The 230,686-nt window shown below is 50.4% G+C and carries 163 protein-coding genes, 7 tRNA genes, 1 other RNA gene and 9 pseudogenes (2 of these 180 only partly in view); 94 read left to right on the forward strand and 86 right to left on the reverse strand.

Annotation, left to right across the window (positions count from 1 at the left end; translation table 11 throughout):
- The 5 genes from KMZ15_RS03310 to KMZ15_RS03330 all read right to left on the reverse strand — a co-directional run.
- On the reverse strand, nucleotides 1-7,035 hold the 5' portion of the coding sequence (locus KMZ15_RS03310) for a hemagglutinin repeat-containing protein (protein WP_223694166.1). Its footprint begins 561 nt before the window's first position; 7,035 of the gene's 7,596 nt are visible here — the first part of the coding sequence; it begins with the start codon at nucleotides 7,033-7,035; the stop codon falls past the left edge of the window.
- Nucleotides 7,036-7,281: 246 nt separating this feature from the next.
- Nucleotides 7,282-8,760, reverse strand: a complete 1,479-nt coding sequence (gene ltrA, locus KMZ15_RS03315; protein ID WP_223691158.1) for a group II intron reverse transcriptase/maturase — start codon at nucleotides 8,758-8,760, stop codon at nucleotides 7,282-7,284.
- A 602-nt stretch (nucleotides 8,761-9,362) separates the two neighbouring features.
- Nucleotides 9,363-10,448, reverse strand: a complete 1,086-nt coding sequence (locus KMZ15_RS03320) for an ABC transporter substrate-binding protein (RefSeq protein ID WP_223694169.1) — start codon at nucleotides 10,446-10,448, stop codon at nucleotides 9,363-9,365.
- 12 nt (nucleotides 10,449-10,460) lie between these two features.
- Nucleotides 10,461-11,531 carry an ABC transporter substrate-binding protein gene (locus KMZ15_RS03325; protein WP_223694171.1) on the reverse strand — a complete coding sequence of 357 codons (1,071 nt, stop codon included), beginning with the start codon at nucleotides 11,529-11,531 and terminating at the stop codon, nucleotides 10,461-10,463.
- Nucleotides 11,532-11,551: 20 nt separating this feature from the next.
- The gene (locus tag KMZ15_RS03330; protein ID WP_223694175.1) at nucleotides 11,552-12,457 is read right to left on the reverse strand and encodes a LysR family transcriptional regulator; all 906 of its coding nucleotides are present in this window, start codon (nucleotides 12,455-12,457) and stop codon (nucleotides 11,552-11,554) included.
- Nucleotides 12,458-12,778: 321 nt separating this feature from the next.
- Here KMZ15_RS03330 and KMZ15_RS03335 point away from each other — a divergent pair, with 321 nt between their 5' ends.
- The 10 genes from KMZ15_RS03335 to KMZ15_RS03380 all read left to right on the forward strand — a co-directional run bounded on the left by KMZ15_RS03335 (nucleotide 12,779) and on the right by KMZ15_RS03380 (nucleotide 23,213).
- Nucleotides 12,779-14,131: a 2-hydroxycarboxylate transporter family protein gene (locus tag KMZ15_RS03335; protein WP_223694177.1), complete on the forward strand. Its 1,353-nt coding sequence runs from the start codon at nucleotides 12,779-12,781 to the stop codon at nucleotides 14,129-14,131.
- A gap of 322 nt (nucleotides 14,132-14,453) precedes the next feature.
- The gene (gene tadA / locus KMZ15_RS03340) at nucleotides 14,454-14,951 is read left to right on the forward strand and encodes a tRNA adenosine(34) deaminase TadA (RefSeq protein ID WP_223694180.1); all 498 of its coding nucleotides are present in this window, start codon (nucleotides 14,454-14,456) and stop codon (nucleotides 14,949-14,951) included.
- Entirely contained in the window at nucleotides 14,948-15,880 is a 933-nt protein-coding gene (ldcA, locus tag KMZ15_RS03345) for a muramoyltetrapeptide carboxypeptidase (protein WP_223694182.1), read from the forward strand. Before tadA ends, ldcA begins: the two co-directional genes overlap by 4 nt.
- 627 nt (nucleotides 15,881-16,507) lie before the next feature.
- Entirely contained in the window at nucleotides 16,508-16,756 is a 249-nt protein-coding gene (locus tag KMZ15_RS03350; RefSeq protein WP_223694185.1) for a hypothetical protein, read from the forward strand.
- Nucleotides 16,757-16,785: 29 nt separating this feature from the next.
- The gene (locus tag KMZ15_RS03355) at nucleotides 16,786-19,407 is read left to right on the forward strand and encodes a pentapeptide repeat-containing protein (protein WP_223694188.1); all 2,622 of its coding nucleotides are present in this window, start codon (nucleotides 16,786-16,788) and stop codon (nucleotides 19,405-19,407) included.
- A gap of 179 nt (nucleotides 19,408-19,586) precedes the next feature.
- Entirely contained in the window at nucleotides 19,587-19,727 is a 141-nt protein-coding gene (locus KMZ15_RS03360; RefSeq protein ID WP_223694190.1) for a hypothetical protein, read from the forward strand.
- Between the two features lie 445 nt (nucleotides 19,728-20,172).
- Nucleotides 20,173-20,400, forward strand: coding sequence for a hypothetical protein (locus tag KMZ15_RS03365; protein ID WP_223694193.1), 228 nt, complete (start codon nucleotides 20,173-20,175; stop codon nucleotides 20,398-20,400).
- Nucleotides 20,400-20,756, forward strand: coding sequence for an IS66 family insertion sequence element accessory protein TnpB (gene tnpB / locus KMZ15_RS03370; RefSeq protein ID WP_223691061.1), 357 nt, complete (start codon nucleotides 20,400-20,402; stop codon nucleotides 20,754-20,756). The genes KMZ15_RS03365 and tnpB overlap by 1 nt, the downstream gene beginning before the upstream one ends.
- Nucleotides 20,757-20,777: 21 nt before the next feature.
- The gene (locus KMZ15_RS03375) at nucleotides 20,778-22,469 is read left to right on the forward strand and encodes an IS66 family transposase (RefSeq protein WP_223691060.1); all 1,692 of its coding nucleotides are present in this window, start codon (nucleotides 20,778-20,780) and stop codon (nucleotides 22,467-22,469) included.
- Between the two features lie 219 nt (nucleotides 22,470-22,688).
- Nucleotides 22,689-23,213 (forward strand): transposase DNA-binding-containing protein, encoded by a 525-nt coding sequence (locus tag KMZ15_RS03380; RefSeq protein WP_223694195.1) that lies wholly within the window; start codon nucleotides 22,689-22,691, stop codon nucleotides 23,211-23,213.
- A 110-nt stretch (nucleotides 23,214-23,323) separates the two neighbouring features.
- Here KMZ15_RS03380 and KMZ15_RS03385 read toward each other — a convergent pair.
- Nucleotides 23,324-23,914, reverse strand: a pseudogene (locus tag KMZ15_RS03385) (IS982 family transposase); the annotation flags it as partial.
- A gap of 214 nt (nucleotides 23,915-24,128) precedes the next feature.
- Between KMZ15_RS03385 and istA the strand changes: the two are divergent.
- The 3 genes from istA to KMZ15_RS03400 all read left to right on the forward strand — a co-directional run bounded on the left by istA (nucleotide 24,129) and on the right by KMZ15_RS03400 (nucleotide 26,953).
- Nucleotides 24,129-25,712, forward strand: a complete 1,584-nt coding sequence (gene istA / locus KMZ15_RS03390; RefSeq protein WP_223694197.1) for an IS21 family transposase — start codon at nucleotides 24,129-24,131, stop codon at nucleotides 25,710-25,712.
- Between the two features lie 27 nt (nucleotides 25,713-25,739).
- The gene (gene istB / locus KMZ15_RS03395; protein ID WP_223694200.1) at nucleotides 25,740-26,522 is read left to right on the forward strand and encodes an IS21-like element helper ATPase IstB; all 783 of its coding nucleotides are present in this window, start codon (nucleotides 25,740-25,742) and stop codon (nucleotides 26,520-26,522) included.
- Between the two features lie 92 nt (nucleotides 26,523-26,614).
- Nucleotides 26,615-26,953 (forward strand): hypothetical protein, encoded by a 339-nt coding sequence (locus KMZ15_RS03400; RefSeq protein WP_223694202.1) that lies wholly within the window; start codon nucleotides 26,615-26,617, stop codon nucleotides 26,951-26,953.
- Nucleotides 26,954-27,147: 194 nt separating this feature from the next.
- On the opposite strand, the pseudogene KMZ15_RS03405 reads toward KMZ15_RS03400, so the two are convergent.
- From KMZ15_RS03405 to KMZ15_RS03415, 3 genes and pseudogenes are all read right to left on the reverse strand, one after another.
- Nucleotides 27,148-27,423: pseudogene (locus tag KMZ15_RS03405) on the reverse strand (IS982 family transposase); the annotation flags it as partial.
- Nucleotides 27,424-27,552: 129 nt separating this feature from the next.
- Nucleotides 27,553-28,410 (reverse strand): L,D-transpeptidase, encoded by an 858-nt coding sequence (locus KMZ15_RS03410; RefSeq protein WP_223694204.1) that lies wholly within the window; start codon nucleotides 28,408-28,410, stop codon nucleotides 27,553-27,555.
- Nucleotides 28,411-28,460: 50 nt separating this feature from the next.
- Nucleotides 28,461-28,610, reverse strand: a pseudogene (locus tag KMZ15_RS03415) (IS5/IS1182 family transposase); the annotation flags it as partial.
- 513 nt (nucleotides 28,611-29,123) lie between these two features.
- On the opposite strand from KMZ15_RS03415, the gene KMZ15_RS03420 reads away from it, so the two are divergent.
- On the forward strand, nucleotides 29,124-29,282 hold the full coding sequence (locus KMZ15_RS03420) for a hypothetical protein (protein WP_223694206.1): 159 nt from the start codon (nucleotides 29,124-29,126) through the stop codon (nucleotides 29,280-29,282).
- Between the two features lie 372 nt (nucleotides 29,283-29,654).
- Nucleotides 29,655-30,764 carry a J domain-containing protein gene (locus KMZ15_RS03425; RefSeq protein WP_223694670.1) on the forward strand — a complete coding sequence of 370 codons (1,110 nt, stop codon included), beginning with the start codon at nucleotides 29,655-29,657 and terminating at the stop codon, nucleotides 30,762-30,764.
- Nucleotides 30,765-30,894: 130 nt separating this feature from the next.
- Here KMZ15_RS03425 and KMZ15_RS03430 read toward each other — a convergent pair whose 3' ends face one another.
- Together KMZ15_RS03430 and KMZ15_RS03435 are read right to left on the reverse strand one after the other, a co-directional pair.
- The gene (locus KMZ15_RS03430) at nucleotides 30,895-31,539 is read right to left on the reverse strand and encodes an MBL fold metallo-hydrolase (protein ID WP_223694208.1); all 645 of its coding nucleotides are present in this window, start codon (nucleotides 31,537-31,539) and stop codon (nucleotides 30,895-30,897) included.
- Nucleotides 31,540-31,556: 17 nt separating this feature from the next.
- Entirely contained in the window at nucleotides 31,557-32,051 is a 495-nt protein-coding gene (locus KMZ15_RS03435; protein WP_223694210.1) for a helix-turn-helix domain-containing protein, read from the reverse strand.
- 327 nt (nucleotides 32,052-32,378) lie between these two features.
- On the opposite strand from KMZ15_RS03435, the gene KMZ15_RS03440 reads away from it, so the two are divergent.
- From KMZ15_RS03440 to KMZ15_RS03455, 4 genes are all read left to right on the forward strand, one after another.
- Entirely contained in the window at nucleotides 32,379-33,101 is a 723-nt protein-coding gene (locus KMZ15_RS03440) for a hypothetical protein (RefSeq protein ID WP_223694212.1), read from the forward strand.
- A complete protein-coding gene (locus tag KMZ15_RS03445) occupies nucleotides 33,101-33,334 on the forward strand; it encodes a hypothetical protein (protein ID WP_223694215.1) in 234 nt (77 codons plus the stop codon). Before KMZ15_RS03440 ends, KMZ15_RS03445 begins: the two co-directional genes overlap by 1 nt.
- Nucleotides 33,324-34,340 carry a PFL_4669 family integrating conjugative element protein gene (locus KMZ15_RS03450; RefSeq protein WP_223694216.1) on the forward strand — a complete coding sequence of 339 codons (1,017 nt, stop codon included), beginning with the start codon at nucleotides 33,324-33,326 and terminating at the stop codon, nucleotides 34,338-34,340. The genes KMZ15_RS03445 and KMZ15_RS03450 overlap by 11 nt, the downstream gene beginning before the upstream one ends.
- 137 nt (nucleotides 34,341-34,477) lie before the next feature.
- On the forward strand, nucleotides 34,478-35,851 hold the full coding sequence (locus tag KMZ15_RS03455; protein ID WP_223694218.1) for a 2-hydroxycarboxylate transporter family protein: 1,374 nt from the start codon (nucleotides 34,478-34,480) through the stop codon (nucleotides 35,849-35,851).
- Nucleotides 35,852-36,277: 426 nt separating this feature from the next.
- Here KMZ15_RS03455 and KMZ15_RS03460 read toward each other — a convergent pair whose 3' ends face one another.
- From KMZ15_RS03460 to KMZ15_RS03555, 20 genes are all read right to left on the reverse strand, one after another.
- On the reverse strand, nucleotides 36,278-36,598 hold the full coding sequence (locus KMZ15_RS03460) for a hypothetical protein (RefSeq protein ID WP_223694220.1): 321 nt from the start codon (nucleotides 36,596-36,598) through the stop codon (nucleotides 36,278-36,280).
- Between the two features lie 252 nt (nucleotides 36,599-36,850).
- On the reverse strand, nucleotides 36,851-38,056 hold the full coding sequence (locus KMZ15_RS03465) for a conjugal transfer protein TraB (RefSeq protein ID WP_258134763.1): 1,206 nt from the start codon (nucleotides 38,054-38,056) through the stop codon (nucleotides 36,851-36,853).
- Nucleotides 38,057-38,124: 68 nt separating this feature from the next.
- The gene (locus KMZ15_RS03470; protein ID WP_223694224.1) at nucleotides 38,125-39,345 is read right to left on the reverse strand and encodes a hypothetical protein; all 1,221 of its coding nucleotides are present in this window, start codon (nucleotides 39,343-39,345) and stop codon (nucleotides 38,125-38,127) included.
- 23 nt (nucleotides 39,346-39,368) lie between these two features.
- Complete coding sequence (locus tag KMZ15_RS03475) at nucleotides 39,369-39,950, reverse strand: type 4 pilus major pilin (protein WP_223694227.1); 582 nt, start codon at nucleotides 39,948-39,950, stop codon at nucleotides 39,369-39,371.
- Between the two features lie 74 nt (nucleotides 39,951-40,024).
- Nucleotides 40,025-41,179: a hypothetical protein gene (locus KMZ15_RS03480; RefSeq protein ID WP_223694229.1), complete on the reverse strand. Its 1,155-nt coding sequence runs from the start codon at nucleotides 41,177-41,179 to the stop codon at nucleotides 40,025-40,027.
- On the reverse strand, nucleotides 41,161-43,065 hold the full coding sequence (locus tag KMZ15_RS03485; protein WP_223694231.1) for a GspE/PulE family protein: 1,905 nt from the start codon (nucleotides 43,063-43,065) through the stop codon (nucleotides 41,161-41,163). The genes KMZ15_RS03480 and KMZ15_RS03485 overlap by 19 nt, the downstream gene beginning before the upstream one ends.
- 39 nt (nucleotides 43,066-43,104) lie before the next feature.
- A complete protein-coding gene (locus KMZ15_RS03490) occupies nucleotides 43,105-43,539 on the reverse strand; it encodes a hypothetical protein (protein ID WP_223694234.1) in 435 nt (144 codons plus the stop codon).
- Between the two features lie 109 nt (nucleotides 43,540-43,648).
- Nucleotides 43,649-44,956 (reverse strand): hypothetical protein, encoded by a 1,308-nt coding sequence (locus KMZ15_RS03495; RefSeq protein ID WP_223694236.1) that lies wholly within the window; start codon nucleotides 44,954-44,956, stop codon nucleotides 43,649-43,651.
- Nucleotides 44,956-46,698, reverse strand: a complete 1,743-nt coding sequence (locus KMZ15_RS03500; RefSeq protein ID WP_223694239.1) for a type II and III secretion system protein — start codon at nucleotides 46,696-46,698, stop codon at nucleotides 44,956-44,958. Before KMZ15_RS03500 ends, KMZ15_RS03495 begins: the two co-directional genes overlap by 1 nt.
- A gap of 16 nt (nucleotides 46,699-46,714) precedes the next feature.
- Nucleotides 46,715-47,542, reverse strand: a complete 828-nt coding sequence (locus KMZ15_RS03505; RefSeq protein WP_223694241.1) for a TcpQ domain-containing protein — start codon at nucleotides 47,540-47,542, stop codon at nucleotides 46,715-46,717.
- Nucleotides 47,539-48,837: a TrbI/VirB10 family protein gene (locus KMZ15_RS03510; protein WP_223694243.1), complete on the reverse strand. Its 1,299-nt coding sequence runs from the start codon at nucleotides 48,835-48,837 to the stop codon at nucleotides 47,539-47,541. Before KMZ15_RS03510 ends, KMZ15_RS03505 begins: the two co-directional genes overlap by 4 nt.
- Nucleotides 48,838-49,761: a TrbG/VirB9 family P-type conjugative transfer protein gene (locus KMZ15_RS03515; protein WP_223694245.1), complete on the reverse strand. Its 924-nt coding sequence runs from the start codon at nucleotides 49,759-49,761 to the stop codon at nucleotides 48,838-48,840.
- On the reverse strand, nucleotides 49,758-50,489 hold the full coding sequence (locus tag KMZ15_RS03520) for a VirB8/TrbF family protein (RefSeq protein ID WP_223694249.1): 732 nt from the start codon (nucleotides 50,487-50,489) through the stop codon (nucleotides 49,758-49,760). Before KMZ15_RS03520 ends, KMZ15_RS03515 begins: the two co-directional genes overlap by 4 nt.
- 20 nt (nucleotides 50,490-50,509) lie before the next feature.
- Entirely contained in the window at nucleotides 50,510-51,529 is a 1,020-nt protein-coding gene (locus KMZ15_RS03525) for a type IV secretion system protein (protein ID WP_223694252.1), read from the reverse strand.
- Nucleotides 51,530-51,533: 4 nt separating this feature from the next.
- Nucleotides 51,534-51,812 carry a hypothetical protein gene (locus KMZ15_RS03530; RefSeq protein ID WP_223694255.1) on the reverse strand — a complete coding sequence of 93 codons (279 nt, stop codon included), beginning with the start codon at nucleotides 51,810-51,812 and terminating at the stop codon, nucleotides 51,534-51,536.
- Nucleotides 51,813-51,831: 19 nt separating this feature from the next.
- Nucleotides 51,832-52,647, reverse strand: a complete 816-nt coding sequence (locus tag KMZ15_RS03535) for a conjugal transfer protein TrbJ (RefSeq protein ID WP_223694258.1) — start codon at nucleotides 52,645-52,647, stop codon at nucleotides 51,832-51,834.
- Nucleotides 52,637-55,270 carry a VirB4 family type IV secretion system protein gene (locus KMZ15_RS03540; protein ID WP_223694260.1) on the reverse strand — a complete coding sequence of 878 codons (2,634 nt, stop codon included), beginning with the start codon at nucleotides 55,268-55,270 and terminating at the stop codon, nucleotides 52,637-52,639. Before KMZ15_RS03540 ends, KMZ15_RS03535 begins: the two co-directional genes overlap by 11 nt.
- Nucleotides 55,264-55,587, reverse strand: a complete 324-nt coding sequence (locus KMZ15_RS03545; RefSeq protein ID WP_223694263.1) for a VirB3 family type IV secretion system protein — start codon at nucleotides 55,585-55,587, stop codon at nucleotides 55,264-55,266. The genes KMZ15_RS03540 and KMZ15_RS03545 overlap by 7 nt, the downstream gene beginning before the upstream one ends.
- Nucleotides 55,588-55,612: 25 nt before the next feature.
- On the reverse strand, nucleotides 55,613-55,894 hold the full coding sequence (locus tag KMZ15_RS03550; RefSeq protein ID WP_223694265.1) for a hypothetical protein: 282 nt from the start codon (nucleotides 55,892-55,894) through the stop codon (nucleotides 55,613-55,615).
- Between the two features lie 19 nt (nucleotides 55,895-55,913).
- Nucleotides 55,914-56,993 carry a CpaF family protein gene (locus KMZ15_RS03555; protein WP_223694266.1) on the reverse strand — a complete coding sequence of 360 codons (1,080 nt, stop codon included), beginning with the start codon at nucleotides 56,991-56,993 and terminating at the stop codon, nucleotides 55,914-55,916.
- A 490-nt stretch (nucleotides 56,994-57,483) separates the two neighbouring features.
- On the opposite strand from KMZ15_RS03555, the gene KMZ15_RS03560 reads away from it, so the two are divergent.
- From KMZ15_RS03560 to KMZ15_RS03570, 3 genes are read left to right on the forward strand one after another with little or no spacing between them, the layout of a single operon-like run.
- Nucleotides 57,484-58,467, forward strand: a complete 984-nt coding sequence (locus tag KMZ15_RS03560; protein WP_223694268.1) for a TraI domain-containing protein — start codon at nucleotides 57,484-57,486, stop codon at nucleotides 58,465-58,467.
- Between the two features lie 30 nt (nucleotides 58,468-58,497).
- Complete coding sequence (gene traD, locus KMZ15_RS03565) at nucleotides 58,498-60,471, forward strand: type IV conjugative transfer system coupling protein TraD (RefSeq protein WP_223694270.1); 1,974 nt, start codon at nucleotides 58,498-58,500, stop codon at nucleotides 60,469-60,471.
- On the forward strand, nucleotides 60,461-61,126 hold the full coding sequence (locus KMZ15_RS03570; RefSeq protein WP_223694272.1) for a DUF4400 domain-containing protein: 666 nt from the start codon (nucleotides 60,461-60,463) through the stop codon (nucleotides 61,124-61,126). Before traD ends, KMZ15_RS03570 begins: the two co-directional genes overlap by 11 nt.
- Before the next feature lie 30 nt (nucleotides 61,127-61,156).
- Here the strand turns inward: KMZ15_RS03570 and KMZ15_RS03575 are convergent, their stop codons facing one another.
- The 5 genes from KMZ15_RS03575 to lptF all read right to left on the reverse strand — a co-directional run bounded on the left by KMZ15_RS03575 (nucleotide 61,157) and on the right by lptF (nucleotide 65,474).
- Nucleotides 61,157-61,621, reverse strand: coding sequence for an RES family NAD+ phosphorylase (locus KMZ15_RS03575; protein ID WP_223694274.1), 465 nt, complete (start codon nucleotides 61,619-61,621; stop codon nucleotides 61,157-61,159).
- A 40-nt stretch (nucleotides 61,622-61,661) separates the two neighbouring features.
- Nucleotides 61,662-62,603 carry a CysB family HTH-type transcriptional regulator gene (locus KMZ15_RS03580; RefSeq protein WP_223694276.1) on the reverse strand — a complete coding sequence of 314 codons (942 nt, stop codon included), beginning with the start codon at nucleotides 62,601-62,603 and terminating at the stop codon, nucleotides 61,662-61,664.
- Nucleotides 62,604-62,626: 23 nt separating this feature from the next.
- A complete protein-coding gene (locus tag KMZ15_RS03585) occupies nucleotides 62,627-63,070 on the reverse strand; it encodes an antitoxin Xre/MbcA/ParS toxin-binding domain-containing protein (protein ID WP_223694279.1) in 444 nt (147 codons plus the stop codon).
- Between the two features lie 109 nt (nucleotides 63,071-63,179).
- A complete protein-coding gene (gene lptG, locus KMZ15_RS03590; protein WP_223694672.1) occupies nucleotides 63,180-64,346 on the reverse strand; it encodes an LPS export ABC transporter permease LptG in 1,167 nt (388 codons plus the stop codon).
- A 30-nt stretch (nucleotides 64,347-64,376) separates the two neighbouring features.
- Entirely contained in the window at nucleotides 64,377-65,474 is a 1,098-nt protein-coding gene (gene lptF, locus KMZ15_RS03595; RefSeq protein WP_223694282.1) for an LPS export ABC transporter permease LptF, read from the reverse strand.
- Nucleotides 65,475-65,570: 96 nt separating this feature from the next.
- Between lptF and KMZ15_RS03600 the strand changes: the two genes are divergently transcribed.
- On the forward strand, nucleotides 65,571-67,097 hold the full coding sequence (locus KMZ15_RS03600; protein ID WP_223694284.1) for a leucyl aminopeptidase: 1,527 nt from the start codon (nucleotides 65,571-65,573) through the stop codon (nucleotides 67,095-67,097).
- Nucleotides 67,098-67,110: 13 nt separating this feature from the next.
- Nucleotides 67,111-67,527 carry a DNA polymerase III subunit chi gene (locus KMZ15_RS03605; protein WP_223694286.1) on the forward strand — a complete coding sequence of 139 codons (417 nt, stop codon included), beginning with the start codon at nucleotides 67,111-67,113 and terminating at the stop codon, nucleotides 67,525-67,527.
- Between the two features lie 17 nt (nucleotides 67,528-67,544).
- Here KMZ15_RS03605 and ilvD read toward each other — a convergent pair whose 3' ends face one another.
- The gene (gene ilvD, locus KMZ15_RS03610; protein ID WP_223694289.1) at nucleotides 67,545-69,218 is read right to left on the reverse strand and encodes a dihydroxy-acid dehydratase; all 1,674 of its coding nucleotides are present in this window, start codon (nucleotides 69,216-69,218) and stop codon (nucleotides 67,545-67,547) included.
- A gap of 177 nt (nucleotides 69,219-69,395) precedes the next feature.
- Here ilvD and lgt point away from each other — a divergent pair, with 177 nt between their 5' ends.
- Entirely contained in the window at nucleotides 69,396-70,295 is a 900-nt protein-coding gene (gene lgt / locus KMZ15_RS03615; protein WP_223694291.1) for a prolipoprotein diacylglyceryl transferase, read from the forward strand.
- Between the two features lie 48 nt (nucleotides 70,296-70,343).
- Here the strand turns inward: lgt and ssrS are convergent.
- The 3 genes from ssrS to KMZ15_RS03630 form a co-directional block, all read right to left on the reverse strand.
- Nucleotides 70,344-70,523: non-coding RNA, 6S RNA (ssrS, locus tag KMZ15_RS03620), on the reverse strand.
- An 85-nt stretch (nucleotides 70,524-70,608) separates the two neighbouring features.
- Nucleotides 70,609-70,950, reverse strand: coding sequence for a cell division protein ZapA (locus KMZ15_RS03625; protein ID WP_223694294.1), 342 nt, complete (start codon nucleotides 70,948-70,950; stop codon nucleotides 70,609-70,611).
- Nucleotides 70,951-70,984: 34 nt separating this feature from the next.
- Nucleotides 70,985-71,236 (reverse strand): ATPase, encoded by a 252-nt coding sequence (locus KMZ15_RS03630; RefSeq protein WP_223694297.1) that lies wholly within the window; start codon nucleotides 71,234-71,236, stop codon nucleotides 70,985-70,987.
- Between the two features lie 106 nt (nucleotides 71,237-71,342).
- Here KMZ15_RS03630 and KMZ15_RS03635 point away from each other — a divergent pair, with 106 nt between their 5' ends.
- The 3 genes from KMZ15_RS03635 (at nucleotide 71,343) to KMZ15_RS03645 (ending at nucleotide 75,250) form a co-directional block, all read left to right on the forward strand.
- Complete coding sequence (locus KMZ15_RS03635) at nucleotides 71,343-73,274, forward strand: TonB-dependent receptor (RefSeq protein ID WP_223694300.1); 1,932 nt, start codon at nucleotides 71,343-71,345, stop codon at nucleotides 73,272-73,274.
- A gap of 132 nt (nucleotides 73,275-73,406) precedes the next feature.
- Nucleotides 73,407-74,411, forward strand: a complete 1,005-nt coding sequence (locus KMZ15_RS03640; RefSeq protein WP_223694303.1) for an iron ABC transporter permease — start codon at nucleotides 73,407-73,409, stop codon at nucleotides 74,409-74,411.
- Nucleotides 74,384-75,250 (forward strand): ABC transporter ATP-binding protein, encoded by an 867-nt coding sequence (locus tag KMZ15_RS03645; RefSeq protein ID WP_223694305.1) that lies wholly within the window; start codon nucleotides 74,384-74,386, stop codon nucleotides 75,248-75,250. Before KMZ15_RS03640 ends, KMZ15_RS03645 begins: the two co-directional genes overlap by 28 nt.
- 14 nt (nucleotides 75,251-75,264) lie before the next feature.
- On the opposite strand, the gene KMZ15_RS03650 is transcribed toward KMZ15_RS03645, so the two are convergent.
- Entirely contained in the window at nucleotides 75,265-76,938 is a 1,674-nt protein-coding gene (locus KMZ15_RS03650) for an electron transfer flavoprotein-ubiquinone oxidoreductase (RefSeq protein WP_223694307.1), read from the reverse strand.
- A gap of 154 nt (nucleotides 76,939-77,092) precedes the next feature.
- Here KMZ15_RS03650 and KMZ15_RS03655 point away from each other — a divergent pair, with 154 nt between their 5' ends.
- The 7 genes from KMZ15_RS03655 to KMZ15_RS03685 all read left to right on the forward strand — a co-directional run bounded on the left by KMZ15_RS03655 (nucleotide 77,093) and on the right by KMZ15_RS03685 (nucleotide 88,017).
- Nucleotides 77,093-79,339 (forward strand): bifunctional (p)ppGpp synthetase/guanosine-3',5'-bis(diphosphate) 3'-pyrophosphohydrolase, encoded by a 2,247-nt coding sequence (locus tag KMZ15_RS03655; protein WP_223694309.1) that lies wholly within the window; start codon nucleotides 77,093-77,095, stop codon nucleotides 79,337-79,339.
- Between the two features lie 32 nt (nucleotides 79,340-79,371).
- Complete coding sequence (gene cutA, locus KMZ15_RS03660; RefSeq protein ID WP_223694311.1) at nucleotides 79,372-79,701, forward strand: divalent-cation tolerance protein CutA; 330 nt, start codon at nucleotides 79,372-79,374, stop codon at nucleotides 79,699-79,701.
- Between the two features lie 33 nt (nucleotides 79,702-79,734).
- Nucleotides 79,735-80,517 (forward strand): PIG-L deacetylase family protein, encoded by a 783-nt coding sequence (locus KMZ15_RS03665; protein WP_223694314.1) that lies wholly within the window; start codon nucleotides 79,735-79,737, stop codon nucleotides 80,515-80,517.
- Between the two features lie 199 nt (nucleotides 80,518-80,716).
- On the forward strand, nucleotides 80,717-86,413 hold the full coding sequence (locus KMZ15_RS03670; protein WP_223694317.1) for a pentapeptide repeat-containing protein: 5,697 nt from the start codon (nucleotides 80,717-80,719) through the stop codon (nucleotides 86,411-86,413).
- A 95-nt stretch (nucleotides 86,414-86,508) separates the two neighbouring features.
- Nucleotides 86,509-86,583: transfer RNA gene (locus KMZ15_RS03675), tRNA-Gly, on the forward strand.
- Between the two features lie 22 nt (nucleotides 86,584-86,605).
- Nucleotides 86,606-86,680 (forward strand) — tRNA-Arg (locus tag KMZ15_RS03680).
- Between the two features lie 146 nt (nucleotides 86,681-86,826).
- Nucleotides 86,827-88,017 (forward strand): MFS transporter, encoded by a 1,191-nt coding sequence (locus tag KMZ15_RS03685; protein WP_223694320.1) that lies wholly within the window; start codon nucleotides 86,827-86,829, stop codon nucleotides 88,015-88,017.
- Between the two features lie 45 nt (nucleotides 88,018-88,062).
- On the opposite strand, the gene KMZ15_RS03690 is transcribed toward KMZ15_RS03685, so the two are convergent.
- The 5 genes from KMZ15_RS03690 to KMZ15_RS03710 all read right to left on the reverse strand — a co-directional run bounded on the left by KMZ15_RS03690 (nucleotide 88,063) and on the right by KMZ15_RS03710 (nucleotide 93,527).
- A complete protein-coding gene (locus KMZ15_RS03690) occupies nucleotides 88,063-89,790 on the reverse strand; it encodes a glycosyltransferase family 39 protein (RefSeq protein WP_223694322.1) in 1,728 nt (575 codons plus the stop codon).
- A gap of 156 nt (nucleotides 89,791-89,946) precedes the next feature.
- On the reverse strand, nucleotides 89,947-90,234 hold the full coding sequence (locus KMZ15_RS03695; RefSeq protein WP_223694325.1) for a type B 50S ribosomal protein L31: 288 nt from the start codon (nucleotides 90,232-90,234) through the stop codon (nucleotides 89,947-89,949).
- A 194-nt stretch (nucleotides 90,235-90,428) separates the two neighbouring features.
- Nucleotides 90,429-91,691 carry a transcription termination factor Rho gene (gene rho / locus KMZ15_RS03700; protein WP_223694327.1) on the reverse strand — a complete coding sequence of 421 codons (1,263 nt, stop codon included), beginning with the start codon at nucleotides 91,689-91,691 and terminating at the stop codon, nucleotides 90,429-90,431.
- 171 nt (nucleotides 91,692-91,862) lie between these two features.
- The gene (trxA, locus tag KMZ15_RS03705; RefSeq protein ID WP_223694329.1) at nucleotides 91,863-92,189 is read right to left on the reverse strand and encodes a thioredoxin TrxA; all 327 of its coding nucleotides are present in this window, start codon (nucleotides 92,187-92,189) and stop codon (nucleotides 91,863-91,865) included.
- 144 nt (nucleotides 92,190-92,333) lie between these two features.
- Nucleotides 92,334-93,527 (reverse strand): metallophosphoesterase, encoded by a 1,194-nt coding sequence (locus KMZ15_RS03710; protein WP_223694331.1) that lies wholly within the window; start codon nucleotides 93,525-93,527, stop codon nucleotides 92,334-92,336.
- A gap of 590 nt (nucleotides 93,528-94,117) precedes the next feature.
- On the opposite strand from KMZ15_RS03710, the gene tig reads away from it, so the two are divergent.
- From tig to KMZ15_RS03740, 6 genes are all read left to right on the forward strand, one after another.
- The gene (tig, locus tag KMZ15_RS03715) at nucleotides 94,118-95,509 is read left to right on the forward strand and encodes a trigger factor (RefSeq protein WP_223694333.1); all 1,392 of its coding nucleotides are present in this window, start codon (nucleotides 94,118-94,120) and stop codon (nucleotides 95,507-95,509) included.
- 108 nt (nucleotides 95,510-95,617) lie between these two features.
- Complete coding sequence (gene clpP, locus KMZ15_RS03720) at nucleotides 95,618-96,268, forward strand: ATP-dependent Clp endopeptidase proteolytic subunit ClpP (protein ID WP_223694674.1); 651 nt, start codon at nucleotides 95,618-95,620, stop codon at nucleotides 96,266-96,268.
- A gap of 105 nt (nucleotides 96,269-96,373) precedes the next feature.
- Nucleotides 96,374-97,654, forward strand: a complete 1,281-nt coding sequence (gene clpX, locus KMZ15_RS03725) for an ATP-dependent Clp protease ATP-binding subunit ClpX (protein WP_223694335.1) — start codon at nucleotides 96,374-96,376, stop codon at nucleotides 97,652-97,654.
- A gap of 61 nt (nucleotides 97,655-97,715) precedes the next feature.
- Nucleotides 97,716-100,148, forward strand: coding sequence for an endopeptidase La (gene lon, locus KMZ15_RS03730; protein WP_223694337.1), 2,433 nt, complete (start codon nucleotides 97,716-97,718; stop codon nucleotides 100,146-100,148).
- 151 nt (nucleotides 100,149-100,299) lie between these two features.
- Nucleotides 100,300-100,375: transfer RNA gene (locus KMZ15_RS03735), tRNA-Val, on the forward strand.
- Nucleotides 100,376-100,473: 98 nt separating this feature from the next.
- On the forward strand, nucleotides 100,474-102,453 hold the full coding sequence (locus tag KMZ15_RS03740) for a SurA N-terminal domain-containing protein (protein ID WP_223694340.1): 1,980 nt from the start codon (nucleotides 100,474-100,476) through the stop codon (nucleotides 102,451-102,453).
- Between the two features lie 110 nt (nucleotides 102,454-102,563).
- Here KMZ15_RS03740 and KMZ15_RS03745 read toward each other — a convergent pair whose 3' ends face one another.
- Both KMZ15_RS03745 and pgi read right to left on the reverse strand, forming a co-directional pair.
- Nucleotides 102,564-103,877, reverse strand: coding sequence for an FAD-dependent oxidoreductase (locus tag KMZ15_RS03745; RefSeq protein ID WP_223694342.1), 1,314 nt, complete (start codon nucleotides 103,875-103,877; stop codon nucleotides 102,564-102,566).
- 9 nt (nucleotides 103,878-103,886) lie between these two features.
- A complete protein-coding gene (pgi, locus tag KMZ15_RS03750) occupies nucleotides 103,887-105,503 on the reverse strand; it encodes a glucose-6-phosphate isomerase (RefSeq protein ID WP_223694344.1) in 1,617 nt (538 codons plus the stop codon).
- 471 nt (nucleotides 105,504-105,974) lie between these two features.
- Here pgi and KMZ15_RS03755 point away from each other — a divergent pair, with 471 nt between their 5' ends.
- The 11 genes from KMZ15_RS03755 (at nucleotide 105,975) to KMZ15_RS03805 (ending at nucleotide 122,297) form a co-directional block, all read left to right on the forward strand.
- Nucleotides 105,975-112,922, forward strand: a complete 6,948-nt coding sequence (locus tag KMZ15_RS03755; RefSeq protein WP_223694346.1) for a hemagglutinin repeat-containing protein — start codon at nucleotides 105,975-105,977, stop codon at nucleotides 112,920-112,922.
- Nucleotides 112,919-113,431 (forward strand): hypothetical protein, encoded by a 513-nt coding sequence (locus KMZ15_RS03760; protein WP_258134764.1) that lies wholly within the window; start codon nucleotides 112,919-112,921, stop codon nucleotides 113,429-113,431. The genes KMZ15_RS03755 and KMZ15_RS03760 overlap by 4 nt, the downstream gene beginning before the upstream one ends.
- 105 nt (nucleotides 113,432-113,536) lie before the next feature.
- Nucleotides 113,537-113,968 carry a hypothetical protein gene (locus KMZ15_RS03765; RefSeq protein ID WP_223694351.1) on the forward strand — a complete coding sequence of 144 codons (432 nt, stop codon included), beginning with the start codon at nucleotides 113,537-113,539 and terminating at the stop codon, nucleotides 113,966-113,968.
- 114 nt (nucleotides 113,969-114,082) lie between these two features.
- The gene (locus KMZ15_RS03770; RefSeq protein WP_223694353.1) at nucleotides 114,083-114,874 is read left to right on the forward strand and encodes a hypothetical protein; all 792 of its coding nucleotides are present in this window, start codon (nucleotides 114,083-114,085) and stop codon (nucleotides 114,872-114,874) included.
- 47 nt (nucleotides 114,875-114,921) lie between these two features.
- Entirely contained in the window at nucleotides 114,922-115,713 is a 792-nt protein-coding gene (locus KMZ15_RS03775; RefSeq protein ID WP_223694355.1) for a hypothetical protein, read from the forward strand.
- A gap of 437 nt (nucleotides 115,714-116,150) precedes the next feature.
- Entirely contained in the window at nucleotides 116,151-116,543 is a 393-nt protein-coding gene (locus KMZ15_RS03780; RefSeq protein ID WP_223694357.1) for a DUF2489 domain-containing protein, read from the forward strand.
- A 254-nt stretch (nucleotides 116,544-116,797) separates the two neighbouring features.
- The gene (gene purL / locus KMZ15_RS03785; RefSeq protein ID WP_223694359.1) at nucleotides 116,798-120,850 is read left to right on the forward strand and encodes a phosphoribosylformylglycinamidine synthase; all 4,053 of its coding nucleotides are present in this window, start codon (nucleotides 116,798-116,800) and stop codon (nucleotides 120,848-120,850) included.
- A gap of 34 nt (nucleotides 120,851-120,884) precedes the next feature.
- The gene (msrB, locus tag KMZ15_RS03790; protein WP_223694362.1) at nucleotides 120,885-121,292 is read left to right on the forward strand and encodes a peptide-methionine (R)-S-oxide reductase MsrB; all 408 of its coding nucleotides are present in this window, start codon (nucleotides 120,885-120,887) and stop codon (nucleotides 121,290-121,292) included.
- Between the two features lie 44 nt (nucleotides 121,293-121,336).
- Nucleotides 121,337-121,867, forward strand: a complete 531-nt coding sequence (locus KMZ15_RS03795; RefSeq protein WP_223694364.1) for a septation protein A — start codon at nucleotides 121,337-121,339, stop codon at nucleotides 121,865-121,867.
- A 3-nt stretch (nucleotides 121,868-121,870) separates the two neighbouring features.
- Entirely contained in the window at nucleotides 121,871-122,182 is a 312-nt protein-coding gene (locus KMZ15_RS03800) for a BolA family transcriptional regulator (protein WP_223694367.1), read from the forward strand.
- Nucleotides 122,183-122,218: 36 nt separating this feature from the next.
- Nucleotides 122,219-122,297: transfer RNA gene (locus KMZ15_RS03805), tRNA-Ile, on the forward strand.
- A gap of 222 nt (nucleotides 122,298-122,519) precedes the next feature.
- Here KMZ15_RS03805 and KMZ15_RS03810 read toward each other — a convergent pair.
- The 4 genes from KMZ15_RS03810 to KMZ15_RS03825 all read right to left on the reverse strand — a co-directional run bounded on the left by KMZ15_RS03810 (nucleotide 122,520) and on the right by KMZ15_RS03825 (nucleotide 123,734).
- Nucleotides 122,520-122,657 carry a hypothetical protein gene (locus KMZ15_RS03810; protein ID WP_223694369.1) on the reverse strand — a complete coding sequence of 46 codons (138 nt, stop codon included), beginning with the start codon at nucleotides 122,655-122,657 and terminating at the stop codon, nucleotides 122,520-122,522.
- A 182-nt stretch (nucleotides 122,658-122,839) separates the two neighbouring features.
- Nucleotides 122,840-122,989 carry a hypothetical protein gene (locus KMZ15_RS03815; protein ID WP_223694371.1) on the reverse strand — a complete coding sequence of 50 codons (150 nt, stop codon included), beginning with the start codon at nucleotides 122,987-122,989 and terminating at the stop codon, nucleotides 122,840-122,842.
- Nucleotides 122,989-123,294: a hypothetical protein gene (locus KMZ15_RS03820; RefSeq protein WP_223694373.1), complete on the reverse strand. Its 306-nt coding sequence runs from the start codon at nucleotides 123,292-123,294 to the stop codon at nucleotides 122,989-122,991. The genes KMZ15_RS03815 and KMZ15_RS03820 overlap by 1 nt, the downstream gene beginning before the upstream one ends.
- A 65-nt stretch (nucleotides 123,295-123,359) precedes the next feature.
- Complete coding sequence (locus KMZ15_RS03825) at nucleotides 123,360-123,734, reverse strand: recombinase family protein (RefSeq protein ID WP_223694375.1); 375 nt, start codon at nucleotides 123,732-123,734, stop codon at nucleotides 123,360-123,362.
- 342 nt (nucleotides 123,735-124,076) lie between these two features.
- On the opposite strand from KMZ15_RS03825, the gene KMZ15_RS03830 reads away from it, so the two are divergent.
- Both KMZ15_RS03830 and KMZ15_RS03835 read left to right on the forward strand, forming a co-directional pair.
- Entirely contained in the window at nucleotides 124,077-129,194 is a 5,118-nt protein-coding gene (locus tag KMZ15_RS03830) for a HEAT repeat domain-containing protein (protein ID WP_223694378.1), read from the forward strand.
- A gap of 151 nt (nucleotides 129,195-129,345) precedes the next feature.
- The gene (locus KMZ15_RS03835; RefSeq protein WP_223694381.1) at nucleotides 129,346-130,563 is read left to right on the forward strand and encodes an IS256 family transposase; all 1,218 of its coding nucleotides are present in this window, start codon (nucleotides 129,346-129,348) and stop codon (nucleotides 130,561-130,563) included.
- Between the two features lie 115 nt (nucleotides 130,564-130,678).
- Here the strand turns inward: KMZ15_RS03835 and KMZ15_RS08970 are convergent, their stop codons facing one another.
- The 3 genes and pseudogenes from KMZ15_RS08970 to KMZ15_RS03845 all read right to left on the reverse strand — a co-directional run bounded on the left by KMZ15_RS08970 (nucleotide 130,679) and on the right by KMZ15_RS03845 (nucleotide 132,741).
- Nucleotides 130,679-130,930, reverse strand: a complete 252-nt coding sequence (locus tag KMZ15_RS08970; RefSeq protein WP_223694676.1) for a group II intron maturase-specific domain-containing protein — start codon at nucleotides 130,928-130,930, stop codon at nucleotides 130,679-130,681.
- A gap of 81 nt (nucleotides 130,931-131,011) precedes the next feature.
- Nucleotides 131,012-131,888: pseudogene (locus KMZ15_RS03840) on the reverse strand (IS982 family transposase).
- Between the two features lie 388 nt (nucleotides 131,889-132,276).
- Nucleotides 132,277-132,741: a rhodanese-like domain-containing protein gene (locus tag KMZ15_RS03845; RefSeq protein WP_223694383.1), complete on the reverse strand. Its 465-nt coding sequence runs from the start codon at nucleotides 132,739-132,741 to the stop codon at nucleotides 132,277-132,279.
- A 480-nt stretch (nucleotides 132,742-133,221) separates the two neighbouring features.
- Here KMZ15_RS03845 and glnA point away from each other — a divergent pair, with 480 nt between their 5' ends.
- Nucleotides 133,222-134,637 carry a type I glutamate--ammonia ligase gene (glnA, locus tag KMZ15_RS03850; RefSeq protein WP_223694385.1) on the forward strand — a complete coding sequence of 472 codons (1,416 nt, stop codon included), beginning with the start codon at nucleotides 133,222-133,224 and terminating at the stop codon, nucleotides 134,635-134,637.
- A 71-nt stretch (nucleotides 134,638-134,708) separates the two neighbouring features.
- Here glnA and KMZ15_RS03855 read toward each other — a convergent pair whose 3' ends face one another.
- The 3 genes from KMZ15_RS03855 to fabI all read right to left on the reverse strand — a co-directional run bounded on the left by KMZ15_RS03855 (nucleotide 134,709) and on the right by fabI (nucleotide 137,488).
- Entirely contained in the window at nucleotides 134,709-135,902 is a 1,194-nt protein-coding gene (locus KMZ15_RS03855) for a type II toxin-antitoxin system HipA family toxin (protein WP_223694388.1), read from the reverse strand.
- Nucleotides 135,899-136,309 (reverse strand): helix-turn-helix domain-containing protein, encoded by a 411-nt coding sequence (locus KMZ15_RS03860; RefSeq protein WP_223694390.1) that lies wholly within the window; start codon nucleotides 136,307-136,309, stop codon nucleotides 135,899-135,901. Before KMZ15_RS03860 ends, KMZ15_RS03855 begins: the two co-directional genes overlap by 4 nt.
- A gap of 387 nt (nucleotides 136,310-136,696) precedes the next feature.
- Nucleotides 136,697-137,488, reverse strand: a complete 792-nt coding sequence (gene fabI / locus KMZ15_RS03865) for an enoyl-ACP reductase FabI (RefSeq protein ID WP_223694393.1) — start codon at nucleotides 137,486-137,488, stop codon at nucleotides 136,697-136,699.
- A gap of 345 nt (nucleotides 137,489-137,833) precedes the next feature.
- Between fabI and KMZ15_RS03870 the strand changes: the two genes are divergently transcribed.
- Nucleotides 137,834-138,451 carry a C40 family peptidase gene (locus tag KMZ15_RS03870; RefSeq protein ID WP_223694394.1) on the forward strand — a complete coding sequence of 206 codons (618 nt, stop codon included), beginning with the start codon at nucleotides 137,834-137,836 and terminating at the stop codon, nucleotides 138,449-138,451.
- A gap of 217 nt (nucleotides 138,452-138,668) precedes the next feature.
- Here KMZ15_RS03870 and KMZ15_RS03875 read toward each other — a convergent pair whose 3' ends face one another.
- Complete coding sequence (locus KMZ15_RS03875) at nucleotides 138,669-139,994, reverse strand: IS4 family transposase (RefSeq protein ID WP_223691058.1); 1,326 nt, start codon at nucleotides 139,992-139,994, stop codon at nucleotides 138,669-138,671.
- A gap of 290 nt (nucleotides 139,995-140,284) precedes the next feature.
- On the opposite strand from KMZ15_RS03875, the pseudogene KMZ15_RS03880 reads away from it, so the two are divergent.
- Together KMZ15_RS03880 and KMZ15_RS03885 are read left to right on the forward strand one after the other, a co-directional pair.
- Nucleotides 140,285-140,566 (forward strand): annotated as a pseudogene (locus tag KMZ15_RS03880) (cell filamentation protein Fic); the annotation flags it as partial.
- 123 nt (nucleotides 140,567-140,689) lie between these two features.
- Complete coding sequence (locus tag KMZ15_RS03885; protein WP_223694396.1) at nucleotides 140,690-141,478, forward strand: hypothetical protein; 789 nt, start codon at nucleotides 140,690-140,692, stop codon at nucleotides 141,476-141,478.
- 25 nt (nucleotides 141,479-141,503) lie between these two features.
- On the opposite strand, the gene KMZ15_RS03890 is transcribed toward KMZ15_RS03885, so the two are convergent.
- On the reverse strand, nucleotides 141,504-142,898 hold the full coding sequence (locus KMZ15_RS03890) for an NEL-type E3 ubiquitin ligase domain-containing protein (protein ID WP_223694398.1): 1,395 nt from the start codon (nucleotides 142,896-142,898) through the stop codon (nucleotides 141,504-141,506).
- Between the two features lie 190 nt (nucleotides 142,899-143,088).
- On the opposite strand from KMZ15_RS03890, the gene gltX reads away from it, so the two are divergent.
- The 4 genes from gltX to KMZ15_RS03910 all read left to right on the forward strand — a co-directional run bounded on the left by gltX (nucleotide 143,089) and on the right by KMZ15_RS03910 (nucleotide 145,016).
- A complete protein-coding gene (gene gltX, locus KMZ15_RS03895) occupies nucleotides 143,089-144,501 on the forward strand; it encodes a glutamate--tRNA ligase (RefSeq protein WP_223694400.1) in 1,413 nt (470 codons plus the stop codon).
- Between the two features lie 121 nt (nucleotides 144,502-144,622).
- Nucleotides 144,623-144,698, forward strand: a tRNA-Ala gene (locus tag KMZ15_RS03900).
- A 95-nt stretch (nucleotides 144,699-144,793) separates the two neighbouring features.
- Nucleotides 144,794-144,869, forward strand: a tRNA-Glu gene (locus KMZ15_RS03905).
- 70 nt (nucleotides 144,870-144,939) lie between these two features.
- Nucleotides 144,940-145,016: transfer RNA gene (locus KMZ15_RS03910), tRNA-Asp, on the forward strand.
- A gap of 216 nt (nucleotides 145,017-145,232) precedes the next feature.
- On the opposite strand, the gene KMZ15_RS03915 is transcribed toward KMZ15_RS03910, so the two are convergent.
- The 6 genes from KMZ15_RS03915 to KMZ15_RS03940 all read right to left on the reverse strand — a co-directional run bounded on the left by KMZ15_RS03915 (nucleotide 145,233) and on the right by KMZ15_RS03940 (nucleotide 150,825).
- Entirely contained in the window at nucleotides 145,233-147,029 is a 1,797-nt protein-coding gene (locus KMZ15_RS03915; protein ID WP_223694402.1) for an ABC transporter ATP-binding protein, read from the reverse strand.
- A 7-nt stretch (nucleotides 147,030-147,036) separates the two neighbouring features.
- The gene (locus tag KMZ15_RS03920) at nucleotides 147,037-148,785 is read right to left on the reverse strand and encodes an asparagine synthase C-terminal domain-containing protein (RefSeq protein ID WP_223694404.1); all 1,749 of its coding nucleotides are present in this window, start codon (nucleotides 148,783-148,785) and stop codon (nucleotides 147,037-147,039) included.
- Between the two features lie 108 nt (nucleotides 148,786-148,893).
- Entirely contained in the window at nucleotides 148,894-149,040 is a 147-nt protein-coding gene (locus KMZ15_RS03925; RefSeq protein WP_223694407.1) for a burhizin family lasso peptide, read from the reverse strand.
- Between the two features lie 243 nt (nucleotides 149,041-149,283).
- Nucleotides 149,284-149,895 carry a glutathione S-transferase family protein gene (locus KMZ15_RS03930; RefSeq protein ID WP_223694409.1) on the reverse strand — a complete coding sequence of 204 codons (612 nt, stop codon included), beginning with the start codon at nucleotides 149,893-149,895 and terminating at the stop codon, nucleotides 149,284-149,286.
- 99 nt (nucleotides 149,896-149,994) lie between these two features.
- Nucleotides 149,995-150,198 carry a DUF1289 domain-containing protein gene (locus tag KMZ15_RS03935; protein WP_223694411.1) on the reverse strand — a complete coding sequence of 68 codons (204 nt, stop codon included), beginning with the start codon at nucleotides 150,196-150,198 and terminating at the stop codon, nucleotides 149,995-149,997.
- Nucleotides 150,199-150,246: 48 nt separating this feature from the next.
- Nucleotides 150,247-150,825, reverse strand: coding sequence for an NADPH-dependent FMN reductase (locus tag KMZ15_RS03940; protein WP_223694413.1), 579 nt, complete (start codon nucleotides 150,823-150,825; stop codon nucleotides 150,247-150,249).
- Nucleotides 150,826-151,072: 247 nt separating this feature from the next.
- Here KMZ15_RS03940 and KMZ15_RS03945 point away from each other — a divergent pair, with 247 nt between their 5' ends.
- The 5 genes and pseudogenes from KMZ15_RS03945 to pbpG all read left to right on the forward strand — a co-directional run bounded on the left by KMZ15_RS03945 (nucleotide 151,073) and on the right by pbpG (nucleotide 156,481).
- The gene (locus tag KMZ15_RS03945; RefSeq protein WP_308710621.1) at nucleotides 151,073-152,158 is read left to right on the forward strand and encodes a polyamine ABC transporter substrate-binding protein; all 1,086 of its coding nucleotides are present in this window, start codon (nucleotides 151,073-151,075) and stop codon (nucleotides 152,156-152,158) included.
- A gap of 258 nt (nucleotides 152,159-152,416) precedes the next feature.
- Nucleotides 152,417-153,499: pseudogene (locus tag KMZ15_RS03950) on the forward strand (ABC transporter ATP-binding protein); the annotation flags it as partial.
- On the forward strand, nucleotides 153,496-154,401 hold the full coding sequence (locus KMZ15_RS03955; RefSeq protein WP_223694421.1) for an ABC transporter permease subunit: 906 nt from the start codon (nucleotides 153,496-153,498) through the stop codon (nucleotides 154,399-154,401). The pseudogene KMZ15_RS03950 and the gene KMZ15_RS03955, both read left to right, overlap by 4 nt.
- Complete coding sequence (locus KMZ15_RS03960; RefSeq protein WP_223694679.1) at nucleotides 154,401-155,219, forward strand: ABC transporter permease subunit; 819 nt, start codon at nucleotides 154,401-154,403, stop codon at nucleotides 155,217-155,219. Before KMZ15_RS03955 ends, KMZ15_RS03960 begins: the two co-directional genes overlap by 1 nt.
- Nucleotides 155,220-155,359: 140 nt before the next feature.
- Nucleotides 155,360-156,481 (forward strand): D-alanyl-D-alanine endopeptidase, encoded by a 1,122-nt coding sequence (pbpG, locus tag KMZ15_RS03965; protein ID WP_223694423.1) that lies wholly within the window; start codon nucleotides 155,360-155,362, stop codon nucleotides 156,479-156,481.
- A 49-nt stretch (nucleotides 156,482-156,530) separates the two neighbouring features.
- On the opposite strand, the gene KMZ15_RS03970 is transcribed toward pbpG, so the two are convergent.
- Both KMZ15_RS03970 and KMZ15_RS03975 read right to left on the reverse strand, forming a co-directional pair.
- Nucleotides 156,531-156,665 (reverse strand): transposase, encoded by a 135-nt coding sequence (locus KMZ15_RS03970; protein WP_223694425.1) that lies wholly within the window; start codon nucleotides 156,663-156,665, stop codon nucleotides 156,531-156,533.
- A 55-nt stretch (nucleotides 156,666-156,720) separates the two neighbouring features.
- Nucleotides 156,721-157,668 (reverse strand): hypothetical protein, encoded by a 948-nt coding sequence (locus KMZ15_RS03975; RefSeq protein ID WP_223694428.1) that lies wholly within the window; start codon nucleotides 157,666-157,668, stop codon nucleotides 156,721-156,723.
- A gap of 141 nt (nucleotides 157,669-157,809) precedes the next feature.
- On the opposite strand from KMZ15_RS03975, the pseudogene KMZ15_RS03980 reads away from it, so the two are divergent.
- Together KMZ15_RS03980 and KMZ15_RS03985 are read left to right on the forward strand one after the other, a co-directional pair.
- Nucleotides 157,810-158,136, forward strand: a pseudogene (locus KMZ15_RS03980) (IS5 family transposase); the annotation flags it as partial.
- Nucleotides 158,137-158,320: 184 nt separating this feature from the next.
- Nucleotides 158,321-158,521, forward strand: coding sequence for a hypothetical protein (locus tag KMZ15_RS03985; RefSeq protein WP_223694430.1), 201 nt, complete (start codon nucleotides 158,321-158,323; stop codon nucleotides 158,519-158,521).
- A gap of 125 nt (nucleotides 158,522-158,646) precedes the next feature.
- Here KMZ15_RS03985 and mscL read toward each other — a convergent pair whose 3' ends face one another.
- A complete protein-coding gene (gene mscL / locus KMZ15_RS03990; protein ID WP_223694432.1) occupies nucleotides 158,647-159,093 on the reverse strand; it encodes a large conductance mechanosensitive channel protein MscL in 447 nt (148 codons plus the stop codon).
- 273 nt (nucleotides 159,094-159,366) lie between these two features.
- Between mscL and KMZ15_RS03995 the strand changes: the two genes are divergently transcribed.
- From KMZ15_RS03995 to KMZ15_RS04025, 7 genes are all read left to right on the forward strand, one after another.
- Entirely contained in the window at nucleotides 159,367-160,200 is an 834-nt protein-coding gene (locus tag KMZ15_RS03995; protein WP_223694434.1) for a 3',5'-nucleoside bisphosphate phosphatase, read from the forward strand.
- Between the two features lie 123 nt (nucleotides 160,201-160,323).
- Nucleotides 160,324-160,986, forward strand: coding sequence for a site-2 protease family protein (locus tag KMZ15_RS04000; RefSeq protein WP_223694437.1), 663 nt, complete (start codon nucleotides 160,324-160,326; stop codon nucleotides 160,984-160,986).
- A gap of 7 nt (nucleotides 160,987-160,993) precedes the next feature.
- Nucleotides 160,994-162,196: a tryptophan--tRNA ligase gene (locus tag KMZ15_RS04005; protein WP_223694681.1), complete on the forward strand. Its 1,203-nt coding sequence runs from the start codon at nucleotides 160,994-160,996 to the stop codon at nucleotides 162,194-162,196.
- 43 nt (nucleotides 162,197-162,239) lie between these two features.
- Nucleotides 162,240-163,148, forward strand: coding sequence for a 4-hydroxy-tetrahydrodipicolinate synthase (dapA, locus tag KMZ15_RS04010; RefSeq protein WP_223694439.1), 909 nt, complete (start codon nucleotides 162,240-162,242; stop codon nucleotides 163,146-163,148).
- A 56-nt stretch (nucleotides 163,149-163,204) separates the two neighbouring features.
- Nucleotides 163,205-163,996, forward strand: coding sequence for an outer membrane protein assembly factor BamC (bamC, locus tag KMZ15_RS04015; protein WP_223694441.1), 792 nt, complete (start codon nucleotides 163,205-163,207; stop codon nucleotides 163,994-163,996).
- Between the two features lie 113 nt (nucleotides 163,997-164,109).
- On the forward strand, nucleotides 164,110-164,457 hold the full coding sequence (locus KMZ15_RS04020) for a DUF167 family protein (RefSeq protein ID WP_223694444.1): 348 nt from the start codon (nucleotides 164,110-164,112) through the stop codon (nucleotides 164,455-164,457).
- A gap of 760 nt (nucleotides 164,458-165,217) precedes the next feature.
- Nucleotides 165,218-165,757 (forward strand): peptidylprolyl isomerase, encoded by a 540-nt coding sequence (locus KMZ15_RS04025; protein WP_223694683.1) that lies wholly within the window; start codon nucleotides 165,218-165,220, stop codon nucleotides 165,755-165,757.
- Nucleotides 165,758-165,834: 77 nt separating this feature from the next.
- Here the strand turns inward: KMZ15_RS04025 and mutS are convergent, their stop codons facing one another.
- Complete coding sequence (gene mutS, locus KMZ15_RS04030; protein ID WP_223694685.1) at nucleotides 165,835-168,444, reverse strand: DNA mismatch repair protein MutS; 2,610 nt, start codon at nucleotides 168,442-168,444, stop codon at nucleotides 165,835-165,837.
- Nucleotides 168,445-168,836: 392 nt separating this feature from the next.
- On the opposite strand from mutS, the gene KMZ15_RS04035 reads away from it, so the two are divergent.
- Entirely contained in the window at nucleotides 168,837-168,971 is a 135-nt protein-coding gene (locus tag KMZ15_RS04035) for a DUF1127 domain-containing protein (protein WP_258134765.1), read from the forward strand.
- 35 nt (nucleotides 168,972-169,006) lie between these two features.
- Here the strand turns inward: KMZ15_RS04035 and KMZ15_RS04040 are convergent, their stop codons facing one another.
- Nucleotides 169,007-169,174 (reverse strand): hypothetical protein, encoded by a 168-nt coding sequence (locus tag KMZ15_RS04040; RefSeq protein WP_223694448.1) that lies wholly within the window; start codon nucleotides 169,172-169,174, stop codon nucleotides 169,007-169,009.
- Between the two features lie 22 nt (nucleotides 169,175-169,196).
- On the opposite strand from KMZ15_RS04040, the gene KMZ15_RS04045 reads away from it, so the two are divergent.
- Nucleotides 169,197-169,457, forward strand: a complete 261-nt coding sequence (locus KMZ15_RS04045; RefSeq protein WP_223694450.1) for a type II toxin-antitoxin system RelE/ParE family toxin — start codon at nucleotides 169,197-169,199, stop codon at nucleotides 169,455-169,457.
- 480 nt (nucleotides 169,458-169,937) lie between these two features.
- Here the strand turns inward: KMZ15_RS04045 and KMZ15_RS04050 are convergent, their stop codons facing one another.
- Nucleotides 169,938-170,651, reverse strand: coding sequence for a GNAT family N-acetyltransferase (locus KMZ15_RS04050; RefSeq protein WP_223694452.1), 714 nt, complete (start codon nucleotides 170,649-170,651; stop codon nucleotides 169,938-169,940).
- Nucleotides 170,652-170,956: 305 nt separating this feature from the next.
- On the opposite strand from KMZ15_RS04050, the gene KMZ15_RS04055 reads away from it, so the two are divergent.
- Nucleotides 170,957-172,279, forward strand: coding sequence for an IS5 family transposase (locus KMZ15_RS04055; RefSeq protein WP_223694454.1), 1,323 nt, complete (start codon nucleotides 170,957-170,959; stop codon nucleotides 172,277-172,279).
- Nucleotides 172,280-172,660: 381 nt separating this feature from the next.
- On the opposite strand, the gene KMZ15_RS04060 is transcribed toward KMZ15_RS04055, so the two are convergent.
- Nucleotides 172,661-173,773, reverse strand: a complete 1,113-nt coding sequence (locus tag KMZ15_RS04060; RefSeq protein ID WP_223694687.1) for a branched-chain amino acid ABC transporter substrate-binding protein — start codon at nucleotides 173,771-173,773, stop codon at nucleotides 172,661-172,663.
- A gap of 328 nt (nucleotides 173,774-174,101) precedes the next feature.
- Between KMZ15_RS04060 and typA the strand changes: the two genes are divergently transcribed.
- Complete coding sequence (gene typA, locus KMZ15_RS04065; RefSeq protein WP_223694456.1) at nucleotides 174,102-175,928, forward strand: translational GTPase TypA; 1,827 nt, start codon at nucleotides 174,102-174,104, stop codon at nucleotides 175,926-175,928.
- 90 nt (nucleotides 175,929-176,018) lie between these two features.
- Complete coding sequence (locus KMZ15_RS04070; protein WP_223694689.1) at nucleotides 176,019-177,455, forward strand: DEAD/DEAH box helicase; 1,437 nt, start codon at nucleotides 176,019-176,021, stop codon at nucleotides 177,453-177,455.
- Nucleotides 177,456-177,518: 63 nt separating this feature from the next.
- Here the strand turns inward: KMZ15_RS04070 and mltB are convergent, their stop codons facing one another.
- On the reverse strand, nucleotides 177,519-178,685 hold the full coding sequence (mltB, locus tag KMZ15_RS04075) for a lytic murein transglycosylase B (protein WP_258134766.1): 1,167 nt from the start codon (nucleotides 178,683-178,685) through the stop codon (nucleotides 177,519-177,521).
- 384 nt (nucleotides 178,686-179,069) lie between these two features.
- On the opposite strand from mltB, the gene KMZ15_RS04080 reads away from it, so the two are divergent.
- Nucleotides 179,070-179,486: a helix-turn-helix domain-containing protein gene (locus tag KMZ15_RS04080; RefSeq protein ID WP_223694461.1), complete on the forward strand. Its 417-nt coding sequence runs from the start codon at nucleotides 179,070-179,072 to the stop codon at nucleotides 179,484-179,486.
- 8 nt (nucleotides 179,487-179,494) lie between these two features.
- Nucleotides 179,495-180,736: a type II toxin-antitoxin system HipA family toxin gene (locus tag KMZ15_RS04085; protein WP_223694463.1), complete on the forward strand. Its 1,242-nt coding sequence runs from the start codon at nucleotides 179,495-179,497 to the stop codon at nucleotides 180,734-180,736.
- A 151-nt stretch (nucleotides 180,737-180,887) separates the two neighbouring features.
- Here the strand turns inward: KMZ15_RS04085 and KMZ15_RS04090 are convergent.
- The 3 genes and pseudogenes from KMZ15_RS04090 to KMZ15_RS04100 form a co-directional block, all read right to left on the reverse strand.
- A pseudogene (locus tag KMZ15_RS04090) lies at nucleotides 180,888-181,100 on the reverse strand (sulfurtransferase); the annotation flags it as partial.
- Entirely contained in the window at nucleotides 181,097-182,002 is a 906-nt protein-coding gene (locus tag KMZ15_RS04095; RefSeq protein WP_223694466.1) for a nucleotidyl transferase AbiEii/AbiGii toxin family protein, read from the reverse strand. The gene KMZ15_RS04095 and the pseudogene KMZ15_RS04090, both read right to left, overlap by 4 nt.
- Nucleotides 182,003-182,686: 684 nt before the next feature.
- A complete protein-coding gene (locus KMZ15_RS04100; protein ID WP_223694470.1) occupies nucleotides 182,687-183,541 on the reverse strand; it encodes a sulfurtransferase in 855 nt (284 codons plus the stop codon).
- A gap of 230 nt (nucleotides 183,542-183,771) precedes the next feature.
- On the opposite strand from KMZ15_RS04100, the gene dnaE reads away from it, so the two are divergent.
- The 9 genes from dnaE to KMZ15_RS04145 all read left to right on the forward strand — a co-directional run bounded on the left by dnaE (nucleotide 183,772) and on the right by KMZ15_RS04145 (nucleotide 215,364).
- On the forward strand, nucleotides 183,772-187,344 hold the full coding sequence (gene dnaE / locus KMZ15_RS04105; RefSeq protein WP_223694691.1) for a DNA polymerase III subunit alpha: 3,573 nt from the start codon (nucleotides 183,772-183,774) through the stop codon (nucleotides 187,342-187,344).
- A gap of 13 nt (nucleotides 187,345-187,357) precedes the next feature.
- Nucleotides 187,358-189,436: an LTA synthase family protein gene (locus KMZ15_RS04110; RefSeq protein ID WP_223694472.1), complete on the forward strand. Its 2,079-nt coding sequence runs from the start codon at nucleotides 187,358-187,360 to the stop codon at nucleotides 189,434-189,436.
- A complete protein-coding gene (locus tag KMZ15_RS04115; protein ID WP_223694474.1) occupies nucleotides 189,429-189,830 on the forward strand; it encodes a diacylglycerol kinase in 402 nt (133 codons plus the stop codon). The genes KMZ15_RS04110 and KMZ15_RS04115 overlap by 8 nt, the downstream gene beginning before the upstream one ends.
- A 286-nt stretch (nucleotides 189,831-190,116) precedes the next feature.
- On the forward strand, nucleotides 190,117-210,945 hold the full coding sequence (locus tag KMZ15_RS04120) for an SDR family NAD(P)-dependent oxidoreductase (RefSeq protein ID WP_223694476.1): 20,829 nt from the start codon (nucleotides 190,117-190,119) through the stop codon (nucleotides 210,943-210,945).
- Nucleotides 210,946-211,070: 125 nt separating this feature from the next.
- On the forward strand, nucleotides 211,071-211,319 hold the full coding sequence (locus KMZ15_RS04125) for an acyl carrier protein (RefSeq protein WP_223694478.1): 249 nt from the start codon (nucleotides 211,071-211,073) through the stop codon (nucleotides 211,317-211,319).
- Nucleotides 211,297-212,526 carry a beta-ketoacyl synthase N-terminal-like domain-containing protein gene (locus KMZ15_RS04130; RefSeq protein ID WP_223694481.1) on the forward strand — a complete coding sequence of 410 codons (1,230 nt, stop codon included), beginning with the start codon at nucleotides 211,297-211,299 and terminating at the stop codon, nucleotides 212,524-212,526. Before KMZ15_RS04125 ends, KMZ15_RS04130 begins: the two co-directional genes overlap by 23 nt.
- A gap of 30 nt (nucleotides 212,527-212,556) precedes the next feature.
- A complete protein-coding gene (locus KMZ15_RS04135) occupies nucleotides 212,557-213,819 on the forward strand; it encodes a hydroxymethylglutaryl-CoA synthase family protein (protein ID WP_223694483.1) in 1,263 nt (420 codons plus the stop codon).
- Nucleotides 213,813-214,613 (forward strand): enoyl-CoA hydratase/isomerase, encoded by an 801-nt coding sequence (locus KMZ15_RS04140; RefSeq protein ID WP_223694693.1) that lies wholly within the window; start codon nucleotides 213,813-213,815, stop codon nucleotides 214,611-214,613. Before KMZ15_RS04135 ends, KMZ15_RS04140 begins: the two co-directional genes overlap by 7 nt.
- A 1-nt stretch (nucleotide 214,614) precedes the next feature.
- Complete coding sequence (locus KMZ15_RS04145) at nucleotides 214,615-215,364, forward strand: polyketide synthase (protein WP_223694485.1); 750 nt, start codon at nucleotides 214,615-214,617, stop codon at nucleotides 215,362-215,364.
- 51 nt (nucleotides 215,365-215,415) lie between these two features.
- On the opposite strand, the gene KMZ15_RS04150 is transcribed toward KMZ15_RS04145, so the two are convergent.
- The 3 genes from KMZ15_RS04150 to KMZ15_RS04160 are packed head-to-tail and all read right to left on the reverse strand — an operon-like array spanning nucleotide 215,416 to nucleotide 218,313.
- Nucleotides 215,416-216,291 carry a glycosyltransferase family 2 protein gene (locus KMZ15_RS04150; protein WP_223694487.1) on the reverse strand — a complete coding sequence of 292 codons (876 nt, stop codon included), beginning with the start codon at nucleotides 216,289-216,291 and terminating at the stop codon, nucleotides 215,416-215,418.
- A complete protein-coding gene (locus KMZ15_RS04155; RefSeq protein ID WP_223694489.1) occupies nucleotides 216,278-217,054 on the reverse strand; it encodes a glycosyltransferase family 2 protein in 777 nt (258 codons plus the stop codon). The genes KMZ15_RS04150 and KMZ15_RS04155 overlap by 14 nt, the downstream gene beginning before the upstream one ends.
- Nucleotides 217,051-218,313 (reverse strand): O-antigen ligase, encoded by a 1,263-nt coding sequence (locus tag KMZ15_RS04160; RefSeq protein WP_223694491.1) that lies wholly within the window; start codon nucleotides 218,311-218,313, stop codon nucleotides 217,051-217,053. Before KMZ15_RS04160 ends, KMZ15_RS04155 begins: the two co-directional genes overlap by 4 nt.
- Nucleotides 218,314-218,368: 55 nt before the next feature.
- Here KMZ15_RS04160 and msbA point away from each other — a divergent pair, with 55 nt between their 5' ends.
- Nucleotides 218,369-220,114: a lipid A export permease/ATP-binding protein MsbA gene (gene msbA, locus KMZ15_RS04165; protein ID WP_223694493.1), complete on the forward strand. Its 1,746-nt coding sequence runs from the start codon at nucleotides 218,369-218,371 to the stop codon at nucleotides 220,112-220,114.
- Nucleotides 220,115-220,588: 474 nt separating this feature from the next.
- Complete coding sequence (locus KMZ15_RS04170; protein ID WP_223694495.1) at nucleotides 220,589-226,198, forward strand: HEAT repeat domain-containing protein; 5,610 nt, start codon at nucleotides 220,589-220,591, stop codon at nucleotides 226,196-226,198.
- 269 nt (nucleotides 226,199-226,467) lie between these two features.
- On the opposite strand, the gene KMZ15_RS04175 is transcribed toward KMZ15_RS04170, so the two are convergent.
- The 6 genes and pseudogenes from KMZ15_RS04175 to hemF form a co-directional block, all read right to left on the reverse strand.
- Nucleotides 226,468-226,668, reverse strand: a complete 201-nt coding sequence (locus KMZ15_RS04175) for a CsbD family protein (RefSeq protein ID WP_223694497.1) — start codon at nucleotides 226,666-226,668, stop codon at nucleotides 226,468-226,470.
- Between the two features lie 156 nt (nucleotides 226,669-226,824).
- A complete protein-coding gene (gene rng, locus KMZ15_RS04180; protein ID WP_223694499.1) occupies nucleotides 226,825-228,285 on the reverse strand; it encodes a ribonuclease G in 1,461 nt (486 codons plus the stop codon).
- Between the two features lie 81 nt (nucleotides 228,286-228,366).
- Nucleotides 228,367-228,837, reverse strand: coding sequence for a 23S rRNA (pseudouridine(1915)-N(3))-methyltransferase RlmH (gene rlmH, locus KMZ15_RS04185; protein ID WP_223694501.1), 471 nt, complete (start codon nucleotides 228,835-228,837; stop codon nucleotides 228,367-228,369).
- Nucleotides 228,837-229,199 (reverse strand): annotated as a pseudogene (gene rsfS, locus KMZ15_RS04190) (ribosome silencing factor); the annotation flags it as partial. The pseudogene rsfS and the gene rlmH, both read right to left, overlap by 1 nt.
- A 1-nt stretch (nucleotide 229,200) precedes the next feature.
- On the reverse strand, nucleotides 229,201-229,890 hold the full coding sequence (locus KMZ15_RS04195) for a nicotinate-nucleotide adenylyltransferase (protein ID WP_223694503.1): 690 nt from the start codon (nucleotides 229,888-229,890) through the stop codon (nucleotides 229,201-229,203).
- Nucleotides 229,891-229,900: 10 nt separating this feature from the next.
- Nucleotides 229,901-230,686: the 3' portion of an oxygen-dependent coproporphyrinogen oxidase gene (hemF, locus tag KMZ15_RS04200; protein WP_223694505.1), read on the reverse strand. Its footprint extends 141 nt past the window's final position; the window shows 786 of its 927 coding nt (coding positions 142-927); its start codon lies beyond the right edge, outside the window; it ends in the stop codon at nucleotides 229,901-229,903.

Consider the following 230,686-nt stretch of genomic DNA (forward strand, 5'->3'; position numbering starts at 1 on the left):
CCGACCCAGTTGCACGGCATTCTGGTCGCCGCCTTTCTCCACCGCGACCTGCATCCGGCTAATTTTGGCATCTAACTCAGCAACAATCGCTTCGCCTACTTGCTGTCGTACTTCCTTGTTAGCAACAAGAGCCGCTAATCCTTTTAGGCTCTTGGGCAAGTCCGAAAAAAATTCAACTAACCCTTCTGCATCCTCCCAACCCGCTTCAGCCAAACCGCTGACAAGACCTGACATCGTCAATGCGTCTTGCTTTGCCGAAATGCCCGTCCATTTAATCATTGTCCCTGCTTTGCAGGCGAGACTATCTTCACAGGCTTCTAATTCTTTTTGGGTCTGCGCCTTTTGCTCTGTAGCCAGCCAGTTGTTTTCTATCGCTATACTCGCACTCGTCAGCGCTGAGGATGGATCCTGCCCAACGGCTGCGGCAATACCCGTGACTAAACCCGCCAATAGATTGCGTTTCGCTTCTTGCTCTTGTTGCGTTGCATCAGAATCGGTTTTGAATAAGTTCGTCAATAAACTGGAAGTGGCTCCTCCTATCGCGCTAGCGCTTATGCTTTGATTGCTCGCGACTGCTCCGCCAGCTGCCACTAAGGCATGTAGTGTCGCATGCGCTGGACTGCCTTCTTCTAGAGCCTTAGCTTGCACCAACTGACCGATATAGCTTGTGCCTTGCTGCTGGATTAAGTTCACCACGCCGCTTTGCACGAACTGTGCGGTTGTCCCCGTTACATTGCCAGAGGCTGCCGCTGTTAACGCAGTCAATACCCGCCGGTTGAGGCCACCTGGACCCCACTTATTATTTAACGCTTTCGCTTGCACACGCAACTCAGCTGCGTCTTCCTTTAACTGCTGCCGCCGCTCCTCAGGGATCAACGCGTTTTCATTGGCGAGCGTCTCTTTATTTTTAGCTTGCTGAATTTTACGATCCGCATCTTTGGCTCTATGTTGAATGAACGTATTCACTTCCCGGCCCAAGGCCTGCACGATCTCAAAGCCCGCTTCAATCTCAGCTTGATTAAAAATGGGCGCGAGCGCCGAATGGTTGAGCGCTGGATCGCGGTTTAGGCTGGCGAGGGTGTCCTCTGAACTTTGCCCTGTTAATGCCTTGTGCCGAGTCTCATCCGTAATCACGATCTGAGCGCCACTGAGGGTGCTCTTTGTCGTAGACGATGCGGTGCCTGAAGCACTCATTGCAATGGGTATCGAGGGGCTGATCCCTTTCCGACTCGCCAGCTGATTGCCGCTATGCGCAGGAGTGACGGCTTCGCCAGACTGGCTCGAGCCCACGTTTTTTCCACTTGAGCTATACCCTATGCCTAAACTTAGGCTGTGTGCATCGTACTTAGCCTGATTGATAATGTCATTGGCAACCAGAGTCGCCGTTACAAATTGATTCTTACCTTCTGCGATTGCTCGATCTGTACTTGCAATCACCCCGCCAACAAGCTTTGTATCGCCTTCAACCTCAATTTGAAAACCTCCGTCACCGGCTTGTATGCCTGTTTGCTCCGCTACGCTCCGATAAGTACTGTCTATTTTTTGTTGCGAGAAGTTAATGCTGACCGCAGAAGTGGGTCCTGCCGTGGCGCTGCCACTGATACTTTGATAGTGGCTGTTATAGCTATTTGTGTTCTGCACGCTTTCAATTTCAAGATCACCCTCGATTCTGGCTTCGACTTGCTGACCAGAGAGCTGAGCGCCTTTTAAGTGGACATCGCTTTGCGCGTTTAACATCAGTGTGCGACCCGCTTTGATCTGAGCCGGTGTATGGCTGACTTCAATGCCATCTGTGTGGCCACGCCCAAGACTGAGTGTGGCGGATGCCCCCACTGAGTTCTGGGTGCCGAATGTGGCTGCCATTCCTACCGCGCTACTCTGGTTATGGCGTTCACTGTGCTGGCTAAAGGTATTCAGCGCTGCCTCAACATTCAGTGGACCTTCTATGTTGAGTTCGACATCGTGCTTGGCTTCAATCTGAGAGCCGATGACAGCGAGGGTTGACTCTTCACCTAAACCTTTCATATCCAAGCGCACAGTGCCGCCAGCTTTGATCGCACTGCCTAACGCTGTGGTGCTCAGCTGGGTTTGCTGGAACTCCTGATGACTCTCACCTATCATCGCGCTGACGGTAACGCCGCCGGCGGCTTTAGGATCCGCTTGGATCGCATCGTAGGCGTTTTTAGCCGCGAGCGCGCCAGCGCCAGCGGCTAACGCATGCATGCGTGGGTCACTCACTTGCGTGCTGGCTTGAAGCATTTGCTGGCCTGTTTGCGCTGCTGCAATCACGGGTGCGCTGACTGAGACGGTCAAACCGGATTGATGCCATTCGTTATGCTGCCAGCGTCGGCCTTGTTCATAGACCGGAACGACGGTGCCTTTGAGTGCTTTCCCCTCGATATTGCCCTCAGGTGCTACCAGCTGGCTGCCGCTTTGGTGATATTCGCGGCCCGCGATGGCCTGGATGTAACCCGAGACACTGCCAATAACGGTGCCTATATGCGGAGTGCTTTCGCCTTCAAATTCATCTTTTTGTTGGCGCTCGCCAATGGTAAAACCCAAACTGCCGCTGTCCAATAAGCCAGAACGCTCTTTGACTGAATAATGGCTCGCTTTCTCAATCTGCTGGGCAGCGTTTAGGTTGATGTCATTGTCAGCGTACAAACCCACAGCGCGCATGCCAATGATATTTGAGCCCGTCACACTGAGATCATGCCCAGCCTCCATCTTGACGGTATCGCCCGAAAAAGTACTGCTCAATGCTTGTTTTCTATATAGTTTGTTTTGCGTTAATTCACTCGAAGAAGAGAAAAAATTGTCCGATTCATAGTGGTGAGATTCAGCAAAATCGAGTTCTTCGTGGGCTGCCGTCACCTTAATATCCCGATCAGCTTTGACGGAAAGTGCTTCCCCTACATTCACATGAGCGCCAACCGCATGAATATCTCGACCTGCCTTGAGTTCAAGTGCTCCACCGGTTTGAATGAGAGAGCCTACTTCTGTTTTTTTGCTTACGCTTAACCAATTACGCTCATCCCAGGTTAGCTGGTGCTGAGCGCCTACCGTGGCTGTGCCTAACGTTAGGTCACCTCTGGCTTCTAAGCTAGCATTTTCATCCATCTTGATTTGAGTCGCCGCCAGATGGATGTCGGACTCGGCATACGCTTGCAGTTGCTCTGTTCGAACTTCGGTGATGCCATCTAGAGATGTCTGGCTGCCGCTGACGGCATGGGTCGTTTGGGTTTGGCTCTGGAGATGGATATCATGGCCGGCTTTTAGGGTGATTTTTTTGACGGCAATCAGCTGGCCAGCACGGCTATCGATATTATGGCTCGCCTGCATCGATAGGGTGTCCAAGCTGACGATTGCGCCGCGCTGGTTATCAATATGGCGTGCATTGAGATTCACATTACCTCGGCTGATCATCGTGCCAGCATTTTTTAGGGGATGATCGCTATGCAGTTCAATGGCGTTAGCTGAAATCAGCGAGCCGCTCAGAGGGACCGGGCTGGCGTCGTTTTTAGCCAGATAGAGTTTGGGCATCATGACCGTCTGTTCTGAGCCATCGGGTAATTTGACGCTTTGATTCACCATCCAGACTGGGCTCGCGGTTAAAGCGGCAATTTGCTGTGGCGTGGGTTCTATACCTAGCGTCAGATTATGCTGCTTGGCCCAGTTTGCGCCTCTATGCATTAACGCTTTGAATTCAGTAATCGGGTTTCGATAGCCGGATAGATAGTAGTGACCCGTCAAGCCAATGATCTGATCGCGAATCAATTGCTGTTCATAAAACCCATCCCCTAAGCGCTTGGGCACAAGTTTGGGATCGAGGTTGAGTAATTGCAGCAATAAATCGCTGGAAACGCTGTCGCTGCTGCGTGCAAAACGGGGATCGGTTTGAATCAGAGGTTGATTAGGATCGAGGTTAAGGCGATGCAAGCCGCTGTTGAAGAACAGTTGGAAGCCCGTTAGGTTAGGAGGACTCACTTTTACTGTTATGGATGGCTGTTCAATGAGCACCGTCCCCGCATCCTGCCGCCAGGACGCGATATTCAAATTGTACTTTTCTGCATTGCTCATATGGTAGGGCGTAAGTCCATGAGTACTGCGCTTCCAGCCCCGACTGAACATTCCGCCATGCCAATCTAGTCTTGAGTATTGACTTGTACCTTGATCGTTGGTGACCCGTTGGCCCACCGCATCATGGTTTTCAATCTGACCCGGTCTATCTTCCAAATCAAAAGTGCTGAGCAGGCCAGCCGCGATAATCTGGCTTTTATTGTTGATCACCTTTCCTGACAATCGCATCGCCTCGCCCGCTTGAATTTTGCCGGGTTCGCTATGTGTGACCTTCGTCTTCGTCACCGTGCGTTCATAGTTAAAGTGCGTAAAATCAGCGAATTTGGTCTCATCCGGGTTCGTGCCTCGCAGAGCGAGGCGCCATCCATCAGCGTCCACCCATTCGACATTCTCTTTACTATGGCGAATGGATTGATTCTCCGGTTGATATTCGTCGACTTTTTGCTGATCAATCACTTCTTCTTCAATCTCGAATCTCCCGTTTTCATTTCTCAGCTCTTGTGCATCGATTGAGAGATCGTCGCATGCCTCAATCCTCGAACCTTTATTGAGGATATGTTCACTAATGCCCTGTACTTTGAATTGCGCATTCAGTTCACCCCCAATAGTCAAGTTGCTGAAGCTATAGAGCGAGCCATGTTGCAGATTGGTAAGGTTCTTGATACCGAGCCAAAGATTTTTTTGCGCAAAGATCCAGCCATTATCATTGATCAAAGAAGCGCCGAGCTGATCACGTGCACCAATTGAAACCGTATCGCCAGTAATTACGGCCTTATTTTGTTGAAGTGAATTTGTCGGAGGAAGCCAATTTGTCTCGTTTATTAGCTCGTTACCCTCGATCAAGGCCTGGCCCTTGGCGTGTATGCGGCCTTCGTTGTTCAAAGAATGAACTAAAACGCGGAGATCTCCCTCACTGTCTAAAATGCCATTCTCCGAATTTTCAAAATGCCCTGCTGCTATGGACAAGGTATCACTTGCGGATATCGTACCATCCCCATTTTGGAAAAAATCTCTTGTTTTCAGAGTCACGCTCTTGCCTACAATTGCACCTCCACTATTGTAGATCTCTAGCCTTCCCAGCAAGTTCCGGTATTCATTACTGATCAGACCGCCTTGTGAACCATATTCATCGCTACTGGTTCCGCCTGAGAAAATCTTTATTTCACCGGCTCCAGTCTGAAGGATTTGCCCCGCTTCGTTTATCACTCTTTGCGCATGCATTTCAAGCATACTCTGGTGATGAGCAGCGTGAATGGGGCTGTGTGTGTTGCTTGGAGTCTGTGCGTTGGGTTTTTCATCCCCCCCTACGATAATGAACCCTTTGCTGTTATTTAGATGATAGGTGTCAATCTCGATTTTCTGGCTCGCCGATAACGTTCCAGAGGTATTATTGATTAATTTAGAGGCTTCTATTTTGAGCGCTTGATTCGATAGAATGCTCCCCTTTTCATGATTCAATATTTCAGAAGCGTTGACGGTAATAGAGCCTTTGCCACTGATTATTCCTGCCCCTTTCGCCCTGTCAGGATTGCGGTTCACTATGGATTTGTGAGCAACAATTTGGATTGCTCCTGCGCCAGTATGAATTATGCGGCCTGCACTATTGTCAATGGTGTTGGCCTTCATATCCAATACGCTTTGATCTCCTTCAATTTCTATATGTCCCAAAGTATTGTTCAGTTCTTTACTCTCTAGGACAAGATTTGCACTCGCGGTGATTTGCCCATTTTGATTATTCAAATGATCGGCTTGGATCGATAGCTTATCTATTGATTCAATGGTAGAAGAGGTGGCATTGGTTAGGCGCTGTGCGGAACCTTTTACTTTGTGTTGGGCATTGAGGGGACTGCCGATTGTCAATTCGCCATCGCTATGCACTAAGCCATGTTCTTGGTTGTGTAGGGTCTGCGCTCCGATGGTAAGCTGGTGGCGCGCCATGATCACCCCGGCTTGATGTTCATCCGTATCCTCGGTGCCATCATTGATCAGGCTCTGTGCACTAATAGCCACGGTGCTGCCTTGGATCACCCCGCGGTTTTTGAGCTGATCGTGTAGGGTGAGCGTCAGACCTCGCCCGTCGATCAAAGCGTTTGCTTGATTCTCCAGTTTTTTTCCTAACAACGAGAGATCGCGCTGAGCACGGAGTGTGCCGGCATTGTCTAAGCGATCAGCTTCTAGTGTTACATCACCGCTTGATTGAATCTGATGACTCGAGTTGTATAAGAGAGCCGCTTTAATTCTTAGGTGTTCATTAGTGTGTACTTTGGCGTTCTTTGTGAATTTCAGCCACCCCGCGCTGACCTGGTCTAATTTAGGCAGATTTTGCCCAATCTGAATGCTCGCTGCTGGCTGAGTGGCAATCACCGGGACGCCTAACTTCGTATAATTGACTTGATGCTTGCCAGTGCTAATGTTGATTGTATTAGCCTGCAACTCTCCATCTATTTTGACGGAATAGGCGATGAGATCAATTTGATCAAACTGCTTAAGCTTTGCGACACTTTTGATTGTAATGTGGCCTTTTTTGCTCACGAGAAATGCGTCAAGATTGCCATCGCTGCCGATAATAGGCTCACCCGTCGCAAATATGATGCGGCTGGTATTGAGGAAATTGCATCCCCATAAATGCATGCCATTCGCATTGGAGAAGGCTAGTTGGGCTCGTTGTCCTGCGATTTTTACAGTGCCATCGAACTTAGAGGGTTTGTACCCTATGGTCTTATTCAAGATCATCCGCGTAGCAGGGCCATTCTGTAGGACTATGCCTGAGGAGGTAACTTCGAACTCTTGATACGAGTTATACGAGATGCCCGCTGAATTGGGCTGGGCAATATCAACAGTGAGAGGATGCGTCGCCGTATGAGTATCCGTTGTGGTGTGCCTCTGCTCATTGGATGAAGTGGAGGCGGTGGGAACCTGTTGGGCCGATATCGCGTTAACTACTTTCAACATCATTAATACCCCCATTCAGAACTGGCAAACCCGTTTGAATGCTGTTCTGAGTCAGTCATTTAACCAAATACGAGCAATGCTCGCGGCGGAACATCAGAGGCCATGAATACAGCCCAAATAAGTTAAGCGTTGAGTGTCGAGTAAAAGCGAAGCATTGCTACTTCGCTCTCCTCCAAGAACCGTGCATGCGAATCACTCCGCACACGGCTCAAGCAATTCGTCAGCCCCAGACTCTGGAACCGGGCAGTATTACAGAGATTGAGTTTGGCGTCGGTTAAAGTAGGAAGACCAGACCGGATCAAAGGGATTCGCGGCGCTTTGTATTTTGACGTGCCTACGAATAGGGACGGTGTTAGCCTGGAAGAGTTCGGTAAGGTGCAAACCCTGACCGGAGCAACTCTTCGTAGCAAATACCCAGCTACGGTTCCCGATGGTCTGGAAATACTTCTTTATAATCCATTTGACTGCTTTGTTAGGATGTCGGCGTTTTGCCCATTTCCATAGGATTTGCCAAATGTGAGCGTCTATCCGTGAGAAGGTGTGCTTGGACACTACGTGGCGATGATACATTGCCCAGCCCCGAATGATCGGGTTCAGTATCATGATCATCACCTCTTGCGTGGCGCTGCGGCACCTTCTAACGATTTCTCGGACCTTATCCAGAAGTGATTTAACACTTTTCTTTGCGGGTTTGATGAGTAACTTGCCCGAGTACTTGCGTACATTTTGGCCGAGGAAGTCGAACCCATCCGAGATGTGAGTGATCTTGGTTTTCTCTTCTGAGAGTTCCAGTCCACGCGCAGCCATAAATTGCCTGATCGCAGGGAGTATTTTGTGTTGTAGAATCTCTTGCGAGATTCCGGTGACCACGAAGTCATCTGCATAACGGATGACGTTGAGTTTTGCTTGTCGGCGGGCGTATTCGGATAGACCTACGCTTGCGTAAACAGCTGCCTCTAAACCATCCAACGTCATATTCGCTAGTACGGGTGAGAGGATACCGCCTTGCGGAACTCCATCCGTGCTATTGAACAGGGTATCTTCACTGATATATCCGGCTTGAAGCCACTTACGCAGGAGCTGCTTGTCCATTGGGATGTTTTCTAAAAGCCACGATTTGCTGATGTTATCGAAACAGCCGCGGATATCGCCTTCTAGAATCCACTCTGCCGAGGATTGCCTAGCGAGAGCGATGAAACAGTGTTCTATGGCGTCTGCAGTCGAGCGATAGGGCCGAAACCCATATGAGTTTGGGTCTGCTGTGCACTCTGCAATAGGTTCCAGAGCGAGCTTCCATAAAGCTTGCATCGCTCGGCACCGCATGCAGGGAATGCTCAGCGGACGCTTCAGGCCGTTGCTCTTGGGAATGTAAATACGCCGTAGTGGCATGGCACGATATCCGTGGTGCCGCAACAAGCCCATTCCTTTCCATTTGGCCGCTGAAGTTGACCAAATCTTGCCGTCAACTCCTGGCGTCCTTTTACCTCTGTTTTCCGTCACTCGTTTCACGGCGAGCATCTTGCCGCTGTACGAGCGGGTCAGCAGATGTTGTAGTGCTTTTGCTTTACCCCATCTGCCTTCCAATACTGCCTTAGCGATACGCGCCTGAAGTCGCTTCACTTCCGCCATAATGTGGGGCCAATTGGCTTGTTCCCACTTCAAGGCTTCGCGCACAGGCGCACCATTGCCGACGCCTTTCGCTTGCGCTGAGGTGTCGAGCTCTGTCATCTGCATTCCTGTGTGTAACGATTGGTCAAGTTATCTCGCTATGAATTGCTAAGCGGAAGTTGGCTCACTTTCGTGCCGGACTATATTGCAGTCCGTATCCAACCCATTACAGATTGGCATGCTTTTTTCCGCTATCCTCTGCCCGCAGCGCCAACAGCTTTCCTTGCGGTTTGCCTGCCGTTTCCGGCAGCGTTACGGGTTTACCCTGTTTCGTTTGAACTTCAGTGCGTGTCGGACCCCTCCTATATGCCGACGGTTGTACGTCCATGTTGATCGAAAGTTAAGCGACCAATCCTAACCGCTTACCTTGTTGGTTCAGGCCCAGCACTTTTGGCCTGTTGGATGTTACGGCACTTGCAGAGGTTCACTTATGTTGGTCGTATTCACACATCCCTAGCCCCTCTCCGCTTTAGTGCTAGCAGATTCGGCTTTGCTTCACAGCGCGGCCTACCGATATCTCGGTGGTTACATTGTCTTCGGAGCTTCACACCGGACCGTTGCCAGCCCCGCATGTCCGAGTAGGGAACGGTTGATGGAGCAGCCGGTCTCGTCCAGTTGTACTATTACTGTGAGACAGAGGTTCAAACGACTTTCAGGTCGCACTAACTTAGCATCCACTGATTAAAGCGTTCAATAACAGTTTCTTTATTCTTAAGCCAGTACGAAGCATCAATATATAAGCCCCGTTTAAGATTATCCGGGTAAGTTTGCAGTAGCTTGGCCCGTTCTGGGTCGATCAGTTTTTTTAATAGCTCGTAAGGCTGAGTCGGTCCAATCGCATACTGAGCAAGAAGCGCCTGTTGTTTTGGCTCTGAGGCAAATAGGATGAACTGGCGGCAGGCATCAGCATTCGGTGTTCCCTTCAAAATCGCCCAACTCTCGCATCCGTAGATATGCTGCTCCCACGTCATTGCGACCGGCGCACCGGCGTCTATCGCTGCCTGCACGCGGGAAATATAAGTGGGTATCAAGCTGACCTCGCCAGACTTCAGCAGTTGTTCGACCTGCGCCCCGTGCATCCACCAGAGAGCGACGTGTGGTTTAATTTTGTTGAGACTGCGAAACGCCCTCTCGAGATCGCAAGGGTAGACCTTGTTCGTTGGTACATGATCAGCCATCAGCGCTGCTTCGATAGTGCCAAAAGGATGTTTGCGCAAACTACGGCGACCTGGGAAATGCTCCACATCCCATAGATCCTGCCATGATTGTGGCGCTCGATGCCCTTTAAAGGCATCCGTTCGATACGCAAGCACGGTTGTAGAAACATTCGTTCCTACGCCGTAAGGCGACATAAACTGTGGCAAAATCGATGAGACAACCGAGTCATGCTCAAGTTCATGACGCTCCAAATAAACCTTGCCAGTTGTCAAAGACATGATGGTGGATTGGCTAATCACGGCCATATCCCATAGATAACGTTGGGTTTCAACCATCGTTCGAATTTCTGTAGTAGGTTCGTATCCTGACGTAGCACTGATCACTTGAATGCCAGTCTTTTGCGTGAAGGGTTGATAGAGTATGTCTTTATATATCTGGCTATAAATTCCCCCCGCATCGCGCACGATGATTTGCTTCGGGGCAGTCCGGGAGCGCGTTAAAACGAATGGCGCGATGGCAGCCACCGCTCCAAACGCTGCGATTTTAATGGCTGTTCGGCGGTTAATAGGGTGAGGTCGATGATTATCCATAGTCACGGTTCGTCAGCTTAGTAGCCAATGATTAAATCGTTCAATCGTTGCTTCCTGGTGCTTGGACCAATATGAAGCGTCGATATGCAGTCCCTTTCTCAGATTATCCGGATAAGTTGGAATGAGCTTGAGCTGTTTTGGGGCAATATATTTAAAGGTATCAGAATGAGTAGGGCCATACCAACTCTCCTGGGCGAAATGCGCCTGCCGTTTTGGCTCCGAGGCAAATTGAATGAATTGGCGACACAGATCAGCGTTAGGGGTTCCTTTTAAGATCGCCCAATTGTCATATGCATAGAGATGCTGCTCCCACGAAAACCCGACTGGCATATTGGCGTCGATAAGCGACTTCGCCACCGGAGTCCAGACTGGGAGTAAATCCACTTCGCTTGACCTCAACAAAGTTTCAGTTTGAGGTCCACTCGTCCACCAGACAGCAACCGATGGTTTAATTTTGCCAAGGCTCTTAAATGCCTGGTCGAGAGCACAAGGGTAGACGTTGTCTGCCGGTATGCCAGCGGCCATTAGGGCAATTTCGATCGTTTCGTTAGGTAGCTTGCGTAGGGCACGGCGGCCAGGAAACTGTTCGACATCCCAGAAGTCTTGCCATGATTCCGGATGGCGCCCTTTAAAGGTATCCCGCCGATAGGCAAGCACTGTGCTATACACGCTCTTGCCAACGCCATACGGCGACATAAACTGCGGCTCGATTGCCGAGATCACCGGGTCATGCTCGAGTCCATGCGGTTCAAGATAGGCCTTGCCAACTGTCAAAAGGCGGACGTACAGTTGATTGATGACGGCCATATCCCACGCGTAATTACGCGATTCAACCATGGTCCGAATTTCTGGAGTGGGAATGGCTGCTGTCGTAGCGCTAATAACTTCAATGCCATGTTTCTGAGCGAAGGGTTTATAGAACACATCGTCTAGGATTTGAGAGAATATACCTCCTCTGTCACCTATGACAATTCGCTTCGGAGCAGTGCGAGAAGGCGTCAAAACGAATGGTGTGGCAAACGCAACCCCACTTGAGGCGATCATCTTGATGGCGCTGCGGCGCTGTAAAGTTGAGTTATGCACAGTATTCACTCCTTTCGTTACTATAAACAGACCTTATTCGCGCACACAAGCAATTTTATTTCAAGCAACTCAAGCAATTGATTGATCGCTGGAGAACGCGGCCTGCCCGCCTTGACGATTAAGCAAAACTCTAAAGAAGAGTTGAACGTTGGATGATCAATTGTAAGCGCAACCAGTTGACCAGCCTTAATCTCTTGCTGTGCTGCGAGGGGTGACATTAGAGTTCCGCCAGGTCCGATACTGGCAAATTTTTTCCGAGCAGCAAGGGAATCACTAATAATACCTGGGATGAGCTGTATTTTTTCAGCGGACTCTACTGAGCGAATAATGTTCCACAAAATAAATGGAGGAGGCGGTAACGCAATTGGATAGCGCGCTACTTCCGTGAAGGTTACTATTCGCTTGCCAACAAGCGGGTGACTTTTATTCACTAACATGCATATTGGTATTGATTTACGCATACGGTAACTAATCTCCGGGTCAGTTAGGCAATGGTGACTCATAATCCCTATATGCGTCCCATCTTCGAGAATTTCAGTAACGACTTGATCAGAGGTATTAAATTCCTTAACGGATACATTTAAATGAGCGTATTTTGAACAGAAATCGCTTAGCGCATCCTCGACTAAAAGATCGCTATATGCCTTAAGGGTGGCAATATAAATACTACCGCGTTGCATCCCGCGCAACTCTTGTAAGCCAGCCTCGAAATCTGCTTGTAACATGCGGTTTCGGCGGTAATATTCGAGCAATAGTTCAGCTGCCTCAGTGGGCGTTACGCCATGCCGGTGTCGCTCGAACGGCTTGACCCCTACCTCCTTTTCCAGCAGTCTGATTTGGCGCGTAATCACCGACGAATCCGTATTCAAATTATCCGCTGCTGCCCGAATTTTTCCGCGTGCGCAGACTTCGTAAAAGTAACGCAATCGCCGTTGATTGATTTCTTATACCATTTACCACGCCACTCGCTCTTTAAGTATTACTCACTTTATTACAATAATAGGCTTAGATTTACAAACGGGAAAGCACGAATATTTTATTTGGTGCTGCTCAATAAGCACCATCATAGTCCGCCACGGTTGTTCAAATAGCCTTACAACAAGTCAATAATCCAGCGTTAGAGACTTGACATTATTATCGGTGCCTTCGAATTGTTCCATGATCGTGCGCGATGAGAAGGGAAGTTTTACATATCTAAATATTCTCCTGACTGGAATAAAGGTAAAAATGCTAATGGAGGCATTTAAATGCAACAGGATTCATCGCTTATAGACGCTGCGGCGTTGTCCTTATTATCCACATTTGATTCAAAATTAGTGGTTGTTCGCTGGTGGCAGTTGATGGATAAACGCATCGGCGTTATCCCGCTACCAGTGTATTGTTTTGCGCTCGTTTGCCTGGGCTTTCTTCTGGCTTTTGAAAAAGTCTCTGGCGATATCTCAATTATGTTTGCGCTACTTGCTGTATTCGGCTTTACCTGTGCCGAGTTAGGAGAGCGTATTCCAGGTCTACGCCAGATTGGTGGGTCTGTTATCGTGACAATTTTTCTCCCCGCCTGCTTGGTTCATTACACACTCTTACCTAATGAATTAGTTCAATCCATTAACGATTTTTGGCAATTGACAAAGATTTTGTATCTCTTTATTGCGTGTGTGATCGTTGGCAGTATCCTTAGTATGGACCGTCAGACGCTTATTACAGGCATCGTAAAGATTTTCATCCCTCTTGCTGCAGGCTCTGTACTCGCAACTATTGTTGGTACACTTACCGGTATCGCTTTGGGCTTGGGCGCCCACCATACTTTTTTCTATATCATCATCCCCATTATGGCGGGAGGTATCGGCGAAGGGGCCATTCCTCTTACCCTTAGCTATGCCGACATTCTCAACTTACCGCAAAACCAACTATTCGCTCAAATCGTACCAACTATTGTGCTTGGCAATTTGGTGGCGATTATTTGCGCGAGCTTGCTTAATCAATTCGGGAAGTGCCATGTCCGCTATAGTGGACAGGGTCGTTTATATGCCGCTGACGATGATGCACTCGCAAAACCTACCGATGCTTCCTCAGTCACGGTTGAGCATATTGCTGCCGCTGGTATGGTGGCAATTTGTTTATATATGCTTGGAGTACTCGTACAGAAACTGATTGGCTTGCCTGCTCCTGTGGCAATGCTATTTTTTACTGTATTTGCTAAGCTTACTGATGCGATTTCGCCCAAATTAGAAAATGGCGCTCGCACTATCTATCATTTTTTCTCGACAGCGGTCACCTACCCTTTACTCTTTGCTATCGGCATTACCATCACCTCTTGGAGTGACTTAATGGCCGCTTTCACTGTAGCCAACATCATTACTATTGTAGTAACCGTTTTAACCCTTACTACGGTGGGCTTTTTTGTGGGCAAATGGGTAGGTTTATATCCGATCGAAAGCGCAATCATTAATGCCTGCCATAGCGGGATGGGCGGTATTGGTGATGTTGCGATACTCACTTCTGCCCATCGACTACAGTTAATGCCTTTTGCGCAGATGGCAACTCGCCTGGGAGGAGCGCTCACTATTACGGTTGCCCTTATCCTACTAGGACTTGTCTCGTAGAGGCTGATGGCCTTATACCTCCCTTTGGGAACATAAGATGTGTCCTTATAAAAGGCAAGATAGCCCAGAGATATCCACAGATACTGTGCATAACTACGTTGAAAAGTGTCTCATATCTTTCTCAAAGTCAGGCGGGACAAGGCTATGCTCGGATTGACTAAATTTTAGCAACGGCGCTTATTTGCCGGGAGAATTTTAGGTTTTCTATTTCTTCTAGGGTACGTGGTACCTTAGTTTTTGCAATCAAGGCCGCCGCCTTGGCTGGTATCATTACTGCTTTCGATGACATACAGAGAAAGAGACTGTAACGCAGGAGCTTGCGATGAGGGTGCCTGACACCGAACGAGATACGCATTTTATGGCGCTGGCTCTAGCCGCGGCACGCGAAGCGCAAGCCGCAGGTGAAGTGCCAGTGGGAGCGGTGGTGGTACGAGATAACCAAGTGATTGCGACAGGGTTTAATCAACCTATCAGCAAACATGATCCATCTGCCCATGCTGAGATGAATGCGCTACGCACAGCAGCCCATATACTTAGTAATTACCGATTACCTGGGTGTGAACTCTATGTCACACTTGAACCTTGTCTGATGTGCGCGGGGGCCATGATGCATGCGCGCATTGCGCGCGTGGTGTTTGGCGCATACGATCCTAAAACAGGGGTAGGTGGGAGTGTATTCAATGCATTTTCTAATCCGCAACTAAATCACCATACGCAAATTAGCGGGGGCGTACGGAGTACGGAATGCGCGCAATTATTGAGTGGTTTTTTTGCGGATAAGCGCCGCGCATTACGGGATGCGCGACCATCAAAATCATGAGCAAAAATTATAATCTGACGTTGGTCGCACCCTCTGGCTATCCGTTAGAGGCGAGTATGGTAGATCGTGGACTTGAGCGGTTGCGTGTATATGGCTGTCAAATTGACAATGAAGAGGCGGCGCAGCGGCATTGCCAACGCTTCGCCGGCACAGATGATGAACGGGCGGCTGATTTTAATCGACTGATTGACCCGGCGTGTGCGCGCCCGGATATTGTGCTTGCGGTACGAGGGGGGTATGGCGCTACACGGATTTTACCTAGACTGGATTATGCAGGGTTGCGGCGTCGCTTTAAGGGTAGGCCGACAGCCTTTGTTGGGCATAGTGATTTTACGGCAATCCAGATGGCGTTGCTGGCTCAGGCTGGGTTAGTGACATTTGGCGGCCCGACTTTATGCAGTCACTTTGGCGCTGAAACAATAGATGAATTTACTCTGCATCATTTTTGGCAAGCACTTGAATTTCCGCAAATTCATTTAAATAGCAATGTGCGTCAGGCGCAGTCGGTTGCAGTAAGCGGTACGCTATGGGGCGGTAATCTAGCGATTATTGCGTCGTTGATTGGCACGCCTTATCTACCGCAAATAGAGAACGGCATATTGTTTATTGAAGATGTCAACGAACATCCGTTTCGGTTGGAGCGAATGATTTATCAGTTACATTTTTCTGGTGTGCTGGCTCGTCAGCGCGCGCTTGTGTTGGGTGATTTTAGTGGGATTCGGCTTGCTCCTCATGATAATGGCTATGACTTGTTGGCGATGGTCGAGCAGATGCGCGCAGTGATTGGCATCCCAATTGTGACAGGTTTGCCGTTTGGACACTGCGATAAACTTGTCACGCTGCCGGTGGGTGCAAATGCACAGCTAGTCGCAGATGAGCAGGGTTTTACGCTGACGGTGGACGGCTATCCGCACCTAATGAGAAATTAAAGTGTGTCAAGCGGATTATTTTTTCTAATTATTAGAACACAGCGATCGCAGCAATGGTAAAATCCGCGACTCACTCCTTGCCGGGGTGATGAAATTTGGTAAACATAGCGGACTTAAAATTTGAGTGCCTGGCTGGAAACGGCCAGCGTAGAACCCTTCAAATTCGGTGAACCCCCTGGTGCCACGCGCCGAGGCAACGCCGAGCCAAGCTTTTTGTAGCCGGGCAGTACCGGTGCAAAAAGAAGGTGTAGAGACTAGACGGAGGGCACCTACTGCGCATTAGCGCTAGGGTGAAGGCATAGTCCAGCGCACAAACAGCGGCAACGCTGGCGTTTAAAGACGTAGTGTGAAGAAAATCCGCCGCCTAAAGGCTTGCCGGTTCGAGTCCGGTCCCCGGCACCAGTCCGCTTTTTGATCGCGCAGACGATCAACGAACATTTTGTAGTTTTTCCTTAAAAATCCTTGGCTTAAGCTAGATTTTCTCGCCGTGTCATTGCATTTATTGTGACATCTTTAATCATATTTGATGTTATAAGTTACGCCATTTTTACGCCAAGGTGGGAAATGGCTACACTCAGAAAACGAGGATAATCCTGGCGGGCAGAGGTAACGCGTAAAGATGTGCGCTTGTCTGCTACTTTTGATACGAAAGCGCAAGCATGGGCAGCTAAAGTCGAAGCTGAGATTTTAGCTGGCAAACGTACCTCAGAAGCTGCGGTGGTCAAAGTCAAAGTGTCCAAAATGTCTAAGAGTCACCAGGCAGTAAGATCTAGTACTCAGCACGTAGGTTGGGGTGAGGAACAAACCCCAACCTACGAGTCGGTGAGAAGAAATTTTGCTGCCTTTTCATTTAATTTTCACTTTCTTCATCATTGAGTTTTATTTTTTTATTGAACAAGATATCTATGTTGAATTCTATTTCGAGCCTTCCCAAGCTGAGTTATCCGGCAACACAAAAATCCCCCGAATCCAGTTTTCTTTCGCTGCCGCAAGAAGTGCGAGAAGAAGTAGAAAAGCATCTGAATTTTTCAAGCCAAGAGGCTTTATTTAAAGCCTTAACGACAGTGACTCGTGACGGCGATCTCATCGATTCTCCTGCGCTGAAATTACATTTAATTAAAGAGTGGATTCGAACTGAATATCAGCGGGATTTAATTCGCTCAGATGAAGGGTTCAAGCAATTTGCGTTGAGTCAATTGCAAAACCTATTAGAGGCAAAACAGCTCGAGCAGGTAGTCGAAAAAGCCAGACTTTTTGAATTAGTATGTCTTGTTAATGATCCAAATATATTTACGTTTTTAAGAGAGCAAGTCCACCAAGATGCGCAGTTAAAAGAGAAGTTATTGAACTGGGTAGAACGATCCAAAACAGAAGAGGTGCAGGCTATTGCAGCTAACGCGCTGACGTTGTTGGTGAAAGCCGGTGTGTCCTTGAGTCATAAAGACCTTAAAGGAATCCGCGTGCCAGGCGCGGATTTAAGTTATGGGATATTTGATTCGGCCCAATTACAAAGCTCGGATTTGAGGGGAGCCAATCTAAGTGGAAGTTGGCTGCGTCAGGTGGATTTAAGTGGGGCCAAGATGGAAGGGGTACGGTTTGGTGAAGGACCCTATCTTCAAGAAGAAAGCGAAGTCAATTCCTGCGCGTGTTCTCCCGATGGTAAGGCGTGTGCAGTGGGTCTTAAAAACGGCACGATTAACATCTATAACACCTCGAGCTGGGAGAAAATCTGCACCTTACAAGGACATACCGGCAATGTTTTGAGCTTAGCGTATTCGCCTAGTGGTCATCAGATCGCCTCCGGCGGTGATGACCAAACGGTGCGTTTGTGGGATGCATATAGCGGAAAACTCAGCCATACCTTAACAGAGCATGAGGACGACGTTTTGAGCGTGGTGTATTCGCCCGACGGCCATCAGATTGCGGCAGGCGGCAGTAACTGGGGTGTGCAAGTATGGGACGCGCACAGCGGAGAACTCAGCGATACCTTATACCTGGAAGCTGGCAAAGTGATTAGCGTAGCGTATTCGTCCGATGGTTATCAGATTGCCACCGGCAGTGCGGGCGGGGACGTGCAATTATGGGACGCGCGCAGCGAAGAACTTGAACATACTTTAATAGACGAAGAAGAGTATGTCGGGGAAGTGACTAGCGTGGTGTATTCACCCAGCGGTCGGCAGATTGCTTCGGGCAGTGATGACGGTAGCGTGCGACTGTGGGACAGGCATAGCGGAGAACTCCAACGCGTCTTACTAAGGCATGACGGCAGGGTTTTAAGCGTAGCGTATTCACCCAATGGTCGTCAGATCGTCTCGGGCGGTGCTGACAAAACAGTGCGGTTGTGGGATGTGGACAGCGGGAAGAGCCAGACCATCAGAGAGCATACCGGCTTTGTTTCGAGCGTGGCGTATTTATCGAACGGTCGTCAGATCGTCTCTGCTAGTGGCGACAAGACGGTGCGGCTGTGGGATGCGTACAGTGGGGAGACCAGTCACACCTCAGAAGGGCGTGTCATGGCTGTTACAAGTGTAGCGTATTCGCCGAGCGGTCATCAGATCGCCTCGGGCAGTCAGGACACGACGATACGTTTGTGGGACGCGCACAGTGGGCAGACTAATTACATCTTAAAAGGGCATTTTAGCGTTCTTGCTAGTGTAGTGTATTCGCCCAGCGGCCAGCAGATCGCTTCGGGCAGCGCGGACGCGACGGTTCGCTTGTGGAATGTGGACAGCGGGGAGGTCGATCAATGCTTAAAAGGGCATGTCGGCATGGTTACTAGCGTAGTGTATTCGCCCAGCGGCCAGCAGCTCGCTTCGGGTAGCGGGGATAAGACGGTTCGTTTGTGGAATGTGGGTAGTGGGAAGGTTGAGCAAATCTTAAAAGGGCATATCAACAATGTTACTAGCGTAGCGTATTCGCCTAGCGGTCAACAGATTGCCTCGGGCAGTTTAGACAAGACGGTACGGTTGTGGGATGCGGACAGTGGGGAGGCCATCCACTCTTTACAAGGACATACCAAACCGGTTCGTGGCGTGACGTATTCGCCTGGTGGTTATCAGATTGCCTCCGGCAGTGATGACCATACGGTACGACTGTGGGACGTGCGCAGTGGGAAGGCCGTTCACATCTTGGAAGGGCATACCGGCTGGGTTAAGAAGGTGGTATATACATCAAGTGGTCAGCAGATCGTCTCGAGTAGTGATGACCAGACGGTACGGCTATGGAACGCGAGCTTGGGTCAATGTCTAACGGTGTTGCGAGGTTTTGATGGACCAATTCATGGGCTTGCTTGGAAAGAGATGGCCGATAGCGTCCATTTGTCAACCACTAGTAACCGCGAAGTAGTCCGTGTCTGGCAGGTCAGCGAAAAAGAGGGACGCTATCAAGCAAGCCTTTCTTGGAGTTCGATGCGTGTCAAACTGACTTTGACAGACGCCAATATTCAAGATGCGAGAGGCTTAAGTCAGATGAATAAACAGCTCTTACAGCAGCGCGGAGCTGTGGGAGAAGCGAATCGTTTTGCTTAAGTGAGAGCAACAAATCAGCAATAAGCGTTAGCTGCGGGATTAAATTCAAAGCGTCATTAAGCGGTAAAACTTTGGATCTCGTAGCTAACGCTTAATTTGTATTGGTTCTGATCTGACAGTTATCCGGTTCAATTTCTTCCGGCTCCCTTGGCTCTAGCAGACAATAATAAGGGAACAATATGTTGGGTAGCATCTTATCGTCACCACGGAGTGCGCTCTCTGCGGAGCAAGCACTTGACCTCGCCAACGCCTATTTAAAAAGCGCCAGAAATACCCAGGATATCCATCTCGCTTCAATCTTCTGTGACGATGGAGAGTGATCCAAACTGGGGGCTGACGTAATCAACTGATTTTTTTTGATTGTCGAGTGTGGTCCGGCTTTTCTGACGGCTGTTCGACAATGCCAAAGCGCTCGTTTCCACGGGCTCGGCCGTTAGCCCCCAGAATGAAACGCTCTCCTAAATCAACACCACACCCAAATAGCTTAGGTAGACGTTTTTCAGGTTGCTAGAGCGTTACTTCACTCAAGCGTTGATCCCACAGCACCCGTCATTCGGCTTTTTTCAGGCCACTTGAGGGTAAGAACGCCATGAACCCCAGACTTGTGGCTTGAAGTTGGAGTCCTCATACTTTCTCACATCTAAATTCAGATGGAGCAATAGAACAAAGATGAGATTGGGAGAAAAATTTTGGTCAGCCCATTTGGAGGCAGCCAAACACAAAGGTAGCTCATTGAGTAGCTATGCGAAGCGGCATGGTGTATCTGTGAAAGGCCTATATTATTGGCAGAACAAATTAAAGGCGACAGATGAAAGTGTCGAATCGAGGCAGGCAAGCAAATTTGTAGCGCTGCGGGTGAGGGAGGCGGTTGACGAGCCACGCGCTTGCGGTTGCAGCTTAGTATTGCCCTCAGGAATGCGGCTAGAGCTATCTGACCTGCCGTCGCCAGAATGGCTGGTGGCCCTTGGTCGTGCGGCGCAAGGAGAGCACTGATGCATCCGGGCTGTGAGATTGAGCAGGTTTACTTGTGCCAGGAGCCAGTTGATTTTAGGAAAGCGATCAACGGCTTGAGTGCGCTGGTCGAGCAAGAATTGGGACTAAACCCGTTCGGCAGTGCACTGTATGTTTTTATCAATCGCCAGCGCAATAAGCTCAAGGTATTGTACTGGCATCGCAATGGTTTTTGCCTGTGGCTCAAGCGCCTTGAATCGGAGAAATTTGCCTGGCCTAAGGGTGCCCAAGAGGCCACGCAGACGTTGAGCTTACAGGAATTTGAATGGCTTCTGGAAGGGTTTGATTTATGGAGAAACAAACCGCATAAAACACTGTATTTTAATACTGTTTCATAGAGAGATTTGATAAAATATGGCATGTTTGAAAGTGCCGAAAAAGAATTCATTTTACCCATAGACTTCGCTCTGCCAGAGGTCACGCTACCGGCCGTTTTGTCAACCGATGTGGCTGCGCTCACAGCGCTGTTGCATACGCAACAGCAAGCGTATGAGGCGTCCCAGATGGCAGCACGCAATGTGATCAGTCAGGCACGCGACGAGATCAGTCAGGCACACAACGAGATTAGCCAAGCACACAATGAGATCAGCCAAGCACGCGATGAGATTAGGCGCCTGATCGAACAAATTATACTGGCGCGGCGGCGCCAGTTTGGCCCGAGTTCAGAGCAGATGAGTGGCCAGGGCCGTTTGTTCGATGAAGCGGAAGTATTGGCCGAAGCCACAACCGAGGTAGAGGATATCGCACCACTGGCCCCCAAGTCGGAAGGCCAAGAGAAACCTGCGCGCGGCAAGCGGAGCCCATTACCAGCAGAGTTGAAACGAGTTGAGATCGTGTACGATGTTCCCGAAGCCGAACGCACCTGTGCCTGTGGGACACCGATGGTGGTCATCGGACAGGATGTGAGCGAGCAACTCGACATCGTGCCCATGCAGATACGTGTACTACGCCACATTCGTATGCGCTATGGCTGCCCCAGCAGTGTTCATGCTCCAGTCACAGCACCATTGCCGCCGCAGCCTCTGCCTAAGAGTAACGCGAGCGCCAACTTCCTGGCCATGCTGTTGACGGTTAAGTTCGTCGATGGCTTGCCTCTCACCCGTTTCGCCAAGGTACTGGATCGCCACGGCATGTCCGTGCCCACCCAGACATTGGCGCGCTGGGTAATCAGCTGTGGTTCTGTGTTGCAGCCCTTGCACAATCTGATACGCGACACCTTGCTTGAGAGCTCTGTGCTGCATATCGATGAAACGGTGGTGCAAGTGCTTAAAGAGCCGAACAAAACGCCTACCTCCAATTCGTATATGTGGGTACAAACCGGCGGACCGCCAGGCAAACCGGTTGTCATTTACGACTATGATCCTAGCCGTGGCAGGGAGGTGCCCGTGCGCTTATTGCACGACTATCGCGGTTATCTGATGACCGACGGATATGATGCATATAACAAATTAACTGAGATCGAGGGCATCGAGCATCTCATGTGCTGGGCACACGTGAGACGGCGCTACATCGAGGCGGTCAATGTTCAGCCCAAAGGCAAGAGTGGGCATGCCGACGAGGCTATCAAGATGATAAGACAGTTATACCGCATCGAACGTGATCATAAAGACGCCGACGACGAAGCACGCCTGAAGGCGCGCAAGAAGCTGAGCATACCGATCCTGGATAAACTGTACGCTTGGATGGAAAAGTTGCGGCCTGGCGTTACGCCGAAAAGCGCTCTTGGTGGAGCACTGAAGTATATGCACGATAACTGGAGCATGCTCAAGCGCTATACCGAGCGCGGCGATCTGCCGATCGATAACAACCGCTGTGAGAATGCGATCCGCCCGTTCGTGGTAGGTCGCAAGGCCTGGCTGTTCAGTAATACGACAGCGGGTGCCCATGCTAGTGCCGTCATCTATTCGCTGGTCGAAACGGCCAAGGCCAATGGCCTGGAACCCTATCTCTGGCTGCGCTATGTCCTGCATGAGTTGCCAGCAGCAAAGACTGTCGAGGATGTCGAGGCGCTGTTGCCATGGAATTTTAACCCCCTGACCAATATCAGTTAGCGGTCCCTTATCCCTATCTAATTTGGCTACTCCCACATGCTGCTCTGGACAAAATTCCGCTCCCATCCTTAACTCTGCTCCATCGCTTCTGTTTTATCTAGAGGAATTCAGTATGCCTTCTTCTCTCCCAAGCGCCAAGTCTGGGGATCGTGGAGTGCTTACTTAACAAGAATCCAGTTCTGTTAACGTCGCTGCTCGAACAGAAGATGAGGCATAGCGATGTTAAAGAAAGAGCGAGCTGAAGATAGATCGGGAGTAACGTGTCAAGCGCATGCATGGCCTGAAGAAGAAATTTGCCAGAGCAGGTTCCGTGATGAACGCCTTGGCAAGAGATTTAAGCTTGTGCTGGAACGCTTATGGTCCTCCATGGGGCAGAGTATACCCACGGCCGTTCAGGACTGGTGCAGCACAAAAGCAGCCTATCGATTTTTTAGCAATCCCAAGGTGAGCGAGCAAGAAATCCTGAGCGGACATTTTGAAGCGACCCGAAAGCGGTTTGGTGTATCGAAAGGTCCCATGTTGATATTGCAAGATACAACGGAATTTTCATACAAACGTGAGCGGCCTGAGTCGATTGGCTTAACGCACAAGATTGCTGGGCGCAAGGACAAAACAGGACGATGCCTAATGCACACGGCTTGTGGAATTTTGATGCATTCAAGTCTGGTCGTGACCACGCAAGGCGTCCCACTGGGGCTGGCGGCAATCAAATTTTGGACGCGCAAGAAATTTAAAGGAGGCTGAGCACTTAAGCGCAAAATTAATCCAACGCGCGTTCCGATCGAAGAGAAATAAAGTTATCGGTGGCTCGAGAACTTGCATCCTCCGCCTTTCTATTTTAACCTCAATTCGGGTTAAGCCAACGCATTCTGGCAAGGTCCCAAAGGGAGTTTAGGCTTATTTGGCATAAGGCAGTAAGCGATGATGCCGCTGAGTAAGTTGACGGCAAAATTAATAGGAGAGCGATGTCGAGTATGCTCAATCTGGCAAAGATTTTTCAGTTCATCAAAGACGGTTTCGATAATTGAACGGCGGCACAATAAAGCTTGATCGAAAGCAGACAAGGTAACGCGCTTCATATTGCGTCGAACCTTGGTAATCAGATCAATGCCGAATTCTTTTAAGGTCTGCGAGAGTTTTTTTGAAAGATATCCTTTATCCGCATAAAGTGTGCCGAACAGTGAGTGCGCTAGTTCAGGCAAAGGCTTACGATCATCGACATTACCCGGCGTGAGTCGAATACTCAGCAGTTCACCCTGGTGATTAATGATTGCATGCAGCTTGAAGCCAAAGAACCATCCTGTGGAACTCTTACCACGCGCTGCCATGCCGTCAAATACACGGTGGCGACTAATACGCAGATTGTCGCACACTGCAATAGGCGTAGAGTCTGCAATAGAAATCCCTGAACATTGCCCTTTGAGGGTTTCAAACAGAGCGGCCAAAGTGCGTATTTCAGACCATCGTGACCGCCTATTTCAGCACCGTGACCGGTCATTATAGATTTATCGTGACCGCTGATTACAGAATTGTCGTGACCGATTTTGGGTAAAATTTTTGAAATCGGAAAGCTAGAAATGATCGGCGATTTGATAAGTCTGTAGGCAAGTGAAGGTAATTTGAACAACCCGGTATCGTGATGCGCTTTTTAGGTATGCGATGCCAAGTCGACGAATTACCATGCGCAAAATCAAAGAAATATTACGATTGCGGTCTGAGTGCTGCTTATCGCTTGAAGCCATTTCCAGGGCCCTGTCGCTCTCTAAAGGCGTTGTCGCCAAGTACATTAAGCTTGCTAGCCAAGCGGGTTTAGCCTGGGAAGAGGCGCAAACGCTAGACGAAACGGCACTGTCATCCAGACTGAAGCCCAAATCTGAGACACCTGTGGTGCGCGCGTCTCAGTTCATGCCACCGGATTATGCCTGGCTCCATCAAGAACTCAAACGCAAAGGCGTCACGCTGCAGTTGCTGTGGGAGGAGTATTGCGCGCAATGTCCTGGTCGGCCCTATAGCTACACAAGCGTGTGCGTACATTACCGCGCCTGGGCCAAGACACTCAAGCGCTCGATGCGCCAGATTCATCGAGCGGGCGAGAAGTTGTTTGTCGACTATGCTGGCCAGACCATTGCCGTGGCCAACCCGCATACCGGTGAAACCCGTCAAGCCCAACTGTTTGTAGCGGTACTAGGCGCTTCTAACTATACATTTGCGATAGCGACTGCTGGCCAGACCTCGGCAGACTGGATCGAGGCGCACACCCAGGCGCTCGCCTATATCGGGGGCAGCCCCGAAGTCATCGTTTGTGACAATGCTCGCGCCTTAATTGCTAACCCTGATCGGTATGAACCTCAGGTGGGGCGTCTGTATGCTGAGTTCGCTGCCCATTACAGCTGCGCAGTACTGCCTGCACGGCCTTATAAGCCGCAGGACAAAGGCAAAGTGGAAGTCGGTGTGCAAATCGCTGAACGCTGGATTCTCGCACGCTTGCGTAACCTGCGTTTCTTCAGCTTGTCTGAATTGAACCGCGCTATCGCGACTCTGCTGATCGACCTCAACGCCCGGCCATTCAAGAAATTGCCTGGCAATCGCATCCAAGCGTTCGAGACCATTGACCGTCCAGCGCTGCGGCCACTGCCAGCACAACCGTTTGAACTGGCGCGTTGGAAGAAGGCGCGGGTGTCAATTGATTACCACATCGACGTCGATCGTCATTATTACAGCGTGCCTCACCAATGGGTGGGGCGTGAGGTTGAGGTGCGCATCACGGTTGGCACCATTGAATGCTTCCATCAAGGCAAGAGGGCGGCCTCCCACCCCAACGTAGCAAGTCACCTAATACCCTGCGTGAACGGCCATCACACGACCTTGGTCGAGCACATGCCCAAATCACACCAAGCTCACCGGCAATGGTCACCCGGACGATTATTAAATTGGGGCGAATCGATCGGAGAGGCCACACACCAAATCGTGCAACATCTGCTGGAATCTAAGCCTCATCCTGAAATGGGCTATCGCTCCTGTTTAGGCTTGATGCATTTGTTGCGCACCTTCGGCAAAGAGCGCTTGGAAGCGGCGTGTACACGCGCCGCCGCCTTAGATGCAATGACCTATAAAAGCGTCTCCAATATCCTGAAATCAGGCCTGGACCGTATCGAGCCATCCCCACCGGCGACACCCGCCGCCCAAACCGAACTTCGCTTCACCACGCATGACAACGTGCGTGGACCGGGGTACTACCACTAATCTCATCACTCACCTAAAAGGAAATCTATGTTGAATCAGTACACCCTCAACCAACTTAAGACTCTCAAGCTCGATGGCATGGCCATCGCATTGAGCGAGCAGTTTGATCAACGCGCTACCGATGATCTATCGTTTGAAGAACGTTTCGGCATGTTGGTTGACCGCGAATGCTCGCACCGTGACAACCGTCGCATCGCACGCTTACTAAAGCAAGCACGCCTGAAAGTGTCCTCAGCTTGCTTGGAGGATATCGACTACCGTACTGGGCGAGGCTTGGACAAGCGGCAAATCGCCAGCTTCGCATCCTGTGATTGGATCCGGCGCGCACAAAGCATCCTACTCACCGGTCCCACTGGCGTCGGCAAGACCTGGCTGGCTTGTGCATTGGGGCAGCAGGCTTGTCGCTGTGGCTTCTCGGTGCTGTATGTGCGCATACCCCGGTTATTTGAAGAGCTGCGTATTGCTCATGGCGACGGTAGTTTCACTCGCAAACTGCAAGCTATCGCTAAAACCGATTTGCTCATATTGGACGATTGGGGCTTACATCAACTCACTCAAGACCAACGCGCCGATCTGTTAGAAATTATTGATGACCGGGTCGCCTCGCGCTCAACCCTGATTACCAGTCAGCTACCGATAGAGCATTGGCATGAATATTTGAACGATCCGACTCTCGCCGATGCCATCCTCGATCGCATTGTGCATCAAAGCCATAAGCTTAAACTCAAAGGTGAATCGTTGCGCAAACAGGAAGTTCGTACCGAGTACGCGGCACAGTCACAACGATCTGACCTACAGCCTTCACCTTAGCCATGGCGCTAATCGCATCCTCTTTAGGGCGACCGTTTCTGTGCGCCTAAATTTATTCTTATTACTACTGCGTAACATACTAGGGTCAAAAAATGACAGTCAATAACAATGCTCAACGTCAACGAACATATCGAGATCGCCACCTCCGTGAGGGCCTAGCCAAGCGGCTAAACATCATTATCGAGCCTGATTCTAAATGGACGCTCGAGCTATTGGCTAAATGTTACGGCGTAACGCAACGAATGATCATTGAGAAGCTGCTGCTTCAGGCTGAGATAGATATAACCGCCAGAATCATCCGAGAGGAGGCAGACTACGATATCGCAAAAAGTCGTGTGCGTGACTATTACGGCGGACGACTGCGCCTCAAATCAGAGCTTTTTACACCCTCACTCAATTCTGACTCTCAACCTATCTCCGTTACTGCGTAACGCATTCTTGATGTTAAAAAGCAAACTATGAGGTCTGTGATTGAGCACAAAAGTAGATTTTTTAATTCGAATTTGACACTCATCGTGACCGATTTATGTACAATCTCAACACCTTCACTTGCCTCAATTTATCGGTCACGATAAATCTGAAACAGGCGGTCACGATCGCTGAAATACGCACCCAAAGCAAGGTTACAGCGTGGTAGCAGTTCAATACAGCGATTATACGAAGGCAGATTCGGAAAGGCTTCACGCAGATGCTGGCAAACATGATTGCTGTAGAATGACTTGAATTGCCGATAGCAAATTTGATGAAAAAGCACGACTAGCGTCATCAGTTCTGCTAAAGATAGGCTTGTAGCACGCAAGCGTTTGCGTTTTCCGCTAGATAACAACTTTTTGTTGAGCTCCGGCTCAAATTCTTTGCAAAAATCATCCATCAAGCAATAAAGTTCTGTAAGATTATCCACGGGCGCTCCGTTTTTTCTTAGAGGTTTCTGTTCGCAAAACTTATATTCTCTTCGAAATACTCAGTGCCCGCTTCATTTTCTAGAAAAATTTCTTCCCTTACCTCTGCATTTCCTTATCCCGAATTCAGGTTATTTTAGCTCGCATATTTCCTTCCTGAGCACGGGCAGTTCCTCCTTTTTCCCCTGGAGGTAGCAGTGCGAGCTTTTCCAATTACCCTCTACGATAACTTGAGTACGGCGCTCCTCTAGCTCGAGTGCAGGATTAGCAGCATATTTAGCAGAATATAGTGAGTTGTCGTGGGCAATCGCTGATCCCTCTTCCTCAGTACGTATACAACCGTGTGATGCTGGATAATCTGGTAGGGGACCAGAATGTATAGCAATGTTTCTGCCGCCGAAATAGATCGGATTCTTAGCCCAGCTATAATCATTTAGCACAGCAGCCTTACCGTGCACAATGAATTTACCCCTGGGAGTGCATAATGTATCTACGGTATTATTGACAGTCTCGTCATCGCAGTCATTGCAACAGCGACCAGCTCCCGCAGAAATTTTGTAGGTGCGGGTAGGTAAAAGCAAGTTGCGCGGGTTATTCCATGTCAGCGACATTTTCGCCGTGCTGAGATTTATCGTGATACGGCTGACATGCGTATTGGGGAAGTCAATATTTTCTCGATTAGGGCGCTTGCAGCCTTCTCCACAGTCTCGCTTTCCGCTTTTCCATGGGCCTTTCTTTTCATCTTCTTCTGATTGGACATCCATATCTTCCGCCCCTGGCCGCTGCACTCTGGTAATTGGCGGAGTAACTGCATGGATAGAGCTCAAACGGAATGCTCCATCAATCGCATCTGAGCGCATAATTTCGTCGGTGATACGATCCGCTTCCTGGGCATAGTGATAATAGGGTTCGTTCGCCTTGAGTTTAGGGTGTACACCGATCGCATTGCCGCGCTTGCACTCCTCACTCTCGTTAGGACGAGTTGACATTGCACATAGGCAACCATAAGAAAGCGCAAGCCATAGCAACCAAACTCTCATTTCGGTAACGTGCCGATCAGATCAGGTGCCGCCGTGCAGTCATTAATCTGGCCACCTGTAATACTAAATTCAATTGGTTTTCCAATAGAATAGACTGCCAAATGGATTTTGGTGGTGCGGCCCGCATAATTCTTCCCGATGGCTTCATCTTGTTCTACTTTGTTCATACTCTTCCCTTTAAATAAGAGATAGGCAAGGGAGCCTCATCTGTGAGTCGCTCTCCCAACTTCAGACAACTGGTTCAACGCTTCACGTCACGATAGAAATTCTTGTATCATTTTGGAAGGAAATTTTAGTATGAATTACGCCATTTTTACGCCAAATTACAGAAATTCTATTATTTTTAATGGTTATTGGGTGCCGGTCCCCGGCACCAGTCCGCTTTTGGATCGCGTAGACGATCAACGAACATTGTGTGATGTTAACGTTATTCGCGCCGACATCATTTCCCCCACATTTATGCCCCTTCCCACAATGTGGTGCGTAGTGCGACGCGAATGGGGGTGTTTGGGTGAGAATCATTGTAGCGATATTAGGAGGCCGTCGGCACCAGTTCACCGTGATAGCGGAGATTAGAGCAATAGATTTAAAAAAATATTCTATAGTGAAAGAGTAATAAGGGAGTATTAAAGAAGGGAGTATTAAAGAAGTAAGGAGGTAATATGTTTTCAAGAATCGTTTCGAAATCTACTGAGCTTGGGAAGCCGTTGGGCAATACTTTTGACCGTGGCAAGATTGCTTTGAAGCGAGCCAATGAATATTTAAGAAAAGAAAGAAATTTAAGCTGGCGCAAGGCTCCGATGCGGCGAAATTTGCCCTGAAATGTGCTCTCTCACTAGAGAAAAAATGCTATGAGGCTACGTAGTTGTATGCCTCATAGGATAGGGCAAGCCACGCAGGCCCGAAGCTGTGGCCAACGGCTTAGCAGGTTCCGTTAAATATACAAAAATCAAAGGGTTAGCCGAGAATCCGCTCCGTAATCAATAGAAAGGTATAGCCCGAAACCCTTATCTCTTTTAGGGGCTTCTAGTTTTGCCGAACCACATTCGGGGGCAGCAGGGCTTTCAATCAATACTTCGGCGGGAATATGCAGCCCGTGATGCAGCCGCTGAAAAATGAGGCTAAAACTTGTATCTCAAGTTAAAATATGTACAATTATTATTTTTCTCCTGCTTTCAGTAAAAAATCAACCTATGACCAGAACAAACAATTGGTCTGTCAGTATTTCATCTGATCAAAACAACCTTGCACTGTCGAAAGAACAAAAAGCGTTCAACTCTCTGATCAAACAGATTGATAAGCGACGCAAGCGGCTTGGCGCTTGGGAAACCGTGGCATCCGCATTCCAACAACAATACGTCAACGATCTCTTGCCTCTTGAACAGGCCTCGACCGCTTTGCAAATCCAGATGGTACATTGCCTCGATCGGGCTTATGGCCAAAAGGGGCTCACCCAAGCAGAACGTCGTAAGACCGCAGCCGTCATTGTCGATTGGGCGCGTGATCTGATCGACGAAGAGGAGAGTTTGAAAACCATTTACAACAAATACAACCCGATTGACTACGACAGCGAAACTGCCACCGAAGTCGACGATATGAAGTCGATGTTGGAGGCGATGCTCGGTGTCGATCTAGGCGATGAGGACATAAGCTCCCCTGAAGATTTATTGCAACACGCTCAAGCGCATATCGAGCAACAACAAGTGCAAGCAGAAGCCGAGGCTACAGCGCGGGAAGCACGCCGGGCGGCAAGAAAAAAATCACCCAAACAACTTGCGGCAGAAGCTCGCGCACACGAAGAGCAGGCGCAGATTAGCCTTTCGATCCGTGAGGTCTATCGCAAACTAGCCAGTGCCCTGCACCCCGATCGCGAAGCTGATCCGCAAGAACGTGATCGGAAAACCAAGCTGATGCAACGCGTCAATGCCGCTTATACCAAGAACAACCTATTACAGTTGTTGGAGTTGCAACTGGAACTGGAGCATATTGATCAGCATTCGATCAACGGCATCAGCGAAAACCGGCTGAAACACTACAACAGGGTCTTGAAAGAGCAAGTTCGCGAACTGGATCAAGAAATCCTGCATGTCGAAGCCACATTTCGGCATACTTATGGAATAAGGTCTTTTGAGGAACTGTCTCCAGATATTGCTTTACGAAATCTTGCTATTGAAATCAAAAATTTCCGGCAAAACATCCGAGTTCTTGAGCGTGATCTTGTTGCGTTCGAAGACATCAAGAATTTGAAGCGCTGGCTTAAGACCTTCAAGCTCGCGTCGGCTAGATCTATATCATTCGTATAGAGGGGCGGCCGGGTTGGCGAGTCAGAGCAAGTCAGGTCTGGGAGGGACGCTATAAGTGCCGATCCCTGCTGGGCCCTCTGCCTTAGAATATGCCTATCACTTGCCTAATACCTTAATTCAAGCGTTAGGCTTATGAAATGAACCTATCTGCAACGTGTGGATTGGTTTTGCGCTCTTGCCCAAAAGTAGAGGTGCGGCCATGCCCAGGAATAAAAGTCACATCGTCTCCAAGAGGCCATAAGCGGCTCCGAATAGAATGAATCAACTCGGCATGATTGCCGCGAGGAAAATCGGTGCGGCCGATGGAGTGAGCAAACAATACATCGCCTACCATGGCCAAGCGATGCGCTCGGCTAAAAAAGATAATATGCCCCGGTGTGTGGCCTGGGCAATGATAGACCTCTAGCATTTCTTCCCCGAAATACACACGATCTTCGTTTTCTAGCCAGCGGTCAGGTTCAAATACGCTGGCGGCTGGAAAGCCAAAGCGTACGCTTTGCTCTGGCAATAAATCTAGCCAAAAACGTTCTTCTTTCTGAGGCCCCTCAATGGGGACATGATATTTGCGCGCCAGTGCTTGTGCGCCGCCGCAATGATCAAGATGGCCATGCGTTAGAAACACTTTCTCTAAAGTGGCGCCTTCTTTATCGATTTGCTCCTCGATACGCTCTAAATCTCCACCAGGGTCTACTGCTGCTGCGCGATTGCTCGCCTCACAGATGAGTAGAGTGCAGTTTTGCTTAAAAGGCGTGACGGGGATGATTTTAGTTTTCATGGCAAAGCACAGGTTGGTTAGGGCGCGCTGGTTTTTTGCGATTTTTTATTCTGAAATGCTTGACGCAGTTCCAGATATACGCCTAAAACGCTATCAAGTGCGGCCACTACGTTATTTGGCAAGGCTCCCACTTTATCCGCATCGATCAATTTTTGGATCAACTGACGTACGGTAAGCGTTAGATTTTCATGATGACTAATTAATTTTTGTTCAAACGCTAAGAGTGGTTTGTCTTTCTTGGCCCGTTTTCGGGCAGAAATAGCTTCGTCCCCAAATTGCAGCCATTCTGGCGATACCCCTAGCGCTTCAGCGACAGCCGGCAGCCGGGTTCTATGCGGCGCTGTACCGCCTTTATTTTCTGCCCGTTCCCAATGCTGAACGGCTTGCCAACTTTTAACTCCTACTTTCTGGGCAAGCTCTTCTAGCGAAAACTTTTTTTCTAGGCGCTTTTGTTTGATTCGTGCATGTATGTCCATGTCATACAATGTACCTGCCAGAAAAAGTAGCGTCACTGCAAATTTTTCTTGTTAAACAAAAATAACTGGCATATATTGATACATAAAGATGGTTTTAGAGTGATTGCTTTAACCATTTTTTAACCTAAGTCACTGAAAATAAAGTGAAAAAGGAAAGAGTTGGATTTCCCAAGAGGGGCGATAGTGCGGGAGGTCAGTGTGTTAAACCATTTATAGCGAATCAAGGGAAGCGCCGATGTCGACGATTAGCTCACCGGTTTTGATCAGGAGCGGGCTAGGGAGTTTATGTGACCTCTTGCCTTATCATCTATTTTATAACCCAATAATCGCAGTGCAGCAGGCTTTTTGCGGGCAGGAATGCGTATGAGCCAGCTCGCGCGTAAATTTAGTGCTAAGGACATTAAAGCCAAGCTTGCCTCATGCGTGAATGCCCAAAATCCTGTCAGTCAATTGTCAGAGGGTAATGTAAGCGCTGATAATTCAACTGAAAATAAAAATATTCAACCCAAAAATACATTGCCCTGCTTGGCGCAAGGTTGCCGCCTGGATGATCGGTTGATTGAATTGAATTCAAACGATCTGCGCCGGTCTGCGTTACTTGAATTAATCACCTCTATTAGAGCTCATGCCAAGCTGGAAGGGCTCTCCAGCGCTACTTTGCAGATCTTGCGCGATCCGGATATTGAAGGCTTGATGAATCGACTGTTGGCAATGAATTCGGTGCGCGTGTTAATTCATGCTCATACATTGAATTTTCGGTGCGAGCATATTGAGTCGATGGAGTGGGAGGACGCGGCGCTCCAGTATTTTGTACGAGCGCAAGCTAGCCTAGCGTTGCTCAGAAGTATCTTCCCCCAAGTGACGCGCGCACAGGTGGGCCGATTACGCAAAGCGTTGGCAGTCGTGCCGCCGGCTAAAGCGGTTAATCTGCCGTTGCAACAAATTCATCAAATTTACCGCATCTGGCAAAAAATTTGCCAAGAGCGTCAAGACAATCGCGAGCGTTACATTGCGCTCCATGGCGAATTTCCGCAGTTCACGTTGACCACGTTATTTGCTGCGTTGAATGTGAAAATGAGAAAGTGATGAGCTGGAAGCCTCGTACAGATATATTACTGAGCGAAATGGGCGACTTTGAGCGGCAATTCAATCGTTTTTGGATGCGTTCGGATGGACTGTATTTTTTCTATCTTGTATGGTTTGCCTATTATCTTAAGATTGTTGCGTGGCTTGTGCTGCTAATGGTTGAGTTTATTCAATGGAGAGTGCGTTGTTCAGCGGCTCATCAGGCGCGTACGGAGTATCGTGATGGTCACTAAAGTACCATTACGGCCCAGGCGGTGGAGCTCTGCTCTTAATGCGTTTGCGACTTCGGCGGATTCGCCTTTTCCAGACCATTATGATCTGGAGGCCGAGCGTAAAATTGTGTGGCACTTACTACAATCGGATATGCCTGATCCGGCCGATCCGTTTTTTGCCCGTTATGAGCTTTTTTGTGAGCGCGAACAAAGCCTGAAACACATGCAGGCAACGTATGCTGCGCGGCAAAGTGCAGATGCACTTGTACCCATTAGCGATGCGCGCAAAATTAAATCGTTGGGGCAGCTTGCTGCTCAAGTGGAAGATACGATGGAGTTGCATACGGTGCATGCGATGCGGCTTTTCCTCGGTTTGGCAATTCGGCCTGGAGAATCAGGCTCTCCGAGCGCCGGGGGCAAGCGCGTGGCCGCTGCGTTGCGCGCCCTTTGGTCGTTATCAGGTAATGATAATCCTTATGCCGACTGGGCTTTGATTGAAGTTTCGAACCGTATTGCCGAAGTGCGTAAGCTCATTAGCGCAGAACAAAAGCGCATGCTAGGCAAACTTGACGGATTGAAGCAAAAAGGGCTTTCTTATTCGATCTTACAAGCTCGGGAGCCTGCTAAGGTTCGCCTTGGTTTTGCTTCTCCATACGGTTTTATGATTGCGTTACTGTTGGTTGAAGTCGACGGCTATGCTCGGATTGTCAAATCTGCGCAGTATCGGGATTTGATTTCATCGCACGAAGGCCATCAAGCGTTGCAAGCAGTCAAGCATAAATGTCGCAGCATCTTTGAGCGCGCTGTGTATTGGCAAAAATATTTAACGCAGGATGCTCTGATTCAGCTGACGCGGCTTGATTTTTTGCCAACAGCCCAGGCGTTGGCGAAAGCGCGTGTGAACGCCATCAAAAAACTATTTGGTGCGGTTCCTAAAGATATTTTTATGGGCCTGAAACAACCTCGCCATACTAAGCGGCATCTCAATTTAAGCGAAGCGGAATACCGTTTGCTTGAATCGATATAAATAAAATAATACGGCCTGTCGTTATCAAAAAGAGAAGCTGCCTGCACTCCTTTCAACTGTAATGATTGGCGTAAAAGGGAGCGTTTATGGAATCTCAATCCAAAATGCATTGGGCGCATAGGTGTCGTGCATATCTAATGCGTTCTAAGCTATTTCGCGGGCGGACAAAAGTTGTTTTATACAAAGGTTTGCCGGTCTCTAAAAGCTATTTTTATGCGTTACGGTCACGCGCTTGGTCAGCTAGGTGGCGGCAGCTGCTACAGTTTCGTATCGGCATTGTGCCACTGCCTCTGTATTGCGCCATTTTTGCTTGCTTAGGCGCTTTTTTAATTTGGGGTACGCTGCCTGGCGAAATTTCCGTGATGTTTGCCACGCTTGCCGTGCTTGGTTTTACCTGCTCAGAGTTGGGCGCACGTCTGCCTGGCTTAAGGTGCATTGGCGGGCCGGTGCTTGTGACGCTCTTATTGCCCTCATGCTTAGTACATTATCAGTGGATACCCGCTGATTTAGTTCGCTCGATTGGCGAGTTTTGGCATGCAACTCAGATTCTTTACCTGTTTACCGCTGCCATTGTTGTTGGCAGCTTGCTGAGTATGGATCGACAGGTGTTGATTCAAGGTTGCGCTAAAATTTTTATCCCATTGGCGGCAGGCTCGATTGCCGCAGCGTTAGTCGGTACTTTGACGGGTCTAGCGTTTGGCCGTAGCGCATATGATACTTTTTTCTATTTAGTGATTCCAATTATGGCCGGCGGCCTCGGTGAGGGGGCGATTCCGCTGACATTCGGCTATGCGGCAATTTTACAGTTGCCGCAACCTCAGCTCTTTGCACAGGTCGTACCATCAGTGGTGCTGGGTAATTTGACGGCGATTATCTGTGCCGCTTTATATCATCAGTTTGGTAAGCGTTATCCGTGCTATCGCGGAGAAGGTTGTGGGTTATTGATGAGCGCCCCAGCTCGAGAAAATAATCTGCCGCCGATGACAATGGAGCCGTTAGCAGGGGCCGGCATGGTCGCATTGGGTTTCTATATGATTGGACTATTGGTGCATCAATGCACGGCATGGCCGGCGCCGATCGTGATGCTGTGCCTGGCGGTGCTGGTTAAATTGACGCGCACTGTCTCGCCTAAATTGGAATATGGTGCGCAGATGATGCATCATTTTTTCTGTAGCGCCGTGGCGTATCCGTTATTGTTTGGCATTGGCTTGACGCTGACGCCATGGGAGGGGCTGTTAGCCGCTTTTACGCTGGCGAATTGCGTCACGATTATTGCGACTGTGTTGACATTAACAACAGTGGGCTTTGCGGTTGGGCGTTGGGTTGGTTTGCATCCGGTCGAAAGTGCGGTGATCAATGCCTGTCATAGCGGTATGGGCGGGATTGGCGATATGGCGATTCTCACGGCGGCTAACAGCATGCGGTTAATGCCGTTTGCGCAATTGGCGACGCGTATTGGCGGGGCGTTAACGGTGATTTTGGCGCTTATTTTGTTGGCCCGAGTAGGGTGATTTTTAGCGGGGAAAATTGCAGCTTCCGCGTCAAGATAAGAGTAATCGCAGCCGTTCGGGCTGCGACGAGTAGCTCAGCCCCCAGGCTTGGAAGCGCCACGTTTGCAGCAACCTGGAGGTGAGGGTGAAGTACACTGCTTTTTTCACCCGACCTTCCGGCAGCCGAATCGGGTATCAGTGCGTATTTATCAAGCGATATACGCAAACGCTCGAACATCCCGAGCTAGTTGGTATATTGCCATGCTTTCTTGCAGGCGTCTATGTCTGGGTCTATTAAAATGAGCGAGTCGTACAGCTAGACCCAAAAGTTTGGGCGTTATATTAAGTGGTCAATTTTTTCGTGAAAAAGCTTTAGCGCATAAAAGAAAATCCCGCCGATATGACAGGATTTTCAGAGCTTAAGCGTTTTGCTTAAAAATAATGTAGTTAATATTGATCTAAGGGGTCGATGATGTCATCTATTTCAACCAATGCTTCATCAAGCAAGCGTGGCTGAGCGTCGCTGCTCACAATCTTAACCCATCTTAGTTGGAGTAAACGTTTTGGGGATATCCAGTCCAGACTCAACCAACGAATACCTTTGGCTTTGCCACGAACAACTGAAAAAAACCAGGTTAAAAAGGGCTGGGTGGATTGGCCAAATTGGCTTACTTTGAGCGGTTTTTTGTATGTAGAAGCTAAGTAGTGAATACCGGTGATTTGATATTCAGATACTTGGGCTTCATCGAACTGAGTCATTTGATTCATGATGGTTCTCCTCAAATAAAAAAAGGAACTCACCATGCACCCTATCAGGGGAAGGATAAGTTCCCCATTAGGGTTAAAAGCTCTAAGTCAGAGAGACCCGCGGCCATTCAAAAATGAACAGAGCCAAACCGCGAACATTTCATTAGCACTGACCTGTGCTAATGAGGTTTGTTTTATCTTATACGATTGGAGTGACAATGCAAGTCAATCCACGCCTTAGAATGAATAATTAGCCAATTAGTAGGGGGGTGATCAGCGATTAGTCGAGCGCACGATTGGAACCCTAACCAGTCGAGCCAGGGAATGGATGCTTTGTTGTTGCATCTCGGCTACGGGCAAATCGCTGTTAAACCATTGGTTTGCCACGCTAATGAGGATCTCCGGTGGCGCGAAGAATAGGCGCCAATGCGGCCACCATAAAAAATCTTCATAGCAGATCGAAAGCGCGGCTTGAAGGCCGCCAAGTTTGAGGTAAGGTTGTCTGAGTTTTCCGGCTACTGCGCTGATTGCGCTGCCTGGGCGCCAGAGGCCGGCTGGCATCGGCATACGGCTATCTAAGCGAGCCGGGTAGTGGCCAAATGCCAATACGCTATTGGTGTAACGTAGCGGAATTTCCTGCTTAAGGAGATCGGCGCCAAGTAAAAAAGTTTGACCCTGACGCGCCGCTTGGCGTATCTGTCCTTGCCACCAAAAAGCCAAAGCTGGCCGCCAGAGTCCTATAATTTCTTCTGGTAATACAACCACTGTGGTGGCAGGTTGGGCGAGTGCTTGTGAGAGCGCGCTTTGCACTTGCTCGGTGCGCTTAAATAATGCAGGTAGCGTGCTTTGATCAAGCCGGCCAAGTTGTAAATCAAGTGCTAGCCAGCCGGCGGGTATGGCCGGGCGAGTTTCATTTTTATGTGCGGTTAGAGCCAGGCCAGCTAAGCATAAGGTAAGCCATATCGTTTTACGGTTGCCGGGGCGTACAGCTGCAAGGCAAAGTGTCCCGATGCCAAGGAGTAAACCTAAACCTCCCCAAGCTGGAAAGAGTGCGCTGCTGATATGCAGCGGAGACAGCCAGCCAATGATGCCAAGCGGTGGCAGATTGGTGCAGAAGAGGGCGATGAATACCCGGATGATGGTTTTTGCTGCAGGTGTTTTGGACGTGGGGTGTAATAGAGACCAGGGTATTGCAAGTAAGACAGCTTGCGCTAACCAAAAACCGATGCCTAGCATATAGCCCAAGCCGGCAGATAGCTCATCGTGGCCGCTGAAAAAGCGTGCGCATATCAGCAGAATATCGCGTGCCCCAGTCAGGTAATAGGCCAGCCAAAGTGCCGTCGCTTGCCAGTGTGTATGTGCTTTGCACCAGAGCCAGGGTAGGAGCGCTAAACTGACTAGCCAGTGGCCAGGAAACCAGGCTATAAGGGCAATGGCTGTGCCGGCAAGGCTGTAATAAATTAAGCTAGGCAGCTGCATGCGGTTTGGCGCATGGGTTGGCTTTGGAAGAGGGCTCACAAGCAGGCAGCTGAGCAGGTGCGAACGCTTCACATGCCCATAAACCAGACTCTTTCTGCGCCGTGGATTTCGAAGCATTCCCCTTGCATGATTGGCATCAATGCACTGTTTTTGCCCTGCCCATATTTGTCGCGTTTATAGTCTTCAAAGCGCAAAATGCCAGAGGTGTAGCCCACCATATGCGTATTAAAGTGTGAGGTGGCGAGTAACAAGCCGTTTTGCTGCACGCATCCGGACGCTGCCAGAGACTGCCAGCCAGTGAAACTTTGTGCGCTGGATGAGCGCCAAATACCGGCTTGACAGGTCAACAGAAAACCAGAGCTATCGATGGCAATCGCGCCATGTCCTTCATCGCAACTCACACCTGCTTGCGCCAAGCGGGTTAATTGTAAATTGTGAGTGGTGAGTTTTTTTTGAACCATGGCGTGATTTGCCGCCATCCATTCTGTCGCCATGGTTTTGGCATGGAGGATATCTTGTCCACCGGCGTTCATTGAGCCGGTTAATGGGCGTGAGCCATCTAGCTTGTAAAGCTGTTGCAGTTGCCAAGTTAAATTACCTGTCACGGCGCCTACTCGTGCGGCAAGCGTGCCGGCTACGTCGCCTAGCGGGTTAGCTTGCCACCATTTGTTATCCAGGCCAACCAGTTGGCCGCCATTGGCCGCGGTGGAGAGGGCGGCATCTGCACCCGCAGCCAATCTGGCCTGAGATAACAAATCGATGCGCAGTGTGCCTTCTTGATCACGATAAGTTTGTTTAGAATAAATCAGTCCCGTGATTGAACAGGCTAGGCCTGGACAGTTTTCTGGCTTGAGTCGGGTGGCAAAAGAGAGTCCAAGTGGGCTGGTATCGGCAAATGTGGGGAGCAGGAATTTGAGTGCGCGCAATTCGGCGACGGTTGGCTCAAGCGAATTTTCTATACGCGTAATCGCTTCGCCATTGGAGAGCGTGTCATAGTGAGTTTGCACATATTTATTGACGCCAGTTTGTAAGGTGTAGAGATACTGCCCGGTCGATTTTGCAAAAATCTGCGCAATCTCAGTGTGTACTTTGTAGACCGCAGCAACCATGCTAATTGTCGAAAGTGTCATGGCTAATGCTATATCGATGGTGATAAAACCACGTTGGCATTTTCTGCGCCAGCCGAGATTGGGTGATCGTCCAGCGTGCTTTGGCGATAGCCCAGCGTGCTGGTGATAAGGGGGCCAGCGCAGATGGGTTAAATAGTCGATGTTAGTGAAGGTTTTCATGGGGCTTCTCGGAGTGAGTACTGTTAGCCAAACACCAGGGTGAGTGTGTTCGCGTCACCTGAACAGCGGATCTGAGAGGGGTCGGGTTGGCCGCCAGGCGCTTTAACTTCGCTGGCATTGATCGTGAGTCGTGCAGCGCTGCGCGCCAGGATCGTGGCAAGCGGTAAACAGGCTATATCGGGTAGGTTAGTGATTTGGTATTGAACGGCGTCGCTGGCTGTGTTGATTTGGCCAGGGGTCACAATCAGTACGCCATTGCCTGGTGAGACGGTTACCGTGCCGTGATTATCTTTGAGTGACGGCATAGAGCGGAAAAAACCGCCTTGATGCAAGGCGGTATTGCTAATTGCCCCGTAATTGCCGGAATACGCGGTACGTACTGTACCAATTAGAGTGTTGAGATCCATCGCCAGTGTGTTGGCGTGTGTGACATGGCTATTGGTGGAAAAATAAACCAGTGTGCCGACTAGCCCAAAGGAGACCAGCAAGAGCATTAAGCCATATTCAGCCATGACAGAGCCGCGCTGACGGCGATCTTTAGGGGTGTGAGCATTGTGCACAGTGCTTACCAATGTGCTGGATTGTTGTAGCGGATTTTTCTTCATCGTGGTCTGCCAAATCGGGTGAGTGAAATAAGGGGGTAGATTTTGCTGCTAACCAGAAGCCAATCTGCGGCCGCCTAGGGGCTCAGGATGATGTTTTGCATGGCGGCAGATGCTTGGAATTCGTTAATCATCCCAAGTAGTCCAAAATACAGGCCCATCATGATCGCTACGGTTGAGAATGAGAGGCTATAGCGGATCAGCGTAGCGGTTCGTTGAATCCGGTTTGGTGTTTCGCGCAGAATATATTGGGCGACGCTTAGGAGCGCGCTATCAAGTTTCTGGTATTCGCTAATGTCTTGCAGGCGATACTGGAATTCCCGCTGAAGAATGCCGGTGGCAAATGCTTCTCCGCCCGCATTGGGCATTTCTTCAAAATTGAGCAAAATCCGCTCAATGTGCGCAGCAAGCCAAGGGGACGCGTGGGGTTTAATGCGTAACAAGGCTTCGTGGATGCTGATTGCACGTGCGCCAATTTTCTGGGTGATGGAAGCGATTGTCGCTAGGAAAAGCGCACCGGCAAAATCTCGGTGCACGCTGTAAAAGATGACGTGTTGGTCAAGCCATGCTCGCCAATGCCCGGTATAGTTTTTGATTGACCAAGAGCCCCATATCAAGGCGGCCATGAGTAGGGCCAGCCAACATGGGCCAACCATGCGGATTGCGGTGGCAAATATATGATAGGTTTGCGCAATGGGTCCATAAAGGTTGCTATCGAGGTTCATCGCAGATTCGATTTTTGGCACGATCCAATAGCCAATTAGGCCTAAAAAAATATGCAAAATGGCTAGGCCGACGAGCGCGCTGGCATTGATTAAAAGGAATAAATGCTTGGTGGTTTCAAGGGCATCGATATTGGTCGCTAAGGTGCGTAGCCCTATTTTAAGATCACCTGATTCTTCAGCAACGGCAAGCACGGTAACCTCTTCGGGAGGAAGCGTATGGGTGACGGCTCGCGAGAAGCGGGCCGTTTCTTCGAAGCGCATGAGCCAGTGAGCGCAAACAATGCCGACAGGTTCGCCTGGGTAACGTAGGGCATATTTTTGTAAAAATATGGCAAGTGTTTGCCCTGGCTGTGCTTCGATTTGACTCGCAAGATCAATATAGAATTCAGCGCGTTTTTGGTAGAAGCGCCGCTGGGCCCAGCGCAAGCGCCGCTTGAAACTGGGCCTGTATCTGCTACTCATGACTTGCCATAGTTGCTGCAGTTTGGTCAGGGGTGGCGAATGCATCGCGTGCTCCTATGCAGCTTTAACTGTTGTTCATAGTGTAGAAATGAGCCGAATTTTGCTTCGATATCAAGTAAATCGATCTCACCTTGCAAGGCTTTATAAAGAGCAATTTCCAGGACAGATTTACCGCTAGTCGACGCCGCGTCGAGCGGGGCTTTATGCAAGTTGTAAAGATATTGGTGCAGTTCTAGATTTTTATGGGCGCGGATTAATTGGAGCATCGATCGGTCTAACTCGAACATTTCAGCGACCACCGTTCGATGATGTAAGCCATTTAACTCAGGTAGCCCTGCGCGCTGGCAGTGCCCACAGCCATTTGGGTTACGGCAAAAAAGACCAGGCATTTGAGGGTGATCGAAGCGTTCGATTTTAAAGCAGCGGACAATGCGTGCAAGATAGGCAGTCAGCCCTTCGGCTAGGGTAAACAGGTCTGAGTCTGGAAACAGGTCGGCGAGCTGGGCCAAGTGATGCGTTCGAGCGTTTGCGGGACGCATCAGTTCAGCCAGAGGTATTTTGCAATGCTGGCAGAGTGTGGGCAGCAGGGTTTGGTAGATCAGTAGATTGAGAAAGCCAGGTGTCGCGAGTACTTCGCGTGGGATGCCGAGCTCGTGATCGGAGAGACGATCTACAATGCCAATGGCAGAAGGAGTATGCAGTGTGGTGAAAGCACGATGGCCGGATTCGGCAATGTCGCGCAACAAAGCAGCGCTCTGCCGGTCTCGAACCTCACCGATAAAGCAGACGTCTAAATCGCCGCGTTTGAGCTGCCGTTTGATGGTCAGAAACGGGTCGCTGTGATGGCCTTGCTCGCTGAGCGAGCGGGCTATCGAGATTTGAGAAACCCCCGGGATTAGATACTCAACAGGATCTTCAATGGAAAACTTTTTATGCCAAACCGGCATACGTGCTAGCACGGTTTGCATGGTGGTCGATTTGCCAGAATTGACCACGCCGGCGACAATCGTAGCGCCGCTTAAGCGGGCTATGGCGCGTTGCCACAGTGCTACTTGGTCAGGTAGATAACCTAAGTCTGCCAGCGAGCGAATGGTTTGGGCGTCGTCTTGAAACAGCAAACGCAATACCACATCGGTACCGCTGACCAGTGGAAAGGTGGCTAAGCGGAACAGAATCTTCTGGTTATCGATGGTGGCTGGTACTTGGCATTGCTGGGCATAATTTTCGTTAAAGATTGATTCGGAAACTGAGTTGCCGCGAGAATAGATAATTGCGGCCATATCGGTCAAATGCGCTGTGAACATATGGAAGGCTGAGGGGCGGACCAGGCGGCCAGCCACCCGAAAACCGATTGGCGAGCGTTCTTGCGTGCGCCGAATTTCCAGATGAATATCGGAAGCGCTGTGAGCGATTGCAAAGCGTGCTGCGGTTAAAAAATGAGCCCACAATGCACTATCATCCGGCTTTTTTGCGGCGCTGCCCTCTAGCTGAAGGTTGCCGTGCGGCTCGCTACGAGCGCGGCATAATTCAATCATTAAGGTTGGCGCTGCAACATAATAGAATGGTTCGGCCGGGACGTAGCGGGTGCTTAATTGCCGCACAATCTCCTCGGTGATATCTGAGCGCAGCATGGCATCAAGCATAATCAGAGCGAAACGGCCACGCTGCATTTTTTCTGTTGCAGGTTCAATCAGGATCGGGCAAATTTGGTTTCGTAGCGAGGCTTGTAGAGAGATTTCTTCATACAGTGTGCGCACGAAATAGGGCAGCTCATTGGGTAAGTTGATCACCGTATTGGCTTGCGTGAGCCGAGGGGTAGTAGAGTTCGCTTGAGAGGCTGGGGCAGTCCGGCTGGCGCGACGAAAACGCAGCGCTTCACTGGTGCTGTGCTGGTTAGAGCGATTCGGTTTGGGGATCAATTTGGAGAGCATGGGCAGCTACTTTTGATGAAGGGCTAGTGGAGACTTGGTTTAAGGCTCGACCGAAGGGCGCAATGGTTTGATGGCTGCTGGCAACGGTGGGAGATCCGGTGGCGTTGAGGGCGCTGTGGCGATAGGCCGTGCAATGCGAGTATCGAAAGCGAATGGAATTGAGCGAATCCGGCCGTTTGGATGGCGCAATTTCACGTTTTGGGGGGTGAGTTCGATCACTTTAGAGTGACGGACTATTGCCCCGGGATAGAGAGGATAGATTTGTTCCCCCCAAGTGAGATAGCCGCGATAATCGGGGGCAATGCCAAAAGCGGCAATGTAACGAGGGTGTTCTGCGGATTTAGCAAGAGCCGAGTCAAGCGGTGGCATGTTTGTCATCATCAGTCTACTGTTAAGTTGCCCTGGAGGTGTGGGGTTAGTCTGAGTCAGCTCATTTTTCAGTTTTTGTAGTTTGAGCTGGCTTTCTAGTTGCATGAGCTCGCCTACTGTAGGGACTGTTTGAGCGCTAGCGATGCTGAAAATGCTCAGTAAATACAGCACTATTGGTATGAGTCCCAGCCTCATAGGGTGCGGGGGGAAGCGATTAATCGCGGGCATAAATCTCTCCTTTAACGTGTAACATCAAGCTCGATGCTTTGAGTGAAGCCACTGGCTGAGGGTCTTTAATGGTGAGGGCGAGCCGAGTGACACTGGTCATGGCTGGAAATGCTTCAAACAAAGCCATCGTGTGCAATGGCCCGTTGACTTCCCACGCTGCGTGTTTAATTGGATGGGGAATCGCCATGGCGGGTACGCCCGCGGGTATGCCATACACGTGAAAATCCTCAAGCTTGGTATGGGCGATTTGTTGCATGCGCTGTAACTGTGAAATGAAATTTAAGCGGATTTCACGCTCATTTGGCAAGTTAGGCAGAGAGTGCCGTAGGCTCATCGTCGCAGCGCTGGGCATAGCTAAATTGACCTGTAGGCGTTTGTCGTCGACCGCATCGATGTGCTCGGCCCAGTCATGTACTGTCGCTGCCACAAAAGTCTGTTGCGTGGCTTGCGGCAATGTGCGCTCATAATTCAGTAAGCATTTTGAGGGAGACGGTTGTACCGTACAGTCGATGCTTTTTAGGTGCCAGCCGCCGACTGTCAGCGGCAGTGCTGTAGCCCATTTGAACCAGGCGGTGATCACCGCAGAGGCATTCAGCAGTGGCTGGTGGCGTGCGTTGATTGACTGTTCATACTGCTGTTCAAAGGATAATTTGGGGGCTGCAGTGGCGCCACGTTTGCTCTCCCAGTGTGCGTAAAGTGCATAGCTGACAGTGGCGACGCAAATCCCCATGAGCAGCCATACTATGAAGCTGCGCCACACTCTGCGACGCGGCTGATACATGCGGGAAGCCGGGCTAGTAAAGCGCGCTAGCTCAGTTAATGTAAATGGGTTGCATTCTGCGAGCGTTATATTTCCGAGTAGCGTATAGTCATCGTTGCCGCATAATTCGGCAAACTGTCTGATGAGGTGCATTAACTCTTCGTTAGATAGCCCGACTTGATCGAAATTTTTGCCGCTTGCGGTGGCACTTCCCCACGGTCGGCCTTGGAAAATCCCGCATAGTGAATGCGTCCCTGCTGGGTCGCCGAGGGCTAATAGTACGTTTGGCCCACAACCGGGTATGGCCGCTAGCATATGCGCTGCAGCATAAATGGGTTGATGGTTAAGCTGAGTGGATCGTATGCCGTTATAAGCGCCGAGCAGCGGTGTTTTCCCATCTTGCCAGATCAGGCTTGCATTGAGCTTATCCGCTTCGGTTAGAGCCCGCGACTCGTAAGATTCTTGAGCGCTGATCAGGGGCTTCCAGCGCAAGCCAAAAGCCAGGTGTTTGCCGTCGATCTCAATGATGCGCATTAGATATCGTCCTGAATCACCGCAGAAATCACAATTAGGGTCGTGGTGCGCTGGCGACTTGCTGCGATTGAACCTCCGCTGAGCAACGGCATGCGCTCACCTAATGTTCTGCGTCGAAATTGATCATCGAATCGTTCAAAGCCAGTCAGTACAATGGTCGAGCCACTGCGTACAGTGGTTTGTAAGGTGGTACCCTGGCGATCGATACTCGGTAGTTGCACGGATTGGGCTTGCTGGCCTGTGCCGGCATCGAATCGATCAAGGCTTTTAAGCATCGAATCTTCAATCGAGAAAGTCAGATCGACCGTATCTTTGCTGGTTGCATTGGGATAGATCAGGAGCTTTAAGCCGGTTGAAATTTGACTGGTTTTAAGACCCGGCACGCCGCCGGTGCCACCCACCGTAGAGGTGGCGGGCAGGGCTGCTGAGACATAGGAAAAGGCATTGCCAATGTCATAACTCATGGGTTGGCGGTTGCGAATGGTCATCGGTAGCTCGGTGGAGGATTGCACACGTCCGATCTCGCTTAAAGCAGTGATGAGCGCGCTTGAGTTATTCAGTGTGCCAGCTAAGAGATTGAGGTTAAACCCAGCAGCATGAGAGCCGGCCAACGAAGCAGGTGAGTGTGCGGCCAGCTTGAAATCGGGCAGCTTAGACAGAGCCGTAGTGAGCGCCATATTCCAATCGATGCCAGCTTGGCCTGTGTCATGGGTGAGCACCTGTATTTTTTGTAATTTAAGCAGCACGCGCCGCGAGAGGATATGAATCTCGCGGGTGATGATCTCGTCTGCGCACTCTACTGCCTCTTTGGTGTCAGTGAGCGTGATCGTGCCTGTAGCGGCATTGGTTGCAATCGAGCCCGCTCGGGTCATCAGGGTTTCGATGCTCTGACGAATTGAGTTCAATTCATTGACATGCGTGGCTTCACGCTTAGCGGCAGAGTTGGCGTAAGTATTTTGCGGCAGGAGCGTAGCGTTGGCGTTACTGGATTGAACAGTACTGCCTTGAAAGGCCGTCGTAAAAGACATTTCGCCTGCGGCGCCAGGGAGCTGCCAGATTTTGGTGAGCATCCGATAAAAGCGAATGGCGCCCCTGACCTCATCATATAGCCAGTTAATGGATAAGCGCGTGGCGATCAGATCGAGCATTTGATTGAGCGGTATTTCACCAGGCTGAAATTCAACCTGGGCCAGCGCATTGAACGGGGTTACTGCATGCAGGCTGGCGAACCCTGGCGGGATATGCTGTAGCAATGGATTGGGTGCGGCCGAGGTCAGCGGTGCGTCTACTTTGCCACCCGTTACATGTGTCGCATTCAGTGCGGCGTCATTGCTTTGTGCGCGGGGCAATAGTGCTGAGGCAGATAAATAGACATCTGGGTCGATCTTAACCGGAATGCCCGTAGCTAATGTGATGCGTTCGGCGGCCAAATTTAGAGGAACGGTTTTTTCTGGGAACATCACAGCCGTTTTGACCCCCTTGCGTAGTGCATAGGGTAGGGTGATTTCACGCGCGAGGGGGACGGGTTTACCGGCTAAATAGGGTAGATCGACTTCGTCGTTGATGGCTTCCTGTGGTTTGCTGCCCTCCATCTGTGTGAGCAGTCTCGTACGCAGTCGCTGAGCATCGGCTTGGGCGCGATCAATATTTGCGCGGGTTTGTTGTACCAACTGAGGCGAGATACAGCTGCTTAACGCTAGCGCCGTGATCACCGCAAAAAGTGGATGGCAGAGAGTGTGCATAGCGGCTTTGGAAAGCTTATTGGTGCGGGTTGCAGACGGTCGTTTGACGCACCACGCGCACGACACGGTTCGTATAGAAGCATGGCTTAACCTGGTATTCGGTTAACGCTGTGGCGCCCAACACGCGGCGCACGGCTTCTTTGAAATTGCCTTGGCTTTGATCCTCGGCTTGAATCGGGATGTCATGGTCTACATCCCAGATTAAATGCCAATCATCAAGCTGTGCCCAGCGTGTCAGCAGTTGCCGTAAATTCTCGTCGGCGCGTTTGACCTGCCACTGGGTGGTGGCTGATTTTTTCTGCGCCTGTTGTATTGTTGGTGGTATTTTTTGGGGGGCTGCGGGCAGAAATAGTGCATTCGGAGAGACAGTTTTTACTATTTTTGCAGGCCAAGCGGTGGCGCTTTGCTGTTTGGAAGGTTTGCGCCAGGCCTGCGCGAGCTGTTTACCAAGACGAAAATGCAAGCGTGATTCAAATTGGTTGAGCACAATATAGGGCGGTTCTGCTTGCCAGTTAAGCAGAACCTGTCCGTCAGGCTTTTCGGCCAGAATCGCTGGTGTAGGTGAGCCGGCGCGAAACTGTACATACAGCTTATGACCGTTATCGAAGACCTGGATTGGCGCGACTTCTGGCGCCCCTGATATATGCCAGTCAAAGTGATACGTCGTAGGCGTGCGCGTTTGGGGTGAGGTTATTTGAGGCACAGCGGCTGGGGGCCTAAGTTCTTGAACAAGGTTAGACCTAGGTGCTTGAACAAAGTCAGAGGCGTAGAGTATTTCGCTTGAACCGCACAACAAGCTGAGCAGCGCAGGCATGAGCAAGAGCCGGGTGGGTGCATGTTTCATAGAGTACTCTCGTAATTTGAGACCACAGCAGGAGGCAGCACCATATCGCGCGCCACGATAATGGTGATTTTCTCGCCAGCTGGCAAAGTGAGCGTAGGCTTAATGTTTTGGTGACGATCCAGCATGCGCCGCACGACCTCTGAAAGTGTTTGCGCGGCGGCTTGTGAAAATGTTGCAGGCAAGGCTGTACCCGTGAGGTTGATGGTCATATTAGGCGGTGCAGATTGCTGGCGGCCGGCCCAAGTGGCAATCCCTGCCACTAAAAACGCCTGGCCGAATTGGCGCAAGAAATGGTTATTCACATGGGCGTCTAAGCCGGCTGACCCGCTCCGTTCAGTGGCGGGGACGCCGCTGATATCTAGATGCGCTCCGCTTGGAAAGTTGATGCGGTTAAAGGCAATCAGCAGGCGGCTTTGACCGACTGAGACATCGGTGTTACTCATGCCGATTAAAATTGTGCCGCGGGGAATCACTTTGAAGCGGCCGCGGATGCTGTCATACATATCGCGCGTTACCATTGCGCGTACGGTCCCTGGCAAGTCGCTGTTGATTTTTTGTAGGGTGACGGCGGGGATGGGTTCGCCCATCATCAATAGATAGGGTGAGCTGGCGACCGTAGGGAAAAGAGGTTGGCTACTGGTGTATTCACTTTGGCGTTGCAACCAGCGTTCATCATGACTGACCGCTGGGAAAGAGGTGTTGGATTGGCTCATCAGTTGCTGTAGAGCGGTGTGATGGTGCGTATCGGTAGGCGCTGCTGCCGTGGCGATGGGCAATTGCGTGAGATTAGGCAGATACAGCTTGTCACCGGTGTGAGTGCTTAGATGATTTTCTAACGCACGATGATCTTCGATCTCATAGACCGCCATCTCAGTGTCATCACTGAGTGTTGTTCTGGCGCGCTCGAGCGAGAGCTTTTGTTCATCGCTTAATTGTCCCAAAGGACGGCTGGTGGTCAACAATCTGCTGTATTCGGGCGGTAGAGGCGGTGCCATGGCGAGAGGCGTTGCTGGCTCGCTTGGCGTTTTGGCTTTTTCTTGCTGGGTCAGTTGATGGGCGTGTTCGGCTTGTTGCCGCAGGGCTAAGCGGATATCCGCGGCATGCCCAGCCGCTTGCGCCCTATATTCAGTGCTGCGCTCTATAGCCTCTCGTTGTGTCGGTGTTTGAGCCGCACCGCTGAAGCGGCGTGTGAGCACGATAGCCAACATAGAAATCATCAATACCGTGAGTAAGACTTGGACAATATTACGTTTGACGCGCGGTGCGGTTGGCCTTGAAAGGGGGGTAGACGCCATTTAGTGTTCCCACAGATTAGTGATTGGTTGATTCGAGCAGCCCCAAAAACCGCAGTTCTGGCTTCGGTTGTTATAGATTCGGACTTCGTCTTTGCCGAGTTTGAGCAAAGCGCCGTGGTCAAGTATTTGCCGGATGACGAAATAATCGCCCTGGACAATGAAGTTAGCCAGTTCAGCTGTGCCATCTTGAGCGAGGATTAAGACAGCTGGGATTTCCTGAATAGGTGGCATTTTTAGCCAAGTGAAGCGGCTATCGTCAAAGACCGCGATGGGCTTGAATGGCGTTTTGCCTTTGACGGTATAGTCAAAGTTAGCGTGTGCTAGGTCTATCGGTAGATGAGCGCTTGCTTGATTAGGCTCGCGGCTTTTTGTCTGCTTAGACGACGGCGGGAGCGTGGGTCGTGTTGGTGGCGTAGGGGTGCTCTCTGGGTTACCCGTGACCTCAGGAATAAATCCATCTAGGTGATCGCTGGCGTTATGTTGCCAAGATACCCGCTGGTAATATTGATTGGCGGCGGGTGTTAGCATCAATTCATAGCGGCGTTTGTTGGTGATGATGGTCGCTGTGTTGGTAAGCCCTGATAGCTTGGGCTGAATAAAAAAATCACGTCGCGTGATGGCGGTTTTACGATACCAGCTTTTGGGGTCAGCCAAATAGATGCCGATGATTAATTCGTCTTCTTCAAATTCAAGATGCGTCAGCCGCCCGGTTTGCGTCAAAACCGGATAGGTGTAATCTGGATCATAGGTATACACGACCAACTTGGGATCGAGCGCGGTGGGTTCAGCGTGCATGGTCGCAGGTGCTGGCCTGGGGGCGGGCGGGTTGAGCTTAGCGGCTTGCGCTGTGCTGAGGAGCAAAACCGTTAATAACGCGGTCCCAAGCTGATTCAGCTGTAGCCAGTCACTACGGAGCAATTTCATGAGGCAGCATGGGTTGGGGAAGTGGGGCCGTAATAGGGGGTGAGCGTAAAGTGAGTCACTCCTAGGCCAATCGGGTTAGTTCGACGCTGCTGTTCGTTAAAGCGTTCGGGAGCAAGAACGAAATTGGCGGTTAATATTTTTTGTGTGCGATTTGTCTCGATGCCATTGAGGCGTTCAATCAGGGTGAAGACCATATAGGCCACTTTACCGTCAGCCGCATAGGAGGTTGAATTTTCGACGACTTCACGCGTTAGGCCGGGTTGCTTGGCGATGCGCTCGGCAATCCGGTCAGTTTGCTCGAAATATTCGGTAAATGCCTGAGCTGCGGCGCCCATAGTCCAGGCTGCTGCCGCTGGGATGTCATTTTCTTGAGTTTGCCTTGGATCTGGTTTGATCGAGAGCATATGGGTTGCCCAAATACGCAGAAAATAGGTGATGTTGGCAGCGCTTGGCGTAAATTGCTGTGCCACCCGAGATGATAAATAGACCGCTCCAGAGTGTTCATCATGCTCGATAAAATAAGGCTGCGGACCCGCGCTTTTGAGGAGTTGGATCAGCGCTATCGCTTCAATCATGGCGAGCGTGAAAAATCCGGCTGCCGCTAGGCGCGCCCATCGGGCATTCAGGAGTGGCTTCTGAAAATAAGCAAACCAGGTATTGATGGCTTCTAGCGTTGTGCCAGGAGGCGGTGAATTTTCTGTTTGCGGGGAGCGTTTTAAAAATGGCATGGCGGTGAGTCTCTGACTATTTAGCGCTTGCTGTTGGTACGCAAATGCCCAGCAATATTGCTGTTGCCAAAGCCGCGCAGAGTGAGAGCGCTATGGCCTGAAACAATTCCTTGGGCAATGTGGGGGACTTGCCACATCATGCAAGCCCCTACGCTACAGGTGAAAGCAAGCCCAAGCATGGTGAGGCAATTAAAATCTAGTGGGGAACTGACATGACTACTCACGTTAGCATTCAATTGCAGAACTAATTTCTGCGTGGCGGGAGTGATCCCAGCTTGGACAATGGTGAGCATGAGCCAAGCGACTACTTTGTACAAGCCGGCGACAATGATGAATCGTAGCCAGCCGTTAAATAGAAACTCAGTGGCTGGCAAGAGGTACCAGGGCAGCATAATGGGCCCCAAGCAAAAGCCAATGGCGAGCAAGAAAGATGACATTTGAGCGACTAGCATGAAGGCAATCGCCATTTGGGCAATCGCTAGCACCGCAATGACTTTGAATACAAATGACAGTAATACAAACGATAAATTGCGTAAGGTATCGATCCAGCCGCTTTGATGGTTCTTGCCGTGGCTGAGGTAGCACGTTTTTTGGGTGCCGGGCAACGGTGTGCCATCGTCGGCGAGCTTGGGTAATTCCTCGCAGACACTCGCCGCGTTGGCGCGGGTGAGCGAGAAAATCGTCTGGGCAGCACTCCATAGGGTGCGCACTGTCTCGACTGGATCCGTGCTATGTGCACTAATCTGCTGGACGGTTCGCTCCATATTGCCGACCAAAAAATCGCGCACGGTGTCGGTCCAGCCAGTTAGCATCAATAAAATGATGGCAACCTTAACGAGCAAGCTCAACTGGTTAATGAAATAGTCGACAGTAGAGTCGGCTAGCATCCACATCAATGTATGCCAAGTCGCCATGATGAGCCCCAGCACGAATAGCAATTCAATCCCTTCACCAATGAATTTTCCGTATAGCCCAAGCCCAATTTTCTGCATGAGCCGGAAGAGCTCGTTCACAATGGCAACTGGATCGTTCGCATTCATCGAGCTACCCTATGCTCGCAATGAGATGCAAGACGATGAAAAAAAGCAGGCCAGCGAGCGCTAACATGCCAGCAGGCAATACTGTGGGCTGTTCTAGGGTTAAGCGGCAGCAAGCCCAAGCCAGCGACAAACGCGGTTTACCGAACTCCTGTGGGGTGCGCAAATGATCTAGGGTTGCCTGCTGCGGGGCACTCGCATAGCGGTGATAAGCGCGCTGCAACTGAAAAATTTCGTGTCGGTTGTGGCAGAGTCGATGGGCTAAGCAGCGCAAAAATAGGGGCATGGTGCGTCTCCTCAATGACCTATGGTTGATCTTGTAAGACATAGAATGGGCCGTGGTTGATCAGTTGGCGCTCGTGCGTATCGAGTTGCTGTGCGTGCGCTTGACGTGCCCGGAGCAGATCGAAGAGGGCGCTGTTCGCCCATTCTTGCTCCAACCGATCTTGCGTTTGCAGCGCTAACTGGCGCTGCATCAAAGCACGTAATTCGAGCATTTCAGCAGCTAAGATCGAGGCTTGTTGGTTGAGAAGCTGCAGGCCTTGGATCGTGCTCGCGATGCCTGGAATTTGATGCGATAGAGTGTGGACACTGCGTGCGCGACTCGCGAGCGTATCGAGGGCGACTAGATCCTGTTGCCATTGTTGCTGATACAGGCTGTCTCGGTTTTTAGCTAAATTGCTATAGGCTGATAGCCATTGTTGGGGGGCTAGGTTAAGCTGAGTGATTTCGCTTAGGCTGCGCTTAAATAAAGCGCGTGTTTGCTGGGTGGCGTCTAATAGTGCGTCAACTGAATGGGCAAGTTGCATAAACGCTTGCAACTGATGTTGCCAGGGCGCCATAATTTGTTCTAAAACATGGGCCGGCAGTTGCGCAAGATTTTGCAGCATCGCCATATATTGCTGCGCGCGCGTAATGTGTGCGGTGATATTTTGGGTGACCATGGTGCTTTGTTGGCTGACGCTGGCTAGCAACTCGGCGTGATTCATGATCTGGGTTAATTCGGTGGCGCCTCCTATGGGCGTTCCTACGCCACCGCCTGCTAGGGTAGGCGTAACCGAGCAGAGTCCGATGAGGCACCAAAGCGTGTGCCAAGAATGCTTATGCAGCTTAGCTAACATGGGTCATTTCTTCAAAGTAACGCGCTTGCCAAGCGGCGTGGCCCGAGCGGTAATGGCGCTCGAAAATTGCTTGTGCACTCAGTTCGCTGCGTAGTATGGCAAGTGTCCGGCGATCCAATGTAAGCGAGAGGCGTCGCGCAAAGCCGTTTTTTTGGGTAATGAAATAATCGCGTTTGCGCGTGCCTTTTTCGATGCCGTGGATTTGGCCCGCATGTAAACCGAAGCCAGTTTCTAGTGCCTCGCGTTGCGAAGGGGTGAGGTTGCCGCTAGGCGGCAAGAAAATGCAGGTTGGCACATTATCACGCAGGCTTGGATAAACCGGTGAATCAAGGTAGCTTTCGGGGGACTGCGTATCCATCCAGACGCAGCCGAGCTTTTTGCGCAATGTGCTGACCCAATCCACGATTTTGTTGGCAAAGCGCGGGTTATCAAGCAGGTGCCATACTTCTGGCAAGCCGATGAAGGTCGGGGCTATTTTGCCATTTAGCCGGTTTCTGGTGAGCGTATCGTCAATCTGATAAAAGCATAGATCGAGCAGCGCCGGGGCCACCAGTGAATTGTGGATAATCTTGCCTAACTCAATGCCCATAATGCTGGTGCTGGCAAAGCTATCTTCAAGATTGTCAAAATAATGAGCGTAAACGCCACTCCCCACCCACGCCGCCAGTTGTTGTTTGAAGGACCCATCGGGCAGCTGACTATAAATCGCGTGAAGTTGCCAAAGTTTGCGATCGATATGGCGCGTTGCACGGAGGGCGTTGACGAGTTGCGCGTCATCTTGTGCATTAGGGGTGTAGCCGCGTAAGCTGCCTAAAAATAGAATCCAGTCTTTGAGCCATTCAAAGTGACGTTCATGCGCCAGCAAGGCGACTGGATTGAAGCGGGCACTATGCTCGTTTTCGGGCCGGATATCTAGATAAGTCCCCCCTTGCATCAGCACCGGAATGCGGGAAGAATAATCTTTGTCGAATAAGTAAATCATGGCCCCTGGATATTTGCGAAAAAGCGTCCAACTAAGATTGAGAAACGCAGTTTTGCCGGAGCCGGAGTCGCCACATAGCAGCACATGTCCGACATCATTAAAGTATCCGGTGAAATGAAAAGGGGTGCCGTATTCGGTTGGAAAGGTCGCTAAGGCAGGGCAATCGATGCCCATTTCCTGGCTCAGGTGTGGGTTATAGCGTTCCCCTTGAGCGACCGTGCGTAGGGGCGCAAGCCGCGCGAGTACCTGGGCATCAATAAAGGCCCAGCGCGCGCACTCACTCCACATGCCAGGAATGGTCACGGTAAAAGCTGACAGGGCATGAAGTTTTTCGCGCACCGGCATAAAATGGGCGGCGCGCATGATTTCTTCAGCGGCTTTACAGGTGGCGCTCGCTTGCGTGTAGGCGGAGTGCGCGGCGCTTGCGGCCTGCGCAGCATCAGGCCCACCGGCTTCAAATACCGGTGACCAGGCAAGAATCGTGAGGTTGTACCAGCCGTATGCTTCTTGGCCCATTGATACCTCGCCGCGCAGGGTATCTGCTTCGTTTGCGGCTTGGGCGCGTGCTTGGTTCTGCCGTACTTGTTCGGTGTCGCCTTTTTTTAAGGCAGCACTGAGCAGTCCACGTATATCTAGCCGTCGGTTATCGTGATATTTGCGCATACTATCGATAAAACGTTCTGCCCGAGCTCGACTGGCGAGGCGGAAAACATGGCTGAGGGTGAGTTCCCCATTAATCTTGAGTAAGTCGTCAAGGGTCGTGGGTGCGATCTGGTCGGGCCAGTTCTCGCGAGCTACCGGGACGCTGAGCGCCAGCGCGTAACGTTTGCAGCCATTGCCTTCAAAAGACAAAAAATCGTGGCCGGGGATCACTTCCGTATCGGGTAGCGCGACATCTAGAAAGGGGTGGTCGGAGATGCCCGTGGTGGTTTTATCTTCGGCGCAGGGTGAACAAGCGGCGTGCAAGAAAGCGCCAAGTCGATCGCCGCTTAAGCGCGTGCATTTGAGGTTGGGCAAGCCAGCCAGCAAGGCGCTTAATAATGCTTCAAAGTCCTCTACTTGATGGTGTAACTCATCAGCAGTATAGGCAAATGCGTACTGATCGGAGAAGGTGCCGCGCACCGCTTGCCAGAGTGCTTTGTAAAGCGGTAGGCCATCATGCGATAAAGCATGGGAAAGTCTGCCGGAGAAGCGGTCTAGGCCTGCCTCAGGTGGCCGGGCGATGGTCAGATAGTGGTGGTTTAGGTAACTACCGCTTTGTTCAAAGGCGCGCCGCCGTTCGTCGTCAACCATCTGAGCGTACAGGTCTGGTAGCGGTAGCGTGTCATAGCCGCTGATTTGCCGGCGATAGACAGTCCACCAGAGAGTGATCGGTTGATGGCTTAGACTCACTAGAGATTGCGTTAAATCTTCAATTAATTTGAGCATACTGCCAGCCGTGATGCTGTCAGTATCTGGACCGCTATACTCGAAGGCCGCAAGCAAGGAAGAATCTTTACATACTAGAGTCTGCTGATTGCAAGCAAAAAGCCACGGCACGAGTTCGGCGCACGTGCGTATCCCTGCGTTATGGCGCTGGCCGATTGCGGCCAGTGATTCATGCTCAAAAGGGCTGGCACTGGGGTGCTTAAGTTTTAACATAGGTGTTTGCGAGCAAAGCCTAATGGACGCTGATGGCGTGTTTGCCGGAGTTGTTGACGGGGCTCGTAATGGTCTGCTTGGTGTCGGTATTTGAGGTAGATATCAAGCAGATCAGGGTCTCGTCGGCTGGCGAGCCACATGCCGCTGTAACCTGGCAGGGCAGCGAGCAAAACCCAATAATTGTGCAAGGTAGCAGCCACCAGAAATACGCTAACCACCAGCACCACTATCATGCGCTTGTCCACCGCCAGTAAGCGCTTACGCTCAATCAGCACTTTTTTGACTTGGGCATGAAGGGTAGGATGTGGGTTAGACATACATGCTCTCGCGCTATTTTTGAGTTTAACCGCACACTGGCGAGCGACCAAAGATGGTCGTCCAGAAAATGGGGAGATTGAAGATCATGAGCGTTGCCGCCACGATCCGCAGAATCCATAATTTAATGGCTGACGATTTGTCATCTAGCATCCATAAAATAATGGCGAGCGCACATGAACCGATGCTCACAAAGGCGATCAGTTCGTCATCGACGACCTGTTTATAAAAGCGGCATAAACCGCCGCCCCAGATGCCCGCATAAGCATAAGATGACCAGGTGCATAACAGCCAGATAAGTATTGTCATGTGCGCTCCAAATTTGAGCTTATTGAACAGTGTCATAAGCCGTTGCTGCTTGTCGGATTTTGGAAAATAGCAAGCGGGTTTGATAGCGCTTGCCGGCGACTCCGAGGATTTCTCGAATCTCCCAAGGACCTCGTAGAGAACCGATACGCTGTGCCTGCACCACATAGCGGAAAGTGGCGGCGATCTGCTGACGCAGATCGGCCAAAGGCCAGTTTTGGGCTTCAGGCGCCATACAGATTAAGGATTCAAGGCGCGTGAGGGCTAATTCGGCAGAATTAGCATGAAATGAAACGACCGAGCCAGGGTGGCCCGTATTGAGTGCATCCATCAGGTCAAAGGCCTCTGCGCCGCGGATTTCACCTACGATGATGCGTGTCGGCCGGCAACGTAGGGACAGTCGGACCAGCTCGCGCAGATTGACGCCTCGGGCGGGGTGGGCTTCAAACGATACGTAATTAGGGGCGCGTACTTGGAGTTCGCTAGTGTCCTCGATGGTGATCAGTCGGTCATCGTTAGGGATCACTTCAATTAATGCATTCAGCAGCGTTGTTTTACCTGATGAAGTCGAACCGCAGACAATCAGATTTTGGCGGGAATGAATGGCCCATTCAAAAAACTGTTGCAAGGCTTGGCCGCCGGTTTGCATTGCCTGGCGTAAAGACGCACTGAGGGAGGTCGCCAGGGGGGCATCTTGAGGCGAGTTCTGGGGTGGGTGCGGCAAGGTATTAAACGCGCCACTCGCCACATAATTTGGCAAGCTAAGGTGGTGTGCCATATGCTTTCGGATACAGAGCATTGGACCGTGGATGGCCACTGGCCGGCGTGCGCTGGCGATGCGCAAATCAGGTAACTGGCAATCCATAATCAATGTATCGGGCTTGCCATTTAAATTGGCGAGTAAGGTAATCGATGCTTCAAGACTCGCTTTAGCCAGTTGTATGTCGGCCAAATAAATCATCTTGCCGTTGCGTTCAAACCAAATATTGTCATGGCGATTGATCATGACTTCTTGCACGTCGAGATCATCTAGCAACGGGCGAATGGGCCGTAAATGCTCATCTAGAACTTGCTTGGCCATGGTGGCGGCGGACTTATCCATGTCTTGCATTTTTTTGAGATTGAAAAAAACCCCGCCAGGCGGGGATCACACCCGGCGGGAAAGACCTGTCGGCGCAAGAGGAAGCGACCGACAAAACGTACTTTAGAAAATGTATTGGTGGCTGTCTGTAATTTGCTTGCACTGTGTGTGGGTACACTGCGCAGTCATTTTATGAGGTTTATTTTTATTTTAATAATTAAAAGTAATAAATTGAACAAGAAAATATAATTTTTATTTTTTTAAAAAGTAATGTAAAACAATAAGTTAGATAATTTTTTGAATTCGGTTAAATAAGAATAAAGATTTTTAGAACAAAGCAAAAATGATTAAGAGAAAGCAAGAAAACTTTATAGTTTAATAGCGTAAAGTAGCTTTGTCATGTAGTTGGGTGCACGACGTGATGGCGTTGCGTGCACTCAAATTTTCGGCCGAGCCGGCTTTTTGCTTAAAGTGATATTTTTCACTGTGTTGCAATCGATGCGGACTGTCTATGTTGCTCGCTTGGTTTGAACGTGATTGGCTATATGGGTTAGCCGTGGTGTGCGGGCTGGCTGTTTGTGGGTTGCGTTATGGCCAATCTTTAAGGCGTCGCTTGCCTGTGATGGCTACCGCAACGACCCAAGCGCCAAGCACACGTCATTTGGCGATACTGCCATATGAAGAATTGATCGAGCATACAGGAGCACGCCGTGTACTGGATAGGCTTCGCCAGCAACTGGCTTTTACGCCAGAAAATTTCAGCCGCGATGTTGAGCCGTTGTTACAGCGGTGCGGTGAATTTGTGCAATTATTGCCCGCTACGCAAACCGCCCAGCCGAGCCAAGACCGCAGTTTGTTTATGCATATCATGTCGCTTGCTCGAGATGCGCTGCATTATCGAAATGCCTATGCCCTGCCAGTCGGGAGGGGCGCTGAAGAGCAAGCGCGGTTAGCTGCCCGTTACAGCTATGCGGTGCTGGCGATGGCTGTGCTGAAGGGTGTGGCGCAAGGCTTGGCGGCTTTTGGGGTTGAGATCTGCGATGCCCAAGGGGGCCAACGCCGGCCCTGGATCGTGCTCGGTGGCACGATGTGCGAGCAAGGCGGTGCATGGCACACCTTCGAGCCGGTTCAGCCTCATCCGTCATCGCAGCGCTTGGATCATCGTCAAGCGGGCCAGTTAGCCTTGATTTTGCTGCAACGGTTCATTCCGCGGCCAGTGTTAGCTTGGTTAGGCGAACATCCGCCTGTGCTGAATGAGTTGCTCGACGCGTTGAGTCGTGAATCTCAAGGTAACCCTATGGCCTGCATCGTGGCGCGTGCTCGCCAACCAGTTAGGGCCAAGACTGGATTAGTGATGCCTGCGTCTGAGGGCGTATCCAATTCATCTGCAACCGTAACCGAAGTCTCAACCGAAACTCAGCTTGCTTTTCCTGCATACCTTGAGGCGCAGGATAGCGCGCTGAGCTTGTGGACGAGCCGCCCGCAGGCGGACTAGTCTTAACGTAACGTGCGAACGAAGCCCTGTATGAACAATCTGTTCCGTAAACCGGTTGAATTGGTTTCATCTATCTCTGCACTGATCGCTTGCGGCATCGTGTGGTTTTGGCATAAAACATTTCTAGTGACGCCGACATTAGGTTTAATTTTTACGCTGGGTATGCTGTTGTTAGCATTCATTCGAGCGTATCAGGCAAGCTGTATTATTCGCTTTCAGCGTAACCTAAGACGGTTGCCAAGCTATGAAATAAAGGCGCGAGATATTCCAGTTTCCACTCAAGAACAATTTCTTGGGCGAGGTTTTCGTTGGACAGCAGAGCATACACAGCGGCTATATTGGGCTAGATTGCCCCAAAACCGGCATTTATGTGCGGGTGATGAGCGTCAGTATTTTAGTGCTTGGTTGAGCAAATTCATGCGCATAGGGGGCCTGCGGCCTGCCATTGCGCGTTTGCCGCCAGCCGGTGGTGAACCGGCGCTACATGGTGTCGAAGTGCATGAGCGCGACATTTATACGGATCTGCGTGAGCGGGTCGGCCATACCTTAGTGCTTGGTACCACCAGGGTGGGTAAAACCCGCTATGTGGAGATTCAGGTCAGCCAGGATATTCGACGTGGCGATGTGGTGATTGTCTTCGACCCCAAAGGTGACGTGGATTTACTGTTGCGTATGTACACCGAAGCTAAGCGAGCACAGCGCGAAGATCTATTTTATGTGTTTCATTTGGGTTATCCAGAGGCTTCTGCACGCTATAGCCCGATCAGCACTTTTTCAAGGATTACCGAGGTTGCCACGCGAGTTAGCAACCAACTGCCAAGCGCAGGCCAAAGTGCGGTGTTCAAGGAATTTGTCTGGCGTTTTGTGAATGTCATGGCGCGTGCGCTGTCCGCACTGGGCATGAAACCGACCTATGAGTTAGTGTATCAGCACGCGGTTAATATCGACGATTTGTGTATTCAGTATTTTGAATTTTGGCTGAATCAGGCGCACCCGGTCTGGCGAGAAAAAATCAAAGAGCCGGGTAAATCGCTACAAGAACAGGCTCGTAAAACGGGTCGCGCATTATCTGCATTGCAAATGCTTGCGCTGATGAAAGAGCAGGGCTGGCATGATCCAATTGCCGATGCGCTTTCATCCATATTAGCCAATGATCGCAGTTACTTTGAAAAATTGGTTTCGTCGTTATATCCGCTACTAGAAAAACTCACTACAGGTAAAATTTCTGAGCTTCTTTCCCCCCAATACGATAACCCGCATGATCCACGCGCCATTTTTGATTGGGCGCAGGTGATTGATCAAGGCGGGATTGTGTATATTGGTTTAGATGCGCTGTCTGACTTTGAAGTCGCAGCAGCAGTGGGCAATGCAATGTTTGCGGATCTTACGTCCACCGCCGGGCGTATGTATAAATACGGCACGGGCTTTGGCCAAAGCCGCTCTGGTATGCGTCGTGATGTGAGTCTATATGCCGATGAATTTAATGAACTGTGCGGCGATGAATTTATTCCGCTGCTTAACAAGGCTGGAGGGGCTGGCCTACGTGTCACCGCATTGACTCAAACGGATGCAGATATTGAAGCAAAAATCGGTTCTAGAGCAAAAGCCCAACAGATGTTTGGCAACTTCAACACGTTAATCATGCTGCGGGTAAAAAATCCTAGCACAGCAGCTATTTTGATTGACCAGTTGCCTACCGTTGAAATCTGGTCGCGCAGTACCGACTCGAGTACGCGCGACATTGATGAGCCGGGAGAGTTTGCAGATTTCTCTGCCGCTACACAAGACACATGGACTGCCCGCGAGATCCCTATGCTGCAGCCGGCAGATTTAACGCAATTGCCCAAAGGTCAGGCATTTGCTTTAATCGATGGCGGGCAATTGGTTAAATTGCGTTTACCTTTGGTGACGGAAGAACATGACCAGGCGAGCCAGCAGCGGGTTTTAGAAGCGGTGTTTGAGGCGCTGCGTGAGCGCATCTCAGGACCACGTGATGCGCTCTAAATCTCAAGCGGATGACGAGAGCATACGAGAGTTTTTTTGGGTGCTGCGAGCAACCCTGAATCTAGTGCTGTGGATCGTCGTTATTTCAGTGCTCGCGGTGTTTGCTTGCTGGTTTGCAGGGTATTACAGTTGGCGCGCGGACTCGATTGCGGCAATGCAGGCTTTGCTGCACTATTATTTAGTGCAGTGTACAAATTTAGAGTTAGCTCAACACGCTGCCGGCTGGGCTTATTGGAGTTGGTTTGGTTGGAATAGGATTGAACTTGCGATACAGTCGCCTGTGGCAGATTATCGAAATTTACCCTTGAGCAATTTGCGCGAGCCTATTTTGATTGCCATGTATGCTCTGAAGTTATTCGGTGTACGGCTTGCGATGCTCATCCTGGTGGCGCCTAAGTTTGGCCTGATTATCGGCTTGGCTCTGATCGATGGCTTGGTCGCGCGAGTGATTCGCCGAGAAAACGGGGGCCATGAATCAGCCACTCGTTACCATCGGGCGAAGCGTTTGCTAAAATTTGGCTTGTTGCCACTGGCGGCAACTGGGTGGCTGGTGGCGCCCGTCAAACTCCCGTTTGAGATTTTGTGTTTACCTGTCGTGAGCTTTTGCGCGTTGCTGGTATGGACCATGGCTAAGTATTATAAGAAATATTGTTAAGCAAGTTGCAATCAAGCGATATCGTTTTGATTACCCGAGGTGGCGTAAAAGTCGCATATCGAGTGTAAATGGGGTCGCTCGACCAAACTCGATCTTAACAAAATCAGGATGGTGTGGGTTGAGTAAGTAATTCAATTCGGTTGGGATAATTACACTGGGAACGGCAAGTACTGCACTGCATCCTGTTTTAACCCAGGTGGCGCCAATCATTTGTAGCGTACTACGCACAGCGGGGTCTCGCCAGTTAGGGGGGAGCTGTTGTAAATTGTAGTATTCAATTAGCTGTTTGGGGACTTTGGCTGGCATGATCACATAGCGAGCGCGTAGCGGTATATCTTGAGCCAGCATTTCTAGCGCCGCGAGTGACTGACTCTGCGCGGTGTAAATCAGGGCAATGCCTTTGGGATTCCAGCGTCCGCCATATAAACGCGCGCCTTCACCGGAAAAAGCCGTAGCGGCGTGTTGCTCAGTCACAATCCGCCAAACCGTGAGCATCAATTAAGCCCTCCATGCCCCGGGTGATGTGCAGACTGACTCAAGGTGCGTCAATGGCATACCCCTCATGCAGCGTTTGCTCAATTTCTTTGCGGTTCAAACTAGGGGACAGCAGCTCAATCAAAGCATTCATATAGCGGCGTAGATAAGTGCCTTGCTTGAGTACGATATGCGTCAGATGGTTGCCAAATACATGCTCTAAGGGGAGTGCGCGCAAGGTACCGTTCAACGGAGTGTCCAAGGTTATATTGGGCATGATGCCTACGCCTAAACCCAGTTCCACATAGGTTTTAATGGTGTCTGCATCGATGGCTCTGAGCAAAATTTCTGGCGTTAATGACTGTAAGGCAAACGTCTGCACAAGCTTAGTGTGGCCAGCGCAGGCCGTGTCGTAGATGATTAACGGATAGTTGGCCAGTTCTGCGAGCGTTAAGCGCTCATTCGCCGTCAGCGGATGATGGCTAGGCAGGAGCGCGACATAATGCCATGGCAAAGAGGGCAATAAATTGAGTTCTTGGTGGCCGGTCACGGCTTCAGCGATTAGTCCAAGATCGGCTTGTTCACTCTCTACCATCTCGGCCACTTGACTGGGAGTGCCTGGCAAAATGGACAAGAGAACTCTTGGAAATTTTTTCTTGAATTCCGTAACAATCGGGGGCAGCGTGTAGCGGATGTGTGCTTGCACCGCTGCAATCACGAGCTTGCCTTGGTCTTGCTCAGTATATTCTTTGCCGACACGTTTAATATTATCGATTTCTTGCAGGATTTTTTCGACCGAGATTAAAATGGCGCGCCCAGGCTCGGTGAGTGAGCGTACTCGCTTGCCGTGCCGCCTGAAGATATCGACCCCCAACTCATCCTCAAGTTCGATGATCGCTTTTGACACGCCGGGTTGCGATGTCGCCAGCGCCTTAGCCGCTTCGGTTAAATTGTAATTCTGCCGAACTGCTTCGCGCACAAAGCGAAACTGATGGAGGTTCATATCTAGATAATGGCCACAGGCGGTTAGAAAAATACCCCTTGCTCGATCCGGCCTAAGGTGTCTAATACACTGTCAGCACCGATATCGGTGTCGACCAGACTCAGCGGAGTCATACCGCCAAAAGCGGGGGCCGGAGATTTAAGCCAATTGGTAGCAATCGTTAGGTCTTCAAAAACCTGCGTGGCGCGCACGACGATGCGGGCGAGTCTCAGGAGTTTGGCTGACTCTTCGCTGCTCAGGATGCCTTCTCGTTTACGTCGAGCAAGCGTACGCTCTGGAATAGCCAGGGCGGAGGCAAGTTCTGCTTGTGACAGACCGATGGATTTCAGCATTGAGTCGACCGCACCGGATGAAATCCCCCGCCGAATCATGTTCACCCATTCTAGCGCTGAACCAGGCAATTGGCTCAGCACCGCGACGCCGCCTAGTAAAGTCCCAGTCGAAATATTCGCTGCCACAGGTTTCATGATGCACTCCTTCTATGCCACTATGGATATAGTGTACGCAATTTTGGCATAAATAGCGAGTGCTCTGAGGCGCGCTTCAAAGTTGAGCTTTTTCAAGTATGGGGGGCGTTTAGTGCCGGTCAACCCGACGCAATGCGATTAAGCCAAACGCAATATAAATCAGGCTAGGCGTGGCCGCGGTCAGCGCAGCTGGCCATGTATTTAGGATGCCAATATGCGAGAACAGTGTATTGATGAGCTGAAAACTCATGCCTAGCATGATGCCGCCAAATACTTTAATGCCGACCACACCAGCACGGGTATGCAAATAGGCAAAAGGTAAGGAGAGCGCAAGCATGACCCAGACGGTGAATGGATAGAAAAATTTGCGCCATAAGGCAATTTCATAACGCTGCGTATCTTGGTGATTTTCTTGTAGGTGGCGAATATATGAAAATAAATCCAGCATTGACATCCGGTCGGGGGACACCAGCAGCACCGACAGAATCTGTGGGGTCAGCTGCGAGCGCATTAAGTATTCCGGCAGAGCCGCTTGCTCAGCGTGGTACAGCGGTTGTAGCAGGTCTACTTGTTGATTGGGAGCATTGCTTGGCGGCGGCAACGTCGCAGCTTTAAATAAGTGAGTTGCCGTTACCTCAGTGAGCTGCCAATGATCTGGCGCTATAAACTGCCCACGCTCGGCAACGCGCACATCGGTTAACTGGAATTGATGGTCGAATTCATAAATCCGTACATCGCGAATCGTGGTATCTGGCATGAGCTTGCCAACATTCACAAAGCGCATCACTGGACGACCTTCACCGTCATTGTTGAGCGTATCTTTGACCCAGACCCCAGACTGAAAATTCGATGAGACAGAGGCGCCCAATGCCTCGAGCCGTACACGCTCGGATAATTGGTCTGCATAAGGGCTGATCACTTCACCAAATAAAAATGTGGCGGTGACAAGTGGCACGCCGATTTTCATGAGGGAGCCGAGCGCGCGCCGGGTTGAGAGGCCGCAAATGCGAAAGATAGTGAATTCCGAATTGGCGGCCATGGTGGCAAAGACATAAATCGCGCTAATCAGTGCCGCCACGGGAATAATCTCGTACAAGCGAGATGGGGCGAGTAAGGCTACGCGTATAACGGCATAACCAAATTTATAATTGTGCTGCCCAATCGAGTTTAATTCGCTAATCAGATCAAAAAAGAAGAAGAGCCCAGAAAATGCAAATAGCACAAAGCCGAACGCCAAATATATCTGGCGCGCGAAATAACTTTCATACACCAACAGAGCAGTTGGCATTGACGGAGCAGACATGATTTATTTCTCTTTAGATCTAGCCAGGGACAGATAGCTCAGCAATGGCCGGTGGCGTGTGCGTAACCAAAAAAGCAGCACGACTACGGCGGCGGCGATGAGGTGCAAAATGCATAGACCCACACTGAATGAGATCTTTCCTTGTTCAATCCATGATTGCATTAAATTCAGAAAATTAGAATAGGTCAGGTAAATTAACACCGCCATCACGAGATTAATGGTGCGGCTGCGGCGGGGATTTTGATACGCCAACGGAATGGCGAGTAGCATCAGATTGATGGCAATCAAAGGCAACCCCGCGCGCCATGCGAGTTCTGCTAGATTCACTAAACTGGGTTGGCGGATGAGCTGCGGGGTTGAAGTACTGGTCGAGGTTGGCGTGTTGACAAAGCGCTGTTCGCCAATGCGTACGCCATAGCGTTCAAACGACATAATGCGGTAATCAGGCTGGCCAGGTTGACCATCGTAGCGCCGGCCGTTTTCAAGGACGACAAAGCGCTCGCCGTCGGGTTGGGTCAGAATATGTCCCTGGCTTGAAACGACAATACTGACTTTGCCATTTTCGGTACTGCTGACAAAAACATTGCGTACCTGGGTGGCATCAGGCGAGATGCTTTCAATAAAAAAAACCCGTTGGTTGGACGGAGATTCCCGAAACTGGCCTGGGGCGAGTAATGATACCTCGTCGCGCTGCGCGAAATGCTCGCGCAAGAGCTTGCTTTGTTCGTTTGACCAGGGCCAGCCGACAAAAGCGAAAAACGCAATGGCGGCAATCAGCGGCGCAGAAAAAACCGCAATCGGCTTGACCAAATGCGTCAGGCTAACCCCCGATGACATCCAGACAACCATTTCCGAATCTCGGTACCAACGGGTGAGTACAAACAAGATTGAGACAAACAGCGTCACAATCAGCATGACCGCTAGGTAGCCAATCACGGTAAGACCAATCAGCGACAGTACGTCGCGCGGATCGACTTGGCCTGAAGCGGCAAAGCCGACAATGCGAATCATCATGGTGGCTAACATAATCGTTAGTAGCACCATAAATACCGCAAGAGCCGTATATGCAAGCTCGCGTTGCAGGGAACGTTCGAAAATCATGTCTATTGCAGCTGCTCTGCAGGCAGCGACGAAGGAAAATAGCGGATAATTACGGTTTAATTCAAATCAAACTGAAATTTATCCAAGGGGAGCGCGATGGACTTTAGCATAAAAGCCTGCAACTGGAATAGTGTTGCTCAAACTGAAATGCTGCGCGCGCAGTCTAGCTGTATTGTAATTGGAATCTTTGAGGGCAGTCCTTTGCTCGGCGTGGCGCAACAAATCGATCAAGCCATGAAGGGTTCAATTGGTCAGCTGGTGAAGGCCGGAGAGATCAACGGTAAGTGCGGCAAGGCGTGGATGTTGCACGAGACAGTCGGTGTCAGCGCGGCCCGCGTATTAGTCGTAGGCCTTGGTCAACGTGAGAACTTTAACGCCAAAATTTTTGCGCAAGCAGTGCGGGCAGCTGCGCGCGTACTTTTGGCTAGCCCCCTGTTTGTGCCACAAGTAAAAACCCTACTTTGGACGCTCGTCCAAGAATGTAGCAGCGAAGTTGATGTGGCTAGGGGGGTACGTTTGTCTATTTGCTTAACGCGTGAAATAGTCTACCAATTTACTCAGCTAAAAAGCCAAGCTGAAGCAAGTCAGCCTAGGCCCCAGAAAATCATCATCACGGTGAACGCGGCCGACGAAAAAAGCGCAAAGGCTTCGGCTAAACAAGGTGTTGCGCTTGCCAGTGGCATGGATTTTGCGCGTGATTTAGCCAACTTGCCGGGTAATATCTGCACCCCCACTTACTTGGCGCAGACGGCCAAAGAGCTCGCCCACGAGTTTGCATTAAAAGCCGAGGTACTGGGGCAAAAACAGTTGGAAACCCTGAAAATGGGCGCTTTCTTATCGGTTGCCAAAGGTTCAACTGAACCACCGAAATTGATCGTGCTGCATTATCAAGGCGCTGCCGCAAAAACCAAGCCGATCGTGCTGGTGGGCAAAGGTATTACTTTCGATGCGGGTGGGATTTCGCTGAAACCAGGCGAAGGCATGGATGAAATGAAGTACGATATGTGTGGTGCTGCCGCCGCCCTGGGCACGTTGCGTGCCGTTGCCGAAATGGGGTTGAAGTTAAATCTGATCGTGGTGATTCCGAGTTGCGAAAACATGCCGGCAGGCAATGCCTATAAACCCGGCGATATTGTGACCAGCATGTCAGGACAGACCATTGAAGTCTTGAATACGGATGCTGAAGGGCGCCTGATTTTGTGTGACGCGCTGACTTATGTTGAACGCTTTAAACCGGCGCTGGTGATCGACATTGCGACGTTAACCGGTGCTTGCGTGATTGCGCTGGGCCATCATCATAGTGGCTTATATGCAAAAGAAGATGCGCTCGCCAATGAATTGTTGGCGGCCGCTGCCACCTCGGTTGACCCGATCTGGCGTATGCCGCTTGATGACGAATATCAAGAACAGCTGAAATCAAATTTCGCCGATATGGCAAACATTGGTGGGCGTCCTGCCGGTAGTGTGACGGCTGCCTGCTTTTTAGCTCGCTTCACGCAAGCGTACTCTTGGGCGCACTTGGATATTGCTGGCACGGCATGGAAAAGTGGCGCAGCTAAGGGCGCCACTGGGCGGCCCGTGCCGCTCTTGACGCAATTTTTGATTGAGCGCGCAACCCGCTAATTGTTTAGCCACTATGATACAAATTGATTTTCATACGCATGTGGGCGACCAGCTTGACTATGCGTGTCGGCTGGCGCGCAAAGTCTATGCAGCAGGACAGCAATTATTGGTGATTGCTGAGCCGGCGCTTTTGCGTACTTTTGACACTCGCTTGTGGACGTTCGCCGCGCTTGAGTTCATCCCGCATTGTATGGATGATGATGCCCGCTGTCTAGCCACCCCGATTGTGTTGGCAAGCGAGGTGAAGCCGGCATTATATGGCCGGCTGCTGCTCAATCTTGGGACTGTTGTGCCGCCTCATTTTGCTCATTTTACGCGCGTGCTTGAAGTCGTCGGCAGCGGCGCTAACGAGCTCGCCGCTGCGCGTAAACGTTATCGCTTTTATCGTGAGCACGGCTATCAGCCTAACAATTACAAGCGAGGAGATTAAGAGGCATAAGCTGAAATTTAGCCCGTGACAGCGCCTCGATTGGCGGGTAGTGCGAGGGTCGCGTATTTTGCCAGTACGCCGCGCGTATAGCGCGGTGCGGGTTGTTGCCACGCAGCCCGTCGGCGCTTCAGTTCAGCCTCATCAAGATTGAGTTGTAGCAGTAACTGATGGGCATCGATGGTAATTGAGTCGCCTTCTTGGGCGAGGCCGATCACACCGCCAACAAATGCTTCAGGCGCCACGTGTCCAACCACCAGGCCCCAGGTCCCGCCAGAAAAGCGGCCATCGGTGATTAAGCCGACTGACTCACCTAAGCCTTTGCCGATGAGAGCAGAAGTGGGGCTGAGCATTTCCGGCATACCGGGACCCCCTTGCGGACCAAGATAGCGTAACACCAGGATATCGCCCGCTTGAATACGGTCGGCCAGGATTGCCGCCAGCGCGCTTTGTTCGTCATCAAACACACGAGCCGGGCCCGTGATCACAGGATTTTTGAGGCCGCTGATTTTCGCGACAGCGCCATCCGGCGCTAAATTGCCTTTTAAGATCGCCAGATGACCTTTCTGATACAAGGCTTTTTCAAGTGGGAAGATCACCTTTTGTTCGGCACGAGGCGTATCCGGTACAGCGGCCAATTCTTCAGCGAGTGTAGCGCCGGTAATGGTGATGCAATCGCCATGCAATAAGCCCGCGTTTAATAAAATCTTCATGACTTGCGGAATACCGCCTGCTTGATGCAAATCGGTTGCCACATACTGACCAGACGGTTTGAGGTTACAAATCACGGGAACGCGCTGACGGATACGCTCAAAATCATCTATGCTCCAGTCAATTTCGGCGGCATGGGCAATCGCCAAGTAATGCAGGACAGCGTTGCTTGAGCCACCCGTTGCCATGACCACAGAGACGGCATTTTCGATCGATTTTTTGGTGATAATGTCGCGCGGCTTTAAATCGCGTTTGACGGCTTCAACCAAGACTCGTGCCGAGGCCGCGGCGGACTCTATTTTTTCTTGATCTGGGTTAGCCATGGTTGAGGAGTACAGCAATGACATGCCTAAGGCCTCAAAGGATGAACTCATGGTATTCGCGGTATACATCCCGCCACATGAGCCAGTGCTGGGACAAGCATTACGCTCAATTCCCTCAAAATCTTCTTGGTTGATGCGGCCAGCCATAAATTCACCCACCGCTTCAAACGACGAAATGATGGTTAAATCTTGACCATGCCAATGGCCAGGCTTGATCGTGCCGCCATAGACATAAATTCCGGGAACATTGATCCGCGCCAGTGCGATCATCCCGCCTGGCATATTTTTATCACAGCCGCCAATCACCACGACGCCATCCATCCATTGGCCTTGCACCGCTGTCTCAATACAGTCGGCAATCACTTCGCGCGAGACCAACGAATATTTCATGCCTTCGGTTCCCATCGACATGCCATCGGAAATGGTCGGTGTGCCAAAAATTTGCGCATTGGCGCTGGCCGCTTGAATGGCATTAACGGCCGCATCTGCTAGAGGTTGCAAGCCGGCATTACAAGGCGTGATCGTAGAATGGCCATTGGCTACGCCAATCATCGGTTTATCGAAATCTTCTTTTTGATAGCCAAGCGCGTAATACATCGACCGGTTTGGCGCGCGCTCGATACCTTGCGTTATATGGCGTGAGCGTGGATTGTGAGGCATGGATTTTCCTTTCAGAAAAAGAATCGGCAAAAACAAGACCAACGGCGCTAAACAGTAGGCGCGCCGTGATGAACTTGCGATTACTCCGTAATAAATAGGGCCAGCATAAGAATGAAGACTCTTTTTATCGATGTCAAATACTATAATGCGCTTTTTTAATGGTTTAGAGGTCAAGTTATGCTGATCCATCCACAATTCGACCCGATTGCGCTGCAGCTGGGGCCACTTGCTATACGCTGGTATGGCTTGATGTATTTGCTGGCTTTTATGGCCGCGATTGGGCTTGGCCGCTGGCGCTTACGCTTGCCGCAGGTTGCCGCCCAAGGCTGGAGTGCGAAGGCGCTAGATGACCTGATGTTTTACGCCGTGCTAGGCACTATTGTGGGTGGTCGACTTGGCTACGTTTTGTTTTATAAGGCCAGCTTTTATCTAGCCCACCCACTGGATATTTTTAAAGTGTGGGAAGGCGGCATGTCATTTCATGGCGGTTTTATTGGCGTTAGCTTCGCCCTGTTTCTTTTTGCGCGCCAATCTCAGCGCCGCTGGTTGGAGGTGACTGATTTTATGGCGCCGCTGGTACCCGCTGGGCTGGCGGCTGGTCGTTTCGGTAATTTTATTAATGGTGAATTGTGGGGCCGGGTCAGCGCACCTGATGCGCCTTGGGCCATGCTATTCCCACAGGCAGCGCACGCAGATCGTAGTTGGTTGTTGAGTCATCCGCAACAAGCCGTGGCCGGCGGGTTACAGGTCATCTTTGACCACTACCAGGCATTACCGCGTCATCCATCCCAGTTGTATGAGGTGGCGCTTGAAGGGCTCGCACTGTTTGTGATGGTTTGGCTGTTTGCACGCAAAACCAGGCCGGTTGGGGCGATCTCGGCGGTATTCTTGATTGGCTATGGCTGCGCGCGTTTTCTGGTTGAGTTTATGCGTGAGCCAGATGACTTTCTAGGTTTATTAACGCTTGGTTGGTCATTGGGGCAGTGGCTATCCGTACCGATGATCGTCGTTGGCATTGGTGTCTTGGCTTACGTGTATCGGGGTGGGCAACGCACGCCCCCAGTTGCCAGGCAGTGAAATTGAGAGGATAAAAAAAACGGCACCGAGGATTCGGTGCCGTGCTATAAAATCCCCGCCTTAGCCGCTAGACCGGCATCCTGAACCTGGGTTCAAGATGGTCGCAGTTAGTGACACTTTGAGCGCATCAAACGAGTGATGCGCACGCCCATGTCACAAATTTCCGCAACCGTTGCGTATCGCATTGGTTCAAAGAGTATAGGGTCTTCGCAAACCAGGCAGGGAAAAACTTTAAATTATGTCATTTAACCTTTAAGCACATTAAAAAGCGGCTCTCTCGTATATGATGCCTACCTCTACTGCGGGGTTCAGATCACGTTGGGTCAGTGTTGAGCAGTGGCGTGCTTAGCTCATGCTGCTCAATCGTGGCCGTAATCCGTTGATTCATACGTTGCATTGTACGTCGAATTTCCTCTGTAGGGAATGCCTCACTTTGGCGTACGCTACGTTGCAGTAATAAAAGCTCGGAGGCGAGCGAGATCGCTGCCATGACGGCAATTCGGTCAGTGCCGCGCGCAGCACTATGAGTGCGCACCTTTGTCATTTCTGCATCAACCCGTGTAGCGGCCTCCAATAAGGCCGCTTCGTTCTCTGCTGAACAGGCGAGTCGGTATGGCTGACCTAATATTTGGACTTCGATTTGCTTGTTTGTCATGAGCACTTACTGGTGTTTATCTAGAAAGATGAGATTAAATCTCAGAGGTTAGGGCAGGCGGTAACTTTGTAAGGATAGCATTGAGTTGAAGCTGAGCCTCTTCGATTTTGCTGGTGAGCGCATCGCGTTCACTGCAGGTTTGTTCAAGTGTTAAGCGCGTGGCGGCGAGTGCCGCTTGGGTTTGTTCCAATTGTTGTGTTAAATCTTGCCATTGTTGGCGGTAGCGGTCGATCAACATGATCAGCCGACCAATATTTTGTCGTAAAGAGTCTATTTCGTTAAGCATGAGCTGCATCCTTGGAAGTCGGAATATTTTAACCGCATCAAATCGTATTGAGGCAATTTGCACGAAGAGAAACAGCGTTAGCTATAAAATAGCGTATGCTCATTCTATGCTAGCAGCGATAGCAGTATCGCTGATTTGTGTCATCTTAATGGCGTGGCCACAGTTGGTGTGCGCCAATACAACTCAATTGAATGTCGAGAAAATGGGCACCGTTACCGTGGCTGCCGGCCAACCACAGCCGGTCAAGCGCCCTTGGTTGGCCCAAGTGGTGGTGACGGCCGCGCGTATTGCGCCACCGTTGACTCATACGCTGGCGTCGACGACATCATTCAGTCAGCAGGATCTAGTCGATAGTGGCGCGCTTGATTTGCCCGCATTATTGCCTGCTGTCGCGGGGGCCCAGGTGGTGAGAAATGGTGGGCCTGGTGCGACCAGTAGCCTTTTTTTGCGTGGTGCCGCTGCAACGCAAACTCTGGTCCTGATCGATGGGGTGCGGGTTGATTCAGCTAGCCTGGGTAGCACGCAGCTAGCGCAGTTGATGTTGGCTCAGTTTGAGCGGGTCGAAGTGGTGAGTGGCAATGTCTCAGCGCTTTATGGCTCCAATGCAATTGGCGGCGTGGTACACATTTTCACCAAAGCAGGCGGTCAGCAGCCACCCAAATTAAATTTTTTGGCGGAAATGGGGAGTCATCATACCCAGCATCAGCAAGCAGGCATCAGTGGCGTACTGGATACGGCCGGTGCTACCACCTTTAGTCTTCATGGCTCGCGCTTGAAAACAGAAGGCTTGGCATCGCCTAACACAAAACGACTGCAGCCGGCTCATCCGAATGCCTATGATTTTTTTGATGAAAGTATAACGGCGGCGCTTAAGCATCGCTTTAACCCAGCTTGGCTAGCCGGGATACGATTTTATCAATCACACGGGACGGTGGGTTCTGACCAGGCCTATGGCTACCCCACGGACTTCAATTTAGCCAATAACCGGGTGCGGGCTTTATCGGTCTTTGTTGCCGGCCAGTTGAGCGAATCTTGGCGCACTTCGCTGATGATGGCCAACGGTCACGAGCAAAACCTGAATTGGCTAAATGGCATATTCGATAACCGCTTTAGCACAACCAATCGCCAGCTTACCTGGCAAAATGAACTGACTCTGCGGCCAAGGCAGCGGCTACAGTTTGGCTATGAATACCTGCAGCAAAACCTGGATGCAAGTCTTTATGCAGCTGCTAGCCGGCATGTGCACGCCACTTTTGCGGGTTATCAGGCTGGCTTTGGCGCGCATCAACTCCAATTGAATGTGCGGCGTGATCACTATACAAATTTTGGGGGCGCAGATAGTTATTATGCCGGTTACGGCTATTACTTTAATCCCCATTGGAAATTCACAACCAGTTATTCCAGTGCTTTTCGCGTCCCCTCTTTTAATGATTTATATTACCCGCACTATGGCAATCTCAAACTTCAGCCTGAATCTAGTCATTCGGTGGAGGCGGGCATCGAACATAGTTCAGATCAATGGGGCATGGCACGCGTGAACGTATTTCAGACACGCTATGATGACTTGATTGAAGCGGCGCCAATCAAACCCGCTACGATACAGTTGCCTAAGCTGGCCAACCTGTACCAAGCTCAAAATATTGGCCGCGCGCGGGTGCAAGGACTTGAAGCATCGTGGTCCGGACGTGTGCGAGGCACGCGCATACGCGCCTCGCTGACCACGCAACGCGCCATTGATGAAGTGCATAAACGGGATCTGCCACGCCGGGCGCGGCATTTTGCGAGCCTTCTCGCGACTCGTCAACTGGGTGATTGGCGAGTGGGCGGCATGTGGTTGACCAGCAGCCGGCGTTATGACAACGGCGCTGTGCTGGGCGGCTATGGGGTAGTGAACTTAAACGCGCGTTATGATTTGTCTCGCTCATGGTACGCGGCAACTCGGATTGAGAATGTATTAAATAAAGACCATGAACTGGCTTACGCGTATCGAGCAGTACCCCGTGGGATATATTTTACGTTGGGTTGGCAGCAACGTTAAGCGCGCTATACGTTTAAGCAAGCTCCGATTGTTGCCGCTGAGGCTAGGCTTGACAAGGATTTGGGGGCATGACCTTGACGCAGACTGTGCACCCACTTTGTTGCATAAATTGTAAAAATATGCATTAAAAAAATGATCAAAACTATGACATTACGACGTGCAGTAATCATCTGGTCTGTACTCTTATTGCTTGCCGTTACTGTATTTTTGGCTTCGCTGGCAACCGGCAGTGTCACTTTGTCTGTGGCGCAATTGTTGCGCGTTTGTTTCGGCGATGAAGATAGTGTCGCGGCACAAATTGTGCATACTGTGCGTATACCTCGTGCCGTAGCAGGTTTTGCTTGTGGCGCATTATTGTCGGTGGCGGGCGCGTTGTTGCAAATCCTGTTGCGTAATCCCCTGGCTGATCCTTACGTGTTAGGCGTATCGGGTGGCGCGGCCAGTTTTGCTTTGGGCGCGATGATGCTGTCGTTGCCTACTCTTTATATCAATCTTTGTGCGTTTGCTGGAGCGCTTGCCGCGATTATGATGCTACTGTTTGCTACGCGGCGTACGTGGTTGCAGCGCGCATCGCATGTTGCCTCGTCGCGCTTACTGTTAACGGGGGTTGTGCTAGCAACGGGTTGGGGCGCATTGATTATCCTTTTAATGACGCTTGCACCGGAGCGTGCCTTGCGTGGCATGGTGTTCTGGCTGGTCGGAGATTTGAGTAGCGCCGCTCATGGCTGGTTTGCACTAATCGTGCTAGCGGGGGTGCTAGTGGTGAGTTTAAGTGTCGCCACCCAATTGAATGTATTGTTGCGTGGCGAAGCTACGGCGTATGCGCTAGGGGTTGCCGTTGTGCCCTTGCGGCGGCGCATTTATTGGCTGGCGTCGCTGGCTACCGCGGCGGCAGTCAGTACGGCGGGGAGCGTTGGATTTATTGGCCTGGTGGTGCCGCATGGAGTGCGGCTCTTATTGGGCAATGATCAGCGCATGTTGCTGCCGGCTGCGGCCCTAGCGGGTGGGGCATTGACGATGATGGCAGATCTAGTTGCTCGTACCGTGGTGGCTCCAGTTCAATTGCCGTTGGGTGCGATCACGGCACTGATTGGGGTACCGGTCTTTTTATGGTTGCTAGCCAGCGAGCGGCGATGAATGATCAACGGCAAGAGGGCGCGGCTGTTGGTGCGGCGACTGCGCCCGAGGCACAGGCGAGTTCTCTAGTGAAAGGTGCTTTGACGGTGCGTGATCTTACGCTGGCACGAGGTTCTCGCACGCTTGTTGCCGGCTTAGGGCAAGGCTTTTTGCCGGGTCAAATATGGTGCATTGCCGGACCTAATGGCGCAGGCAAAACGACTTTAATCGAAAGTTTGGCGGGTTTGCATCAAGCTTGGCAGGGCATGATTGAGCTCGACGGTCGTGCACTCTCTTTATGGCCAGCCGCGGCGCTTGCGCGGCGGCGGGCATGGTTGCCGCAAACCCAGCAAGATATATTTAGCGCCAGGGTATTGGAAATCGTGTTACTGGGTCGTTATCCTCACCTGGTGGGTTGGGGTTGGGAGACGGCTGAAGATCACTTGGCCGCGTGGGCGGCACTCGATATCTTCGGTTTAGCGCCGCTGGCTACGCGTGATGTGATGTCACTCTCGGGGGGCGAACGGCAGCGGGTTGCATTAGCTGCCGTGCTTTGCCAGGAGGCGCCATTGCTGTTGCTGGATGAGCCGCTGGCGCATTTAGATCTACCTTACCAAATCGATTGCCTACAACACTTACGGAGTTGGGTGGGGGGTGCGCCACGCACAGTCATATTCTCATGCCATGACTTAAATTTGGCTCGTCGTTTTGCAACCCATGCCCTTTTACTCGACGGCAAAGGATCTGCATATAGCGGCCTAGTGCAGGACATTCTCTCACCCAGGCTAGTTAGCCGCGTGTTTAATCATCCCTTTAGGCTGTTGCGAGACGCTGAGCAAGAAGCGCTGGTACCCGTTTAATCTTCAGAGAGCAATCACATATTGGGATAATTGGGTCCGCCGCCGCCTTCTGGCGTGATCCATACAATATTTTGCGTAGGGTCTTTAATATCGCAAGTCTTGCAATGCACGCAATTTTGCGCATTGATTTGTAAATGCTGCTCGCCATCGCTGCCTGTCACAAATTCGTATACAGCAGCAGGGCAATAGCGGGCTTCTGGCCCTGCATAGCGCGGTAAATTCACGTTGCTTGGCACCGTCGGATCTTTCAACGTCAGGTGAGCGGGCTGGTTTTCTGCGTGATTGGTGTTCGAAATAAAAACCGAAGAAAGCCGATCAAAGGTCAGCTTACCGTCTGGCTTGGGATAATCGATGGGCTTGCATTGTGACGCGGGCTTTAGGCAAGTATGATCAGCGTGCCGATGGTGTAGGGTCCAAGGTACTTTGCCGCCGAGTAGTTTGTGTTCAAGACCGGTCATGACGGTCCCTAACGTGAGTCCTTTGCTCATCCATTGCTTGAAATTGCGGGCGCGGTGCAGTTCTTGGTAAAGCCAAGAACGTTTAAAGGCCTGTGGATAGTCCTCTAAGATATCAGATTGCCGACCGCTGGCGATCGCCTCGAAGGTCGCGACCGCTAGCAGCATGGCACTTTTAATCGCAGCATGGCTGCCTTTAATGCGCGCTGCATTCAAAAAACCTGCCTCGCAGCCAGCCAGCGCCCCACCTGGAAAGACCAACTGTGGTAAAGACATTAGCCCGCCGGCAGCGATCGCACGGGCGCCATATGAAATACGTTTGCCACCAGCCAGAAAGGCACGAATCGCTGGGTGTGTTTTATAGCGCTGAAACTCTTCAAAGGGCGAAAGATAAGGATTTTCATAGCCTAATCCAACCACTAGGCCGATGGCAATTTGCCGATTTGCCATATGGTAAAGAAAAGAGCCGCCGTAAGTCGTGTGATCAAGCGGCCAGCCGGCTGTATGGATGACGAGTCCAGGTTGATGCTGTGCGGCCGGGACTTCCCATAATTCTTTAATACCCAGCCCATAGACTTGCGGGTCACTATGGGCGTTGAGCCGGTATTTTTCTTGTAATTGGCGGCCAAGATGCCCACGTGCGCCCTCGCAAAAAAGCGTGTACTTGGCATGGAGCTCCATGCCAAGCTGGAATTGCTCATTAGGTTTGCCATCACGGCCAACGCCCAGATTGCCTGTTGCTACACCTTTGACAGCGCCATCGTCGCCATATAAAATTTCGGCAGCAGCGAAACCTGGGAAAATTTCAACGCCGAGCGCTTCAGCCTGGCGGCCGAGCCAGCGTACAACATTGGCCAGGCTAATCAGATAGTTGCCATGGTTTTTAAACGTTGCAGGCAGCATCCAGTTAGGTACTTGATAAGCCCGTTGGCTGGTCAAAAATAGAAAACGGTCTTCCGTGACGGGCGTTTCGAGTGGCGCCCCCCGTTCTTTCCAATCGGCAAATAATTCGCTCAGCGCGCGCGGATCCATCACTGCGCCGGACACAATATGGGCGCCGATTTCTGAGCCTTTTTCAAGTACGCACACGCTAATTTCAGTGCCTTTTTGCTGCGCGAGTTGTTTCAGATGAATGGCTGCCGTGAGTCCTGCTGGACCGCCGCCAACAATGACTACATCATATTCCATCGATTCGCGCTGGCCGTATTGTTCAGTAAAGGGGGTAGATGACATAGCTTTCCACGGCGAATAGTGATTCGTTTTTGCGAACAATATTGTGCTGGAAGTAGCCTTCTACCGCAAGCAATCAGTAAGCTGTGACACAGTAATATTCTGTTAATCTGGCTTTTTTGGGCGAGGAAAGTTATGTTTATCCTCCTGTTTCACGATGAATAACGAGATTTTTTTTCAGCCGGCAGCGGACGCTGCTGAGCTTGATGATGCGCTGGCCTTCGTACAGGAACACGCGGGTGCATTTAGAGTGCACTCGGGAGAGTCGGTGCTTGATCATGCACGGGGTACCGTGCGTATTATCGAAACGCTCAATGTAGATCGGCCAACTTTGATTGCGTCGGTGATCTTTAATGCAATCGCTTATATAAAAGAGCCTGGCACGCTCCTTGAAACTCGCTTTGGCTCGGAGATTGCACAGCTTGCGATGGATGTGTGCAAGCTGGTGCGGCTTGGCGTAAGCAGAGGCCAAACTGCGCCTGCAGCGACGCCGCAGCGCGCTAGCCGTGATCTCGCAGCGGCTCGCCATGCACAAGTTGAAGTGGTGCGTAAAATGGTCTTAGCGTTTGCTCAAGACGTGCGAGTGGTGCTGATCCGACTGGCTTCCCGGCTGCAAACACTACGCTACTATTCTACTGTACAGCCACAGCCTGCGCTTGAAATGGCGCGTGAAATACTTGAACTTGACGCGCCGCTGGCTAACCGCTTGGGTATTTGGCAACTGAAATGGGAACTTGAAGACTTAGCTTTTCGCTTCGAGGACCCGCTGACGTATAAACACATTGCGCGCTTGCTTGACGAAAAGCGCATTGAGCGTAATACCTATATCACGGCAGGGGTCGCTCAGCTACAGCTTGAGTTATCTAAAGCCGACATCCAGGCCGAAGTCACTGGCCGGCCAAAGCATATCTATAGTATTTGGCGCAAAATGCGCAGTAAGCAACTCGACTTTTCTGAGCTCTATGATGTGCGTGCATTACGTGTGATCGTCAACGACATTAAAGATTGCTATAGCGTATTGGGTATTGTGCATAACCTTTGGCAGCCGATTCCAAAAGAGTTTGATGATTACATTTCGCGGCCTAAACCGAATGGATATAAGTCATTGCATACCGTCGTGCTAGATGCGAGCGGCCGCGCTCTGGAAGTTCAAATTCGCACTCATGAGATGCATCGCTTTGCCGAATATGGGATTGCAGCGCACTGGCGCTATAAAGAAACTGGGGCTCAGAGCCATCATGGGCAAACTCTGGCCCAGAGCCGCTACGATGAAAAGCTCGCCTGGTTGCGGCAATTACTCGCTTGGAAGGATGATATAACGCATCGCGATGCCGATCTACATTCACTGGCTGAAAAAGAACCCTGGCAGCAATTAAAACAAGCAGCGCTAGATGATCACATTTACGTACTCACGCCGCAGGCACATGTAGTGGCGTTACCGCAAGGGGCAAGCGCCATCGATTTTGCTTATTATTTGCATACTGAACTGGGCCATCGTTGCCGCGGCGCGCGCGTTGATGGAGCCATGGTGCCACTGAATACCCCTCTGCAAAACGGGCAGACGGTTGAGATTATCACGGTAAAACAAGGTGGCCCATCGCGTGATTGGCTCAATCCGCAATTAGCGTATCTAAGCAGCGCGCGGGCTAAGCAAAAAGTGCGCTCTTGGTTTAATGCAATTGACTTGCAGCAAGCTATCGCGGGTGGACGCGCTCTGGTTGAAAAGACCTTACAGCGTGAAGGAAAAACCTCTATTAACCTAGACGAATTAGCCGCTAAAATCGGCCTTAAGTCAGCCGAAGAATTATTTGTTGCAATGGGCAAAGAAGAGTTGAGTCCACGCAGCATTGAGCAGGCGCTAGCTGGCCCAGATACTGAGCACAGTACTAGCACACCTGCTCTGGCGACCAGAAAAAGCAGTGATTTAAGCGTCTTGCAAGGTGCCTCAAGCGGTGTGTTAGTAGTGGGAGTGAGCGCATTGATGACGCAATTTTCACGCTGTTGTCGACCTGCTCCGCCCGATGCAATTGTAGGTTTTGTGACGCGGGCTAGGGGCATATCCATTCATCGTGCTCAATGTGCAAGTTTTCTTCATCTGGCGCAACGTATGCCTGAGCGAGTGATGCAAACGACTTGGCCAAATGGTATACAGAGCCGCTCAGGAGCGACGGTTTATCCGGTTGATCTGGTGATAGCAGCGAATGACCGCCAAGGATTACTGCGTGATATTTCGGAAGTTTTCGCGCGAGAAAAGATCAATGTGATTAACGTGAAAACTGTTCGCCAGCGTACTATTGCATTAATGCACTTCACGGTTGAAGTGGCAAGCACCGCAGAGGTTTCTCGGGCAGCCGCATTATTGCGTGAAGTAGTCGGCGTGTTGCGCGCTACGCGTAAAAGCTAAATGGTTTGTATCTTCTACCGAATGAGTCGTCTATGAATAATACAGTCATCCTTATCCTCACTACCTTACCCTCGACCGAGATAGCGAATACACTTAGTCGCCAGGTACTCGATGCGCAGTTAGCGGCTTGTGTCACGCAATTTGCGCCAATGCATTCTCGTTATTTTTGGCAAGGAAAATTTGAGGACACAGAAGAAATCATGCTGCTTTTTAAAACCACTGCAGAAATAGCGCCAGCGCTCAAAGAATGGATTGCTCGCCATCATCCTTACCAAACTCCTGAAATTCTCAGCTGGTCTACTTCTGCTAACCCTGCTTATGCTCAATGGGTGGCAGCAGCAACTCAAACTTTAGAGACCTAGATTTCTGCTCCGCAATGCTGTAGTTAATGAATCATGCCAGTAATATTTAAATGGAGAGTGACTGACATGGTAGAGTTGGCAAAGCGTTGGCTAGTGATTTCACCCCACCTCGATGATGGCGTATTTAGCTGCGGACGTCTGCTCGCCATGACACCTGGTTCCATTGTAGTAACAGTATTTGCGGGCATTCCTCCATGCGGTACCCCAGCGCCATCTTGGGATCAAAGTGCTGGTTTTGTTACTGCGAATGAAGCGGTACGCGCGCGTCGCAAAGAAGACCAGCGCGCCCTCGATATATTGGGTGCGAAAGCCGTATGGCTTGATTTTTTTGATGATCAGTACAACGCGCCGTGCACTTCGGATGATATTGCTGTACGACTAGCTGCCGTGCTTGAAACTTATGCTGATGCTGGTGTAGTTGCCCCATTTGGCCTGTCTCATAGTGATCATGTATTAGTACAGGATGCAGTACTAAAATTGTTCCAGCGTGAAAAAGGTCAGCGGCCATGGTTTTTTTTCGAGGATGCGCTTTATCGATGCACTAGCCACCTTGTTGCTGAGCGACTGTCTAACTGGCGTGCACAAGGTCTGCTAGCACGACAGGTCAATTTGCTTGGTGACGCATCAGCAGGGGCTGAAGCCAAATCTGCTGCCACACGTGCCTATGCCAGCCAAATTGCCTTGTTCAAGGCTGATCTTCTCTCCGACCTTCATGCGCCAGAATCCTATTGGCAGCTCCATTGTCAACGTACTCTATGTCGAGCGACCGCGTGGCGTCCCTCATGTAGCGTGAGCGATGTGATGAGGCACAAATGAAAATTGATCGCCAAGTTGTTTGCCCAAGAGTCGATCTACTGCTTTAGGAATTTTGCTAAATTCGGCAAGAAATCAAGGGGCTCGCGTCTCCTAGCGCACTTGACCCTAACGGGAAGCTAGCAGAAAAGCATCGCTGTAAGCTTACTTAAGTGAGCATCTCGTTGTAACATTGAATAATAGAAAATAACAGGAGCATGATATGTTAGGCAGCATTTTCTCGTCATCACGCAGCGCGCTCTCGGCAGAGCAAACGCTTGACCTCGTCAATGCTTATTTAAAGACCGCCCGCGAAACTCACGATATCCATATCGCTTCCATCTTATGCGACGATGCAGAAATCTCGTTATTTCAGGCAAAAAAATCCTTCAAAAGAGCACTGACCCCTGAGACGCTGGCAGATCAAACGCTACGCAATAAAATTGGCATGGCCTATTTCGAGCGCGGCGAACTGTTAAAAAAAATAGGTAACCATGACAAAGCCGAAGCCAGTTATAAAAAAGCAGAAAAATGGGGATATGTGCAGGAGCCGGACAAATCGACCTCCGCCTCGCGCCCCAGCAGCACGTTTAGTTCCATTCACAGCGCCTTACTTCCGCGCGCAGCTTTATTGGTTGCGTCTCAACACGCCTCCCCAGCGGCTAATAAAGGCAGTCTGGGCACCAACCTCGCACAGCTTCCTCCCCATATTTTTGCGCAGAACGTGTCTGCACCTGTTGCTCGGTATGATTTACCGCAAGCAGATGACCCCCTCACCAGCACCCCTCAGCTTGTGTACTGCCTGAGTCTGTTGCCAGGTGACTGGTTAGCCGATAAAGTCCTCAACCAAAAAGAAAAAGACTGGTCCCAAACCATAGCCAAAGATGAAATAGAACAAAAAAGGCTCCGTACCCTGGCAACGGATGTAATCCGAGAATTCACCACCGATGAACTCCAAGAGGCGACCGCGGTCACCGAGGTAGTGTGCTTGGCTCCGGTCCTCGAGCAAGCACACTTTAAAGAGCTGATAGCGCAGTTTGTAGATGGCATTGACAAGCAGCGCTTGCTGGATTTCGCTTTACTGGAAGGGCTGGCTGAACTGATTCAACGCACAACTTCCGGTTACTTAACGGAAGATGATCTCATCAAAATATTAGGACTCTTAGACACCCGTTTAGAAAGCACCCATGGGCAATCTACAGAGGCTATTTATCAATTAACGCGCACGGTATCGCACGTGTTGGATGCGATGGCCGATAGCCAGGTCAAGGGCGTCAAGCGCGAAGCACTGCACGAACCCCTTTCTGCGTATCTAAAAGGGTTAAAGAGTAGCGCCGACCCGTATCTTGTCTACCAAGCGGCCTATGCTTCTCAGGCTTTGCTATATGTTCCCAATAATGAAAAGTTATTGGACACGGTCATGCGCATCGGCGGAAAGATGTTTGGAGGCGCTGCAAGTATAGTGAAGGCCGTCAAAGGCTTTGATCTGAATGGCTTTGTAGAAGGCTTGAAGAGTATTCAGGAGGGCTTCGACGGGGTGGTAGCTGCCGCTAAAACGCTCAAAGAAGGTTATGACACCGTGATGTCATTGAAGGAGAGCGGGCAAAGTTTTCTCGACAGTCTGCAAGAAGGCTACAACTTTGACCGCAAAAGCGCGTGGTATCCCGCCTTGCAAATTGCTGATCAACTGATACAAAAAGGGCAACTTGCTGATTTTAAGGAGTTAGTGTGTGCAGCGCCCTGTCGGCGCGATCCTGTTTTTCAGTGGGGGGTGTGCGAACGCTTAGGGCAACTGGCGGCCAATCCGCTGTGGGAGGCTAATACACGCCAAAGCGCGTTGGATTTTTTAAGCACGCTGTATAAAGAAGATGCGACGTGGGGTCATCACGCGAACGTGAAGCAATGGATTATTAAGATTCTGATGCACCTAGCCGATTCACCTGAGCGTGCAGCGGCAACCGACGTTAAAGCGTCAGAAAAGCCATTTGAGAGTGCACCAGCAGCCAAAACCCTGTTGGAAGCGTTGGCAAAGAATGGTGATGCGCAGAAACAAGCGCTCTATGCAGAGTGTATTCAAGAGGGTAAAGGCCGTTGCCCTTATACGAACGTCGGCGCACCGCTGCTCGCTTCGCCTTCCTTATTAGAGCGCGCTCAGAATAAGCCGGACGTCGAGACCGACTTGCGCAAGCTCAAACGCCAGCGCTTAAAAGAACAGGGCAATGCTGTCTATATCGCCCCACAAGCCAAGCCCAGCCTCAAAGCATCCGATGAGACGCTGTTTAACTTAACAGAGGCAGTCCAAGCATTTCTGCAGAGTGAGCAAAAGGTGATGTTGCTCTTAGGGGATTCTGGGTCGGGTAAATCGACCTTTAACCGGATGCTTGAAAAGGACCTCTGGCACGCCTATAAGGAAGAGAAAGGCCAGCGCATCCCCCTCTTTATTACTTTGCCCGCGATTGACAAGCCTGAACAGGATCTGATCCCCAAACAATTACGCAAGTTGGGCTTTACCGAGCCGCAGATTAGAGAGCTTAAGGATACGCGTGAATTTATTGTCATTTGCGATGGGTACGATGAGAGTCAGCAAACCCATAATCTGTATATGAGCAACCAGCTCCAACGCGGTCAAAAGGGAGAGTGGAGCGCGCAGATGGTGATCAGCTGTCGCAGCGAATACCTTGGCTTGGATTATCGGGATCGCTTTCAGCCGATGGATCAGCATCACCAGGCCGAATCATCGCTGTTTCAGAAAGCGGTACTCACCCCGTTTTCTGACGCTCAGATTACAGAGTACGTCAAGAAATATGTCTCCCTACATAAACCGCTCTGGAAGACGAAAAGTTACGACGATGCGCTTAATCAGATTCCTCATTTAAAAGAATTAGTGAAAAACCCCTTTCTTTTAACCTTGTCCTTAGAAGTGCTGCCCCGTCTAGTGCTGGACCCCAAACAAGATCTCTCTACCGCCCGGATAACCCGTGTGGCGCTGTATGATGAGTTCGTCGAGCAATGGCTAGAGCGTGGCAAAAAACGCCTAGGAGAGAAGGACTTAAGCCGTCAAGAAAAGAAAGCATTTGAGAGTTTGGCCGATGAAGGCTTTACGCAGAACGGTATCGACTTTTTGAAAAACTTGTCGGCTGCGATCTATGAAGAGCAAGGGGGAAACCCGGTCGTCGAGTATTCGCACTTTAAAGATCAAAAGACCTGGAAAGAAGCCTTTTTTAGCCGAGACGACGACAAGTATCTGCTGCGCGAAGCCAGTCCGCTTAGTCGTAGTGGTAATCAGTTTCGGTTTATCCATCGGTCGTTGCTCGAATATGGAGTCGCCCGTGCGGTATTCGATCCGCAAGACGGGGAGCGCGCCCGCAAAGCGGCCCTCACGCAAGCCCTGACCACCCGTCGAGGGAGCACCAGTTCTGTTTGGAGTTTTAGAAGCCAAACTGCGGTGGAAGACGACGCTGTAGCGATTGAGCAACCCTTACTTGCCTCGCCTTTGGCGAAGAAAGATTTTGTCAGCGAGCCGTCAGTTCTGCAATTTCTCGCGGAGCGGGTGCAACAGGAGCCCCTGTTCAAGGAACAACTGCACGCGGTTATCGAACGGTCTAAAACCGACAAGTCGGTGCGCAGGGCCGCGGCCAATGCGATCACGATATTAGTCAGAGCGGGCGTACAGTTTCATGGAGCAGATTTAAAGGGTATCCAAATACCCGGGGCGGATCTGAGTGGGGGCATATTTGATTCTGCTCAGCTGCAAGGGGCGGATTTAAGAAAGGTCAAACTTCAGAATAGCTGGCTGCGCCAGACCAATTTAAGTGGTGCGCAGATGGCGGGCGTGCAGTTTGGCGAATGGCCTTATCTCCAAGAAGAGAGCGGGGTGCGGTCCTGTGCGTATGCACCAGATGGGAAAGCCTGCGCCATTGGCCTTGGTGACGTGATCCGCGTGTATGACACGTCAAGCTGGGAAAATATCCACACCTTACGCGGACATAGAGGCGATGTTAATAGCGTGGTGTACTCGCCGAGCGGCGCGCAGATCGCCTCGGGCAGTGATGACAAGACGGTGCGGCTGTGGGACGCGCGAAGCGGAGTCCCTGGGCACACCTTAGAAGGACATACCGATGCTGTTAATAGCGTGGCGTATTCGCCAAGCAACGCGCAGATCGCCTCGGGCAGTCACGACCAGACAGTGCGGCTATGGGACGCGCAAAGCGGAGCCGCTGAGCACACCTTAGAAGGACATGCCGACGTTGTTAATAGCGTGGTGTATTCGCCGAACAGCGCGCAGATCGCTTCAGGCAGTGATGACAAGACGGTGCGGCTGTGGGACGCGCGAAGTGGAGCCCCTGGGCATACCTTAGAAGGACATACCGGCTGGGTTAAGAGTGTAGTGTATTCACCGAACGGCGCGCAGATCGCCTCGGGCAGTTCTGACAATACGGTGCGGCTGTGGGACGCGCAAAGCGGAGCCCCTGGGCACACCTTACAAGGACATACCTCCTATGTTTGGAGCGTGGTGTACTCGCCGAGCGGCGCGCAGATCGCCTCGGGCAGTTGGGACAATACGATCCGTCTGTGGGATACGCAAAGCGGAGCCGCTGGGCACACCTTAGAAGGACATACCAGAGAGGTGACTAGCTTGGTGTATGCGCCGAGCGGCACGCAGATCGCCTCGGGCAGTGGTGACAAAACGGTGCGGCTGTGGGACGCGCAAAGCGGAACCCCCGGGTACACCTTAGAAGGACATACCGACGTTGTTAGTAGCGTGGTGTATTCGCCGAGCGGCGCGCAGATCGCCTCGGGCAGTGATGACAAGACGGTGCGGCTGTGGGACGCGCAAAACGGAATCCCCGGGCACGCCTTAAAAGGACATCTCTCCGCTGTTATGAGCGTGGTGTATTCGCCGAACGGCGCGCAGATCGCCTCGGGCAGTTATGACAAAACGGTGCGGCTGTGGGATGCGCAAAGCGGAACTCCTGGGCACACCTTAGAAGGACATGCCGACGCTGTTTATAGCGTGGTGTATTCGCCGAGCGGTGCGCAACTCGCCTCGAGCAGTCATGACAAGACGGTCCGGTTGTGGGACGCCGAAAGCGGAGCCGCTGGGTACACCTTAGAAGGACATACCAGAGAGATTAGAAGCGTGGTGTACTCGCCGAGCGGCGCGCAACTCGCCTCGGGCAGTTCTGACAAGACGGTGCGGCTGTGGGACGCGCACAGCGGAGCAGCTGGACACACCTTAGAAGGACATACCGACGCTGTTTATAGCGTGGCGTATTCGCCGAGCGACGCGCAGATCGCTTCGGGCAGTCGCGACAAGACGGTGCGGCTGTGGGACGCGCACAGCGGAGCCGCTGGGCACACCTTAGAAGGACATGCCGATGTTGTTAATAGCGTAGTGTATTCGCCGAGCGGCGCGCAGATTGCTTCAGGCAGTGATGACCAGACGGTGCGGTTGTGGGATGTTGCTTCGGGTCAGTGTCGGGCGGTGATTGAAGGTTTTGACGGAAGCATTTTGAGCCTTGCCTGGAAAACGACCCCCGACAGTACCTATTTGGTAACTGGCAGTATAGATAGGTTAGTTTGCCAGTGGCAGGTGATAGAAGAAGGGGATGAAATTCAGGCGCGTCTAAGCTGGATATCACCGCATGGGGAGTTGAACGTGAAGAATACGTTACTTGAAGGGGTACGGGGCTTAAGTGGGATGAATACGGCCCTTTTGAAGCAGCGGGGGGCCGTGGGTGAGCCGACTCCGCCTTTAGACTTCCAGCAGGCGAGTCAGCAGTTAAGCGTCGTGAGCGCTGCGGCAGCCAAATTCAAGCAGCTGCCAAAACGCAAGACGTTGGATGCCCTTCCTGTAGCACAGCCCGCTGAGCAGTCAGTAAGTCCAGTACCCTCGTTAAACATCTCTCAGTTTGCCTAAAAGAGGATGTGGGTCCCAACACGGTAGGCGAGGGCGAATTGCGGAGCAAGCACAGGTGTTAAAAATCTGCTAGAATCCATGCCGCATAAGGCAAAGCGGGCGTCGTATAATGGCTATTACCTCAGCTTCCCAAGCTGAAGACGTGGGTTCGATCCCCATCGCCCGCTCCAATTTGCTGCTTTTTGAATGATCCTCCCTGTAGTTCAATGGATAGAACGAGTGCCTCCTAAGCGCTAGATACAGGTTCGATTCCTGTCGGGGGGACCATGGTTATGTCTCTCCTATTACCCCCCAATCATATGAATTGACCTATACCCTATTATTACTATAGTGTAAGTCAATCAGGGTATAGTGGTTTGGATACATGCAATCGAAGTTGTTTGCGGCAAGTTCGCCCTAACTAGGAGACTACGATGAGAAAAGGTGCTCTTCCGCGTATCGTTTGGGTGTTAGGGGCGGTGAGCTTTTTCATGTCGCTCTCTTTCGAGTTAGGCCATGTTTTATTGCCGGCCTTACTGGTTGGCACAATGGGCATGAGTGTGACTGCGCTGGGCTTAGTTGAAGGCATTGCCGATGCAATGAGCTTTATGATTAAAGTCTTGTCTGGCGCACTCAGTGATTATCTAGGGCGGCGTAAATGGTTTATTTTAGTGGGTTATGGCTTGGCCGCTTTGAGTAAGCCATTTTTCCCGTTGGCTACTGGGCCCGCCATGTTGGTGAGCGCGCGTTTGTTTGAGAGCTTTGGCAGAGGTGTGCGCAGCGCGCCGAGAGATGCACTGATTGCTGATATGTGTTCACCTGCGGTTCATGGCGCCTGTTTTGGTTTGCGTCAATCAGCCAGTACTTTTGGTGCGGTGATTGGGGCATTACTGGCGATGGGGCTGATGTTTTGGTCGGCGGAGAATATTCGGCTGATTCTTTGGGTTCCTGTTATTCCAGCATGTATTGCAGTTGTTTTGCTGATTTTTGGTATTCATGAAACTGGGCGGGCGCCTAGCAAGTCTTCTTTAAAAAGATTCCCTTTGCATTGGCGGGCATTGCGTGAATTTTCAGTGCATTATTGGTTAATTGTGGTGATTGTGGCGCTCTTCTCAATGGTGCAATTGAGGACCGCATTTATCTTATTACGTGCTCAACAAGTTGGCCTTGAACCGAGGTGGATTCCTGGTGTCGTCGTTGTCATGTATTTAGCTTACTCGCTGTCCGCTTATCCAATAGGTAAAATTTCAGACCAAATGGATCGCCGTTTTTTATTTGCGTTTGGCCTGGTATTGATGATTCTGGCGAATGTGCTATTTGGTTTAGGTTATTCGATCGCGCTTTTATTGCTGGGTGTTATCTTATGGGGGCTGCATATGGGATTTATCCATGGTTTATTAGCTGCGATGCTGGCTGAGGCAGCGCCAGAGGCGCTACGTGGTACAGCGTTTGGTATTGCTAATCTAGCCAGTGGTGTGTGCATGGTAATAGGCAGTGTGGCAGCCGGATGGCTATGGGACTACCTGGGGTCATCAGCTAGCTTCTTGACGGCGGCTTGGTTGGCGCTGATTCCTTTATTGTTATGCGTGTTGGTGCTCCGCCCAGCAACGTTTTATCGTCAATAGCAGACGGTGAGGTTAGCGTTGCGCTAAACCGAATGAGTTGCCAGGTTATCGCTTGCGTACACGTTCGCTACGCACATACAGCCGAAAACGTTCATCACGGTCGGCCGGCCGGTGGCCTTCCCAGACGAGCTTCCAAACAAAAGGCGAAAGTGAGGCGGGGGCACCGTAATCCCACGTGTCTTGACGCAGCAATACATCACAATCTTCGTTATCAAAGGCAAAACGCATTGCGCCAAAATAAGCAAAAGAAGCGATTTGTGCGTCGCCTAGCCGTACCGGGCTAATACATTGATAATCGGTGGGTAAATGATGTGCAATTTGAGCGGCAACGTCACGATAGGTTCGGCTGTAATTGACCAACGGTAACCATAAAGTCATCAATAATACCCACATCAGGGTTGTGCCTGCGCTGGATAGAATAACACTGCGCCATAGTACTTTGGGGTGACGCGCCAGTCGCCAATGAACGAGGGCAATCCAGCAGCCGGTGACAAGTAAGGCAATAATAAATGCGGGTAGCCTGAATTCAGCTTGGAAACCAGGCGCGAGCCGTGCTAGATTGTGGGCGATTTGAGCTGGGAAGCCCGTTTGCTGTGCGATCCAGACGATCCAGACGAACGAGCCCAGAATGGTAAAACTAAGTAGCGCGAACCAATCGATCGCATTGATCGTGCCGCGCTTAAGTGTGGGTAAAGCGAATGTTGCTAGGATGGAAAGTGCCGGCAGTAATAGTAGAAAAAGCCGGTTAGTCTCATTAGTTTGCAGGGCAATCAAGATCAGTAGCGCGCTGATGACGGACAGCGCAATCGTCACATGGGGCGCGCGCCGCAGACCTGCCCAGCTATACCAGGACCATGCGGCAAGCGGCCATGCCGGCCAGGTATAGAGGGGTAAGTTTTTTAGAGCGTAAAAAAGCGCGCTGGCCGGTGAGCCGGAGAAGGTGTGGATATTGCCAAAGATCCAGGCATGTAAATAAGCTCTAGCTTCGTCGCTTAAAGCAATATAGGCAGTCAGCGGCCAGGCAATCGCGATCAGCGCTAGCACAGGCAAGCCAATGGTGAGTAAGGCTGTGCTACGCAGCTCACGCGTCACCAGCGTTAATACGGCAGTACTGACCAGGAGCGCAACCAGTAAAGCTGGGTTCGCAGCAAGCAATAGCAGGCCCAGGGCAAATCCCCACCAGAGTGCGCCTTGCTTGGGTTTATCAATGCTGCGGATCAGGCCATAGAGCATGATCGCAATACAGGCAAGTTGCGTGATTTCAGGTGTGGTTTCATGGCTGCGCTCGGCCATTCCAAAGCAGCCCAGCAGGATCAATAGTGCACCATCGGCAAGGGTGCGACCATAATCACGTGAAGAAGGTTCGCCGCCGAACGCATATTTGAAAGGCTGCACTTCAGCGCGGCGACCTAATAGGTAGCTGCTATACCAAACAAAGGCGCAGCTAATGCACAATAAGCACGCGGTGACAATATGCGTAGCGCCAATTGGATTAAGCCAAGGTCCAAAGATGCGCAGGCTGATCGCGCCGAGCCAATAAGAGAGGGGGCCGCTGCTGGTGATGGCTTTACCCGCAAGATTGGGCAGCAGCCAATCTTGCCAACTGCCATTGGCCAGTGTCCACATGATACCGAAGCCGGCCGCATCTTCGTTTTTCCATGGGTCGCGCCCAAACAGGCCCGTCACCGCATACACCATGCAAATGGCAAGTAATAACCAGCGTGGCAATGTGCGAGTAGCGGAAGTGGTCAGACGAACAACAGCAGACTTCATGCGTGGTGGTTAGCGTAACTTGATGATGAGCTTGGCGTGACTCAAGCACACAATAAATAAAAAAAGGGCAGCTAATAGGCTGCCCGGGTTGCCTCGGTGCGAAGCGATGGCATCTTACGCTCGCTTGCTACACCGATGCCAATGCTGACTTGAACCTTACGCTGGGTCTGAGCTTTGAGCCTCTGGGCTTTGAGTCGCTTTAGTGTAATTCGCGTATTTGCGCTTGAATTTCTCAACCGTTCCTTCGGTGTCAACAATTTTGTTTTGGCCGGTATAGAAAGGGTGGGAGGCTGATGAAATTTCCATTTTTGCAAGCGGATATTCTTTGCCTTCGTGTTGGATCGTTTCGCGTGTATTGACTGTCGAGCGCGTCACAATTTTGTCGCTAGACGACATATCCATAAAAACGACTTCGCGGTATTGTGGATGTATATTTTCTTTCATATTTCATTCCTTGCGTGGATGCAGTCACTTTTGTCCGCGTCTAATCGAGTCGACGCGGACTTCTTTGCTGCGCTAAAGCTATTTTCAAAGCAGAAAACGCATTATTATGCCAGAAAATTGCTGGCTAATAGATTAGATTAAAAACTTGCTTTTGAGAAGCCATGTGTGCCGTGTCTGATATAGGCTGATTAAAACTATCCGCCGCGGCGCATCATATCGAAAAATTCAGCGTTGTTCTTTGTTTGTTTGAACTTATCCATTAAAAATTCTAACGCTTCGACTTCATCCATGTCATGAATGAATTTGCGCAGGACCCAGATCTTTTGCAGGATTTCCGGTTTAATCAGTAACTCTTCGCGGCGGGTGCCTGATTTATTGAGATTGATAGCGGGGTAGATCCGTTTTTCAGCCATGCGCCGCTCAAGGTGTACTTCCATATTGCCGGTACCCTTAAATTCTTCGTAAATCACATCGTCCATCCGGCTGCCGGTTTCGATCAAGGCAGTACCGATGATGGTCAGTGAGCCACCTTCTTCGACATTACGGGCTGCCCCAAAGATGCGTTTTGGACGCTGTAGTGCATTCGCATCGACCCCGCCGGTTAAAACCTTGCCTGAGGTTGGCACCACGGTGTTATAGGCGCGCGCTAGGCGGGTAATTGAATCAAGCAAAATCACCACGTCTTGCTTCATTTCGACCAAACGTTTTGCTTTTTCAAGCACCATTTCAGCAACTTGCACATGGCGCGAAGCAGGCTCGTCGAAGGTTGAGGCAATCACTTCGCCGGCGACTGAGCGCTGCATTTCAGTGACTTCCTCGGGGCGTTCGTCAATCAGTAAGACGAACAGCTTGATATCGGGGTGATTGGCTTTAATCGCATGTGCGATATGTTGTTGAATCACCGTTTTGCCTGATTTGGGCGAGGCCACGAGTAAACCGCGTTGGCCTTTACCAATCGGCGCGATCATATCAATGATCCGGCCCGTAATGTTTTCTTCGCCACGTATGTCTCGCTCGAGCAGAAGTGGTTTATTCGGGTGTAGCGGGGTCAGGTTCTCAAACATAATTTTATGCTTTGAGGCCTCAGGGGGCTCGCAATTGACCTTATCTACTTTCACCAGGGCAAAGTAGCGCTCACCGTCTTTGGGGGTGCGGACTTCGCCTTCAATCGTATCGCCAGTGTGTAGATTAAAGCGCCGAATTTGCGATGGACTGATATAAATATCATCCGGGCTCGCTAGATAGGAAGTTTCTGGCGAGCGTAAAAAACCGAAACCGTCAGGCAAGACCTCTAGCGTGCCATCACCAAAGATGGTTTCGCCCGTCTTGGCGCGTTTTTTTAAGATCGCAAACATTAGCTCCTGTTTGCGCAGGCGGTTTGCGTTTTCGATTTCTAGGCCATTGGCCATTTCAATGAGGGCGGATACGTGTAAAGATTTGAGCTCAGATAAGTGCATACGGAATCCCGCTAGGGAAAAAGGTTGTCGCTAAGGACTAAAGGAATGGGAGAGCGAACGCTCAGGAAATTAAACGATATGAATTTTTTTGTATTCTAGCACAGCGTGCACGGCTAATCGAGTTTTTTCAGAAACTTTTGTAACCGGCACGATTTTGAGTGGGCGCTAGGGTTAAAGGTGGCTATCGAGAAACGAGGTGAGTTGGTGTTTCGATAAAGCGCCGACCTTTTGCGCAGCAACCGCGCCATTTTTAAAGAGAATCAAGGTCGGGATGCCGCGTACGCCGAATTTAGCTGGGGTTGCCTGGTTTTGATCAACATTGATTTTGGCAATATGCAAGCGGTCGCTGTAAGTTTGCGCAAGTTCATCCAGGATAGGCGCAATCTGCTTGCATGGGCCGCACCAATCAGCCCAAAAATCTAATAATACGGGCCGCTCGGCCTTGAGAACTTCTTCTTCAAAGGACGCGTCGTTAATAATCTTGATGAGTGAATTCATTGTGAATGTACCTCTTCCAACCGGGGGGAAATTGTAGCGAATCTATAAACAGGCGTTATCTTAGCCTAAATTGTTTAAGTTGTGAGAGGGTTTGACAAGTAGGCTAGGCCGTTACACAAGTTAGATAAAACATAAAAATGCTTCTTATGTCGCACTGACGGCGCAGGTATCTGCAGCTTTGGCGGACATGCATGTGGATACCTTTTCTTGAATGGTGCAATTTTTCAATAATTCACCTGATCGATCGTATACTGCAACTTGCCAACTCCAAGTCTTGCTGTCAGCGTTGGCGGGGTCGACACGTTTCATGACCATATAGCCATATTGCTGATGCAAAATGTCGATGGCTTGGATCTCTACTTTGGGGTCGGCGTGAGGAACAATGTCAATACCTTTGTTTTGCAAATAGTGTATCCGTTCTGCTTGAGATGTGTAACGCAATAAATCTTCTAGCAAGCCTGAATTATCCAAGGCTGCGCCGGAAAATCCAACAATAAAATGCGAGGGATGCGAAGAAAACTTAATATGCTGCCAGATATGAAAGTCGCTCGCCAAGACCAGCTTGATTCCTTCTGGAAAAAGCTTTTTATTTTTGTTTAAAAAGACTGATTTGATTGCCGTTCCTATATACGGTTTTTCAATGCTGCCCGCTAGCGCTAATACGGGGGTATGCATGAGTAAAATGTTGTGAGTCGCTTTTTGCGCGAGTTTTTCCATTTCCGTATACTTTTGCAGGTATTGGGAATAAGCATAGTGATCGGGGTGCAAATTTCCAAAACGTGACCGGGCTGTATCAAAAACAATAAATTGCTCACTGACTCCGAGCGGGATAGCATAAGGAGAACTATAGTCGCCGGCATAGTCGCGTGGTTTGCCTGCTGCAAGCGGCTGGATGCAATCTTGCTCCTTGTGTTGCCACGGCCGCGGATCTAAAAATCGCCACCACCCCTGTCCAGCAAATTGGCAGCTCTCACGATTACCGCGCACCATGATCCAAGGCGCTACCTTTAATAAGTCATCGGCGGGCTCAAAAAAATCCAGATTCCAAGTATCAAAATCTGCATGTTCTCGCTCTTTCTTTCTTGCTTGTCGGTAATGATAATCGCCAAGATGAATGACTAAGTCTAAATCAGGGGTTTGCGCTGCAGTTTGGGCAATCTTCTTAAATGGAGTTTCACCATCGCATGATTGTCCTTCAGGCACTCGGCAGCCCGTATCCCCAATAACGACAATAGTCTGGGGAAATTTTTTTCCTAAGCTTAATTCTCTGCCACTAATAGAGATGGTTTTTGCCTCTTGTGTGAGCGGCTTTTCGCAGGTAAGCGGTAAATTATCCAAATTAGGCAGGCCCTGCGCATCGCGGTCGCTTCTTTCCTGCCGCACGGTCATATCGTGCTCCACTCCATTAATCTTAATCTTGGGGCATGCATCTCCCTTAGCGATTGCTCGGGCGATGCGTTCGCCTTCTTGACCTAATACGACGAAGGCTGAATGCACGTCAGTGTGCGCCACTGCTGTGGCGTTGGGGGTGTGCGGATCTTGATCGCTACTGCCGTTGCCGCAAGCGGATAACGCGGCGATGAGTGAAAATCTGATTAAAGCGAGCGGGATAAATGGGTAGCAAATGTGCAGGTGCATGATAAAACCACTTCCTAAATGAAATTCCAGGGTGAAGGTCTCTTCGAGATGTATGAAGTATTTTAGGTAGCGGGGAATATTTGATAGAATGACGACGTTCAGTCGCACTTTCCATATTAGGCTACTTATTCCATTATTTTTAGTACAAAACCTCTAACTCTCTAGATGCGCAGACTTAGATTGGTATGGCTGCGGCAGGAGGGTATTGGAAGAAGCATGATTAGCAGAACCTTGAGCATACTCATACTCACGCACTTGGCTGAGTGTTTTTATTAGGACAATTTGATTTTATGACCCAGAACATTAATATAGAAAACCTTGGTAAGCTTGAACGGAGTATTCGCCTTCCTTTACAGAAGGACGGTATACATCAAGAGGTCGATGTGCGTATCCGTAAGATCGCAAAAAATTTCAAACACCCTGGTTTTAGGCCTGGTAAAGCACCGCTCAAAATGGTTGCACAACAGCATCAGGAACGACTTCGGACTGAAGTGCTGTATGACAAAGCAGGCCAGGAATTATTGACCATTAGTCAAGCCCAAAATTTCAGAATCGCAGGCTTGCCAAGCTTAGACATAAAGAGTGATTTAGCGGATGCGGATACTTATGTAGTGGACGCCACCTTCGAGGTATTTCCCGAGGTGACAATTGGTGATTTGTCCGCTGCAGAAATTACGCGTACGACGACCCTGATTGGTGCCGAGCAAATTGATGTCACCCTTGACATGCTGCGCAAGCAGCGCGTCCACTATCATGTGCGTGGTGAGGCTGGCGCCCATGGCGATGGCAATGGTGGGTTGGCTGCGCAAGCTGGGGATCGAGTGCAAGTGGATTGGACTGGCACGATAGATGGCAAGCCATTTAATGGCAGTGTTGCAGAAAATGCTGAACTGGTTTTGAGTGAAAAAAAACCAGATCAAGAGAGCCAAAAAAATCATCAGCGGATGATTCTGGAGCAGTTTGAAAATGCAGTGCTTGGCCTTGAGGTAGGGAACAGCCGAGAATTTGAATTGAGCTTCCCAGACGACTATCAAGACAGCGAAATGGCCGGTAAAACAGCTCAGATTGCACTGACCCTCAAAAAAGTCGAATGGCCGCATTACCCGGAAATCGATGCAGATTTTGCGCGCTCAATGGGGATTGAAGACGGTGACGTGGCAAAGCTACGCGAAGCCATTCAGGCAAGTCTCGAGCGCGAAGCGAAAAAGCGCACGCAATCACTCCTAACTCAGCAAGTAATGGATGCGCTGATTGCCACCACAGAGCTTGACGTGCCAAGCGTACTGGTCGCAGAAGCGCAACAGCATCTGCTTGAGAGGATGCACGCAGATCTCGAACGACGGGGCCTGACAAAGGCAAAACGGCCTTCGATTCCGGCCGAAATCTTTAAAGATCAAGCTGAGCGCCGCGTAAAATTGGGCTTAGTGATCAATGAATTGGTGCGCGCGCACAGTTTGCAGGTAAAACCTGAGCAGGTTCGAGCTGAGGTTGAAGAGCGCGCGCAAAGTTATGCTGACCCGCAAGCAGCCGTGCGCTGGTATTATGCAGAACGTAAGCATTTGGCTGAAATAGAAAATGATCTGGCTGAAGGCAATATCGTTGACTTTGTACTCGGTCAAGCCAAGATAACCGATAAGGAGGTGAGCTTTGAAGAATTAGCGCAAGCAGCAACGGCGCAGTAAAATAAATTCAGATAAGTTCATGGTGTTAAAAACCGCGGCATGCGGATGGGGCTATACGTTAGCTGATCCGCTGTGGCTATTTAAAAATTTAATAAGGATAAGCGTATGATGTCTTACGTTGATTTAGCTGCGCAGCGGTTCCCCCACCCTTCTGAGGGGCTTAATACGCAAGCACTGGGCCTGGTGCCGATGGTCGTTGAAACCAGTGGCCGCGGTGAGCGTGCTTATGATATCTACTCGCGTTTACTGAAAGAGCGCGTGATTTTTCTGATTGGCGAGGTCAATGATCAGACCGCCAATCTTATCGTGGCTCAGTTACTCTTTCTTGAAAGCGAGAATCCAGACAAAGATATTAGTCTGTATATTAATAGTCCTGGCGGCTCGGTCTCAGCGGGTATGGCGATCTACGATACATTGCAATTTATCAAGCCGGAAGTTTCAACCCTATGTATGGGACTGGCGGCTAGCATGGGCGCCTTTTTGTTGGCGGCTGGCGCGAAGAATAAGCGTTTTGCGTTACCCAATGCTCGTATTATGATTCATCAACCACTAGGTGGTGCGCGCGGCCAAGCATCCGATATTGAAATTCAGGCGCGCGAAATTCTCTATCTGAAAGAGCGGCTGAACCAATTGCTTAGCACTCATACTGGGCAGCCGGTCGAACGTATTGCGCGTGATACTGATCGTGACAATTTCATGTCAGCCGACGATGCTAGAACATATGGTTTAGTCGATCAGGTCTTGTATAAACGTATTTAGCCCCTATTTACCTATTCATGTATTGAATAGGTAGGTAACGTGGATAATTAGAATGCTGGCAAACATAGCCAAGCATTTTTTCTTACTGTCCGGAGGGATTCGTCGATGGCGGACAAAAAAATTTCTAGCAACGAGAAAGTTCTTTACTGCTCGTTTTGCGGCAAAGGCCAGCATGAAGTCAAAAAACTGATTGCCGGCCCATCAGTCTTTATTTGTGATGAATGTATTGATTTATGCAACGATATCATTCGTGAGGAGCTGGCTGGGGCGATTAGCGAAGCTGGCTTGTCTAAATCGGACTTGCCAAGCCCGAAAGAAATCAGTGAAATACTTGATCAATATGTGATTGGACAAGTGCGCGCGAAAAAAATTCTCGCGGTGGCCGTCTACAATCACTATAAAAGACTGAAACATATTGATAAAAAAGACGAAGTTGAGCTTGCCAAGAGCAATATTTTGCTGGTCGGTCCGACTGGCTCAGGCAAAACTTTGTTGGCCCAAACGCTGGCGCGCTTATTGAATGTGCCGTTTGTAATGGCCGATGCAACGACGCTGACAGAAGCGGGTTATGTCGGCGAGGATGTGGAAAATATCATCCAAAAATTATTACAAAACTGTAATTACGAAGTCGAAAAAGCCCAAAAAGGTATTGTCTATATTGATGAGATCGACAAAATTAGCCGTAAATCGGCTAATCCATCGATTACCCGCGATGTATCCGGCGAGGGTGTGCAGCAGGCTTTGCTAAAACTCATTGAAGGAACGATGGCGTCGGTGCCGCCACAAGGCGGACGTAAGCATCCCAATCAGGATTTTATTCAGGTTGATACGACCAATATTTTATTTATCTGCGGTGGTGCTTTCGATGGGCTTGAAAAAGTGATTATCGACCGTACCGAAAAGACGGGGATTGGCTTTGGCGCTACCCTCAAAAGCAGCCAAGAACGTGATGCTGGCGAAGTACTGCTTGAAGTTGAACCGGAAGATTTGATTAAATTTGGCTTGATTCCAGAGTTGATTGGCCGTTTGCCGGTCGTGGCGACGCTGAGCAAACTGGATGAAGAGGCGCTTGTCAAAATTCTCGTCGAGCCGAAAAACGCGGTGATTAAGCAATATCATAAACTTTTTGCGATGGAGAATGTCGTACTCGAGATCCGGCCCGCTGCGTTACAAGCGATTGCTCGTAAAGCGATTCGCCGTAAAACAGGCGCGCGTGGACTGCGTTCGATTTTAGAACAGGTGTTACTCGATACAATGTATGAATTACCAATGACCAAAGGTGTGAGCAAAGTCATTATTGATGAAAATATGATTGCAGGTGAGGGTAAGCCTCTGTTGATTTATGAGGAGCCGCAATCCTTGGTTGCCAACCAAAGCGCCGGCTAAGACAGTCACCACGCTCTATTTGTAAAAATGGCTCAATTGATTTTACCTATAGGAAAATAAAATGCCAGGAATCCAACTCCTTTCATCGGAGCCCATCCTGTTACCGTTGCTACCATTGCGAGATGTAGTCGTGTTTCCGCATATGGTGATTCCGTTATTTGTTGGGCGTCCCAAATCCATTAAAGCGCTAGATGCTGCGATGGAAAGCGGCAAGCAGATCATGCTGGTGGCGCAAAAAACGGCAGGCAAAGATGAGCCGACAGCGCATGATATGTATGAGATTGGTTGTGTCGCGCATATTCTGCAAATGCTGAAGCTGCCCGATGGCACCGTCAAAGTGCTGGTCGAAGGGCTGCAACGCGCGAAGGTGCTGTCAATTGAAGAGCAAGATGCACAATTTTTTTGCACCCTGCAACCGCTTGAGCCGGATCAGGCCGAAAGCACGCAGACCGAGGCTTTGCGGCGTGCGTTGATCTCGCAGTTTGAGCAGTATGTGAAACTAAACAAAAAGGTGCCGCCTGAAATCCTCACGTCGCTGGCTGATATTGAGGAAGCCGGCCGCCTAGTGGATACGATTGCCGCTCATCTACCGCTTAAGCTCGAGCAAAAACAACGCACCCTCGAAATGTTTTCAGTGTTTGAGCGGCTTGAGCATTTACTGGCGCAGTTGGAAGCAGAAATCGACATCTTGCAGGTAGAAAAGCGCATTCGTGGGCGCGTCAAGCGCCAGATGGAAAAAAGCCAGCGCGAATACTACCTGAATGAACAGGTCAAAGCGATTCAAAAAGAATTAGGCGAGGGCGAAGAGGGCGCCGATCTTGAAGAAATTGATAAGCGCATTACGGCTGCGCGCATGCCCAAAGAAGCTAAAAAGAAAGCTCTGGGCGAGCTCAAAAAACTGAAGTTGATGTCGCCGATGTCGGCGGAAGCAACGGTTGTGCGTAACTATATCGATACGCTGATTAACTTACCGTGGCGTAAAAAAAGTAAAGTCGATAATAATTTGCCTCATGCTGAAAAAGTGCTTGATGAAGACCACTACGGACTTGAGAAAGTCAAAGAGCGGATTCTTGAGTATCTTGCAGTGCAACAGCGTGTTGATAAAGTGAAAGCGCCGATTCTATGCTTGGTGGGACCGCCAGGAGTCGGTAAGACTTCGCTCGGCCAATCGATCGCGCGCGCGACCAATCGCAAATTTGTCCGTATGGCTTTAGGTGGCGTGCGTGATGAAGCAGAAATTCGCGGTCACCGGCGCACGTATATTGGCTCGATGCCGGGCAAAATTTTACAAAGTTTAGCCAAGGTCGGCGTGCGTAACCCCTTATTCTTGCTAGATGAAGTTGACAAGATGGGGATGGACTTTCGGGGCGATCCTTCATCGGCGTTGCTCGAGGTGCTAGACCCTGAGCAGAATCACACCTTTGCCGATCATTACGTTGAAGTTGATTTTGATCTGTCTGATGTGATGTTTGTGGCAACCTCTAACTCGCTAAATATTCCGCCGCCGTTGCTTGACCGGATGGAAGTCATTCGCCTCTCCGGTTATACGGAAGATGAGAAAATCAACATTGCACGACGCTATCTGGTACCTAAGCAAAAACGCAATAATGGTCTACAGAACGGCGAGTTTGAGCTAGCTGAAGAAGGCGTGCGCGACATTATCCGTTACTACACTCGAGAGGCGGGCGTGCGTTCGCTCGAGCGCGAGATCTCAAAAATTTGCCGTAAGGTAGTCAAGATCTTGCTGCTACAAAAAGAGCTTGAAAAAACCGCAGGTACCATCGCGGTCGATAGCAGTAACCTCAGTACTTTCCTAGGCGTGCGCAAATATGATTTTGGCCTAGCGGCGAAAGAAAACCAAATTGGCCAAGTAACGGGCTTAGCCTGGACCGAGGTCGGTGGTGATCTGCTGACCATTGAGGCTGCGGTGATGCCTGGTAAAGGCCTGGTGTTGCGTACCGGTTCACTCGGCGACGTGATGAAAGAGTCGGTTGAGGCCGCTCGTTCAGTGGTGCGCTCGCGTGCACGGCGCCTGGGCATAACGGATGATTTTTTTGAAAAAAAAGATATTCATATTCACGTGCCTGAGGGCGCTACACCTAAGGATGGGCCATCGGCGGGGGTGGCCATGGCAACCGCACTGGTCTCGGTGCTTACGGGCATTGCGGTGCGTGCAGACGTGGCGATGACCGGTGAGATTACGCTGCGCGGTGAAGTTTTGCCGATTGGCGGGCTCAAAGAAAAACTGCTCGCAGCTCACCGTGGCGGCATTAAACTGGTGCTCATTCCAGAAGACAATGTGAAGGATTTGGCCGAGATTCCAGACAATGTGAAAAGCCACATTGAAATTGTGCCGGTACGCTGGTTTGAGAAAGTGCTTGAACTGGCGCTTGAACGTGTGCCAACGGCACGGCCGGAAGAGGAACTGAAAACTGAACCTCTAAAGGAAGTGCCGTTGCCTACGGCAGTCGCGCAAGCGGTGGTTAAGCATTAAGTTTGAAAATAACTCAAACTTCTTGTGATTTTCCTGCCTTGCGGTACTGGTCAGCGTAAACAGAATGCGGTAAACTCTTGGTTTTTAGCAAGACAGACTCAGAAACTGAGTTGCAGCACGTCTTGCTATAGTCTTAGTCACCGATGGTATTGGGTGCTTAGCTCAGTTGGTAGAGCGGAGCCCTTACAAGGCTTAGGTCGGGAGTTCGAGCCTCTCAGCACCCACCAATTCCATCGGCACTCGCATTTAGAATGACTCGCCCTGAAGTTCTTGCCGGGCAAAATTATCCCATTTTTGATCCTTGCTTCTCTACTCTTTGACTTCTATGTTCGATTTCATTCGCAATCACAAACGTCTCATGCTGCTTCTATTGGCTTTGCTTATTGTGCCGGGCCTTGGCCTGGTCGGTGTGCAGGGGTTCCGTGGGTTTTTTGACACGAGCGCGAATGTAGCCGATGTCGGTGGCTCCAGGATCACGCGGCAAGAATACGATACGCTGCTCAATGAGCAGCTCGAGCGGATGCGCGAGATGTTTGGTGGTGCGGTTGATATGGCGGCAGTCGATACGCCTGTCTTGCGTCAAATTCTGCTAGACAATCTGATTCAGCAACGTTTACTGGCTCATGAAGCACGGCGTCAGCACCTGAGTGCCTCTGATGATGCGGTGCGTCAAACGATTCTGGGCATCCCGGCGCTTGAACCACTCCGCAAACCGGATGGCTCGATCGATACCGACAAATACCGTGAACTGCTGGCGACCCAGGGGATGACGCCTGAGCAATTTGATGCTCGCGTGCGTCAGGGTTTGGCGATCGCTCAAATCGGCGATAGCATTGAAGCGAGCGCTTTAATGCCTAAGAGCTCGGCCCAACAACTGGCTAATTTGTCGATGCAGCAGCGCGAAGTGCGAGAATTGGCTTTTCATCCACTTGACTATAGTGTGAAAGTGCAGCCGACTGCGGAACAGTTAACGCAGTACTATGATGCGCATCAACAAGAATTTGCCACACCGGAAACCGCTACAGTAAACTACGCGATCTTAAGCGCCGATCTAATTGCGACAACGATTACACCGAGCGAAGACGAGCTTAAACAGGCCTATCAAGATAACCTGGCAGCGTATCAAACGCCTAAACAGGTTCGTGCAAGCCATATCCTGATCACCGTACCTAAAGAAGAAGCTAAAGCGGACGACGCCAAAGCGGATGTAAAAACGGCCGCCAGCGCTGCTGCCAAAGCACATGCCACGGCGCGCGAAAAAGCTAAAGCAAAAGCTGAAGCACTGCTGGCACAGTTACGCCAGCAGCCCGCTCAATTTGCTGATATTGCGCGTAAGGAATCTCAAGATCCGGGCTCTGCAACCAGAGGTGGGGACCTTGGGTATTTTGGCCCAGGCATGATGGTCAAACCATTTGAAGCGGCAGCGTTTAAGCTTAAGTCAAATGAAATAAGCGGTCTAGTGCAATCGGATTTTGGCTATCACATTATCCAGGTCACGGACATTAAGCCGGCATTGACTCAACCCTTTGATAAAGTCAAAGAGACGCTGTTCAACGATCTGAAAAAGCAGCAGGCTGCGCAGCGCTTTGCGGCGGCTGTTGAGCAATTTTCAAATATCGTCTATGAACAGACGGATAGCCTGACGCCCGCTGCCGAGAAGTTTAATTTAGTGGTGCAAAAGGCCACTCTGACAAAGCAAACTACGCCAGCGCTGTCAGCGGTTCCTGCCTTAGCTAATCCAAAATTTCTGGCCGCAGTCTTTGACCACGAAGTGCTCAAGGGCAAACATAATACGGCGGCGATTGATGTTGGCGACAATACCTTAATCGCGGCTCATGTGACTGAGCATAAACCTGCATCCGTGCTGCCGTTTGAGGCGGTTAAGCAGAGCGTGCAGCAAAAAGTCGTGCTGCTGCAAGCAGCAGAATTAGCTCGCAAAGCCGGAGAAGAGAAACTGGCCAGTTTGCGGCAATCGAAGTCAATAGAGGGATTTTCACCGGTGGTTAAGCTCTCACGTGCCGGCATACAAGGCTTAACGCCTACGGCCGTGAACGCCATCTTCAAGGCGGATGCTCAGCAATTGCCGCACTATGTGAGCGCCATACTAGATGGTGGTATTTATGCAATCTATCGTGTCGAGTCGCTCACTACGCCGCCGGCGATTGAGCCTCAAAGGCTGACCGCTTTGCAGCAGCAACTTGCACAGCTGACCGGGCAACTTGAACTCAACGCGTATCTTGCCTCACTGCGCACGCGCTCAAAAGTCAAAATATATGAAGTAGAAAAAGCGGCCGCTAGCGAATAGAGCGGCGGTCTCTGCGAGGAGGCTTGAAGCCTCTAACACGCAGTACTATCTTGATATGTCTGCCTTCCCTCTATGTGGGAAGGCTTTTTTTGTGCGAGATAAGATAAGCGCTAAAAGCGTGTAGGGGAGAGCGCCATCATCGTCTCTGCGTCGAGTTCGCCGGCGCGTCCCGTCAGTTTATCCGCGAGCGCTTTAGCCGTTCCACAAGCCAGCGCCCAGCCTACTGGCCCATGGGCGAGGTTCACCCAAAGTCGTGGATGAGCGGTGGCCCCCACCAGTGGGAAGCCATCGGGCGATAGCAGCCGTTTGCCATCCCAATAGCTGCCAGCAGACAATTTAATCACTCCCGGCAGCCAATCATGCACGGCATGCGCCACTTTAGCGAGTGCTTGTTGGCGCAGTTTTGGATCGGACCTCGATGGTGTTTGATGACGATGATTTCTGATCATCGCACCTGCAATCCGTAAGCGGTTATTGAACCGTACCATGGTAATGTGCCGTACCGTATCAACCATCGTCAGATGAGGGGCGCGCTCTTCATAGGCAATCGGAGCAGTGATGGCGTGCAACTGCATCAGTTGTAGCGGCAAATGCACGCCAGCGTGGGCGAGCAAGGGCAAGCTGCCGGCTCCGGCCGCCACGACAATCGCATCCGCGGTCAGGGTTTCAAGCTCATGCATAGGCCATGTGCTTGAGTCACCTTCAAAACGGCGATGCGGTGGTTCGAGTTCAACCTGCGCCCGCGTAGGGTCAATGCTTACAACGGTGCGGCCAAGCAAAAAGCGTACCCCAGCTTCCTCAAGGACTTGCTTAAGCTGCTTGGCAAAAAGAGGGCAATTTGCACTGCGATCATCGGGTAATAAGATACCCCCCGCGAGTGGCTGCTGGGGCGGGATAGAGGGCTCTGCACTGTAACATTCATCAGCCTTGAGCACCTGGTACGAATGTTCGTGTTGGGTTAAAAATGATAGCGCCGGGGCCACTCTTTTAAGCTCAGAGGCCTGACGGAATAAATGCAAAACACCGGTTCTTTGTTCAAATTCAAACGCATGGCGCGCTTCAATTTCTGCCAGCGTCATAGAGGATAGATCGATCAGTGGCTTGAGGCGAGTGTAGTGCGCTAAACGCTGCTCAGCGCTAGGTTGCTTGAAAAAGCGGCGGACCCAACTGCAGCCCAACATACTTTTAGTAACACGCATGCGCGTAGATTCTCCACCTAACCATGCGGGCCATGAGCTAAACGAAAGCGCTGGGCCAAACCAGGTATCAAGCGGTGTCGGTAAGACGACGCCGCCATGGCCAAAACTCGCTTTTTGAGCAACTGTAGTGTGTCGTTCAATCACGCAAACACGGTGGCCGGCAGCATGCAAACAATAAGCCGTTGTCATGCCGGCAATGCCAGCACCAATCACAATAATATCCATAGGTTGAGATTATAGGCGGTCCAAGCGTAGCGCGCGGGCGATTAATGCACGTGTTGATGAATCGTGTGCCGGATTCACTTTTTGAGCGATTAAATCATGTTCAATCACGGCGCTCAACTGCTTGCCAAGCTCCACGCCCCACTGATCAAATGGGTTGATCTTCCAAATCGTGGCTTGTACCAGTGTTTTATGCTCATACAGAGCAATTAATGCCCCCAACGTACGCGGAGTGAGTGCGTCAATCATCATCGTATTGCTGGGTCGATTACCCGGAAACAGCAAATGAGGCATAAATGCTGCTCTATCTGACCCTGCGCCTGGTTGTGCTGTTTGAGTGCGGCCAAGCATCAGCGCCTGGCTTTGCGCAAAGCAATTGGCGAGTAGTTGAGTATGGTGGCCGGCAAGGGTATGCTCAGCGGTGAGTGAGATGATGAAATCAACCGGTACCATCGTAGAGCCCTGATGCAACATCTGGAAAAATGCATGTTGCCCGTTGGTCCCGGTGTCGCCCCATAGTACTGGAGCCGTTTCATAATTGGCGGGGAGCCCATCTAAACACACGGACTTGCCATTACTTTCCATCTCTAGCTGTTGCAAATAAGCGGGTAAATAACGTAAGGCAATGGAATAGGGCGCAATTAAATAGCTCGGTGCGCCAAAAAAATTTCGATACCAAATACCGAGCAAAGCCAAAATAGTAGGCAAATTGTGTCTCAGCGGGGCTTCACGAAAATGCTGATCCATCTGCGCCGCGCCTGCCAGCAGTTCAGCAAAATGCATCGGTCCAAGGTAGAGCAGAGCCGACAAGCCCACGGCTGACCAGAGTGAGTAGCGGCCTCCTACCCAGTCCCAGATTTTAAAGACACATTCTGGTGCGATACCCAATTGAACGGCTCTAGCTGGGTCGGCAGAAACGCCTACCAAATGCTGTCCAAGCTTAGCTTTGGGCACACCGTGGCTGAGCAACCAACTGCGCAATGAGTGCGCGTTGGTCATGGTCTCAAGCGTGGTAAAGGTCTTTGAGACAATGATGGCAAGGGTTGTCGCCGGATCAATTTGGGCCAGTACGTGTTGTAAATCTGCTCCATCAATGTTTGAGACAAAATGCATCGATAGTTTAGGGCTGCCTAGCGGCTGCAGTGCATGACAGACCATTTTAGGCCCCAGGTCTGAACCACCAATGCCAATATTGACAATAGATTGAATCGGTTTGCCAGTATGCCCAAGCCATTGCTGGCGACGGACTTGATCGGCAAAAGCGACCATTCGATGCCACTCTTGCTGAATCTCTGCCGCATAAGGTGCATTCGAATCGGTGGCGCGTAGGGAGGTGTGTAAAGCCGCGCGTGCTTCAGTCGGATTGACGATATCACCGGCAAACATGGCGTCACGCGCCGCAGGAACCCCCGCCTCATGAGCCAGTTGCACGAGTAGTTTGAGCGTTTCATCGGTGATGCGATTTTTTGAGAAATCAAGCGTGATGCCACTGCTCTCAAGCGTAAAACGTTGTGCTCGAGTGGGGGCAAGATCGTTTGCCGCAGCAAACCAATCGCGCATTTGCTGGTTGCAAATAGTCGTGTAATGCGCTTTAAGTGAGGCCCAAGCGGCAAGTGATGTTAGGGACATTGTAATTGGATAAATGCCAGTCAAAAAATGAAGTGTTTTAGCTAAATATTCTATACCACATAGCATATAGATGTGCAAAGTCAGGCTTCGCTAAAGCCATGTCCTTATACACCACTCAAAGGGCCTGATTTTGGCGCGCCCAGCGGAGTCCGTGTACAAAGGTAGCAATCTGCTGTCTCGAATTCTGATGCTGCCCAACTCATCTCTTCACCCCCTTTCGGTTCATTAAAACCATATTAAAAATTAAGGGCAATTGAGAGAGATTTTTACAAAATATATGATAAATAATCATAAATAAAAAACATTATTTGAATAAATCAAAAAATAGCCGAATAAAGTTATCCATATTTCGCAAACCAATCCAAATGTATGATAAATCGGTACGCTATTTTAATTAATAAATTTTATTTGGCGATTTTAAAATAATCTCTTACACTTATTTATCATTCGTTACTAAACGGGGTATTAACAATGTTTAAACCCATTAATGCAGTATCGATTCAAAAAACTCAGCCTATTCAACAGGCACTCATCCCCGCCAACTCTAGCTCTAGCGAACCTACGCGAGCTACCCCTGAGACGGAAAAAGAGACTCTCCCGGCAAATACGACTCAGCCCAATTCAGCCACTGCGCCAAGCCGCCGCAAGCCGCCTCCCAACGCTCATCTATCCGACACGATCTTAAATCAAACCGTGCGCGAGGCTCTCCAAGCTCGGTTGGGCAAGACAATTCAACCCAGCCCCCAGCGACAGAGCGGCCTCACCATACGGATGATTCTCAATAAAGTCACAGGAGGGATGCCATCTCAGCCCGATCAAATTGTTAAGATCGCAGGACAGCCTGCAGAAATGGCATACGCCTATGCCAACGATACCCCCTACTGGGGGTACAGTTTTCTCAACAGTAACCGCATTGTATTGACAACGGGTACGCCTATTTTTGGCGCTGACGGCGGTCTTGAATCACTATGTGTATCCGAAGGCCAGATTACGATCCGCTATGGCACGCAGCTCAAGTCATTTAAACAACTGGATTTAATTGCCGGCACGATCAACATAGAAGGCGAAATACAAGCGAATAAAATTCACTTGCTGAGCGGAGCTAACCAAGTCAATTATACCAACGGCGCCTGGACAAATGCCTATCCAGCTGGCCCGCAGCCACTCGATCAAAAGCCCAGTCGAGGTGGGCTGACTTTGACCCAACAGGCCAAAGTATGCGCTGATAGCGAGCTCTCGCTTTCAAGCTCAGGTTGTTTACTCAATCAGGGTACATTAGAAACAAAAGGAGATATTTCACTTAAGGCGAGATCCCTAGAGAATCACGCAAGCGCTTTGATCGACGGACGATTTCTAACGCTGACACTACACGATCAGCTCAAAAACCGCGGGGTAATCCAAGGCAGCGCTGTGGTTATTGATACGCAGCACCTTATCAATGATGGCACCGAGGATACGGACGAGCATCAAGCTGGTGCAATATTGGCGCGCCGCCAGCTTACCATCGGAGCGCAGACGCTACATAACCAAGAACATGGCTTAGTGCATAGCGATGGCGAATTGGCAATCGGCGGTACCCTCAATGCCCAGGGCAAAGCAAAAGGTTCAGTACAGAGCCTAACCAATGCCACATCTTCTACGATTGAGTCTAGAGGGAAGCTCTTGATTCACGCTAAACATTTGGACAATCCAAATGGGCAAATCACAGCGAGTTCGGATCTTGTTCTGAACAATCAAACGCTCAACAATATGTGGGGCCATATAGAAGTCAATGGAGATCAAAGCGTATTGGATGTACAAGCAAATACGCTTGACAATACCTCAGGCCGACTCATTCATACCGGTACAGGGCAGGCTCAGATTGTAGCTCACGATTCGATTGTAAACCGCAATTCTGAAAGGGTAAAAGGGGCAGGTTCAATCAGTGGTAAAGGCCCTGTTACCATCACCGCTCCTCAAATATCAAATGATGAGGGGGGGACATTTTTTTCGAACCAATCGCTCAAAATAAAAGCTGCCATCCTTTTGGAAAATCAAGGCACCTTGCACGGTAGGGATCACGTCTGGATCGAGGCTGGAGGGATACGCAACGGTGTAAGTCAAGAGCCTGAGGAGTCTGAAGAACCTGAAATGGCTCTATTGAGCGCATTGACTCAATTAACTAACCAATTAAGCAGGATGATACAAGAGTCTCTTCTGCCGAATGAGTTTAAGAAACTCGAGTATTTGATTACTGGCAATACGATTTCAATAAGCGCGCATGATGGCTTGATCAATACAAATGCCGTGATCTTCGCACAAAACAGCCTCGAGATCGGTGTCAAGAGCCTTAACAATTTCGAACAAAGTGTGCTCTATAGTGGCGGTAATCTGGCTATTGGCGGTCAGCTTGATACTCAACTCAAAGTAAAGGGCGTCAGTGAACATGTTTTCAATTATGGATCAACGATAGATGCGCTAGGCGACCTTGTGATCAATTCAGAAACGTTGCTCAATGCAAACAGGAAGTTCAAGACTAAAGAACAGGTCATCGAAGAGCGAGAAATACACGAATGTCATGATCAGCATACCAACCAACGCTACGATGGATCTCAAATCGGATGGCATGGTGACGTAGGGGGCCTTTACCGAGTGCACCACTCCGGTACAGAAGTGTTTTGTTTTACTAACTATAACTTTACCCGTCGTGTGTCAACGACCGTGGTCACGCACAGCGAACCCGGTAAAATTCAAGCGGGTGGGGCGATCCGCTTATCGGGAGCGGTCATTAATGATAAAAGCCGGATTATTGCAGGGGGAGCGCTCAGTGACCCCGAAGGTGGACCAGCTCAGATTGATAACCGTGATGCCAACGGTCAGCGTGTCACGACCGATCAGGGAACATCGCAATGGTCAGACAGAGACTGGCATGGTGGCATGTTCAGTCGGGGCTGGACTCGTGATTGGAGCGGGCACGTACCCTACCATCCCGCTCCGGTGATAGAACACCACAATCTGAATGTAGCCGTCTATCAACAACACACCGCGGTTGACCAGCAAGCGCCCTCTACAGCGCTAGTGTTGAGCACCTCTGCCCTAACCAGCAGCAGCCCTTTCTTAAATAGTGGCTTACAGCACTTTCAGTTCGATCCTGATCGAGCGTATCTAATTCAAACCGATCCCCGTTTTACGCGTAACAGCGATACCGTTTCTAGCAATTTCTTGCTGAATTTACTCAATCTAGACCCCCAACGCGTCCCCAAGCGCTTAGGGGATGGCTTTTATGAACAGCAACTGATTCGCGATCAAATTATTGGTTTGACAGGTCACTATTATCTATCCGGTTATCGAAACCCAATTGCTGAATTCAAAGCGTTAATGCATAGAGGCGCGAACTGGGCCAAACAGCACCATCTAATACTGGGCATAGAGCCCACGCCGCAGCAAATTGCCGCCTTAAGCGCGAGCCCAGTCTGGCTGGTGAACCAAAGCGTTAAATTACCCGACGGCTCAGAACAGACGGTCCTGACGCCCAAAGTCTATCTCGCTAAAAGAGATGCCAGTCCAGTTCCGCTGGGCGGCTCGCTGATTTCAGCCAACGCCATTGAACTGCACAGCGATCGCCCATTTAAAAATGCCGGCACGATGATCAGCCGCGGCAAGATGGCTCTCACTGCACGCAATATTGATAACCAGCGCGGCGCAATTGTCAGCTTGGACACCCTATCGATGCAGGCGAGCCATAACATCGATAGCCGCGCTGGCCAGTTGATTGCCGTCAAAAAAATGACTTTAAAAGCCGGACAGAATCTTCACCTGCAGAGCCAAACCCATACGACCCATGCAGCCAGTGGTAGCCAGACAATGCTGGATGGCGTCACCGAAGTTCGAGCCAAGCAATTGGACGCGTATGCCGAGTCGGATATTCATTTGGCCGCGACTCAAATCAAGGTGGCTGAAAACGCCCGTTTAGAAGCTAGAGGTGACCTCACACTAGGTACCGCCACGGTAGGTGCTCAGCACCAATTAGCCTGGGACGAACGCAATGACTTAAGCCTAAGCAGAAAAACAGAAATCGGCACGCAAATTGAAACGGGCGGTTCACTTGAACTTAAGGCGGGTCGGGATATCCATGCGGCTGGCGCTTATGTGAATGCTGGAAAAGGACTTTCTGTCAAAGCGGATCGAGATATTAACGTGGAGGCAGCCTATGAAGAGACGGATTTTGAGGAATCTCATTATCATGAATCGAGCACTGTATTCTCTTCTTCGAGTGAATTAACGCAAAACAAACTGTATAGAAAACAAGCATTGAGCAGTACCTTATCCGGGGGCACGGTACAGATAGAAGCCGGACATGACCTGAATATCATGGGCTCAAACGTGATCGGGATGCACGATGTGGATCTCCATGCAGCCAACAATATCAAGCAAAAAGCTGTCGAGCAGGCTGAGAGAGGCCAGCACTATTCCGTTAAAGAACGCTCAGGCTTATTAGATAGCGGGAAATTCGGAGTGACGGTGGGCACGCGGACACAAAAAGACGCTCAAGAAAATGAGCACACGCCCCAGATGGGCTCGGTGATAGGCAGCGTATCTGGCCATGTTAGAGCCGTTGCCGGCCATGAATACGAGCAAAGCGGCAGTCAGCTGGTTGTGCCGACAGGCGATATCCAGATTCAAGCGGGCAAGGCCAAGATCGATGCGGCCTATGAGCAGGGCCGGGTCTGGCAGCGTAGTGAATGGCAGCAATCGGGTTTGACGGTTTCGGTCAGTGCGCCCGTGCTTGCAGCGGCGCAAACGAATCAGCAGATGTTGCAGGCCAGTACCCAGGTCGGTGATCCACGGATGCAGGCGTTGGCGGCAGGCGCAGGTGCACTGGCGATGAAAAATGCCTACGATGCGATCCAGGCGGATCCCAAAGCGGTGGGTGGCGCGACAGTGAGCGCCATGATTGGCGAAGATCGTTATGAAACAGAGCAGACGCAGCTGAGCAAGACGGCGCTGAACAGCACACTGGCGGCAGGTGGGAATATATCGATCCAGGTCAGTGGATTAGGAGAAGAGTCCACGCTGGATCTGATTGGTGCCCGCATAGAAGCCAAACAGGATATTACGCTTAACGTAGAAGGTCGACTGAATGTGGAAGCTGCGCCGAATAGCTTGATTGAGCAGAGTCAGCAGCAGAGCCGGAGTTTTGCAGTGGGGATGGCAACAACGCTTGGCCGCCAGAACTCAGTGGGGGCCTCGCTGGCGGTGAGCGTTGGGCATGGCCATGCAGATGGAGCGCAACTCAGCTATACGCCAACCTTGATCCAAGCGGGTGGCAAGCTGACGCTCAAGGCACAAAGCGATGTGCGCCTAAAAGGCGCGCAGATGGCTGGAGAGCAGGTTAAAGCGCAGATTGAGGGGGATCTTGAAATAGAAAGTGTGCAAAACACGGCGACTTACCATAGCCACTCTCAAAATATCAGTGGCAGCGTAACAGCAGGTCCTGTCTCAGCGGCCAGCCTGCATTTCTCGCAACGTAGGATGGACAGTCATTATCTGAGCGTGGAGGAACAGGTGGGGATTCAGGCGGGAGAGGGAGGTTTTCAGATAACCGTTAAGGGTGATACGAAGCTTGTCGGTGGCGTGATTGCAGGGGCTGAACAGGCAGTGCGGGCAGGGAGGAACACCCTGATGACAGGAACCCTGCAACAGACTGATCTGACGAATCAAGCGAGCTATGATGCAAGCAGTATCAGTTTAGGTGGAGGGTACAGTCAAAGTGGCAAAGGGGTGGGCTCGAAGCAATCAGGAGAAGTGACAACGCCTGCTCATAGCGGCAATCAGCTGGCGAGCCGGGGTGGCATGAGTGCTGCGATACCGATTGTGATGAGTGCCTCTGGTCAGGCGCAGTCCACAACCCGCAGTGCGATTAGTGGTGCGGAGATTGTGATTACGGATGAGGCCCGGCAAATGGAACTGACGGGGCACAGTGCGGCAGAGACAATTGCAGACCTAAACCGTCATCCGGCACAGAGTCATCAAACGTTAGCGCCGATTTTTAACCGGGCTGAGATTGAGGCTAGCTTTGATATCGTCAATGCATTAGGTCGGGAAGCGGGTACCTTTATCGTCAATAGAGCCCGGGAAGCGGATCATAAGATTGAGCGGGCCAAAAATATAGAGACGCTGGCCAATGATGAGTTCATGCCTGTAGCGCAGCAGCAGGAATTGCTGGAAACCGCGGCTGAGTTACGGGCGCAGGCGCAGACCTTGAATAAGCAATGGGGAGCAGGAGGCACCTACCGTCGCATCGTCACTGCGCTGACGGCAGCGGCATCGGGCAATGTGACTGGGACGACCGCGCAATTCACCCAGGCAGCAGCGCTCAACTACTTGCAAAGCCTCGGTGCCGAAAAAATCAAGTATATTGCAGATAGCCTGCATGATGAAACGGTGCGTGCCGCCCTGCATGGGGCATTGGCTTATGGCGGCGCAGTCGCACGGGGGCAATCGGGTGGCTCAGCGGCCTTGGGCGCGAGTGCAAGTGTATTGGTGAATACTCTGCTAGGTCCTGTAGAAGGCGTGTCTGAAGAGGAGAAAGACGCGCGTAAGAATATAGTCACTAGCCTAGTGGCGGGGCTTGCGGATGCAGGAGGGGTTGATGCGACATCCGCGCAGCATGCGGCGCAGATTGAAACAGAAAATAATGCCATGGTGCTGGCAGCACCGTTAGTGGTAACCCCACCTGGACTCGCTTTATTAGGCTTATTAGGCGCAGTGGCTGCAGGTGCGGTGGTGACGAAAGGAGCCATGGATTTTTATGAAGAGTATAAAAAGCGGGCAACAAATACCGAGCAGCCTGGAGAGGACGGTAATCAGTTAGTGCAACCGCCTCCGCCGCCGATGATAACGCTGATAGAACCAGAGCAGCCGCCCCATCTTCCCGGCATGGCATGGCATCAGGATGAAGAAGTGCGGCTTGAAGGCATGCCTAATCAATCTGGAGAGCATATCGTTCAGCCTTTGATAACACCAAATCAATCTGGAGAATATACGGTAACGCCTTTGATAACGCCGATTGCTGAAGCGCCGGGGAAACTCGAGAATGTGCTTTTTAGCGAAAATAATAATAGTCGAAAGAACGTTCTAGATAAACCTTTACTTAATTATGCGCCTACTCCTAAACACGATAAATTAGTTGGATGGGGAAGTAGAATGGATCTGAGTGATGCAGAAGCAAAGGAAGTGTTGGACAATTCAATTCAAAGCGGTAAGCAAAGATATGGATTGCGTAATGGGCAGATGTATGAGTTTCAGCCAGATAACGTGGGCGGATGGCATGGCTACCCTATTCAAGGAGCTGGGATTCCCGTCGATGTGCTTCGGCAATTCTCTGCCCAAGGTTTTATTAGCAAACCTGAATACAAGAAATTACTTAAAGGAAAATGATGTACAAGCTCGACTTGAAGATTACAAAGCTAGACCCTAGCCAATATATTGACCCCCCTTCTGAAGACGAAGTGTATGCAGATATTTCCCTCGACGTTTTATTAGATGAAGGGAAAATATTTAATATATTCAAAATTAGATGGGATGTAATGTGCTTATTGAAATGGATTATTGAGAACAAGGAGTCTATTATTTCTGAACCTCCATTGAATTTAATTAAGAGTGATTTTTCAATTGCATATGGAATTTGGAATTTTTATGATCTGGCCGATCTAGATAATGTGAGAGATTCAGACATGGATTTGGTATTCGATTATAAAACTCGCCACGGATTAATATTTGCTTTGCGCGGAGTTGACATAAATAATGTCTATATTGGTCAGGCAGTCAAAGGTTATGAAATATCGTACTCCAATGACAATAATCATTGGTCTTATATGGTAGATTTGCCGGAATTTATCACATCTGTTGAAAATTATTATACAAAACTAAAAAATGAACAATCATGACGGAGATCTCTAACAGCCAATGTAACACAGGGCAAATAGCGCAGAACAAATTGAAGGGAAAAATACTCAGCAAGTACAACCTGTCCGCCGCCGATGTTCACGTCCATGAAGCTGCAACAGTTGTTCCAGATTTCAGGCGGAGCGTGGCATCAGGATGAAGAAGTGCTGCTTGAAGGCATGCCTAATCAATCTGGAGCGCATATCGTTCAGCCTTTGGCAAGGCCAAGAGAGGTTCAATCAGCAGGTAATGTGATGGAGACGCCGATTGCCGAAGGGTTAGATATATTTGACACGGTTATTTTTAGTAAGGGGGTGAAAGCCAATAGAGACAAGGATTATGTGCCGAATGCAGGTTCTGTGGATAATATGGAGCAGTTTTTTAATAAAACAGAGTTTGGTAAGGAAATGAAGCGCGTGACTATTCCTACTAACGAGTTCTATCATGGAGAGAGAATATACAGAGCAACTGACGAAATTGGAGATGAAATAAAAGATGGTGATTTGATGTATTTAGATAAGCACATAAAAATCATTTAGAGGTATATACTAGGAATAGAATTTCCAGAAACGTTTTAAATCTTGATGGAACAATTAATCGAGATAAAACGCGAAAGGTAGAGGGTAGAAGATTGATAAAGTAAAGGGGATGTAATGTTGGATTTTAATAAATTTAAAGCGCGTTTAATTGAATTTCTTCAATCTCATGGTTTGACATATGCTGATCTGAAGACTACGCATAAAAGAACTGGATATGCGTCGTATATTGCTTGGAGAGCTGACTATAACAAATCTTTTAAGAGGGATTTTGAAAAAATAGAGAGAGCGATCGAGCTATATAATAAAGCACTATCAAAAAAAGATATGCTGGCAGCTAAGGCAGGCCTGATGGATGCATATTTAAGAATGGGGTCATTGGCAAGTAGTCCATTCGATGCAATTTCACACGATTTAACAAGAGTGCTTAATAATAAACGTTTCAATTGGCCTTCTTTTAAAAAAGGTTACACTATTCCAAGCAAATATTTTCATAAAGAAAAAAATGAAATTGCTCAAGAAGGATTGGTAAATTTGAATATAATTAGAAACATCTTGATGGACTTAGTTCGGTCTCATGGTGTGAAGGATGAGGAGTTAGAGCGCGTGGATAAACGAACGGGGCATTTAATATGGGGCATCAACCTAAAAAGTGACTTTAATCAAATTTTCAATGAGAAATTGTTAGCTTTGCAAATTGCCTTTGATGTATATGAAAAAGCATCTATACAAAAGGACTGGCGAGCAGTTCGAGCAATTCTTCAAAGAATTAGGTTAATAAGTTTTCAATTTTATAATTTTGCTAGTGCAATTAGAAAGGCGCTAGTAAATGCCTGCTCAGATGAACGTTTTGGGCCCGATTTCCCGGAAGATTATAAAGTGCCAGCGCACTATAACTATAAAGAATAAGCCTGATAAGGCAATGGGTAGAAGATTAAGGAAATAAAATAAAAATCATGTTAGATTTTAATAGATTCAAAGCATGTCTTATGGAATTTCTTCAAACTCATGGTTTGACATATGCTGACCTGAAGGCTTCACACAAAAAAACTGGGTTTTCAATATGGCATATAAATTGGAAAAGTGATTTGAATGATGATTTCAAAGAAGATTTGGATTTATTAAAGAACGCAATTGATTTATATGATAGAGCCTTATCAGAAAAAGATGTGTTGGCTGCTAAGGCAGGTCTTATGAGTGCTTCTATAAGAACTCTCGATTTGTCAACCAGTTCATTCTGGTCAATTTCACATGATTTAACAAAAATACTTAATAATAAGAATTTTAATTGGCCCTCTATTGGCAGAAGTTATGCTATTCCAAAGGAGTATTTGGATAAAGGAATAAGTGAAATTGATCAAAAAGAATTAGTTGATTTAAATAGAATTCAAAAAATTCTGATAGATTTAGTCAGATCTCATGGCGTGACAGATGAAGAATTAAAGCGTGTAAACAAGCGAGCAAAGCGTTTAATATGGGGTATCGACCTGAACAGCGACTTCAATAAAATCTTCTATGAAAAGCTGCTAGCTTTGCAAATAGCTTTTGATGGATATGAAAAAGCATCCATACAAAATGACCGGCGAGCCGCTCGAGCGATTCTTCAGAGGATCAGGTTGATCAACTTTCAGCTCTATCATTTCTTAAGCGCGATTAGAATAGCGTTAGTCAGGGTCTCGGTAGGTGAACGCTTTTGGCCTTCTTTCCCAGAAAATTATAAAATACCTGCGCATTATAATTATAAATAAGTCATCAAGCATAAATGGCTTGCCTTTAAAGCACGAGACCCAGAAACGCTCGAACAAGACATCAATTACGTCCTGAATCATTTCGGATCCATTTATAGATTTAATTGTGCATAATGACTTAAAGAAATTTTGAGAGAAGCACCTCGCTTGGTGGCGGAATATGGAGGAAATCCAAATTACTGGAGTAAAGTTGCAAGTAGAAGTTACCAGACCATTAATAGCGTTGATAAAACCCAGTTTGAAATTAATGCATACTGGAATAAAATTACAGGTCAATTGGTGGAGGCAAAAACAATTATAAAAAGGTAAAAAATGGATAGGTGCCAGATAAATAAAATGCCAGATGTAGAGGCACGTGGTGAATTAGTTGCATTGGCGCAAGCGATGCACCGCTTGCCGCACAACGCTCCCTTTGGTCATCTGAAGCATTAGCGCGGTTGGAGCTAGAGTTCAAAAGCGTTGAGGATTGGGCCAGATCATTTGCGTCGGAGGCGTGTAAGAACTTTATTACGCGTTTCAAAAAATTTGAAGTAAAAGCACGTTTTGAATTAGTTGCTCTGGCGCAAGCAATGCTAGACGGTAAAGTAACTTTTTTTGAAGGCTCGAAACATATGCTTGCGCTCAAGGAGCAGATAAGCGATCTTGTTGATGATGACCCCGATTTTCTTACGTTCGCGGTTATTTTGTCTCTTGCTGAGAAAGGCTCTTTTCAGTCAACTGAAGCATCAATGCATCCCCATTCGAAATTTAAAAGCGCTGAAGAGTGGGCTAAATCATTCGCGCCAAAAGCCTGTGAAAATCTTATTGTACGTTTCAAAAAGATAATCTGAGCAGGGCCTGCAGCAGATTGCTACCTTTGTACACGGACTCCGCTGGGCGCGCGAAAATCAGGCCCTTTGAGTTGTGTATAAGGACATGCGCTAAAGCCTCATTATTTCATACTGATTGATGATCTTCATGAGCTGGGAAAATCAAACTGCTCATCAGCGCTTCTTTTGCCTCCAATCTGGAAGCAGATTGAAGGTATAATAAGCGATTGTCTGCCTTGCGGCGTGCAGCACACGCCATTCTACGCATCTGCTACATGACCCATTTCTCATATTTCCCCGGCGCTTTAGCGCTTTCCAATTTCCGTTGCACGCAGTTGCTACAAATGCTGCAGGCCGTAGATCCTAATATTGTGAGTGTGCGCGCGCGCTATTTGCATTTGGTGCATAGCACTGCGCCGCTGACCTCTGATGAGTCAGCACGGATCGAGGCGCTGCTGCATTATGGTGAACTAGGGCGTGACGAAGATCCCCAAAAAGGTGAGGATTTCTTAGTCATCCCGCGTTTGGGCACAGTCTCACCGTGGGCCAGCAAAGCCACTGAAATTGCCCGTCATTGCGGCTTACAAACCGTGCACCGTATTGAGCGTGGCATTGAATATCGGGTGCTGCTTAAAGCCGGTAGCTTATGGTTTGGCGGCAACCAGACCTTATCAGAGAAAACGCGCGCGGCGATTGCGGATGTGTTGCATGATCGGATGACCCAGACCGTGGTGGCCAGCCGCGCTGACGCGCAGCACTTGTTCGATGAATTACCCGCACAACCCTTACAGAGCATTGATCTTGGCCAAGGCCGGCAAGCCCTTGAAGAGGCTAATCTAGCTCTGGGCCTAGCCCTAACGGCGGATGAAATTGATTATCTGATGGCCGCTTTTGGGCAATTGGGTCGCAATCCAACCGATGTTGAATTAATGATGTTCGCGCAAGCGAATAGTGAGCATTGCCGGCATAAAATTTTTAATGCCCGCTGGACGATTGATGGTGAGCCACAGGATCATTCCCTATTTGAGATGATCAAAAATACGCATGCCTTACACCCGCAAGGCACGATTGTCGCGTATTCGGATAATGCGGCAGTGATGGCAGGCGCTCAGGCACAACGTTGGTTTGCCCAAGGCGAGTCGCAGTGCTATCAACACAGTGAAGGGTTGGTGCATACCTTGATGAAGGTTGAAACGCACAATCATCCAACGGCAATTTCGCCATTTCAGGGCGCGGCAACCGGTGCTGGCGGTGAGATTCGAGATGAAGGCGCAACCGGCCGTGGGGCTCGACCTAAAGCTGGGCTGGCGGGTTTTTCTGTATCTAATCTCCATTTGCCCGGCGCCGTAGCGGCTTGGGAAAACACCCGCGATGGGGCGCCACCTAGCACCGGCAACGCTACCGATACACCTATGCCTTATGGTCGCCCCTCACAAATTGCTGCGCCATTACAAATTATGATCGACGGCCCGCTTGGCGCGGCTGCTTTCAATAACGAATTTGGCCGACCCAACTTGGGCGGTTATTTCCGCGTGTACGAGCAAAAGGTTGCGCAACGCATGCGTGGCTACCATAAGCCGATTATGATTGCGGGCGGAATCGGCAGTATTGCTGATGAACTCACGCATAAAATTGATTTCCCAGCAGAGACCTTGTTGGTGCAAATTGGCGGACCCGGAATGCGGATCGGCATGGGGGGCGGGGCGGCGAGTTCAATGGCAACCGGCGCGAACACCGCCGAGCTTGATTTTGATTCAGTCCAGCGTGGTAACCCCGAGATGCAACGCCGTGCGCAAGAAGTGATTAACGCGTGCTGGCAGTTGGGCGCAGATAATCCCATTCTGAGTATTCATGATGTGGGCGCAGGCGGTTTATCGAATGCCTTGCCCGAGTTAGTAGAAGGGGCAAAAAAAGGCGCGCGTTTTGAACTCAACGCGGTGCCGCTAGAAGAAAGTGGCCTATCGCCTCGTGAAATATGGAGTAATGAGGCGCAAGAGCGTTACGTCCTCGCGATCTCACCCGCTGCGCTTAAAGCCTTTGAAGCCATGTGCCTACGCGAACGCTGCCCGTTTGCAGTCGTTGGCATAGCCACCGACGAACAGCATTTGCAACTGGTCGACGTCAATCGGCCAGCGCCGGCAGCCCAGCCAGTTGATTTGCCACTCGACGTCTTGTTTGGCAAAGCGCCACAGATGCAGCGCCAAGTGAGCCGTACGCAACCGCTATTGGAGCCGCTCGAATTAACCGGACTGGTGCTAGCGGAGATTGCTGTGGCGGTTCTTAAGCATCCGAGCGTAGCGAGTAAATCATTTTTAATTACGATTGGCGACCGCACGGTTGGCGGTTTATCGGTGCGTGATCAAATGGTCGGTCCATGGCAAGTGCCGGTCGCCGACTGCGCGATTACAGCGCTAGACTACGCCGGCTACCGGGGCGAAGCGATGACCATGGCAGAGCGTGCGCCGCTCGCGGTCATCAATGCGCCTGCCTCTGGCCGGATTGCGTTAGGCGAAGCGATTACGAATCTTGCTGCCGCACCGATTGCCGCCTTGACTGAGGTTAAGCTCTCAGCCAACTGGATGGCCGCCTGTGGCAGCCCTGGCGAAGATGCGGCGCTCTACGATACGGTGCGCGCCATTGGCCTTGAACTGTGTCCAGCGCTGGGTATCAGCATTCCGGTCGGCAAAGATTCATTATCGATGCGCACCCAATGGCAAGACAATGGAATTGATAAAGAAGTGACTTCCCCGGTTTCGCTGATTATTTCTGCGTTTGCACCGGTGACAGATATACGTCATCACCTGACCCCTCAATTGCGCCGCACCGAAGAAAAAGATGACACGATATTGATCGCTATCGATCTGGGGCGGGCGCGTCACCGGCTGGGTGCCAGCATCCTAGCGCAGGTTACGCAGCAAGTCGGCGATACCACGCCGGACCTGGATGATCCGCAAGATGTGCAGCGTTTTTTTACCGCCATCCAGCAGCTGAATGCGCAACGCAAATTACTGGCCTATCATGACCGTTCGGATGGTGGCTTCTTTACCACTGTCTGCGAAATGGCCTTTGCGGGCCATATCGGCGTATCGCTGAATATCGATATGCTGATGTTGGAAGCGGCCCATGAATCCGATTATGGCGACGCCAAAAATTGGGCGCAGCAAATCACCGGCCGGCGCGAAGAGCAAACCCTGCGGGCGCTCTTTACGGAAGAACTCGGCGCGGTGATCCAAGTGCGCGCGCAAGATCGCGATGCGGTTTTTGCTCTTTTGCGCGAACACGAACTGGCTGCATGTAGTCATGTGATTGGCAAACCCAATGCAGAAGACACGATTGAGATTTGGCGCGATACCAAAAAAATATTTAGTGCATCACGAGCCGAGTTGCAGCGCGCGTGGAGCGAGCCGAGCTGGCGCATCGCGCGTTTGCGTGATAATCCGCTGTGCGCAGATAGCGAGTACGATGCATTGCTTACGACTGATGATCCCGGTTTGTCGACACAGCTGAGTTTTAATCCTAGCGACGACATTGCTGCACCATTTATTGCAACCGGCGTGCGGCCGCGAGTGGCCATTTTGCGGGAGCAGGGCGTGAATTCGCATCTCGAAATGGCCTACGCTTTTGATCGCGCCGGCTTTGCTGCGCATGATGTTCATATGAGCGATTTGCTGGCTGGCCGGGCGACGCTAGCCGAGTTCACTGGGCTAGTGGCCTGTGGTGGTTTTTCTTATGGTGATGTGTTGGGGGCGGGCGAAGGCTGGGCCAAAACCATCCAATTCAATACCGCACTGGCGGCAATGTTTGCTGAGTTCTTTACGCGCGGCGATACCTTTGCGCTTGGCGTATGCAATGGCTGTCAAATGATGAGTGCGCTGGCGGAGATGATTCCTGGCGCACACGCCTGGCCTAAATTCACCCGTAATAAATCGGAGCAATTTGAAGCGCGGCTATCGCTGGTTGAAGTTCAGCCCTCGCCATCTTTATTTTTTGCAGGCATGGCGGGTTCGCGCCTGCCGGTTGCAGTGGCGCATGGCGAAGGCTATGCTGATTTCTCGCAGCAAGGTAACATGGATGAAATTAATCATCACTTAACCGCACTCCGTTATATTGATCACGACGGTGCGCCAACTGAGCGTTACCCGTTCAATCCAAATGGCTCACCCGCCGGCCTGACTGGCGTGACGACACCCGATGGCCGTTTTACTGTATTAATGCCCCATCCAGAGCGGGTATTTAGGACGGTGCAAATGAGCTGGCATCCTGACCATTGGGCGGAAGAGAGTCCATGGCTTAGGATTTTCCGTAACGCGCGGCGCTGGCTTGGGTAAAGCGAACTACGCAAAGGGTGGGAAAAATAGCGCTATGGACCCCAAAGATACGCTCAAAAAATCTGCTCAAGAATGGCGCCAGCAGCTCTCTGATATAGCCTATAAAGTGACGCAGCAAGCGGCCACTGAACCGGCTTTCAGCGGCGCTTACTGGGATCACTGGCAAGCTGGCGTATATCAATGTGTGTGCTGCGGTACACCACTTTTTGAGTCGGCGGCCAAATTTGATGCGGCGTGTGGCTGGCCAAGTTTTGATCGGCCGGTGGCCAGTGAGACAATTGAAGAGAAGACGGACCATTCTCACCAAATGACACGAGTTGAAGTTCGCTGCCAGAAATGCGCAGCCCACCTCGGGCATGTATTTACCGATGGTCCAACTCAAACCGGGCAACGCTACTGTATTAACTCAGCTGCGTTACAATTCGACCCTAAACCTGAATAGCTTAAGACTTAAACCGGCAATTAATTGACTCTATAGACATATCAATGAAATTCTTATTCGATCTCTTTCCCGTTGCCCTTTTTTTTGTTGCTTTCAAAGTGTGGGGCATTTTTGTAGCAACGGCGGTGACAATCGTTGCAACCCTTGCGCAGATCGCCTGGGTTGCCTTCCGCCATCGTAAGGTAGAGCCTGCTTTATGGGTCAGCCTAGGGGTGATTGTTGTGCTCGGCGGCTCGACCCTTTTGTTGCGTGATGAAATGTTTATCAAATGGAAACCCACCGTCCTGTACTGGGTATTTGCATTGACCCTGCTCATTTCGCGATTTGCTTTTGATAAAAACTTAATGCAAGCGATGCTGGGCAAAAAAATCGTACTGCCGCAGCGCGCTTGGAGCGCCTTGAATTCGGCTTGGGCTGGTTTTTTTGTGGTCTTAGGCTGCTTAAATTTGGCTATTGCCTATCAGTTCTCAACCGATACTTGGGTCAACTTCAAGCTGTTCGGTGGTACTGCCTTGATGTTTATTTTTATCATTATCCAAAGTATTTGGTTAACCCGATATTTAAAGAGTGAGTAATCTATGTCTGTTTGGTCTGATAATCCGCTTGCAGTGATTGAAACGCGGCTGCGCGATGCGCTGGCGCCGCTCTATCTAACTGTAGACGATGACGGTGCGCAGCATGTAGGTCATGCCGGCGCAAAATCTGGCGGGCATTTTAGCGTAACCGTGGTGTCCACGAGCTTTGCTGGCAAAACTCGGGTAGCGCGTCATCGCTTGATTTATGATGCGCTGGACGATGCTATGCAAGGCGCGATTCACGCACTTGCCATCGCTGCCTATACGCCAGAAGAATTTGATGCGCTCTCTAGCAAAACTCAGGCTATTTCGTAGTAGAATTGCAGCCTTTGTTGCATTGACAATCAAAAAGGGCCTCTAGCTCATGCTTGGTTAGAGCAGCGGACTCATAATCCGTTGGTGCCGGGTTCGACTCCCGGGGGGCCCACCATTTGGGATTGCAACATGCGTAATTCGATTCTAGGTCTTACCTGACAAGGGGCTTCGTGCGGAAGCTCTGCGCACCCAGCTATCCAACTCCCCATAGCCAATAAAACGATCAAAATTTACTTCTTCCTCTTTATTCTTATCAATTTTTAAGTAACAAAAAACGCCCTTCGAACGTGCGGCAAACGGATTAAGAAATTTCTGGTATTTTTTGTTGGGCAGCAACCTAGTAGGGGCCGGTACGTTGTCCCTCATACTCGACGTATAACTCGCTGTCGAACAAACCCCAAAGCAGCAATACCCATTCGCCGGCAAGGTCAGGTTCTACCTCGTAAGTCCATACCTTCGACCGAGACGCGGGCATCGACGCCGCTCCGGTTCACGGGCAAAGCGGCAGAATTGCTCCCAGGCACACATTTCGCGGATGCCCTCCTTGGGTAAGTTAGCCAGCCAGTCCTCGATGCGTGAATGCGGTTCTGAATGGTGATCTTGCCGGTTATAACGTAGCAGATAGCGCATCAGCCATTCGTTGGCCTGTTTTTCAGTTTATGGCTTGTGGAAGTGATATGGCGTCTCATGCGCCTCCTTGACGGTCCGAAAGGGCCGCTCAACCTTTCCCTTAGATCGGGCCGTCACGCGCTCACCATCTTTGTTGGCCGGAATATGCGCTTTCCATTCAATTTCTAACGCTTGCATCACGTTCTAAAAAACACTGCTTTTGGCAACCTGGCCATTGTCAAGACCGCGATCACTTCGCAATAACGTTGCAGCTCTGACTCTGGCAGTACACGCGGTTTGCCGTGGTCAATACGGTATGTTGCGCGGGGCTTTAGAAAGTCCTTTAGGGCACGGTACACTGCACTGATCGAGATACCATAAAGTTCAGTTGTGGCTGATATTTGTGCAGATCGCTCAGGGCTTTTATACGGTAAGCGATCCAGCCGCTGCCGCAAACGCAACAGCGCATCTGGCGGAATCTGCTTACGCCACCCGGCTGACATGACTCTTATCCTTATCGAGATAGTTGTACAACGTTGATTTGGAAATACCCGTCATTTGGCAAATTTCATCGATAGTGTGATGGCGTATCGTGATACAGCTTGAGCGCCAGCGCTCGTTTTACAGGATCAAGGCGTTTCGGCCTATCACCCATACGGCCACGTGCGCGCGCTGCTCCCATACCCGCTTGTGTGCGTTCTCGGACGAGATTGCTCTCGAACTCAGCAAGCGCGCAGAATAGATGAAATATCAGTTTTCCACCGCTCGATGTGGTATCAATATTCTCCTGCAAGCTGCGTAATCGAGCCTTTGCGGTTTCGAGATCTTCCACCAGTTGAATCAAATTCTTCGGCGATCGGCCAAGCCGGTCCAAGCGCCAGATAACAACCGTATCACCGGCGCGTAGCGCATTCATAAGCGCAGTCAGCCCAGTACGCTCCACCTTGGCTCAGTTCACGTAAATCCAAATTATCAGACGTGCCCATATCTTTATTTTTCAGATCGTGAAATATTCTGAAGTGAAAAGAGAGGGCATGGCTCACAAAAATATCAGCCATGCTTTGCCAAAATTAGACCTTTTCCCCTACAATTCAATCCAATTGTCTATGTGGACGATAGGGTCTTTGAGAGGAATGCGCAAAATAGGCGGCGTACTCCCTATTTTTAGGCTCGACCTATTGTTAAAAATCTTAAGAAATTGGACTTTTCTACACTGCTCGTTCACTGAGCCGAACAGGGGTTAGAAAATACCCGTATAAGGAACATGATGTTACCTGTCAGTAGCATGTTTTCGAGATCCGATCCTGTTGCACGGGGGCAGCTTGCTGCCCAAACACCTCAACAGATGTTTGAGCAAGTTCAGCGCTATAAAGAAGCAGCAGATTGGTATAAAAGAGAGGATCAAGCCGTTGAGGCAGAAAAACACTATAAAGTAGCCCAAGAATTAGTTGAAGAAGTGATGAAAACAACTTCTATCGATTTTCAAACGAGCAAAGTGTTTGAGTCAATTTATTCGGAATACAGTGGGTTATTAAAGGCGCTAGGACGGACATCAGAAGCTGCCATATTAGACCAAAAGAAACGGACTCTTTTTGAGCGGGATAAGGCCAGTGGCGCTTCTTCGAGAAAGCGGGAGGTCGAGCGTGGGTCAAGTAGCGAACACTTAAATAAAAAAAACTATGCGGCTATACTCGAACTTCGATCTGCGCAAAGGGTGCCGGATACAGTTTTATCTAGCGGTCTCAACTCTGCCTCAATATCTTTACAGCATCCAGTTGCCTCGTCTGCAGAGGGAAAAAGCGCGCAGGTAGACTATCTGTTTGAAAAAGCGCTGTCAACACTGGGATCGTTAGAGGTGTCCAATAAACCCAGCCTTTTTCTGGTGTATGCCCACGACAATCCCGATCACGGAGAGGCTAAGGCTTCTACGTCTAAAGATTTAATCAAACAGTTATCTAAAATCCAAGTCATCCTGTATTCCGATCAAGCGCCGATGGCGCAACCGTATTCAAGCTCTAGAGAAGAGTTACAAGAGGACGCTCGATTAGAAAATATCTTAAGCAATCAGCTCTGTTTGTTGCCTACTCAGTTAAAAAAAGGAGTGAAACCGGTCGACAAGGTCGTCGTGTGTTGCTCTGCAGTATTAGGAAGCTACCTAAAATGGTCGGACTATAAAGAATTTCATCAAAAACTTCAAACGGCCTATCTCGAAGATCGAAAAGCCTATCTCGAAGACGATGAACAAGCGAGTGCTGTGGCCATACGTCAGGTGGTCAGAAAATTTTCGCAAGCGCCTGCCTATAAGGCCGGGTTCCATCATGTGTTGACAGAAATGGCTTTTTTGGAAATTCGAGCAGAGGAGCGGGGGGAGGATAAGCACGGCATTATTCCGGTTTCCTTAACTCCAGATAGCTATGCGCAATGCTTGGGGCGTTTTATTACATCGACCACCGTGCGCATGGAGGATATGCTCCGATTTGACAGGAATAGCAAAGCAGAACAGGACGTGCATGCGCATCAAAAAAGTCAGCACATCGTCCTTTTTAAGCTCATCGATCGGCTTTTAGCGAGCAGCGATGAGGCCAAAACGTTTCTGAGCACGTTTTGGAAGGCGTACACCGAATTTGTTTCTGAGCCTTTAACGCCGGGCGGGCTTGAGTTTACGAGGTTAGTAGACGCTATCTTCGATGACATACGGACAGCGCTGCATAGCCAACTTGCCCGGGATCTCCCCCAAATGCGCATGCTGCACACGGAGATACAAAAAAAACTGCTGACATCCAACCTCTCCTTAATAGATCTGCGCAAAGCGCTGTACCAGCATTATCAATTATCCAATCTCTCGATTCAGCGGGTATCAGGCGATAAAGCATCGCTAGATGACTGCTATATCAATCTGGCGATCGTTGAAAGCCAGGCGCAACGGGAAAAAGATAAAAAAGAGCTGGAAAAGCAAGCCGCAACTTTTGAGCGCCTACCGAGCAGTGAACGGCTTGAGGCAACCAATCCAAATAAATTGATTGAATTAGAGAAGCTTTTTGAGACACAGAAATTACGAAACGGCTCAGAAGGCGTACCCAAACGGATTCTAATTCAGGGACGAGCGGGGATAGGCAAGACCACGTTATGTAAAAAGCTGGTATACGAATATCATGAGAATGGGCTTTGGCAGGATCGGTTTGAAAGCGTGTTGTGGGTACCATTACGACAACTCAAGACGCGCGCCCCAAAATGCTTAGAAGACTTGCTCTGTAATCAGTATTTTGTGGGTTATGAAAGTAGCCAAGCGCAGGCGCTATCGAAAGTTTTGCACGCGCATCAAGGCAAAACGCTTTTTATTCTAGATGGTTTAGATGAGGTAGCTAGTGAACTGCGTGGAGAAAATCAGTTAGGAACCTTTCTCAGAGTATTACTTGCGAAGGAACATGTTGTCATTACTTCCCGACCTACCGGAGTCAATGTAAACGAACTTAATAAACTTGATTTAGAATTAGAAACGGTCGGGTTTAGTCAAGCCAATGTGCAGGCTTATATTCAAAAGTTTGCGCCTGAATTTCAGCAAACAGCTATTAAGCGGTTTATAAAAGAAATGCCGTTGATTCAGGGTTTGGTGAATATCCCAATTCAATTAGATGCGCTCTGTTATAGCTGGGATAAGCTACCCAAAGGGCAAGAAGTGACGATGGCGATGTTATATCAGGCCATAATAGATAAATTATGGCGTAAAGACAGTATACGCTTAGAGAAAAAAGAAGAGGGTCAGTTATTAGAACCTCATGAGATCGAAGATTTGTCAGAGTTTGAGCTAGAAGAAGTGATGGCGGCTGAGATCAATTATCTAAGCTACTTAGCATTTAAAGGCCTAGAGGCAGAGAAAATAGAATTTAGCCGACAGGAATTAAGTCAGCGTAAAAACGAATTGAATAAGATATCTTTTACAAGAAAAAAATTACCCCTCAATTTCACCACGAATCTGAAAAAAACCTCCTATTTACATACAGCTGATGCATCGCGCCCTGAATCCGAGCGCCACTATCACTTTTTGCATTTAACGTTTCAGGAATTTTTTGCGGCTAAATTTTTGGTGCAGCGTCTACAAGCGGAGGCAAAATTAGAAGGGACGCCTATTTTAGAAAAAGTGAATGCTACCGGCTTAGGGGCAGTGCCAAACCAAGAGGGATTTGAAGCATTTATCGCATTACATAAATATAATCCGCGTTATGAAATCGTGTGGTGGATGGTAGCAGGGCTGCTCGAAGGCGCTGAGCTAGAGTGCTTTTTTACCCTATTGAGAACAGCCCCGCGTGATTTGATCGGCATGCGTCATCAGCAGGTGATGGTGGGTTGCCTGAATGAGGCACGGGCGCGGCTCACTCAATGGAATAAAGAGATCGTCTCTAAATTAGAAAAAGAGTTAATGCAGTGGTTGCACTTCGAACTGAAGTTAAAGGATGGCCCTAGTACATTAGGTTGCCAGACGGCCTTTCCAGAACGTCTACTGTTCAAATGTCTGGATGAATCGGTAGTTCCTAAAGATAAGATCTTCAATACCTTAGGAGAACGCGTAATTTTGTCCGACGTGGCTGTTAAAACCTTGATCGATGCCCTAAAGGATCGAGAAAGAGATGTTAGGTCTTCGGCAGCTAGTGCATTAGAGAAGCAGAAAATGCTGTCCGACGCGGCTGTTGAAGCTTTGATCGATGCTTTGAAGCATAAAATTTGGTATGTCAGGACTGCGGCAGCCAATGTGTTAGGCCACCAGGCAACGCTGTCCGGCGAGGTCGTTGAAGCCTTAATCAGTGCTTTAAAAGATCAAGATAGAGATGTCAGGGCTACAGCAGCCAGCGCGTTAGAAAAGCAGAAAACGCTGTCCCAATTGGCTGTTGACGCCTTGAGCAGTGTCAGAATGACGGTAACCAATGCGCTAGAGGTGCAGGGAGGAATGCCCCAAACAACTGTTAAGGCTGAAGCCTTGAAGGACGAGAATTGGCTAACTGAAGATGCCAGGTCTGTGGCAGTCTATGCGTTAGGAAAGCAGGAAGCGCTGTCCGACGCGGACCTTGGGACCTTGAGCGGCAATTTAAAGCGTAAGGATTGGTATGCTAAGGTTAAGGCAGTCCGTGCGTTAGGAGGCCAGAGTCCGTTGTCCGAAGCCGCTGTGCAGGCCTTGATAGGTGCTTGTCAGGATAATAATCGGATTGTCAGGTCTGCGGCAGCCAGGGCGTTAGGAGGCCAGAGTCCGTTGTCCGAAGCCGCTGTGCAGGCCTTGATAGGTGCTTGTCAGGATAATAATCGGATTGTCAGGTCTGCGGCAGCCAGGGCGTTAGGACGCCAGAGTTCGTTGTCCGAAGCCGCTGTGCAGGCCTTGATAGGCGCTTTACAACATAAAAATAAGGATGTCAGGTCTACGGCAACTAGGGTGTTAGGAGGCCAGAATCCGTTGTCCGAAGCCACTGTGCAGGCCTTGATAGGCGCTTTACAACATAAAAATAAGGATGTCAGGTCTACGGCAGCTAGTGTGTTAGGAGGCCAGAGTCCGTTGTCCGAAGCCGCTGTGCAGGCCTTGATAGGTGCTTGTCAGGATAATGATCGGATTGTCAGGTCTGCGGCAGCCAGTGCGTTAGGAGGCCGGAGCACGTTGTCCGAAGCTGCCGTACGGGCCTTGATAGGCGCTTTACAGCATGAAAATGAGGATGTCAGATCTTTGGCAATTAGCGTGTTAGAGAAGCAGGAAACACTGTCCGATGCGGCCATTGAGGCCTTGAGTTGTACTTTAAAGGATCAAGCATGGTCTGTCAGGACTGCCGCAGTCCGTGTTTTAGAAAGCAAGGCAATGTTATCCGACAGGGCAGTTGAGGCTTTAATTGGCGCTTTAAAGGATCAAGCATGGTCTGTCAGGACTGCAGCAGCCAGTGCGTTAGAGAAGCATGAAACCCTATCTGACACTGCCGTTGAAGTCTTGAGCGGCGCTTTAAAGAACCAAGCGTGGGATGCCAAGATTGCGGCAGCCCGTGTATTAGGGAGGCAGAAAGCGCTGCCCGGCGCGGCCGTTGAGGCCTTAATCGGTGCTTTAAAGGATCAAGATCGGTATGTCAGAGCAACTGTAAACCGTGCGTTAAATGCGCATTTAAATCAGCTTTTCATCACATTTCCTAGCTTGGCATCTGAGCAGATAAAATCACTTTATACTCAATTTTTGTTCCCATTGAGCTGTAGAGAAACTATTTCATTGACTATACATCAGGGCAATCAACTGCGCTTATATACGGCGACTGAGCCGGGGAAATCCATTGAACTCATGAGCGAACAAATTGAAGTTATGGTTAAAGCTTTAAGAGCGGTCCGTGCGGAAGTGCAAATTCCGATATTACCGGAGGAAGAGCGATTGCTTATGGAGGAGTGAAATACACATTTAAGGCCTAATTGGTGAGTAGTCCGAGGGAATCTCACCCCCAAGACCGGGTGACCGGAGGCAGTCACCCGCCCCCGGGGTAGTGTCAGGAATTTTGTGTGAAAGAAGTCATATGATATGAAGTTAATAAAAAGGGAAGCATATGACGAAGATAGACAAAGGGATATTAGATAAATTTCTAGAGGGAGTAGATCTGTCCAATCCTCAATCGATATTTACAGAAGGTGGGTTGTTTGGTCAGCTTAAAAAGTCACTGGCAGAAAGAATATTGCAGGCTGAGTTAGAACATCATCTTGAGCAAGAGCGCAGCACAGGAGAGATAAAGAATAATCATAAAAATGGCAGTAGCAAGAAATCAGTCTTAGCATCAGAAGACAAGCTGGAGCTAGACATACCGCGAGATCGAGAGGGGAGTTTCACTCCACAATTGATAGCTAAGCATCAGAGGAGGCTGCCGGGCTTTGACGATAAAGTGGTCTCGCTTTACGCGCGAGGTTTACCGGTGCGGGAAATTCAAGCCCATTTAACAGAGCTGTATGGCTTGGAGGTATCGCCCGATCTGATCTCAAAGATCACCTCCGAAGTAATGGATGAGGTCAAGGAATGGCAGAGCCGGCCGCTAGAGCCGATGTATCCGCTGGTGTTTTTTGATGCGTTACGGGTCAAAATCCGTGATGAGGGCAGCGTTAAAAACAAAGCGGTCTATCTTGCCTTAGGTGTGCGGCCAGACGGTACCAAGGAAATTCTAGGCATTTGGATTGAACAAACTGAAGGGGCAAAATTCTGGTTGAGGGTGATGACGGAGCTTAAAAATCGAGGGCTGGCTGACGTATTAATCGCCGTAGTGGATGGACTAAAAGGTTTCCCAGAAGCCATTACAGCGGTCTTTCCACAAGCGCAAATCCAGACCTGTATTGTGCATTTAATTCGTAATAGTCTGGATTTTGTGAGCTGGAAAAACCGTAAAGCCGTCGCGGCAGAATTAAAAACAATTTATCGCGCCACAACCGAGGCCGCTCTGGCGCTTGAGGCCTTTGCTGAGGGTCCGTGGGGGCTGAAATATCCGCCGATTGCCTCAATTTGGCAGCGCCATTGGCAAGAAGTGATTCCCTTCTTTGCTTACCCGCAAGAGGTCCGTAAAATTATTTATACGACCAATGCCATCGAAAGCCTACATATGCAGGTGCGTAAGGTCATTAAAAATCGAGGTCATTTCCCGAATGACCAAGCTGCTATTAAGCTTATTTATTTGGCTTTGCGAAATATCACTAAAGATTGGAAAATGCCACCGATCACATGGCGGACTGCAAAAGTTCAATTTGCCATTTTATTTGGCGATCGTTTTACAGCCTCATTATAAGAAGCTGTAAAATTTAACCGTGACTTCGGACACACAAAAAATCTGACAGGCTCGCCCCCGGTTCCCACAGATCGTAGCGTGCGGATTTCCCGCACTACGCTCTTCAGCAGTTGATTCACAGCACCGCGATAGCTTGCAACGCCTGATAGGGAAGATGCAGCTTTGATCGCATTAATGGAAATCGCTTCTTGATCTTCTGAAATGCCTCCCAGGTAACGCCGCCTGAGCGACTCCGGCTGCTCAACATCTTGCGCCAGTAACGCTCCACCGCTCTATCTACATTCTGCAATGCCCGGAAGTTCCCGGCAATGCCATAGTAGGTATAGTGGCCACGTAATACCCGATTGAGCTTCCCGAATCGATAAATGCCTCACTTGACGCATCAGGCGTCAAACAGCGCCCAAAATTTGCCAGTCTTCGACCCTACTAACAGTAACGTCAGCTCGGGTTAAGCCAGCGCATTCTGGCAAGACTGCAAAGGGAGCTTAGGCTTGTTGGGCATAAGGCAATAAGCGATGATTCCGCTGAGTAGATTAACAGCAAAGTTAATAGGAGAGCGATGGCGAGTATGCTCGACCTGGCATAGGTTTTTCAATTCATCGAAGACGGTTTCGACAAGCGATCGTAGGCGCAATAAAGCCTGATCAAAAGGGGTGTGAACAATAGGCTTCATATTACGTCGGACCTTGGTAACAAGCTCAACGCCAAGATCCTTCAAGGATTGGGCCAGTTTCCTTGAGATATAGCCTTTGTCGGCATAAAGCTTGCCAAACAACGAGTGCACGAGATCAGGCACGGGCTTACGGTCATCGATATTACCCGGCGTGAACCTCAGCCCAAGCAGTTCACCTTGGTGATTAATCACTGCATGCAGCTTGAAGCCAAAGAACCACCCTGTGGAACTTTTACCTCGAGCGGCTAAGCCATCAAATACACGGTGACGGCTAATACGTAGATTGTCACAGACTGCAATAAGGTGTGGAATCCACAATAGAGATCCCTGTGCATTGGCCTTTGAGGGTTTCAAACAGAGCAGCTAGTGCAAGATTGCAGCGCGGTAATAGTTCAATGCAACGATTGTACGAGGGTAACCTCGGGAACTCTGAGCGCAGATGCTGGCATACATGATTCAAATAAAATGACTTGAATTGCCGATAGCGAATCTGATGAAAAAGCACGACTAGTGTCATCAATTCTGCTAAGGATAGGCTTGTAGCACGCAAGCGTTTGCGTTTTCCGCTAGATAACAACTTTTTGTTGAGTTCTGGCTCAAATTCTTTGCAAAAATCGTCCATCAGACAATAAAGTTCGGTAATATGATCCATGGGTGCTTTGGCCTTTCTTAGAGGGTTCGGTTTGCAAGACTTATATTCTCTTCGAAATACTTAGCGCCCGCCTCATTTTCCCTCATATCTTTTGCTCTTATCTCTGCACTTCCTTATCCCGAACTCAGGTTAACAGTAATCAACTCCGCTATCAGCCAAAGTAATACAAGAAGACAAAGAAAAATCGCAGGGGAAGAAGGTTGAGGCAAGAGCAGGAAAAGTAAGCCCGCGCTGGACTGACACACATATAGAATGTGTTCAACGCGGGCAGATGTCGATGAGGAGTTATATCAAGATAACTTAGGTTTTACACGCATTGGCAATCTGATTTTTAGCGTCTCGCCTGTTGAGGCAAGACCTTACTGTCTGATCAAGTCGGAACTCATGATCATACTCCTAACCATGGCAAACCTTGCCAACGCCAACCATTGATGGTGTTACGGTGTCCGCCGCGGTCTTTATCCCCTTCAAAACCTTCAAGAACATCAAATGCACGCGTAAACCCGGCCCGAGCAGCAGCCGCTGCCGCAAGTTTTGAACGACCCGCACTACGGCAGAGCAACAGGAGTGGCGTTTCCAGCGTCACCATTTCTCGTAATTGATTGATAAACGCCAGATTGGGTGCACCGCTTGGATAGCTCATCCATTCAAGATGAAGATATTGGCTAGAGTTGATGGCTGGCCGGCCCACCCAGTCAAGCTCCGCGCGTGTGCGTACATCAACAAGACGAGCGGAACGATCGCTTTGCAGCACCTCAAATGCCTCGTTAGGTGTGAGTGCGCCGGCGTAAGGCAATTCGCGATCTAGGCAGCGCTGTTGGGCCATTGTGTAAAGCTGTTCAAGACTACTCATTTAAATTTAGTAAGCAAAGATTAAATCACTATTCTAAGGCAAATCTCAAAGAAGGCGGTATTTCCCGAATCGGATATTATTGCTTTTTCTACACCACAGTTTATAATCATACTCTTCATCGATTTCAAGCATATTTGGGTCTAAATGGAGTCCTCTTGGATCAAGGCTCATTCAAATTTCGGCGTTAGCTTAACGCGAAATAGCGGGCATCTTATCGCGGCACTCTATAACATAGGGCGAATCTGTCCATCCTGCATTCATAGAGCCAAAAGAAAATTTCAGCGCCAAGGCGAGCTTGCTGGCGTTGGATATGGCTACAGGATTTTATTAGCAACAAAACTTCTTTGAAGTGAGTTAGGCCACACTGGTTTGGCTGGTTGTAGGGGTTTCCGGACTCTCTTACGTTAAATAACAGTATGTGTAGCGTAAGGGGGCGGAAGATATCAATTCTAAATTTGGGCCATTTAGCAGGAGTAATGTATGAGTAAAACCGTAGCCGATGTGATGCAACTTGTCAGCGAAGAAAACGTTAAGTTTATCGATTTTCGTTTTACCGATACGCGTGGCAAGGAACAGCATCTATCAGTACCGACATCGGCGTTTGAGGCGGATAGATTTGAAAGTGGTCAAGCGTTTGACGGCTCTTCAATTGCTGGTTGGAAGGGTATCGAAGCATCTGATATGTTGTTGATGCCAGATCCAAACACTGCCTATATTGATCCTTTTTATGAAGAGCCCACTTTAGTGTTGGTTTGCGATGTGGTTGAGCCTTCTGACGGTAAAGGCTATGAGCGTGACCCACGCTCGCTAGCCAAACGTGCGCAGGCCTATCTTAAGAGTACCGGCTTAGGCGACACGGCGTATTTTGGACCAGAACCCGAGTTCTTTATTTTTGATTCGGTGCAATGGGGCGTTGATATGTCGGGCTCCTTTGTTAAAGTCAATTCGGAAGAAGCGCCGTGGTCTTCAGGTAAGGAATATGAGCATGGCAACACTGGCCACCGCCCAAATGTGAAAGGCGGATATTTTCCAGTGGCGCCGGTCGATACGTTTCAAGATATGCGTTCTGAAATGTGTCTATTACTTGAACAGCTTGGGGTGCCAGTTGAAGTGCATCACCACGAAGTAGCGGGTGAAGGCCAGAATGAAATCGGCACCAAGTTTTCTACTTTGGTGCAACGGGCGGATTGGACTCAGATCCTAAAATATGTGGTGCACAACGTTGCCCATACGTATGGCAAAACGGCCACCTTTATGCCTAAACCGATTGTCGGCGATAATGGTTCAGGCATGCATGTTCACCAATCGATCTGGAAAGACGGCCAAAACCTCTTTGCCGGCCATGGTTATGCCGGGCTATCAGAGTTTGCGCTGTATTACATTGGCGGGATTATCAAACATGCGCGTGCGTTGAATGCGATTACCAATCCTACAACCAACTCGTACAAGCGTTTAGTCCCTGGTTTTGAGGCGCCGGTAAAATTGGCGTACTCCGCACGTAACCGGTCTGCTTCGATTCGTATTCCGCATGTTTCAAGTCCGAAGGGCCGTCGTATTGAGACGCGCTTCCCAGATCCAATGGCAAATCCGTATTTGGCTTTCTCGGCGCTGCTAATGGCAGGTTTGGACGGCGTGCAAAACAAGCTTCATCCAGGTGAAGCCGCAGACAAAAATCTCTATGATTTGCCGCCTGAAGAAGACAAAAAAATCCCAACCGTTTGTGCAAGTTTGGATGAAGCGCTGTATCACCTTGATCAAGATCGTGAGTTCTTAACTCGCGGCGGCGTCTTTACCGATAGCATGCTGGATGCCTATATCGAATTAAAAATGGCGGAGCTGACTCGTTTCAGAATGACTACGCATCCGATTGAGTTCGATATGTATTACTCACTCTAGACTAGTCTAAGAAAGCGAGTAAGCATTGAGTCGTAAAGTGTCTCAATAGCGTATAGCTGTGCTTGGCACAGCTATACGCTAGTTATATCTAATAGTCTTTTCTGGATCATTTTAAGAGAAGTTGCGCTGACGCCAGCTTCTTTTGCATATTCTTTCCACTTTGCAACAGCGGCTTTCACTTGATCAATTATTTGTAAAGCATTTGCTTTTTTGATGCCGCTCATTTCTGCAAGTCTTAACAGATGGGGCAGGGTTGGCTTTTTGCCTTCCCCCATGATCATTGTGCAATGTTCTCCAGCGGGGCCGGACGAAAAAGTCAGGTCATAAGCAGGTGACACAGACCACACCCCATTTTTATCCATTAAAAAAGAAAAATTCTTCGCATGATCATCGCGGTTGCAAGCGAATACATTAAAGACAGCCGCTCGAAACTGTTTTTCGCATTCATGTATTTTTTTAGTTAACCAAAGCGTGGCTTGCATAATGTTCTCGTAATCTAGGTTGGGAATACGGTGATCGCTATGAAATAGACCGCTCACGGTGTGCATATGTAGGCGTTGTCCATTGATACAATCAAAGCGCCGTACACCAAAATATCCAGGTCCTTTTCGAGATGCAAAAAGTTTTGCGGGTGGAACGTTCAGACCAGCCTCTTTGGCCATGAGGTGATAAGCATATTCGATGGGTCCAATATCGTTGGAATCAAATAAAGAGCGAAACTTAATGATCCATTCTTCTCCATCTATCTGTGTCAGGATTTTAGGGCGCGCACCCGCAGAAGAACCATTCATTGCAAGCAGCTCCTCGACAAACTGATCGTTATCGTTGACTTGAAATTGACATACTTCGCTCGCAATTTCATCTAAATTTTTTTGATGAGTGAGAGCTGGGTCTTCTATTCCCGGCTGGTAAACCAGAGCGCCCATGCCTGATTTGCCTACATAAGCGAGTCGATCTAAAGGTGAGAGTTGTTCTGGATGGATGCTAAGTTTCATCAGCTTTCGATCAAGCAGCAAGCGCCCCCATCCATCTGGCAAGCTATCATTAAAAATACCAAATAAGCCATCAAAAACCTGATCCCGGCACGCTATCATGCCGGCTTTAAGAGGGAGCTTAAAAGGGGAGAGTTCTAATCCTGTTTTTATAAAATCAGGATGATATTCAAAAAATATGATTCGGTCTTTTAGCGCGAGCTGCCCCATTGCGAGCGTTTCTTTCCCGCGCATAAAAGAAACTTGCACAACAGATTGATTTTTAAAGCTCATTGTCGCCCTCTTTGACGTGTTTTATCTTTCATGAGCGCATCAATCGAGACAAAACTCTCCGGATCTGCTTTTTTAAAGAGCTCTTTGAATTCTTCAAACGCATCCAAAATAACCGCAAGTTTAAGGAGTGATTCAAGGGATATTTTTCCTGTGCGCTCAAATTTTTTCAGCACTCCAAAACTCACGCCGGAACGTTCTGCCAAGCTCTTTTGACTGAAGTTCAACGCTAGCCTTTTAGCCCGCATTTGCTTTGCAATATGCTCTGCCATGCGCTGGGGAGTCATAAAAAATATAGATATCATAGTATCTTTTATATTTAAAAATTCAGTATAGTAGATATTATAATGTACTTTATTGTTTTTATTTATATTGTCTAAAAAACTCGTGCCCTGCCTAAAATACTGCACGTCGATGCCACTGGGCTCTTGGCCTCAAGCAAGGTGTGGTAGCTGTGCAGTCCGGTATTACCCAAGAATCTCTTTCACGTTTTGAACGCGGGCATGTCCCTGAATTTGGCTCGCGTAAGTTGCTGGCTGTACTCGCTGTACTTGGTATGGAGCTTTACTTTATTAAAACGGTGCCTGGGGGCTCTCTTGATGGATTGCGCAGAGAGCGGGGTGGCTTATGACGCTCTCAATTTATGTGTGTGACTCACAGACATTGATATATCCATCTTTACACATGAGGTAAAGATGGATATTTAAATAACGCTAGAAAATTGCGTTAGAGCTTTTGCTAGGGCCGACAAAATAACCGTTTTGCGGAGCACAAGGTTGCGTCGGCCCTTTGCGTTTTTACTCTTCAGTTGCAGCCATACCTGCAGCAACCGCATTAAAGCCACTGTCTACGTGCATGATTTCTGCACTCACGCCAGCTGCTAAATCGGATAATAAAAAGGCGGCGGCATTACCGACTTGTTCAATGCCGACATTGCGGCGTAAAGGCGCATGAGTTTCTACAAAATCTAAAATCTTGCCAAAACCTTTGATGCCGCTGGCGGCCAAGGTCTTAATCGGGCCAGCCGAAATAGCGTTAACCCGAATACCTTTAGGGCCGAGCGAGGAGGCCAAATAACGTACGCTGGCTTCAAGCGAGGCTTTGGCTAGGCCCATGGTGTTATAGTTGGGGACAACTTTTTCAGCGCCAAAATAAGTCAGTGTTAACAACGATGCGTCGGCTGATAAAAGAGGCAGAGCAGCTTTAGCGAGTGCTGGAAAACTATAGGCCGAAATATCGTGTGCGATCTTGAAGTTTTCACGCGTGAGGCCATCCAGAAAATCACCCGCGATGGCTTCGCGCGGTGCAAAGCCGATTGCGTGGACTAATCCATCAAGGTGGTCCCAGTGTGCTTTCAGCGCGGTGAAGGTCTCTTCAATTTGCGTATCGTCAGCCACATCGCAGGGGAAAACTAACTCACTACCAAATTCCTTGGCAAAGCCTGTGACCCGTTCTTTGAACCGTTCACCCACATAAGTGAAGGCGAGTTCAGCCCCTTCACGATGACACGCTTGCGCAATGCCGTAGGCAATCGAGCGGTTTGACAAAAGTCCGGTGAGCAAAATGCGTTTACCAGCGAGAAAGCCCATAAATACTCCGTAATATTAAGAAAGTGTAGCGTTCACTCGTGTGATGCTTGGAACGAACGGGATTTTGGGTACAATTCTCGCACATTGCAACTAAAATTGCCTATTTCATAAAAACCGGACTATGAAAGAGCACTTTTTTGCTGGTGTTAGGACAGCTTATCGTGCCGCTTCGTGTTCTTCCGAAAGCCTCTTTGTGACTTGTCATTTGGGCTATGATTGACTAGCATGGAGTGTAATAGGTTGTTTCCGCTGGTGTTTTTATTTTTCGGTTGAGTTAATAAACATTTATAATGCTAGCCGAACTTCCTTGAAATCGGCATTTTGCTGTGTATTTTTTTATTACCTATGCATCAAAAAATTCTAAATTTATTTCGTGCGCGTACCCTGCTAGGTTTCTTTACAGGCTTGCTCATATTAAATTCAAGCACAGTTTTTGCTGAAAAAAATTCATACCTCAACAACTTCAATTTTGACTCTCATGTCCTGACGGAAGGTAGAGCAGAGAGTCACCCCCGAAAATTATCGGGCGCTCCTATTCAAGAGCCACACACTTTTTTAGCGGACATGGCGACTAAGGCAAGCAACGTCGTTGCCAGCGCTTTGAACATGATTGGCGTACGGTATCGCTGGGGGGGCAACACCCCGGATTCGGGACTGGATTGCAGCGGTTTTGTTCGTTATGTGTATCAAAACACGCTTGGCTTCACGTTGCCGCGCCGCGCGGTGGACATGAGTCGGGTCGGCGAGAAAATTATTAAAGTGACTGACCTAAAGCCCGGCGATCTCGTATTTTTTAATACGATGCGCCGCACTTTCTCGCATGTAGGCATTTATATTGGCGATAACAAATTCGTTCACTCGCCTTCTACCGGCAATAACATTCGGGTTGATGCATTGAATAACCGTTATTGGGAAAAACGTTACACGGGTGCGCGCCGGATTGAAGCACTGTTGGCTGGGTAGTGCGTGTTAGTTTAGTAACTGATGTTACTGAGCAGGCCTATCTTGTGCTTGATGATATTTTAAGAACACTATGCATGGGGTTACTCCTGGGCGCTTATGCGCTGGTTTAATAAAGATTCGCACCTCTATCAAACCGGGTAACCGGACCTCTTGGCAAGGCCTTACTGTACGATTAAGTTGGAACCAATGCAGCTTAAGGCATATCCTTATACACAACTCAAAATATCTGGTTTTGGCGCGCCCAGCGTAGACCCTGAGCAAAGGCAGTAACCTGCTGTAATCCTTGCCAGATGGTTTTTACGCCGGGCTCGCCATCCCCTTTTCGGCCTAAGAATCCACCCAACATCGCAATAAGCCGCACTACTTCATTGAGTCGAGGCGTCTTTTTTGGCACAGGTTTTTTCATGAGAAGATACGCGGCTTGCCATTCCTCTGGCTCAAACAGCAGTTCTGCTTCCAGATCAGGGCAAGTACGGCCTAGTCTCATCAAGCGAGCGATTCGCCAAGCCACCACCATATAGACCGCCAGCGCCCTCTCTAACTTTTCGATAGCCCCTAGTTGCAGCGCCTCGACGCGACAGCCGTTTTTGAGAACGTGGAAGAACATCTCAATCTCCCAGCGAGCCCGATACCAGTCAATCAACTCCACTGCTGCGTCGAAATCAAGTACCACGCGATTAGTGAGCAAGCGCCACTCCACAGGCTTACAGCCAGACGGTACCTCCACTTCTTGGGCTATTACGCAGGTCACTTCTAACGGGGAGCCCTTTCTATCATCAAGGACAACGCGTTTCATTCTGACTTGCTGACGTACCGCTCGAGCCTTTTGGCCATGCCGTGAGGGCATCATAAAATGCAATTCGCCTACCGCTGCCTGCGCACCGACTGCCTCCCACAGGCGAGCACCATCTGGTAGCACCCGGTTGTGACACGAGCGAATTAACCAATCCACCGGATTCCCCAGTTCGGAGGCTTTGCATATCAGTTCTAGCATGTCGGATTCACGGTCTGCCATATACACCAAACGTGTCTCGGGTAACTCGGCTGAGAGTTCTGCCAGTCGGCTATACCCTTCGATCCAGCGTATACTTTCCTTGATCCCAGACCGATTCTCTACGTCTTCTTTGGATGCACGTGCCCACATCCACGCATCTAATACGCCTAACGGTTCACGCTCCAACGATACCGCATACGTCGGGTGCAGGTACATACCTCGTTGCGCTTCGTAACACAGGGGACCCAAGCCTTCTATCGATTGTCCGTTGAAGTTCAGTTCCGTGGTGTCTTGGATGCACAAAACGGTACGCTGCTCTTGTAAGCGCGCACGCGAACAGGACCAGTGCGGCTCTAAAATAGACTCCCAACCTATATCCTCTTGAGATAAAAATCGATACGCCCCCTGGGTTTCCGCCCACCCTTTACATGCCCCAGGCAGACTCGCCGTCGGCTTTTCCCCAAGACGCTCTGCAAGCAACATCAGCCTCTTGTTTAACCGCTTGTCACCTAAATCTACTGTCTTAAATTCTTTCGCTGCCCAGCTCATCTCTGCCTGTCATCTCTTTCTTTTAAAGGTTTATTGTACTTGGCTGTTTATAGTTGTGTGTAAGGACATGAGCTTAAGGCAGTGCCGAAATCACTAGCTGTATGTTGGATCATCATGATTTGATTACGGTGAAAGGCCAGAATTCACGGTTTGTACAAAACTAAGAAAGCGAAAATAGAAAATCCATAAACTACGCTGCTTTACACCCATTCTCTCAATTTTATGCCTGCCTAAATAGGGGGATAACGATCGTTTAATGGGGTATTGTTATACATAATTACCCCATTAGTTGGCACCAGGGACGGCATGACATCAAACCATGGCTTGATTACTTCTGGGGAGCGTTGTTGCGCGCCTATCGAGAGTTCGAAGAACGTGTTGGTACCATCGAGTATGGTCGAGGCAACAAGGGGGATCGGGTACGATCAGAAGTGCTCAAACGCATGTTGCCATTTTCCATATCGGAGGAGATCGAAGAAACCTGTCCAGGTGTGAGCAGAGACATGGTACGACTAGTACTGCGCTCATTAAAAATAAGTGTGTTGCAAAGAAAAATAATTAGACTATATTAAATATAAGCGATCTGTTATGGCAGAGAAGTTTAAATAATTAAAATAATTTGAAGATTTTGGATTCGTGATTTTGAATCGAAGATCTGCTTCTCGATTTCTTTTCTGTTGTGTAAGGAGATAATCATGGGCGCCGTAGAAAGTGTTGCGCGAGGTATTGTGCATGTCGTGGAAGATGTAGGTCGGCCTCTAGAGCATGTTGCGCGTGGCGTAGGCCGAGTGGTTGAAACAACTGGGCACGTTGCATTAGATGGGGCAGAGATCGTATTGGGTAAACCGATGGAGATATTTGTCGGCCTCGGGGAGCAGGTCATTGCAAAGCCGATAGAGCAAACTATAGATCTGATTGGAGATGTGACTGATCGGGTGGTCCAGGTGACCGAACGTGTCACGGGTTTAGTGAAGCACGTTGGAGAAAGTTTAGTTGGCATCAATAAAAAAGGTTCTGTAGAAGAACGCATACAACAGATACAAGAAGCAAAAGAGCAGTTAGTAGAGGCAAAACAAGAAGTCGGGACGATCAGTTCGGTGGTGAGCACTGAATTAAGTCGGTCGTCTGGAGAGGTAACAGAAAACCTGCACCGATTGTCAGATATGCTGGCTAATTTGTCGAATAGCATTGATAAACAAAGTAGTCATCTTGATGAGAACCTTGAGCAACTGCAAAGGGAGAAAAAAATAACTGAAGAAATGGCGCAAACAGAGCAAAAAAGGCTGGAGCTAGAGGCTCAATTAGAGAAGGCTATCACTATAAATTCTCAACAGTCTGTAACCATAGAGGAGCTCACAATCAAACAGATTAAACTGCAGGATGAATTAGATTTGACCAGAGAGAGGTTACATAAAATAGATGAGATTGATTCATTTGAATTAGTGAATCGCAGCGGCCGGGTCTCTCCAGACCAGATTGCCTAATTTTATCTGTATGGTGCGTCATTTCTTATTGAATAATGTGCCGGGTTTTCAACTCGGCCCACTCGAGTTGGTTTATTTCTTGCCGTAATATATCTAGCCTATTTTCTGCATTTTTGTTTATAACCTCAATCTGTTCTTGATATTCTTCGGATAGTTCTTCATATCGATTCTCTAATATATTAAATTCAGCGTCTCGCTGGTTTTTTAATGTATTGAATTTATCTGCATATTTTCTTTCTAGATAATGTTGCCATGCTTCATGTTCAAAAAAGAAAGTGAAGAGCTTTTCTTCTTGCTCAGCTGCTTTTAATTTTTTCTTAACTAAATCGAGTTCTTCATCCGTAAGATTGACCAATGCAGAATAAAGCATGTCTTGCCCTTGGATCAATAGATCCCATTGTTCTCTTAATTTTAGTTGATAGGCAAGATAAACTTCGACTTGAGTATTTGACGAAACGTGCTTTACTTTTTCACATACAATGGGCGCGAGTTCTCTTAAGCGAAATTGTTGTATAACCATTTTCTCTAATATTTCTGGCTCGATCTCTCCAGACTCAGCTTTTGCATTAAGGATAGTGTGCTCAATATTGTTGAGACCGATATCCACTCTATTACCACACGCTCCTAGGGCATCTTTTACGAGATCAAAACAAAAAGGCCGCAAATCCTGACGTTGCTGAAGTTCAAGGAGTACATGCTGCACTCGTTGTTTTAAGCGCTCTAAGCCGATTTGGTTTTGAGCATCTGCTGTTTCCCATAATTTTGAGAGGAAGTATCTGAGGTTCTGAGCGTCGCTTATATTAACGCCGGCTTCCCAGTTATCGAACCGTGTACGGGTTTTATCAGAAGGGGGGAGCCATGGCTGAATCGCAATAGCGAGTAGTATGCGCTCAGAAATCAATTGAAGTATTTCGTGATTATAATCAAAGATGAGTCGCTTTGGCTTATTAAATTGACGCAAGCTATATAAAAAAAGAATTGCTTCCTTGGCTTCCGCGGACAAAGGGTTATTTCGTATATCAACGAAACAATCAGGCAATTGATTGATGGCGTCAGGCAATTCATTGAACTCATTGTTTGACAAAATGATGAGCTTTAGGCTAGATAGTCGGTTAATAAATCCAGGCAAATCATGCAATTTATTGTGCGCCAAATTTAAGATCATGGATTGATTAAATTTCTGAAATAGCCCTAATGAGGGCGGCAGTTCGCGCAAGCCTAGATGACTTAAGTCTAATTTAAAACAGTTGTCGCACTCAATGATGCGCCGGATAGCTTCTGCGCGATTTTCTTCAGGTTGTCCAAGAGACTGCCACTGATATAATTCAGTAGTATCCGAACCCGCCGTATCTAGCGATTTCTCTCCACAGCCTATAATGGAAAATAATACGCCAAAAATGAATAAACGAAAAAAATGCATGGCCCTTATCTAAGTAGCGCCCCTATATTTAATATAGGATATAAGTGTAAAAAGTCTAATTTAGATTTGCGCACGCGGGTATTGTATTAATCCATGCGCCAAGTTCTCGGGTGGTATGAACCTTTGTAGCAATCAGCATAGTGTATCCAATTTTTGGGGGTGCCCGATCACTACTGATATAATTTTCAATATGGACAAAATTAAAAACTCTACGGTGCGCACCCGTTTCGCACCCAGCCCTACTGGCTTTATTCACCTCGGTAATATTCGCTCAGCCCTTTACCCATGGGCGTTCGCTCGTCGAGCGGGCGGTACGTTCATTTTGCGGATTGAAGATACAGACTTAGAGCGCTCAACGCAAGCGGCGGTGGACGTGATCCTTGAGAGCATGGCTTGGCTTGGGCTTACTCTTGATGAGGGGCCTTTTTATCAAATGCAACGCATGGATCGCTACCGCGAGGTGATAGCGCAAATGCTAGCGGCAGGTTTAGCTTATCCTTGTTATATGTCGCCAGAAGAGCTTGATAGGCTGCGTGATGCACAGCGTGAGCGCGGTGAAAAGCCGCGCTATGACGGCCGCTGGCGGCCGGAGGAGGGTAAACAATTACCGCCGCTGCCGGCTGGCGTTAAACCCGTTGTGCGTTTTAAAAACCCAACCACAGGCTCCGTCATTTGGGAGGATGCCGTTAAAGGACGGGTTGAGATTGCCAACCAAGAACTGGATGATCTGATTATTGCGCGGCCAGATGGCACGCCCACGTATAATTTTTGTGTCGTCGTTGATGATATTGATATGCGTATCACGCATGTGATCCGCGGCGATGATCATGTGAATAACACCCCCCGCCAACTTAATATCTTAAGCGCGCTCGGCCAGACCCCGCCTATTTACGCACATTTACCTACCGTGCTAGATGCGAATGGCGAGAAAATGTCAAAGCGTAATGGCGCCATGAGCGTTATCCAATATCGTGACGAGGGCTATTTACCAGAGGCGGTGCTGAATTATCTAGCTCGCTTAGGCTGGTCACATGGCGATGACGAGATTTTTTCATGCGAGCAACTGGTCGCTTGGTTTGACCTTGAGCATCTGGGCAAATCGCCAGCTCAATATGACCCGGATAAATTGAAGTGGCTCAATCAGCATTATATTAAGCATGCTGATGATGCTCGTTTGGCTCAACTCGTGCAGCCGTTTCTTACCACGCTTGAAGTCGATTGGACCCAAGGGCCGGCGTTAACTGAGGTGGTTGCGCTACTGAAAGATCGAGCCGCAACGCTAAGAGAATTGGCAGCTGCCGCAGTGATATTTTATCGAGCGCCAGACACGCCTCTAGATGAACTTGCGCAACATTTAACTGAGCCTGTGCGCCTAGCGCTGGCTGAGCTTGGACAGAATTTAAGCAATATTGAATGGCTGCGCACGACAATTAATGCCGCCCTTAAAACAGTATTAAAGGCACATGGGCTTAAGATGCCGCAGTTGGCGATGCCGTTACGCTTGTTGATAGCAGGGACCACGCATACGCCATCGATCGATGCTGTGCTTGAATTATTTGGCCGCGAAAGAGTGCTGGCAAGGCTTGCTACGGTTACTCGTTAGGTGAGTGAGATTCAATCGAGCCACCCGTTGCATTTGAGTGTCTAGAAGTGGAAATTTGGCTTATTAATGAGATAAGTATTTACAAAGTGTGATTTGCTCTTTAAAATCGCGTTTTCTTTGTGGGGGTATAGCTCAGCTGGGAGAGCGCTTGCATGGCATGCAAGAGGTCAGCGGTTCGATCCCGCTTACCTCCACCAATTAAAGCAGTAGTAAAAGTAGTAAAGAAAGCTTCACAAGTAAAGGTATTGCCGCTATAATGCAATGCTTTCGCGAATGTGAAAAAAAAGAATTTGTCCCCTTCGTCTAGAGGCCTAGGACATCACCCTTTCACGGTGAGTACAGGGGTTCGAATCCCCTAGGGGACGCCAAATCTCAAGCCGGCGTTATGCTTGGTTTGCGTCAAACAGATGATGAGTTAAGTACTTCATCTGCTTGCTTGGAGTGGTAGTTCAGTTGGTTAGAATACCGGCCTGTCACGCCGGGGGTCGCGGGTTCGAGTCCCGTCCACTCCGCCAATTACATAAAGTAGTAGTAGACATATTTCCTTGAAAAAAAAGAATTAAAAGGCCTATATATAAAGGCCTACGGGTCTTTGACCTTGCTCCTGTTTTGCGTACCCCCTAGCCGAACGAATTAGGCCGCCAGCGTAATCTGACTAGCAAGCCATTCTTTTTCAAACGTCATCAAGCTGACGTAACCCAAAGTCGAAGCGAGTAGATTCAACAAAAGACTCAAAAAGCTGCGCTGACTTGACGCTGTTCAATGACATTAGACCCAACCTGCTTATGCCAGAGGCTGGCATAAATACCGTCTTGCGCCAACAGACTGCGATGGTTACCTTGCTCAGCGATAGTGCCGTCTTTTAATACTAGGATTAAATCCGCATGCTGAATGGCTGGCAGCCGATGTGCGATGATCAGTCGAGTGGTTTGTCGATACTCTTCATGCAAATTCTTGAAAATCGTCGCCTCAGTTTGCGCGTCGAGCGCCGCCGTCGGCTCGTCTAGAAGAAGTAGGTGGCTGGGTCGTAAAAGTGCACGGGCGAGCGCTACGCGCTGCCGTTCGCCGCCGGATAGTTTGTTGCCTCGTTCGCCAATCGGCGTTTCGAGCCCAGCGCTTGCAGCGGCGACCACCGGCGTGAGTGCTGCGGTGTTGATGGCCCGCGCAATTTCTGTGTCTGCTGCCTGCGGGCAAGCAAAACAGATATTTTCACGCAGCGAACGATCTAGCAAATGCGCGTCTTGAGTCGCATAGCTGACCGACTGGCGTAGCACTTGCTCGGAAAACGATTCAATCGGTTGACCATTGATCAGAATGGCGCCGCTATCGAGCGAATACAAACGCAACAGCAGTTTCATCAAGGTAGATTTCCCGACCCCGGTCGGGCCGACAATTGCACAAAATGCCCCCGCTGGAATTGAAAAACTAGCCTCTCGTAAAACATATTTGCCAGGCACATGGCTAAAATCAGCTTGCTTGAATTCGATCGATGGCGCTCGTTCAAAAAGCGTACGGCTGGCGGGCTTGAAAAGCCATCGGGTATTGATTTTGTCCAGTAGTTCTTCAAGATTAAACAAGCCCAGCCGAGCTTCACGGATGACATAACCGAACGTGCTCAACGGCAGCGTAAATTGCAATAGGTAACTATTTAAAAGTACGAAGTCGCCCACAGTAAGCCGGTGCGCGAGGATATCGCGGCACGCCAGAGAGGTCATCGTGGTTAGCCCGATGCCAACAATTAATAACTGCAGCGCGCCGAGCACCTCCATGTGGCGTGCGATCTGGATGCTGGCTTGTTCGCGGGCTCTGAAAGTGCCCTCAAGCTGCGCTAGTTCGCTGGCTTCATTTGAAAAGGCTTTGACAGTATCTGCATGCGTCAGCGTATCAATCAGACAGGCCGAGGCACGATCCGATAGCAGATTTTTCTTGCGCTGCAATGGCGTACAGTGCGCAACTGTGAGCATGGTGGAATACAGATAAGCGGCTAAAAAGCCGATGAGCACCGCAGCATAGACCGCACCAAACAGCGAAAACACGACAATACAGGCCAAGCCGATTGCAACGCAAAGTGGCGCGATATTCCAGAAAATTCCGAACAGTGCGCGCATCACACTGTCTTGCGCTCGGCTCACTTCACTCGCGGCAGCACCGCTTTGGTGCTCACTGAGCGCTGCAGCAGAACGATCGAGTACCTGGCTGACATAGTTTAGTGTGATGAATCGCTTGATGCGCTCGTTGATTGCAATCGCAAGATATTGCTCGCCTCGCCGCAAGGCCTGCGCAAGGAACCACGCACAGCCGTAAGCTATGCATAGCATATAGGCCGTGATGGATGAAGTCGATACACTAGAAAAACCGTCGATCAGCCATTTGAGGAGCACGGGTGTCACGACGCTCAGGCCAATCACAAAAGCTGTACAGGCAATGGCGGCAGCAACTTGCACGCGCGCATAGCGCTCATTTGCCCATAAGCAACTCAGTAGAAAACCAAGCGTTTTGAAAGTTTTGGATATTTTTAGTGCTCTCACCTGCTAGCTACTGCCATCCTTGAATAAAGAGTTCAGCGGCATAAACCTGCATAAGGTCCATGAAATAGCCATTACGACCTTTGCTGCTCTCTTGGATTGCCGTGCGGGTTCGAATAGGGTCAATATAGCCTTCCTTGGCTAGGTAACCCTCAAGGCAGTGTGCCATCACATGGTCTTTATGTTGGCGTATGCCGAGCAAATTGATGCCGGATGTTTCGCCTTTATTACGCCGCCAGAGGTGCGGATAATGAGTCGCGGCGGAGACGGATTTTCTAAGGACAATGCGATTATGTGCACCCTCAAAGTGACGGTAGCTGGGTACCGACAAAGCGAATTCCACCATTGGCTGACAAAGAAATGGATAATGCGTGCCGCTTTTGAAAGGATAGGCGGGGGTTCTGACATCATCTAGTGACAAGTATGCCAGGAACAACTGGTATAACTTGCCAGGCAGGCGAACCTTGGTCTTCTGAATAAATGGATGTAAATGGGACCAGCCATCGAGTGGCTCTAGTTGAGCTGCGTCAGACAGTAGCCCAAACGTGCTCTTAAGTCCTTTAGCAGGATTTGGAGAAAATAAAGACTGGGTTGCATGCCACATAATTTGGGCGAGCGATGTTCGGCGGATCAATGCCAAATCCATCGCCATCCGAAACAGCTGCCGCCAGCGTAAGGTGAGCATTGCATCGGCTAATACACCAAAAGGCGGGGGTGCGAGAAAAAGTGCATCTCCGCCATGTCCGCTAATTAACATGCTGTTTTCACGCTCGTCGAGCGAGTTGGCAAAATGCTGATGAAAGGCGAGCAAGCAATAGCGGAGATGCGGCTTCGCGACGCGCGGGATTTGCGTGGTCGGAGCGAATGACAAAACTGGGTTATCAATCTCGTTAAGGTGGGCGCCCGTGCTGTGAGCAACGCGGCGCGCATGCTCAAGCTCATTGGACGAGCCAATCTTGGAGTTGTAATAATGGGCACAAGAAAGCCGTTGCGTAGTAGGGGCTAGCGCCCGCAAAGCCAGCAACACGGAACTCGACTCCAAGCCACCTGAAAGCTCTAAGACCGGCCGATCGTCGTCAGATACATGCAAACTCAGGTAATTTTTTAAAATATCGTATGGATTTTGAGCGAGAGGCCCATAGGCAGAACGCATGAGCGGGTCCCAAACAGGCAGCATCTCTGGCTTGCCTCCATGCGTATAGAAAATCGCACACCCTGCCGGAAGTTCTGAAATACGATCAAATGGCATCTCACCACTTTGTACCGAGCCGGTGCGTAACCAAGTGGTAAAGAACGATGTATTCCATCCCGGGCGCTCGCCTGCCTCTGTAAGCGCCTGATGCAAACAGGTCATCGTGTCTGAAAACAGTAGCCCGTGACGCTCAGACCATGACCAATAGACGGGCCACTGATTACTTGGGTCACAACAGCAAATAAATTTTTTGGCCGCCTTATCAAAGCAAACAAATAAATACGCCCCCCAAAATTTGGCGGTTAATAAAGCGGGGCCTTTTAAGGCAATTTCACGTAGGTCACTTTCATTAATTTCAGTATTGTCTTGCTTTGAAAACGCTTGTCCATAAAAGCAATAAAAATACGCTGCCTCCTCTCGACACAGGGCGCGCGTACTATGACGCTCATCTGCCTCTTGCCATAATGCACCCGCTAGCTGGCCGCTTTTATCATGGGTTAAAACCCAGTCCCGGTTTGCTGTTAAAAGCTCCTGTGTTTTGGGATAAGCGATGCCGAGAACGGTCATAGGGGAGTTTCCATTCCTTTTTGTGTAGCTGCTGTCAACAGAACGCCGAGCAAGCGTTTATGAGCGCTTGCCCGGCGTCACCTTAAGAACTTAAGCGGTTATTTAAGGTCAAACTGCGTCGTCGTCGTACTTGCCAAAACCAGCTTCATTTTTTTCTCCGACGGCGCCCATGGTCGATTCAGACGCACAAAACTCCATCAGTGCATCATCGTCCAATTGGATCTCTTGCGTATTGATTGCTTTGCTCTTGGTCATGATTTTTTCCTAATATCTATTATTAAAAACAAGCCGCCCCAAGATGCAGGCGAATGACAGTAGCTAATACACGGACAGATGTGACGAGTGAAAACCCCCCGGAACATTCCATCGCGTGTCTTATTAATCATAGTAGAAAAATGCTATTAAGCAAAAGATTTTTTATTTAAACTAAACGGGTGAATTTCTTTTCTGAATTCTAAAATAAAAGCTTAAAAACAGCCCGCTTTATGCGGGCTGTTTTTAAGCTTGATGTTGCAATGCGGCTTGCACGCCTTCATCTGTCTGCATGGCTTGCATGAAACGATGGACGTTAGGATAGTGGCGAGTCGTTTTAGGAAAATAGTCTGCCCAACGCGCCATGGTAAATGCATAAGCATCGGCAATACTGCGGTGTTGACCGAGCAGATATGGAGTTGAGTCAAGCTGACGATCCAATTCCAGCATCACCCGATCAACGCGAGCATAGCTTGCGGTTTTTACCGCCATGATACTTTCTTCATCGCTATTCACGGTATAGCGCTTTGGCGAGAAAAAAGGCCAAAAAGCTGGATGAAAATCACCGGTCAGAAAGGAAAGCTTTTCATCAAGTGCATAGTTGCCAAGAAGGGTGCCATCGCTGCCTAGCTGTGCTTGTGGATATTTATTGACGAGATATTTTAAAAGAGCGGCCGCTTGCGTCATGATAGGGCCCTCATCATCCGTCATCGCCGGCACCATGCCAAGCGGTACGAGTTTTTGATATGCCGGGTCGCCTAACTTCACTTTTTCAACTTTATGAGGCGCATCAAGCCATTTCAATACAATCAGTACAGAAAGTGCGCAGGTATGAGGGGCAAAATATAAAGTGAGCATCACGACCTCTTTAAATGAATAGGTTGAAAGGCGGGTTGCTTGACGCAACTCGCGCTAGCTTAACTCGAAATGCTTGCAATAATCGGTTTTTCTCTCGGTTTATGCCGGCCCGCGCGTGAAACGCATGGCCTGATTCTCTTGGATGATGCGCTGCCACACTAGGCGCTTTTCTTCATCACTGAAAAATACCCAGTTTGATACTTCAAATGCAGTTCGCCCACAGCCTATGCAAACTTCATCAAAAAGAGTTGAACAGATGCCGATACAAGGGCTATCAGGAAGGTCGTGCAGTGTGGATGACATCAGTTTTTGTGAATCAGGGTTACGCGTAGTGGGGATATAAAGTCGCTTTTATTTTACACAACTGGCTATTTTTACGAGTTGTGCAGTCAATTCCTTCAGCATATTTTTAGCTGATTCGTCTTTGAGTTGGCCCTGCTCATCGAATGCAATGTGAGCTTGGCCCACTGCTACCACCTGTGGCAAAACCTGGCTTTGTAGTGTCCAGGCCAATAATTGACGCAATGCTAACAGCCCGCGATAGCCTCCAAAATTGCCGGGTGAAGCACTTCCAAGGGCAAACACTGGCTGGCCGAAGGCGGTGAGTTTGCCGCCATTTTCATTGACGCGGGAGACCCAAGCAATGGCATTTAGTAACAGCGGTGGAACGCTTGCATTGTACTCTGGGCTGGCAATAAACACACCTTGATGAGACGCGATGACCGCGTGCAACTCGCGGGCAATCGTTGGCACACCGCTGGCTTGCTCTAGGTCGCCGTCATAAATTGGCAGCGGATAATCGGCTAGATCTAATCGGGTGACCTGCGCGTTTAGCGTCTCCAGTTGCTGTGCGGCTGCTTTGGCAAGTAAGCGGTTGTAGGAGCCGGTGCGCAGTGAACCAGCCAAGACCAGGATACGGGGAGCGTTCATATGCAACCTTTAAAGAGTGAGAAGAGGGCTACTGTAGCCGAGCTGTAAGTTTATTACGACGATATCGCGCATTTTTTTATAACGATGGTCGCTTTCATTGGAGTTTGGTGATATTTTTGCGTTTTTCAAGGGTAAGTTTCGCCTCGCGTTAAAACCAGGAAGCGCAAAAATGAAGATTAAAATAGCCGGCCATCTGACTTTATCTGCTGTATCGTTCTGGCTCCTGGCAGCACAACGCTGGTTGCGCTTGCCGCAAGTTTTAATCTGTGTATGGTGCGCTACGCCATTGGCGTTGGCCGGTCCAAACGAGCCGCGGCTGAATCTTTATAATTGGTCTGACTATATTGCCAAGGATACGGTTGCCGGTTTTGAAAAACAAACGGGCATTAAAGCACGGTATGACGTTTACGATAGTGCTGACACTTTGCAAGCGAAGCTGTTAACGGGACGCTCTGGTTACGATGTGGTGACCCCCCCCAGCAATTATGCTGGCCGGCTGCGTACCGCAGACATTTTTGAGCCGCTTGATCAATCAAAACTGCCTAACCTGAAAAATCTTGATCCTCAACTGATGGAGATTGTTGCCGGCGCCGATCCGGGTAACCGTTATTTTGTGCCGTGGGCCTATGGCACGACGGGTCTAGGCTATAACGTCACCAAAGTGCGTCAGGTGCTCGGTGAAGATGTGCCGCTTGATAGTTGGGATATTCTCTTTAAGCCCGAATATGTATCCAAGCTGAAAAGTTGTGGAGTGTCTATGCTGGATGCGCCAGATCAATTGTTTGCCGCAGCGCTGCATTATCTTGGTAAAGCCCCCGACAGTACAAACCCGGAAGATTATAGGGCGGCGCTCAAGGTGCTCAAGCAAATCCGGCCCTATATTACGCAATTTAATTCATCGGGGTATATCAATGATTTAGTCGGGGGCGATATCTGTTTTGCTTTTGGCTGGTCCGGCGATGTGGTGATTGCTGGGCGCCGTGCGCGTGAGGCAAAGAAAGAGTATCAGATTCAATATTTTATTCCGCGCAGTGGGGCGCCTATTTGGTTTGACGTGATGGCCATTCCCAAAGATGCACCGCATAAAGAAGCTGCGCTGCAATGGATTAACTATATTGAAACGCCACAGGTGCATGCCGCCATGACTAACCAAGTCTACTATCCCAGCGCGAATCTGGCGGCTAAGAAGTATCTTGATCCATTAGTGGCGAACGATCCGGCAATTTATCCCAGCCCCGAGATGATTAAAAAGCTATTTTTGCTTAAGCCGCTACCGCCTGAGACGGCGCGTTTAATGACGCGACTCTGGACTGAATTTAAAACGGGATTTTAGTTTTTTATGGTGGCTAAGCGTAGGCACCCATGAAGTAAATGTGAATGATCTAAATTTTTGATTGGCAGTAAGCTGCAGCATAGATAAAATCTGATTTTTTAAATAAGATGTCCGCTCTAAACCGGTGGCAAACTGTCAAATTCAACTCTCTTGAGTCAGTGGGATTAATTTTTAATGAGCAGTGATTCCTCGCATGGATTGGGATGGACCCCTTCCGTTACGCCTACTAAGCCATTTAGCCTGCTCAGCCAGGAAGGTGACTTCGTGCAAGTTATTGATGCAGTCAAAAAATTTGGGGCGACGACTGCCGTGCAAAATGTCAGTCTGTCAGTCAAAAAAGGGGAAATTTTTGCTCTGCTTGGCAGTTCAGGCTGTGGCAAATCGACTTTGCTCAGGATGCTGGCTGGTTTTGAAACCTTGACCTCGGGCCGGATTCTCATTGATGGTGAAGACCTGGCCCAAATGCCACCCTATCGGCGTCCGGTGAATATGATGTTTCAGTCGTATGCGCTGTTTCCTCATATGACGGCACAAGCTAACGTCGCGTTTGGGTTAAAACAAGAGGGCCGACCCAAAGCGGAAATTCAAGAGCGTGTAGCGAGTGCGCTTGAACTGGTGCAAATGAGCCATCTGGCTAAGCGTAAGCCGCAGCAATTGTCGGGTGGGCAACAGCAGCGTGTGGCGCTGGCGCGTAGCCTGGTGAAGCGGCCTAAGTTGCTGTTGCTGGATGAGCCGATGTCGGCGCTAGATAAACAAATCCGGCAGCGCACGCAGATTGAATTAATGGATATTCTCGATAAAGTCGGTGTGACTTGCATCATGGTCACGCATGACCAAGAAGAAGCCATGGTCATGGCAGACCGGCTGGCGGTGATGACGGATGGGCGGATTGTGCAAATTGGCACGCCGCACGAAGTCTATGAATATCCAAATAGCCGCTTTTGCGCTGAGTTTATCGGCTCGGCCAATCTATTTGCCGGCACGATTGTTGAGGACGAGGCCGATCATATCTTTGTGCATAGCCCGGAATTGTCTAAACCCCTATATGTCAGCCATGGGGTCACTGGCCAGCTTGATATGGAGGTGATGATTTCAGTGCGCCCAGAGCGGGTTGCCGTTACGCGGCAAGCACCGCCGCAAAATTACAACTGGGCGCGCGGTAAAGTCGACAATATTGCCTATCGGGGCGGCTACACGCTTTACCATGTGGTGCTTGATTCCGGCAAGATGGTGGTGGCCAATGTTTCAAGTCTAGCGCTCACTGAAATGCAAGCGCCTACTTACGAGGATGAGGTGTTTATCAGTTGGAGCCCAGAGTCGGGCGTGGTGCTGACGAAATGAAGGTATGGCTGCAACGCTTAGCCCCACAGGGCCGCGCCGCGGTCATTGCGGGTCCTTATATTTGGCTATTACTTTTTTTCTTTGTGCCCTTTTTGCTGGTCGTAAAAATCAGCTTTACGGATTTGCGGCTGGGAATTCCACCTTATACCGAGTTGACCGCGCTCAAAGATGGCGCGCTAAAAATCACTCTGCAATTATCGAATTACGCGTTCTTGCTAACAGATAGCCTGTATTTTGCGACCTATGTTAATTCATTAAAAGTGGCGGCGATTTCGACCGGGCTGTGCTTGTTGCTCGGTTATCCGATGGCGTATTACATTGCGCGCTCACATCCTGCCACGCGCAATATCTTGCTGATGGCCGTGATGCTGCCTTTTTGGACCTCGTTCTTGATTCGCATTTATGCGTGGATTGGTATTCTGAAGAATAATGGTTTATTGAATAATTTTCTGCTGTGGGCAGGTTTGATTGAAACCCCGATTGAGCTTTATCACACGAATATCGCTGTCTATATCGGTATGGTGTATTCGTATTTGCCTTTTTTAGTGATGCCGCTCTATGCGCATTTAGTCAAAATGGATTTGCGCTTATTGGAGGCGGCTCATGACTTGGGGGCGCGGCCATGGAAAGCCTTTGTGCAAATTACGCTGCCGCTCTCAAGAAACGGCATTATGGCGGGTTGTCTGCTGGTTTTTATTCCAGCGGTGGGGGAATATGTGATTCCAGAGTTGCTTGGCGGAGCGGATACTTTAATGATTGGCCGCGTTATGTGGAACGAATTTTTCAATAATGCTGATTGGCCAATGGCTTCGGCAGTGACTTGTGCGATGGTGCTACTGTTACTCGTGCCAATGGCGCTGTTTCAGCACGCCCAAGTTAAAGAACTCGCAAGCAAGTCATGATCAAACCAAACCGATCATTACGCCTCACCATGCTGGGTATGGGCTTCTTTTTTCTGTATGCGCCGATTCTAAGCTTGATTGTCTACTCGTTTAACGAGTCGACCTTAGTGACGGTCTGGACAGGTTTTTCGCTGAAATGGTACCAAGCGCTGCTCCATGACGAAGAACTGCTAGCCGCTGCGTGGTTATCGTTACGGATTGCAGCGCTGACAGCCTTTGCATCGGTGGCCATTGGCACCTGGGCGGGCTTTGTGCTCGCGCGCATGGGGCGCTTTCGCGGCTTTACGCTGTATAGTGCGATGATTAATGCGCCGTTGGTGATTCCCGAGGTGATTCAAGGAATCTCGTTATTATTGCTCTTTGTCGAATTGAGCAATTGCTTCGGTTGGCCGGCTGAGCGAGGGATCCTGACCATCTGGGCGGGTCACGTGATGCTGGGTATTTCTTATGTGGCGATTATTGTGCAGTCGCGCGTGCGCGACTTAAATCCGGCGCTAGAAGAAGCGGCGCTTGATCTTGGCGCTACCCCGATTAAGGTATTTTTTACTGTCACTTTACCTTTAATTTCACAAGCCTTGATAGCCGGCTGGTTGCTATCGTTCACGTTGTCACTCGATGATCTTGTGTTATCGTCCTTTTTGTCGGGACCGGGTTCGACAACCTTGCCGTTGGTTGTCTTCTCGCGCGTGCGCCTGGGTTTAAATCCAGAAATGAATGCACTTGCTACGATTTTTATTACAGTTGTAACAATTGGTGTTGTGATTGCAACCCATATGATGCAAGTTGCGGAGCGTAAGCATAGGATGCAAACCTTATAAGCTTCCACTTCGTTTAAGCTCACTTTGATACAGTTTGTAATGGTTATTTATTTAAGTCCTGAGTACATTAATAAACATATTTGGGTTGCTGAAATTAAACAACATGAATGAGTTCTCACCATTTTTCTTAGTTTTGGGTCATGCGAAATAGCTTTATTCGCTCTACGCTGCCACCGGCGCTGTGTTTAAGTGTGATGATGGCGCTTAGCATTCTGCCCCGGCTAGCCTCTGCGGCTCCTGCGGCGAGCTGTGCAGCTGCGCCGTTGGCGGGCGCTGTAAAGGGTTTGACCTATGCGCCGCGTAAGCCAAGCACGGTCCGCTCCAGACGGGTTGCCAGCAGCAATGTAAAAAGTAATACGGCAGCCTATAGAACTCCGGCCTACCGGCAGCGCGCACAAGTGCGGCGCACGAAGGTACGACGAGTGGCATTTAAGCCCTCCGCGCCATCGCTAGGCCGCTCCTTTGGCCTCCACCAAACGCCCGATGCGCTGGCTTTACGTTCAAGTGTGGCGTATGTGATTGATCAAAATACGAATGAGGCGCTTTTTGAAAAAAATGCCCGGGTAGTGTTGCCAATTGCTTCGATTAGTAAGCTGATGACCGCAATGGTGACGCTCGACGCCAATTTGCCGCTGACTGACACACTTGAAGTTAGCAACGAAGACCGCGATTTTGAAAAAGGCACGGGCTCGCGCTTATCCGTAGGGTCGCGCTTATCGCGCGCCGATATGCTGCATATTGCGTTGATGTCATCTGAAAACCGCGCTGCGGCTGCTTTGTCGCGCCACTATCCAGGTGGCCGGCTGGCTTTTATTACGGCGATGAACCAAAAAGCCCAAGCCTTGGGGATGAAGGATACGCATTTTTTCGACTCCACTGGACTCACCAGCCGTAATGTTTCCAGCGCGCGTGATCTGGCTAAAATGGTCAACGTGGCCTATCAGTATCCGTTGATCCGTGAGTTCTCAACCAATGCTGGCCATCATGTCTTTACCGGCAAAAAGGCCATTCAGTATAAAAGCACCAATGCGCTGGTACGCAATGCTAGCTTGGAAATCGGCCTGCAGAAAACGGGCTTTATCCGTGAAGCGGGAGAATGTTTGGTGATGCAAGTCACCATACAAAATCGCCCACTGATTATCGTTTTGCTTGACTCAACCGATAAATACTCACGACTTGGCGATGCTATGCGCATACACACTTGGGTCGGTAATGGTGGCGTGCAGCATATCAGTCGAACTGATGCTGCTGCCGCCATCTAAATAAGATCCTGTATTTTTGGGGTATCCGTAATCCGTTGCTGATTTGACCTCAGAGCTTGCCTTTTTCGATCAACTTGACCAATGTTGATATGTTGGCTCCAAAACTCACTTCCTGAATATCGCCTTTGTCAGCATAAAGCGTGCCAAACAGTCCATGCGCTAGCTCAGGTAAAGGCTTACTCAAGCAAATATCATCGATCTGAACGTCATTCTTTCAGCCGATGCATTAAACAATCAATTCAAAAAACTTCGTCAAGCGTTTGAGCGGTGAGAATACGTTTGCCCCATTGGCATAAAGTATTCATATTCGCTTTATTAAGGCGCTGCTGATAGGGTTTGGTTAAAGTACCAAACTTACTTTCTAACTGAGTTTTCAATAAAGTAGATTGGCCTTGCTGTATACCTTCTTCAAGTCCCTGCTCTCTTCCGATACGCTCGAAGCTCGTTATATATCGCACGTTATGTTCTCCTTCCAGTTGTTTCATTAAACTATTGTAGCGAATTTCAAACTCTTTGGGTAAGGTTAATACCCCATCAATAAAACTTAATAAATTAACAATGGCTTCTCGCGCTAAGCCTTTTCTATATAGCTGGCGCATTAATGCAAATTTATGCTGGTAACGCGCATTGGGATCTGTGCGTGTGTCTAATGCTGCAAGATGGGCTGCCACTATCGTGCCAAATGGGTTAGTGTGTTCTAATAAAGCCGTTCTTTGATCGCGATAGTCTAGGAGTTTGCTGGTCAAAAACCGGAAATGGTTGACCTTATGGCCACACACTTGCATCGGGTAGCTTTTAGGGCGCCAGTTAGGGCGGTCATCTGTTAAGACCACCATTGTTAGGACCGGTTGTCGATAACGATCATATAACCTGTAAAAATACTCAAAAAGTCTTTGCGCAAAGTTTATTTCGTACTGTCCCTGCACCTCAATATGCAGTAGCACGAAGCAAGTTGCTCCACTTTTTAGGCGCACTTTGATGAGTTTATCTACCAGCTTTTTACCTACTTTGCTTTTATTGCTTAGGCCTTGCAGTTCCTTATCCAGCATTTCATATTTTGCTTCCCATGCAATTTGGACTGCTATTTCCTGATAAAAGAACTGCATGAATTCCCGAAAATAAACATCTAATGCATTTTTCCATGCCTCATCGGCATAAGAAGGGGGGAGAGCGACTAAATTTGTCATCGGAATCTTTTGGAAACAGGACGAATGAATAATCCCTATACTGTATTCGCTCCGCCTTTGTTTTGATATAGACCAAAAGTCATAAGATATGGTCGTGTGCTTGGACCAGTGGTGAATATTTTAATTCTATGCACACCGTTTGAAGCCATCGGGAAAAGTCATGCTGGGCAGACCACCAAAATCCATTTAGCAGTCGATGCTTTTGGGAAACCGATTGAGTTTAGCATTATAGGCGGTCAGGTTCATGACTGCACGGCAGCCCCTGATCTGCTCGATAAGTTGCCGAAAACGGAAACACTGATAGCAGACAAGGGCTACGACAGTGAAAGACTACGGGAGCAAATTGTCCAAAAATCAAGCAAAGTTGTCATTCCTAGAAAGCGCAACTCAATCAAAGGAAATGAAGATCTGGACAGGGGCTTATATCGATATCGACACCTGGTGGAAAATGCCTTCGCGCGGTTAAAGCAGTTTCTTTATCGACATAATAAATGCTATATATGTTATTAATTTGAAAAACATGGTATGCCGATAAAATTCCGACAAATCAAGCAAAACATGCCGATAATTCATTTATTCTACATTCCGCTATCCCTCATTTAAAAACTTGAATTTCGTTCTGAACTCTGCTGAGATGGCGGTTGAAATCGCCGTGACCCACGGGTATTCCAAAGACCATCGTCCCGATTTGAAGCAAGTCGTGTTGTCTTTGGCGGTGGCCGGTGGCTCAGGCGTTCCTTTATGGATGACGCCTTGTGACGGCAACGCGTCGGACAAAACGGTGTTGCCGCAGACGATAGAAAGCATCGATGCGTTTCGCCAAGGAATCGATGACACCCGTACCCTGCGCTGAGTGGCCGATTCTGCGCTCTACACAGCGCAAAACCTCAAGAAAATGGCCCACCCCCTTGGGGGTCGCACGGTGTCGCGCGTGCCGGAAACAATCCAGGAGGCGAAGGAATTCGTGAGTACGGGTACTTATTTTTGTTGCTTGAGTACGTCGCGGATTTCCCGCAGCAGCAGGACATTCTCTGGCGGAGCAGCAGCAGGGGCTCCTGCGATAGGCGCCTGGCCATCGCGTAATTTGTTAATAAATTTCATCATTAAGAAAACCACAAAGGCCAAAATAATGAAATTAATCACCACCGTCACGAAACTGCCATAGCCAAAAAGCGCTACGCCAGCGGTCTGTAAATCTTTATAAGAGTGGGGGTTGCCCTGAAAGTTGGCGGGTATTGCGCCTAGCTTGAGAAATTTATTTGAAAAATCTAAGCCGTCTGTAAATATACTCGCCACAGGCATAATTAAATCCTTCACGGCTGAGTTAACGATGGTCGAGAAGGCGCCACCAATAATGATCCCAATGGCCAAGTCCATCACGTTGCCGCGGATGGCAAATGTTTTGAAGTCTTGAATCAATTTCATACTGAACTCCTATACTCAAATTACTCTATAAAAAGCAGGACGTTAACAGGTGGCTCGTTTACCATCCTCTATAGCGGCTATAATACTCTCCCCAACACCTATAAGGCCAGCGATAACGGCCCTAGCAGTCAGGCCAGTGATAACGGCTACCATAGTAGTGTGACCCGTGATGCTTGATGATGAAGTAACATTAAGATAAGGGCATTACACAAGAAAAATTTAAAAATTACATATTAAAACAAGTAAAATATAACCTATTCGCGAACTTTCATTATGCTCAACGCTGATCTTCATTGCCATTCAAATTTTTCAGACGGTGTCTTAACGCCGGCAGAGGTTGCTCGTTATGCCTACGAGGGCGGTGTGAAGCTATGGTCGCTGACGGATCACGATGAATTAGGCGGCCAGCACGCAGCGCATCAAGCCGCTACTGCGCTCGGCATGCAATATGTCCATGGCGTTGAAATCTCGGTCACTTGGTCTGAGCGCACCGTGCATGTGGTTGGCTTGAATGTCGATCCAGACTGTGTCGCGCTGGTTGATGGCCTAGCTGAGACCCGCCGAGGGCGAGTGGTGCGCGCGCAGGCAATGGCCGCAGGGCTGGCCAATGTGGGTATCGCGGATGCTTATGAAGGGGCGCTGCGTTATGTCTCTAACCCGGATTTGATTTCACGGACACATTTTGCACGCTATTTAGTTGCAGCGGGTTTTGCGCCATCGCTGCCGGCAGTGTTTAAACGCTATCTAACTGAAGGTCATCCTGGTTTTGTGCCGCATTGCTGGGCGCCGCTGACGGACGCAGTCAGCTGGATTAAAGCGGCCGGCGGCGTGGCCGTGATCGCGCATCCAGGCCGTTATCGATATACGCCGCCTGAATACGAGAGGTTGTTTACCACTTTCAAAGAATTGGGCGGTATGGCGATTGAGGTCATCACCGGTAGCCATACTCCTCAGCAGTATAAGGAATATGCGCAGGTTGCGCGTCACTACGGGTTTTGGGCTTCGCGTGGTTCAGATTTCCATGCGCCCAAAGAAAGCCGGACGGCGCTGGGCAGCCTGCCAGCGTTACCGGCTGATCTAACACCCGTCTGGCAAGCATGGTTGTAAGGGCTGAGCTAATGGCCGCGCTTTCCTCTATGTGTCTCGTTAGGTCTCTGAAGTAGGCGCTAGATGCATCATTCATCTTGGATTTTTAAACCTTGTGTCCGCGCTTGGTTACAATAGCGAGTTATGGACCATTTAATACAAACCGTTGCGGTATACGCCTTACCTGTTTTATTCTCAATCACTCTGCATGAAGCTGCACATGGCTATGTAGCGCGATTGTTTGGCGATAACACGGCCTATATATTAGGGCGAGTGAGCCTTAATCCACTTAAGCATATCGACCCGCTTGGGACGATTGCGATGCCGCTGTTTCTTTATTTTGCAACCAGTGGCGCTTTTTTGTTTGGTTATGCAAAACCGGTGCCGGTGGCCTTCGGTAATTTACGCAATCCGCGCTGGCATAGCCTTTGGGTCTCGCTGGCGGGACCTGGCTGCAATTTTGCGCAAGCTTTTATCTGGGCGCTGGCGGGTATTATTTTGGCGGCGATGGGCGTTGATGAGCCTTTCTTTTTACGCATGGCGATGGCCGGGGTCCTGGTGAATCTAGTGATCTGCGTGTTTAATCTATTGCCACTGCCACCGTTAGACGGCGGGCGTATACTGGTTTCGTTGCTGCCGCCTCGCCCCGCCCTGAAGTTAGCTCGGCTTGAACCTTATGGTTTTTTTATCGTGCTGGCGCTGGTTATGACGGGTGTGCTAGGCAAAGTGTGGCTGCGCCCGTTGATTGGGCTGGGCTACGATATCATCGCCTTATTGTTAACCCCTTTTGTTGCTCTTATGCGCTGAGATTATGTTGTTTCCAGATCGTATTTTTTCCGGTATGCGCCCAACTGGGGCGCTCCATCTTGGGCACTATCATGGTGTCTTAAAAAACTGGGGTCGGCTGCAATCCGAATATCCATGCCTTTTTTGCGTGGTTGACTGGCATGCATTGACCACCCACTATGAAACGCCGGACGTGATCGAGCAGCATGTTTGGGAGGTCTTGATCGATTGGCTGGCGGCTGGCATTGATCCAGCGCAGGCGACGCTGTTTATCCAAAGCCGCGTGCCTGAGCATGCAGAACTGACTCTGCTGCTTGGCATGGGTACGCCGCTAGGGTGGTTAGAGCGGGTGCCCACTTACCGTGAGCAAATTGAAAAACTCAAAGAGAAAGATCTAGCGACTTACGGTTTCCTGGGTTATCCGGTGTTGATGGCGGCTGATATTTTGCTTTATCGCGCATCGCTTGTGCCCGTTGGCGCAGACCAAATCCCTCATGTCGAAATGACGCGCGAGATCGCGCGTCGCTTTAACTATCTCTATGGCCGAGAGGTCGGTTTTGAAGAAAAAGCGTTAGCAGCTGCCAAAAAGCTCGGTGGCCGGCGCACCAAACGCTATCATGAATTACGTAATGCCTACCAGCAAGAAGGACAGAGTGAAGCGTTAGAACAAGCGCACGCGCTCTTGCAGGAATCTCAGAGCTTATCCATGAGCGACCGGGAACGGCTGTTTGGCTATCTTGAGGGAGCGTGTAAGCTCATCTTGGTTGAGCCGCAAGTGCAATTGGCTAAGGCTTCACGCATGCCAGGTCTAGATGGGCAGAAAATGTCAAAATCGTATGGCAATACGATTGGACTACGTGAAGATAAGCACTCGATTGAAAAGAAAGTGCGCACCATGCCAACCGATCCGGCCCGTGTGCGCCGCACTGACTCGGGAGATCCAGACAAATGCCCAGTATGGCAGTTGCATTTGGCCTACTCGGATGAAACGACGCAAAATTGGGTGCAAAAGGGGTGCCGTAGCGCGGGCATTGGCTGTCTTGAATGCAAACAACCCGTGATTGACGCAATTTTGCATGAGCAACAGCCGATGCTTGAGCGGGCCCAAAAATATATCGATGATCCGTCGTTATTGCGCGCGATTGTGGCAGATGGGTGCGATAAAGCACGCAAAATTGCCCAAGAGACAATGCGGGATGTGCGCGAAGCGATGGGCCTGTCTTATTCCTAATCCGATACAATCAAACTTGATTGCCTGATCTATTCATAATTCGATGACTTATTCTGTGAAAGAAACGCCTATTTTTTCTCTGCGCGGCAGTATTGTTGCGCTGGTCACGCCGATGTTCGAAGACGGCAGCCTTGATTTACCCGCCTTGCGCTCATTAATTGACTGGCATGTAGAACAAGGCACAAACGGTATTGTGATTGTCGGCACCAGCGGAGAATCGCCTACCGTTTCAATCGACGAGCATCAGCTATTAATTAAAACCGCAGTGGCCCATGCGGCCGCGCGCATTCCAGTGATTGCAGGCGCTGGCGGCAATTCGACGACTGAGGCGATTGCCCTGACTGAATATGCCAAGCAAGTCGGCGCTGATGCGACTTTGCAAGTCGTGCCTTATTACAATAAGCCAACGCAAGCGGGTATCTGCCAGCATTTTACGAAGATTGCCGAGCAGGTTGATTTGCCGCTGATTTTATATAATGTGCCAGGTCGCACGGTGGCAGATATGAGCAATCAAACGATCTTGCAACTGGCGCAAGTGCCAGGCATTGTTGGGGTTAAAGATGCAACCGGCAAGCTTGAGCGCGGCATTGAATTAATTCAATCAGCGCCTGCGCATTTTTCAATTTACAGTGGTGATGACCCGACGGCGGTGGCATTGATGTTAATGGGCGGCCACGGCAATATCTCGGTGACAGCTAATCTTGCGCCGCGTGCCATGAGCGATTTGTGTCAGGCAGCGATGGCTGGCGAGGTAGTGCGTGCCCGGGCAATCCATATGCAACTTTTAGCGTTGCACCGTGATCTTTTTATTGAATCGAATCCGATTCCAGTAAAATGGGCATTGGCGCAGTTGGGTAAGATTAAAAGCGGTATCCGCTTGCCGCTGACGCCACTGGATGAGTCTCATCATGCGGCTGTGCGTACCGCGTTACACGAAGCAGGTTTGGCGTAAAGCCCTCTTGCAACTCATCTACCTTCCGGCTGTGAACCAGTCTTGAACAACCTCCGATGAAACATATTAAGCCTTATTTTTTTGCCCAGCGCGTTGCTGCTACCTTGCTGATCAGTTCTACACTGACGGGCTGTAGCTCAGTAAATGAATGGTTCTCCCCAGACCGGGTCGACTATAAAAGCGCACACGCTGCGTCGGCTCTGTCGATACCTCGTGATTTGGCGCCGATACAACAGCATAACGAGTATTTTTCTGCGCCGACAGAGACTACGATTAAAGCGTTAGGGACGGTATCGCAACGTGCGGTAGCGACGCCCAAGCCACTTCCAGGAGCGGCAGCGCAGCCGGTGAGGCTACACGTTGAGGATGATGGTTATCAACGTTGGCTGGTCGTGTCAGGCTATACCCCCACGCAATTATGGCCATTATTGCGAGCATTCTGGACGCAGAGTGGATTCACATTAACCCTAGATCGGCCTGAGATGGGCTTAATGGAAACCGATTGGACTGAAAATCGCGCGCAAATTTCTAATGATTGGCTGCGTCGCACTCTTGGTCAAGTTGCAGATAAATTATATTCATCAGGCATGCGTGACCGCTTCCGGATGTTAGTAGAACACAATCCAAACGGAGCGACTTTGATTTCAATTACGCACCGTGGGATGGAAGAGGTGTTAATTGGACGTTTCCAAGAAAGCTCGCGCTGGCAAGATCGGGCGCGCAATCCGGGGCTTGAAATAGCGTTATTGAACCGGCTGATGGAACAATTTGGGCTGACTTCTGCGCAGGCGGAGCAGCTCAGTGCTCAGGCGCGCCCAGCTCCTAAAGTAAAATCGGAAAGCAAATAATTTTAAGCAATGAGAGTGGCGATATTCAATCGCTTCTTCTCGCACAAAATTGCTAACTAGGATTGCATCATCGCCTGGCTTTTGGATCGTTTTGGACAGTAACAATCGCCGCGATGAAACGCAAGAAAGTCAATACAGAAACGACCAAAACCCACCGCACTGTTCAGCCATCCGTTTTTTCCTGGGATGGCGATACACTGGTCCTCAATATTCTCGGTAAGCCAAGCGCAAAACAGAATGCCATTGGCAAGGTCAAAGGACATCAGCTTAAAGTGAGCGTTACGGCAGCGCCCTGTGCCGGCAAGGCAACTGACCATATGGTGCGCTTTCTAGCGGGAGAGTTTGGCGTGCCAACCTCGGCGATCGAGGTTGTGTTTGGCCGGATGAGTGTCAATAAGCAATTGCGTATTAAAGCGCCTAAGCAGCTGCCCGCGGTGATTGGGCAGCAGGAATTGTGTTGAGCCTGCAGGAGCGACGAATTAGCCATTTGGGCTAGTACTCATCGTTTGGGCGCCGTGACAGAATATGTGGCACGTGACTAACCAACGATTAGATGATTGCTAAATGAACTACTTATCGATGCCGCATGATGCATTATTCAAACTGTTTTTGATGGATGTGGAGATTGCCAAAGAATTTCTGCAAACACATCGCCTTCCCCTTTACAGAAACAGTTTGACTTTAATACGCTGGCGCTTGCTCCGGGTGCCTTCGTAGCTTGAGGAAAGTTCAGTATGTGCAAATTTTGCACGTACTGCCGGGGATGGGACGACTTATCAAACGCAGCACTACAACCTCGACGCCCCATCATTTCTGTCGGGTATCGCATCAACTCCAAGCGCACTGACGCTTTCCTGTTCGTCGATTTTCTGAACCGCAACAACGCGCTGATGCGAGAAGGGTAACTGGTCATCAACGATATTGGACTCGCGGCATTGGCGCTACTGGTAGCCGAATCGGCTGCGGCACCAAAGGAAACTATGATCCGCTTGATTGAAAATATGCTGGTGGGAGCGCAGTAGCAAATCATGAACGAACAGCATATTGGGTACATCTGGGTCAGCATCTTCGACCAGAACCAGGAACGGCAACTGGAAAGCGTCCACTATTGACGACCTAGCTCAGGGCCTTGTTACGTGAAATCGGAAAATTTTCTATGGTCACAAAGCCAGGCGAATGTTCGCATCGTATAATATCGTTTGTGTTGTGGAGAATTTAATGATGAAGATTGTAAAAAATACCGTAGTGTCCCTTTCTTATACCCTATCAGATGCGCAGAATGAACTGATTGAGCAAAGCAGTGAGCCAATGGTGTATCTGCACGGTGGCTATGAGAACACTTTCCCAAAGATTGAACAAACGTTAGAGGGTCAAGAGCTAGGGTTTGAGGCCAAGATACAACTCGAACCCACCGAGGCGTTTGGGGAATATGATGCTGAACTCATTAGAGTCGAGCCGCGTAGCCGTTTTCCCGAGCCATTGGAAGTCGGGATGCAGTTTGAGGGCCTGTTAGACGAAGAGGATGAGGACGAGGATCCAGACGATTTGCCCATCTATATCGTCACTGATATTGCCGAGGATCATGTTGTGCTGGATGGCAATCATCCACTGGCTGGCGTGGCGCTCAGGTTTGACCTAAAAGTAGTGGCAGTGCGGGCCGCGACGGCCGAAGAAATTGACCATCGTCATGTGCATGGAGCGGATGGTCTGGCACTGCATTCTGATACGCCAGAGGATGATTCTGCGCCCCTTCTGCACTAAATTTTAAACTTCTGCTTTTCTGCTTTCGCCCCCACGTTGATTGCTATGACAACCAGTAGTGGGGGGCGATTTCTCGTTTATTCTGTTTGCGTCGCGAGCGCGTGTAATTCAAATAATATTTCCAGCGCTTCACGTGGCCGCATTTCATCTGGATTCAGTGCGCGTAGCTTGCTCAAAGTAGGGTGCTCCGGTTGAGCAGTGTATACACTCTCGTCAGGCGGAGGGGCAGCGGGCGCACATGCATTGAAAAGATCGAGTTGCATCGAAGGGCGGCTTGAAGCTTGCTGTTCCAGGTGCTGCAGGTGTTTGCGCGCAGCGCGAATCACCGCGGGCGGCACGCCGGCTAATTGAGCCACTTGCAAGCCATAGCTTTGATTGGCTGGACCTTCATTCACGGTGTGTAAAAACACAATCCCTTGTTTATGCTCGGCGGCGGATAAATGCACATTGGCGGCTTGTGCAAACTCGTCGGGTAATTGCGTCAACTCAAAGTAATGTGTGGCGAATAGCGTGTAACAGCCATTCGTGCTAAGCAAATGCCGTGCAATTGCCCAGGCTAGTGCAAGCCCATCAAAAGTCGATGTGCCGCGGCCGATCTCATCCATCAGTACTAAGCTGGCTGGCGTGGCATTATTCAGAATAGCGGCGGCTTCTGTCATTTCAACCATAAAGGTTGAGCGCCCCCCCGCCAAATCATCGGCTGCGCCAATCCGCGTAAAAATGCGGTCAATCGGCCCGAAGCGCGCGCGCTGAGCAGGCACATAAGAGCCAATATAGGCCATCAGCGCAATCAGTGCAGTTTGCCGCATAAAAGTTGATTTACCCCCCATATTGGGGCCGGTGATCAAGAGCAGTTTACGCTGTGTAGAAAGCTGGCAATCGTTGGCAATGAAGCGCTCAATTTGAGCAGCAACCACTGGGTGGCGTCCCTGCTCAATCTCAATCCCGCTTTCATCGCTTAATTCAGGCGCCGTCCAATCATGAGCGCGGGCGCGTTCGGCCAAGGTTGCCAGGACATCGAGTTCAGCCAAGGCGGCAGCGATGCGTTGGCACTCTGCAATATAAGCCAAGAGCGTTTGCAGCAGTTCATCATAGAGGGTTTTTTCACGCATGAGAGCGCGCTCTTGAGCTGACAAGGCTTTGTCTTCAAAGGCTTTGAGTTCAGGGGTAATATAGCGCTCGGCGTTTTTTAAGGTCTGCCGACGCCGATAGTCATCGGGTACTTTATCTGTTTGACCGCGGGTCACTTCAATAAAGAAACCGTGCACTTTATTGTATTCGACTCGTAAATTCGCAATCCCAGTCCGCGTGCGTTCACGCGCTTCTAACTCAAGCAAAAACTGTCCGCAGTTTTCGGACAGTTCACGTAACTCGTCAAGCTGTGCATCGTGGCCACGGGCAATCACGCCGCCGTCACGAATCATGGCCGATGGCTCAGCTGCAATGGCTCGCTGCAGTAATGCTACGCACTCGGCAGGCGGTTCGAGCGCGGCCTTTAATGCAATCAGCAACGGAGCGTGTTCAGTCAGCGGGCTGAGATGCGTGCGGATTGTGGGTAATTGGCTAAACGAATCGCGCAGGCTAGCTAAATCACGCGGGCGGGCGTTCAAAAGTGCAATCCGGCTGGTGATCCGTTCGATATCCGCTATCTGCCGTAGGCTCTGGCGCAACCCAAGCAGGGCGTCGCCGGCAGCATTTGGTACTGCCTGGAGCCACGCGGTGACGGCTTGTTGGCGTGTCCGGGCAAGGTGTGCTGCGCGGGGTGGGTGGTGCAACCAATGGCGTAGCAGCCGACTGCCCATTGAGGTGCAACAGACATCGAGCACGGACAGGAGGGTTGGCGCTTCCGTGCCACGCAGGGTTTCGGTGAGTTCAAGATTACGGCGCGTGGCTGGATCAAGGCTAATATAGTGTGTTTCTTGCTCAACCTGCACGCTGCAGATATGACGCAGTTGCTGGCCTTGAGTGGCTGCGGCATAGAGTAAGAGGGCGCCCGCTGCACCGCAGGCAATGGATGAAGAATCAACGCCAAAGCCATCGAGGTTAGCGACGCCAAGCTGCGCGCAGAGGCGTGTATGGCCCGCTGCAAGGTCGAAATGCCAGTTGGGAACACGCGTTAAGGCGCCAGACCGATGAGCGAGCGCGGCGTCGTTATGATCCGTATCTGCGACCAGGATCTCGGCCGGGCGAATCCGCTCAAGAGTCGCCAGCAGATCGGCCGGAGCGGTCTGGCTAAGTCGCAAAGCGCCGCTGGCTAAATTGAGCCAAGCAAGGCCAATGGTTTGCGTCCGGTTGCGCCGGTTTGGCACCGCATAAAAAGCCAGCAAGCAGGCATCATGCTTGTCTGAAAGCAGAGCGGCATCGGTGAGTGTGCCGGGCGTGACCACGCGCACGACTTTGCGTTCGACGGGCCCTTTTGAGGTATTAGGGTCGCCAATTTGCTCACAAATGGCGACAGACTCCCCCAATTTGACCAACTTTGCTAGATATTGCTCGAGTGCATGATACGGCAATCCGGCCATTTTAATGGCTTGTCCAGCCGATGCGCCGCGTTGGGTTAGCGTCAAATCAAGTAAGCGCGAAGCTTTTTCCGCATCCTCGAAAAAAAGCTCGTAAAAATCCCCCATCCGGTACAACACTAAAGTGTTCGGGTGCTCGGCTTTAATGCCCAGGTATTGTTGCATCATTGGCGTATGGCCGTTGGCTTGGCGAGTCTGGGGCGTGATGCTGGAGGTAGAAAGGTCTTCGTTTAATGGTTGAAAAGGCATATTCCGGTCTGAGTAAGGCTTAAGTGCGTGCTTTTGTTAGGCGTTAGTCTAATCCAGTTTAAGGTTTGAGGCACGGCAATCTAGCGTCAGCGTATGGCTGAGTGGCTTCAGTTAGACCCCCAATGTCATACATTATTTATGTTGTTGCTGGCCCCAACTTGACAAAGATTTCTCATGGATTATTTTAGAAGAGCATCGATTGATTTCGATTTGATTTTAAAGCGATGAACTAAACGGGGATCGTTATGGCTTTCGTAAATTTTATAGGGAAAATGCTAAAAATATTACAAAATAGATGGCGCCTTGCGTGTATGCGCTCGGAATTAGGGCTGCTGGATGATGAGGCTTTGAAAGATATTGGCTTGACACGGGCGCAGGTATGGGAAAATCCAAGGTTGGCCAATTGGTTAAGGAATGATCCTTATCGTCAGCATAAGGCAGGTTAACTAACAATGGGGATGATGGGGGCAGTTCAAAAAATCTACGATGCTCCCATTTTGCAAGGCTGATGTTTAATGCTGTGGTTAGCTTTTTCCCGCTCAAATTTTTTCAGCACTTCAAAACTCACGTTAAAACGTTCGCTAAGCTTTTCTGACTGAAGTTCAATGACAGCCTTTGGGCTCATCTGTTTTTCAATCTGCTCCGCCATGAGCTGAGGCAACGCGATAGGTATGATATTTTCTGTCAGAGAACGGTTTCTTGAAGATGGACTTAGCCCTTACGCAGAGTGGTTTAAGACACTTCCACCGGTTGCTGCTGCAAAAGTTACTACGGCAAAAGCTAGGATGGAACTAGGTAATTTGTCTCGAGTGGAGTGGTTGCGTGGAATGGGCGAATACAAGATTGATTTTGGGCCGGGCTATCGAATGTATCTTGCAAAGGATGGTTTGAAAATCATTGTTCTGCTTGGTGGAGGAACAAAGCATCGTTAACAAACAGGCATCGCGATAGGGCTGTGCACTTATGGGAAGAGTACAAGCGTCGAAAAGTAGAGGCAGCTAGGGCTGTGATGAAAAAACAAAAGAGGACATGATGACACTTACACGAGATTTTAAAGAGACGGTTATAGGGGGGATTTGACGAAAGGGAAATTAAAGTACGTTTATGCGTCAGAGCCTTTGATTTTAAATCTCTCGAAGCTTAATGGGCTAGTCTGCTTGTGCTTCTGGTTCAGTGGTCAACTGTGCTGCCACGCTACAGGCGATCTCTTCTTGAACATCACCAGCGCCTTGGTGTTGCCTTCGGCCTAATACCGATCCAGAGAGCAGAACGGAATTGTAAGAATCACCACGTTGGCGAGTAACTGCCCAAAGCCTAAATTTTCTGGGCTTTGGGCGTGGCCCCCCCAAGATGCGGCGGATTTTTTATCAATCCCGACCATCCCTCTTCAGCAGGGGAAACTCAAGGCGCGACTAAGCAAAGGAGGTGGGCACTGAGTTTTGGTGTAAATGCCTTTTATCAAGTTTTTCGATAGTTTCAGAAAAAACAAGGCGTTTGCTTCTGTATTTTTCCACTGCTGCTCGCTGCATTCCCAGGGATTCCCAAGTTTTGACGGAAGCGGGATTATCTTCGCGAGCTGTAGCGATTACACTTTCTGGAGCCGTGCCAGAGGGAAAAAGGAGTTTATAGCCTCGATCTCGGGCTTCAGGAATGTAATAGTTCACCAGCGCGATGGCAGCTTGTTTCCCAAATCTTTTGCCCCAATGTTTGTGATGGAGGACCCTGGCCACCTCAACAGAACCGTACTGCGCCCCGAAGCCTGCCACGATATTGCCGATAAACTGATCATCTTCATTTATGTTGGTGATAGCTAGAGCGCTAAAGGCATTCCCTTTTTGCCAGCGATCTTCCCACGTATTCAAACGTTCTTGAGTTTTATCTATACTCCAAACACTACCATCACGGTATTTTTCCATGTTGATGGGGTCAGCGAATAGATCTATGTAGGCCAATAAATTTTTTTGAGTGACCGATTTCATTTCGAGGTCCTCCGTGTGTATAGTCACAGTCAAGGCCCCTTTGTCTCCAGTTTCAAAGCTAATATCTGGCCTTGAATCAACATATGTATTATATAGCTGCACGCCAATATTCGTAGAACGAGTAATATTAGAAATTGCTGACAACATAAAATCTCCTATGAACCCTCTTATTAATATAAAAAGATACTGAGCTGGTAGTGCCTCGATCGCCGTAGCCAAATACTCGTTAATAACCCATGGATGTCCGCCGGATTCAGCGCGATCGATGCATTAAAGTCTTGTCATATTACTCTACTAAATTCGTAAATTCTTCCCTTACAAAATCATTAGTCGGTCCTGAATAATTCGTAAGTTCTTTTGTGGTAAAGGTTTTGCGTCGAGATAGGGCGGCATAAATTGCAATAAAATGGCATATTAAGAAAATAAATCCTGCAATTTGTGATGAGGCAAGAATGGGTCCAAAGGCAACGGCGAGCACAGGAGATTTATTCCGGCATCCGCTAAACGAACAGATCAATATGAAGCATCCGTTGGTGCGACTGGCGGGTTTAATCAACTGGGATCAGCTTAGCGCGTTGATGAGTGAGAGCTTCACCTCAAACAGAGGTCGACCTGCGACCTCGCCGCGGCTCATAGCCGGCTTACTGTATCTGCAATACGCATTCAATTTGTCTGATGAAGAGGTGGTGTTGGGTTGGCTGGAAAACCCCTACCAACAATTTTTTACAGGGGAAACGTACCTTCAAACTGAGGCACCGATTGACCCGTCAAGTCTAACGCGTTGGCGTAATCGGCTTGGTGAAGCGGGCGTAGAAGAGCTATTAGCGGAGACGATCGAAGCGGCCAAACGTAGTGATGTCATCAAAGCATCGAGCGTAAAACGAGTGATCGTTGACACCACGGTGATGGAGAAGGCGATATCGCATCCTACCGATTCGCGATTGCTAGAGCGTTGCCGAGAGCATCTGGTGAAAGTGGCGGCACAATACGGTTTAAAGTTACGGCAAAACTACAACCGAATTGCGCCTCGCCTATCAACCCAGATCAGCCGTTATGCGCACGCGAAGCAGTACAAACGAATGAACAAGGCGTTGGGTACACTACGTTCGCGAGTGGGGCGAGTGATGCGTGACGTTGAGAGACAAATCGAGTCAGTGGCCGTACAAGGCCGTGATGCATTGAGAGAGTTGATATCCCGCACAAAACGAATCATTTCGCAAAGGCCCAAGGATAAAGACAAACTCTATGCTCTGCATGCCCCAGAAGTGGAATGCATAGCCAAGGGCAAGGCGCGTAAGCCTTACGAGTTCGGTGTGAAAGTATCGATCACGACGACTCACCAGGAAGGGTTGGTGGTTGGCGCACGCTCAATGCCAGGAAATCCTTATGACGGTCATACGCTGGCCGAAGCACTAGAACAAGCAGCGATCCTGTGTGATGTGACTCCAGAGGTTGCGATCGTTGATCGCGGTTACAAAGGCATTGAGATCGATGGCGTAAAAATCTATCACTCTGGTATGCGTCGGGGTATCACACGTACGCTACGCGCGGTCATCAAACGACGCAGTGCCATTGAGCCCATTATTGGCCATATGAAAGCGGATGGGAAACTAGACCGAAATTGGCTCAAAGGCGCGTTAGGCGATGCCATGCACGCTGTGCTCTGTGGTGCTGGGCATAACTTACGTATGATCCTCAGAAAGCTTCGGCTTTTTTACGTCTTTCTTTTATCCGTTTTATTCCGTCATACCTTTACTGTTGGTTTGAGTTTTTAGATCACATAGTACGCAAAACGATTTATTCAGGACCGACTCATTAGGAGACAAAAATGACACGACGCACCTTCTTGAGAAATTCACTGCTGCGCAGCAGCCGTACCGACTGCTTTTGTTTACACTGCAGCTATGCAGAGAGGGGTTCCACGCCCAAAGCCCAGAAAATTTAGGCTTTGGGCAGTTACTCGCCAACGTGGTGATTCTTACAATTCCGTTTTGCTCTCTGGGTCGGTATTAGGCCGAAGGCAACACTAAGGTGCTGGTGATGTTCAAGAAGAGATCGCCTGTAGCGTGGAACGTAGGTGAGATGAGCCAACGCAGAGCCGATCTACCACCGCTCAGAGCGTAAGAGTGGCTGTGCGAGCGCTTGGCCGAGCGGGATTATTTCCCACGAATAATAGATAAAGTTTGCCATTGCCCATTAACCACTTTATAAACCATCATATCGCTTTGCTTTAAGTCACCGTGCGCATTATAAGCAAGCGTTTTGATGGTGATCGCTGGCATTTCGGTCTTAGCGAGATATGGCAAATATTTTTCGGGTTCGGTTGAATCTGCGGTTTTCATTGCGCTCAACATCGCCATCGCACCATCATAGGCATAAGGTGAATAGGTCTGAACATTCTCGCCAAAGCGCTTTTTATAGTGCTCAGCATATTCCTTGCCGCGCGGCATTTTATCTGGCGACAAACAGATCGATAAGGCCACGGTGCCTTCGGCAGCTGGCCCAGCAAGCTTTAAGAAGGTCTCTGATTTGACGCCCTCACTCGCGATTAATACGGCTTTTATTTTGAGCGCCTGCATTTGTTTAACCACGGCTGCGGCTTGTGCATCGACCCCTCCATAGAAGATCGCTTGCGGCTTAATCCGCTTGAGTCTGGTTAATAGCGCCTTAAAATCAATGGTTTTATCGTTACCGTATTCATGGCCAACGATGTCGACTCCCTCTGCGGTGGCGATTTGTTCAAATTGATCTGCCAACGCCTGACCATACGTGGTCCGATCATCAATGATGGCAATCCGTTTAAGGCCCAGATTCTTAGCGACAAAAGCGCTGATCAAGGCATCTTGCTGAAGATCCGAAGCGGTCATGCGAAAGGTGGTTTTATAGCCTTGCTGCGTGTACTGAGGAGCGGAAGCCATGGCGATTTGGGGAATGCCTGCTTTGGCGTAAACATGAGAGGCAGGGATCGTGGTGCCTGAATTGAAATGGCCGAGCACCCCCTTAATCTTTTGATCGACAAGCTTCTTAGCAACCATAATCGCCATGCGAGGATCGGCTCGATCATCCATTGTGTTCAGTACGATCCGAATGGGCTTGCCGCCGATGATGGGGTCAGTTGCATTAAATTCTTCTACAGCAAGAATCACGCCATTGAGAAAATCTCGACCGTAATGTGCTTGCGCTCCGGAGATTGGCACTGCACAGCCAATTTTGACTTCTGCGCGATTCTGCGTATTTTGCGCCGCGGTCATAATGCTGATACCCATCATCGATCCTGCTAGCAAAATGCGTGTCACGTATTTAATCATCGCTGCCATTGCCCCTCCTATATTCTGGTGACTGTCTCACGGCTTAAGCGTACGACCGTCTCACGGCTTAATCGTACTGTAGTCCTAGCGAAGGTGTATATTTCCTTATCCTTTATAGGGTACACCGTCATTTATAGGGTATCGCAGTCATTTATACTATAAGTGCGATATGCATTAGCCAGATACAATATGCATTATGTGCTAAAATGTAAAGCTTTCAAGCAAGCGATGCGGTGGTACAAAGCAGTACGCGCTGACACGCTTTGGCTTTTCCATCCTAGAATATCTTATGACCCGCGCGCTTCGCAATATCGCCATTATCGCTCACGTCGATCACGGCAAAACCACTTTAGTTGATCAGTTACTCCGCCAAGTTGGCACTTTCCGCGAAAACCAGCAAATGGTTGAACGGGTAATGGATTCAAACGATCTTGAAAAAGAGCGGGGCATTACCATTCTCGCCAAAAATTGTGCGATTGAATACGCCGGCACGCATATTAATATTGTTGACACGCCCGGTCACGCGGATTTTGGGGGCGAGGTTGAGCGTGTCTTGTCAATGGTCGATAGCGTATTGTTGCTGGTTGATGCGGTCGAAGGCCCGATGCCACAAACCCGCTTTGTCACTAAAAAAGCGCTCGCACAAGGTCTGAAACCCATTGTGGTCGTGAATAAAGTCGATCGGCCTGGCGCTCGTGCTGAATGGGTAGTGAACCAAACTTTTGATTTATTCGACAAACTCGGTGCGACCGAAGAGCAGCTTGATTTTCCAGTGATTTATGCTTCTGGTCTGAATGGCTACGCGGGCCTTGACGAAAATGTACGTGAAGGCGATCTACGTGTGCTGTTGGATGCGATTTTGCAATACGTACCAGTGCGTGCAGATGATCCAGATAGCCCGTTACAACTGCAAATTTCCTCGCTCGATTATTCAACTTATGTTGGGCGCATTGGCATTGGCCGGATTGCACGTGGCACACTACGGACGGGTCAGGCGGTTGCATTAGTTATGGAGCCTGGGGGCGAAGTGCTGAATCGCAAAGTCAACCAAATCCAAAAATTCAAAGGGCTGGAGCGGGTCAGTGTAGACAGCGCGGAAGCGGGTGACATTGTGCTCGTTAATGGCATTGAGGAGATTGGCATTGGCGCAACGATATGCGACCCTGCCAAACCAGAAGGCTTGCCGATCACTAATGTAGACGAGCCAACCTTGACCATGAATTTTTGCGTCAACACCTCGCCTTTAGCTGGGCGTGAAGGTAAATTCGTGACCAGCAGGCAATTGCGCGAGCGCTTGATGCGCGAACTCAATCACAACGTTGCGTTGCGAGTGAAAGACACCACTGATGAAACAGTCTTTGAAGTTTCAGGCCGTGGCGAGCTCCACTTAACCATCCTGATTGAAAACATGCGACGCGAAGGCTATGAGTTAGCCGTATCGCGTCCGCGCGTGGTATTGCGCGAGATTGATGGTGTGTTGAACGAACCGCTTGAATTGCTCACCGTGGATGTGGAAGATAGCCACCAGGGCGGGGTCATGGAAGAAATTGGCCGCCGTAAGGGAGAGTTGCTAGATATGGCGTCTGACGGACGTGGGCGCACTCGCCTTGAATACCGGGTGCCGGCACGTGGTCTAATTGGTTTGCAGAGCGAATTTCTAACGCTAACGCGAGGCACAGGCTTAATCAGCCATATTTTCGATTCTTATGCCCCACTGCGTGAAGGCAGTATCGGTGAACGCCGCAATGGCGTGCTAATTTCGCAAGATGACGGCGCTGCAGTGGCTTATGCGCTCTGGAAGTTGCAAGAACGTGGACGCATGTTTGTGCGCCCGGGTGACGCTTTATATGAAGGAATGATTATTGGCATTCACAGCCGCGATAACGATCTGGTGGTGAATCCAATTCGCGAAAAGAAACTCACCAATGTGCGTGCGTCGGGTAAGGATGAGCATATTGATCTGATGACGCCGGTCCAGCTCTCTCTCGAATATGCGGTTGAATTTATCTCAGATGATGAGCTCGTCGAAGTGACGCCGCAGTCGATTCGATTGCGCAAGCGGAACCTAAAAGAAAATGAGCGCCGTCGGGCCGAGCGCACAAGTGCCGTGGTGTAATCCACGGCTGTTTTTGCAACCCATTGAATGCCCAGGGCTAGCGCAAACCCACGGTGCGATATCTGCCCTTTACTTTAAAAAAACGCCATGATGTCTGAAACGCTTATTTCATCCGTGCCTGAAACCGATGCCGGAGATTTGCCGTGTTTTGATCATTTTGGCCTGCACGCAGATATTCTAAAGGCGCTGGCAGGGCAGGGCTACACCACGCCAACGCCAATTCAGGCGCAGGCCATTCCCGTTATTCTGGCTGGCCACGATGTGATGGGAGTGGCGCAAACCGGTACCGGTAAAACGGCAGGTTTTTCGTTGCCGATGATCCAACGGCTGCTGCCTTACGCCAGCACCAGCGCTTCGCCAGCACGGCATCCAGTGCGCGCATTGGTGTTAACGCCTACGCGCGAGTTAGCTGACCAGGTCGCTAAAAATGTGTGTATCTATGCTGCACACACCGCGCTGCGCAGTACCGTCGTGTTTGGTGGCATCGATATGAATCCGCAAGCCGCTGAATTACGGCGCGGGGTCGAGATTTTGATTGCCACGCCTGGGCGCCTATTGGACCATATACAGCAAAAAAATACCCAATTAGACCAAGTCCAAATACTGATTTTAGACGAGGCAGATCGGATGCTGGATATGGGTTTCTTGCCTGATTTGCAGCGCATCTCAAATATGTTGCCGCCTGAACGGCAAACTTTGCTGTTCTCGGCGACCTTCTCAAATGAAATCAAAAAACTAGCGGCGAGCTATTTACGCAGTCCAGTCACCATCGAAGTGGCCCAGCGCAATTCAACTGCTACGAATGTTCGCCAAATTGTTTACGAAGTAGCAGAAGGCGATAAACAGGCAGCAGTGGTCCAATTAATTCGCCAGCGTGGGTTAAGGCAAGTGATCGTTTTTTGCAATAGCAAAATCGGCGCTAGCCGGCTGGCGCGGCAACTGGAAAATGAAGGTATCGTCGTCTCAGCCATTCATGGCGATAAAACCCAGAATGAGCGCATGCAATCGCTTGATGCTTTCAAGCAGGGCGCAATCGACGTGCTGGTCGCAACTGACGTGGCTGCGCGTGGCTTGGATATTGTTGAGCTGCCCGCGGTGATTAATTTTGATTTGCCCTTTAATGCAGAAGATTATGTGCACCGGATTGGTCGAACTGGCCGGGCGGGCGCTTCAGGTGAAGCGCTTTCATTGTGTAGCCCGCATGAAGCCAAACACCTAGCGGATATTGAGAAACTCATTCAGCGTCCGCTTGAGCGTGAGCCGCTGACGATTGAGAGGGCGCGCGCAGTAAATCGCACACACCGTCACGATCGTGATTTTTCCCCACGGCGGGCAACAGGCAAGCGGCCTGCGCTCGATGCTGGTCGGCCGACGGCAGAGTTGGACGATTTTTTCACGCGACCTTATCAACCTTCTGACTCAGCTCTGCAAGCAAAAACGGAAGCTGTCACGGGTCATCATTCTAAGCCAGCACAAAAACGTCCGTTAGCAGCGTTACTGGGCGGCATGCCCTATAAGCCAAAGTGAAAAATGAAGTAAGTGGTGCCCTTGTATGACCGCTGGTAACGCTAAAGCGCTCACATTCTTGGCTTACACCTCTTTCTTTTCACTCATTTGCAAGCACTGCTTAACTTGCTGGCCAAGTTGATAAACGCTAAGCGCATAAAAAAAGCTGCGGTTATATTTCAAGATCACAGTAAAATTGCGCAGGCCGAGCTTATATTCAGTAGGCTGCTTAACGTTGGGTAAATCAATGATATTGACCAGAGTGCTTAATTCAGCCTCTGTGTTGAATGTTTCATTGAGCAATAGGCCCGCTTTAAGTAAGTGCCCCAGCGGTCGGCGGGGTTCGATTTTCCCATCTGCCTCTGCCTGTGCAATACCCAGGCTACCGTTATCGGAGGCGATTTTCCAAATCACTGGCCGGCCACTTTCCCAACCGTGTTGGTGCAAATAATTGGCGATGCTGCCGATTGCATCGGCAGCGCTTGTATATAAATCAACCTTTTGGTCACCATCATAATCAATGGCGTATTGCATAATGCTGCTTGGCATAAATTGCGCAAGACCGATCCCTCCATCATAAGAGCCTAAAACGCGAGTTGGATCGAGACCAGCAGCACGGGTCCAGAGTAAAAAATCTTCCAAGTTTTGGCGAAACAATGCCATGCGTTGCAACTGGTTTGGCTTAGTTGGATAGTCAAAAGCCAGTGTCGTCAGTACATCTAACACACAATGATTACCCATATTACGGCCATAGAAAGTCTCAACGCCAATGATCCCAACAATAATCTCGGGCGGCACGCCAAATTCTTGGTGCGCGCGTCGCAAAGTTGCTTCATGTGTACGCCAGAAGCGCGCACCAGCACTAATGCGCTCTGCTGTGAGAAAGCGTGACTGATGCGTATGCCAATCGCGGGGGGATGGTGCGAGTGTTTGTTGCTCAAGCTTTACAGATAGGGTGGAATATTTAACTTGCGCAAAAAGTGCACGTAGCGCACTGGGTTCGAAGTGATGACGTGTGACTAAGTCACTGATAAAAGCCTCGATAGCTGGATTATTCAGATAGCGTTGTGAGACACGCTTTTCCTCGAAGGTTTGCTGCGGTGCCGGCGCTCTTGATTCAGCCTGAGACTGTGTTGGTATACAGCTTGCTGCGAGCACATATCCGAGAGCAAACAGCCACCTTAGAAACGGGTTGGAGTTGAATGCGCGGCGAGTGGCAGGAGGAGCTAAGACGTTGATTTCGGTCATCATGAATCGATAGAATTATATGAATAACATCAATCTATAAAACCTGTGCGATTTACACACATCCGATACCCTTCAAGGCGATCAGCGATCATAGTAGAGTACTAGTTCAAAATCTGCATGTCAACCATTTTATCAAGAGGCGACAACCGACGGCGCAGTTCTCTGACTCCAACTTCCAAGAGCCTATGAAAAATTACCAAAAAATATAACACAATGTAATCTATAGTGTACAAATTGTATTTTTTATGTGTTTAATAGTTTACGTTAACTGTGCTATTATAGATTTGGTCCATATAATATGCAAAAGAGATCTTATATTGCCATTTTCCATAACAATGTTAACTATAGTTAACAAAATACAAGTTTTTGTATAAAATAGGTTCCATTATGCCTAGGCCATCCGCAACGTTATACCCGAACTCTATACGAGTCTTAGCTGATCTTGGGCAAAGGCTTAAGTACGCTCGTCTACGGCGTCATTTTTCCGCCGAGACGGTGGCGGCTCGTGCGGGCATGACTCGCCAGACACTAAGCAAAATTGAAGCAGGAAATCCGTCTGTGACACTGGGCAATTATTTTCAGGTGCTGGTCGTGTTAGGGCTTGATAAAGATATTGGTGCTGTAGCTCTCGACGACGTACTTGGGCGCCGGCTTCAGGATGCAGAGCTTCCCCAGCGGAAGCGAGCACCGGTGACATCCTCTATCCGAACCAAAAGGAATACGCATCACTCAGTCGACGTCGAAGCGGCGCAGGAGCTTGGTGCCGAGGCGGTGAGTACCGCTATTGTCGATGACAAGGACTGAAAATGGCCATGAAAAAATCACAACCGAGCCTGAAAGTTTGGTTGGACGACCCGGCTTTTGGAGCGCTTCAGATTATTGGGACGCTGCATAAGGTTGGGCATGACGGAGTGCGTTTCACTTATGACAAAGAATGGCTAAAAAGTCCAGTTGTGTTTCAACTGGACCCCGCATTGACCCTTGATTCTGGCGATTTTTACCCCGTTAACTCTAATTTTGGTGTTTTCATGGATTCGTGCCCCGATCGATGGGGGCAGGTACTGATGCAACGTCGCGAGACCATCGAAGCTAAGGAGGCGGGTCGGACAAAAATAACACTACGAGCATGGGAATTTCTCTGTGGAGTACAGGACCATACGCGCATGGGTGCGCTGCGATTTAGCACTGAGGGCAGCGCAGGCTTTCTTGCTAATGAACTTCTCGCAGCTCCGCCTATTGCCAGCCTGGCTGAATTGCAGCACGTTGCCTTAGAGTTGTCTCGAAAAAAAATCGATGACATGACTAAATTACGGCAGTGGCTAAAAATACTGGTCGCTCCCGGAGCATCATTAGGCGGAGCGCGTCCTAAGGCAAACCTCTCCGAGGCGCGGGATCTATGGATAGCGAAATTTCCAGCAGCTGACGACGACAAGGATGTGGCTTTATGGGAAAAGCTGCTGCATGACATGGCGAGTGCCTGCGGCATCAACGTTCCTCCGTCACGTGTTCAGCGTTTAGGTCACGCCTACCATACGTTCATGGTTAAGCGCTTCGACCGAGAAAATGGGGCGCGGCGATTTTTTACGTCGGCGATGACATTGCTCAACAAAACGGACCAGGAGCCCGCAACTTATCTCGATCTGGCTCAGTTTATCTCCGAGCAGGGTAGCCCTGCGTACATCGGCGATGATCTCCGCGAGCTATTTGTTCGCGTCGCATTCAATATTACAATGGCTAACCGCGACGACCACTTGCGCAATCATGGCTTTATACGTACGCCGAGCGGATGGCGACTTTCGCCGGCCTATGATATGAATCCCTCCGTCAAAAAAGATGAACATGTGCTGGGAATAGACGAAGGCATACATGAGCCATCGTTAGAGGCATTACTGGAAACGGCAATCTATTACAAGTTAAGCAATATGGATGCTTCATTGCTCATCCAGAAAGTGCTCGCCGTAGTGGCGACGTGGAAAGCCCGCGCTAAAGCGTTGGGTATCGCTGCAGCAGATGTGCATGAAATGGAACATCTGTTCATCATGGATGAGGGTTGATGCAATCTGACCGGCGCTGGCCAGCCCTTAAGCTAACTGTGATACGCAGTGATGGCCTGGGATGATTCGATCATCGATGAAAAGCTTCTGCAGTCCACTTGAAAACGAGCGGATCTATCACTGCCTAAGCCCGTCGAAAGCTAGAGATCATTTAGGCAGCTGCCCGCCTGTCATAACAATGTTGGCAATGTTTATCAGGTACATAATGGGGTGAGCGTTGGGCTTCAGGAGTCAGCACAGCACGGCAGCCAAAGCACTGTAGCGTAGCGGTTGGCTTAAGCTCTGGATTTAATGCTGTGCGCTGATCAAACACAAAACAATCACCGTTATAATGCGCGCCCCCGACTTCCTCGAAATACTTTATATCGGCTGCTGAGAGGCGGCAGCAAAAGGATGGTCAATAGTGCTTGCCCCGAGGGCGTATGCACGTTTTAGATAGGCTTGAATCACAGCCGGGTTCTCAAGTTGCTTGATCACAGTGGCATCAACGAAGCGGGACATTTCTTGTGTAAAAGCGGCAGCCTTCTCGGGTGTTTTTAGTTTTTCAATCTGTTCGCTGAGACACTCTTTGAATCGCGCTTCTTCCCAGCCGTAGTCGATCAGCTTGCGGCCAACGAGATCAAAGTCAAGTTCGGTACCCAGGTCAGTCAGAAACTTAATATCCCATATATCGCGAGCTTTGAGAAAGGGCCAAGCACCTAGTGCGACGATCTTGTCCGCGAGGATCTCTTGCTTTGATTCTGCCAGGATGAGCATTTGTTTGTGCGGTGCTGGCAGATGTGGATAGTTTGTGGCCACCGCCACCAGGTCAGGATCATGAGCGGGAACGCTAGCTACCTCGATGTTGATCACTTGGTTTTGGGGGTTGCTGGGGTCTGCTTGCGGCACTCGAACGCGAGCACTCCAGCGTGCTACGTTCACGCCGTCAGAAGCTGGCCGATCCTTTGGCGCTTTGATATTAACCTCCAACCCATAGGCCTCGCCGATTTCTCGCTGCAGGAGATCTGCAAATGGCATCATCGTTGCCGGATCGAACGAGGTACCTGCGGCGAAATCGAGATCTTCCGAATACCTGGTGCCTTGATAGCAGAGTCGTAGGGCGGTACCTCCTTGAAAGGCCAGTGCGTTGGACGCGCCGCTCTGACCCAACGCGTATAGGATTTCATAGTGTAGAATCTCTTTCACAATTGTATTAACGGGAACGCGGCGTTCCGTCGCATATCGGCCGGCCAACTGCAGAAGGTCACTTTGTGTGCGCATGTTCATAAGGCTCTTAGGTGGGTTCAGTCACGAGATCGAGGCTACGGCCCACTCTGCGCAGGTCGCGTAGGGCACAGTCCAGGGTCGCAATCCAGATGCGCCGCCGCCCGTCCCAGTTTAGATGTGGCCGCAAATGCGAGAGCCCGCGTGCTGTGTGTACGAATTCCAGGACCCCGTATGGCGTCCGGAAAGTTTGGGACCGGCCTGTTGTCATCAGCGTGAGGCGGGAAGGAATCTGAGAGATCCAGCCGGCTTCGGATAGCCTTGATTCCATGCTCAGGTAGTTCAGGTCCCACGGTCGAAGAAAAGGGACTAGGGCGGCGAGCAGGTCGTCGGGTAAGCAGCGTGCTCGCGGATTGATATAAAGCCCGCGCGCCACCCGGACAATTAGCCCGCTGTTCTGATGCGTCGAAAGCGCTTTCAGTCGAGCCCGGTCGTCGCCTGGGAAGAGTAGCTTCAAGGTGTTGGATGGAAAGGCCCAGACGCCCGTAGTATCCCAGTGTTCTAGGGCAATCATTAATTCCCGTAGGCGCATTTAAATACACAGTAGATGAACAATAAAGTTCATTATATGTGCAGATACGTCATATGTACAGAAAAAGCCTCCTCCAATGGCATATGAGGTTGAAACGGTAACGTATTTCCAATGTCAACAGCGATTTAAAATTGATACATTGTGACTTTACTGCTTTAGGCAGCTGCCCGCCTGTCATAACAATGCTGGCAATGTTTATCAGGTACATAATGGGGTGAGCGTTGGGCCTCAGGAGTCAGCACGGCGCGGCAGCCAAAGCATTGTAGCGTAGCGGTTGGCTTAAGCTCTGGATTTAACGCTGTGCGCTGATCAAACACAAAACAATCACCGTTATAATGCGCGCCCCCGACTTCCTCGAAATACTTGAGAATGCCGCCCTCTAGCTGATAGACAGATTCAATACCAATATTTTGCATATGTAATGCAGCTTTTTCGCAGCGAATACCGCCGGTGCAAAATGACACCACGGTTTTGCCAGTGAAGTCCTCACGATGTGCTTCAATGGCGGCAGGAAATTCGCTGAACTTAGTGAGCCGGTAATCCAATGCGCCGGCAAAAGTGCCGAGATCGGTTTCAAATTCATTACGCGTATCCAGCATTACAACTGGGCGCCCGTTATCGTCCTGACCATGGTCAAGCCATTGCTTGAGTGTCTGCGCGCTCACTGCGGGTGCGCGGGACTGGCCAGGCTGGATGGCTGGGGTGTGCATGGTGATGATTTCTTTTTTTAATCTAACCAGCATCCGCCGAAACGGCTGTTTAGCGGATAGGCTTTCTTTGAACTGTAGATCCGCTAAATGACCTTCAAAGAGAGGGGCTTCACGCAGCCATTGAATAAAAGCGTCAGCAGCAGGGCGTGGGCCAGCGACAAACAGATTAATCCCTTCAGGCGCTAGTAAAATGGTGCCGCGCAAGCCGAGCTCATCGCAACGTGAGCGAATGGGCTCACGCCATTGTGCGGGTGAATGGAGGGTAAAAAAACGGTAGGCAGCAAGATTAACGATATTCATGACAGGAGGTGTATCGCGCTTTATCCCAAGGAACTTGGATTGGCATTATTTTTGCGAAGCCGCTTAATTAGGGCGCAAAGGCATGGCTAGCCAGGCAAAAAACAAGCGGTGAGCATAACAGAATGTGCTGTCATTGTCATTACGATGCAAAGACCGGCGCTAGGGTGCCATCTGCTCTAACGAATGGATTGAGCGCGCAAAGATCATGCAATGGCCTGGCGTTAGGTACAATAGCGACTATGCAAAATTCTCGCTTTATTCACCTTCGTCTTCATTCCGAATATTCAGTTACTGATGGCATTGCGCGCCTTGACGATGCCGTCAAAGCGGCCGCCAGCGATGGCCAGGGAGCGCTTGCGCTGACTGATTTGAGTAATCTATTCGGGGTCGTGAAGTTCTATCAGAAAGCACGCAGTGTTGGCGTCAAACCGATTGTCGGCTGTGATGTTTGGGTCACTAACCCGCTAGACATTGATAAGCCAGCCAGAGCTTTGCTGCTGGTGCGGGATCGGCAAGGCTATTTAAATCTTTGTGAACTGTTAAGCCGGGCCTGGTTAACGAACCAGCACCGAGGCCGTGCTCAGATCCAAATTGAATGGCTCGAAAGCGGTTTGGCGAGTGGGCTGATAGCTTTATCGGGTGGACTTTCCGGTGATATTGGGCAAGCCTTTTCAGTAGGTAATGAAGCGGCTGCACGCCGCCATGCGCAACGCTGGGCGCGGATTTTTCCGGATGGCTTTTATATCGAAGTGCAGCGCGCCGGCCTGCCTGGCGAAGCTGCCTATATTCAGCAAGCAGCAGCGCTGGCTGCTGAGTTGCAGTTGCCGGTGGTGGCGACGCACCCGGTGCAATTTATGACGCCGGATGATTTCACCGCACACGAGGCGCGAGTCTGCATCGCCGAAGGGAATTTACTCGCCAATCCACGCCGAGCCAAACATTTTACTCAGGCTCAGTACTTTCGCACTCAGGCTGAAATGGTGGAGCTTTTTGCCGATTTGCCTTCGGCTTTAGCGAATACCATTGAAATTGCTCAACGCTGCAATTTGACGCTGGAGTTGGGTAAGCCCAAATTGCCTCTGTTTCCGACGCCAGCTGACTTATCGCTTGATGGCTATCTTATGCAACAAGCGCAACAAGGGCTTGAACTGCGGCTTGAGCAATTATTTGAGGACCCAACGCAGCGTGAGCGCGAGCGGCCGACTTATTGTCAGCGCCTTGAATTTGAATGCACGACGATTATCAAAATGGGCTTTGCTGGCTATTTTTTGATTGTGGCCGACTTTATCAACTGGGCTAAGCAAAACGGCGTGCCGGTGGGTCCTGGCCGCGGCTCTGGCGCGGGCTCGCTGGTGGCGTTTGTCTTAGGCATTACCGACCTTGATCCGCTGCGCTATAAATTATTGTTTGAGCGTTTTCTCAATCCAGAACGGGTCTCGATGCCGGACTTCGATATTGATTTTTGTCAACACGGGCGTGATCGTGTGATTCAATATGTGAAGAGTAAATACGGCGCAGATGCCGTCTCGCAGATTGCAACTTTTGGCACGATGGCAGCCAAGGCTGCGGTGCGTGATATTGGCCGCGTGCTCGATCTTGGCTATACCTTTACGGATGGGATCGCCAAGCTGATCCCGTTTAAGCCAGGCAAGCATGTGACCATTGCTGATGCCATCAAAGAAGAGCCGCTACTGGCGCAACGTTTAGCTGATGAAGATGAAGTGCAGCAGCTACTTGAGTTGGCGCAGCGCGTTGAAGGGCTAACGCGCAATGTTGGCATGCATGCCGGTGGCGTGTTAATTGCCCCTGGCAAGCTCACGCATTTCTGCCCGCTCTATACCCAGCATATGCCGCTGGCGCAAAACGCACAGGAGTTGCTGGATGCGAATGCACCCAGCGCGGCGGTGGTTAGCCAATATGACAAAGACGATGTTGAAGCCGTGGGTTTGGTCAAATTCGACTTTTTGGGTTTGACTACCCTGACTATTTTGGATTGGGCCGAGCGCGATATCCGCCGGCTTGATCCAAGCCGTTCTGCGTGGTCGCTCGCGCAGGTGCCATTGAACGATCCAGCAACTTTCTCGTTTCTAAAAAAAGCCAATACAGTGGCCGTGTTCCAGCTTGAAAGTCGCGGCATGCAAGGGATGCTGAAGGACGCGCAACCCGATCGCTTTGAAGACATTATTGCGCTGGTTGCACTCTATCGTCCTGGGCCGATGGATCTGATTCCAAGTTTTTGCGCACGCAAGCATGGCCGCGAGAAAGTCGATTATCCCGATCCGCGGGTTAAAGCCGTGCTTGAAGAGACCTATGGCATTATGGTCTATCAAGAGCAGGTGATGCAGATGGCGCAGATCATTGGTGGCTATTCATTAGGCGGCGCTGATTTATTACGCCGCGCGATGGGTAAGAAAAAACCCGAAGAAATGGCGCAGCATCGTGAGTTGTTTCGGGAAGGTGCGGCGCAAAATGGGTTGTTGCGCGAGAAAGCCGATGAAATTTTCGATTTGATGGAAAAATTTGCCGGTTACGGTTTTAACAAATCTCATGCTGCCGCCTATGCACTTCTTGCCTATCACACAGCTTGGCTAAAAGCGCATTATCCGGCTGAATTTATGGCAGCTAATATGAGCCTTGCCCTAGATGACACCGATAAAATCAAAATTTTATTTGAAGACTGCCTGGCCAATCAGTTAACCGTATTGCCGCCTGATATTAATCGCTCAGTCTATCGTTTTGAGCCGGCGGCGGCCGCTGGCCAGCCGGCGCGCATGATTCATTATGGGCTGGGAGCGATCAAGGGAAGCGGGCAGAGCGCTATCGAAGATATTTTGCGCGCGCGTGCTGAACAGCCGTTTACCGATTTGTTTGATTTTTGTTTGCGGATTGACCGCCGGATGGTGAATCGCCGCACGATTGAAGCATTGATTCGCGCTGGCGCGTTCGATTCGTTACAGACCAATCGTGCGCAGTTATTGGCCTCGGTATCGCTGGCGCTAGAAGCTGCCGAGCAGCGTTGCGCGCATGCGTTGCAAGCAGGTTTATTCGACCACACTGAGCTTGCCGATGGGTGTGAGTTGGTGGCTGAAGCCGCCTGGCCACAAAAGCGCGTATTGCAAGAAGAAAAAGCCGCCTTGGGCTTTTATTTATCAGGGCATTTGTTTGATGCATATCGCCGCGAGGTCAGCCGTTTTGTTAAACAAAAACTGAATAACTTGCAGGAAGGGCGGGAGAAACTGGTGGCCGGTGTGATTAGCAGTATGCGCACGCAGCTTACGCAGCGCGGCAAAATGCTGATTGTGATGCTTGATGATGGCACCGCACAATGTGAAGTGACCGTGTTTAATGAGCTCTATGAAGCAAACCGTGAGCTTTTTAAAGAAGATGAACTGCTGGTGGTGATGGGCAACGCGCGCTATGATAGTTTCACCGGCGGTATTCGCTTTAATGCCGAAACGGTACTGGACCTAGCGCGTGCGCGTAGCTCTTTTGCCCGCGCACTGCGCATCTCGGTGAGCGACCAAGTCAAGCTACTTAGATTGCATGAACTCTTGCAATCGTACAGGGTATCGAGCGATCTAAGTGCGCCAAGCAATGGCATACAGCAGCCGGTCAGCCGCGCCTATGGCGCCCCCAAGAAAGACCATTCCAAGGCTAGCCTGCCGGTGCTGATCGATTACAGTAACCAAGCGATCCGCAGCGAATTCACGCTCGGGGATAAATGGCGCGTCAAACCAGCGGATGAACTGCTGCTTGGGTTGCAAGCCGAGGATTGGGCAACCGCAGTCGAAGTCGTCTATTAAATACATTCACTTTATGCCAACTTTAAGTTTTTCTCGCGCCGTATGGGCCGTGCTCATTTTGGGTACTTTAAGTTTTACTGGCTTTCGTATCGCTCAGTTGTTGAGCTATGGCGACCCAAGCTTGATTGGACAGCAGTGTAAAGAGTTGGTGCGAGCCTTTTGGATGGGCGCGCGTTTTGATTTCAAAATGTTGGCGACCGGATTGCTCGTATGCTTTGTATTAGCGAGTCTAATCGCCGTGCCAAAATTTTCGCGCAAAATAGGGGGCTATGTGCAGCGAGCGATGGTGATCGCATTGTTTTTCGCTACCAATTTTGCCGCCATTTGCCAATATTTTTATTATGGTTTCTATAAGACACCGTTTACGCCGATTCTCTTCGGCTTGTATGAGGATGATACGCATGGCGTCATAGCGGCGATTTGGAGTGATTATCCCGTTGTTTGGGCATGGTTGATGGTGATCGCATTAACCTGGGTGCAAACGCGCTTGACCTTTGGCTGGGCGAGAGGAGCGCAGAGCGTTGCACGCGTCATAAAGTTCTGCTGGCGGGCGCCTGCGGTGGTGCTGATCACTTTACTGGCGCTGGTATTTTTTGCTCGTGGCCAATTAGGCAAATTTCCATTGCGCGATCAGGATGCCGTGGTGTGTGCCAACCCTTTCATTAATGATTTGGTCCGCAATGCCTGGCAAACACTCTACGATGCGGTTAAAGATCGGCGTCAGCAAATTCATATAAGCACTGATGATCCAACTCGGCAATTGGCAGTCTATGGTTTCCATTCACTCGAAGAGGTGGCTCATACGCTCGGGGCAAAGTCAGGTAGTCGACAGGATTTAGAGGCCTTTATTTTTCAGCGTACGCCACCTAATGAATTTGTTAAGGCACACCCGCCGCATGTGGTTTTTGCATTGATGGAATCGTGGGGGGCGCATCAGCTTAAATTTGATACGGCGCAAAACAATCTAACCGGTGCATTAAAAAAGCATTTAGAGCGCGATACACTCTTTCATAATTTTTTCTCAGCCCAATTAGGCACTCACCCAACCTTAGAAGCACTTCTGCTCAATTCACCCTTGACGCCATTGACGCAAGGCAGCTATGGCTTTATGAGTTATCCAGCGGCGGCAGCAAAACCCTTTAAAGAGCAGGGCTATCGTACTTTATTTCTGTATGGCGGCAGCAATGCGTGGCGCTCGATTGGCCGCGTGATGAAGCATCAGTACTTTGATGAAGTCTACGATATGGGTAACATTATTGAACGTTACCCTGATGCGCAACGTAATGTATGGGGTATCTATGATGAATATTTATTCCACTTTGCTTATGATCTTTTGCAAGATAGCGAAGCGCGCGGGGAGAAAGTTTTTCTTTTTTTGTTAACGACAACTAATCATCCCCCTCATCAAACACCGGATCATTATCAGCCGTTAGCACTCGAGCTCTCTAAGATGGCCCCCCATTTTTCTGCCGATACGCAGAACGCTCAGAAAATGGTTTGGACTTACCAATATGCGAATCATCAACTGGGTTTATTTCTTGACCGCATTAGTCATTCAGCCTTAAATGAGAAGACGCTGGTGGCGGCAACAGGGGATCATAATATGCGCGCCTTGTTGCACTATCGCCAACCAACCGATAGTAAAGACTTGTATCGCGTTCCTGCCTACTTTCGTGTGCCGCAAGCGTATCGACCCAGCTTTAAACCTGATCCTAGCCGCTATGCCGGTCACCGAGATATTTTTCCGAGCCTTTATCATCTTGCCTTGTCGGACGCAGTGTATCCGCATTTTGGCGACAGCCTGTTTGCTGAGGTGCCGTCACAAAACCAGTATGCGATCGTGGCTTTTGAGTCGTTATTCAGTCGAGAAGGCGCTTTATTGCCCTTTGTTGGCAGACATCCGTCTGCTTTTGACTGGGATGTTTCTCAGACTGCGCTAGCAGCAAGTGCAGATTCGACACCTCTGTTACAAGAGCAAGGCCGGCAAGCGCGAGCATGGTTGGCATTGGCTGATTGGTATACGCGTTATCAAGTGATGCAAGGGGTGCAGCGCGCCAATGCGCAACCTAGAGGAGCAAAAGTCAATGAATAATTCTGATCAAAAGCACCGAGGGTTTGCCCGTCTCTGGCATGCGCTACAATATTCTTTGTGCGGCCTTCGCGATGCGCTGCTTAAGGAAAGCGCCTTCCGCCAAGAAATGATACTGGCCCTTATGCTGGTTCCACTTGCAGTTGTTTTACCCGTGACGATGGTTGAAAGGCTGATGTTGATTGCCTCGATACTTTGGGTATTAAGTCTTGAACTGCTTAATTCTGCTGTTGAAGCGGCTGTTGACCGTATTTCGCTAGAGCGACATCCACTTGCCAAACAAGCGAAAGATTTTGCGAGTGCCTCTGTTTTTATCGCCCTGTGTTTGTGTGGATTGGTCTGGCTATCGTTGGCTGGCCCGTTGGTATGGACGTGGTTAGGTTCAGTGTTAACCTAATTTCGTACGGTTTGTTTTTTTCTCTACTCACTTAGCGTACTCAGCGGCGACCTCAATTTAAAAAATAAAAAAGATTCTCGAACTAGCTTGATGAAACTCCGTAGGACTACGCGGAATATATCTCCAGCAGGAGCCAAGGGCTGGGGCCAATAAAATAAAAAGAGATGCATGCCGGATAAAATTTGCTTATGATATCTGTCGCTTTCAAGTCTTAAGATTAACCTAGCCCGTCACCTATGTGGCGAGGCGTCATATAACAAAATATAACGTTTTAGGGGGAGTCATTATGCTAGACGTCATCAATGGGTTGGCGAATGGATGGGTTGCTTCACATGTGATTGCTAGCTTCGTCCAGCACGGAGTTTGGGAGGCGATGTCAGCCCGACCGATGACGCTTAAGAAGCTGGCATCACGCTACCGAGGCAATGCTGGGCATCTGCATGCGGGTCTGCGGCTCTTATATGAATTAGGTTGGGTGGAGTGGGTTGAAGCGGACCGATATGGAGTGGTTGCAGGTGCTTGCCTGGCACGGCAGTTGCCGAGCGATTTAGAGGAGTTGGCGCAACTACCGCTGGTGCAAGCGCTAGCGATTGAACAATCTGAGCAGTCCGAATACTTACTGCGCTGGCTAGATCGCTGTAACGCTAGTTGGCCCGGAGTCGAGCCAATGGTGGCGAGTCTCTTGGACGGCGCTTTGTTGACGCCATTGCTAGCGTATCTGCACACATTGGGCAGTGACGTATTGGCACAAACGCAGCCAAGCGACATATCAGTGGCTGCGTTACACGCGGTGCAAACCGTGTTCATTCAGCGTGGCTGGGGGCACATTGAGGCGGCAGGTTTTCAGTTAACGCCGAGTGGCCGGGCGTTGCTGGCGAATAGTGGTGCTTTGGGTACGGTGGTGTCCTACACACCGATGCTTCGTCATCTTGATGATTTATTGTTCGGCGAAGCTCAGGCCATCTTTGGCCAAGATGAGCAGGAACATGAATGGCATGTCGACCGTACGGTACATGCCATTGCCAGTGGCGTGCAACATCAAAGCCACTTTGCTGAGCTTGACACGCTCATTCTACGCATCTTCGATCACCCCCCTTTAGCTACGCAACCTCGTTACATCGTGGATATGGGATGCGGTGACGGGAGTTTACTGCTCAGAATCTACCAGCTTATCAAAATGCGTTCAGCGCGGGGGCGGGCATTGGCGGAGTATCCACTCACGCTGATCGGCGCAGACGACAACGCGTTATCACTCGAAGCGACAGGAAAAATGTTGGCTGGGTTACCACACTTACTGGTGCGGGGAAGTATCGGAGACCCGCAACAATTGATCGCTGATTTAGCCGCTGCGGGCATCGAAGATTCAGAAAACATTTTGCATGTGCGGGCGTTTTTAGACCATGAGCGCCCGTTGCTATCACTTGAGGATAAGAGGGCGGTTCAGCGACGAGAGGATTTGGAGTATACCGGTGTGTACGTAGCGTCTGATGGCAGTGAAATCAAACCTGCCCACGCAGTACAGGGATTGGTTGAGCATCTGCGCCGCTGGCGCCTGGCCATCTCCCGCTTTGGACTGCTCTCACTAGAGGCGCATTGTCTGCGGCCGAATACCGTTAAGTGCCTGGGGAATATGACAGACAGCGCTCATTTTGATGCTTTAAAAGCGTTTTCTGGTCAGCAACTGGTAGAGGCTTCGGTTTTTTTAATGGCGGCGGCTGAAGTTGGCCTCTTTCCTGAATCGGGCCTGTCGCGCACTTTTCCCCAGGGGCAGAACTTTACCCGCCTCTCTTTGCATCGTTTAATCCCCCAGCCTTATACGATTCGTCATCCAGTACGAGCCGATCTATCTCGCCTCAAGCACCTTAACCGGATGTGCGAGCCAAGCGCTATGCGTATCTCCACAGCGGAAATAAAGCGGCGAGTGTGTGATGTTCCGCAGCAGCAAATGGTGCTGGAGTTTGACGGAAAGATTGCGGCTGTGTTGTATACGCAGCGCATTGATTCTGTCGCAGCACTGCGCAGCATAGACTATGCCGAAGTCGGGCGCTTATGCCAAGCAGAAGGCCGCTATGTGCAGCTGTTAGGATTATTTGTTGCGCCCGAGATGCATGGACGAGGGTTCAGTGATGCGCTGCTTGACTTGATGCTGGTCTATGGCTCGCTGCTTGACGGTGTAGAGGCTATCGTGGGTGTCACACGTTGCGCTCATTATAGTCAGTATCAGGCGGAGTACAGCCTCGATCAGTATATTGAGTTACGCGACGAACAGGGCCAATTGATTGATCCGATGCTGCATTTCCATGCTTCGCATGGTGCAGTGATACGCGAAGTGCTACCGGGGTTTAGGCCGGGAGACACAGATAACGAAGGGGCTGGGGTTTTAATTGAATATCGCTTGCGCTCTGAGCAGAAGACGGTTGTTGAAACCGCAGGCCCACAAGCGGTATCGACTGATACTACGCTAGCTGTCAATCAGGTTGAGCCGATCGTGCGCAGCGCTGTGATAGAGGTATTGGGCAGTCAACGGGCCACAGCCTATGATCCCCAGGCACCGCTGATGGAGATGGGGCTCAGTTCACTGGAATTGCTTGAATTAAGAAGGCGGCTGAGTACTCGCATGGGAGAGTCGTTACCCTCGACGTTTTTCTTTAGCTATGGAACGCCTGAGGCGATCATTGGGTACTTTATGGCTCAGGTCGCGGTTCAGCCGGTAGCGCAGACAACCGTTCAATCAATGCCGCAAACATCCGCGACTCCAGAGCCGCAGGCAAGCATAGTCCCAGCACGTGCGACACATGCAGCGAGTGATGGCCCAGGGCGGGAGTCCAGCCGCCAGGATCAAGCCATCGCAATCATTGGGTTGGCTTGCCGCCTGCCGGATGGAGCGAACAACCCAGCCCAGCTTTGGCAAGAATTGCTGGAGGCGCGTGATGTGGTGAGTGCGTTGCCCGCCCACCGGCAGTTGCTGTGGGGGAGCCAAGCAGAGCCATGTCGTTGGCAGGCAGGCTTCCTGGCCGAGGTAGAGTGCTTCGATGCGGGTTTCTTTCGTATTTCGCCGCGTGAAGCGAAATTATTGGATCCACAGCAACGTTTGTTGTTAGAGGTCGCTTGGGAAGCACTGGAATCTGCGGCGATCGCGCCAGCCATGCTGCGTGGGACACGTAGTGGAGTCTTCGTAGGCATGATGGGCAGTGACTATGAATATGTGATTGCGCGCAATGGCAGCAAGGCGGACATCAACGCCCACTTTGCCACCGGTAATGCGTGTTCGGTGGCGGCAGGTCGGCTCTCGTATTTCTTTGATTGGCAGGGTCCGGCACTCAGTATTGATACCGCCTGCAGCTCATCGCTGGTAGCCGTGCACACGGCATGCCGTAGTCTGTTAGGTGGGGAGTGCACTCTGGCCTTGGCGGCTGGGGTCAATCTGTTACTCGATGACAAGCGGTTTCTGGCTTACGAACAGGCCGGCATGCTCTCCCCTCATGGGCGGTGCAGAACGTTCGATGCGTCAGCAGATGGGTATGTGCGAGGGGAAGGGTGTGCGGCGGTGGTTTTAAAGCGCTTATCAGATGCGCAGGCCGATGAGGACCCGATCATGGCAGTGATCCGGGGCAGCGCCATTAATCAGGATGGTAGCAGCAGTGGCTTAACTGCGCCGAACCAGTTAGCGCAACAGGCGGTGATTGAAGCCGCGCTAGCTCAGGCGGGATTAGCGCCGCACGAGATCGGTTACTTGGAGGCGCATGGTACGGGTACCAAACTAGGCGATCCGATCGAGGTCATGGCTGCTGCCCAAGTACTTGGGGCCGGGCGGTCAGCCGATCAGCCTCTTTTGATCGGCTCGCTCAAGAGTGTGATGGGCCATCTAGAAGCGGCGGCGGGGATTGCCGGACTGATCAAAACCGTACTATCGATGCAGCATGGAGTGATTCCAGCACAGTTGCATTTTGAGACACCGAACCCGTATATTCCTTGGCAGCGCCTGCCGGTGCAGGTCGTCGCGAAAACTCAGGCCTGGCCAGTTGGGCTAAAGCGGGCGGGCATTAATTCATTCGGTTTTAGCGGTACTAATGCGCATGTCATCGTTGAGGAGTACGTTGAGCTTCAGAGAGCGCCGACCGAGGTGAGTGGGCCCGTGGTGGTGGTGCTATCGACCAAAAATGAAGAGCGGCTGCGGGACCAGGTGCAGCAGTTGTTGTCGTACTTGGAACACCATGCTGAGACAAATCTAACCGACCTAGCGTATACGCTACAAGTGGGGCGTGAGGCGTTGGGCGTTCGGTTAGCGCTTGTGGTGAGGTCCATCAATGAGCTAAAGGAACGGTTGTTGGGCTATGCGCAAGGCAAGGCGTCTCAGGAAAATATATACCAGGGTGAGCTCAAGCGCAGCCAGGAAACGCTGGCGATGTTTCAAGTCGGCGAAGATCAGCAAAAAATCATCGCAGCATGGCTTGCCAAAGGCGAACTTGATAAGTTGGCGCAGTTGTGGGCACAAGGGCTAGAGGTAGAGTGGGGACACGTATACGGTGCAGTAAAACCAAAGCGCATCAGCCTGCCAACGTATCCCTTTGCCAAAGAACGATACTGGGTGCTGACGGCAGTACCGGATCCAGTGGTGGGCGACGAGCAGGTCGTGCCGGGGGCGGTGCAACTGGAGAGGACGCGCGCGGCGGCTAATAAGCCGGGAATTCGGCCCACTACAGAGGATGCGACGGGTAAGCCTAGTGGCATTTCATTGTGTACGCTTGGGACTGACCTGCGCAACGATGTGTCTGCGCCGGTAGAGAGCAATCAATACGTGCCAGCGATGAATCACAAAACAGGCAGAGACACAACTGATTCACCCGTGGAGCAAACAAGCAACAATTGCCCCGCGTCGCTAAAGACCCTGCAAGAAGAGCTGACCAAGACTCTCGCCGAAGTATTGTATTTGGAGTGCGCGGAGATTGATGCAGAGTATCCGTTTGTCGAGCTTGGCTTGGATTCGATCACGGGTGTGGAATGGGCGCAGTTAATCAACCAATCTTTTGGTTTGTCGCTACCGGTGACACGCCTGTATGACTATCCCACTATCCGGCGTTTGGCCGAGCACCTGTCGCCGATGGTCCTAAGCGTACCGGCTGAGCCATTGGCGAATCATGAAACATCGACTGACATAATGGATTCGCCCGTGCTAGAAACGAGCAGCAGTTGCCCTGCATCGTTAAAAATTTTGCAAGAAGAACTGACCAAGAGTCTTGCCGAAGTACTGTACTTGGAGTGCACGGAGATTGATACAGAGTATCCGTTTGTCGAACTTGGCTTGGATTCGATCACTGGCGTGGAATGGGCGCAGTCAATTAACCAATCTTTTGGCCTGTCGTTACCGGTGACACGGCTGTATGACTATCCCACCATCCGGCGTTTGGCCGAGCATCTGTCGCCGATGGTCCTAAGTGCACAGAGTGCAGCAGTGGCACATCACCCAATAGCAGGGAATGCAACAGATCGATCGACGCCGCTTAATCCTCTAGCGGGGCGCCGCTCAGGCAGTGCTAAAAACCCGTTACTTGGCGCCTCGATGCTGCCAGGCGAAACTCATATTCAACCAATACCGCAGCAGGAGGGCGTTGCCATCGTAGGGATGTCGGGAGCCTTTCCAAAATCAAAAAACCTAGAAGAGTTCTGGGATAACCTCGTGCAGGGTAGGGATTGTGTGTCGGAAGTTTCAGCGCAGCGGTGGTCGATTGAACAGTACTACGATCCGCGTCCGGCTACGCTGGGCCGAACGTATAGCAAGTGGATGGGGGCGTTGGAGGAGGCCGAGTGCTTCGATCCGTTGTTTTTCAATATTTCACCGGCTGAAGCACAATGGATGGATCCTCAGCAACGTCTGTTTCTGGAGCATAGCTGGAACTGTATCGAAGCCGCGGGCATCAATCCGCAAACTTTGTCAGATAGCCGCTGTGGCGTGTATGTGGGTTGCAGCGCTAGCAGCTATGGTCGAGTGGGCGATGGCAGCGAGTTGACCGCCCAGGGACTGCTGGGAAGTGCGTCGTCGATCTTGTCGGCCCGGATCGCGTATTTTCTGAACCTGAAGGGCCCTTGCTTGGCGATTGACACCGCTTGTTCGTCGTCGTTGGTGGCCATTGCTGAAGCGTGCGACAGCTTAATCTTCAGACAAAACGACTTAGTTCTTGCGGGTGGCGTATGTGTGTTGGCAGGACCGGATATGCACATCATGACCAGCAGCGCAGGCATGTTATCGAAAGTCGGACGTTGCTTCACTTTCGATGCGCGGGCGGATGGTTTTGTGCCGGCAGAGGGGGTGGGTGTCTTACTGCTTAAGCGCTTAACGGATGCAGTGCGCGATCAAGACCTGATCCACGGTGTACTGCGGGGTTGGGGGGTGAATCAGGACGGCCGCACGAATGGTATTACAGCGCCCAGTGTGAGCTCGCAGATAACCTTACAAAAACAGGTCTACGAACGCTTTGGGATCAATCCAGAGACGATCTCCCTGGTCGAAGCTCATGGCACGGGTACGGCATTAGGGGATCCGATCGAGGTAGAAGCTTTAACGGAATCGTTCCGTTCATATACTGCGAAGCAGGACTACTGCGCTTTAGGATCGGTCAAAAGCAATCTTGGCCATCTGCTTGCTGCCGCTGGCGTTGCGGGCGTGATCAAAGTGTTGCTGGCGTTGCGCCATCGCGTGCTGCCGCCGACGATTAATTTCTCTACGCTCAACGAGCGTATCGCAGTGGCTGGCAGTCCTTTTTACATCAACACTAATTTGAAGCCGTGGACGGTGGCGGGAGATCAACGGCGGCGCGCAGCGGTGAGTTCATTTGGCTTTAGCGGCACGAATGCCCATCTGGTGCTCGAAGACTATCCATCGTCGGTAGACATGCGCTGGGCGGAGAATCCTCAGCAGGTCTTAATCGTGTTGTCGGCAAAGACAGCGGAGCGGCTGCAAGCGTACGCCGCAAAAATGAAGATGTGGGCCGATGGGGAAACGGAGCTTGATCTTGCTGCTCTGGCTTACACCCTACAGACAGGGCGCGAGGCGATGGTTCATCGGCTGGCGTTGGTGGTGGAATCGCGCGCGCAGATGCTGGATGCGCTCGACAAATTTACCCGTGGTCAGGCGACGCCTGGATTGTTCACGGGGCAAGTGAAAAAGAGCGCCGAGCACGCGGCGCTCTTTGAAGATGATGAGGACGCCGACGTTCTTTTACGGGCATGGATACGAGCCAAGAAGTTGCGCAAGCTAGCGCAGTTGTGGGTGCAGGGACTGGCCGTGGAGTGGGGACAGTTATATGGTCAAACCAAGCCGCGGCGGATGAGCCTTCCGACCTATCCGTTTGCGAAGGAGCGGTACTGGGGGCAGACACGGGTGGTGTCAAATGGGTTAGAACGCCAATTACATCCGTTGCTGCACCGGAATACGTCAGATTTGAGCCAACAGCGTTTTAGTACGACGCTGACCGGCAAGGAATTTTTCCTGCACGACCACGTGGTGCAAGGTCAGCGTATTGTGCCTGGAGCTGCCCAATTGGAGTGGGCGCGCGCGGCGGTGGCGTTGGCGAGTCATGGCGAGGTAGGACAGACCGTGATGTTGCAGGAGGTGATGTGGCTACGCCCATTGGTGGTAGCCCAGCCACGGGAAGTCCATATCGGTTTAGAGAGCCAGGAAGACGGCCGGATTGGCTTTGAAATCTACAGCGATAGTGGGGATGAAGCCGTTGTGTATAGCCGGGGGTGGGCGCAATGGGTGGCGGTAGGTGAAGTACCGCAGGTGGATCTAGAGGAAGTGCGGGCAAACTGTGAGCGGACCGTGGCGGGGGAGGTGTGTTATGCACAGTTTGCGCAACAGGGGTTAGATTTTGGTCCGAGCTTCCAGGTTTTAAAAGAATTGTGGCTAGGCGATCAGGTTGCGGTAGGCGCCTTGCGCTTGACAGCAGATGCGCCAGCCGGTTATGTCTGGGCGCCAAATGTGTTGGATGGGGCGCTGCAGGCAAGCGTGGGGCTGGCGCAAAATAAGACTGATGCACCCTTGACGCTACCCTTCGCGGTAGCACAGGTGAGGCAATGGGGGGAGTTGCCGATGCCGGCGTGGGCAGTGGTACGGCCAGGAGTAGGCGACAGTGCGGCTGTGCGCAAGCTCGATATTGACATCGTTGATGCCAATGGGCGGGTAGCGCTACGTTTAAGTGGTTTCAGTACACGACCTATGCATGGCGCGATTCCTGTGCATGAGGCCATTAAGCAAGAGGTCGCAGCGCCTCAGACGGTCCTGTTAGCGCCGCAGTGGACGGCGCAAGCCCCTGTACAACAGGCGGTCGCACCGATCTATGAGAGGCACGGGATCTTATTGTGTGAAGTGGGCCAAGATCAGCCAGAGAGGATTGCTGAGCTTACTGCTGCGCTGCCTGCAGCACAGTGCGTGGGGTTAACCGGAAGCGGTACACTGGCGCAGCGCTATACGGCGTATGCGATGCAATTGTTGGCATGGCTACAGAAAGAGGGGGCAGCCCATCCGGATAAGGCGCTGTTGCTACAACTGGTTGTCCCCAGCGAAGGTGAAGGCTTGGTGCTGCAGGGGCTAGGTGGATTACTGCGGAGTGCGCAGCAAGAGTACCGGTTGTTGGTGTGCCAGGTGGTAGCGGTGGAGGCGGGGGCGTCGATGCCGGTCTTGGCGCAACGATTGCGAGCCGAGGCGGCATCCCCTTCTGCAATGGTGCGGTATGTTAATGGGCAACGAGAGATCTGGGACTTTGCACCATTGGACAACGAAGAGGTGACGCTACCCTGGCGTGACCAGGGTGTCTACTTAATCACCGGCGGCTTGGGTGGGCTGGGGCAAGTGTTCGCGCGGGCGATAGCGCAGCAGGTCCGCCATCCAGTGTTAGTGTTGACTGGGCGTGGCGCGTTAAAGCTGGCGCAGGAGCGTGTGCTGGAGGAATTACAGACGATGGGCGCGCGGGTTGCATATCGCGCCGTGGATGTGAGTGACGCCGTAGCTGTGGCCGCTTTAGTGGCAGAAATTACGGCGCAGTACGGGCAATTGAACGGCGTGATCCATAGCGCTGGGATATTGCACGACGGTTTGCTGGCACAGAAGACCAGCGCGACCCTACAGCAGGTGCTGGCGCCGAAGGTGATGGGCTTGATAGCGTTGGATCAGGCGACGCGAGAGGTGGCGTTGGACTGGTTGGTACTGTGCTCGTCAGTAGCGAGTGTGTGGGGCAACGTGGGGCAGACCGATTATGCGGCGGCGAATGGCTTCTTGGACAGCTATGCGCAGTACCGAACAAGCCTAGTGGCGCAGGGAAAGTGCCAAGGTCGCACCGTATCGGTGAGTTGGCCGTTGTGGGCCGAAGGCGGTATGCAGCTAGATCCGGCGGCCCAAGAGCGGCTGCGACGGGACACTGGGCTGGAAGCGATGCCGAGTGCTGCGGGCGTCACTGCGCTGTGTCAAGCGCTGGCACAGAGTGCCGCGCACGTGGTGGTGAGCTATGGTGCCGTGGCCCGCGTGCTGCATCAGTTGCAAGTGGCTTGCCAAGCGCGGCGACTGCCAACGGTGACGGGAAGTGCGGATAACCCAGTTGCAGTTGAGGAATTGCAGTCACAAATAGAGCATGGGTTGACAGGATTAATCTCGGCGCAACTCAAAATTGCGCGCGAAGAGTTGGAGCGCGATGCCGCGCTGAGCGAATTTGGCTTTGATTCGATCGCGCTGACGGAGTTCGGCAACGTATTGCACCAGAAATACGGTTTGGCCCTGAGTCCAACGATATTCTTCGAGTATGCGACGATTGCAGCGCTGGCGGGCTATCTGGCGCGGGAACACCAAGCGGTGCTGGCACCGGTGTTTACCGCAACAGTGGCGACGCCAATCCGTCCGCATGGCAGCGCTCTGTCTCAGCCGTTTGCATCCACCCGTAGGCATCGGCGAGGACGCCTTGCAGCGGCACCGCTCAGGAGTGAGGCGAGTGAGTACGGGCCGAGCCGGGTCGAGCCGATCGCGGTGATCGGTATGAGCGGATGTTTCCCGCAAGCTGAGGATATCGATGCCTTGTGGGCTAACCTACTGGCCGAGCGGAACAGCATCGGGTCATTGCCAGCCAACCGCTGGGGCCGTGGGTCAGCGCCGGCGATTTGCCATGCCGGTGTGATCGAAAATATAGACCAATTTGATCCGCTCTTTTTTGGTATTTCGCCGCGCGAAGCGCAAGCGATGGATCCACAGCAGCGACTGCTGATGCTGTCTGTGTACCGCGTGATTGAGGATGCCGGCTATTCAGTGCAGAGCCTGTCGGGCAGCGCTACGGCACTGCTGGTCGGGGCTGCCGCCGGTAGCGGTTATGGCAATTTGCTGGCGCACGCGGGCGAGACGGTGGCCGGCTATAGCGCGGTGGGACTGGTAGGATCAATGGGACCCAACCGGATGAGTTATTGGTTGAACTGGCATGGGCCGAGTGAACCGATCGAGACGGCTTGCTCAAGTTCGCTGGTCGCGGTGCATCGAGCGCTAGAACTACTACGCAGCGGGCAGTGCGCGCAGGCGGTGGTAGGCGGGGTGAATACCCTGTTGTCAATGGACATGCACGAGAGTTTTACCCAGGCGGGCATGTTGAGCCCGGATGGACGCTGCAAGACTTTCTCCGCGCAGGCTGATGGCTATGTGCGCGGGGAGGGGGTGGGCATGCTGTTTCTCAAACCGCTGTCGGCGGCCGAGCGCGATGGAGACCATATTTATGGTTTGCTGAAGGGCAGTGCCACGAACCATGGTGGGCGGGCCAATTCATTGACGTCGCCAAACCCACGAGCCCAGGCGGATCTGATCAAAGCCGCACTGCAACAAGCCGGGGTAGAACCTGGCACCATCAGCTATATTGAGGCGCATGGCACGGGTACCGCGTTAGGGGATCCGATCGAAGTGCAAGGGCTTAAGAGCGCCTTTGCAGAGCTGTCCTCAGAGCAACCCGAGCAGCGTTGCGGCTTAGGTTCGGTGAAGAGCAATATTGGGCACCTGGAACTGGCTTCGGGGATGGCGGGCCTGATTAAGGTTCTACTGCAGCTACAACACCGGACCTTAGTCAAAAGCTTGCATTGCGAAGAGCTGAATCCGTTGCTTGCGTTGGACGGCAGTCCGTTTTATGTGGTGCAGCAAACGCAAGCCTGGGAAGCCTTACGGGATCGGCAGGGACAGGAATTATCGCGGCGCGCCGGGGTCAGTTCGTTTGGCTTTGGTGGGGTCAATGCGCATGTCATCGTTGAGGAGTATGTGGCGCCACACAGGCCAGCGATGGTATTCAGTGGACCTGTGGTGGTGGTCCTATCGGCCAGAAACGAGGCGCAGCTAAGGCAGCAGGCGCAGCAGTTGCTGGCGTACCTGGAGCGCCAGGCTGAGGTGAATCTGGCCGACTTGGCGTATACGCTGCAGGTGGGGCGCGAGGCGCTGGGGGTCAGAGTGGCATGGGTGGTCAGCACGGTCGAAGTACTCAAAGAGCGGTTGTTACGTCATGCGCAAGGTAAGCCGACTGGCGCGGACACCTATCAAGGCGAGCTCAAGCACGAGCAGGGCATCTTGTCGGTGTTCCGGGTTGATGAGGAGTTGCAAGAAGCCATGGGTAAGTGGCTGGCCCGCCGCAAAATAGGTAAGCTGGCAGAGCTGTGGGTGCAGGGGCTGGTGGTGGCGTGGGAGCAGTTATACGGTCAAACAAAACCAAAGCGGATCAGTCTCCCAACCTATCCATTTGCTAAGGAGCGGTACTGGGCGCCGACGACGGCGCAGGATCAGGTGGTGCGAGGTGAGCCGGTCGTATCGGCGGGAGTGCAGTTGGCGGATAGGCCCGGAATTCTGCTTAGTGCAGAGAGTGTGACGGATAAGCCAAGCGGCATCGCGTTGCAAACGCTTGAGGTTGAGCTGCTCAACCAGGTGCTGTCCCCGCTTAGCAGCGCTCAGTGCACACGAGTAGCGAATGATGGCACAGCCGATGAGATAACACCTTTACCGGTGGCGGCTAGAGGATTAAGCGGTGTCAGCAGTAGTCGCTGCGCATCGCCACAAATCTTGGCGGCAGAACTGACCAGGAGTCTCGCTGAAGTATTGTATCTGGAGCACGCCGACATCGATGCAGATCATCCGTTTGCTGAACTTGGACTGGATTCGATCACCGGCGTGGAATGGGTCCAAGCGATCAATAAATCTTTTGGCCTATCATTGCCGGTGACACGCCTGTATGACTATCCTACCATCCAGTGCCTAGCGGAGCATCTGTCGTCGCTGGGCCTGAGCGTGCAGAGTGCGCCAGTGCATCAGCCAACAGTTGGCGATACAACAGATCGATCGACGCCTTTTAATCCTCTAGCGGAGAGCAACTCGGACAACGCTAAAAACCCGTTACTTGGAACATCGATACTGCCAGGCGAATCGCACGATGAGGTTCCAACTCAAACAGCGAGCGTGCTGGTGGCACCAGAGCACCATCATACCGTTGGTGCGGCCGTTGTTCAGCCAATACCGCAGCAAGAGGGTGTTGCCATCGTAGGAATGTCGGGAGCCTTTCCAAAATCAAAAAACCTAGAAGAATTTTGGGATAACCTCGTGCAGGGTAGGGATTGCGTGTCGGAAGTGCCTGCGCAGCGCTGGCCGATCGAGGAGTACTATGATCCGCGCCCGGCTATCCCAGGTCGGACGTACAGCAAATGGATGGGGGTCTTGGAGGAAGCAGAGTGCTTCGATCCGTTATTTTTTAACATTTCACCGGCCGAAGCACAGTGGATGGATCCTCAGCAACGCCTGTTTTTGGAACATAGCTGGAATTGTATCGAGGCCGCAGGCATCAATCCCCAAACTTTGTCAAATAGCCGCTGTGGTGTGTATGTGGGTTGTGGCGCTAGCGATTATGGTCGAGTGGGTGATGGCAGTGAACTTACCGCCCAGGGCTTGCTGGGGAGTGCGTCGTCGATTTTGTCGGCCCGAATCGCCTATTTTCTGAATTTGAAGGGTCCTTGCCTGGCGATTGACACCGCTTGTTCATCGTCGTTGGTGGCCATCGCTGAGGCATGCGACAGCTTAATGCTCAGACAAAGTGACTTAGTTCTCGCCGGCGGTGTATGTGTATTGGCGGGGCCGGATATGCACATCATGACCAGCAGCGCAGGCATGCTATCCAAAGTCGGACGCTGTTTCACTTTCGATGCGCGGGCGGATGGTTTTGTGCCAGGAGAAGGGGTTGGTGTCCTGCTGCTGAAGCGTTTAACGGATGCGGTGCGCGATCAAGATCTAATCCACGGTGTGTTGCGAGGTTGGGGGGTGAATCAGGACGGCCGCACGAATGGTATTACGGCGCCCAGCGTGAGTTCGCAGATAACCTTACAAAAGCAGGTCTATGAACGCTTTGGGATCAACCCGGAGACGATCTCTCTGATAGAAGCTCATGGTACGGGTACTGCATTAGGGGACCCGATCGAGGTGGAGGCTTTAACGGAGTCGTTCCGTCCATATACCGCGAAGCAGGGCTACTGCGCTTTAGGATCGGTCAAAAGCAATATTGGCCATCTGCTAACCGCCGCCGGTGTTTCGGGCGTGATCAAAGTGTTGCTGGCGTTGCGCCATCGTATGCTGCCGCCGACGATCAATTTCTCCACGCTCAACGAGCGTATCGCAGTAGATGGCAGCCCTTTCTACATCAATACTGCCTCGACGCCGTGGCCGGCGGATGAGGGGCAACGGCGGCGCGCAGCGGTGAGTTCATTTGGTTTTAGCGGCACGAATGCCCATCTGGTGCTCGAAGACTATCCATCGTCGGTAGACATGCGCTGGGCGGAGAATCCTCAGCAGGTCTTAATCGTGTTGTCGGCAAAGACCGCGGAACGGCTGCAAGCGTACGCCGCAAAAATGAAGGCGTGGGCCGAAGGGGAAACAGAGCTTGATCTTGCCGCTCTAGCTTATACCCTGCAGACTGGACGTGAGGCGATGATTCACCGGCTAGCGTTGGTGACGGAATCGCGGGCGCAGATGTTAGATGCACTCGACAAATTCACTCGTGGTCAATCGGCGCCTGGACTTTTCACAGGGCAGGTCAAAAAAAGTGCCGAGCACGCGGCACTCTTTGAGGATGATGAGGATGACAAGGCGCTGTTGCAGACGTGGATGCGTGCCAAGAAGTTGCGTAAGTTAGCCCAACTGTGGGTGCAGGGACAGAGTTTTGATTGGACCAATTTGTACCCGCAGAGCAAGCCGGTTCGTCTGAGCCTGCCAACCTATCCTTTCGCCAAAGAGCGGTACTGGGTGCCGGCGATGAGGGCGCAAAGGGGGGTAGAACATCAGTTGCATCCACTGGTGCACCGTAACACGTCGGGTTTTGGTGAGCAGCGCTTTAGTACGACGCTCACGGGTGAAGAATTCTTCCTCCGCGATCACGTGGTACGAGGTGAGCGGCTCGTGCCTGGGGCAGCACAACTGGAGTGGGCGCGTGCGGCGGTGGCATTGACCAATGGCGGTGAGAGCACGGCGGGGCTATCGGTTCTCTTGCAGGAGGTGACCTGGCTGCGCCCGCTCGTGGTCACCCAGCCGCAGGAAGTGCATATTGGACTGGAGAGGCAGGAAGATGGCTGTATCGGCTTTGAGATCTACAGCGGTAGCGGGGACGGTGCGGTCGTGTATAGCCAGGGTTGGGCTCGACTAGCCGAAATGGGCGAAGCGCCGCAGGTGGATCTGGAGGCCGTGCTAGCACAATGTGAGCAGACCTTGACGGGCGAGGCCTGTTATCTGCGGTTCGCCCAATTAGGGTTAGGTTACGGTCCGAGCTTCCAGGTTCTGCACGAATTGCGGGTCGGCCATCACCTCGCGGTGGGTACTTTACGTTTGGCCGCAGAGATGCCAGTCAGCTATGCGTGGCTGCCGAATCTGTTAGATGGGGCGCTGCAGGCAAGTGTGGGGCTGACGCTAGACAAGACCGATGGATCCTTGGCGTTGCCATTCGCCGTGGCGCGGGTGCAGCAATGGGGGGAACTGATCACGCCGGCGTGGGCGGTGGTGCAGCCAGGAACAGGCGACAGCGCGGCAAGCCGCAAGTTCGATGTTGACATCGTCGATGCGCATGGACGGGTGGCATTACGTTTAAGTGGTTTCAGTGCACGCACTTTGCATGAGGCAGCTGAGCATATAGTGACTGTACCTCAGACTGTTCTGCGGGCGCCGCACTGGGTCGCACAAACCATCGCGCAACCAGTAGTAGCAGTGCCGGCCTATGGGGTGCAAGGAATTTTATTGTGTGAGGTAGGCAAAGAGGATCCAAAGCGAATCGCTGAACTTGCTGCTGCGCTGCCTACAGCGCAGTGCGTGGGGTTAACCGGAAACGGCGCACTGGCGCAGCGCTATACAGGCTACACGACGCAACTGCTCGAATGGGTGCAGAAAGAGGTTGCAGCCCATCCGGGCCAGGCGTTGTTATTGCAACTGGTCGTCCCCAACGAAGGCGAAGGCGCAGTGCTGCAGGGGCTAGGTGGATTACTGCGGAGTGCGCAGCAAGAATGCCGGTTGTTGGCGTGCCAGGTGGTGGCGGTGGAGGCTGGCATATCGATGCCAATATTGGCGCAACGATTGCGAGCCGAGGCGGCATCCCCCTCGCCAATGGTGCGGTATGTTAATGGGCAACGAGAGGTCTGGGACTTTGCGCCATTGGATAACGAAGAGACGACGCTACCCTGGCGTGACCAGGGTGTCTACTTAATCACAGGTGGCTTGGGTGGGCTGGGGCAAGTGTTTGCGCGGGCGATAGCGCAGCAGGTCCGCCATCCGGTGCTGGTGCTGACCGGGCGTGGCGCGTTAAAGCCGGCGCAAGAGCCTGTCCTGCAGGCGCTGCGGACGATGGGCGCGCGCGTTGCATATCGCGCCGCGGATGTAAGCGATGCCGCGGCTGTGGAGGCCTTAGTGCTAGAAATCGTGGCGCAGTACGGGCAATTGAACGGCGTGATCCATAGTGCTGGGGTATTGCACGACGGTTTGCTGGCACAGAAAACCAGCGCGACCCTACAGCAGGTGCTCGCGCCAAAAGTGATGGGCTTGATAGCGTTGGATGAGGCGACGCGAGAGGTGGCGCTGGACTGGCTGATGCTGTGCTCGTCGGCGGCTAGCGTGTGGGGTAATCTGGGACAAACCGATTACGCCGCGGCGAATGGCTTCTTGGACAGCTATGCGCAGTACCGAACAAGCCTAGTGGCGCAGGGAAAGCGCCAAGGTCGCACCGTATCGGTGAGTTGGCCGCTATGGGCCGAGGGCGGTATGCAGCTAGATCCGGCGACCCAAGAGCGGCTGCGGCGGGACACTGGGCTGGAAGCGATGCCGAGCGCTGCGGGCGTCACGGCGCTGTGTCAAGCGCTGGCACAGAGTGCCGCGCACGTGGTGGTGGGCTATGGTGTCGTGGCCCGCGTGCTGCATTACCTGCAAGTGGCTTGCCAAGCGCGGCTACTATCGCCGGTGACGACTGGGGAGCTGGCTGCTGATGGCCCAGCCGCAGTTGACGAATTGCAGTCGCAAATAGAGCATGGGTTGACAGGATTGATCTCGGCGCAACTCAAAATTGCGCGTGAGGAACTGGAGCGCGATACATCGCTGAGTGAATTTGGGTTTGATTCGATCACGCTAACGGAGTTCGGCAACGCATTGCACCAGAAGTACGGCTTAACCCTGAGTCCCACGATATTTTTCGAGTATTCGACGATTGCAGCGCTGGCGGGCTATCTGGCGCGGGAACACCAAGCGCTGCTGGCGCCGGCGTTTGCGGCAACGGTGACGATGCCAATCAGTCCAGAGAGCGGCGCTCTTTCTGCAACGCTCGCTCCTGCTCCTCGGCGCCGGCGGGGATACGTTGCAATGGCAACGCTGAAGGACGATGTGCATAGGAGCGAGACGATTAAGGCCGAGCCAATCGCGGTGATCGGCATGAGTGGTTGTTTCCCGCAAGCTGAGAATATCGATGCTTTTTGGGCCAACCTACTGGCAGAGCGGGACAGCATCGGGTCATTGCCAGCCAACCGCGGGCACCGTGGGTCAGCGCCGGCGATTTGCCATGCCGGCATGATCGAAAGCATAGACGAATTTGATCCGCTCTTTTTTGGTATTTCGCCGCGCGAAGCGCAAGCGATGGATCCGCAGCAGCGACTGCTGATGCTGTCTGTGTACCGAGTGATTGAGGATGCCGGCTACTCGGTACAAAGCTTGTCGGGCAGCGCTACGGCACTGCTGGTGGGGACGGCTGGGACCGGTTATGGGCAGTTGCTAGCGCAGGCGGGTGAGACAGTCGCAGGATACAGTGCGGCGGGAGTCGTGGGCTCGATGGGTCCGAACCGGATGAGCTATTGGTTAAATTGGCATGGGCCGAGTGAACCGGTCGAGACGGCGTGCTCGAGTTCGCTGGTCGCGGTGCACCGGGCACTGGAACTATTGCGCAGCGGCCAGTGTGTGCAAGCGGTGGTGGGCGGGGTCAACACGCTGCTGTCGCTGGAGACGCACGAGAGTTTTAACCAGGCAGGCATGCTCAGCCCGGATGGGCGCTGCAAGACTTTTTCCGCGCAGGCCAATGGCTATGTGCGCGGGGAGGGGGTGGGTATGCTGTTCCTCAAACCGCTGTCGGCGGCTGAACGAGATGGGGACCATATCTACGGTCTGCTTAAGGGCAGTGCGACTAACCATGGTGGTCGGGCCAATTCACTGACGGCACCGAACCCGCGAGCGCAAGCTGATCTGATCAAGACTGCACTGCAACAAGCGGGAGTGGCGCCGGAGACAATCGGCTATATCGAGGCGCACGGTACAGGCACTGACTTAGGCGATCCGATCGAGGTCCAGGGACTCAAGAGCGCATTTGCCGAGCTGGCCCCAGAACTGTTGTCAGTACAGAGTTGTGGCTTGGGCTCAGTGAAGAGCAATATCGGGCACCTAGAACTGGCCGCAGGGGTGGCAGGGCTGATCAAGGTACTGTTGCAAATGCAGCATCGGACCTTAGTCAAAAGCTTGCATTGCGAAGAACTCAATCCGCTGTTGGCTTTGCACGGTAGCCCGTTCTATGTGGTGCAGCAAACGCAAGCCTGGGAAGCCTTACGAGATCGGCAAGGGCAGGAACTGCCACGGCGCGCTGGCGTCAGTTCGTTTGGCTTTGGTGGGGTTAATGCGCATGTCATCGTTGAGGAGTATGTGGCGCCACAGAGGGTGGCGACGGTATTCAGTGGACCTGTGGTGGTGGCCCTATCGGCCAGAAACGGGGAACAGCTACGGCAGCAGGTGCAGCAGTTGCTCGCGTACTTGGAGCGCCAGACGGAGGTGAATCTGGCCGACTTGGCGTATACGCTGCAGGTGGGGCGCGAGGCACTGGGGGTGAGGTTGGCGTGGGTCGTCAGCACGGTCGAGGTACTGAAAGAACGATTGTTACGTTACCTGCGAGGCGAAGCGGTTCAGGAAGATACCTACGAAGGCGAGCTCAAGCACGAGCAGCGCATCTTGTCGGTGTTCCGGGCTGATGAGGAGTTGCAGGAAGCCATCGGCAAGTGGATAGTACGCCGCAAAATAGGTAAGTTAGCAGAATTGTGGGTGCAGGGGTTGGTGGTGGAGTGGGGGCAGTTATACGGTCCAACAAAACCGCAGCGGATCAGTCTCCCAACCTATCCGTTTGCTAAGGAGCGGTACTGGGTGCCACAGAAGGTGATGCTGTCCAACGCAAGCGAGCAACATGTGCTGGCTGAGACAGCAACTCTGAACCCTGGCCCAAGTGCGGCGGGTGAGTTGCAGTCACAGAGAGAGCATGCGTTGACGGAGCTGATTTCGGCGCAACTAAAAATTGCGCGCAAGGAATTGGAGCGAGATACGCCGCTCAGTGCATTTGGTTTTGACTCGATTACGCTGACGGAGTTCAGTCGTGTATTGAACCAAAAATATGGCGTGTCGATGACGCCAGCCATGTTTCTCAAATACACGACGGTTGCAAAGTTAGCTGGCTATTTAGCGCGGACACAACCAGCGGGGCTCGTGCCTACGTTTGAGGTAACGGCTGCAATGCCTACCGATGCTGGCACAGTTTCACCGTCCTACCCCCCGTATCAAGAAGGGAGCCATACAGTGACAATGCCGGGAAGCCATCCCACCGAGCTTGAACCCATCGCGGTGATCGGGATGAGCGGATGTTTCCCGCAAGCAAATACTCTGCAAGAATATTGGGACAATTTAGTCACCGGACGGGATTGTATTACTGAAATTCCGGCAGATCGCTGGTCGCTGGATGGCTTCTATATTGAAGACAAGCAAACGGCACTGGACCGAGGGTGCAGCTATACCAAGTGGGGTGGGTTTATTGCAGAACTCAGCACGGTCTTTAATGCCGAGTTTTTCACGACGGCATTCGAGACGCACTCTATTTGTACTGATTGGACGGATGAGCAAAAACTGTTTGTGCAGATGGTCTGGACTCTACTTGAGTCGGCCGGCTACACCAGCGCTGAATTGAACAAAGTGTGCCAATCTCGGGTAGGTGTTTATGCCGGTATGATGTCTCGTCCAATGGATCTAACTGAAGCCAATAAGCTTAAAATGATGGCGGCTCATACCATGGGTGGGTTGTCGGGCATGGTCTCGCATTTATTCAAATTTTACGGACCGAGTCTGGTCATCGACACCTACAGCGCTTCTTCCATGACAGCGCTGCACATGGCTTGCACCAGCTTGGCACATGGCGAATGTGAGGCGGCGATTGCGGGTGGCATTATGCTGATGTATCCAGAGTTGTATCAGTATTCTTGCCAGCTTGGTATCTTGGGTAGCCATCCTGGCAGTCGAAGTTTTGCGGCGAACAGCGATGGGCCTTTATTCTGTGATGGCGCTGGGGTTGTGTTGCTAAAACGCTTATCTAAAGCAATTCAAGATAAAGACACTATTTTGGGCGTGATCAAATCAACGGTCGCCAATAATGTCGGCAATATTGGCCTGTCAAGTATGCCAACCCCCGATGTCATCGCGAATTCAATTAAAGAAAATATCGTTAAATCAGGGGTTGATCCGCGGACCATCAGCTATGTCGAGACATTTGCACCAGGATTCGCGATCGCGGATGCGCTTGAAGTGTTTGCCACTGAACAAGCTTTTCGTGAATTTACTCAGGATCGGCAGTTTTGTGCGTTAGGGTCATTGAAGCCCAGCATTGGCCATGCCACGGCAGCCTCAGGCATTTCGCAGCTGATTAAAGTACTGCTGCAAATGCAGCATAAACAATTGGCGCCGACTCTTCAGCTTAGTCCCTTGCGTTCTGATTTAGAGTTGGAGCATTCCCCATTCTATCTACAGCAAGAGGCGCAAGCATGGGAGCGTCCTTGTATTCAAGTCAATGGAGCGGAACAAGAGATACCCCGCCGCGCGATGATCAATTCGATGGGCTATGGTGATTTTTATGCCGGTGTGATTCTCGAAGAATACTGTCGTGAGGGAACCTCAGACCTTCGAGAAGCGCCGCAAATTGAGTGCCCTGCTAGCGAGCAGCTGATTGTTTTATCAGCCAAGACGGCCGAGCATTTAAAAGCCATGATCGAACAGCTAGGGCAATTTGTCCGGAGTCAAGCGCAATTTTCGTTACAGGACATGGCCTATACGCTGCAGTTAGGGCGTCAAGCGATGCCGTTGCGCTGGGCTGTGGTAGTGCAAGATCGAGCTAGCTTACTTAGTGCTTTAACCTTTGCCTCAAAACAGCAAGAGGTGACCTCGTCAGTTACGCCAGGCAGAACGATTTTTGCCGGCACGATCGATCAATCAGCTAAAAGTGGCGGGGCGCGACGAGATATGCAGGCTCAAACGCCAATGCTGCAGTACTATTTGGCAAAAAAAGATTTCGCGCAGATTGCTGCCTGCTGGGTGAAGGGAGAAAGCATCGCTTGGGAGCTATTGCATGAAGGGCAATTGCCACGACGCATTGAGTTGCCGACCTATCCCTTTTTGTTGGAAATGCAAGTACACTACCCAAAAAATAAGCAATGTCTAACCGCGACTGGAGACACACTTAAAGAAGCGGATGACGCAGGCTGCCCATCAAGCGCTGCGCAGTTGGCCGATGATCATGCAAAGTTTTCTGATGTCAGCTGAACTCACTAAGCGTAAAGGCCGGGCCAATGTTTAAAAGATAATTGGAGCGCTACTGCCGGTAGTGAAGGTTTATTTTTTTGATGTAATCAAAATGATTGGTCTACAGCTATTCAAGGGAAAAAATAATGAATCAAGAAGAAATATTTCAGTTGATTATCCGTCACACGCAAGAAGTGTTGCCGGGTCTCGAGCAGCATCCATTTCAGCACAGTGACCAGTTGCACGATCTGGGCGCCAATTCGGTGGATCGCGCTGAGATTGTGATGCTGGTGCTGGATTCGTTATCCCTCAAGATCCCCCGCGTAGAAACCTTCGGGCCTAATAACATCGGAGAATTGGCGGACCTGCTACATGCGAAACTCGTCGAAGCTTGAGCCGGTTATAACTGGCGTCGGGGTGACTTCGGCGATCGGACAAAGCCAAGGAAATTTTATCCGTGCTTTGCTGGGCTCAGAATCTTCTTTCGGCGTGATGCAGCGCCCTGGCCGCCAGCGAGACTCAGCCTTCCTGGGCGCCGAAATTGCGTCTTTGCAGATGCCCGATGAGATTGCGCGCCAGCCGCTTCGACGCGCTTCGTTCTCGACTCAAGTCGCATTGTCCACCCTGCATGAAGCATGGCATGATGCACGCCTGAATGAAGTTGATCCGGCCCGCATCGGCCTCATTGTTGGCGGCTCAAACATCCAACAGCGTGATTTAGTGCTGGCTCACGATGCTTACGCCACGCGTTCGGAATTTCTGAGTCCGACCTACGGCGTATCTTTCATGGATACCGATCTCTGTGGCTTCTGTACCGAGCAATTTGGTATCCGTGGGCTTGCCTACACGGTGGGCGGCGCCTCGGCGAGCGGCCAGTTAGCGATCATCCAGGCAATACAGGCGGTGCAAACTGGCCAAGTTGATACGTGTATCGCCTTAGGTGCTCTGATGGATGTGTCCTTCTGGGAATGTCGAGGTTTACGCAATCTCGGCGCGATGGGCTCGGACCGCTATGCGCAAGAGCCTGCGCTGGCATGTCGGCCATTTGATCGCAACCGCGATGGCTTTATTTACGGTGAATGTTGCGGGGTCGTGGTGGTCGAGGCTGCCACAGCGGCCCAGCAGCGTGCGGTAAAACCGTATGCCTGGCTGTCGGGCTGGGGGCTCGTGATGGATGCGCATCAAAACCCTAATCCGTCGGTCGACGGCGAAGTGAAGGCCATGCAAATGGCGTTGCAGCGCGCCGAATGCACACCTGAGAGTATCGATTATATTAATCCGCATGGCACAGGATCTCCGCTTGGGGATGAGACTGAATTGAAAGCCATTCATGCCTGCCAACTGTCTCACGCTTATCTTAACACCACTAAATCCATCATCGGCCACGGCCTGAGCGCAGCAGGCACAGTCGAGGTGGTGGCAACTTTGCTCCAAATGCAGGCTGGCCGTTTGCATCCCACGAGAAACTTGGATGATCCGATCGACCCCTCACTGAACTGGGTTCGTCAGCACAGTATCGCGCACTCTATCGATACCGCGCTAACCCTCAGTATGGGATTTGGCGGTATCAATACCGCATTGTGTTTGCGCAGATATGATTAATTACTTACTCATTACTTGGAGAACGACCCCATGATGTCGGTTGGCATAGAAGCGATGAATGTATTTGGCGGCACGACCTACCTAGATGTCAGCCAACTCGCGCACCATCGGAAACTGGACACAGCCCGTTTCCAGAATCTGCTGATGGATCAAAAAGCGCTGGCTCTGCCTTATGAAGACCCGGTGACGTTCGGCGCGAATGCCGCTAGGCCGATCGTCGATGCGCTCTCCGTAGCCGAGAAAGATCGGATTGAAATGCTTATCACCTGCACCGAGTCCGGCATCGATTTTGGTAAATCCCTCAGCACTTATCTTCATCATTATCTTGGACTGAACCGGAACTGCCGTCTGTTTGAAATCAAACAAGCCTGCTATTCCGGCACCGCTGGTCTACAAATGGCGGTGAATTTCATTCTGTCGCAGGTCTCACCTGGCGCCAAAGCACTGGTCATCGCAACCGACATTGCGCGCTTTATGCTCGCCGATGGCGCTGATGAGCTGCAGGCAGAGCTTGCCTTCGCCGAGCCAAGCTCTGGTGCTGGCGCGGTCGCTTTTCTGGTCAGCGAGCGGCCCCACATTTTCCAAATCGACGTGGGCGCTAATGGCTATTACGGCTACGAAGTCATGGACACCTGCCGCCCAGCCCCAGACATGGAGGTAGGCGATGCGGATCTGTCGCTGCTCTCGTATCTGGATTGCTGCGAAAATGCTTTTCTCGAATATAAAAAAAGAGTGCCTGATGCAGATTACGCGCGTTCGTTTCAATATTTATCCTTCCATACACCGTTTGGCGGTATGGTAAAAGGCGCTCATCGCACGATGATGCGCAAGATAACGGGCGCTAAACCGGCTGAGATCGAAGCGGACTTTGAGCAACGCGTGCTGCCTGGACTGATCTATTGCCGACGGGTCGGCAACATCATGGGCGGTGGTGTTTTATTGGCGCTGGCGAGTACCATCGACCATGGCAATTTTCAGAACCCCGCGCGGATCGGTTATTTTTCTTACGGTTCGGGTTGCTGTTCTGAATTCTTAAGCGGTATCGTACGCAAAGAAGGGCAAATCGCACTGCAGCAACTCAAGATCGGCCAGCAACTCGACCAGCGTTACGCATTATCGATGGAAGAATACGACTATTTGCTGAGCGGCAATAGCCAGTTTCGGTTCGGTACCCGCAATATCCGCCTCGATGATGATATTTTTCCTGGCGCCAAGCTGGCCCAAACCGGCAAAAAATATCTGAAACTGCGGGAGATTAAAGCGTTCCACCGCGTCTACGAGTGGGCATCATGACGGCACCCTCCTACCAAACCATACGTGTGCGTTTTCAGGACCCCATCTGCTTTTTGCAACTGTACCGTCCTGAGGCACAGAATACGATCAATGATCAATTGCTCGCTGAATGCTCAGAGGTACTCGATCGCTGTGAAGAGAGCACCACCGTACTGGTCATCGAAGGACTACCGGAAACCTTCTGTTTCGGCGCTGACTTCACGGCTATACGGGCAGCGCAGACCCAGGGTAATAACGGTACCTCAGCAGCGGATTTTGCCAGCGGCGGCCCTGAGCCCTTGTATGACCTATGGCAGCGACTCACTACAGGGCCCTATGTGGTGATTTCTCATGTGCGCGGTAAGGCTAACGCCGGCGGTGTGGGTTTTGTCGCGGCTAGCGATATTGTGATCGCCGATGACAGCGCTGTGTTTAGTTTATCTGAATTGCTGTTCGGCTTGATGCCTGCGTGCGTGTTGCCGTTTTTGAGCCGTCGTGTGGGTTGGCAGAAAGCCCACTACATGACGTTAATGACCCACCCCATCAGCGTGTCTCAGGCGGTTGCTTGGGGCTTGGTCGATGCGCACGAGCCCAATAGCGATATTCTGTTGCGCCGCCACCTGTCGCGCCTTAAACGCTTGAATAAGACCGCGCTGGCCCGCTACAAGCGCTTTGCCAGTTCGCTTAGTGGGTCCTTAGTGGTAGATAGGCAGTTAGCATTGGCCGCGAACAAAGAGGTGTTTTCCGACCCGCGCAATATCGAGAACATTGTGCGCTACGTCGAACAAGGAATTTTTCCATGGGAGTTTTCCTAATATGGCTACATCCGTCGTTCATCGCAGCACCCTTGAGCCCTCCATTGTGCAAGTTACGCTGGAAGATCGGGAACATAAAAATACGTTTTCGGATGGCATTGTTAGCGGGCTGATCGATGTATTTCGTGACATCGGGTCCGATCCGACATGCAAGGTCGTGATTCTCACCGGATACGACACCTATTTTTGCGCCGGCGGCACCCAGGAGATGCTACTGAATTTATCCAGAGGTCAGGGAAAATTCACCGATGCACCGATTTACACTCTGCCTTTGAGTTGTGAGATTCCGGTCATTTCTGCCATGCAAGGACACGGCATCGGTGGCGGCTTCGCGCTCGGTCTATTCGCCGACTTTGTCATTCTCGGCAACGAAAGCGTGTATACGGCCAATTTCATGAAATACGGTTTTACGCCCGGTTTCGGCTCTACGCTCATCCTGCGGGAAAAACTCGGGCTGCCTTTGGCGCAGGAAATGCTGATGACCGCCAAAAATTACCGAGGCGCCGAACTCGCACAGCGAGGTATTCCATTCCCAGTTTTGCCAAGAGCCGAAGTGCTGCCGTATGCCTATGAGCTTGCCAGACAACTCGCAGAAAAGCCACGTCACTCCCTCGTCATATTAAAAAATCACCTGGTGGAGGATCTTCGACAGCGCTTGCCCGCCGTCATCGAGAAAGAAGTAATGATGCACGAAAAGACGTTTCATCACGAGGAAGTGAGGGAGCGGATCAAGACGCTCTTTGGAACGTAGCGTATCTTGCATTCTTACCGGCCTAAAGAAGGCCGGCGACTCCTACTGCGCTCAACTCGGCATCGAGCCGAATGGAGTCGTTTCGGCGGGTTCCTGCTTTATCAAGGCCTGATCCAACCCGTGTCTAGCCCATGTACGTTTGCTCTGCAAGACTTCAAGCACGCGTTTATAGTTCAGACTTGCATTGTCCCGCGGCTGCTCTTGATGCCATAGATGCAATACTTCAGTGGCATAAAAGCCTTTTTTACGGCGCACGCCGGCGTTGTATAAACGCGCGACAAAGTCGGCGTCCTCATGACCCCAACCGCTAAACTCCTCATCAAAGCCATTGATTGCATGCACGTTAACGGCCCATGCCGCAAGATTACAACTTTTAATGCCTCGCCATTTGAAGCCATTGACGCGGCGTTGCGCGAAGTCGGGTAACTTTATCAATAAAGGCAAAAGCTTGTTGCTGCGCTGCGCACAGCGCTGGCGGACCCAAAAACGCAGATTGGCTTGCGTCAGCGATAAGCGTTGCGTCAGAAGGTCTGAGGTGAGCGCTTCGTTCAATAAAATACGGCTGCCGGTAACCGTCCATCCTGTTTCGGCAAGCGCTCGGTGACGAGCAATAAAATCACCTTGTGGCACGCAATCGCCATCGAGAAAGATTAAGTATTCACCGCGGGCCTGGGCAATGCCTTGATTGCGAATGGCCGCGGCCCGAAACCCCTGGTCAGGTTGCCAAACATGACTCACTGCAAGATCCGTATGGTTTGCCGCAGATTCAATCACAGTCCGGGTTGGCTCACCAGAACCATCGTCAGCGACAATCACCTCATAATTCGTGTCAGTTTGGGCCAGGCACTGTTTAAGCACTAACGCTAGCGCATCTGGCCGGTTATAGGTTGAAACAATAACCGAGATCAGAAAGTTAGTGCGCGCCATTTTTGCTGTTTTGCCGATGCATTAGCATCAGCTTGAGATAACGGTAATACGTGCCTTCTGCATTAGCGATGGCCAAGATAAAGCCTTCTTTACCATCAAGAAAGCCCAGCTGGATCAGGTAAGTGCGGATGAATGCCCATAAGCCATGCCCGATTGCTTGACTGAGTGAGGCCTGTTTACCACGCTCGAAAAGAATTTGCGCTCCGGCGCTTGAATAGGCATTCATTTTATCGAGTGCTTCTTTTATATCCGGAATTGAAAAATGAATAATCGGCGAATTAAATTTGCCGAGGGTGCCGTCAATGACCAAGCTGGGATGAACGGCCACGTCAGTAAAACGCGCGCTGTCTCGCTTAAATAGGCGCTGGATGCGGTCTGGCCACCAGCCCGAATGCTTCATAAAGCGGCCACAAAAGCTGGATCGGCGTGGCGTTGAAAACCCGGCATGAGGGGTACCGTTGGTCAGTATAGAGTCAATTTCTGCACGCAATTCGGGGGTCGCGCGTTCATCAGCATCAAGACACAGGACCCAGTCGCTGCGAGCTTGCGCCAGTGCGCGATTTTTCTGAGGTCCATCGCCGGGCCAATCGGTTTCAAAGACGCGTGCGCCAAGTTCACGGCAAAGCGCAGGCGTTCCATCCGTGCTGCCTGAATCAAACACAATGATTTCGTCAGCCCAATGCCGCACCGACTCAAGGCAGTCGCCAATATCGTGTGCCTCATTCATGGCAACTATAATGACACTCAGGGTCGCGCGTTTCATAAGTTGATTATAGTGCGTGTGTTGGGCCGATGAGCGCAGCCAATCAGTATCCCTGTTAAGAGAACAAACATATAGCCTTCTGAAATATCAAGTAATAAAGAATTCACTAAGCACCCCATGGTAAAGATGAATAGCCAACTGCTGAGCAGTTGGCGGCTTTGCATAGGGAGACGGGCGGCCGCCCGTGCAATTTGCACCAGCAAATATATAAAAAGCCCTAAACCAACTAGGCCCAACTCGACCGCAAACAAAAGATATTGGTTGTGCGGATTAGCCGTAACTGCGCCACGGGCGCCACTATAGCCATCGGTCAATTGCTTGAATGCTTCATGCACCCCCATTGCACCGTAGCCAAAAAACGGACGTTGGGTAATCAACTCCATGCTTTTACGGTACCACTCAAGGCGCAAGCCGGTTGCATTAGGCTGGTTGAGTTGCTGGTAGGCACTGATTTCAGAGCCGGTATCCGCAAGTCGAGCACTCTTAAAATAAAGCGAAGCGCTTGCCGACGCGATTAAAAGAGCCAGAAACACAGCTTGAGCCGCGGCCCGGCGACGATCATGGCGGAAGTTGAGCAGTCTCAATTTACGCACGATTTGGTAAATGGCCAGCATGATAATAACCACTTGGCCGGTGCGGCCTTGCAACATGACTAACACGTTAACCAGCGCTAGCAGCGAGAGTAAATAATAGAATCCTTTCGCGCGTGCAGATGATGCTGTTTCAGCTATATCCAACGCTAAACTAAAGAGCAGCGCTGAAAAAAGTCCTGCCGTAATATGATTTTTAAATACCCAAGCATGGGTAATGGGATCATTCGTATTATAGAGTGGGCCAATGGCGGTCAGTCCAAGATAGTTGCTGGTAGAGAGCAGTAAGACAAAACTGAGACTGATACATAAACCAAGGCGCGCGACATTGGCTAGCGGCCGGTCTTGAAAGGCCGCAATCAAGAGTGGAATAAAAAGCAGTTTGCGGTATTTCATTAACCATTTTATGCTTTCGTCGAACGGCGCAGCACTGTATAGCACACTGATGATAAGTGCGAATATAAGAGCAAACGTAGCGATACTCACGGGATGAGAAAAGGCGTTGCGCCAATTACGCCATAACTCTGGCGCCAGCAACACCGCGATAGCAAAAAGACCCAGTGCGAGATTGGTCAACGCAGTCGAAATAGGCACGCACCATAACGCAATCAGCGCAAACGACTGCGCTGCCGCTAGCGGATATGAAACAGAAAGCTTGGTGCCAGGCATAATAGAGGTATTCCGTTTTTAGCTTAACCGAAAATTATAGCGTATCTCATCATTTATGAATCAACCTTCCACTGTTACTGTCATCCTAAAGCGTATTTGGAGTTATCTGAAAGCGCATCGCTGGATCATGTTGTTGGCGATCATTTCAATGGCTATTGTAGCGGCCAGCGAGGCGGGTATTCCCGCTTTGCTTAAACCTTTATTAGATAAAGGCTTTGGCGCTAAAGACCAAGCCTCGCGGCTTAAATGGTTGGTGCCGTTAGCGGTGATTGGCTTGGCTTTAGTGCGCGGCGCAGCGCAATATGCCTCTAATTATCTGCTGTCGTGGGTTTCTAATCGCGTGTTGCTCGATTTGCGTTTACATATGTTTCAGCGCATGTTGCATGCGAGTGCGTTTTTTTTCCAGCGCGAGACCGCCAGCACCATCATTAATGCGGTGGTTTTTGAAGTGAACCAAGTGCTAAATATACTGACAGGTGTATTGATTACATTGGTGCGAGATTCATTAGCGGTGCTTTTTCTGCTGGCCTATCTGTTTTATTTAAATTGGCAACTGACCTTAATTGTAGCGGTGATTCTACCCATCATCGGCTGGCTCGTCGGCAAAATTAATGTACGCTTACGGCGCTTAAACCGCGAGCATCAGCGATTAACCAATGAGCTTTCTTATATTGTTGAAGAGACAGTAGGGGGCTATAAGGTGGTCAAAGTTCATCATGGCGAGCCTTACGAAATGAAGCGTTTTGCGGCGATGAGCACGCGCCTGCGCGGTTATGCGATGCGCATGACCGTTTCCGGTGCGCTCGCGCAACCGCTGACGCAGTTTTTGGCTTCAATTGCATTGGCCGCTGTACTGGTGATTGCGGTGATGCAGTCGACCACCGATCAAACTACGATCGGCGGATTTGTGGCGTTTGTGACGGCCATGCTGTTGATTATCTCGCCACTCAAACATCTGATTGATATTAACCAGCCGTTGCAACGGGGGGTGACTGCAGCGGAGTTGATTTTTGGGCTGATTGACGAACCTGCTGAACCCGCGGGAGGCGGGCGCGCTTTGCTGCGCGCGCAGGGTAAGGTTGAATTCCAACAGGTGTGCTTTAGTTATGGGCAAGCCAATGCGCCTACGTTGCGCGACCTTTCATTTACGGTGGCGCCTGGCGAAGTGTGCGCCTTAGTGGGTCAATCGGGGAGTGGCAAAACCACCCTGATTAACCTGCTGCCGAGGTTTTTCGACCCTAGTGCTGGCCAGATTTTAATCGACGATGTGCCGCTTACTGAGTATCAGCTAACCGATGTGCGCAGTCAGCTTGCCTTTGTCAGTCAAGAGGTGGTGCTGTTTAACGATTCGATCGCGGCCAATGTTGCTTATGGGCAAACGATTGATCGCGTGCGTGTTCAGCACGCACTCGCAGCAGCTCATTTAACTGAGCTCATGGCAGAGCTGCCTGACGGCATGGATACCTCAATTGGGGGCAATGGCATGCGGCTATCGGGCGGGCAGCGCCAACGGCTGGCGATTGCACGGGCAATTTATAAAGATGCGCCGATTCTCATTCTTGACGAGGCGACCTCGGCCCTGGATGCAGAGTCCGAGCGTCATGTCCAAGCCGCTTTAGAGGTCTTGATGCGAGGCCGTACAACGCTGGTGATTGCACATCGGCTGGCGACGATCGAACGGGCCAATCGGATTCTCGTGCTTGAAGCCGGCCAGATTGTCGAGCAGGGTCGTCATGCTGAACTGTTGCAGCAAAACGGACGTTATGCGCAGCTTTATCATTTGCAGCATCAATCGCAGTAAGTAGTTTAAAGCAGGCACGCTCTCTTCGAGTGCCGTGGGGGCGCGGTCATCGGATCGTTGGTAATAGGTGCGGGCGAGCACCGCTGCCGGTGAGCGTCGCACGAAACCGCGCAATGCGGTGTAATCTTTCGCGATATGCGGTCGTCCGACTTCAAGAGGTTCGTGGGCCATAACGAGCAGTTTGAGGACTAAAAACACGTAGTGTAAATCCAAATCCCTGGTTTTTGCCAAGCAAATACAAGTCCGCTAATAGCAATTATCAGACAAGGACACCTTCTAATTTTTACATCGTGAAATTCTTTGGCGTACAAGAGAGGGCGGGGGCCACAGACATATCCGCAATGCTTTGCCAAAATTAGACCTTTTCCCCTACAATTCAGCAAAATTGTTCACGAGGGTGCCGGCGACGCAGTCGCCACTACACCGAGTGACGGCTTTTCAGAATAGAAACCCTAGAATAAGTAGGAAAAGAAAGTGCTTAATTTTATCGCCGGAGTGCGCCCGTCATCACCCGCCCCCTCGTCGCGGCATCTAGCCATCTCTTCGCAGCATCTGCTAAGCCAGGCGCACGCGCACAAAGCTGTAGGAAATCTGGACGCAGCCCAAAAATCGTATAGAGATGCGATAGAGAAGGCCAAAATTGAACATGAAGAAAATCCCGGTAATTCGCAAGCAAAAAAAAACTTCGATGCAATCTCTAAAGAGTTCTTGGCTTTTTTAAACGAACTTTCATTAAGTGGACATCAAGAGCCAGGTACAGTGGCTCCTCTTGAGGAGCAAACGTTCCTTTCCCCAAATCGATTGCTTCCCATCAACAGGAACGATGCGACTACACACGGACTTCGATCCGCGCAAAGGCTGCAGGATACCTTTTTATCTAATAGTGTCCGCCCTGTCTCAATGTCGCAGCAGCCAGTTTTTCTGCCTGCCCAGGCAAAAAGTGAACTGGTAGATTACCTGTTTACAAAAGCGCTGTCGACGCTTGGCTCCTTAGAGGTACCCGATAAACCCAGCCTGTTTCTGGTATATGCCCACGACAATCCAGCTCATGGAAAAGCCGAGGCCGATACGTCTAAATATTTCATCGATAAGTTATCTAGAATCCGAGGAGTCAAGCTGCATTCGGATCAAGCGCCGATGGGGCAACCGTATTCAAACTCGCCAGAAGAACTGAAAGAGGATAGCAAGCTAGAAGATATCTTAACTAATCAGCTCTGTTTGTTGCCAGATCAGTTAATAAAAGAGGTGAAGCCGGTCGATAAGGTCGTGGTGTGTTGTTCTGAGGTATTAGGAAGCTACCTAAAATGGTCGGACTATAAAAAATTTCATCAGGAACTTCGAGATGCCTATCACGAAGATCGAGAAACCTATCACAAAGACGCTGAACAACCACGCACTTTAGCAATACGTGAGGTGGTCAGAAAATTCTCACAGGAGCAAGCATATAAGGCAGGGTTTCATCATGTGTTGACGGAAATCGCTTTTTTGCAAATCCGGGCAGAGTATAAGGATCAGCATGGCATTATCCCGGTTTCGTTAACCGAAAATAGCTATGCACAATGCCTGGCGCATTTTATCCCAGCGACCACGGTTCGCATGGAGGATATTCCCCAATTTGAGCAGAAAACCAAAGTGGGACGAGAAGTGCATCCGAATCAAAGTCGGCACTGGGTGCTGTTTAAGGTGATCGAGCGGCTTTTAGTGGCCAGCGATGAGGCGCAAACGTTTCTGAACAAGTTTTGGGAGGCGTACATCAAATTTGTTTCTGAGCCGTCAACACTGGACAGGCTTGAATTTGTCAAGCTAGTAGACAGTATTTTCGAAGAGATACAGGCGGCGTTGCACGGTCAGCTTGCCCGGGATCTTCCTCAGATGCGCAAGCTGCACACGGAGATAAAACAAAAACTGCTTACACCCAATCTCTCCTCAATAGATGTATGCGAAGCGCTATATAAACATTATCAACGCTCGAATCTCTCAATTCAGTGGGTATCAGGTCAGACGGTTTCGCTTGACGACTGTTATATCAATTTAGCAATCGTTGAAAGTCAGGCACAACGTGAAAAAGACAAAAAAGAACTGAGAAAGCAAGCTGCGACTTTTGAACGTTTGCCTAGCAGTGAGCGGCAGCGGCTCGAGGCGACCAATTCAAACAAATTGATTGCGCTAGAAAAGCTATTTGAGAAGCAAAAATTACGCGATGGTTTAGAAGGCATCCCCAAACGGATTTTAATTCAAGGTAGGGCGGGAATTGGTAAAACTACCTTATGTAAAAAATTGGTCTATGAATACCATCAAAATGGACTTTGGCAGGATCAGTTTGAGAGCGTGTTGTGGGTGCCCTTACGACAACTCAAGACGCATGCTCCTAAACGTTTAGAAGACTTGTTGTGCACGCAGTATCTTGTAGATCATGAAAGCAGCGAAGCCCAGGCGTTATCAAAGGTCTTTTACGCGCATCGAGACAAAACGCTGTTTATCTTAGACGGCTTGGATGAAGTAGTCGGGGAACTAAACGAAGGCAGGCCTTTAAAGAATTTTTTACAGACGTTGCTCACTCAGGCACATGTGGTGATCACCTCCCGACCTGCCGGTGTCGATGCCAAACTGTTGGGCCAGTTGGATTTGGAGTTGGAAACTGTCGGCTTTAGTTCGGACAATGTACAGGCCTATATTGAAAAATGTGTGCCTGCATCGAACCAGGCAGCGATTCAGCAATTCATCCATCGTACGCCTTTGATTCAGGGGCTGGTGAATATCCCGATTCAACTGGATGCGCTGTGTTATAGCTGGGATCGGCTTCCCCAAAACCAAGAAATGACGATGTCGATGCTGTACGAAGCGATGGTAGATAAATTATGGCGCAAAGACAGTGTGCGTTTAGAGAAAGAAGAGGAAGGGAAAGTATTAGGAGTCGATGTCATTGAAGATTTGTCAGAATCGGATCTGGAAGAATTAATGACGGCCGAAATTCATTATTTAGGCTATTTAGCGTTTAAGGGATTAGAGACGGAGAAAATTGAATTTAGCCGGGAAGAACTGAGTCAGCGTAGAAAAGAATTGAATGAGAGACCTCAAACAAGAAGAAAATTACCCCTCAATTTCACCACGAATCTGAAAAAGACATCGTATTTACATACGGCGGATGTTGATCGGTCTGAATCTGAACGCCATTATCATTTCTTGCATTTAACGTTTCAGGAATTCTTTGCGGCGAAGTTCCTAGTAGAGCATCTACAAGCCTATGCAAAAGTGGAAAGCGCATCCCTCCTTTCCCACGTTGTGCAAAAGGGTTTGGGTGCTATGCTGAGCTGGAATGAGCTGGAAGCGTTTATCGCTACACATAAATACAATCCACGGTATGAGATTGTATGGTGGATGGTGGCCGGATTGCTCAAAGGTGTTGCATTGGAAAATTTCTTTAATGTATTGGATCAATCGCCGCGAGACCTGATAGGGATACGTCATCAGCAGGTGATGATGGGATGCCTGAATGAGGCGCGTCCTGAATTGAAGGGAAGACTTGAAATAGTTGAAACGTTGGAAACAAAGCTAAAACAGTATTTTGAACTTGAAATAAAACTAATTGGCCAAAGTCAATTAGGTCGTCAAAGGTTTTTTCCAGAACATCTACTTATTACAAATCTGAACTCCTATAAAGATGAGATTATTAAAATCTTGAGAGCACGTCCAAATTTATCTGCTAACGCAATCCAGGCTATGATCGAAATTGCATTAAAGGATAGAAGCTGGGAGGTCAGAAAAACGGTCGCCAGAATATTAGACGAGCAGAAAACGCTGTCCGCTAATGTGCTTCATGCTTTGATCGGCGCTTTAACCGATCAAGATAAGGATGTCAGGTATGCGGCAGCCAGTGCGTTAGGAGGCCAGAGCACGTTATCCGAAGCCGCCGTGCGGGCCTTGAGCGGCGCTTTAAAGGATCCAGATAAAGATGTCAGGTCTTTAGCAGCCCGTACGTTAGAGGAACAGAAAACACTGTCCGAAGTCGCCGTGCTGGCCTTGGTCGGAGCTTTAAAGGATCAAGATAAGGATGTCAGGCTTTCAGCAGTCCGTACGTTAGAGGAACAGAAAACACTGTCCGAAGCTGCCGTGCTGGCCTTGATCGATGCTTTAAAGGATCAAGATAAGGATGTCAGGTCTGAGGCAGTCCATGCGTTAGAGAAACAGAGCACGTTGTCCGAAGCCGCCGTGCACGACTTGATCGGCGCTTTAAAGAATCAAGATAAGGATGTCGGGTCTGCGGCAGCCAGTGCGTTAGGAGGCCAGAGCATGCTGTCCGAAGCTGCCGTGCTGGCCTTGATCGGCGCTTTAAAGGATCAATATAAGGATGTCAGGTCTGCGGCAGCCAGTGCGTTAGGAGGCCAGAGCATGTTGTCCGAAGCCGCCGTGCGGGCCTTGATCGGCGCTTTAAAGGATCAAGATAAGGATGTCAGGTCTGCTGCAGACTGTGCGTTAGGAGGCCGGAGCACGTTGTCCGAAGCTGCCGTGCACGACTTGATCGGCGCTTTAAAGGATCCAGATAAGGAGGTCAGGTATGCGGCAGCCCGTGCGTTAGGAGGCCAGAGCACGTTGTCCGAAGCTGCCGTGCATGACTTGATCGGCGCTTTAAAGGATCCAGATAAGGAGGTCAGGTATGTGGCAGCCTATGCGTTAAGAGGCCAGAGCACCTTGTCCAAAGCCGCCGTGCAGGCCTTGACCAGCGCTTTAAAGGATCCAGGTAAGGATGTCAGGTATGTGGCAGCCTGTATATTAGGAGGCCGGAGCACGTTATCCGAAGCTGTCGTGCGGGCCTTGATAACGGATCCAGATAGGGATGTCAGGTCTGCGGTAGCCCGTGTATTAGGAGGCCAGAGCACGTTGTCCGAAGCTGCTGTGCGGGCCTTGAGCGGCGCTTTAAAGGGCCAAGATAAGGATGTCAGGTCTGCGGCAGCCCATGTATTAGGAGGCCAGAGCACGTTGTCCGAAGCTGCCGTGCAGGCCTTGATCGGCGCTTTAAAGGATCCAGATAAGGATGTCAGGTATGCGGCAGCCCGTGCGTTAGGAGGCCAGAGCACGTTGTCCGAAGCTGCCGTGCAGGCCTTGATCGGCGCTTTAAAGGATCAAGATAAGGATGTCAGGTCTGCGACAGCCAGTGCGTTAGGAGGCCAGAGCACGTTGTCCGAAGCTGCCGTGCAGGCCTTGATCGGCGCTTTAAAGGATGAAGAGTGGGATGTCAAGTCTGCGACAGCCAGTGCGTTAGGAGGCCAAAGCACATTGTCCGAAGCTGCCGTGCACGACTTGATCGGCGCTTTAAAGGATCAAGATAAGGATGTCAGGTCTGTGGCAGCAAGGGCGCTAAAGGAACAGAAATCGCTACCTGCCGACGCGATCCTCGCCTTGATCACGATGTTAGGGGGTGAAGATAAGAGTATCAAGGAAATAGCCATTAAGATATTAATTGGGCAGGAAACGTTATCCAATAATGCAATCGAGGTTTTGATTACCAGGTTGAAAGATAGAGACAAGAGTGTCAGGGATGCGGTAGTTGGAATTTTAGATCTGCGTATTGACCAAATTTATCCTATGTTTGCAAGCTTAGCATTTGAACAAATACAAACTCTTTATGCTCATTTCTTGTTTCCACGAAGTGGTAAGCAGGTTATGTTCCTTTATATTCAAGGTAATAAACTATACTTTCATACAAAAGGTGGTTTAAATCACATAGAACTTGCGTCACCAAAAATTGTGATTGAAGCTTTTAAAGCAGTGAGAGAAAACCCTGAGATTATCCATGTTCAGGAGTCAATTTCAGTAAATACCGTTGCATTTTCTGAAGAAATCACTAACGACTTGGATATAAACTGGATGCCTGGATCAAACAATCCACCTCAAAGCAAATCAAGGCCAGATGATCTGCCAATCCTGGATCCAATGGCTTTGATTGATGATGCAATAGCGCGTAATATTATACAAGGGCATGTCTCTGATTCTGATGAATTTATTGATGACGACTCTTTTTGGGAAGGGGAATCAGAATCGGAGGTTTTTTCGGAGGAAGAAGAATTTGCTGAAAATGAGGACTAACTTAAAAGTTGGCGGGGCCTACTAAAATGGAGTCCTGCTGTAACCGCATTCTCTCGATTTAACATAAAGCGAATGATGAACAATTTTATCCAAAATAGATGATATTTATCCCATTTTAGATGAATCTGCTACATCGCAGAAAAACGCCCTGTTCGTCCAGCACCCCCCTGACACAGGGCTATTGGCCGCTACTTATTGGTGGGAAGCCGTGCTCAATAACTAAGCAATGAGAGCACAGTCCATTCCCACCACTCCCAAATTGTCTGAATCTAGCTATTTTGGTCGAAGAAATGCTTAACTTCTTTTTTGGCTTCTTCAAGTGTCTTGCCATATTTCTCTTGAATCAACCCGGCTAGTTTGTCAGCGTTGCCTTCGACTTTTTCTAAATCGTCATCTGTCAGGTCGCCCCAAAGCACTTTTGCTTTACCAACGATTTGCTTCCATTTACCTGCGACTATGTCTTTGTTCATGATGCAGTCTCCTTGAAGAATTGTATTGCGCTTTAAATCTGAATCAATTGCTTAAGGTTGATACATTCGCTTTCGTTAAATCTATAGTGCAGTATGTTTGTCCCTTTGTCAAATAGGGCCCGATTCCCGTGTAGGGCGCTCGGTGCCTAAAATTCCTTAAAGCAAAACAATATCGTATTGCTCTTGACTCAGACCTGCCGCGACTTGCAATGAAACGGGCTTACCAATGAAATCACAGAGCATGGCAAGGTGTTGAGATTCTTCTTCGAGAAATAGATCGATCACCGTTTGCGAAGCGATAATACGAAATTCACGTGGCTTAAATTGTCGCGATTCGCGTAGGATTTCACGCAGTACATCGTAGCAAACAGTGCGTGCTGTTTTAACCTGTCCTCTGCCGGTACAGGTTGGGCAGGGCTCGCATAACATGTGAGCCAACGATTCGCGGGTTCGCTTGCGCGTCATTTCAACTAAGCCCAACTGAGAAAAACCACTGATCGAGGTGCGGGTGCGGTCGCTCGCGAGAGATTTAGTGAGTTCATTGAGCACAGCCTCGCGATGCTCGGTGTTTTCCATATCGATAAAGTCGGCAATAATAATACCGCCGAGATTACGTAGCTGTAGCTGGCGTGCAATCGCGTGGGTGGCTTCTAAATTGGTTTTAAAAATGGTGTCGTCGAAATTACGCACTCCCACATAGCCACCGGTATTGACATCAATCGTTGTCATCGCTTCAGTTTGATCGATAATCAGATAGCCACCGGATTTTAACTCGACGCGTTTAGCCAACGCCCGCTGGATTTCGGTGTCAATGTCATACAGTTCAAAGAGCGGTCGCTCACCAGTATAGTGCTGTAGCTTTGCCTGCACAGCGGGGGTAAAGGCGGCCGCAAATTCGAGCAAAGTTTGAAAGGTTTCGCGCGAATCAATTTGGATTGCCTTGGTTTTATCTCCAACAAAATCACGCAGCACGCGTGGCGCCAGTTCAAGATCTTGGTAAAGCACGGGTGGAGCAGGGTAGAGCTGGGCTTGCCGTTGAATAGTGGCCCAAGTTTTGCGCAAATAGAGCACATCATTGGCCAGTTCTGCTTGGCTTGCATCCTCGGCAATCGTCCGTATGATATAGCCGCCTTTTTCGTCGGCCGGTAAAACTTCGGCCAAGCGCGAGCGGATTGCTTCGCGCTCGGCCTCACTTTCAATTTTTTGCGAAATACCGATATGGGGTTCACGCGGCAAATAAACCAAGGTCCGCCCGGCAATGCTAATCTGGGTTGAAAGTCGTGCGCCTTTGCTGCCAAGTGGATCTTTGGTGACCTGCACCATTAGCGTTTGCCCTTCTTGGAGGATTTTTTCGATCGGCTGCGAAGCGACGTTCACTTCCTTGGCGCCCGCTTGCCAAAGATCGGCAATATGCAAAAAAGCTGCGCGCTCAAAGCCAATATCGATAAAAGCCGACTGCATACCGGGTAGCACCCGGATGACTCTACCTAAATAAATATTGCCAACCAGCCCGCGTGACAAAGTGCGTTCAATATAGAGCTCTTGCACCACGCCTTGCTCAACAATGGCAACCCGCGCTTCTTGCGGCGTGATATTGATTAGAATTTCTTGGTTCATTATGTTGCGTGGGGAACCTTGGCTGTTAAGTTGAGCGGGAAGGGTCTTTTAAGATAGAGGAGGGGATGAGCGGCTATCGTTCTAGGCCCGGTGATAAGGGTGCTGTTGAGTGATGCTCCAGGCGCGATACAGTTGTTCGGCAAGGAGCACGCGTACCATGGCATGGGGCAACGTGAAACTTGACACGCGTAATAATACATCTGCTTGCTGCTGGAGCGCGCGATCTAGGCCATCTGCACCGCCAATCACAAACGCAATATCACGCCCGTCTTCGCGCCAACTCGGCAGTGCTTGAGCCAGCTGCTGCGTGGTCCAATCTTGGCCATGCTCATCGAGCACGACTAAGCGCGCATTTTTGGGCAGCGCGGCTTCGATCCGTTGTTTTTCAGCATTCAGCAGACTTGCTGTATTGTGTTTGCTTGAGCGGGGTTCCGGTTTGATCTCGCGTAGTTCTAAGGCGAGTTCGGGCGGCATGCGCTTGGCATATTCTGCAAAGCCAAGCTGAATCCAGTGGGGCATTTTATGGCCCACTGCGAGGACCCATAATTTCATTGCAAGGAGGATGGCGGCGCTGAGAGCTTCATGCGTACCGGCTTACTGCCCCAAATGTCTTCGAGCCGGTAATATTGCCGCAGCGGAGGTAATAAAATATGCACAATGGCATCGCCGCAATCGACTAATACCCATTCGCCAGTCTCGTCACCCTCAATAGTCAGGACCTGACCACCCGCAGTTTTCACATGGTCCCGCACGCTGAGCGCAAGGGAGCGGGTCTGCCGGTTTGAGGTACCGCTAGCGATGATCACTCGGTCAAAGCAGTCGCTGAGATGGCTGGTATTAAATACTTCAATATTTTGCGCTTTTCTGGCTTCAAGGCCATCAACAATTGCGCGCTGGAGTGTACGTATATTCATATTATGATTCGGATTGATAAAGATGATGTTGGCGGATATAACGCCAAATGGAAGCGGGTAAAAACGACGGCGGCGTTGCTTCGTTTAAGGCCTGAGCAGATTCTCGTATCTGGGCGCGGATGCCGGTGGCGGAAATCTCCAGCGCGAGCTCAGTATCGATAAAAATCAGGCCATGTTCTTGGGTCTGTAGCGCGTGCGCAGGGGCTGCGCGCTGCGCAATTTCTGCTGCAATAATAGGCGAGGCTGCTGCAAGTGAAAAGCCTGGACGCGCCGCGACACAGAGGTGAGCGTAATCGAATAGCCGTGGCCACTGATGCCAAGCATCAAGTTGCACCAGTTGATCAGCCCCCATTAAAAACGCTAGCGAGGCGTCGGCACCCACCTTATTACGCCATGAAGCTAGTGTGTCGACTGTGTAACTTGAGCTAGTGCGGTCAATTTCATCGCTGGCGACGATCACTTCGGTCTCAGGCAAGTCAAGCTGGGCCGCGCCCAAGCGCGTCATCGCTAAGCGGTGATGGGCCTCGGATACTGTGTTGAGTGCACCATGCATTTTTTGCCAAGGCTGGCCTGCCGGCAACACAATCAATTGATTGAGCTGCAAGCGTTTGGCAAAAGCAGTGGCGAGGGCCAAATGCCCATGATGAATTGGGTCGAAAGTGCCGCCAAAGATACCCACACGTAGCATCATTTTAATTGCATCATAGCCAATCGCGCGCAATCAGGAAATCACTATACAGCCGAGCCTCAGGCGAGCCAGGTTCTGGTGTCCAGTTATAGCGCCAGTGAGCGACAGGGGGCAGCGACATTAAAATCGATTCAGTCCGTCCGCCGCTTTGGAGACCAAATAGGGTACCCCGATCGCACACGAGGTTAAATTCAACGTAACGGCCTCTGCGGTACGCTTGAAAGGCTCTTTCGCTAGCGCCAAATGGTATATGGCGGCGGCGGTTAATAATCGGTAAATATGCCTTGGTTAAGGCATCGCCGACACTTTGCATCAGTTTAAAGCCTTGCTCAAAGCCAAGTTCAGAAAAATCATCATAAAAAATTCCGCCAATGCCGCGCGGCTCATTGCGGTGCTTTAAGAAAAAGTATTCATCACACTCTTTTTTGAAGCGCGGATACAGTTCCGCACCAAAGGGTGCCACCGCATCGCGACAAGTACGGTGAAAATGGCGGGCATCCTCCTCAAAACCGTAGTAAGGGGTTAGATCCATGCCGCCTCCGAACCAGAATGTAGGCGCTGCATCAGCGCCCGCGGGGGTGGCGACCAGCAGGCGCACATTCATATGCACGGTTGGGCAGTAGGGGTTGTGCGGATGGAGCACGAGTGAAACGCCGAGTGCCTCGAAGCCGCAGCCAACGAGTTGTGGCCGGGCAGAGGTGGCTGAGCTAGGTAACGTATCGCCCTTGACGTGCGAGAAATTAACGCCGCCGCTCTCAAGCAGGTCACCGGGTCTTATGATGCATGAAACACCATCGCC

Origin of the sequence: Mycoavidus sp. HKI (assembly GCF_020023735.2) — a bacterium.
Classification (GTDB): domain Bacteria; phylum Pseudomonadota; class Gammaproteobacteria; order Burkholderiales; family Burkholderiaceae; genus Mycoavidus.

What these genes read in the sequence shown, in the direction of transcription:
- ltrA (WP_223691158.1), bottom strand. Translation starts at nt 8,760, where the DNA reads ATGACAGAGCTCGACACCTCAGCGCAAGCGAAAGGCGTCGGCAATGGT.
- KMZ15_RS04025 (WP_223694683.1), top strand. Translation starts at nt 165,218, where the DNA reads ATGAAGATTGTAAAAAATACCGTAGTGTCCCTTTCTTATACCCTATCA.
- KMZ15_RS03630 (WP_223694297.1), bottom strand. Translation starts at nt 71,236, where the DNA reads ATGCTTAACGAAATAGACTCTTTACGACAAAATATTGGTCGGCTGATC.
- bamC (WP_223694441.1), top strand. Translation starts at nt 163,205, where the DNA reads ATGAAACATATTAAGCCTTATTTTTTTGCCCAGCGCGTTGCTGCTACC.
- KMZ15_RS04060 (WP_223694687.1), bottom strand. Translation starts at nt 173,773, where the DNA reads ATGATGGGTATCAGCATTATGACCGCGGCGCAAAATACGCAGAATCGC.
- KMZ15_RS04080 (WP_223694461.1), top strand. Translation starts at nt 179,070, where the DNA reads ATGCCTAGGCCATCCGCAACGTTATACCCGAACTCTATACGAGTCTTA.
- KMZ15_RS03360 (WP_223694190.1), top strand. Translation starts at nt 19,587, where the DNA reads ATGTTGGGTAGCATCTTATCGTCACCACGGAGTGCGCTCTCTGCGGAG.
- KMZ15_RS04020 (WP_223694444.1), top strand. Translation starts at nt 164,110, where the DNA reads ATGAAACGCAAGAAAGTCAATACAGAAACGACCAAAACCCACCGCACT.
- KMZ15_RS04095 (WP_223694466.1), bottom strand. Translation starts at nt 182,002, where the DNA reads ATGAACATGCGCACACAAAGTGACCTTCTGCAGTTGGCCGGCCGATAT.
- KMZ15_RS04175 (WP_223694497.1), bottom strand. Translation starts at nt 226,668, where the DNA reads ATGAACAAAGACATAGTCGCAGGTAAATGGAAGCAAATCGTTGGTAAA.
- tig (WP_223694333.1), top strand. Translation starts at nt 94,118, where the DNA reads ATGACCCAGAACATTAATATAGAAAACCTTGGTAAGCTTGAACGGAGT.
- KMZ15_RS03745 (WP_223694342.1), bottom strand. Translation starts at nt 103,877, where the DNA reads ATGGATATTATTGTGATTGGTGCTGGCATTGCCGGCATGACAACGGCT.
- KMZ15_RS03465 (WP_258134763.1), bottom strand. Translation starts at nt 38,056, where the DNA reads ATGCAGCTGCCTAGCTTAATTTATTACAGCCTTGCCGGCACAGCCATT.
- KMZ15_RS03515 (WP_223694245.1), bottom strand. Translation starts at nt 49,761, where the DNA reads ATGAAATTGCTCCGTAGTGACTGGCTACAGCTGAATCAGCTTGGGACC.
- KMZ15_RS03570 (WP_223694272.1), top strand. Translation starts at nt 60,461, where the DNA reads ATGCGCTCTAAATCTCAAGCGGATGACGAGAGCATACGAGAGTTTTTT.
- typA (WP_223694456.1), top strand. Translation starts at nt 174,102, where the DNA reads ATGACCCGCGCGCTTCGCAATATCGCCATTATCGCTCACGTCGATCAC.
- KMZ15_RS03760 (WP_258134764.1), top strand. Translation starts at nt 112,919, where the DNA reads ATGATGTACAAGCTCGACTTGAAGATTACAAAGCTAGACCCTAGCCAA.
- KMZ15_RS04145 (WP_223694485.1), top strand. Translation starts at nt 214,615, where the DNA reads ATGGCTACATCCGTCGTTCATCGCAGCACCCTTGAGCCCTCCATTGTG.
- KMZ15_RS03410 (WP_223694204.1), bottom strand. Translation starts at nt 28,410, where the DNA reads ATGTCAACTCGTCCTAACGAGAGTGAGGAGTGCAAGCGCGGCAATGCG.
- KMZ15_RS03555 (WP_223694266.1), bottom strand. Translation starts at nt 56,993, where the DNA reads ATGGATAAGTCCGCCGCCACCATGGCCAAGCAAGTTCTAGATGAGCAT.
- KMZ15_RS03445 (WP_223694215.1), top strand. Translation starts at nt 33,101, where the DNA reads ATGAGCTGGAAGCCTCGTACAGATATATTACTGAGCGAAATGGGCGAC.
- KMZ15_RS03585 (WP_223694279.1), bottom strand. Translation starts at nt 63,070, where the DNA reads ATGAAACCTGTGGCAGCGAATATTTCGACTGGGACTTTACTAGGCGGC.
- fabI (WP_223694393.1), bottom strand. Translation starts at nt 137,488, where the DNA reads ATGGGCTTTCTCGCTGGTAAACGCATTTTGCTCACCGGACTTTTGTCA.
- KMZ15_RS03460 (WP_223694220.1), bottom strand. Translation starts at nt 36,598, where the DNA reads ATGAATCAAATGACTCAGTTCGATGAAGCCCAAGTATCTGAATATCAA.
- KMZ15_RS03355 (WP_223694188.1), top strand. Translation starts at nt 16,786, where the DNA reads ATGTTGAATTCTATTTCGAGCCTTCCCAAGCTGAGTTATCCGGCAACA.
- KMZ15_RS03635 (WP_223694300.1), top strand. Translation starts at nt 71,343, where the DNA reads ATGCTAGCAGCGATAGCAGTATCGCTGATTTGTGTCATCTTAATGGCG.
- KMZ15_RS04130 (WP_223694481.1), top strand. Translation starts at nt 211,297, where the DNA reads ATGCGAAACTCGTCGAAGCTTGAGCCGGTTATAACTGGCGTCGGGGTG.
- KMZ15_RS03940 (WP_223694413.1), bottom strand. Translation starts at nt 150,825, where the DNA reads ATGAACGCTCCCCGTATCCTGGTCTTGGCTGGTTCACTGCGCACCGGC.
- KMZ15_RS03640 (WP_223694303.1), top strand. Translation starts at nt 73,407, where the DNA reads ATGATCAAAACTATGACATTACGACGTGCAGTAATCATCTGGTCTGTA.
- KMZ15_RS04040 (WP_223694448.1), bottom strand. Translation starts at nt 169,174, where the DNA reads ATGGCGGAGCAGATTGAAAAACAGATGAGCCCAAAGGCTGTCATTGAA.
- rlmH (WP_223694501.1), bottom strand. Translation starts at nt 228,837, where the DNA reads ATGAAATTATGGGTCCTCGCAGTGGGCCATAAAATGCCCCACTGGATT.
- KMZ15_RS03765 (WP_223694351.1), top strand. Translation starts at nt 113,537, where the DNA reads ATGAAGCTGCAACAGTTGTTCCAGATTTCAGGCGGAGCGTGGCATCAG.
- KMZ15_RS03575 (WP_223694274.1), bottom strand. Translation starts at nt 61,621, where the DNA reads ATGCTCACGGTTTGGCGGATTGTGACTGAGCAACACGCCGCTACGGCT.
- rng (WP_223694499.1), bottom strand. Translation starts at nt 228,285, where the DNA reads ATGAACCAAGAAATTCTAATCAATATCACGCCGCAAGAAGCGCGGGTT.
- KMZ15_RS03975 (WP_223694428.1), bottom strand. Translation starts at nt 157,668, where the DNA reads ATGACAAATTTAGTCGCTCTCCCCCCTTCTTATGCCGATGAGGCATGG.
- KMZ15_RS03495 (WP_223694236.1), bottom strand. Translation starts at nt 44,956, where the DNA reads ATGCGCATCATTGAGATCGACGGCAAACACCTGGCTTTTGGCTTGCGC.
- purL (WP_223694359.1), top strand. Translation starts at nt 116,798, where the DNA reads ATGACCCATTTCTCATATTTCCCCGGCGCTTTAGCGCTTTCCAATTTC.
- KMZ15_RS03995 (WP_223694434.1), top strand. Translation starts at nt 159,367, where the DNA reads ATGCTCAACGCTGATCTTCATTGCCATTCAAATTTTTCAGACGGTGTC.
- msrB (WP_223694362.1), top strand. Translation starts at nt 120,885, where the DNA reads ATGGACCCCAAAGATACGCTCAAAAAATCTGCTCAAGAATGGCGCCAG.
- KMZ15_RS04100 (WP_223694470.1), bottom strand. Translation starts at nt 183,541, where the DNA reads ATGAATATCGTTAATCTTGCTGCCTACCGTTTTTTTACCCTCCATTCA.
- KMZ15_RS03655 (WP_223694309.1), top strand. Translation starts at nt 77,093, where the DNA reads ATGAATAACGAGATTTTTTTTCAGCCGGCAGCGGACGCTGCTGAGCTT.
- mutS (WP_223694685.1), bottom strand. Translation starts at nt 168,444, where the DNA reads ATGATGCAACAATACCTGGGCATTAAAGCCGAGCACCCGAACACTTTA.
- mltB (WP_258134766.1), bottom strand. Translation starts at nt 178,685, where the DNA reads ATGATGACCGAAATCAACGTCTTAGCTCCTCCTGCCACTCGCCGCGCA.
- KMZ15_RS03800 (WP_223694367.1), top strand. Translation starts at nt 121,871, where the DNA reads ATGTCTGTTTGGTCTGATAATCCGCTTGCAGTGATTGAAACGCGGCTG.
- tadA (WP_223694180.1), top strand. Translation starts at nt 14,454, where the DNA reads ATGAGGGTGCCTGACACCGAACGAGATACGCATTTTATGGCGCTGGCT.
- KMZ15_RS03505 (WP_223694241.1), bottom strand. Translation starts at nt 47,542, where the DNA reads ATGAAACATGCACCCACCCGGCTCTTGCTCATGCCTGCGCTGCTCAGC.
- tnpB (WP_223691061.1), top strand. Translation starts at nt 20,400, where the DNA reads ATGCATCCGGGCTGTGAGATTGAGCAGGTTTACTTGTGCCAGGAGCCA.
- KMZ15_RS03795 (WP_223694364.1), top strand. Translation starts at nt 121,337, where the DNA reads ATGAAATTCTTATTCGATCTCTTTCCCGTTGCCCTTTTTTTTGTTGCT.
- KMZ15_RS03695 (WP_223694325.1), bottom strand. Translation starts at nt 90,234, where the DNA reads ATGAAAGAAAATATACATCCACAATACCGCGAAGTCGTTTTTATGGAT.
- KMZ15_RS03875 (WP_223691058.1), bottom strand. Translation starts at nt 139,994, where the DNA reads ATGAGCTGGGCAGCGAAAGAATTTAAGACAGTAGATTTAGGTGACAAG.
- KMZ15_RS03580 (WP_223694276.1), bottom strand. Translation starts at nt 62,603, where the DNA reads ATGAACCTCCATCAGTTTCGCTTTGTGCGCGAAGCAGTTCGGCAGAAT.
- istB (WP_223694200.1), top strand. Translation starts at nt 25,740, where the DNA reads ATGTTGAATCAGTACACCCTCAACCAACTTAAGACTCTCAAGCTCGAT.
- clpX (WP_223694335.1), top strand. Translation starts at nt 96,374, where the DNA reads ATGGCGGACAAAAAAATTTCTAGCAACGAGAAAGTTCTTTACTGCTCG.
- KMZ15_RS03685 (WP_223694320.1), top strand. Translation starts at nt 86,827, where the DNA reads ATGAGAAAAGGTGCTCTTCCGCGTATCGTTTGGGTGTTAGGGGCGGTG.
- KMZ15_RS03820 (WP_223694373.1), bottom strand. Translation starts at nt 123,294, where the DNA reads ATGTCAGCCGGGTGGCGTAAGCAGATTCCGCCAGATGCGCTGTTGCGT.
- KMZ15_RS03320 (WP_223694169.1), bottom strand. Translation starts at nt 10,448, where the DNA reads ATGGATAATCATCGACCTCACCCTATTAACCGCCGAACAGCCATTAAA.
- ldcA (WP_223694182.1), top strand. Translation starts at nt 14,948, where the DNA reads ATGAGCAAAAATTATAATCTGACGTTGGTCGCACCCTCTGGCTATCCG.
- KMZ15_RS03510 (WP_223694243.1), bottom strand. Translation starts at nt 48,837, where the DNA reads ATGGCGTCTACCCCCCTTTCAAGGCCAACCGCACCGCGCGTCAAACGT.
- KMZ15_RS03925 (WP_223694407.1), bottom strand. Translation starts at nt 149,040, where the DNA reads ATGACCAAGAGCAAAGCAATCAATACGCAAGAGATCCAATTGGACGAT.
- KMZ15_RS03600 (WP_223694284.1), top strand. Translation starts at nt 65,571, where the DNA reads ATGGACTTTAGCATAAAAGCCTGCAACTGGAATAGTGTTGCTCAAACT.
- KMZ15_RS03740 (WP_223694340.1), top strand. Translation starts at nt 100,474, where the DNA reads ATGTTCGATTTCATTCGCAATCACAAACGTCTCATGCTGCTTCTATTG.
- KMZ15_RS04070 (WP_223694689.1), top strand. Translation starts at nt 176,019, where the DNA reads ATGTCTGAAACGCTTATTTCATCCGTGCCTGAAACCGATGCCGGAGAT.
- lgt (WP_223694291.1), top strand. Translation starts at nt 69,396, where the DNA reads ATGCTGATCCATCCACAATTCGACCCGATTGCGCTGCAGCTGGGGCCA.
- KMZ15_RS04135 (WP_223694483.1), top strand. Translation starts at nt 212,557, where the DNA reads ATGATGTCGGTTGGCATAGAAGCGATGAATGTATTTGGCGGCACGACC.
- KMZ15_RS04150 (WP_223694487.1), bottom strand. Translation starts at nt 216,291, where the DNA reads ATGGCGCGCACTAACTTTCTGATCTCGGTTATTGTTTCAACCTATAAC.
- KMZ15_RS03420 (WP_223694206.1), top strand. Translation starts at nt 29,124, where the DNA reads ATGTTTTCAAGAATCGTTTCGAAATCTACTGAGCTTGGGAAGCCGTTG.
- msbA (WP_223694493.1), top strand. Translation starts at nt 218,369, where the DNA reads ATGAATCAACCTTCCACTGTTACTGTCATCCTAAAGCGTATTTGGAGT.
- KMZ15_RS03485 (WP_223694231.1), bottom strand. Translation starts at nt 43,065, where the DNA reads ATGCTCTCCAAATTGATCCCCAAACCGAATCGCTCTAACCAGCACAGC.
- KMZ15_RS03930 (WP_223694409.1), bottom strand. Translation starts at nt 149,895, where the DNA reads ATGCTCACTTTATATTTTGCCCCTCATACCTGCGCACTTTCTGTACTG.
- KMZ15_RS03400 (WP_223694202.1), top strand. Translation starts at nt 26,615, where the DNA reads ATGACAGTCAATAACAATGCTCAACGTCAACGAACATATCGAGATCGC.
- KMZ15_RS03550 (WP_223694265.1), bottom strand. Translation starts at nt 55,894, where the DNA reads ATGACAATACTTATCTGGCTGTTATGCACCTGGTCATCTTATGCTTAT.
- pgi (WP_223694344.1), bottom strand. Translation starts at nt 105,503, where the DNA reads ATGTCCCTAACATCACTTGCCGCTTGGGCCTCACTTAAAGCGCATTAC.
- lptF (WP_223694282.1), bottom strand. Translation starts at nt 65,474, where the DNA reads ATGATTTTCGAACGTTCCCTGCAACGCGAGCTTGCATATACGGCTCTT.
- lon (WP_223694337.1), top strand. Translation starts at nt 97,716, where the DNA reads ATGCCAGGAATCCAACTCCTTTCATCGGAGCCCATCCTGTTACCGTTG.
- KMZ15_RS03430 (WP_223694208.1), bottom strand. Translation starts at nt 31,539, where the DNA reads ATGAAAACTAAAATCATCCCCGTCACGCCTTTTAAGCAAAACTGCACT.
- KMZ15_RS03955 (WP_223694421.1), top strand. Translation starts at nt 153,496, where the DNA reads ATGAAGGTATGGCTGCAACGCTTAGCCCCACAGGGCCGCGCCGCGGTC.
- KMZ15_RS03835 (WP_223694381.1), top strand. Translation starts at nt 129,346, where the DNA reads ATGACGAAGATAGACAAAGGGATATTAGATAAATTTCTAGAGGGAGTA.
- KMZ15_RS04055 (WP_223694454.1), top strand. Translation starts at nt 170,957, where the DNA reads ATGGGTCCAAAGGCAACGGCGAGCACAGGAGATTTATTCCGGCATCCG.
- KMZ15_RS04035 (WP_258134765.1), top strand. Translation starts at nt 168,837, where the DNA reads ATGCGCTCGGAATTAGGGCTGCTGGATGATGAGGCTTTGAAAGATATT.
- trxA (WP_223694329.1), bottom strand. Translation starts at nt 92,189, where the DNA reads ATGAATTCACTCATCAAGATTATTAACGACGCGTCCTTTGAAGAAGAA.
- KMZ15_RS04160 (WP_223694491.1), bottom strand. Translation starts at nt 218,313, where the DNA reads ATGCCTGGCACCAAGCTTTCTGTTTCATATCCGCTAGCGGCAGCGCAG.
- KMZ15_RS03690 (WP_223694322.1), bottom strand. Translation starts at nt 89,790, where the DNA reads ATGAAGTCTGCTGTTGTTCGTCTGACCACTTCCGCTACTCGCACATTG.
- KMZ15_RS03855 (WP_223694388.1), bottom strand. Translation starts at nt 135,902, where the DNA reads ATGAGCTTTAAAAATCAATCTGTTGTGCAAGTTTCTTTTATGCGCGGG.
- KMZ15_RS04155 (WP_223694489.1), bottom strand. Translation starts at nt 217,054, where the DNA reads ATGAAACGCGCGACCCTGAGTGTCATTATAGTTGCCATGAATGAGGCA.
- KMZ15_RS03625 (WP_223694294.1), bottom strand. Translation starts at nt 70,950, where the DNA reads ATGACAAACAAGCAAATCGAAGTCCAAATATTAGGTCAGCCATACCGA.
- KMZ15_RS03500 (WP_223694239.1), bottom strand. Translation starts at nt 46,698, where the DNA reads ATGCACACTCTCTGCCATCCACTTTTTGCGGTGATCACGGCGCTAGCG.
- mscL (WP_223694432.1), bottom strand. Translation starts at nt 159,093, where the DNA reads ATGAAATTGATTCAAGACTTCAAAACATTTGCCATCCGCGGCAACGTG.
- KMZ15_RS03490 (WP_223694234.1), bottom strand. Translation starts at nt 43,539, where the DNA reads ATGCAACTAGAAAGCCAGCTCAAACTACAAAAACTGAAAAATGAGCTG.
- KMZ15_RS04115 (WP_223694474.1), top strand. Translation starts at nt 189,429, where the DNA reads ATGAATAATTCTGATCAAAAGCACCGAGGGTTTGCCCGTCTCTGGCAT.
- traD (WP_223694270.1), top strand. Translation starts at nt 58,498, where the DNA reads ATGAACAATCTGTTCCGTAAACCGGTTGAATTGGTTTCATCTATCTCT.
- KMZ15_RS04125 (WP_223694478.1), top strand. Translation starts at nt 211,071, where the DNA reads ATGAATCAAGAAGAAATATTTCAGTTGATTATCCGTCACACGCAAGAA.
- glnA (WP_223694385.1), top strand. Translation starts at nt 133,222, where the DNA reads ATGAGTAAAACCGTAGCCGATGTGATGCAACTTGTCAGCGAAGAAAAC.
- KMZ15_RS04085 (WP_223694463.1), top strand. Translation starts at nt 179,495, where the DNA reads ATGAAAAAATCACAACCGAGCCTGAAAGTTTGGTTGGACGACCCGGCT.
- KMZ15_RS03890 (WP_223694398.1), bottom strand. Translation starts at nt 142,898, where the DNA reads ATGCATTTTTTTCGTTTATTCATTTTTGGCGTATTATTTTCCATTATA.
- KMZ15_RS03645 (WP_223694305.1), top strand. Translation starts at nt 74,384, where the DNA reads ATGGTTGCTAGCCAGCGAGCGGCGATGAATGATCAACGGCAAGAGGGC.
- KMZ15_RS03845 (WP_223694383.1), bottom strand. Translation starts at nt 132,741, where the DNA reads ATGAGTAGTCTTGAACAGCTTTACACAATGGCCCAACAGCGCTGCCTA.
- KMZ15_RS04110 (WP_223694472.1), top strand. Translation starts at nt 187,358, where the DNA reads ATGCCAACTTTAAGTTTTTCTCGCGCCGTATGGGCCGTGCTCATTTTG.
- KMZ15_RS03535 (WP_223694258.1), bottom strand. Translation starts at nt 52,647, where the DNA reads ATGTTAGCTAAGCTGCATAAGCATTCTTGGCACACGCTTTGGTGCCTC.
- clpP (WP_223694674.1), top strand. Translation starts at nt 95,618, where the DNA reads ATGTCTTACGTTGATTTAGCTGCGCAGCGGTTCCCCCACCCTTCTGAG.
- pbpG (WP_223694423.1), top strand. Translation starts at nt 155,360, where the DNA reads ATGCGAAATAGCTTTATTCGCTCTACGCTGCCACCGGCGCTGTGTTTA.
- KMZ15_RS03665 (WP_223694314.1), top strand. Translation starts at nt 79,735, where the DNA reads ATGCCAGTAATATTTAAATGGAGAGTGACTGACATGGTAGAGTTGGCA.
- KMZ15_RS04120 (WP_223694476.1), top strand. Translation starts at nt 190,117, where the DNA reads ATGCTAGACGTCATCAATGGGTTGGCGAATGGATGGGTTGCTTCACAT.
- rho (WP_223694327.1), bottom strand. Translation starts at nt 91,691, where the DNA reads ATGCACTTATCTGAGCTCAAATCTTTACACGTATCCGCCCTCATTGAA.
- KMZ15_RS03815 (WP_223694371.1), bottom strand. Translation starts at nt 122,989, where the DNA reads ATGCAAGCGTTAGAAATTGAATGGAAAGCGCATATTCCGGCCAACAAA.
- gltX (WP_223694400.1), top strand. Translation starts at nt 143,089, where the DNA reads ATGGACAAAATTAAAAACTCTACGGTGCGCACCCGTTTCGCACCCAGC.
- KMZ15_RS03475 (WP_223694227.1), bottom strand. Translation starts at nt 39,950, where the DNA reads ATGAAGAAAAATCCGCTACAACAATCCAGCACATTGGTAAGCACTGTG.
- KMZ15_RS03470 (WP_223694224.1), bottom strand. Translation starts at nt 39,345, where the DNA reads ATGAAAACCTTCACTAACATCGACTATTTAACCCATCTGCGCTGGCCC.
- KMZ15_RS03455 (WP_223694218.1), top strand. Translation starts at nt 34,478, where the DNA reads ATGCGTTCTAAGCTATTTCGCGGGCGGACAAAAGTTGTTTTATACAAA.
- KMZ15_RS03605 (WP_223694286.1), top strand. Translation starts at nt 67,111, where the DNA reads ATGATACAAATTGATTTTCATACGCATGTGGGCGACCAGCTTGACTAT.
- KMZ15_RS03480 (WP_223694229.1), bottom strand. Translation starts at nt 41,179, where the DNA reads ATGCATTCGCCACCCCTGACCAAACTGCAGCAACTATGGCAAGTCATG.
- KMZ15_RS03830 (WP_223694378.1), top strand. Translation starts at nt 124,077, where the DNA reads ATGTTTTCGAGATCCGATCCTGTTGCACGGGGGCAGCTTGCTGCCCAA.
- KMZ15_RS03920 (WP_223694404.1), bottom strand. Translation starts at nt 148,785, where the DNA reads ATGACCGTTCTCGGCATCGCTTATCCCAAAACACAGGAGCTTTTAACA.
- KMZ15_RS03775 (WP_223694355.1), top strand. Translation starts at nt 114,922, where the DNA reads ATGTTAGATTTTAATAGATTCAAAGCATGTCTTATGGAATTTCTTCAA.
- KMZ15_RS03425 (WP_223694670.1), top strand. Translation starts at nt 29,655, where the DNA reads ATGACCAGAACAAACAATTGGTCTGTCAGTATTTCATCTGATCAAAAC.
- KMZ15_RS03440 (WP_223694212.1), top strand. Translation starts at nt 32,379, where the DNA reads ATGAGCCAGCTCGCGCGTAAATTTAGTGCTAAGGACATTAAAGCCAAG.
- KMZ15_RS03450 (WP_223694216.1), top strand. Translation starts at nt 33,324, where the DNA reads ATGGTCACTAAAGTACCATTACGGCCCAGGCGGTGGAGCTCTGCTCTT.
- KMZ15_RS03810 (WP_223694369.1), bottom strand. Translation starts at nt 122,657, where the DNA reads ATGCCCGCGTCTCGGTCGAAGGTATGGACTTACGAGGTAGAACCTGAC.
- KMZ15_RS03525 (WP_223694252.1), bottom strand. Translation starts at nt 51,529, where the DNA reads ATGAATGCGAACGATCCAGTTGCCATTGTGAACGAGCTCTTCCGGCTC.
- dapA (WP_223694439.1), top strand. Translation starts at nt 162,240, where the DNA reads ATGACTTATTCTGTGAAAGAAACGCCTATTTTTTCTCTGCGCGGCAGT.
- KMZ15_RS03520 (WP_223694249.1), bottom strand. Translation starts at nt 50,489, where the DNA reads ATGCCATTTTTAAAACGCTCCCCGCAAACAGAAAATTCACCGCCTCCT.
- KMZ15_RS04050 (WP_223694452.1), bottom strand. Translation starts at nt 170,651, where the DNA reads ATGTTGTCAGCAATTTCTAATATTACTCGTTCTACGAATATTGGCGTG.
- KMZ15_RS03380 (WP_223694195.1), top strand. Translation starts at nt 22,689, where the DNA reads ATGTTAAAGAAAGAGCGAGCTGAAGATAGATCGGGAGTAACGTGTCAA.
- cutA (WP_223694311.1), top strand. Translation starts at nt 79,372, where the DNA reads ATGAATAATACAGTCATCCTTATCCTCACTACCTTACCCTCGACCGAG.
- KMZ15_RS03770 (WP_223694353.1), top strand. Translation starts at nt 114,083, where the DNA reads ATGTTGGATTTTAATAAATTTAAAGCGCGTTTAATTGAATTTCTTCAA.
- ilvD (WP_223694289.1), bottom strand. Translation starts at nt 69,218, where the DNA reads ATGCCTCACAATCCACGCTCACGCCATATAACGCAAGGTATCGAGCGC.
- KMZ15_RS04195 (WP_223694503.1), bottom strand. Translation starts at nt 229,890, where the DNA reads ATGATGCTACGTGTGGGTATCTTTGGCGGCACTTTCGACCCAATTCAT.
- KMZ15_RS03870 (WP_223694394.1), top strand. Translation starts at nt 137,834, where the DNA reads ATGCATCAAAAAATTCTAAATTTATTTCGTGCGCGTACCCTGCTAGGT.
- KMZ15_RS03935 (WP_223694411.1), bottom strand. Translation starts at nt 150,198, where the DNA reads ATGTCATCCACACTGCACGACCTTCCTGATAGCCCTTGTATCGGCATC.
- KMZ15_RS03375 (WP_223691060.1), top strand. Translation starts at nt 20,778, where the DNA reads ATGTTTGAAAGTGCCGAAAAAGAATTCATTTTACCCATAGACTTCGCT.
- KMZ15_RS03335 (WP_223694177.1), top strand. Translation starts at nt 12,779, where the DNA reads ATGCAACAGGATTCATCGCTTATAGACGCTGCGGCGTTGTCCTTATTA.
- KMZ15_RS03560 (WP_223694268.1), top strand. Translation starts at nt 57,484, where the DNA reads ATGTTGCTCGCTTGGTTTGAACGTGATTGGCTATATGGGTTAGCCGTG.
- KMZ15_RS03530 (WP_223694255.1), bottom strand. Translation starts at nt 51,812, where the DNA reads ATGCCCCTATTTTTGCGCTGCTTAGCCCATCGACTCTGCCACAACCGA.
- KMZ15_RS03540 (WP_223694260.1), bottom strand. Translation starts at nt 55,270, where the DNA reads ATGTTAAAACTTAAGCACCCCAGTGCCAGCCCTTTTGAGCATGAATCA.
- KMZ15_RS04000 (WP_223694437.1), top strand. Translation starts at nt 160,324, where the DNA reads ATGGACCATTTAATACAAACCGTTGCGGTATACGCCTTACCTGTTTTA.
- istA (WP_223694197.1), top strand. Translation starts at nt 24,129, where the DNA reads ATGCCAAGTCGACGAATTACCATGCGCAAAATCAAAGAAATATTACGA.
- KMZ15_RS03650 (WP_223694307.1), bottom strand. Translation starts at nt 76,938, where the DNA reads ATGTCATCTACCCCCTTTACTGAACAATACGGCCAGCGCGAATCGATG.
- KMZ15_RS03670 (WP_223694317.1), top strand. Translation starts at nt 80,717, where the DNA reads ATGTTAGGCAGCATTTTCTCGTCATCACGCAGCGCGCTCTCGGCAGAG.
- KMZ15_RS04045 (WP_223694450.1), top strand. Translation starts at nt 169,197, where the DNA reads ATGATATTTTCTGTCAGAGAACGGTTTCTTGAAGATGGACTTAGCCCT.
- KMZ15_RS03885 (WP_223694396.1), top strand. Translation starts at nt 140,690, where the DNA reads ATGGGCGCCGTAGAAAGTGTTGCGCGAGGTATTGTGCATGTCGTGGAA.
- KMZ15_RS03545 (WP_223694263.1), bottom strand. Translation starts at nt 55,587, where the DNA reads ATGTCTAACCCACATCCTACCCTTCATGCCCAAGTCAAAAAAGTGCTG.
- KMZ15_RS03755 (WP_223694346.1), top strand. Translation starts at nt 105,975, where the DNA reads ATGTTTAAACCCATTAATGCAGTATCGATTCAAAAAACTCAGCCTATT.